Genomic DNA, 229391 nt, shown 5'->3' on the forward strand with positions numbered 1-229391 from the left:
CGACAAGGTGGCGAACGCGGCGGCGTGGTTGAGCTTGTCGTGATGAGACGTAAAGGCCAATCCGAGGGCGTGCAGTAAGTGGTCTGGCAATAGCGCGAGCAGCAGGACGACTGCCAACGTGGAGAGAAAGGCAGCCCTTGCCATGCTCTGATAGAAGCTCGACTGCGGCAATCTATTCGTAGCACTCCCGGTTCCTAGTTCTCGCTTCCGATACTGGTGCACTAGGCAGAGCTCCAACCTGCATCTGAGCTACGAGCGCGAACAACTGGCATGCTTAACAGGCCTCCTGATGTCATCAGCAAGTTCCATGAAACAGCCTATGTCACTCTGGATGGTTCCATAGGGCGCTGCGAATGTCGCCCTCCATTGTGATGAGGCCGAGGGTTTCCTGCCGAAGAGGCGCGGCGGAATAGGCGAGCCATTGGTACCGCTTGCGCGCAGGTGCGATGCGTATCATGCCGGGCACGGCTGGGCGGGAGCGGAACCTCTTTCCAGCCTTGGCCCGGCTGTCTGTGCACCCTGATATTGGGCAGCCGGGCCGACGCCCTTCTGAATTCAATTATCGCCCGCGTCGCGGCTAACAGACGAAACCGTTATTTAGTCTGGTCATCCCTGCCTCGGTGATCTCGCCTTTACAGATTTCAATCCTGGACGCTAAGCCAGCAGCGGCCACTCGCTGCTGTCCAATCAACAAGCCTCAAACATCAGGTCGCGGTTATATGCAAAAAAGCCGGCCACCTTTCAGCAGCCGGCCAGTGCAAACAAGGAAGGGAACGTTGCACTGATTGGGCAGTGCACCGTCCGAAGCGTTTCCAAGCGACAATGTTCCACCGACGAGAGAACAAAGAAGGCTTCACCGCCAGCGCACATTCCCCTTAGCCGCGCTGTGTTGCCGTCGGCTAGACTAGTGTCTAAAGGCCTTTAACCAGCCACGGATCGGTGTCGTATCCGAGGCGCGGCTTTTCCGGCGTTCCACCGGCCGGCAATTTGGCGGTTCCGGTCGGCCTNCAGTCCAGCTCGAGCACCTGCTTCTTGGCCGAGTGCTTCGTAGAGCAAAGGTCCGTGGCGTCACTCACCACCACCTTCTTCTCCTTGGAAACAGCGACACCAGTCCCAGCGATCACGATCGCCGCGCAAAACACAGCTACTCTCATCATACTCCCCACCGTTGCTCCTCCCCAAAAAGGCTGAGCATGACGTTACGGCACATTTAAATTAGCGCAAGCGAATATTAGCTGCCTAGTCCCCTTCACATCGGCTCTGGTCGCCTCCCCCTTGCTGCTGCGCCTTGCGATACCGGCAGCGCGATATGGTAGGATGGGCGCATGCCTGCTCATGATCGGAGGGCCGATGTTCATGACTTGAGCTCGACATGGCAGAGGGCTGCAACCGTCAAGTTTCCCAGNCAGTCCAGCTCGAGCACCTGCTTCTTGGCCGAGTGCTTCGTAGAGCAAAGGTCCGTGGCGTCACTCACCACCACCTTCTTCTCCTTGGCAACAGCGACACCAGTCACAGCGATCACGATCGCCGCGCAAAACACAGCTACTCTCATCATACTCCCCACGTTGTGCCTCCCCAAAAAGGCTGAGCCTGACGTTACGGCACATTTAAATTAGCGCAAGCGAATATTAGCTGCCTAGTCCCTTCACATCGGCTCTGGTCGCCTCCCCCTTGCTGCCGGCGCCTTGCGATACCGGCAGCGCGATATGGTAGGATGGGCGCATGCCTGCTCATGATCGGAGGGCCGATGTTCATGACTTGAGCTCGACATGGCAGAGGGCTGCAACCGTCAAGTTTCCCAAGTCGTCGTGGCGATGAACGATCGCGTCGAGGATCGCTTACTAAGCGGCGTTTACTAGGTTCCGCTGGTCCTACGTGATCACACCACAACCACGTGATGACAAATCAGCCATGTGTGTGGCGCGGCGGGCCTGTTCCGCTTGTGGCCGGCGCCTACCCACCCGGGTTCCCCAACCATGGCGTCGGCCATTTTCGTTCTCTCAGCNGCTCATGATCGGAGGGCCGATGTTCATGACTTGAGCTCGACATGGCAGAGGGCTGCAACCGTCAAGTTTCCCAGGTCGTCGTGGCGATGAACGATCGCGTCGAGGATCGCTTAATAAGCGGCGTTTACTAGGTTCCGCTGGTCTAGCCCTACGCGATCACACCATAACCACGTGATGACAAATCAGCCATGTGTGTGGCGCGGCGGGCCTGTTCCGCTTGTGGCCGGCGCCTACCCACCCGGGTTCCCCAACCATGGCGTCGGCCATTTTCGTTCTCTCAGCGANTGTTCCGCTTGTGGCCGGCGCCTACCCACCCGGGTTCCCCAACCATGGCGTCGGCCATTTTCGTTCTCTCAGCGATTATAAGCCTTTGCTGTAGGCCTATGTGTTGGCTGGACGGTGAGATCGCTGTTAGATCGCCTCGTTCGTTTGGATGTTTCGCTGGCGTTGGGAGGAGGCGCATATGTTCGCCAGCCGGCGGATACCACACCGCCCCACCGGTCAGGCCCAGCGCGCCCGCTGCAAAGTCCCGCAGACGGCTGCTGGGCCGCTGGCGGGCAGCGGCTACTTGCTGACGATCCAATCCACCAAGCCAGTTTCGATNCCCGCAGACGGCTGCTGGGCCGCTGGCGGGCAGCGGCTACTTGCTGACGATCCAATCCACCAAGCCAGTTTCGATCAGCTCGAACCAATCGTGCACCAGGGCCTTGGCTAAATCGCGCCATTGACACTCAGGCGTACGGGAGACGGCAACAGTAGAAGGGTCGGCATCTTCCCAGCCTCGCGCCACGTCATCGCGATGACGTTGACGAAGGCGCATCAGCAAGGTGGCCGTAGTGGCCGCTTGAGCGATATCTATGGGCGTTGCAACCATCGCAGCCTCCCTCAAAGCGATGGCAAACCCCTCACTAGTAAGCCCGCTCAGACTCTCTCTGCAATCAAAAAAAGAGTTGTCCTCGCTCCCTGTTCTGTCATCGCAATGAAGGACGACATCTTCGAGCACCCGCAGCACACCTGTCGCATGGAAAAAGCTGTAGGCGTTTATAGGTGCTTGGGGAATCCGCCGTTTGTTTGCGTTGTGGAGCGGGACAAAGCAAGTTACTCACTCAGGCTGGCTACCGTGAAGCGGGGCACCAGCCCGACTTCCACGCGTTGCCGTGGGAAGCTGAACACAGGGCCGTCAAAGAAAGGCAAGGTGGACGCGACGGCGCTCGCTGAACGCATTCGGGCGCCGGCTGCGTTCGCGTTCACACCCGGCGCTATGTCGCTTCTAGGCCCGCTCTGTCGCTACTTTGTGCGCAGCATATTGTGGGAACTCTGCCTCGCCCACGCACTCAGTGGCTGACCAGAACGAGCGCATCATCGGCCTAACCGTTTAGGCTGTAGAATTTGTGTGTGCGCTCGTATCGAGATGCGGGTGATGTCGCAGCCGAAACGCGCTGCTTCCTTCTCGATCCGCCCCATCAGTTTGGCGCCGATACCAGCACTGCGCATCTCGGCGTCGACAACCACATGGTCGGCCTACGCCCACTTTCCGCCCATACCCGGTTTGCTGATAGAGCGGGTAGATAGCCGCGATCTCGTCGAGCTCCATGGCTGAGTGTCGATGCCTATGTCGGCGAGGTGATGAGTGCGGCCTTGCCGCCGAACACCAGCCCCAACTGGGCAGTCGCATCGCTCGACATTACGGGCGATGCAGCCACTGCGAAGGTCGAGGACGAATTTGGAACCACAAGGTTCACCGACTATCTTTCTCTGCTCAAGATCGCAGGAGAATTGAAGATCCTTAGCAAACTCTACCACCTTCACTAATACGACCGTCCAGATCAGAGGCCAAATACCGCAAAACTGACCAACCTGTCGTAGGTCTCCCAGCGCCTTTAGAGCTTGAGCTCAGTCCTTAGCGCGTCGATTCGCTTCGAGGCCTCGGCTTTGCTTAGATCTTCGGCGTAGCTTCTGTCGTCGCCCGCCTGCTCACATAATGTTTTCAAGTAGGAAGCTTGCGACGGAGTCATTGGCTCGTCTCCCGTCGTCCATTCGTCAGGATCCTTGCTGATAGCTTCGCCTTTGGCTCGGGGTGTAGTTTGCATGACGCTCTCCATGTTGGGAACGGCACAACGTATTTGATCTGCTTTTGTTCCACATGCCTGAAGTGTCTGAGATTGCGATGGCAGGGGTGTTCACGAACGCAAGTTTACCCGTGCTGGAAGAATCCGACGAGATTGCTTAGCTTCCGCTCGCGGTCGCCAACGATGAACTCAACGCCAACTCTGCGCGAGACATCGAAGACCCTCCGCGCCCGCAATTTACCCCAACGGTGAGGAGACGCCCCATGAAAGCAATCGTAGCGACGGACCTGACTGCAGGAACGGCCGGGATGAAGTTGGTGGAGTTGCCCGAGCCTCGGGCGGCAATTAACGACGTGGTCGTACAGGTTCATGCGGCAGCATTCGTCAACACCGAACTGGAGTGGCCCTCGACGTGGGCCGACCGAGCCTTCCGTGACCGGACCTCTTCGATCCTCGGCCACGAACTGGCTGGTGTGGTCACTGCGCTCGGCTACGGCACTACGGGGCTTTCTATAGGTCAGCGGGTGTTCGGCCTCGCGGACTGGCATCGCGACGGCACCCTCGCCGAGTATGTTGCCATGGAGGCCCGTAACCTCGCGCCGCTGCCCGGCGATGTCGACTTTACGGTGGGCGCTAGCCTGCCGATCTCCGGCCTAACCGCATGGCAGGGGCTGTTCCAGCATGGCCGCATCAAGGCCGGGCAGAGCGTTCTCGCCCATGGCGCTGCCGGTGCCGTCGGTTCGATGGTGGCGCAGCTTGCCAGGGAGGCCGGAGCCTATGTGATCGGCACCGGGCGGGCCGCCGACCGCCAGAAAGCGCTCGACTTCGGTGCAAATGAATTCCTCGACCTCGCAAAAGACACCCTTGAAGATGTCGGCGGCGTCAATCTGGTGTTCGATGTCATCGGCGGCGATGTCCAGAAGCGATCCGCAACGCTCGTCCGGGCCGGAGGTATCCTTGTCACAGTCGTCGGACCAACGGATATTCGACCTGCAGACGGCTTGGCGGTTGACTTCGTCGTCGAGGCTGATCGAGCCCAGCTTTCTGAGATAGTGCAGCGGATCCGCGATGGACGACTGCGGACGAACATCGGCAAGGTTTCGAGCTTGGATGATGCCATCGGCACCTTCAACTCAACGGACCGACGCGCGGGCAAGACCGTTGTCCGCGTTCGTCCGTGAGAACTTGGGAGAGAGGCGGGCCCTCGCTCCTTATGGTCGCGTCGGCAGCTGACACGGTGAGGTGCAAATCAGCGCCTGTCGCGGGATTTAGCCATCGTAGGGCGGTGTTTGCGGGAACCTACTTTGTACGTTTCCGACTCTTGCCTTTTTCGGAAAGTGACCCACAGAATAGCTGATTGAGGTTCTATCTCTCTGGGAGGATGGGATGGACATTCAAGCACCTGTTCGGCCTACGCAGCAAACGGCCAAGGAGCTGGTCCGCGAGGTCCTGTTGGGCTCTCAACCCGGCGACATTATTTCCGTCAAAGCGACCATTGTAGCGGTCCGTGAGCGCGGCGGCGATCTTCTCGAAACTGACTGCCAGTTAGTCGAAATGATCGTCAAATCAGCCTCCGTTTGGGGACTGTTCATCGCCTTTGACGTTCGAGAGGCGTGATGCCCCACCGTTGGTTCAACCCTCCGGTTTATGTGAAGACTGAGCGCCCGGGGCTTCGCCTTGGTGTCAACCGGGTTGATGCCGCCGCCGAGGAGCTCCTAAAGTGGTCCAATCGTGGCCCCAAGTGGCGGCTGGCGGCCGAGGCTTGCCTATCTGCGATGGATNCTCCTAAAGTGGTCCAATCGTGGCCCCAAGTGGCGGCTGGCGGCCGAGGCTTGCCTATCTGCGATGGATGGCAAAATGCCGGGTAATGACTTCCGGCTGCTGTTCGAAGCCGCGGCCGATGGAGAGGAGATGCTGCTGCCGGATTAACAACGCTATACGACGAGCCCATTCGGGTCTGTTCGCGTTGCGAATTCACCGGCGCAACGGGCATTTATGCTGTCCGTCTCCGTCGTCAAACTTTAAAGTGAGACACTAACGAGCGACGACCTAGATGGACAGTTATTCGCCGGTGCGCGTACCATATAGGGCCGGGGGTGACCGATGGAGGTCACATGGTTGATGAAGAGCATAGCCGCGAACGGAGGCAGCGGGTGCTGAAAGGCGCCTCAATCATCAGCGGAATCACAAACTCCGAGATCAGTTGCACCATTCGGAACCAAAACAGTGGCAGAGCTGAGCTCAAAGTCCCGGTGGAATCGCGTGTCCCTGAGCGGTTCGTGGTTTACGTGCCGACCGACGGCGTTGCCTACCAGGCAGTCCTGCGGTGGCGCAGGAACGACCGAATTGGGGTTCAATTTATAGGAACGTTGCCAAAGCCGCGTCTCCACTATGGCTGAGCTTGTGCCCGGGATGCACAGACCGGGGAATTGGACACTCTCCGGCGCTCGGCACGTGTTCCATGGCAGTCGCACTTTAGAGATTACCCCCCGGCGAAACTTCGCTTGAGGTCGACACGGTCAGAAGGCTTACAAAATCGCGGGAATATTCCCCGTCCAGATATTTAGCCGGAGCGCCCCACGCCTCGGCTGGTTGGCCAGTGAACGCGTCAAACACCGCTCAGGTTTCGTCGAGTCCCTCCTGAGGTCGTATCTTTGAGAAGCCATGCCGTCGCTAGGTAAGTCTGCGGTCCAGTTCTCAAGCGGTGATCGACATTCCTATTGGAGTGCGGGTTCTACAGAGGAGATTCGGTTTTGAGGATCGCGAGGGCTCAACGGATCATGAGCGACCCAGCAGGATCAGAAACCGGCACCCGTCTGCGCAGCCCTTTGATGAAGATAGGTAGAGTCAAAATCTGCGGCGCGAACGAGCCCTGCCCAGTCGGTCGCATGAAAACGCGAGCCAACGGTGGATATCAGACCGTCGCGTCTAAGGTCCTGAAGCACTCGGTTCACGTGCACGGTAGAGAGGCCAAGTGCGTCGCCAAGTGCAGCCTGCGTTATGGGGAGATAGGCCACATGATCTTCAATGCGGCCTACCGAGCGAAGGCGAACAATGAGTTCGCAAAGAATGTGAGCCATACGCGAGTAGGCGTCGCGCCTACCGACGTTGGTGACCCACTCTCGATAGATCGCCGCATCGATCACCGTCGAGCGCCAAAACACTCTCGTTATCGAAGAGTGCTGGTCGCAAACGGCGCGAAGTTCGTCGTGCCGCATGAAGCCCACCCTAGCGGGCATGAGAGGGGTGAAAGTGCAATCCATGACCGACAAATGCAAACCATGCAGGTCGGGAATGTCGCCCGGAACAAAAAAGGAGGAGATTTGACGCTTCCCCTCCCCGGTTAGTTTGATCGACCCTATTAAGCCTTCAAGAACGACGAACGAAAGGCTCGGCTTATCGCCCTCGCGCAGAATGTCTTCGTTGGCCTGATATCTCTTCTCCTGAATCGAGATGTTCCCCAAGGTCGCAATGTCTGATTCTGCGAGTTCCGAGATGGCTTGGAGCTTGCGGATCAACATTTTGAAAGAATGATCATGTGCCATCAAGAACCTGTTCGTGTTTGCTCCCAACTTTTAGTTGGCGCTAATGTTCCCGCTGCCTAGAGGAGACGAAGGCCAATGGTCAGTGCGTCGATGATGCGCGCAAAGTTCAGCTGTCCTCAATCCTTTTCGCCTGCCGCAACCTGTTCGAAACGGCTGGATCACAACCTGCTTTCCACCGGATTAACGAGTGCTATAGCGCGCCTGGAACCTTAAGAGTTCGCAGCCGTTCAACTGTTGGGGCGCACGAAGCAGGCTTTCAATGTCATCGGGTTCCGTGCTGATCGTGGAGACGTCGAGAACTCTCTCCGGGAGGCCGGGTTCGAGGTGGTCGCCGGCTTAAAAGGGCCTTCAAGCGATTGCGACTTTCGATCGTGAGCCGGAGCGAGTTGTGGCTCTCCTGACAGATATCAGACTTGGGGACGGCCCAAGCGGGTGGGATGTGGCCCGGCACCTCCGAGACGCCGATCCTACTATGCCAGTTATATGACAGCGTTGGTCGATGCCATGGCCTGCTACGCAATTGACCGACATCAAATCGACATCCTGTCTCTCGGCTGCGTTGAATTGGAGTTCGCCTTCACCAAGGACCAAATCGCCAAGGGCGGTATCAGGCACTGGCGCGAGATCATTTCTGCCGCCATGCGCCTGCAAAGCCAGAATGCACTGGGCCAAGCTGGGCTGCTGGTAGGACGAGACCGTCTACTACGCGTCGACGGAGCACTTATGAAGTCTAATCCGATCGACCTCGACGACTACACCGGTCCGCCGCAGAGTTACCTGTTATTGCTGCCTCACTGGTCAGCAACATGAGGAACGGCTGGCCGCGCTTTTCGTTGCGCCGCGTCCACCCTACAAAGCGGTGTATGGGCCAAGGTCTCAGGACCCGTAAATAGCCACCTGTTCTTCGCACGATGTCGGCTTTCAGAAACCGCCTAAAGCGATCCCGATATTGAGCGCAATGGCCATCCGTTCTGATTAAGTCGTCTTGGCCAGCCGTGGTCTTCACTCGACCCCGCATGATGAGGTATGACCAAGAAGGATGTAGACTAAACCGGAAGAGACAAGGTGCAGGTGCAAGGCATTGAGAGAAATAGCAGGAACCGAACCAATCCACAGGAATATTTTGTTGGTATTTATGTTGGTAGCAGATGCGGCTAACATTCCCCTAAGTATCTGAAACCAAAACGGGATTTTCTTCACTTGAATTCCGCCTCTGGGCACCAGTTTTCTCTGAAGACATCAAATGCTTGATCTCGGCCCGCCGACTGCGCCGGCAAGCCTGCGCAGCTGAATTATGAACTTTCGGGGCGCACGGTCTCCACGCGCAGCGAGCCGGCTGGAAGCGGCTGCAGCAGTTTGGCTTCCGGCTTCGTCAGACTGAGCCAGGCTGCCCAATCGCCGGGCCGAAGCACCACGACCTGCCGATTGTGATATGGCGCAATATCCGGTCCAGGCTCGGTTGTCAGCATGGTGAAGGTTGGCGGCTTGTTGCCGGCAGCTTCACGCCAAAGCCCCGCGATGGCCATGAACGGCGAGCCGTTGAGCGTGAAGCGATGCTTGGCCTTCGGATACTTCGTACCCGTGAACTCGAAGAAGGCGGATGCCGGCACGAGGCAGCGTTTGCTGCCGGCGAATTGCCGGCCTTCGGAGCGGAAGTTGAACACTGGTCCGCCTTTCGGTCCGGCCGGCGGAAATCCGAACGTCATCGACGTCAGTTCAACGCCGGTGTCGCTGGTGGCGCGCATGATCGGGGCTGGATCGTTGATGTGGATGTTATCAACCCGCGGCAGGTCAAGCTCGGTCTGATGGGTCGGGATCTCGAGTGCCAGCGACTCCAGCATCCGGCAATATTCAGCCCAGAGAATATGCTGCTCATAATCGTTGCACATGGGAGGCTCCCGACCGGCTGCCAGTCTACGTCAAGGCAAGCAAAATGGCGATGGAAAGCGGTGGCCGCTCAACCCTGTCGGTCGAGTTCAACCAGAATACAGCCTCGATCGCCGCATTGACGAAGGCGGCGCGGGCATAGCGCGCCTCTTGAAGGCCTTCCAGAACGCCAAGGCAGGCTTTGCGGGCGGCGACGTGGTAGCCGCCTGTCTTCACGGGCCATCGGTTCATCAGGATATCGGCGGCCTGCGCGACACGCTCCACCTTGTAGATCTTGTTTCTGGACCTGCCGAGCGCCACGCGAACCGGCTCATCGAAATGCTGATCTTGCATGCTTCCCCTCCCGAACGCGATCGCGAGTCAATTCGGGGGAGGCAAGTTCGGTTCCACGGGAGCGATTTGCCAACGCAATAAACCCGCCTTCTGAAATCACTTTGCGCGCATAGGCCAAATGGCGGATTTGATTTGCTTGGTGATCCCCTCTCCTTGGGGCAAACTACCTGCCGGGGCTGCAGGAGGAGAAATGCGAGCACGCGCAGCTACGATCGGCGATCTCGAAAGTGTCTTCCGTGATCTGTCCACGCGGATGTCGGACGAGTATGTGGCCGCCGGCAAGGACAGCAAGGTCGCCTACGACAATCTGATGATGAATTTGAAGGAAGGCCGGGCGCACGCGCTGGTCGACGGCGACAAGACGGTGGCGATCGTCGCCTGGCACGAAAACAGCGACGCCGCCGACACGCTGTTTGCCGCGCAGGAGGGTTTCTTCAGCGCCGCGACGGTCCGCATCTGCAGGCGCCACATCCGCCACATTCAGGCGCTGGCCGGCAACCTGCCCATCCACTCGCGCAGCTGGCTGCAGCGGGCCGACGTCGGCAAATGGTTCCGCGTCATCGGTTATGTCGAACGCGGCCGAGAGAACGGCGCCACTGTGTTCGAATTGCCGCCGGCACGGGGAGCGTCAGCTGCGCGGGCTGCCTAGGGCTGCGCACCCACGGATGCCATCACGGAAAAGCCCCCGCCAGGATGGCGATGGGCCGATATCGCCTGCAATGGGTTCATATATCGGGCTGATCGAGCGCCTCGAAAATCACCCGTTCCAACGAATCGAACTCCTCTTCGATCTCGCTGACCTCAAGGCCTAAATGCCGAGCATCCAGGGCAGCTCGCGTGGTCAGGGTTCGAGCCGTTGCCTTGTCGGCAGGCAGTTCGCCCGGCAGGTGCTCGTGGATCCAGCCCTGCAGGAAATCAACGCCGCGCTCGCTCATCGATTTATCCCTTCCCTTATCTGGGGATTATTCACCCAGAATGACCCCAGAAGCGACGATCTGAGCCGTCAGGCTGGTGAGCCTGCCTCGCTTCACGAGCGTCGGCTTTTGGTAGATTTTCTTCATGGCGGTGCCTTTCGCGACAAATCGCTCGTCGGCAACAACGTCCGTCGCGGGGCAGCGTTCCATGGCGGGCTGTTGAGCCCGCCCCCCTGACACATCGTATTTGAGAACAGCCCCGCTCCCGCTAACCCGTGATGTTGATGCCGCGGCAGGTTGCGAAGCCAATGCGGGGCGTGGCATTTGTCGATGCTGATCATTGGGATGACAAGCAGGACATGGCAAGGCCGCCAGACATCGTCCGACAACAGGCCGCGAGCGCAGGCGTCAGCCTGAACCGGGCGCTTTCCAAACTCGGCCTGTGTTCGCGCAAGCAGGCCGAGCTGCTGATCGCCGAAGGACGCGTGCGGGTTGGCGGCAACGTGGTGCGCGATCCGTCGCTGCGTGTCGATCTCTGCCGCGACCGCATCGCTGTCGACGGCGAGCAGATCGTCGGCGAGGCAAAAGTCTACCTGATGATCAATAAGCCGCGCGGACAGGTCACCACGCGCGATGACCCGCAGGATCGTGGCACCGTCTATGACTGCCTGGTGGAACTGGAGTTGCCTTTCGTGTCGCCGGTCGGCCGCCTCGACAAGGCCAGCGAAGGCCTGTTGCTGATGACCAACGACACGCGCTGGGCCAACGGCCTGCTCGATCCGGCCTCGCATGTCGCCAAGACCTATCATGTGCAGATCGGTACCGCGCCCGACGAAGCGATGCTGGCGCGCTTTCGCGACGGAGCGATCGTCGACGGCGAACTGCTGACCGCAAGTTCGATCGAACTGCTGCGCAGCGGCGGCCGCACTGCCTGGCTGGAAATCGTGCTCGACGAGGGCCGCAACCGCCAGATCCGCCGCCTGCTCGGCGCCTTCGATGTCGAGGTGCTGAGGCTCGTCAGGGTGGCGATCGGCGGTTTGCAGCTCGGCGAGCTCGCCAAGGGCAAGGCGCGGCATCTGACGGCAGAGGAATTGGCGGTACTCGCGGGTTAAGGGCAGCTTGCCGCGAAACCCTACTTCTGGTTCCACCTGCGTATCACCGGCTCGCTCAGATCGTGCTCATAGCCGAGGATGCTGAGGCTCGCGGTATCAAGCACGAAGTGCGCACCGCCTTCGGGTGGCAGACCGAGCCAGCGCGCGGCCAGCACGCGCAGGAAATGCGAGCTTGAAAACACCAGCACATTGCCCTCGATTGCCCGCAGCCCGGCGATGATCCTGTCGGCCCTGGCGCCAACATCCGCTACCGACTCGCCGTCGGGACAGCCGTCACGGAACAATTGCCAGCCGGGGCGCTGCACAAGAATCTCCTTGGTCTTAACGCCCTCATAGGCGCCATAGTCCCATTCCTGCAGGTCGTCCTTCTTGACGGCAGCAGCGCCGAAGCCGGCAAGCGTGCAGGTGCTGAAGGCTCGCTGCGACGGGCTCGACCACACCGCCTGGAAGGACAGATCCTTGAGCCGGTCCGCCACGCCGCGAGCTGCCGCCTCGCCCTTTGCCGTCAACGGTATGTCGGTGCGGCCGGTGTGTTTTCCCGAAGCGCTCCACTCCGTCTCGCCGTGACGGACGAGGTAGATTTCGGGGTACGGATTGCTCATGCGCCGGCCTTTCGGTTTTACGTCCGCACCCTACCCGGGAGGGCCCGGCCAGCGCCAGCCACGTGCAGGCGGAAAAGGAAAGGCCGCAACCGAATCGGCTGCGGCCTTGTGCTCAAACGTCAGTGCCCGGAGCGGTCAGGCGGGCTGCAGATCGCCCGACAGCGCCAGGTCGGCTTCCTCGGACAATGTGCCGGCCATGGCGGCGGCGAACTTGGTCTGGTCGAGTTCGCCTTCCCAGCGCGCCACAACGATCGTCGCCACTGCATTGCCGACGAAATTGGTCAGCGCTCGGCATTCCGACATGAAGCGGTCGACGCCGAGGATCAGTGCCATGCCGGCGACCGGCACAGTAGGCACCACCGAGAGCGTGGCGGCCAGCGTGATAAAGCCGGCGCCGGTGATGCCGGCGGCACCCTTGGAGCTCAGCATGGCAACCAGCAGCAGCAGGATCTGGTCGCCATAGGTGAGCGGCGTGTCGGTCGCCTGGGCGATGAACAGCGCCGCCAGCGTCATGTAGATGTTGGTGCCGTCGAGGTTGAAGGAATAGCCGGTCGGGATGACCAGGCCGACCACCGAGCGGTTGCAGCCGGCGCGCTCCATCTTGGCCATCAGGCCGGGAAGAGCGGCTTCCGAGGACGAGGTGCCGAGCACCAGCAGCAGCTCTTCCTTGATGTAGCGGATCAAGGCGAGGATCGAGAAGCCGTTGTACCAAGCGACAGCGCCGAGCACGACCAGCACGAAGAGCAGCGACGTCAGGTAGAAGGTGCCGATCAGAAAGGCGAGGTTGGCAATCGCGCCGATGCCGTATTTGCCGACGGTGAAGGCCATGGCGCCGAAGGCGCCGATGGGGGCGGCCTTCATCAGGATGGCGACCAGGCGGAAGATAGGCGAGGTCAGCGCCTGCAGGAAATCGACGACCGGGCGGCCGCGCTCGCCGACCAGAGCGAGAGAGATGCCGAACAGTACCGAGAAGAACAGCACTTGCAGAATGTCGCCTTGCGCGAAGGCGCCGGTGATGGTGTCGGGGATGATGTTGAGCAGGAAGCCGACGATGGTCGTGTCATGCGCCTTCTCGGTGAAGGTGGCGACCTTCGAGGGATCGAGCGTCGCCGCATTGATGTGCATGCCGGCGCCCGGTTGGACGACGTTGGAGACGACCAGACCGACGACCAGCGCCAGCGTCGAAAAGACCAGGAAGTAGATCATCGCCTTGCCGGCGACGCGGCCGACTTTTTTCAGGTCGGAAACGCCGGCAATGCCGGTCGTCACCGTCAGGAAGATGACCGGCGCGATCACCATCTTGACCAGCTTGATGAAGGCATCGCCGAGCGGCTTCAGCGAAGCACCGAGTTCGGGATAGAAATGACCGAGCAGCACGCCGGCGGCGATCGCCGTCAGGACCTGCACGTAGAGATGACGGTAAAAGGGTAGCTTGCCGCGCGGTTCGGCGGCAGCGAATGCTGGCTGCATGACGTCCTCCATGGCGCCCCGATCGAAAGCTCGACCTCCCGGGGCAGTTGTTTTCCGCAGCCTTGCGACTGCTGTATTGGTCATTGCAACTGCCGTGCCAGACTGTGCGGCATACCGCAGCCATTGATTTTGTTGGGTATTCGTCCGATCGAGGCTGCTGCCGCTCAACGCAAGTGCGGACATCCGCATGACTGAATTGTGCTTTGTGCGGAATCATGCACAAATAGGGAATGCTGCAACGCCCTGCCGCGGTCCTGTCGCCGACGCCCGAGCAACTCGGCAAACGCGCGCGTCGCGCCTGGCTGCTGTTTGCGGCGATCGCGCTGGTGATCGTTGCCACGGCGCTCACCGGCGCCGGCCTCTACGCGCGCCGCGCTGAGGTCGCGGCACTGGCGGCGCAAGGCCGCACCGATGCCAATCTGAAGGTTGCGTTGCTGCGCGCCGTGCTGGAAAGCCCGCGGGCGCTGCCGCTGCTCTTGTCCGAGGACCAGCAGGTGCATGACGCCCTGCAGAACAAGGGCGCTGTCACGATCGACGTGCTCAACCGCAAGCTCGAAGGGCTGGTCTCCGGCACCAAGGCTTCGGTGCTTTACGTCACCGGCGTCGACGGGTTTGCGATCGCCTCCAGCAACTGGCGCGAAACAACCAGCTTCGTCGGCAACGACTATGGTTTCCGCGCCTATTTCTCCGGCGCCATGCAATCGGGAACGGCCGAATATTTTGCGCTGGGCAACATCAGCAAGCGCCCGGGCCTCTATATTTCGCGTCGCGTCGGCAATGCGGCGGCACCGCTCGGCGTCGTCGTCGTCAAGATGGAATTCGACCAGCTTGAAGCCGACTGGCATGAGGCCAACCGGCCGGCCTATGTCAGCGACGACCACGGCGTCGTGCTGATCACCAGCGTGCCGTCCTGGCGCTTCATGACCACCGCGCCGCTGACCGGCCCGGTGGCTGCCGCCATCCGGAGCAGCCAGCAATTCGGCAACGCGCCGCTGATCCCCTTGCCGATCACACGCCCCGAGGCATTGAGCCCTGACGTGTCGATGGTGCATGCGATAACACCGGGCGGCAGCGATGCCGAATATCTCAGGCTTTCGACACTGGTCCAATCGACGCCATGGCGGCTCGATTATCTCGTGCCGGTCGAAGCGCCGATCGCGGCTGCGGTGCGTGAGATGCGGCTGCTGGCGCTGGGCGTCGTGGTGCCGTTGCTGGCGCTGGCCGGCTACCTCCTGTGGCGCCGTCAGTCGGCGCAGATGCGCATCGCCGCCGAACAGGCAGCGCGCATCGAGCTCGAGCGCCGCGTCGTCGAGCGTACGCATGACCTCAGCCTGGCTCGCGACCGGCTGCAGGCCGAGATCACCGATCACCGCAGCACCGAAGCCAAGCTGCAGGTCATGCAGCAGGAATTGGTGCAGGCCAACCGTCTTGCTACCCTCGGCCAGGTTGCCGCCGGCGTCGCGCATGAGATCAACCAGCCGGTGGCGACCATCCGCGCCTATGCCGACAATGCGCGTGTGTTCCTGGAGCGCAAGCAGACCGCCTCGGCCGAGGAGAACCTTGGAGCGATTGCCGCGCTGACCGAGCGCATCGGCGGCATCACCGAAGAGTTGAAGGTCTTTGCCCGCAAGGGGCGCACGGCAGCCGAACCGGTCGAACTGCGCGGCGTCATCGAGGGCGCCGTGGTGCTGCTCAGAAGCCGCTTTGCCGGCCGGCTGGACGCGCTCGATATCACGCTGCCGCCGGTAACGCTCAAGGTGATGGGCAACCGGCTGCGGCTCGAACAGGTGCTGATCAACCTGTTCCAGAATGCGCTGGAAGCGCTGGACGGGCGCGACGGCGCCAGGGTGCAGGTGTCGGCCCAGGAGACGGCCGACGGCGTGGCGCTTGCCGTCGCCGACAATGGGCCGGGCATTTCGCCTGCCATCCTCAAGTCATTGTTCACGCCGTTCAACACCTCGAAGGAAAAAGGCCTCGGGCTCGGCCTCGTCATCTCGCAGGACATCGTCGCCGACTATGGCGGACGCATCGAGGTGGCGAGCGGCCAGGCCGGTACGCGCTTTACCATTCACCTCGCCAGGGCAGCATGATGGACACCGCACCGGTCGTATTGATCGACGACGACAGCGAATTGCTGAGGGCCACGCGGCAGACGCTGGAACTCGCTGGTTTTTCCGTCTCGGCCTTTGCGGTGGCGGCCGAGGCGCTGGCCGGGCTCGACGCCAATTTTCCCGGCGTGGTGGTGTCCGACATCCGCATGCCCGGCATTGACGGCCTGCAGCTCTTCGACCGCGTCTTGCAGCTTGATGCCGACATTCCGGTAATCCTGGTCACCGGACATGGCGACATCGCGGTTGCGGTCAAGGCGATCAAGGACGGCGCCTACGACTTCATCACCAAGCCGTTCGCCGCCGACCGGCTGGCGCAAAGTGTGGCGCGGGCGGCGGAAAAACGCCGACTGGTGATGGAGAACCGCGCGCTGCGCGAAAGCGCCGAACAGGCGCAGGACGGCCTGCCGCTGATCGGCCAGACGCCGGCGATGGAGCGGCTGCGCCGCACGCTGCGGCAGATCGCCGACACCGATGTCGACGTGCTGGTGACTGGCGAGACCGGCTCCGGCAAGGAGGTGGTGGCGAGCCTGCTGCACCGCTGGAGCCGCCGCGCCAAGGGCAATTTCGTGGCGCTGAATTGCGGCACGCTGCCGGATACGGTGATCGAAAGCGAACTGTTCGGCCATGAGGCCGGCGCGTTCACCGGCGCACAGAAGAAGCGCATCGGCCGCATCGAGCATTCGAGCGGCGGCACGCTGTTTCTCGACGAGATCGAAAGCATGCCGGCCTCGACCCAGGTGCAGATGCTGCGGGTGCTGGAAATGCGCGAGGTGACGCCGCTCGGCACCAATGAAATCCGGCCGGTCGACCTGCGCGTCGTCGCCGCCGCCAAGGTCGATCTCGGCGATGCCAGCCGGCGCGGCGCCTTCCGCGAGGATCTCTACTACCGGCTCAATGTGGTGACGATCTCGATCCCGCCGCTGCGCGAACGCCGCGACGACGTCGCCCTGCTGTTCTTCTACTTCGCAGAGCGTGCAGCCGCCCGCTTCCGCCGGCAAATGCCAGCCGTGCCTGCCTCAGTGCACCGCCATCTGAGCCAGCACGACTGGCCGGGCAATGTGCGTGAACTCGCGCATTTCGCCGAGCGTTTCGTGCTGGGACTCGAGGAAGCGGCGCAAGCGCCACCTTCCGCCCCGGCGGAGCCGGATGACGCCAGCTCACTGCCGGAACGGCTGGAACGCTATGAAGCCAATGTCATCCGCGAGGCGCTTGGCCGCAATGACGGCGATGTCCGGCGCACGATCGAAGCGCTCGGCATTCCGCGCAAGACCTTCTACGACAAGCTGCAGCGGCACGGCATCGTGCGCAGCGATTTTTCCAGGTAATTCATTTTCCAGGCAATTCAGGCGTGTGGACCCGAAAGCAGGGTAGATTTTGTGAACCGGCGCAAAAAAACCGTGGCAAGTCGGCATCAGAAAGTGTTGAAGACCGCATCGGCGGCCTTCGGCACGGCGCGATCCGGTTGCGCTCGGCAGATGTTGATGATTTGTTGCCGGTCAGCGGAGAATGAATGATGCGAGAACCTGTCGGTCAAGATGAATATGGATCGACCAATCCGTTCGATCCGGACGATCTGACGAATTTGAACGCGATCGGCCCGGCCATGGGCGGCGGCAACGACTTCGAGAAATACGCCGTTGCCGTGATCATCGTCTTCGGCGCGCTGATCATTGGCGGGCTGATGGCCGCTTCCATGACCTTTGGTCACCGGAACGGCTTCCTGTTTGCGCTTGGCGGCGCAACCGCGGCCTGGATATCGGGCAATGCGCTGCTCCTCGACCGTCCCCGCATCTACGCGGCGTTCGTCGTGATCGCCGCGCTGATGCTCGTCGGGTCGACGCTTACGCTCGTCCTCTGATCAATCTCTTGTTTTGATCAGTAGCCAATCGCCTCGCCGGATGCGGCGCGGCTGTCGATGGCGCCGTTGTAGCGGGAGCCGCCGCCCTTCTCGATTTCCGCCAGGCTCTTGCCGCCGACAAGAATGCCGGCCGCCTGCCCCCAAGTAGAATCCGCGAGATCGAGGTGGTAGCCCATGCCGGCCAGCAGTTTTTCAGTGTCGGGCGACAGGCCGAAGGGTTCGACATAGATCGTGTCGGGCAGCCATTGATGGTGGATGCGCGATGCGTCGATCGCCTCCTGGATGTTCATGCCGTGGTCGATGACGTTGACGATGGCTTCCAGCGTGATGGTGATGATGCGCGAGCCGCCGGGGCTGCCGATAACCATGAACGGCTTGCCGTCCTTGGCGACGATAGTCGGGCTCATCGATGACAGCGGCGTCTTCTTCGGCTGGATAGCATTGGCCTCTCCCTGCACGAGACCGTAGAGGTTGGGCACGCCAGGCTTCTGGGTGAAATCATCCATCTCGTTGTTGAGCAGGATGCCGGTGCCGTCCGCGACCACGCCGGCGCCGAACGAGCCGTTCAGCGTATAAGTGACCGCGACCGCATTGCCGTCATCGTCGATGATCGAATAGTGCGTCGTTTCCTTCGACTCGCCGAAGCCCTTCGGCATCAAATCCTGCGAGACGCCGGCGCGGAACGGGTCGATCTTGTCGCGGATCTCCTTGGCGTAACCCTTGTCGAGCAGTTTCGAGACCGGATTGTCGACGAAATCTGGATCGCCGAGCGCCGAGTTGCGGTCCACATAGGCGTAACGCATCGCCTCGACCATGACATGCACCGTCTCGGCCGAGCCGGCGCCGAGATAGGACAGCGGGTAGCCCTCCAGCACGTTGAGGATTTCGCAGATGATAACGCCGCCGGAGCTTGGCGGCGGCGAGGACGTGATCTCATAGCCGCGATAGGTGCAGCTCACCGGTTGCAGCTCGCGTACCTTATATTGCTCGAAGTCTGCCTTGGCCAGAATGCCGCCCCTGGCGCCGCTCGCCTTGACGATGGCGCCGGCGATGGCGCCTTTGTAGAAGGCGTCGGCGCCTTTTTCGGAGATGGCGGCGAGCGAGGCTGCAAGATCGGGCTGGAGGAGACGCTCGCCGGCGCCATAGGGTTTGCCGTCCGGCTTCAGGAAGATGGCGGCGGCGGCAGGGTCCTTCGCCAGCCGTGCGGCATTGCTTGCGAATGAAGCAGCGTCGCCCTGGTCGAGGATGAAGCCATCCTTGGCATAGGCAATTGCCGGCGCCATCAAATCCTGGCGTGGCAGCGTGCCATATTTTTCACGAGCCATCTCGAACCCTGCCACGGAACCCGGTACGCCGACCGCAAGGTAGCCATCAAGGCTGGCGCCCTTCACCGGATTGCCGTCCTTGTCGAGATACATGATCTTGGTTGCCGCCAGCGGCGCGCGCTCGCGGAAATCGAGGAAGGTCGATTTGCCGTCCTTGAAGCGGATGGTCATGAACCCGCCACCGCCGATATTGCCGGCATTAGGGTAGACGACGGCGAGCGCATAGCCGACGGCGACCGCCGCATCGACGGCATTGCCGCCCTTCTTCAGCACCTCGACGCCGGCTTCCGACGCCAGATGCTGGGCAGTGACGACCATGCCGTGCTCGCCCTTCGCCGGTTGAGGCGAGGCGGCATGGAGCGCGCCGGATGGCGCGAGCGCAATTGCGAGCGAAAGGGTGACGCCAATCAGCGTCCGGCGGGTCAAGGGCATGGCGGTGCTCCAAGTGCGGTGTGCCTAGAAGAGCTACATGGAGCGGCCGAGTCCATCATCAATATGAGCGAACACATATTGGTGTTCGCCTGCCGGCAGAGGCAAGCTGATCTCCCCCCTGTGGTGGAGATTAGCCAATCTCAAACAATCCCGCCTGAACCGCCCACAACCGCCGGCCGTTCCGCCGCGACCTTCGCCCGGTAGCCCGCCGCGCGATATGCGGCGACTGGATCGATGGCGCCGCCTGTGTTCAGCCGCGCCATGGCAAGGATCGGCTCGACATCGGTGCGGTAGGCAGCTTTCAGAGTCTGCGTCGCCATCAGCGCATCATTGCCGTCTTGGAAACCCTCGAGCGCCTTGCGGTCGACCAGCAGCGCCTGCGCATAGGCGCGCTGCACCTCGACTGCCGACAGCATCAGGCTTTCGATCGGGTCGGTGACGTTGTGGCTCTGGTCGAGCATGTGGGCGGGATCGAAACCCTCGGCGCCGGACAGCTCGGCATCGACCAGTTCGTTGAAGACCAGGAACAGCCGGTAGGGATCGATCGAGCCGGCATCGAGGTCGTCGTCGCCATATTTGGAATCGTTGAAGTGGAAGCCGCCGAGTTTCTTGAACTGGATCAGCCGCGACACGATCATCTCGATGTTTACGTTGGGCGCATGGTGGCCGAGGTCGACCAGGCAGTAGGCCTTGTCGCCCAGCTCCTTGGATATGAGGTAGTTAGTGCCCCAGTCCTGCACGACCGTGGAGTAGAAAGCCGGCTCGTACATTTTGTGTTCGGTGAACAGTTTCCAGTCGGCGGGCAGTCCGGCATAGATCTCCTTCATGGCGTCGAGATAGCGCGCGAAGGCTTTGGCGAAATTGACCTGGCCGGGGAAATTCGAGCCGTCGCCGATCCACACTGTCAGCGCCCTGGACCCCAGCGTCTTGCCGATCTCGATGCATTCGAGATTATGCTCGACGGCCTGGCGGCGCGTGCCGGCATCGGCATGCGAAAGCGAGCCGAATTTGTAGGAGAGCGTCTGATCCCTGGCATCCGAAAAGGTGTTGGAGTTCATGGCGTCGAAGCCGAGGCCGAAGCGCGAGGCGGCCTGCTTCAGCCGGTTCGGATCGGCCTTGTCCCACGGGATGTGCAACGAGACGGTCGGTGTCGCCTGCGTCAGTTGGCTGATGACGGCGCAGTCCTCGATCTTGTCGAAAATGTCGCGCGGCTCGCCGGCGCCGGGAAAGCGGGCAAAGCGTGTGCCGCCGGTGCCGACGCCCCAGGACGGAATGGCGACGGCGAATTTCTCGACCTTGCCGCGGATGGCGTCGATGGCGATGCCGCGACGGTCGAGGCGTTCCCCGAGCGAGGCGTAGTCGCGTTCGAGGTCGGGTTTGCGCTGGGCGTTGTGGCTGGAGACGAGATCGGCGGCGATGATGGTTTCGGACAAGTGCTATTCCTCCCAATGCGTTCAGTCAGCGCTGCCCCTCATCCGGCCCTTCGGGCCACCTTCTCCCCGTATAGTGACGGGGAGAAGAGAAGCGCTCCGCCCTTAACTCAGCGCGTAAAGCTCTGCGCGTTGCCGGCGTCGACGTTGATGATGTTGCCGGTGGATTTGGCCGACATGTCGGACGCCAGGAAATAAATCGCTTCGGCAATGTCTTCCGGAAACACCGAGCGCTTCAGCATCGAGCGCGAGCGGTAGTGTTCTTCCAGATCGTCGGTCGACATCTTGTAGGCGGCGGCGCGCTGTTCCTTCCACTCGCCGGTCCAGATCTTCGAACCGCGCAGCACGGCGTCCGGATTCACGACATTGACCCGGATCTGGGCTTCCGCGCCTTCCAGCGCGAGGCAGCGGGCGAGATGGATTTCGGCGGCCTTGGCGGTGCAATAGGCGGCGGCGTTGGGTGACGCGGCAAGGCCGTTCTTGGAGGCGACGAAGACGACATTGCCGCCGATCTTCTGGGCGCGAAACAGCCGGAAGGCTTCGCGCGAGACCAGGAAATAGCCGGTCGACAATATGTCCATGTTCTTGTTCCACAGCGCCAGCGTTGTCTCCTCGATCGGCGCCGAGGAGGCGAGGCCTGCGTTGGAGACGAGAATATCAATGCCGCCGAACTCGACGGCTGTCTGGGCGAAGCCGGAAATCACCTGCTCCTCCGCGGTGACGTTGATCAGCACCGGCCGGACGAAGTCCTTGCCATAGGCTTTCGCCAGTTCGTCGTTGGCGCTGGCAAGTGCGGTCTCGTCGATATCGGCCAGCACGACGCAGGCGCCTTCGCGCAGCAGGCGATTGGCGGTGGCGCGGCCGATGCCGCCGGCGCCGCCGGTGACCAGCGCGATCTGGCCGGCGAGCGACTTCGGCTTCGGCATGCGCTGCAGCTTCAAATCCTCGAGCAGCCAGTATTCGATGTCGAAGGCCTCCTGCGCCGGCAGGCCGACATAGGACGAAACGGTCGAGGCCCCGCGCATGACATTGATGGCGTTGACGTAGAATTCGCCAGAGATGCGGGCGGTGGCCTTGTCGCCGGCGAAGGTGAACATGCCGACGCCGGGCATCAGGTAGACCACGGCATTGGGGTCGCGGATCGGGGGCGAGTCCGGATGCTTGCAGCTGTCGTAATAGGCCTGGTAGCCGACACGGTACTCAGCAATATCGTCGGCGAGGCGCGCAATCACGGCTTCGACGTCGGGCTTCGCTGGGTCGAACTCGATAACCAGCGGGCGGATTTTTGTGCGCAGGAAATGATCCGGGCATGAGGTACCGAGTGCCGCCAGCGGGCGCAAATCCCTGGAGTTGACGAATTCGAGCACAGCGGCGGAATCGTCGAAATGGCCGAGCTTGTGGCTCTTCTCCGAAATCAGGCCGCGGATCCTCGGCATCAGTCTCGCCGCGATGGCGCGGCGCTCAGCGGCGTCTAGCGATTTGACGACTTCGCCGCCGAAGATGGCGAGACCCTCGGAGCGGCGCTCGAACCATTCGATCGCCTGGTTGATGACCGAGATCGTCGTCTCATAGCACTCCTTGGGTGTGTCGCCCCAGGTGAACAAGCCGTGGCTTTCGAGGATGACGCCCTTGGCCTCGGGGTGTTCGACGCAGAATTTCTCCAGCCAGAGGCCAAGTTCGAAGCCCGGCCGCTTCCACGGCAGCCAGCCGATGGCGTCACCGAATATCTCCTTGGTCAACGCCTTGGAATCCTTGCCCGCGGCAATCGCGATAATGGCATCGGGATGCATGTGATCGACGAACGGCTTCGGCACATAGGCGTGCAGCGGCGTGTCGATCGAGGCCGCGCGCGGGTTGAGATTGAAGGTGCAGTGGGGAAGATAGCCCACCATGTCGTCCTCATGCGCGACGCCGCGATAAAGGCCTTTCAGCGCCTGCAGTTTGTCCATGTAAAGCGTGGCGAAACCGTCCAGCTTGATCGAGGCGCTGTCGCCGCCCGAGCCCTTGACCCATAGCACTTCGACTTCGGCGCCAGAGAGCGGGTCCTTCTGCCGGATCTTGGACGAGGTGTTGCCGCCGCCATAATTGGTGACACGCTTGTCGGAGCCGAGCGTGTTGGAGCGATAGACCAGAAGCTCAGGCTCGCTCAGCCCCTTGGCTTTAGCATCGTCCCAAAGGTTGGCAAGGCGCGAGCCGGAGCGCTTGTCGAGCATGATTATCCTCCCTGGGACGCAAAAGGCGCGGTCCATTTTGCCGGAAATGTCTACGCAAGCATCTCGGTTGTCAATCATAAACGATCAAGATCGATCATATTGCACTGCACAATGAAATTATATGAGCGGAAATGATTGACACTGGTGGTTTTCTAGTGCCTCATGACCATGCAGGGAGGAACCATGCACGAAAAAGAGCGCCACAGGATCATTCTGTCCGCCGTCCAGGAAAAGCCTGTGGTGACGGTGCAGGAGATGGTCGACCTGACGGACTCCTCCGAGGCGACGATCCGGCGCGATATCGCGGCTCTTCATGTGCAAAAGCGCCTGCGTCGCGTGCGTGGCGGCGCCGAGGCGATCTCGCCACCGCAGTTCATCGGCCTCGCCGGCCGGCCCTTTTCCGTCAACGAAACGCTTAACGCTTCGCAGAAGCGCGCGATTGCGCGCGAAGCGGTGGAGCTGTGCAAGGACGGCGAACCGATCATCATCAATGGCGGCACCACCACCTTCCAGATGGTGCATTTCCTGACCGGACGCCGCATGCCGATCTTCACCAATTCGTTCCCCATCGCCGAGCACCTGCTCAAGCATTCGAAGAACACCGTCATGCTGTCGGGCGGCACCATCTACCGCGAGCAGAACATCATCCTCTCGCCCTTCGACAATGACGTGACGCGTAATTTCTACGCGCGCCGCATGTTCATGGGCGCTCAAGGGCTCGGGCCGCTTGGCCTGATGGAAGGCGACCCGCTGCTGATCCAGGCGGAGCAGAAACTGATCGACCAGGCCGACGAACTGGTGGTGCTGGTCGACTCATCGAAATTCCGCCAGCGCTCGAGCCTGATCCTGTGCGGGCTCAAGCGCATCGCCACCGTCATCACCGATGACGGCATCGAGGATCGCGAAGCCAACATGCTGGAGGCCGCGGGTGTGACGCTGATCGTCGCCCGCAAGTCGGCAAAGGAAGAATCCTCGCTGCAGGCCTGAGGCCAACCGCAGCGACGATGGAATGCAACGCTCAAGGGAGGAAATACGATGAGCTTTCTGAAGAAATTGATGGTGACGGCCGCGTTCTCGGCCGCCATGTTCGTGAATGCCGCCTATGCCGAGAACGTCAAGATCGCGCTGGTGGTGAAGTCGCTCGGCAACGGCTTCTTCGACGCCGCCAACAAGGGCGCCGAAGAGGCGGCCAAGGAACTCGGCGATGTCGACATCATCTACACCGGCCCGACCAAGGCGACCGCCGAAGCGCAGATCGAAGTGGTCAATTCGCTGATCGCGCAGAAGGTCAACGCCATTGCGATTTCGGCCAATGACGCCGACGCGCTGGTGCCGGTGCTGAAGAAGGCCATGGAGCGCGGCATCACCGTCATCTCGTGGGATTCGGGCGTCGCCAAGGAAGGCCGCCAGCTGCATCTCAACCCGTCCGACACCGGCCTGATCGGCGAGACCATCATCAAGCTGGCGGCCGACTATCTGCCGGAAGGCGGCGAAGTCGCCATTCTGTCGGCTTCGTCGACCGCGACCAACCAGAACGCCTGGATCGACGCGGCCAAGAAGATCCTGCCGGAGAAATTCCCCAAGATCAAACTCGTCGCCACCGTCTACGGCGATGACGATTCGGCCAAGAGCACCGACGAAGCCAAGGGCCTGCTGAAATCCTATCCGAACCTCAAGGCGATCATCGCGCCGACCACCGTCGGCGTCGTTGCCGCTGCCCAGGTCGTCACCGACGCGAACCTGATCGGCAAGGTCAATGTCACGGGTCTGGCGCTGCCGTCGGAGTTCAAGAAGTTCATCGACAACGGTTCCAGCCAGGCGGTTGCCCTCTGGAATCCGATCGACCTCGGCTACTCCGCCGTCTACCTCGCTCATGATCTGGCGGTGAAGAAGGAAGAGGCAAAGCCGGGCGCAACGCTGTCGATCGGCCGCGTCGGCAAGGTCACGCTCGATGACAGCAACTCGGCTGCGATGGCTCCGCCCTTCCAGTTCGACAAGTCCAACATCGAAAAGTTCTCCAAGATCTATTGATCTCGGACGTCTCGGACCAAGCGCGGCGGGACCAAAATCCCGCCGCGACTTTAAACGGACCTTGTTTCAGGGCTTGATACGGATATGGACACGACAGCCCAGCACGGCATTGCGAAGGAGGAGCCCACGGGTCCTGCCCCGCGCCTGACGCTGTCCGGCGTCTCCAAAAGCTTTCCCGGCGTGCGCGCGCTGCACAATGTCAGCCTGTCGCTTTACCCCGGCCAGGTTACGGCGCTGATCGGTGAAAACGGTGCCGGCAAGTCGACGCTGGTCAAGATCATGACCGGCATCTACCAGCCCGACGCCGGCACGATCAGCATTGACGGCCAGGCCGTCACCCTGCCCAGCGCGCATGCCGCCTTCGGCCACGGCGTCACCGCCATTCATCAGGAAACCGTGCTGTTCGACGATCTGAGCGTCGCCGAAAACATTTTTCTCGGCCATGCACCGCGCACGCGGCTAGGCACCATCGACTGGCGCACCATGCGAAAACACGCGCGCGAAGTGCTCGACACCATGCATGCCGGCCATATCAACGCCGATGCGCGGCTGAAAGACCTCGGCATCGCCAACAAGCATCTGGTAGCGGTTGCTCGCGCGATGTCGATCGATGCGCAGATCGTCATCATGGATGAGCCGACCGCAGCCCTTTCGATGAAGGAGATCGAGGAGCTTTTCCTGCTGATCGAATTCCTCAAGGAGGAAGGCAAGGCGATCCTGTTCATCAGCCACAAGTTCGACGAGATCTATCGGATCGCCGATCGCTACACCGTGTTCCGCGACGGCGAGATGGTTGGCGAGGGCCTTATCAAGGATACCGGCCAGAGCCAGATCGTGCGCATGATGGTCGGCCGCTCGGTCGATCACATCTTTCCGCAACGCAAGGCCGAGATCGGCGCGCCGGTGCTGTCGGTCGCTGGCCTTTCGCACCCGACCGAATTCAACGACATCGGCTTCGAACTGCACAAGGGCGAGATCCTCGGTTTCTACGGCCTTGTCGGCGCCGGGCGGTCAGAGGTGATGCAGGCGATATCGGGCATCACCCGCATATCGGGTGGAACGATCACGCTGGAAGGCAAGACGATCACGCCGAAATCGGCGGCGGATTCCATCGAAGCCGGCATCGTCTATGTGCCGGAAGAGCGCGGCAAGCAGGGCGTGGTGATCGGCCTGCCGATCTTCCAGAATGTCTCGCTGCCTTCGCTGAAGCGCACCTCCAAATCCGGCCTGCTGCGATTGTCGGAAGAAGTCGCGCTCGCCCGCTCCTACACCGAGCGGCTTGACCTCAGGGCCTCCTCGCTCAGCCAGGATGTCGGCACGCTGTCGGGCGGCAACCAACAGAAGATNCAGACGTGTGCTCTTCCGATCTGTCGGTGATCATGGTGTCGTCGGAACTGCCGGAGATTCTGGGCATGTCCGACCGCGTCGTCGTCATGCGCGAAGGGCTGGTTGCGGCGGTCTACGATAATAAGGGGCTGGACGCCGAAACGCTGGTCCGGACGGCAGCGGGAATCGCGGCATGAAGGCTCTCCTTAAATACCGCGAGATCTGGCTGGCAGCGGCGATCGTCGTTTTGATTGCTCTGATCTCGACGCGTTTCCCGGCCTTTGCCGACCCCGGCAATCTCGCCCAGGTGTTCAACGACACCTCGATCCTGATGATCCTGGCGCTGGGACAGATGGTCGTCATCCTGACCCGCTCGATCGACCTGTCGATGGCCTCCAACCTGTGCTTCACCGGCATGGTGGTGGCGATGCTGAACGCCGCGCATCCGGCGATCCCTATCCCGCTGCTGATCGTCATTGCGCTGGCCGTCGGACTGGTGCTCGGCGCCATCAACGGCCTGCTGGTGTGGCGGCTGAACATACCTTCGATCGTGGTGACATTGGGCACGCTCACCATCTATCGCGGCGCCACCTTCGTCCTGTCCGGCGGCGCATGGGTCAATGCCGACAAGATGAGCCCTGAGTTCATCGGCTTCCAGCGCGCAGCTTTCCTGGGCATTCCGGTTCTGTCCTGGATCGCCATACTGGTCATCGCGCTGTTCTTCGTGGTGATGACGCGAACCGCGCTTGGCCGTTCGATCTATGCCATCGGCGTCAACCCGACGGCGTCGGTCTATGCCGGCATCGATATCGGCCGAACCAAATTCATCGTCTTCTGCATTTCCGGCATGATCGGCGGGCTCGCCGGTTATCTCTGGATTTCGCGTTATGTCATCGCCTCGGTCGAGGTCGCCAATGGCTATGAACTCAATATCATCGCCGCCTGCGTCATCGGCGGCATTTCGATTGCCGGCGGCATCGGCTCGGTCGGGGGCGCGGTGTTAGGGGCGCTGTTCCTCGGCATCATTTCCAACGCGCTGCCCGTCATCAACATCTCGCCCTTCTGGCAGATGGCGATTTCAGGCAGCGCCATCATCCTGGCCGTCGTGCTCAACGCGCGTGGCGAACGTCAGCAGGGGCGGATTATCCTGAGGAAAGCGGAAGCGGCATGACCGACACCCCCGCCCCGCGCCACATTCCCGACCGGCTCGACAAGCCGCTCTCCTCGGCGATCTTTTCCTGGGAGGCGCTGCTGGTCGTCGTGGCGGTCGCCATCTTCGCCATCAACAGTTTCGCCTCGCCCTATTTCCTCGACGCCTACTCCCTGTCGGATCTGACTTTCAATTTCACCGAGAAAGGCCTGATCGCCTTCGCGATGGCGCTGCTGATCATTTCGGGCGAGATCGACCTGTCGGTCGCCGCCATCATCGCGCTCGCCTCGACCATGATGGGCATGGCGGTGCAGGCCGGCGCCGACACGCCGGTGCTGGTGGCTATCGGCATCGTCGTCGGGCTCGGTTGCGGCGCCTTCAACGGGCTCCTGGTGACAAGGCTCGGCCTGCCCTCCATCGTCGTCACCATCGGCACGATGAGCCTGTTTCGCGGCATCGCCTTCATCATCCTGGGCGATCAGGCCTACAAAGGCTATCCCGAGAGTTTTGCTTTCTTCGGCCAGGGTTACGTCTGGTGGGTGGTGTCGTTCGAACTGGTGCTCTTCCTCATCGCGGCCGTCGCCTACTGGTTCCTGCTGCATCGCACCAGCTTCGGCCGCCGTGTCTTTGCCACCGGCAACAATCCGGTCGCGGCACAGTTTTCCGGCGTTCGCGTCGGCCGCATCAAATTCATCCTGTTTTGCCTGACAGGGCTGATGGCCGGCATCGCCTCGGTGCTGATCACCTCGCGGCTCGGCTCGACGCGACCGTCCATCGCGCAGGGTTACGAGCTTGAGGTCATCACCATGGTGGTGCTGGGCGGCGTCAGCATTCTGGGCGGCTCCGGCAGCATTGTTGGCGTCGTGCTCGCCGCCTTTATCATGGGGCTGGTGACCTTCGGCCTCGGCCTGCTCAACGTGCCCGGCATCGTCATGTCGATCTTCATCGGCCTGCTCTTGATCGTCGTCATCGCGCTGCCGATCGTCTGGCGGCGGCTGCGTGGTAACGGCTGATGCCTGAGAAATACGCCTTCAAGATGCAGCTCAAACCCGGCATGAAAGCCGAGTACAAAAAGCGCCACGATGAGATCTGGCCGTCGCTGGTGGCGCTGCTGAGAGAGGCCGGCGTCGCCGATTATTCGATCCATCTCGATGAAGACACCAACATCCTGTTCGGCGTGCTGTGGCGGCGCGACGACCATGGCATGGCCGACCTGCCGAAGCACCCGGTGATGCAGCGCTGGTGGGCGCACATGGCCGACATCATGGAGACCAGGCCGGACAACCAACCGGTGGCCATCCCCCTGGAAACAATGTTCCATTTGGCATGAGTGGGCTGCGCCATATCGCCGTCATCGACATCGGCAAGACCAACGCCAAGGTGGCGCTGGTCGATCTCGTCACGCTGAGCGAGGTGGGGTTGCGCCGCATGGCGAACGCGCCGCTGCGACAAGCGCCCTATCCGCATCACGATGTCGAGGCGCTGTGGACGTTCATCCTCAACAGCCTTGCCAGCCTCAACCGCGAACAGCGTATCGACGCGATTTCGATCACCACGCATGGTGCGACCGGCGTGCTGGTCGACGCCGCGGGCGAACTGGTGCTGCCGGTGCTTGACTACGAGTTCGACGGCCCCGACCGGCTGGCGGCGGAGTATGACGCTGTCCGAGCGCCCTTCGCCAAAACCGGTACGCCGCGCCTGCCGGTCGGCCTCAATCTCGGTGCGCAATTCTTCTGGCTTGAGAAGCGTTTCCCCACCGAATTCGCCAAGGCCGCCGCGATGCTGATGTATCCGCAATACTGGGCGCTGCGCCTGACCGGCGTGGCCGCCAACGAGGTGACCTCGCTCGGCTGCCACACCGATCTGTGGAGCCCTTGGGAGGCGGACTTTTCCTCGATGGTCGACAGGCTGGATTGGCGCAGGCTGATGGCGCCGGTGCGGCCGGCCAGGGACCAGCTCGGCCCGATCCTGCCTCCGCTTGCCGCGCGCACCGGGCTCGATCCGCAGACGCCGGTATTCTGTGGCCTGCACGATTCCAACGCCTCGCTATTGCCGCATCTTCTGTCCGACGAGCCGCCCTTCTCGGTCGTCTCGACCGGCACCTGGGTGGTCTCGATGGCGGTCGGCGGCAGAGAGATTGCGCTCGATGCTGCGCGCGACACGCTGGTCAATGTCAGCGCGCTTGGCGCTCCCGTCCCCTCGGCGCGGTTCATGGGTGGCCGCGAGTTTTCCCAGCTGACCAAGGACAAGCCGCAGGACTGCAGCGGCAGCGAGGTGCTGGCCGTTCTGACAAAAAAGATGCTGCTTTTGCCTTCTACCCAGCAGGGATCAGGTCCGTTCCCGCACCATGCCGCGGCATGGCTTGGTGCCGAGGGCATCAGCAAAGGCGAGCGGTTCGCCGCCATTTCCTTCTATCTGGCACTGATGACGGCGACCTGCCTCGAGCTGATCGGCGCCGACGGCCCGACCACCGTGGAAGGACCGTTTGCTCGCAACCGGCTCTTTGTCGGCATGCTGGCGGCAGCGACCGCGCGCATCGTCATCGCCTCCGAGGCGGCCACCGGCACCAGCATCGGCGCGGCACTGCTCGCATCCGATCAGCCAGTGACGCACGGCAAGGGCGAAAGAATTGAGCCGCAGACCGACCCGGTCTGGGCGGCCTATGTCACCGCGTGGCGCGCGGCAGTCGACGCGCAAGGCTGATCACAAAATCCGCTTCCCAAAGGCCGACATGACGAAGTTGACGGCGTCGGCGCCGATCCGCGGCTCCAGACCGGCGGTCAGCCCGGAAACATCCATCGACAGCAGACCGCCGGACAGCGAGATCGCCTCCATTGCCTGATGCGTCTCGCGCACCGTCAGCCCGCCCGAGCCCGCAGCCCAGCCGGTAAATTCGGTCGCCGTCGGCGAATAGCTGACGTGAAAGCCCTGCGTGCCCGACGTCGCGATGCGGATCGCCTCATGCATGAGGTCGCGCATGCCCATGGCGTCGATGTCGGTCATGGTGAAGGCCGAGACACGCGAATCCTTGAGCACCCTTGCCTCCGCCGGATCGGCATGGCGCAGGCCCACGATGACGACATTTTCCGGCGACAGCTGCGGCTGCAGCGCGCCGGGCTTGTGATCGAGACCGAGCGCGCGGGCCAGCACCGAGACTTCAGGCATGTCTTCGGCCTCCTCGTCCTCGGGCATCAGGGCGGCGAGGGAATCGATCCAGATCAGGCCAAAGGAATGCGTCGCCCGCGCCGTTGCGGTCAGCGCCTTGTGGGCGATACGGCGATCTGCGCCGGCGGCGAGACGGACGAGGCCCGAGGGCGGCCGCTCGACGTCGGCGAGTTCGACCACGTCGAAATTCATTGCCTCCAGCCGCGCGCCGGTTCCCTCGCGGGCGATAATCCCGCCGGCTTCCGGTTCGGCCGAGATCGACACCATCTTGCGGCCGGAGAAATCCGCGACGTCGTGCATCGGCGCCTTCTCGACATATTCCGAGGTCATCGCCAGAAGCATGGCGCCATAATTCATGCGGAAGGCGACGCGGTCGCCGACGGTGGGTCGCGGATCGGCATCCTGCACATCGAGCAGCAGATGGTCGCTGGAAGCGCCGAGCACCCTCACCCCTTTGGCGATCGGCGTCAGCCCTTCCACCAGCACGTCCTCGCGGCCTATATTGGCGATGGCGCGCAGCCGGTCGCCCTCGTCGGCAAAGACCGGCTGGTTGCCGAAGGCGTCGTAGCCGGATGTGCCGATCGGCCGCGAAGGCTTGAGTTTGACCTCGATGATGTCGCTGGTCAGCCGGCAGGCATCGGGTTCGAGTTCGGGCCACGGCACGTCGCGAAAGGTTTCGACACCGCCTTGCAGGATCGCCTCGCCCACGCGCAGATTGTTGATGCCGGGCGGCAGCTTGCCTTCGAGCAGCAGCGTCAGCGATGACGAGGCGCCGCCGGAAATGAAGTCGAGGCTTTTGCCGGACAGGCGCTCAGTCTTGTAGGCATGGGCGACGAGTTGGCCAAGGTTCTCCGGGGTCGGCATTATGGCGCCGAAGCAGCCGAGATTGGTGCCGATGCCGGCGATGCGCACGCCCTTGAATTCCAGGATCTGCTCGACGGTGGGGATCAGGTCGCTTGGCCAGATGCCTTCGCGGAGATCGCCGAGATCGATCATCAGCATGATGTCGTGGACGCGGCCCATGCGCTCGGCAATGCGCGATATCTCGCGGATGGTGGTCAGTTCCGACTGCAGGCTGATGTCGACGGTGCGCACGACCTCCTCGACGCGCGCCATGGGCGGGCTGCGCAGCAGCATGACCGGCGCATTGATGCCGCTGTCGCGCAGCCGCCGAATGTTCTCAAAACGCGATTCCGCGATGCCGGCAACACCGCCGCGCAGCATGGCCCGCGCCACCTGCGGCATGCCGCATGTGCCCTTGGTGACACCGAATACCTTGATATCAGACAATGCGCAGCGTTCGACGATGGTGCGGGCGTTGCGCTCGATGCGGCCAAGGTCGATAGCGACTTGCGGTCCCGACATCGCTCAGCTCCCGTAGACCAGCCCTTGGGGGTCGATCTCCGGCTTGCGGCCGGCGACGAGGTCGGCCAGGAACTTGCCCGAGCCGCAGGCCATCGTCCAGCCGACATGGCCATGCCCAGTGTCGAGATAGAGGTTGCGATATTTGGCCTGACCGATGACCGGCACCGAGTTCGGCATCATTGGTCGCAGGCCCGCCCAAAGCAGCGCCTTCTTCTCGTCGAAAGCGCCGGGGAAAAGGTCTTTGCCGGTGCTCAGCATGGACTTGAAGTCGCTGGGCTTGAAGCTGCGGTCGAAGCCGGTGAACTCGGCTGTCGAGGACATGCGCAGGCGGTTTCCGAGCCTGGAGTAACCAACCAGCCGGTCCTCGTCGGCGCCGCCCATGGTCGGTCCCTTGCTCTCGTCCTCCAGCGGGATGGTCGCGCTATAGCCTTTAACCGGATAGACGGGCAGGTCGATACCGTAGCGGCGACCGATCAGGCCGCTCTCGGGGCCCATGGCGATGACGACGGCGTCGCCCGTCACCGGGCCGGCCGATGTCATGACCGCACGCACCCAGTCGCCCTCTATGTCGAGCCCCTCGACCGTGGTGTCGAACAGGAATCTGACGCCGAGCTTTTCGGCGGCATAGGCGGCCAGCCCATCGACGAATATCCTGGAATCGCCGGTCTGGTCGATTGGCGAATAAACGCCGCCGGCGATCTTTTCCTTCACTCCGGCGAGCCCGGGCTCAAGTTCGACCAGCCGGTCGCGGCCGACGATCTCGATCGGCAGGCCATGCTTCGCCAGAAACTGGTAGTTGTCGGTGCCGGTGTCGAGACTGTGCTGTGAGCGGAAGAAATAAAGAATGCCCTTCTTGCGCTCGTCATAGTGGATGCCGGTGGCGTCGGAGAGCGCGTTGATGCAGTCGCGCGAATAGAGCGCCAGGCGCAGTTTGACCTGGCTGTTAGCGCGCAGGCGCGCCACCGTGCACTGGCGCAGGAAACGCAGGCTCCAGGCGAGGAAATAAGGATCGAAGCGCAGCCTGACCTTGATGCCGAGATCATGGTTCCAGAGCGCGCGCAGGAAGGTCTTCAGCGCCGCTGGCGAGGCCCAGGCGGTGGCGTCGCCCGGCGACACTAGGCCGGCATTGGACTGGCTGGTGCCGCGCGCCGGCGCCGGATGGCGCTCGATCACGGTGACCTCATGGCCGTCGGTGGCCAGATAATAGGCGGCCGCGGTACCGACAACGCCGGCTCCAAGCACCGTTATCTTCATGCCACCCCCTCTTCGCGGCACAGCGCCTCCACGCCGCACCGCCATTGCTTCAATAGCGCTTCGCCGCGCGCCTTGCGAGCCCTCGGAAGTGCCCGGCTCAGCCCCGCGCGGAGTTCTTGCCGGTGAGGATACGCTCCCAGGCGAGTGCATCGGCGACGATCTGGTCGAGGTCGTCGCGTTGCGGGGTCCAGCCGAGTTCGGCGCGTGCAAGGTCCGAATTGGCAACCACGGCGGCGGCGTCGCCGGGGCGCCGGTCGCCCATCTTGACCTCGAAATCCCGGCCGAAGGCGCGCCGCACGCTGTCAATGACCTCGAGCACCGAATAGCCGTGGCTGTAGCCGCAATTGGCGACGAGGCTGCCGCCGCCGGCGCGCAGCCGCTGCAACGCCAGCCGGTGGGCCGCGGCCAGGTCGCTGACATGGATATAATCGCGCATGCAGGTGCCGTCCGGCGTCGGATAATCGGTGCCGAACACCTGCATGAAGGGGCGTTTGCCGAGCGCGGTCTCGCAGGCGACCTTGATCAGATGCGTGGCGCCAGGCGTCGACTGCCCCGTCCGGCCCCTGGGATCGGCGCCGGCGACGTTGAAGTAGCGCAGCGCCGTGTAGCGCAAGGGATGCGCAAGCGCTGCATCGCGCAGCATCCATTCGCTCATCAGCTTGGACAGGCCGTAGGGCGATTCCGGCGCCAGGCGGGCATCCTCGCGCACCGGCTCCAGGCCGGCGCCGCCATAGACGGCGGCGGTCGAGGAGAAGATGAAATGCGGCACGTCCTCGCGCACGCCGGTTTCGATCAGCGTGCGGGTCTTGGAGGTGTTGTTCTCGTAATAGGCGAGCGGATCGGCAACCGATTCTGGCACCACGATGGAACCGGCGAAGTGGATGATCGCGTCGACCTTGTTATCCCGGATGATCTGGCCGACCAATTCCCTATCGGCGACATCGCCGACGACAAGCTTGGCTTCCGGCGCTACCGCCCATTCGAAGCCCGTGGAAAGGCGGTCGAGAACGACGACGCTCTCGCCGGCATCCAGCAGTTCCCAGACCATGTGGCTGCCGATATAGCCGGCGCCGCCCGTTACCAAAACCGTCATCCGCGTCCTCTTTTACTCATGATTTATCGGAAACTGTCTCAATCACCGCCTTACTGGAAAGCCTGCGGCAAGGCCATTAGAAACGCCTGAATGTTAAATCCGTAACAGTCTCACCGGCCTGTGGCATCGTACGGAAACAAAATTGATCCTCATCAAGGGAATAGGCCACGATCCGGGGTCGTTAGGAACAGGCTTGGGGCGTGGCATTTTGACCAAAACGGCCCGGTGGACGACGAATGGGCCAACGATTATGATCCCGCGCAAAACTGGGAAGGCGACATGAACTATCAGCGGTTCTTCGAGGAAGCGATCGACCAGCTCCACGCCGAGCGGCGCTACCGGGTTTTCGCCGATCTCGAGCGCATTGTCGGCAAGTTTCCGCGCGCTATCTGGCGTTCCAACGGCCGCGCCGAGGAAATCACCGTCTGGTGTTCCAACGACTATCTCGGCATGGGCCAGAACCCCGATGTCATTGCCGCGTTCCAGAATGCAGCCGGCAAGATGGGTTCGGGCGCCGGCGGCACCCGCAACATTTCCGGCACCTCGAACCCGCTCGTCGAGCTCGAGCTGGAACTGGCGGACCTGCACGACAAGGAAGCGGCCCTGGTCTTCACCTCCGGCTTCGTCTCCAACGAGGCCTCGATTTCGACCATTGCGCGGCTTTTGCCCAACTGCCTGATCATTTCAGACGAGTTGAACCATGCCTCGATGATCGAAGGCGTACGGCGCTCGGGCGCCGAAAAGAGGATTTTCCGCCACAACGACGTCGCGCATCTCGAAAGCCTGCTGCAGGTGGCGGGCCGCGAACGCGCCAAGCTGATCGTGTTCGAGAGCGTCTATTCGATGGATGGCGACATCGCGCCGATCAAGCAGATCGTCGAACTGGCCGAACGCTACAACGCCATGACCTATATTGACGAGGTCCATGCCGTCGGCATGTACGGACCGCGCGGCGGCGGCATCACCGAGCGCGAGGGGCTGGCCGACCGCATCGACATCATCGAAGGCACGCTGGCCAAGGCGTTCGGCACGCTGGGCGGCTATATCGCCGGCAACAGCGCAGTCATCGACGCGGTACGCTCCTATGCGCCGGGCTTCATCTTCACCACGGCGCTGCCGCCGGCGATCGCCGCCGCCGCCACCACGTCCATCCGCCACCTCAAGCGGTCGCAAGCCGAGCGCGATGCGCAACAGAGCCAGGCGTCGCGGACCAAGGAGGTTCTGTCTGCAGCCGGCCTGCCGGTGATGGAATCGCCGACACACATCGTGCCGGTGCTGGTCGGTGACCCCGAACTCTGCAAGATGGCCAGCGACCGTCTGCTCGGCGTGCACGGCATCTACATCCAGCCGATCAACTATCCGACCGTGCCGCGCGGCACCGAGCGGCTGCGCATCACGCCGACGCCGTTCCATACCGATGCGCTGATTGCGGGACTGCAGGACGCGCTGGTCGAGACATGGGATGCGCTGGGCATTCCCTATGGCTCCGCAGGGCGGCCCACTGTCACCAAGAGCGACCGGATTGTGCCGCTGCTGGTGCCGAAGTCGGGCGGCTGAAGCCGCCGCCCATTTAACCTCAAACCGTCCTCATCCATCCCGCCAGCCGGTGTGCCGCTTCCTCGAGCTGGTCGAGGCGGCGGTGGAAGCACAGGCGCAAAAACGCCTCTCCACCAGGGCCGAAGGCGGTGCCCGGCGCCAGGCCGACATTGGCCTTGTCGACGATGTCGAAAGCAGCCCGGCGCGGATCGGTGATGCCGTCGACCGTGAAAAACAAATAGAACGCGCCTTGCGGCACGGTGAAGCGCGCTTTGCCGGTTGCGCCTAGAATATCGCAGACCAGGTCGCGCGCCTTTCGCGCCCGCTCAACCTGTTCGACGATGAACGCATCACCGTGGTCCAGCGCCGCGACGGCGCCGCGCTGCATGAACTGGGCGACGCCTGAGGTCGAATACTGGATCAGGTTCTCGAACACCTGCTGCAGCTCGGGATGGGTCTTGATCCAGCCGACGCGCCAGCCGGTCATCGCCCAGTTCTTGGAAAAGGAGTTGACGAACAGGATGCGGTCTTCCGCGGTCGAAATGTCGAGGAAGGACGGCGCACGGCCGTGGCCGTAGTGGAACAGCGAATAGATCTCGTCGGCGATGATCCACAGGCCCTTTTGGCGGGCGAGATTCAGGATCGCCTGCAGCGTTTCCTTATCGGCCGTCCAGCCGGTGGGGTTCGATGGCGTGTTGACGAACAGCGCCTTGGTGCGCGGCGTCACCGCAGCCGCAATCTTGTCGACATCGCAGGACCAGCCATTGCCCGACTGGTCGAGCGTGACCGCAACCGGGGTAGCGCTGGAAATACCGGCGGCGGCGGCGAAATTCGGCCAGGCCGGGGAGAGATAGACCACCTCGTCGCCGCTGCCGGCGACCGCGGCTAATGCCAACTGAATGGCATGCATGCCGGAACCGGTGGCGATGAATTCCTCTTCGGCGAAGCTCTTGCCGAAATGCCTGGCATAGTAGCGAGAAAGCGCTTGCCTCAGCTCCGGAATGCCTTTCTGCCAGGTATAGAATGTCTCGCCATTGGCGAGCCCCTTGGCGGCGGCTTCCGAAATGAAGGCAGGCGTCGGCAAATCGCCTTCACCGGCCCAGAGCGGGATCATGCCCTCGCGCGTACGGCCGTAATTGACGACGGCGACAATGCCGCTTTCGGGGGCGGCCACCGCTTCGGCGCGCAAGCTATCGATCAGGGTCATGAACAGGTCCGTTTTGATGTCTGCTTTGATGCATGTCATTATCCAGAACCGCTGCGCACTTGTGGGCGACATGCATTGGCGGATGCTCTTAGCAGATGCGGCAACAGAAAACCCCGGCCGCGAACGACCGGGGTTTTGGTCCAGAAATCTGGCCTTGTCTATTTCCTGGCGAGGAGATCGCGAATTTCGGTGAGCAGTGCGACGTCAGCCGGCGGCGGAGCCGCAGGTGCGGCCGGCTTCTCGCGCTCGAGCCGCTTGCGCATGTTGTTCACGGCCTTGACCATAAGGAAGATGATGAAAGCCAGGATGACGAAATTCAGCGCCACGGTGATAAAATTGCCGTAGGCGAACACCGCGCCTTCCTTACGCGCGTCGGCAAGATTGGTCGAATGCACTGTTGATGAGAGGCCTATGAAGTAGTTGGAAAAGTCGACGCCACCAAGTGCGCCGATGAAAGGCATGATGATGTCATTGACAAGAGAATCGACGATCTTGCTGAAGGCCGCGCCGATGATGACGCCGACCGCAAGGTCCATCACATTTCCTTTGGAAATGAATTCCTGGAATTCTTTCAGCATTCGACCCTCCTTGTCATGACGGACCGCGCTGCCGCCGTCCCTCCGGCGTCGGCCCGTGCGCACCATAACAAAAACCTGCGGTTGCAACAGAAGCAAAAGCTGGAAAACACCGCTTTCTCCTTACCTTAGGTCACGGTTCGACAGGGCGGCGTCGCGGCTATGCGCCGGAAAGCCGCGATGGACTTGACCTTAGAGCTGTGATTGCCTCTGGGCAGGCCGGGGTGAAAGCTGGCCGAGGAGGATTTTCGGGCCGTGCAGGGCTGGTTCATCGTCATCATTGCCGTCGCCTATGTGACGCTGCTGTTCGCCATCGCCAGCCTTGGCGACCGGCGGTCGACGGCGTCGGGACCCGGCCACGCCCGGCCCTTCATCTATGCACTCAGCCTCGCCATCTACTGCACCTCCTGGACCTTCTTCGGCTCGGTCGGCCTGTCGTCCGAGCGCGGCCTCGAATTTTTGGGCATCTACACCGGGCCGGTGCTGGTGTTCGTGTTCGGCTTTCCGCTGCTCAATCGCATCGTGCGGCTGGCCAAGAGCGAGAAGATCACCTCGATCGCCGACTTCCTCGGCGCGCGCTACGGCAAGAGCTTTGCCGTCTCGGCGATCGCCACGCTGATCGCCACCATCGGCGCGGTGCCCTATATCGCACTGCAATTGAAGGCGATCTCCGGTTCGGTCGGCCTGATGGTCGAGCATTATACGGGATCGCCGCCCTCCTTCGATCCCTTCGTCAGCGACATCTCGCTGGTGGTGGCCATGCTCTTGGCGCTGTTTGCGGTGCTGTTCGGCACCCGCCATGCCGACGCCACCGAGCACCAGGACGGGCTGGTGCTGGCGGTGGCGGTCGAAACCGTGGTCAAGCTCGCCGCCTTCCTGGCGATCGGCCTGATGGTCACCTTCCTGATCTTCGGTGGCCCGGGCGACATGATCGACAAGCTGGCCGAAAACAGCCAGGTGCGGCAAGCCATGGGCTACAACACCTCGCTCGCCACCTGGCTGGTGCTGACTTGCCTGAGCGGCTTTGCCATCATCATGCTGCCGCGCCAGTTCTACGTCACCATCGTCGAGAACCGCGGCGAGGCCGAACTGCGCACCGCGACATGGGTGTTTCCGCTCTATCTCGTGGCGATAAACCTGTTCGTGCTGCCGATCGCCTTCGCCGGCCTGGCGCTGGTCGGCGCCAAAACCACCAGTGACCTCTATGTGCTGGCGCTGCCCTTGTTCGGCGGCCATGACTTCCTCGCCATGGCCGCCTTCATCGGTGGGCTGTCGGCGGCGACCGCCATGGTGATCGTCGAAAGCGTGGCGCTGTCGATCATGATCTCCAACGACCTCGTCATCCCGCTGTTCGTGCGCCGCCTGCTCAAGACCACGACCTCTGAGAATGAGGATTGGTCGACGCTGATCCTCAACGTGCGGCGCGGCGCCATCTTCATCCTGTTGTTCATCGCCTTCCTCTACTACCGCGAAAGCACCAACTCGGCGCGGCTGTCGTCGATCGGCCTGATGTCGTTCGCGGCAATCGCCCAATTCGCGCCGGCGCTGATCGGCGGGCTGATCTGGCGCGGCGCCAATGGCCGCGGCGCGGCCCTTGGCATGGTCGCCGGCATCCTCGTCTGGGGCTATACGCTGCTTTTGCCGTCGCTCTCGGCAGCCGACGCGGACATCGTCGTGCAGGGGTTGTTCGGTTTCGAGGCGCTGCGGCCGCAGGCTCTGTTCGGCACCGTCGCCGAACCGTTGAACCACGGCGTGCTCTGGAGCCTGTCGGTCAACACGCTGTTCTTCGTGCTCGGCTCGCTGTCGCGCGCGTCAGTGCCGCTGGAGCGGATCCAGGCGTCGATCTTCGTGCCGCGCGAATCCGGCCCGATGCCCAGCCTGCGCCGCTTCCGCACCGCCATCACCGTCAACGTGCTGAAGGACACCATCTCGCGCTACCTCGGCGTCGAGCGCACCGAGCGCTCCTTCCAATCCTTCGAGAAAAGCAATGGCGTCTCGCTGCACGGCAATGAGCAGGCCAGCATGGATGTCATCCGCTTTTCCGAGCAGCTGCTGGCGAGCGCGGTCGGCTCGTCTTCGGCGCGGCTGATCCTGTCGCTGCTGTTTCGCCGCAACGACCGCGAGTCCAAGGACGCCTTTCGCCTGCTCGACGACGCCACCGAAGCGCTGCAGCACAATCGCGACCTGCTGCAGATCGCGCTCGACCAGATGGAGCAGGGCATCACCGTATTCGACCGCGATTTTCGTCTGATCTGCTGGAACAGACAATATCGCGCGCTGTTCGACCTGCCCGACGAGATGGGCCAGGTCGGCGTCTCGCTCGACCGCATCCTGCGCCACCTCGCCGAGCGCGGCGATATTCCGGCCGACCAGCGCGTAGCGATGCTCAACCGGCTGACCAGCTTCGTCAGCCCATGGCAGATGGAGTTGAAGACCAGTGGCCGTATCCTCGAACTGCGCTCCAACCCGATGCCGGACGGCGGAATCGTCGCCACCTATGCCGACATATCAGGACGCGTCGAACAGGATTTGGCGCTGAAGCGGGCCAATGAATCGCTGGAGCAGCGGGTCAAGACGCGGACCATCGAACTGACTAGGGTTAACGAGGAGTTGACCCGGGTCAATGAGGAGCTGGCGCAGGCGCAGATGCTGGCCGAGGAGGCCAATCTGGGCAAGACGCGCTTCCTCGCCGCCGCCGGCCACGACATCCTGCAGCCGCTGAACGCCGCCCGTCTCTACTGCTCGTCGCTGATCGAAAAGGCCGGCAAGGGCCCGGCCGGGAAGGCTGCTATCAACATCGAATCCTCGCTGGAATCGGTCGAGACGATCCTGGGCGCCGTGCTCGACATTTCCCGCCTCGACGCCGGCGCGATGAAACCCGATGACAGCGCCTTCCGCCTGGACGGGCTGCTGCGCCAGATCGGCAATGATTTTCAGCCGCTCGCCGCCGAAAAGAAACTCGATCTGACGATCATAGCCTCGTCGCTCAGCGTGATGACGGACCGCAACCTACTGCGCCGGCTGATCCAGAATCTGGTGTCCAACGCCATCAAATACACCCCCCATGGCCGCATCCTGGTCGGCGTGCGACGGCGCGGCGAACTCGCCGAAATCCAGGTGATCGACACTGGCATCGGCATTGCCGGCGACAAGCTGAACACGGTCTTCAACGAGTTCACCCGGCTGGACGAAGGCGTGCGCGAAGCCGAAGGTCTCGGCCTTGGCCTGTCCATCGTCGACCGCATCGCGCGGGTACTGCGGCTCGAGATCCAGATCTTTTCCAACCCGGGCAAGGGTACGCGCTTTTCCGTTATCCTGCCGGTTGCGGCGGTTGAGGCGCCGCGGCGCGAGGTCGAGCCGAAGGCGCCTGCCCGCACCGCGAATTCGCTGGCCGGCCTGCGCGTCATGTGCATCGACAACGACCCTCGCATTCTCGATGGCATGCGGCTTTTGCTCGAAGGCTGGGGCTGCAGCGTCGGCACGTTTTCGGGTTCGGAGGATTTTGGCAGGGCCGATCGTCCCGACATCGTGCTTGCCGACTATCATCTCGATGGCAGAAGCGGCCTCGACATCATCGCGCGCCTGCGTGACATCCATGGTTCGGACCTGCCGGCCGTGCTGGTCACCGCCGACCGCTCCACCGAGGTCCGTGCCGCTGCCGCGGCCATTGACGTGCCGGTGATCAACAAACCGCTGAAGCCGGCCGTGCTACGCTCGATGATGGCCAGGGTCAGGCCGCTGGCGTCGGCGGCCGAGTAGAGTCCTATCTCTTTGTTTTTGCGCAATTCCCAAGGGAAAGCGCTACGCACTTTTCCTGGAATAGCTTTAGCCTGCTGGCTGCAACGGATCGCTGCCGATCTTGGACAGCTGGATCACCGCCTGGGTGCGGCTGTCGACGCCGAGTTTCTGCAGGATGGCCGAGACATGCGCCTTGACCGTCGCTTCGGAGACGCTGAGTTCGTAGGCGATCTGCTTGTTGAGCAGGCCTTCGGCCAGCATGCCGAGGACACGCGTCTGCTGCGGCGTCAGCGCCTGCAGCCGCTTGATCAGGTCGGATATTTCGGGGTCGCGCTCGACGCCGAGGTCGATGCCGACGGGCGCGGCGATATCGCCGGCCAGCACCGTCTGCACGGCGCCGCGGATCTCCTCCATGCTGGCCGATTTGGAGATGAAGCCGGATGCGCCGAGATCGAGCGCGCGCCGGATGGTCACCGGGTCGTCGTGGGCCGACACCACCACCAGCGGCACCGCCGGGTGGATGCCGCGCAGCGCGATCAGACCGGACAGGCCGCTGGCGCCCGGCATCGACAGGTCGAGCAGCACCAGGTCGACATCCTCATTGGCCACGACCAGGGCCTTGGCACTTTCGAAATCACCGGCCTCGTGAATGGCGGCGACGTCGCCGACGCCGGCAAGCGCCTCTTTCAAAGCGCCGCGGAACAGCGGATGGTCGTCGGCAATGACGAAGGTGTAACCCGACGGCAAATCTTCCTCCCAAATCCCGTTGTTGCCCAAACTTCGTTATCGATTGACGGCTTTCCGGGATCGGACGATTATGCGGCGAAGCGCTTTGTTTTCAAGCGGCAATGGCCGGACGGCACTTTGCGCCGGGCAGCTCAGGTCTTTTGCGAGTTGAGCTTGGCGCCGTCGCCATTGTCCTTGTCCAACTCCTTGACGATGCCCATGAAGCCGCGCAGCATGCGCTCCATATAGCTCATCGTCTTGTCGAAATCCTCTTCGCTCGGCAATTTCGACTCGAGACGGGCCGACAGCGAATTCTCCAACCTGGCGACGCGTTCGTCCATGGCCTTCATCGAGGCCTGCAAACGCTCGACCTCGTCCTGGAAGGCGGCGCGTTCGTCGGCCGCCATCTTGCAGACGAGCTGGCCGGAGCGCTCTTCGCAGATCGACATGGCGCCGGTCCGGGTGTCCATGCGGACATAGCCGTTGGGCGATTTTTCCAGCCGGTAGTGGTCGGCCTCCTCCGACCAGGCCGATGCCGCGACCAGCGAGACCAGTGCGGCGGGGATCAGTATGTGCTGCAGACGCATGTTCCATCCTCCACGAGCCAGTGTTCGCAACCTATCACAGCTTTGCGCCGTAAATGCGGACGAGTTGCCCTTCCCCGCATGATCGGTTCGGACCAGAGCGGGTCGCCGTTCCACGGCGCTCCGCTCTATCTCCTTGTTTTGACGCAATTCCGGACGGAAAACCGCTTCACACTTTTCCTGGAATTGCTTTATAGCGCAACAATGTCTCAGATTATCTACAAGATCGCGCCCGAAGCGCTTTGGCGCGAGGCCGAGAAAAACGGCCGTTTCACCGGCGCTCCGATCGATATCGCCGACGGCTTCATCCATTTCTCCACCGCTGATCAGGTCAGGGAGACGGCGGCGAAGCATTTCGCCGGCCAGATGGATTTGCTGCTGATCGCCATCGACGGGGCCCGGTTGGGCGAAGCGCTGAAGTACGAGGTCTCGCGGGGCGGCGCGCCGTTTCCGCATCTTTACGGCGAGCTCGACCTGAAGACAGTCCTGTGGGTGCGGCCATTGCCGCTGGGCGCCGACGGCACGCATCAATTCCCGGCGCTGGAGGCCGAATGAGCGTGTTCGACCGCATTGGCCAGAAACTGCTGTTCACCTTCGACCCTGAAACGGCGCATGGCATGTCGATCGCGGCGCTGCGATGCGGTCTGCCGGTCGGCGCACGGGTGGTGCGAGACGATAGGTTGAAGGTCAGCCTCTGTGGCATCGCCTTTCCCAATCCGCTCGGCATGGCCGCCGGCTACGACAAGAACGCCGAGGTACCGGACGCGCTGCTTGGGCTCGGTTTCGGCTTTGCCGAAGTCGGTACCGTGACGCCGCTGCCGCAAGCGGGCAATCCGAAGCCGCGCATCTTCCGGCTGACCCAGGATGACGCGGTGATCAACCGCCTGGGCTTCAACAATGAGGGCCACGAGGCGGCGGAAAAACGCCTTGCCGCGCGCCAGGGACGCGGCGGCATTGTCGGCGTCAACATCGGCGCCAACAAGGACAGCGCCGATCGTGTCCGTGACTATGAGTTGGGCGTTTCCCGCTTTGCGAAATACGCCAGCTATCTCACCGTCAACATCTCGTCGCCCAACACGCCCGGCCTGCGCACCATGCAGGCGCGCGAACAGCTCGGCGAACTTCTGGCTCGCGTCGTATCGGCGCGTGCCTCGGCATCGGCCCAGCCACCAATCTTCCTCAAGATCGCACCTGATCTGGTCGAGGCCGAGCTGGAGGACATCGCCGCCGAGGTCAGCGAAAAGCAGATCGACGGGGTCATCGTCTCCAACACGACGCTGGCGCGGACCGGATTGCGTAGCACCACCAGCGAGACCGGAGGGCTCTCCGGCAAGCCGCTGTTCGAACGCTCGACGATCGTGCTGGCCAAAATGCGCAAACTGCTCGGGCCGGAGTGCGCCATCATCGGCGTCGGCGGTGTCGATTCTGCCGAGACGGCTCTGGAAAAAATCCGCGCCGGCGCCGATCTGGTGCAACTCTACACCGGCATGATCTATGCCGGCCCCGCGCTGCCAGGCCGCATTCTTTCAGGCATGGTGCGCTTTGCAGAAAAGGAAAGGCTGACGTCTTTGCGCGAACTGCGCGACAGCCGGCTCGATCAGTGGGCTGCCAAGGCGCTCTAAAAAGCCGTGCGCAGCCTGAGCCGCAGGATGGCCAGCAGGCTGAAGCCGCGCACCAGCAGGAAAACGTGCAGCGCCGCCCACAGGCCGTGATTGCCGAGAGACGGCGCCAAGCTGAACAATGCGGCGCTGAAGGCCAGGAACGACACCAGCATCATGTTGCGCATGTCGCGCGACCACGTGGCGCCGATGAAGACGCCGTCCATCTGGAAGGCCAGCACGCCGCTCAACGGTGTCAGTGCCGCCCACGGCAGATAGATGTCGGCAGCAGCACGAACGTCCTGCGACGTGGTCATCAAAGAAATCAGGCCGGCGCCGCCGAGCCAGAAGATCAGCGTCGCGGTTCCGGCGAGGCCGAACCCCCAGAACAAGGTCAGACGCACCGCCCGGCGGAACGCCGTCTCGGCGCGTGCGCCGATCGCGCGTCCCGCCAACTGCTCGGCGGCTGTGGCAAAACCGTCGAGGAAATAGCCGGCGACGAGAAAGAAGTTCATCAGCACGGCATTGGCGGCCAGCGTCAGCGTGCCGAACTGCGCGCCCTGGCGGGTGAACAGCGCGAAAGCGGCGAGCAGCGAGAACGAGCGGATCATGATATCGCGGTTGAGCGACAGCATGCGCAGGAAAGCGGGCATGTCGAGCAGGCGATGCCGCGGCAGGCGGGGTGCGGCCCGGAACCGCCAGACAACGATGGCGAGACCCAACAGCATGGCCAGACATTCGCCGGTGACGGTCGCCCAGGCCACGCCGGCGACGCCCCAGCCAAGCTTCAGGCCGAGCAGGATGCAAAGCACGATGTTGATGCCGTTGAGCACCCCCTGCAGCATCAGCCCAAGCCCGCCCTCACCGCGTCCAAGGACATAACCGAGGATGGCATAGTTGATCAGCGTGAAGGGCGCGGCGAGCATTCTGATGTGGATATAGACGCCCATCGCCTCGCTGACGCGCGCTTCGCCGCCGATGAATTTCTGGCCGGCGATGGCGATCAGCGGCGCAAGGGCGACAAGCACGATGCCGGCCGCGGCCGCGATCAGCACGGCGCGCCAGAACACCGCCTGCTCCTCCAGTTCGTCGCCGCGCCCGAACGCCTGGGCGACGAGGCCGGTGGTGCCGGAGCGCAGGAAATTGAAGGTGCTGAAGACGACGTCGAAGACCAGCGCCCCGGCCGCCAGGCCGCCGAGCAGGGCGGCATCGCCGAACTGCCCGACCACAGCCGTGTCGACGATGCCAAGCAGCGGCGTCGTCAGATAGGCGAGCGTCATCGGCACGGCGATGGCGAGCACCGAACGGTTGGTGACGGCGAAGGGTCTCGCGTCGGCTGGGGTTGCACCCGTGTCCAGGGGATTGCTGCCTTGCTGATTGCGGCTTGATCGAACAGCCGATGTGCCCCATTTTCCGGCCGCCGCGCAATCACTCTTGCCGTGACGGCCAACCGAAATGTTCTTCTGGCGCGAGCCCGCCGGATCCGAGTACTGGTTTTAAGCAATTCCCAAGGGGAAGCGCTACGCGCTTCTCCCGGGAAAACCGCTGCACACTTTTCCTGGAATTGCTTTAGCCATGCCCCTGCAGATCGTCCATCATCCCGACTACGATGCCGGCTTCGCCGTCAATCATCGCTTTCCGATGAGCAAATATCCGCTGCTGATGCAGGCCTTGCATATCAGGGGTCTGATCCATGCCGGGGCGCTGTGGATGCCCGAGCCGGCGCCGGCCTCCTGGCTGAAGCTCGCCCATGCGGCTGATTATGTCGACCAGGTCATTTCTTGTTCGGTGCCTGAAAAGATCGAGCGCGAGATCGGCTTTCCCGTGGGACCGCGCGTTTCGCTCAGGGCGCAACTCGCCGCCGGCGGCACGGTGCTGGCGGCGCGGCTGGCGCTTATCAACGGCATTGCCTGTAACAGTGCCGGCGGCAGCCACCATGCGCGGCGTGCGCAGGGCGCGGGCTTCTGCACTTTCAACGATGTCGCCGTCGCTTCGCTGGTGCTGCTGGCCGAAGGCGCGGTGCAAAACATCCTGATCGTCGATCTCGATGTGCATCAGGGCGACGGCACAGCGGACATCCTGAAAGACGAGCCACGCGCGTTCACCTGTTCCTTGCATGGCGAGCGCAATTATCCGGTGCGCAAGATTGCCTCCGATCTCGACGTTGCCCTGCCGGACGGCACCGACGATGGCGCCTATCTCGAACGGCTGGGCGCCCTCCTGCCGGACCTCTCGGCCAAGGCGCACTGGGACATCGTCTTCTACAATGCCGGCGTCGACGTGCATGCCGAGGACCGGCTCGGCCGGCTATCGCTCAGCGATGACGGCGTGCGTGCCCGCGACGCCATGGTGATCGGTCATTTCCGCGCGCTGGACATCCCGGTCTGCGGTGTCATCGGCGGCGGCTATTCGACCGATGTCGCAGCGCTGGCCGCGCGCCACGCCATCCTGTTCGAGGTGGCGTCGGACTTTGCCTGAGTGGCCTTCGGTTTGAGCACAATCTTTTCCGAAAACCGGTCGCCACTTTTCGGGATCATGCCTCCGCTTCACTTCCGGTAGTTCGCGACCCTGAGCAGGATGAACACCGGCACGACGATCGCGGCGCCGAGCAGGATATAGCCCAAGAAGCGATAGACCGCGTTGAAGCCGAGGTTCCACAAATCGATGAAGAAACCCTGGATGCGGTAGAAGACGTCCATCGGCGTCCAGCCGAACGCATTCATGACCAGGCCGACGAGGAACGACACGACCAGCAGCTTGACGATCACCCTGACGGGCGAGTCACCGAGAAAGCGCGTCACTGTGGACAAGGGGCTGCCTCCAGATTGGTATGCCCGGATTCGGGGTACAAACCCACGAATACGCACTTGCTGCGCCCGCATCAAGGCAGGCGGACTGGTGCAATCGGTCGGGGTTTCCAACAGCCGTTTCCGAAGAGCTGTCCAAGGGCGATTGCCCGAAGCACGCCCCTCATGATATCGAGAGGCAAATGCGGGTATGATGTAATGGTAGCTTGTCAGCTTCCCAAGCTGAACGCGAGGGTTCGATTCCCTCTACCCGCTCCAGTTCCTATCCCACTTCCCGCAAGATAAAATCGTGCAGCATCTTGGCTGCCGGCGACAGCACGCGGTTCTTCACCGTGATCAGGCTGTAGGGGCGGACCTCGATGTCGAACTCGGTCTGGACGACATCGATGGCGCCGGCGAGACCGTCGGGGTTCTGGATGAATTTTGCCACCTGGATCGACACCGGGGCGATGGCGTCGGACTGCGCCACCATGACCAGTGTGAGCAGCAGCGACGAGGTGTTGAGGATGCGGTCCGGCAGGGCGATGTTGCGGTTCAGGAAATTGCTCTCCATCGCCTGGCGCAGCGGCGACCCGCCCGACTGGAACACCCAGTCGAAGGCGGCGGTGTCCTCCAGCCTCACCGCCTTCCCATTGTTTAGAGGATGGCCGTTGCTCAGCGGGTGGCCTCGGCGCACGATCAGGCAGGCCTTCTCGACGCCGATGACGCGCGATTCGAACAGGCGCGGATTGAGGTCTTCGGGGACACGGGCGATGATGAAATCATGGCGCGTGGCGATCAGTTCGCGCGCCAGCACATTCGACGTCTCGACCTGCATGGTAATCTCGATGCGCGGATAGAGGCGGCGTATCTCGCGGATCGCCGGGACCGCCAGTTCGATCGCCGGCGCCGTCACCGCGCCAAGGAACACCGAGCCGCCCTTGCCGGCCTTGAGCTCCGATATTTCGCGGTCGGCCTCGCGCATTTCGAGCAGGATCGAGCGCGCGCGCCGCGCCAGCGCCTTGCCGTAAGGGGTGAGCGTGATGCCGCGCGGCAGCCTTTCGCACAGCTTGACCTCAAGCACCGCTTCCATCTCGGAAATCATGCGCGAGGCCGCCGGCTGCGAGATGTTCATCACCTGGGCGGCAGCACTCACCCGACCGTGATCGTCGAGTGCTGCGATCATGCGCATGTGACGCAGGCTCAAGCCGCTACGCAGAAGTGTCTCGCCATCGCCCGGCAATTCATCGTAACCGCTTGAAATTCCCTGAGGACCTCGTAAAGCCGCCATGCCTTTTCCCGCTTCCGCCACTGTTCCAGCCCGGTTTAGTCATATACCGGTTTTGGTATAGCAACCACCGAAGATCGCATTTGACAGTTATGGCAAAGGGTCACACTTTCGCGCGTCCTCAAGACTTGACGTTCGATGACGAGCAAAATCGTATCGATTTAAATCAAGACTGAGGGCCGATTGGGAGGATACCGGAGATCGATTATGACGGCGGCGGCGCTTTGGCGCATCCGCCCGACTGCGCGGCCCGCGAAGCCCCGAGGTGTCGCGTCCATCAACCAGGGAGAGTTTTACGTGAAAATCATCAAGACACTGGCCGCCGTCGCGGCCCTTGGCATCGCTGCCATGACCTACTCGGCGCACGCAGCCGACAAGGGTCTTGTCGGCGTGCTGATGCCGACCAAGACCTCGCAGCGCTGGATCAATGACGGCGATGCCGTCAAGTCCCAGCTCGAAGCTCTCGGCTACACGGTCGACCTGCAGTACGCGCAGGACGACATCCCCAACCAGCTCAGCCAGCTGGAAAACGAAATCACCAAGGGCCCGAAGGCGCTGATCATCGCTTCGATCGACGGCACCACCCTTTCGGACGCGCTGCAGAAGGCCGCCGACGCCGGCGTCGTCGTCGTCGCCTATGACCGCCTGATCAAGAAGACCGCCAATGTCGATTACTACACCACCTTCGACAATTTCGGCGTCGGCGTGATCCAGGCGAACTCGCTGGTCAAGGGTCTCAAGGAGCGCTTCCCGAACACCAAGCCGTGGAACGTCGAACTGTTCGGCGGCTCGCCGGACGACAACAACGCCTTCTTCTTCTACAACGGCGCAATCTCGGTGCTGCAGCCGCTGATCGATGACGGCTCGATCAAGATCAAGTCCGGCCAGACCGGCATGGACAAGGTCGGCACGCTGCGCTGGCTCGCCGCGACCGCCCAGGCGCGCATGGACAACCTTCTGTCGGCCAACTACTCGGACGGCAGCCGCGTCGATGGCGTTCTTTCGCCCTATGACGGCCTGTCGCGCGGCATCACCGCTTCGCTGCGCGCCGTCGGTTACGGCACCGACGCCCAGCCGTGGCCGATCGTGACCGGCCAGGACGCCGAGACCGCTTCGGTCAAGCTGATCATCACGGGCGAGCAATACTCGACCGTGTTCAAGGACACCCGCGAACTGGCCAAGGCCACCGTCGAACTCGTCGACAAGGTGCTCTCGGGCGGCAAGCCGGACGGCCTCGATGAAAAGACCTACAACAACGACGTCAAGGTCGTCCCCTCGATCCTTTTGACGCCGCATGAGGTCGACAAGTCGAACTACCAGGCACTGGTCGTCGACTCCGGCTACATCAAGGCCGACGAACTGAAGTAATCCGTTTATAAAGACAGGGGTCCTGCGCGACGCAGGACCCCTTTCCGTTCACAAGCGACCCCGGTATTGTTTCTACCGGACCTTATTTCCGTGCATGTCGTTGTCTCAAACCGCAAGCACTTTTGAGCGACATGCAACAGGAGGAGCTTGCCCTGATGACGACGATTTTGGAGATGCGCGACATCACCAAGACGTTCCCCGGCGTGAAGGCGCTGTCGAACGTCAACCTCAGCGTCGAAGAAGGCGAGATCCACGCCGTGGTTGGCGAGAACGGCGCCGGCAAGTCGACGCTGATGAAGGTTCTGTCGGGCGTCTATCCCGCCGGCACCTATGACGGCCAGATCATTTTTCAGGGTCAGGAATGCCAGTTCAAAGGCATTCATGACAGCGAACATAAGGGCATCGTCATCATCCACCAGGAACTTGCTCTGGTGCCAATGCTGTCGATCACCGAAAATATCTTCCTCGGCAACGAAAACGCCCGATACGGCGTCATCGACTGGGATGCCAACGAGGCGCGCACCGCTGCCCTGTTGAAGAAGGTGGGCCTCAAGGAGGACCCCAAGACACTGATCACCAATATCGGCGTCGGCAAGCAGCAGCTGGTCGAGATCGCCAAGGCGCTGAGCAAGGACGTCAAGCTTTTGATCCTCGACGAGCCGACCGCGTCGCTCAGCGAGAAAGACAGCCAGGCGCTGCTCGATCTTCTGCTCGAATTCAAGCGACAAGGCATGACCTCGATCCTGATCTCGCACAAGCTCAACGAGATCAACCGGGTCGCCGACAAGGTAACCGTCATCCGTGACGGGCGCACCATCGAGACGCTGGCCAAGAAGGATATCTCCGAAGACCGCATCATCACCTCGATGGTCGGCCGTTCGCTCGACGACCGCTATCCGCCGCGCGAGCCCAAGATCGGCGAAGTCGTGTTCGAGGTGAAAAACTGGTCGGTCTATCACCCGCTCCATGCCGAGCGGCAGGTGATCAAGGGCATCGACATCAATGTGCGCAAGGGCGAGGTGGTCGGCATCGCCGGGCTGATGGGCGCCGGCCGCACCGAATTCGCCATGAGCCTGTTCGGCCGCTCTTATGGCCGCCGCATCACCGGCGAAGTGCTGCTCAAGGGCAAGCCGGTCGATGTCTCCTCGGTAAGCAAGGCGGTCCAACACGGCATCGCCTATGTCACCGAGGACCGCAAGACCTACGGCCTCAACCTCATCGACCATATCAAGCATAACATTACGCTGGCCAATCTCGACGGCGTGTCGCGCCACAGCGTGATCGACGACATGCGCGAACTTGCGGTCGCCAACGACTATCGCAAGAAGACCAATATCCGAGCGTCCAGCGTCTATCAGATGACCGGTAATCTTTCCGGCGGCAACCAGCAGAAGGTGGTGCTGTCGAAATGGTTGTTTGCCGACCCTGACGTGCTGATCCTCGACGAGCCGACACGCGGCATCGATGTCGGCGCCAAGTATGAAATCTACACGATCATCGCGCGCCTTGCCTCGGAGGGTAAGGCGATCGTGGTCATCTCGTCGGAAATGCCGGAATTGCTGGGGATTACCGACCGCATCTACGTTATGAACGAAGGGCGCATGGTGGGCGAAATGCCGGCGGCGGAAGCAAGCCAGGAAAAGATAATGCGCGCCATCGTCCGGGGAGAAGGAAAAGCAGCATGAGCACCGAAAGCGCCCCCGCCCCGCAGGGAAACGTCGCCGACGAACAGCGCCCGCGCATCGCCGTCTCGGCGCTGGCGACGAATTTGCGCGAATACGGGCTGATCATAGCGCTGATCGTCATCATGCTGTTCTTCCAGTTCACCACGTCGGGAACGTTGTTCAAGCCGGTCAATCTCAGCAATCTGGTGCAGCAGAACTCCTTCATCATCGTGATGGCGCTGGGTATGCTGCTGGTGATCGTATCGGGCTATATCGACCTCAGCGTCGGATCGGTCGCCGGTTTCATCGGCGCGCTGGCGGCAAACATGATGGTCATCTGGCAGCTCGGACCGCTGAGCAATCCGCTGGTGGTTTCGATCGTCTGCCTGGTCGCGGGTGGCCTGATCGGCGCCGCGCAAGGGTATTGGATCGCCTATCACCGGATACCGAGCTTCATCGTCACGCTGGCCGGCATGCTGATCTTCCGCGGCATTTGTCAGGCCTTGCTTGGCGGCGGCTCGTCGGTTGGTCCGCTTCCCGACGACTTCAAGATGCTCAGCTCCGGCTTCATCCCGGATGTGATCGGCCCACTGACGCTCGTCCCGCCGGTCGTGAACGCAGCCGGCAAGACCATCATGGGCAGCGGCGTGACCCTGCACATGACGACGGTCGTGCTGGGGCTGATCGCCGTGCTCGCCTATGCCTATTTCGGGGTCCGCACCCGGCGCAAACGAGAACGCCATGGTTATGAGGCCGAGCCCTTCACCCTGTTCGTTGTCAAGACGCTGGTCGCCAGCGCGCTGGCGCTGTTCCTGGTCTATGAGTTTGCCAGCTACCGCGGCCTGCCCGTAGTGCTGCTGGTCATGGGCGTGCTGATCACGCTGTTCGTCTTCGTCACCAAGCGCATGACCATCGGGAGGCGCATCTACGCCATGGGCGGCAATCCCAAGGCGGCGCAGCTGTCGGGCATCAACACCGAGCGGCTGACGCTGATGGTGTTCATCAATATGGGCGTGCTGTCGGCGCTTGGCGGCCTGATCATCGCGGCTCGTCTCGGCCAGGCGGTGCCGGCGGCGGGTCTCGGCTCGGAGCTCGATGTCATCGCCGCAGTGTTCATCGGCGGCGCCTCGGCGATGGGCGGCGTCGGCCAGGTTATCGGGGCGGTCGTCGGCGGCTTCATCATGGGCGTGATGAACAACGGCATGTCGATCATGGGCGTCAATGTCGACTGGCAGCAGGTGGTCAAAGGCCTGGTGCTGCTCGGCGCCGTGATCTTCGACGTCTACAACAAGAACAAGGCCTGACAAGCTTCAGGCGAGGCAAGCAGGAGGCATACGATCGCGGCGCAGCCGGCAAGTTGTCGGCATAAGAAGTCCCCCCAGGGATCAAGTTCGCGAGCGCAATCCGGACGAAGAGTTCAACCCGTGGCGCGGCTAGGTCCGAGCCGCGCAGGTCAAGGTTTGCCAAGAGGCATCCAAGGCCAAGCACATGAGAGAGGATTTAATCATGCTGATCTCCCAGATCCTCGACGACGCCGAGACCATCCGCGTCGTCGCCCGCAATGGCGGCGGCAAGACCAGGATCATCAACGGGGCCCGCAGCGTCTATTCGCTGGCCATGGAAGCCGCGCGCACCGGAACGGGCCTCGCCGCGCTGATCGAACGCAAGGGGTTCGGTGAAGCGATAGACCTCGACGCCATCTACAAGAAGGGCCGGCTGGAGTCGCCGATCAACCATCCCGATCCTGCGCATCTGCATCTGACCGGCACCGGCCTGACCCATCTCGGCTCGGCGGCGACGCGCGATTCCATGCACAAGAAGCTCAGCGATGGCGGCGAGGAGCAGCTTACCGATTCCATGAAGATGTTCCGCATGGGGCTCGAAGGCGGCAAGCCGGCCAAGGGCCAGACCGGCGTGCAGCCGGAATGGTTCTACAAGGGCAACGGCACCATGGCGGTGGCGCCGGGCGCCGCACTGATGTCGCCGGCCTTTGCGCAGGACGCCGGCGAGGAGCCGGAAATCGCCGGCATCTATGTCATCGGCGACGACGGCGCGCCGTTCCGCGTCGGCTTCACGCTGTCGAACGAGTTTTCCGATCATGTTACCGAGCGGGTGAACTATCTGTTCCTGGCACATTCCAAACTGCGCAACGCCTCGTTCGGGCCGGAAATCCTGATCGGCGACCTGCCGGCCGACGTCAGGGGCTCATCGCGAATCTATCGCGACAGCAATTTGCTGTGGGAAAAGCCGTTCCTGTCGGGCGAAGCGAACATGTCGCACACAATCGCCAATCTCGAACATCATCACTTCAAATATTCGGCCTTCCGCCAGCCGGGCGACGTGCATGTGCACATGTTCGGCACGGCGACGCTGTCCTTTGCCGACGGCATCAAGACTCAGGCCGGCGACGTTTTCGAGATCGAGGCCGCGGATTTCGGCCTGCCGCTGCGCAACCCGCTGGAGATTGAGCAGCCGGTTAAGGTGGCGGTGAAGGCGCTTTGAGGCAGCATCACAATTTGGGAGCCGGAAATGAACGGAATGCGGCTTATCATTGTGTTCACGGGCGTGGCCCTGTTCCTGACCCAACCGTCGGTGGCCTTTAGCGCCGGCCAGTGCAGCCCGAAGTCCTATCGTGAAGCCCGTTTGGCGATGACGAGCCGTCTTCTGGCAACCGGCTATTCGAAAGCCCAGGTGAGCTTTCTGATGCGCAACACGGATCACATGACATCAGCGCTTCGCAGCGACAGGCTGAACAACAATGGCAAGGTCTGCTGCATCGACTCCGCCAAGGCCCATGTCCTCGGTTGCCTCGACAAGCAGTTGTTCCCGTTGAAGCGCGGCTCAAACGCTTCGCTCGACGAGGTCAAACTGACCGAAGGCTTTTGGGGCAGGAAACGTTTGGCCGCACGCGAACTGCTGTTTATCGGCCATTTTCATGCCTGCCTTGGCGCCGCGAAATCGTATCTCTTTCGCGGCTGACGCCGGCGGACGGGACTCAATAGATATCGAAATCGAAATACTTGGCCTGGATCTTCTTGTAAGTGCCGTCGGCGACGATGGCGTCTATCGCCGCGTTGAGCTTGTCGCGAAGTGCCGTGTCCTCCAGGCGGACAGCGATGCCGGCTTGCGTCTCGGTGCCCTTGACGTCACCGACAAGCTTGCAGCAGCCGTCGCTCGCCTTCTTCAGCCAGTCCATCAGCACGAATTTGTCGGAGATGACGGCGTCGAGACGGCCGTTCTGCAAGTCGGTGATCGCCTCTTCCTGGGTGGGGTAGAGTTTCGCCTCGGCGCCGGCCTTGCCATAGGCGTCCTGCGCATAGTCGGCCTGGGTGGTCGAGGCCTGCGCGCCCACCGTCTTGCCGGCAAGGGCTGCCGGTTCGGTGGAAGTGAGGTCGCTGTCCTTGGGCGCCACCAGCGCCAGCGGCGTCGTGTAGTATTTGTTGGTGAAGGCGACCTGTTTCTTGCGCTCCTCGGTGATGCTCATCGAGGCGATGATGGCGTCGAACTTTTTCGCCTGCAGCGCCGGGATGATGCCGTCCCAGTCCTGGGTGACGATCTCGCACTCGACCTTCATCTGCGCACACAGCGCATTGGCAATGTCGATGTCGAAGCCCTCGATCTTGCCGTCCGCGGTGATGGTGTTGAAGGGCGGATAAGCGCCCTCGGTGCCGATCTTCAATTTCTCCTGCGCCTCAGCCAGCGAGCCGGCCGATATCACCAGCATGGCAGCGCCCGCTGCCGATATGATCCATCTTGAAATCTGCATTTTGGTTCCCCTTGCGCGCCGTTCTCTTGCCGGCCACCGAAAGGCAGCCAAGCATGGTGAGGCAGCGCAGGCAAGTATTTTGCCTGACGGTGATCGAAGGTTCAGCCGGCGGGGCGGAAATGCTTGGAGAGCTTGAGACCTTGCGCTTGGTAATTCGAGCCGAGATCGGTGCCGTAAAGCGCCTGCGGCCGCTTCAGCATGTGTTCGTAGACGAGCCGGCCGACGATCTGGCCGTGGTCGAGGATGAACGGCACTTCGTGGCTGCGCACTTCGAGCACCGCCCGGCTGCCGGTGCCGCCTGAGGCCGAATGGCCGAAGCCCGGATCGAAGAAGCCGGCATAGTGAACACGGAATTCGCCAACCAGCGGATCGAAGGGCGTCATCTCGGCGGCGTAGAGCGGCGGCACGTGCACGGCTTCGCGGCTGACCAGGATGTAGAACTCGTCCGGGTCGAGCACCAGTTCGCCGGCGCCGCTCTTATAGAGCGGCTCCCAGAAATCGACGGCATCCTGGGCGGCGCGCTTGTCGACATCGACCAAGCCGGTGTGATGCTTGCCGCGATAGCCGACCAGGCCGTTCTGGTCGCCGTCAAGATCGATCGACAGCGCAATGCCGCCGCCGGAAATGTTGGGCGGCTCGGTCGCCACCAGCATCTCGGCGCGGTGCAATTCGTTCAGTTCTGCCTCCGACAACAGCGCGTTGCCGGTGCGAAAGCGGATCTGCGACAGCCTCGATCCGGCGCGTACGACGATCGGGAAGGTGCGTGGACTGACTTCGAGATAAAGCGGCCCGTGATAGCCGGGGGCGATCTTGTCGAACTCATGGCCGCGATCGGTCATCACCCGGGTGAAGATGTCGAGCCGGCCGGTCGAGCTCTTCGGGTTGGCCGAGGCCGACACGTTTGCGGGCAGCGCCAGGCTTTCGAGCAGCGGCACGATGTAGACGCAGCCGGTTTCCAGCACCGCGCCCTCGGCGAGAGTGAATTCGTGCAATTTCAGCCGGTGAAGCTTGTCGGCCACCAGATGATCGGGACCCGGCAGGAAGGAGGCGCGCACGCGAAAAGCCTTGTCGCCGAGCCTGAGATCGAGGCTCGCCGGCTGCACCTGGTCGACATCGAGCGCGCGCGGCGACTTCAGCGCGCCGGACTGAAACAGCGCGGAAATGTCCTGATCGGGAAGAATGCCTGTCTGCCGCAAAAGGCTGGCTCCGCTCCAAGGTCGGTCTCTTTGTGGCAGGTTCTTGCCGCAAAACCGCTGGATATTATTGCGGAACCTGCCTGGTACAAACCTCTTAATGAAGCCGGCAATTGACGCAAGCGCAGGTGAGGTCTAAAGGGTCGTTATCCCGTGGTGATTTGGCCGGTCGGCTTGCAGCCACGTTAAACAAGTCGCTAAAGGACCGTCGGGCCGCAAGGCCATATGGACCGGTTGCGACTTTCGCGGCCGGTTTTTTTGTGTCTGGAACAAAAGCGATGAGCACCAAGAAGCGTAACTGGAAACCTCAGACCGCACTCGTGCACGGGGGAACGCTGCGTTCCCAGTTCGGCGAGACGTCCGAAGCGATGTACCTCACCCAAGGCTATGTCTACGAGACGGCGCAGGCTGCCGAGGCCCGTTTCAAGGGCGAGGAGCCGGGCTTCATCTATTCGCGCTATGCCAACCCTACCGTCGACATGTTCGAAAAGCGCATGTGCGCGCTGGAGGGTGCCGAAGATGCGCGCGCCACGGCGTCCGGCATGGCGGCGGTGACGGCAGCGCTCCTGTGCAGCGCCAAGGCCGGCGACCATATCGTTGCGGCGCGCGCGCTGTTCGGCTCCTGCCGCTGGGTGGTGGAGACGCTGGCGCCGAAATACGGCATCGAGGCAACGCTGGTCGACGGCACCGACATCGCCAACTGGGAAAAGGCGGTGCGGCCGAACACGAAACTGTTCTTCCTGGAAAGCCCGACCAATCCGACGCTGGAAGTGGTCGACATCGCAGCGGTGGCGGCGCTCGCCACCTCGATCGGCGCCAGGCTGATCGTCGACAATGTCTTCGCCACGCCCTTGCAGCAGAAGCCCTTGCACCTCGGCGCCCATATCGTCGTCTACTCCGCGACCAAGCACATTGACGGCCAGGGACGCTGTCTCGGCGGCATCATCCTGTCGGACAAGAAATGGATCGACGAGAATTTGCACGACTATTTCCGCCACACCGGCCCGAGCCTGTCGCCGTTCAACGCCTGGACGCTGCTCAAGGGCCTGGAGACGCTGCCAGTTCGGGTGCGCCAGCAGACTGAAAGCGCGGCCAAGATCGCGGATTTCCTGGCAGGACGGCCGGAAATCGCCCGCATCATCTATCCCGGCCGCGCCGACCACCCGCAGGCCGACATCGTCAAGAAGCAGATGACAGGCGGATCGACGCTAATCTGCCTCGACGTCAAGGGCGGCAAGCAGGCGGCCTTCGCCTTGCAGAACGCGCTCGACATCGTGCTGATCTCCAACAATCTCGGCGACGCCAAGAGCCTGATCACCCATCCGGCGACCACCACCCACAAGAACCTCAGCGACGAAGCTCGCGCCGAGCTTGGCATCGGGCCGGGAACGCTCAGGCTGTCGGTCGGTCTTGAGGATACGGACGATCTGCTGGAGGACGTTGCGCAGGCGCTGAAGGCAGCCGGATAGGCCGCGAGGCGTCACGCTCCCGACGAAACCTCTTCCAGTTCGGCCGTCTTGGTGCCGATGGTCATGATGTTGCCGCGCCAGTCGACGGCGCCGCTCAGCCAGCCGCGCGCCCAGATGGCGGGAAGCATCATGTCGCGCACCATCATCGCCGGGACCATGCGCAGCGACAGGTGCCAGCCCTTGGCCGCGGCCAGCGCGCATTCGGGAATGTAGGCCGCCGCCAGCACGGCCAACACCGTGGCCGGCAGGCTGACGCCGGCACTTGCTGCCGCCACCAGCGCCAACGCCAACGGCACGGCGACGCCGGTCAGGATCTCGGGTGCGAAAAACAGCGGGAAAGTGACGCGGCGCAACCGCGCCCAGCGCGCCTGACGCGACCAGATGTCGGCAAGTCGGCGCTGCCCCAGTGGTTGCTCGAAAGGCGAGGCAACGAGATTGACGCGCAGGCCCAGTCCGTTGACCAGCTTGGTTGCAGCAGCATCCTCGGCGATCTCGGCGGCCAGCGCGCGGATACCGCCATTGGTATCGAGCATCGGCTTGTTCCACAGCATGCTCTTGCCCTGGGCAAAGCCGAGGCCAAGCGCCTCGCCGGCATATTGCCAGCGCGCCTGCAGCGTGTTGAGGAACGCGCATTCGACCTCGGCCCAGAAGCCATCCGGCCGCGAGCCGATCGGCGTCGAGCAGATAGTCCCGGTATTGGTCCCCCAGGCCGCCATCAGGTGCTGGACGTAATCCCTAGGCATCAGCACGTTGGAATCCGCCAGAATGACCCAATGATTGCGCGCCGCTTCCCAGCCCTTGACGCAGTTGTTGAGCTTCGGGTTGCTGCTGACGCGGTCGTCGCCGATCAGCAGCCGGGCCGGCACGTTGGGAAACAGGACGATCGCCCTGTTTATCAGTTTGACGACGGGATCGTCGGCGTGAGCGACGCAGAAGATCAGTTCGTAGCGCGGCCAGTCGAGCGAGAAGGCTCGCTGCAGCGTCTCTTGTGTGAACGGCTCCACGCCGCGCGACGGCACGACGATCGAGACCGGTGGCTGCTCGTCGGACGGCGGAGGGATAAGGCGACGCGCTTGCAGTTTCGACGAAGCAAGCAGGATGCTGGCGAGATTGGAAAGAAGCAAAGCGGAGGAAGCGAAGGCGGCTGTGAGAGCTGGTTCCATGAGATCTGGTCACTCCGGAAAGGCCGCTCGCGGCTGCTTTGTCAGTCGACAGATGGGCCTTGAGTCGCCGGCAAGGTTTGCGCACACCAACACTGTCATGTGTCACTTAAATGACATTGTTTGTCGGCACCTCCGCTTTGAGGCTGGCAGGACATGCCGTTGTGCGCGTATCAAACCGCATAGCGCGACAAATGTTCCTTGCCGCGCAACCGGAGCAGCCCATGTATCGCGCCGTCACGCGCAACATCGAAGTGCAGGTCAGACCGTTCTACCTGGAGGACCGCTCGGACCCGGCGGAGAACCGTTATGTCTGGGGCTACCAGGTGACGATCGACAACCAGTCGGACGATTTCGTGCAGCTTATGTCGCGTTACTGGCACATCACCGACGGCAGCGGCCGGATCGAGGAAGTGCGCGGCGCCGGCGTGGTCGGCGACCAGCCTGAGCTCAATCCGGGCGACAGCTATCAATACACGTCAGGCTGCCCGCTCTCGACGCCCTCCGGCATCATGGTCGGCCACTACACCATGCGCAACAAAAAGGGCGAGACGTTCGACGTCGCTATTCCCGCGTTTTCGCTGGATCTGCCGGGGACGCGGCGGACGGTGAATTAGGGGTTTTCTCCCCATCTCTATACGGGGAGAAATGCCCGGCAGTGCAATGAGGGGCGCCGCCGGACTCATGAGGTTATCTTCCACGCACATGACGTAGGCTATGCGCGGCCATTCACCAAAGTTAGCGCTGCCCCTCATCCGCCCTTCGGGCACCTTCTCCCCGTGAACGGGGAGAAGGAAGAGATGCTACTGAGCTGCAAACTCCGCCGGGTCGAAGTCGTACTGCTTCGAGCAGAACTCGCAGGCGACGTGGATGCCGCCATCTTCGGTGCTGTCCTTGATCTCCTGCGCGGAAAACCCCTCGAGGATGCCGCGTATCTTGTCCCTTGAGCATGAACATTGGTCGGCGACCGGCACGCCGCCGAAGACGCGCACGCCATGTTCGTGGAACAGCCTGTAGAGCAGCCGCTCGGCGCCGATGGTCGGGTCGATCAGCTCGGTCGGCTCGATGGTGCCGAGCAGCGCCACCAGCTCGCGCCACGAATTGTCGGCCGGCTCCTGCGTCACGTCACGCGGATCGCCGTCGCCGCCCGAAATGTCCGGCACGCGCATGCGCTCGGGTGACTGCGGCAGGAACTGCGCCAGGATACCGCCGGCGCGCCACTGCTCGCGCGCACCGCCGGGGCCGGGCGTCAGCAGCTTGGCCACCGACAGCCGGAGGTCGGTCGGGATCTGCTCCGACTGGCGGAAATAGGTGCGCGCGGCGTCTTCCAGCGTCTCGCCGTCGAGCTGGACGATGCCCTGATAGCGCTGCGTGTGCGCGCCCTGGTCGATGGTCAGCGCCAAAACGCCGCTGCCCAGCAGCGTCTGCTGCGAGGTCTGGCCTGCGGCCACCAGGGCCTCCAGCCGGTCGGCATCGAAGCGCGCATAGGCGCGCAATGCCGAGGGCGTGGAGAAATCCGCGACCAGCATGTCGACAGGCCCGTCGGTGCGGGTCTGCAGGATGAACTTGCCTTCAAATTTGAGCGAAGTGCCGAGCAGCACCGTCAGCACACAGGCTTCCGCCAGCAGGCGGGCGACCGGCTCGGGATAGTCGTGACGGTTGAGGATGGCGTCGAGCATCGGCCCGAGTTGCACGGTGCGGCCGCGCACGTCGAGCGGGCCTACCTCGAAGGGCACGACATGATCGTCGCCGGCATAGCCAAACTCGCCGAGTTTGGGGTGATGTTCAGTCACTTGATGCGTTTCCAACATGACAAAGCTCCAGGGCGCGGCCATGCGGCCCGGAGGGGTGCATGCGTCCAAACGCGCTTGATTTGCGTGATGGGGCGCAAATAGGCATCGCGCCGCCCCGGATCAAGCGCTTGGAGATCAAGCGCCCAGACACCAGGCCAAAACCGCCTTCTGGGCGTGAAGCCGGTTCTCGGCTTCGTCGAAGACCACCGAATGCGGACCGTCGATGACCTCGTCGGTCACTTCCTCGCCGCGGTGCGCCGGCAGGCAGTGCATGAACAGGGCGTCGGGCTTGGCCCTGGCCATCAGCGCCGCATTGACCTGATAGGGCGAGAAGACATTATGGCCGCGGGCGCGGTGTTCCTGGCCCATCGACACCCAGCAGTCGGTGACGATGCAGTCGGCCTGGTCGACGGCCTCTTCGGGCGAGCGGGTGAAGTGCAGCTTGCCGCCATTGGTCTTCGACCAGTCGATGTGCTTCTGCGCCGGCTCGCTGCCTTCCGGCACTGCGACGTTCAGGTTGAAGCGGAACCGCGCCGAAGCTTCGAGCAGCGAATGCAGCACGTTGTTGCCGTCGCCGGTCCAGGCGATGGTCTTGCCGGCAACCGGACCGCGATGCTCCTCGAAGGTCATGATGTCGGCCATCAGCTGACAGGGATGGGTGTCGTCGGTCAGCCCGTTGATGACCGGAATCGTGGCATTCTCGGTCAGCTCGAGCAGCCGCTCATGCGACGTGGTGCGGATCATGATGGCGTCGACATAGCGCGACAGCACCTTGGCGGTGTCGGCAATGGTCTCGGAGCGGCCGAGCTGCATTTCGGTGCCGGTCAGCATGATGGTCTCGCCGCCGAGCTGTCGCATGCCGACGTCGAAGGACACGCGCGTGCGCGTCGACGGCTTGTCGAAGATCATGGCCAGCACCTTGCCTTCGAGCGGTTTGGTCCGTTCGCCGGCCTTGAGGCGCGCCTTGCGCACCACCGCATCGTCCAGCATCAGGCGCAGATCGCCTTCGGAAACGGCGGAAAGATCGGTGAAATGGCGAAGGCTCATCGGGAATGGTTCTCGGGATTACTTCGCGGCGGCCGCGGCGATGGCGTCGGTCAGGCCCTTGGCGCCGGCGCGGATGCGATCGAGCGCTTCGCCGATCTCGGCGTCGGTGACGGTCAGCGGCGGCAGCAGACGAATGACGTTGTCGCCGGCCGGCACCGCCAGCAGATGCTGGTCGCGCAGCGCCATGTTGACCTTGGTGTTGGGCATGGCGCATTTCAGGCCAAGCATCAGGCCGCTGCCCCTGATGCCTTCGATGACATCAGGAAATTCGTCGGCGACCGCCGCCAGGCCCTGCTTCATCAGCAATGCCTTGCGCTGGACGTCTTCGAGGAAGCCGTCTTCCAGCACGACGTCGAGCACAGCGTTGCCGACCGCCATGGCCAGCGGATTGCCGCCGAAAGTGGTGCCATGCACGCCTGCCGTCATGCCGACGACAGCGTCGTCGGTGGCGAGGCACGCGCCCATCGGGAAGCCGCCGCCAATGCCCTTGGCAATCGCCATGATGTCGGGCGTCACGCCGGTCCATTCATGCGCGAACAGCTTCCCGGTGCGACCGATACCGCACTGGACCTCATCGAAGATCAGCAGCAGGCCGTGCTGGTCGCAGAGCTGCCGCAGCCGCTTCAAGGATTGCGTCGGCACCGGGCGGATGCCGCCCTCGCCTTGCACCGGCTCGATCAGGATTGCCGCGGTCTCTGGTGTGATCGCCTTTTCGGCGGCGTCGATGTCGTCAAAGCCGACCTGGTCGAAGCCTTCGACCTTGGGGCCGAAGCCTTCGAGATATTTGTACTGGCCGCCGGCGGCGATGGTCGCCAGCGTGCGGCCGTGGAAGGCGCCTTCGAAGGTAATGACCCGGAAGCGCTCGGGATGGCCCTTGACGAACTGATAGCGCCGCGCCGTCTTGATCGCGCATTCGAGCGCCTCGGCGCCGGAATTGGTGAAGAACACCTTGTCGGCGAAGGTGGCGTCAGCCAGCCGCTCGCCGAGCCGGGTCTGCCCCGGGATCTCGTAGAGATTGGAGACGTGCCAGAGCTTGGCCGCCTGTTCGGTCAGCGCCGAGACCAGATGCGGATGGCTGTGGCCCAGCGAATTGACCGCGATGCCGCCAGCGAAATCGAGATATCGCTCGCCCTTGTCGGTAACCAGCCAGGTGCCTTCGCCATGATCGAAGGCCAAAGGGGCGCGGGCAAAGGTCTCGTAAAGCGCCGAACCGCTCATTATATGCGTCTCCGGTACCGGAAAAATCAAAAAAGCCGCCAAAGCGGCGGCCTTTGCGGCTTATCGTGTTTTTCGGCCATGAAGTCAACGAAAACGTCGTGCAGAGGCGCGTGGCCAGCTCCCGACGAGACGCCGGCTCATAAGCGACCGGGCAAGTTGGGGAAAACCTAAAAAACCGATTCGTGTTGCACCTGGGACTCTTGTCACCGAGTCAACACATGAGGTAATTGTAGTCGGGAAATAACTAGATTTCGTGCGGCGGACCTAATCACCTAATATATGTGGTGTCTGCCCCGGCAAAGATTGCCGGGTCGGGAATGGATTCCGGCTGCCGCACACTTAGCAGGAGCGCGGTCTCATGAACTGGACTGACGAGCGGGTCGAACTTCTCAGGAAACTGTGGTCGGAGGGCTTGAGCGCAAGCCAGATCGCCGCACAACTCGGCGGGGTCAGCCGCAACGCGGTCATCGGCAAGGTGCACCGGCTGAAGCTGTCGGGCCGCGGACGCTCGACCGCGACGCCGGCGCGTCAGAAGAAGACAACGCAGGGATCTTCGATCCAGAAATCGGTGCCTCGCGCCGCAACCACGCAGCGCCATGTCACGACGTCGATCGGGGCGAACGCGCTGCAGGCGCAGTTCGACGCCGAGCCAGTGGCGCGCCACTACATCCGCCCGGTCGAAAACGTCGTCGTGCCGATCTCGCGGCATCTGCAGCTCACCGATCTCACCGAGCGCACCTGCAAATGGCCGAATGGCGATCCGCTGTCGGAAGACTTCAACTTCTGCGGCAACGAGGCGGCCGAAACCGGACCTTACTGCAAGTACCACGCAAGGGTGGCGTTCCAGCCGGCTTCAGAGCGGCGCAGGAGCCGGTAGTTAGGGATTGGGGACTGGGCAGTAGGGAATGGGGTAGCGCTCGTGAGGCGCTACCTTATTCTGCCTACTGCCTACTGCCTACTGCCTACTGCCTACTGCCTACTGCCTACTGCCTACTGCCTACTGCCTACTGCCTACTGCCTACTGCCTGCTGCCTACTGCCTACTGCCTGCCCTCACAACCACCCACTCTTCCGAAATCGCCAATACAAAAACGAGCAGATCAGCGCGATCGAGACCAATACGACGGGATAGCCGTATTGCATCTTCAGTTCCGGCATGTCGTCGAAATTCATGCCGTAAATGCCGGCGAGCGCCGTCGGCACCGCCAGGATCGCCGCCCATGAGGCCAGCTTCTTGGTGTTCGCGGTTTCCTGGCTCTGGCCGACCAGCAGGCTGGCTTCGAAAGCGAAGGCCAGAACCTCGCGCAGGCTGTCGATCTTTTCCTGCACGGTGCGGATATGATCGGTGACATCGCGAAACAGCGGATGCATGGCGGTATGGATCTGCGGCAGGTCGGCGCTGGTCAGCCGGCGGCAGACCTCGACCAGCGGCAGCGCCGCATTGCGCAGGCGCAACAGATCGCGGCGCAGCATATAGAGCCGCTCGATGTCGGGACCGGTCATCGGCTTCAGCAGCACCCTGTCCTCGATCGCCTCGACCTCGTCCTCGATCTGCTCTAGCACCGGCATGTAGTTGTCGACGATGAAGTCGAGGATGGCGTAGAGGACGAAATCCTCGCCCTTGGCCAGTGAGTGCGGACAGCTTTCCCAGTGCTGGCGCACGGCGGCGTATGAGGTCGAGGGACCATGCCTGACGCTGACGATATAGCCTGAGCCGACGAACAGATGCGTCTCGCCGAAGGTGACGCGTCCGTCGATCAGCTGTGCAGTGCGGGCAACGATGAACAGCGCATCGCCATATTGCTCGATCTTCGGCCGCTGGTGCGGATGTTCGGCGTCTTCGATCGCCAGTTCGTGCAGATGAAATTGCGCCTTGACGCGCAGCAGAAGCTCGCGGTCGGGTTCGAGCAGCCCGATCCAGACGACATGGCCCGACTTCTTGGCCCATTCGCCGGCTTCCTCGATCGGTATATCGGCGATGCGCTTGCCGGCGGTGTAGACGCTCGACGCGATGATGCCGGACGATGCCGGCGCCGGCTTGAACTCTCGGACATATTCCATCGCAGCCTCCTGAGCGCCTGGCCTTGGCCAGGAACCGAGACGCTAACATCCGGGCAGTTTAGCGCAATATGATTAAGCGTTCGAGGGGCGCGCGATCACTTCACCGGCAGCGCCGGAAGGGCAATCTTGTCGGTCTTGTCGCCCTTTGGACGCTCGGCCGGCAACTGCTCGCCGGTGACGATGTAGTAGATCGTCTCGGCAATGTTGGTGGCGTGGTCGCCGATGCGCTCGATGTTCTTGGCGCAAAACAGCAGATGCGTGCACGGCGTGATGTTGCGCGGATCTTCCATCATGTAGGTCAAAAGCTCGCGAAACAGCGAGGTGTACATGGCATCGATCTGGTCGTCGCGGTCGCGAACGAAGCCTATTTTCTCGACCGAGCGCGAGGCATAGACGTCGAGCACTTCCTTGAGCTGGGTCAAAGCGAGTTCGGCCAGCGCCTCGAGGCCGCGAAACAGGCTGGTCGGCTGGCGGCCATCAATGACGCTGACCACACGCTTGGCGACGTTCTTGGCGAGGTCACCGACCCGTTCGAGGTCGGCCGAAATGCGGATGGCGCCGACGATCTCGCGCAGATCCGTCGCCATGGGCTGGCGCTTGGCGATGATGACGATGGCTTTGTCGTCGATTTCGCGCTGGCCATCGTCAAGCACGATGTCGTCACGAATGACCTTCTGGGCGAGGCCGGGATCGGCATTGACCAGCGCCTGGATCGCCTGCTCGACCATGCGCTCGGCATGGCCGCCCATCGCAGCGATGCGCTTCGCCAGGTATTTCAGCTCTTCGTCATAGGCGCTGACAATGTGTACGGACTGCATGGGCGAAATGCCTTCCTTAAATCTTTGGCCTTTTGAGTCGTTTCCTCGACCCCTGTGCTGATACGCTAGCCGGATGACAGAAAGAAGAAACAGGCAGTTAGCAGATAGTACCGCCTCAGCCTGCCGGCAAATGGACCGTGAACGCCGCGCCCTTGCCAACCTCCGACTTGATCGAAAGCCGGGCGTTGTGGCGCGTCAGAATATGCTTGACGATGGACAGGCCAAGACCGGTGCCTTTCTGCGTGCGGCTGCTCTCCACGTCGACGCGATAGAAGCGCTCGGTAATGCGCGGTATGTGCTCTTCCGGGATGCCCGGGCCGTAGTCCCTGATGGTTACATCGATGCCCGGTTCCGGGCCGGCCTCGCCCCGCGCGATCGACACCGTGACGCGTCCGCCAGGCTGGCCGTATTTGCAGGCGTTTTCCAAGAGATTCTCGAACACCTGGAACAGCTCGTCGCGGTCTCCGGGCACGTCGAGCGGCCCCTCGGCGTAGTCGCGTTCGATGACGACGCCGTTCTCGCTGGCGAGCGGGCCTAGTGAATCGATGACGCTGTCGATGGTCTGGCGCAGATCGACCTCGGTTCCCGGCCTCAGGTAAGGCTTCATTTCAAGCCTCGACAGCGACAGGAGATCGTCGATGAGGCGCGCCATGCGGCCGGTCTGGTTCTGCATGATCTGCAGGAACTGCTCGCGCGCCGCCGGATCGTTGCGGGCCGGGCCGCGCAACGTCTCGACGAAGCCCGAGATTGAAGCAAGCGGGGTGCGCAGCTCGTGGCTGGCATTGGCTATGAAGTCAGCGCGCATGCGGTCGATGCGGCGCGTCTCACTCTGGTCCTTGAATACCAGCACATAGAGATCGGTGGCGTGGCCGACCGAGGACGCGCTGACCCGATAGGCCCGTTCCACCGGCAGCTTCTCGGTGTAGTCGACGGCATCGGAGGCGACGGTTCCCGACAGCACGCCGTCCAGCAAGGCCTGCATTTCCGGCGCGCGGAATTTTAGCGACAGCGACAGGCCGGGCGCGATACCGACAAAGGCGGCAAAGGCGGCGGCATTGGCGTGGACGATGGTGGCGGTGCGGTCGAAGATGATCAGCGGATCGGCAACGGCAGCCGCAAGATATTCGCCGGAAAGCCGCTGCAGCCCACTCGCCTCGATCGTGGCAATGGTCTCAGCGGACCGGCTGGCGCCACCGGTTGGCAGAAGCGCGGCGGCCAGCAGCACCGTCAACGCAGCCAGGACGACATAGGCGGAGGTACCGGCAAACCCATAAACGGCCATGATGGCGATCGCACCGGCGGCAAGCAGCCATCGGCTGTTCCACAGCCGGCCGGCGACGGCCTGCCCCGTGGTTGTCCGCTCTGCGCCGGTGTCAGCCATTCGTGCTTTCCGTGCTTCTGCGCCGGTCCCGCCGAAACTTCCGCTGGACCGGATTTGAGGCCCCCCATAGCATGAGTCCGCAAGCTGGAAAGGTTCGTCTCGATGAAAAAAGCCAAGGAAAGTCCCGCCGCAGAGCCGGCAAAGGGGCCGCTGAAGATCAAGGTGGACGGCAAGGAGCGGGAGTTCGACATCGAAAACCCCGAGCTTCCCAGCTGGATCGAGGACCACAAACTGACCGCAGGCGACTACCCCTACGACAAGAAAATGAAGAGCGAGGAGTATGACGAGACGCTGGAGCGGCTGCAGATCGAACTGGTCAAGGCGCAGGCCTGGCTGCAGGCGACCGGCAGCAGAGTGATGTCGCTGTTCGAGGGGCGCGATGCCGCCGGCAAGGGCGGCACCATCTCGGTGCTGCGCCAGTATCTCAATCCTCGAACCGCGCGCAATGTGGCGCTGACCAAGCCGACCCCGACCGAAGTCGGGCAATGGTACTACCAGCGCTACGTCGCCCATTTCCCGACATCGGGCGAATTCGTCACCTTCGACCGGTCCTGGTACAACCGCGGCGGCGTCGAGCCGGTGATGGGCTTCTGCACACCGGAACAGCATGCAAAATTCCTCGACGAGACGCCGCATTTCGAGCGGATGATCTTCAATGAGGGCATCTATTTCTTCAAATTCTGGCTCAACATCGGCCGCGAGACCCAGCTCGAACGGTTTCACGACCGCCGCTGGTCGCCGCTGAAGAACTGGAAGTTCTCGCCGATCGATATTGCCGGCATCACCAAATGGGACGACTACACCAAGGCGCGCGACCAGATGGTCGAGCGCACGCACAAACAGTTCGCGCCCTGGATCATCGTGCGGGCCAATGACAAGCGACGCTCGCGGCTGGCCGTCATGCGGCGCATCCTGTTGTCACTGCCCTATGATGGGCGCGATCTCGACGCCATCGGCAAGGAAGATAAGAAGATCGTCGGCGAAGGGCCGTCGTTTCTCGAGAAGTAGAGACTGGCCTCGTAGGCAGAGGCTGAAATTACAGAGCCCACCCCCACACGGAGGTGGGCTCTGTGGCCATTGTCTAAAGCGCATCGCATTTGAACGGATTCACGCGACGCGCTTTAGGTCTTTGTTTCATGCATGTCGTTCTCTCAAAACCGGGGCCACTTTGAGCGACATGCATTAAAGCGCGTCGGGTGAAGACAGTCTCACGACGCCTGCCGCATGCCGAGCATGTGGGGGGTGCCCCTGGCCAACACCGGGGCGTGATGGTTGCGGCGCGAGCGCACGACATCCAGCGTATGCTCGTTGAAGGTCAGCAGTGTGGCGACGACCTGCTGGTTGCCATAGGTGCGCTGGTAACCGAGCGGCGTCGCCAGGAAGTGCAACTGCAGCGTCCGCAGCACCCACACCGGCTCGACCTCGATAATGACCTGCTCGACATTGCGAGCAAGGCCCCATTCGACGAAGCCGGCGATCAGTTCGGTGCCGACCGTAGACACGCCGCGCTTGCCATCGCGAAAGCCTGGCGCCACCGCGTAACGGGTTAGCTCCCAGACATTCGGTCCCGAAGGGCGCTTTCCCTCGCAGAGTTCCGGCATCACATCGCTAAGGAGATGCGGCCGTGTGGTCGGCAGCATCCGATGATAGCCTGCAAGCTCGCCATTGCGGATGACAAGGTGGTGTTCGGCCTCATCATGGTCGAATTGATCGATTTCGAGGCCGTCCGGGCGATCGAGATCGGTCCACCGCATCTCATCGACGAAGACCTTGTAACGCAGGCGATGGACGGCCTCCCATAGGTCGGGACGTTCCATCAGTTGTTGAGTGGTAAGGGAAAATAGCATTAGCCGTCTCCTGGGCTTAAGAGGAAGATACGGCCGGGCTTTCCCGAAAAAATTGCGCGAAGGTGTTGGCAAGGATTTCCAGGCTGCCACAGCCGACATGGCTAATATAGCTGCGTCTAAACGCCTCCGCGATGGCGTGCGCCCTGTTGGCGACGCCGAGTCTGCTTTTGGCGTTAAGAAAGCATTAGCCGTCTCAAGAGTACGACAGGGGCCGGTCTTTTCTGAAGATATGACGCCAACAATGCGGCCATAAATTCGGGCCGCCAGAACCGGCCTAGCTGATATAGCCGTGCCTGACTGCTTCGGCGACTGCCTGCACACGGTTGGCGGCGCCTAGTTTGCTCTTGGCGTTGAGAAGGTGTTTCTCAGAGGTATGCTCCGAGATGCCGAGGATCTGCGAAATCTCCCACTCGGATTTTCCGACCGCCGCCCATTGCAGGCATTCGCGCTCGCGCGGCGTCAATTCAATGTGATCGATAGATTTGCCGGCCGTCGTTTGAAGCTGCATGGCGCGGCCGATGGCATAGGTGGAGGCCAGCGAGACCATTGCGAATTCGGCTTCGGACAGTTCGACCGCCTCACCGCCCAGCGAGACCAGCGCGATCTGGCCTTCGAGCGTGATCAGCGGGAAGGCGAGGCCGTCACGCAGCTTGAACTGGCGGGCGTCGCGCATTACCTCGGCGCTGCTCTTGTCGGCGGGCATGCTTTGAACGGCATCGCGCCATTGGAATGGCGCCCGAAACTGCTTCAAATGGCTGACGACCGGATCGTGGTCGACGTAGTTGCGCGATAAGTAACGCTCCAGCCATTCGCTAGGCCAATCGCAGAGCAGCACATGGTCCTTCGTCTGGCTGCTTGGTGTACCGGGCTGCGGCACCGTTGCGGCTATCAGGGCCGTCAATCCGAAATTCGAGGTGACACTAAGTAGCTGCTCGCACACCGCAGCCGACGTGTCGGCACGCTGCACCCGGTCAATATATTCAAGTGTCCGGTCAAAATAACCCATCGCAACATCTACCCCATGTTGCCTACCGCTCTTGAGACCGATGCTACGTGCCTGCCCCGCACTTAGCCATCAACCCCGGATTGCAAAGCCACATCCTTAGCTTTTCTAACGCCAGCGACCGCCAACCCCAGGCCGACTCTGTGCGGCTATTTGCAACCTCGCCAAAGCATAACCCGAAATTTGCCCTTTGAAATCAAAAACAATTGTGCCTGCGCCGTTTTCGTATCACAAGCCAACGGCCAAGACGGGCGGAGTTTTTTGTGACATCACGCTGGATAACCATCGCCTTGCTGTCGATGCTGATCGGAGTGCAGCCGTTTGCCGGCGCTGTGCGGGCAGCGGAACCGCAGGTGCCGGTGCTTTGGGATGCCAAGGAGCGGCTGCCGAAGCCGGACCTTTCGGCGCTGCCGAGGCTCAGGTTCCTCACCACAACCGATTTCCCGCCCTTCAATTTTCTCGACGGCACGGGCCGACTGTCCGGCTTCCACATCGACCTGGCGCGGGCGGTTTGCGCCGAACTCGACATCGCCGACAAATGCCAGATCCAGGCGCTGCCCTGGGCCGAACTCGACGACGCGTTGCAGAAGGGCGAAGGCGAGGCGATCATCGCCGGCATCGCCGCCACGCCGGAGACGCGGGCGAAGTACAGCTTTTCGCGCTCCTATCTACAGTTTCCGGCGCGCTTCATCATGCCGAAGACCAAGGCCTTCGCCGAGCCGATCCTCGACAAATTGCGCTCGAAGCGGGTCGGCGTGCTGGCCGGCTCGGCGCATGAAAAGATGCTGCGCGATTATTTCGGCACCGTGCAGATCATCCGCTTCGACCGGCCGGAAGACCTCTACAGCGACTTGAAGAGCGCCAAGATCGATGCCGCCTTCGGCGACGGCATGCGCTTTTCCTTCTGGCTGGGCGGCACGGACGCCGCCGGTTGCTGCCGCTTCGCCGGTGGACCCTACCTGGCGCCGGAATATCTGGGGTCCGGCATGACCATTGCCACCCGGGCCAGCGACCCAGCGCTGGCCGCAGCCATGGACTACGCGCTGCAGGAGATATCGGTGAAAGGCACCTTCGCCGAATTCTACCTGCGCTATTTCCCGGTCAGTTTCTTCTGATCCGGTTCTCGGTCCAGCTTTTTCTGATCCGGCCCCGGTCAGCTTCCTCTACGGGCTGGATCAGGTCAGCGTGCGCAGGCGGGCCTTCGCCCCGCGCGCGATGGCCGCGGCGGTCAGCGTGTCGAGATCGAGCTCACGCCGGATCAACTGCAGCACCCGCAATTCCTCCATGCGCATTTCGAGATCGACGGCGGCAACTTCGAAGGCGACGGCATAAGCGGTGTCGTGCAGCCGTTCGGGCAAAGTCTCGGCGACACGCTCGAGCACGCCTTCCAATCCATCCTTTTCATGCAGCATCTTCTGGCAGTCCTGCGCAATGGCGATCAGCCTGTCCTGCTTGAAATCCTCGAACACCGGCCAGCTGCGGACGACGTCGCCGATGCGCGCCAGTTCGATATCGGTCATGTCGCGATCGGAAGCCGAGGTGATGACCATCAGGTAGATCAGGGCTTCATGGGTGGACGGCAACGGCATTCAAAACTCCTTGATAGTGATGGTAGGGACGCTACGGCGCCGTCGCAACGAAAACGCCTGATATCGTTGACGCTCCGCCCTGTCGCGCCTAGAGACCCGGTTGAAAAATCTTACCAGCCGCGAAAGCCGGCCATGACTGGAACTTTGACATGACGGGATCAAACATCGCCGATCTCAACCCCGAAATGCTTGCGGCAGCCGCCGAAAGCAAGGCCTGGCCGTTCGAGGAAGCCAAAAAGATTATCGAGCGCTACAAAGGCGCCGACTTTCCCGAGACCGTCCTGTTCGAGACCGGCTACGGTCCGTCGGGTCTGCCGCATATCGGCACGTTCGGCGAGGTCGCGCGCACCTCGATGGTGCGCCATGCCTTTCACGTGCTGACCGGGAACAAGGTCAAGACCAAGCTGCTCTGCTTCTCCGACGACATGGACGGCATGCGCAAGATCCCCGACAATGTGCCGGATCGCGCAGCCCTCGAGCCTTATCTTCATATGCCGCTTTCGTCGGTGCCCAATCCGTTCGGCGGCGACTATGCGAGCTTTGCCGACCACAACAACGCGATGCTGTGCCGCTTCCTCGACACGTTCGGCTTCGACTACGAATTCGCCAGCGCCACGCAGTACTACAAGGCCGGCCGCTTCGATGCGATGCTGGTGTGCGCCGCCGAGCGCTACGAGCAGATCATGGCGGTGATGCTGCCGACGCTGGGGCCGGAGCGGCAGGCAACCTACAGCCCGTTCCTGCCGATCTCGCCGAAGAGCGGGCGCGTGCTCTACGTGCCGATGAAGCATGTCGACGCCAAGGCCGGCACCATCACCTTCGACGATGAGGGCACCGAGACCACACTTTCGGTGACCGGCGGGAAGGTCAAGCTGCAGTGGAAGCCGGATTTCGGCATGCGCTGGGCAGCGCTCGACGTCGATTTCGAAATGTTCGGCAAGGACCACCAGACGAACGCGGTGATCTACGACCGCATCTGCAACATTCTCGGCGGGCGCGCGCCCGAGCATTTCGTCTACGAACTGTTCCTGGACGAGAACGGCCAGAAGATCTCGAAGTCGAAGGGCAACGGGCTGACCATCGACGAATGGCTGCGCTACGCGCCGACCGAAAGCCTCGGCCTCTATATGTATCAGCGGCCAAGGCAGGCGAAAAAGCTCTATTTCGACGTCATCCCACGCGCCGTCGACGAGTACTACACCTTCCTCAACGCCTATCCGCGCCAGGACTGGAAGGAGCGGCTGGGCAATCCGGTCTGGCACATGCATGACGGCAAGCCGCCTTTCATCGACATGCCGGTGCCGTTCTCGCTGCTGCTCAACCTGGTCAGCGCCTCCAACGCGCAAAACAAGGATGTGCTGTGGGGCTTCATCTCGCGCCATGCATCTGGCGTGACGCCGGCGACGCATCCCGAACTCGACCAGCTGGTCGGTTTCGCCATCCGCTACTTCGACGATTTCGTGAAGCCGACGAAGACCTTCCGGCCGGCCGACGATGTCGAACGCGTGGCGCTGGAAGCGCTTGGCAACGCGCTTGCTGGCCTGCCGGCCGGCGCCGACGGCGAAGCGATCCAGAACGCTTCGCTCAACGTGGCGCGCAAGATCGAACGCTATCAGGACCATTCGAAGAAGAGCCCGGACGGCGGCCCTGGTGTCTCGGGCGCTTTCTTCCAGATGATCTACCAGGTGCTGATCGGCCAGGAACGCGGACCGCGCTTCGGTTCGTTCGCAGCCCTCTACGGCATCGCCGAAACCCGCGCGCTCATTGAGCGGGCGCTGGCTGGTCAGCTGGCGGCGTAATTTCCGTCCCGGCCGGCGGCGTGTCTATCGCCGGGGCATCGAGGATCGGTTGCGACGCCGTCGGTGCCGCAACAGGCGTTGGCGCCGGTGGCAGGCCGCCAAGATCGGGCGCGGCGCCGAAGACGCCCTTCTTGGCGGCGCGCGCCTTGTCGCCCGCTTCGACATAGGGGCCGCCTGCCGTGGCGCGCGCCCAGCCGTTTTCGACCAGCCACTGGCCGACATCCAGCTTGCCGATGCGGCATTCGGCGGCGATCAGCGCACGGTCGGCCTCCGGCGGCACCTTGCAGGCAACGGCCCGGCCGCGCAGGAAAGACCGGAACGCGGTGCGCGCCCTGATACCGCAAGCCCAGGACTTGCCGCCCTCGGTGCAGGTCTCGTCTTGCCTGACGATGTCGATGCCGGAGACCGTCACGGAATAACCATTGGCTTCGATCAGGCCGGCGGCGGCCGCGACCGGCTGGAACAGTTTTGTTCCTCCCCAGTCGTCGACCGCTCTGCGCCCACGCGGCTTGGGCGGTCCGGCCAGCGCCAGGTCGCTCAGCGGCTCGCGTGGCTCAACCCGTTCAAGTTCTTCTACCGGCAGCGGCGGCGGTGCGATGGCCTCGGGATCGATCGCCCTCGAATGCACCTGAGGCGAGTGCATCGGAGGCTTGACGGGTTGGACCTCGGGGATCGCCGACGTCGCCGGCTCCTCGGGCACGGCCTCGGTGTCCGGGTCGATCTGGTCGACGGTGATGGCGGTGCTTTCGTGATGCAGCGCGCGACCGCCGGCGACGACAATGGCGACCATCACCGGGACCGCCATGAGGGCTATGAGTATTTGAAGCAGACGCACCGCGAGACCTACTGGCTTGCCCAGACGATCCGCGCCACCCATTCGACATCGCGCATCGCGATGTCGCGGTCCGGGTGGTCGGGGTTGAGCGAAATCAGCACGATCGATTTCGTCGTCTGGCGGTCGAGCACCTTGGCCATGACTTCGCCGGCATTGGTCTTGACGACGACGCGGTCGCCCTTGCGGGTAGCGGCGCCCGGCTCGACGATCAGCACATCGCCATTGCGGTACAGCGGCAGCATGGAATCGCCCTGCACCTTCAACGCATAGGAGGTTTCGGTCGCCCGTGCCGGAAGCTCGACAAGGTCCCAGCCCTGCCCTGAGGGATAGCCGGCATCATCGAAGAAGCCGCCGGCGCCGGCCTGGGCAAAGCCGAGCAGCGGCACCGCCGAACGCTGCGCGGCTACCGAGCCCGAAGCGGCCTTGGCACGGCCTTCGACCAGCCCGGTGAATTCGTCGAGCGAGGCGCCGGTCGCCTCGATGATCTTCGCCAGCGATTCGGTCGACGGCCAGCGCGGCCGTCCATCCGAGGACAGCCGCTTCGATTTGTTGAAAGCGGTGGAGTCCAGACCGGCTCGCCGGGCCAGGCCGGAGGCCGACAACGAATAGCGCTCGGCGAGAGCGTCGATGGCTGCCCAAACTCGGTCATGCGAGAGCAATTCGCTCTCCTCAAAACAGGAAAAAATACCTTTTCCTTCTAACGCGCGGTCATCCGATTGTCCACCGGCGCGCGGCCCGATCCCCTAAAAAGCTGTGTGCGGCGAAGTCGTCATGGATGCCTCAAACTGCCTTGGCAAGGCTGCGCAATCCCTGGTCGGAGCTCATGAAAACCCGCTCGGCCTCGGTCGGCGGTCGCGGTTGAACGGAGCGGGCAAGCGTACTGTTGGACGCGCCAAGGACGCTGTAGCATTTTGATTTGGCGCATGACCCCGAAAATCGATTCCGATTTTCGGGGTCATGCGCGAGGTCGGCGAGCATCATGTAGCGGGCGTTGTTGAGATGGAGGTTGAAGTCGATGTCGGCAGGCAGCGAAAAGCCAGCCGACTTTCGCTGCCGACCGCGTAAGGGTCACGGCGCGCCTTGCCGTGGCCATGCGCGCAAGGCGCCCTCAGACGTACATGGGGCGCTAGCTCAAGCGGCCTTCTGCACTTCGCCTTTCGCATAGGGATCGAAGCGCTGGTAGAAGGTCTCGCCCTTCTCCGCCAGGTCGAGTAGCAGCTTGGGCGCCTTGAACTCGGCGCCGTATTTCTTCTGCAGGCCCTTGGCTATTCTGACGAACTCCCCGGCGCCGATGCCGTCGATATAGGACAGCGCGCCGCCGGTGAATGGCGCGAAACCGAAGGCGAGGATCGAGCCGACATCGGCCTCGCGCGGATCGGTGACGATGCCCTCTTCCATCACCCGGGCCGCTTCCAGCGCAATGGTTACCAGCAGGCGCTGCTGCAGTTCCTCATAGTCGACCTTCTCGGCCTCCAGCTGCGGATAGAGATCCTTCAGGCCCGGCCACAGCTTCTTCCTGGCGGGCTTGGCGGGATAGTCGTAAAAACCCTTGCCGTTTTTGCGGCCGAAGCGGCGATGGGTGTCGACCAGCGTGTTGATCAACGCCATCTGCCTGGGGTCGACAGACTTGTCTCCGAGGTCCCTGATGGTCTGCTTCATGATCTTCTGGGCAAGCTCGATCGCCGTCTCGTCGGTCAGCGCCAGCGGGCCGACCGGCATGCCGGCGGCCTTGGCGGCGTTCTCGATCATCGGCGCCGGAACGCCTTCGATCAGCATCTTGTAGGCTTCCGACATGTAGCGCAGCACGCAGCGGTTGACGTAGAAGCCGCGCGTGTCGTTGACGACGATCGGCGTCTTCTTGATGGCGCGCACGAAATCGATCGCGGTGGCCAGCGCCTTGTCGCCGGTCTTCTTGCCCAGGATGATCTCGACCAGCATCATCTTGTCGACCGGCGAGAAGAAGTGGATGCCGACGAAATTCTTCGGCCGCGCCGAATTCTTGGACAGCGCGGTGATCGGGATGGTCGAGGTGTTTGAGGCGAAGACCGCTGACGATTTCAACACGGCTTCGGCCTGTTCGGTGGCAGCCTTCTTGACGGCCGAATCCTCGAACACCGCCTCGACCACCAGATCGCAGCCGGCGAGATCGGCATAGTCGGCCGTCGGCGTGATCAGCGACAGAAGTCTGTCCTTCTCCTCGGGCTTGGCGCGGCCCTTCTTGACCTGATCGGAGATCAGGCTGTCGGAATGCGCCTTGCCCTTTTCGGCCGACGCCATGTCGCGGTCGAGCAGGACGACCGGGATGCCGGCCTTGGCGGTGACAAAGGCGATGCCGGCACCCATGAAGCCGGCGCCGAGAATACCGATCTTCTTGAACTTGGTCTCCGGCACGCCGGCCGGGCGGCGGGCGCCCTTGTTGAGCTCCTGCAGCGACACGAACAGCGAGCGGATCATCGCTGCTGCTTCCTTCGACTGCATGATTTCGGTGAAATAGCGCTGTTCGATCCGCAGACCGGTGTCGAACGGCACTAGCAGGCCCTCATAGACGCATTTCAGGATGGCCGCGGCGGCCGGATAATTGCCGTAGGTCTCGCGGCGCAGGATGGCGATGGCCGGCGGCCACAGATTGAAGCCGGCCGGCGTATAGATTTGGCCGCCAGGCAGCTTGAAGCCCTTCTCGTCCCAGGGCTGGACGGCTTTCAGGCCGTTCCTGATCATCGCCTTGGCGGTCTCGATCAGCTTGCCGGGTTCGGCGATCTCGTGGATCAGCCCCATCGCCTTGGCTTTCTGCGGCGACAGCGTCTGGCCGGTGGTCAGCATCTGCAACGCCTGCTGCTGGTCGGTCAGGCGCGGCACGCGTTGGGTGCCACCGGCGCCGGGGAAGATGCCGACCTTGACTTCCGGCAAGGCCATCTTGACCTTTTCGGAGTCAGCGGCAACGCGGCCATGACAGGCCAGCGACAGCTCGAACGCGCCGCCCATGCAGGTACCGTTGATCGCCGAGACCCAAGGTTTGCCCGACGTTTCGAGCTTGCGCCACAAGCCACCCATGCGGCCGGCATTGTCGAACAAAAGCTGTGCCGCCTTCTCCGGGTCCTTGGTCTTCTCCTTGGCAAATACGGCCAGCATCTTCTGCAGCATGGTCAGGTCGGCGCCGCCGGAGAAGCTGTCCTTTCCCGAGGTGATCACCGCGCCCTTGATGGCGGCGTCGGCCACCACCTGGTCGATGATCTTGTCGAGCTCGTTCATCACCTCTTCGGTGAAGACGTTCATCGAGCGGTCCGGCATGTTCCAGGTGACCATCGCGATGCCGTCTGCGTCCGTGTCGACCGTGAAGTTTGTATAATTCATGTCTCTCTCCTTCCGGCCGAAAATCAGACGCGTTCGATAATCGTTGCGGTGCCCATGCCGGCGCCGATGCAGAGCGTCACCAGAGCGGTGTTCAAATCGCGGCGCTCGAGCTCGTCCAGCACCGTGCCCAGGATCATCGCGCCGGTGGCACCGAGCGGATGGCCCATGGCGATGGCGCCGCCATTGACGTTGATCTTGTCGTGCGGGATTTCGAATGCCTGCATGTAGCGCAGCACCACCGAGGCGAAGGCCTCGTTAAGCTCGAACAGGTCGATATCCGACAGCTTCATCTTGGCGCGCTTCAGAAGCTTCTCGGTGACGTCGACCGGACCGGTAAGCATCAGCACCGGCTCGGAGCCGATGTTGGCAAAGGCGCGGATGCGGGCGCGTGGCTTCAGGCCCATCGTCTTGCCGGCCTTCTTCGAGCCGAGCAGTACGGCGGCCGCGCCATCGACGATGCCCGACGAATTGCCGGCATGGTGGACGTGGTTGACCTCTTCCACCTCAGGGTGCTTCTGCACGGCGACCGCGTCGAAGCCGCCCATTTCACCAGGCATGACGAAGGACGGGTTGAGCGAGGCCAGCGACTGCATGTCGGTCGACGGCCGCATATGCTCGTCATGATCGAGGATGGTGAGGCCGTTCTGGTCCTTGATCGGTATGACGGAGTTCTTGAAACGGCCATCGGCCCAGGCCTTGCCCGCACGCTTCTGGCTCTCGACCGCATAGGCATCGACGTCGTCGCGCGAAAAACCGTATTTGGTGGCGATCAGGTCGGCCGAAATGCCTTGCGGCACGAACCAGCCGGGCAGGCCGACGGACGGGTCCATGAACCACGCGCCGCCCGAGGCGCCCATGCCGACGCGCGACATCGATTCCACGCCGCCTGCAATGACGATCTCGTCGGCGCCTTGAGCGATCTTGGCGGCGCCGAAATTGATGGCGTCGAGGCCTGAGGCGCAGAAGCGCGAGATCTGCATGCCCGGCGCCTTGTTATCGTAGCCGGCCTCGAAGGCGGCGGCACGCGGAATGACGGAGCCGGCTTCGCCAACCGGATCGACGCAGCCGAAGATGATGTCGTCGACGTTTGCAGTGTCGAGGCCGTTGCGGTCGCGCAACGCTTCAAGCGTCCTGGCCGCAAGCCGCACCGCCGGCACCTCGTGCAGCGAGCCATCCTTCTTGCCCTTGCCGCGCGGTGTGCGCACGGCGTCATAGACATAAGCTTCAGCCATTTGCTTGCTCCTTGCTTTGCCGACGTCGCTCTCAGAGAGAGCGGCCGATCAGCAATTTCATGATCTCGTTGGTGCCGCCGTAGATGCGCTGGACGCGGGCGTCGCGGAACATGCGGGCGATCGGATATTCATTCATGTAGCCATAGCCGCCATGCAATTGAAGGCATTCGTCGACGACTTTTCCCTGCAGGTCCGAGAGCCAGTATTTCGCCATCGACGCCGTCACCGGATCCAGCCCGCCATTGATGTGGCGGGTGACGCAATCATTGTAGAAGACGCGGCCGATGGTGGCCTCGGTCTTCAGTTCGGCGAGCTTGAACTGGGTGTTCTGGAACTCGATGATCGCTTTGCCGAAGGCCTTGCGATCCTTGACGTAGTCGATGGTCAGCGCCAGGGCGCGTTCGATCATGGCGATCGCGCCGGTGCCGATCTGCAGGCGCTCCTGCGGCAATTGCTGCATCAGCTGGATGAAGCCCTGTCCCTCTTCGTGGCCAAGCAGGTTCGAGGTCGGCACGCGCAGATCATTGAAGAACAGCTCCGACGTGTCGTTGGCCTTCAGGCCGATCTTGTCGAGGTTGCGGCCGCGTTCGAAGCCTTCAGCCTCGTCGGCCTCGACGACGATCAGCGAGGTGCCCTTGGCGCCTTTGGCCGGATCGGTCTTGGTGACGACGATGATGAAATTGGCCAGTTGGCCATTGGTGATGAAGGTTTTCGAACCGTTGATCTTGTACTGGTTGCCGTCCTTCTCGGCGCGCGTCTTGACGCCTTGCAGGTCGGAGCCGGCGCCCGGCTCGGTCATGGCGATGGCGCCGATCAGTTCGCCGGTCGCCAGTTTCGGCAGCCATTTCTTCTTCTGCTCTTCCGAGCCGTAGTGAAGGATGTAAGGAGCAACGATCGCGTTGTGGAGACCGATGCCGAAACCGTCGACGCCGACATGGCCGATCGCCTCGATGATGGCGCTCTCATGCGCGAAGGTGCCGCCGGAGCCGCCATATTCCTCCGGCATAGAGGCGCAGAGCAGGCCGGCGGCACCCGCCTTGCGCCAGCTCTCGCGGTCGACCATCTCGTTCTTCTCGAACTCGTCGTAACGCGGCGCGATCTCTTCCGACATGAAGCGGTGCGCCATGTCGTAGAGCATGCCGACCTCGTCCGCCGCCCAGGCGGGCTTCGGCAAGGAGAGCACTTCGGCTGGATTTGTCATGCCGTTTCTCCCGCGCCAACGTCCCCCTCCCCCTCGAGGGGAGGGTGGCCGCGAAGCGGTCGGGTGGGGTCGCCGATGACGTGCTCGACCTTATCTTCGGAATTGACGCGGGTTTGGGCCATTGCGATCATCTCCTACCAAAGCGCCAACCAGCCGGCGCACTGCACGCAAGGACCCCTCCCGGCCCTTCGGGCCACCCTCCCCTCAAGGGGGAGGGGGACGCCAGCCATTTCTAGAACGCTTCCGCAGGCAGCGCCATTAGCGTGTCCGCACCACTGGAAATGCGGGCGAGATGTGCCGATGTCTCGGGCATGATCCGCTCCATGAAGAAGCGCGCCGTCACCACCTTGTTGTCGTAGAAAGCCCCATTTTCGTGGACAGATTGGGAGCCATTGGCGCCGGTCTTGCCGAGCGCGGCCTTGGCCATCTGCGCCCACATGTAGCCCAGCGCCACCAGGCCGAAGAGATGCATGTAATCGGTCGAGGCCGCACCGGCATTGTCGGGCTTGGCCATGCCGTTCTGCACCAGCCACATCGTCGCCTCCTGCAGATCGTTGAGGCCTTTCTTCAGCGCCTTGGTGAACGGCGCCAGCTTCTCGTCGGCGCGGTTCTCCTCGCAGAACTCGCCGACGTCCTTGAAGAAGGCCTGCACGGCGCGGCCGCCATTCAGACCAAGCTTGCGGCCGACGAGGTCGAGCGCCTGGATGCCGTTGGCGCCTTCATAGATCATGGCAATGCGGGCATCGCGCACGAACTGGCTCATCCCGTGTTCTTCGATGTAGCCGTGGCCGCCGAACACCTGCTGCGCCATGACGGCATGGTCGAAGCCCTTGTCGGTGAGCACGCCCTTGATCACCGGCGTCAGCAGGCCTGTATAGTCGTCGGCCGCCTGGCGATCCTTGTCGTCGGCGGAGCGGTGCGCGATGTCGGACTTGATCGCCGTCCACAGCGCCAGCGCGCGGCCGGCCTCGTTGAAGGCCTTCATGGTCATCAGCGAGCGGCGGATGTCGGGATGAACGATGATCGGATCGGCTTGTCTGTCCGGCGCCTTGGCGCCCGACAGCGAGCGGCCCTGCAGCCGGTCCTTGGCGTAGGAGACCGCGTTCTGGTAGGCGATCTCGGACAGCGACAGGCCCTGCAGGCCGACGCCGAGGCGGGCTTCGTTCATCATCGTGAACATCGCCTTCAGGCCGCCATTGGCCTCACCGAGCAGCGTGCCTTCGGCCTCGTCATAATTCATGACGCAAGTCGAATTGCCGTGGATGCCCATCTTCTCCTCGATCGAACCGCAGGAGAGCGTGTTCTTCTCGCCCGGATTGCCCGAGGCATCGAGCTTCAGCTTTGGCACGATGAACAGCGAGATGCCCTTCACGCCTGCCGGCGCACCTTCGATGCGGGCCAACACGAGATGGACGATGTTTTCCGACATGTCGTGCTCGCCGGCCGAGATGAAGATCTTCTGGCCTGAAATCTTGTAGGTGCTGTTGCCGTTCGGCACCGCCTTGGTGCGCAGCAGGCCGAGATCGGTGCCGCAATGCGGCTCGGTCAGGTTCATGGTGCCGGTCCAGGACCCCTCGACCAGCTTCGGAAGCCATGTCGCCTTCTGCTCGTCGGTGCCGTGGGTGATGATCGCCGCGATCGCGCCTTGCGTCAGGCCGGGATACATCATCAGCGCCATGTTGGCCGAAACCATGTATTCGGCAACCGCGGTGTGCACGGCATAGGGCAGCCCCTGGCCGCCGAACTCGACGGGCGCCGCCAGTCCCATCCAGCCGCCTTCCCGATACTGGTCGTAGGCTTCCTTGAAGCCCTTCGGCGTCGTCACCGAGCCGTCCTCATGGCGCACGCAGCCTTCCATGTCACCGACGCGGTTCAGAGGATGCATGACGTTTTCGGCGAGCTTGGCGCCTTCGGCGAGGATCGCCTCGACAACGTCGGGCGTCGCGTCGGCAAATCCGGAAAGGTTGGAGTAGCGCTGATAACCCAGCACCTCGTTGAGCACGAACAGCGTGTCCTGGACCGGCGCCCTGTAGATCGGCATGTGTTTCCTCCACCATGCGGGTCTTGGCCGCGAGATCGAGCCCCGAAACATGAGGTTGGGGCGGCATGCGGGCCAATGTTGAAAGCGGGATAGCAAAAATTGACGTTTGCGTAAACGTCAATTTTGTCGCCGGGACAAAATTTACCTATGCCAGCCTATCGGCACGAGCGGTGCATGGCTTTGTGCAAAGCGAGGGGGGTCAAACAAAAAGAGCCGCGCGGGCGGCCGCGCGGCTCTTAAGTTCAAAGCTTTCGCCGGGAGCTGCGGAGCAAAATCAGCTGGCGGCGCTGGCCGGGGCCGAACGCTCGGACAGCATCTGGCGCACGGCCGACATCGAGCCGCTCAGCTCGTTGATGGCGTCGTCGATCAGCGCGCGCTGCTTCTGCAGGCGGGCTAGCTGCTTCTCCGACTTGTCGAGAGCCAGCCGCAATTGCTTGGTGTTGGATCCCGTGGGATCGTAGAGATCCATCATCTGCTTGACGTCGCGCAGCGAGAACCCGACCTTGCGGCCGAGGAGGATCAGCTTCAGCCGCGCCTTGTCGCGGCGCGTGTAGAGGCGCGTTGCCCCATCGCGTTTCGGATTGAGCAGGCCCTTGTCTTCATAGAAACGCAGCGTGCGCAGCGTCACGCCGTATTTCTTGGCCATCTCGCCGATGCGCACGAGCTCCTCACCGGCTTCGGCAGACATATTGTTGGTGTTGGCCGCGGCTTCGCCGGGCGAAACAAGTTTCATAGTCACTGGCTTTCCCCTGTCGTGGCATCGCGGTCTCGGACCTTGCAACGCCTGAGTGGAAGCGGGGGCATGCTTCCAGTCGTGGTTTCAACTAATTCATGGCAAAAGGCACGAACGGCGCCCCTCTTACGTTTACGTCAATTCTATAACGATAGCCGTCGCATGACGCAAGGGCGTTCTGGGATTGCGAAACCTTATGCCGCACCCCCGGCGCCGGGTCCGAACGGGCACCGACTGTATTTCAGCAATGCCGTAACTTCTTAAGCTTGGTTAACACCTTGTTTACCACGATGGGTGAAATGTGCGGATGTCGGTCACCCGTGTTTATCCTGTAGCGAATTTTTCACGGTTTTTCGGAGAGCGGGCCTGGCCCGGGAAGCTCGTCTTCCGCCGCAGCAGTGCCGCGCGGCCGCCTTCGTTCCCGACAAGGACTTGGGAAACTGGCAGCAAGCCAGCCATTCTGAAAACGGACGCATCGATGAACAGCAAGCGGTCCTATCTCGATACACTCAACGCCGGCAGGCCGCGCAGGCCGAACACCACGCTTGATGAATTGAACCGCTCTCTGGAAACGCTGGAGCAGCGGCTGGAGCGCAAGCGCGAGGACGCCGCCGAGCGCTTCGATCCGCGCCGTCCGCCGGCAGAGCCGCGCTACGCAAGCGCCCAGCCCTACGCCCCGCCGCGCTGGTACGAGGACCCGCAGCCCACGCCGCGGCCGAAAGGCGCCGGGCCGGCCGGCTTCGACCAGAACTATCAGGCGATCGCGCGCGACATCGACCGCGTGCGCGGCCAGGAAGACAGCGTCGCCGTGGTCGGCAAGATCGCCGGCGAATTGCGCGGCCTGCGCGAGGAACTGCGCCATCAGATGACGGCCGGCCTGCAGCGCGAATTCGCCGCGTTGCGCAAGGACATCGAACGGGCCTTCCAGGCGAGCAACCAATCGGGTGGTCAGGCAGGCGGCTTGCCCGGCAAGGGCAGCGCCGAACTCGGCGTCGAATTCGAGCGGCTGTCCGGCGCCATCCAGACGCTGGCCGAGAAGAGCGACGACCGAAACGTCAACATGCTGCGGCTCGAGCTCGAGCAGGTAAAGACGGCGCTCGACACATTGGCGCGCGAGGAAAGCGTGCTGAAGGTCGACCGCCGCTGGGACGATTTCGACCGCCGCTGGAGCGCGTTCGAGGACCGTGTCGACGCCGACCAGCGCAACCGCGCCGACGGCCCCGGATTTTCGGCCCTGACCGACCGGCTCGAACAGATCAGCAATGCCGTCCACAATCTGCCGGAATCGCTGTCGCTGCGCTCGATGGAAGAAAAGGTCCGCACGCTTGCCGGCGCCGTCGATCATTTCGTCAGCCAGCAGAGCAACCGCGGCGGCGACACGCTTGGCCTGATCGACGAACGGCTCGACGAGATTTCGCGCGCCATCGTAGCCTCGACCGTCGCCGCACAGGCCAATTCCTTCGACCCCGAACCTTTTGAACGCATCGAGAAGCGGATCGCCTCGCTGGCGCAGCAGATCGAGGAAGTCGTGCAGGTTCGTCCGAGCGGCGAGGTTCTCGACCGTCTCAGCACGCTGTCGAACAGGGTCGACGAGCTTGCCGGCCGCGCCAATCTGCCGGAACAGGCGATGGAGCGCCTCGGCAAGCAGATCGCGATGATCGCCGACAAGATCGACCGCGCCCCGGCCATGCCCGACGCCGACTATATCTTCCAGGGTCTGGAACAGCGCTTCGACGTGCTGTCGGGCATGATGGAACGTCGGCAGGGCGATGCCATCGAACAGGGCAACATGCTGTTTCGCGATCTCGAGCGGCGGCTGGACGAGGTTGCCGACCGGCTGGACCAGCGCCAGCCGCAGGCTGACAGCGCCGGCATCATGGACGCCATCGACGCACGCTTCACCGCGCTCGCCCAACGCATGGAGACGCGCATTCCCGATCCTGCCAACGAGGCGGCGATCCGCGGCCTGGAAAGCCGGCTCGAAGACATTTCAAGCCGGCTGGAATCGTCGGCCGCGCAGGTCGCCGGCATCGATCCGGCACTGATCCGCAGCCTTGAGGCGCAGGTCTCCAGCCTATCGGCGCATCTGTCGAAGCCCGGCACGCCGCTGCCGGAATTCGAGGACATCAGCCCGCGCCTCAACGAAATCGAGAAGTCGCTGGCCGGAACCCGCGAATCCATCATGGGCGCGGCACGCGAAGCAGCCGAGAGCGCCGTGCGCTCGCTGGCAGATTCCAACGCCAACACCGCGGCCGTTACCGGCCTTGCTCAGGATCTGAAGACGCTGGAAGCGCTGACGCGCCGTTCGGACGAGCGCAATTCACGGACATTCGAGGCTATCCACGACACGTTGCTCAAGATCGTCGATCGTCTGGGCTCGCTGGAGACCAGCGAACCGGCCGAGGCGGTGAGCGAGCTTCTGGATGCCCAGGCCGAGCCGGCGCGGCGGGCCCGCGCTGCACGCGCCTCCAAGATTTCGGTGCAGGACGCGCCGTCGATGGATATCGACCAGCCGCTGCCGCTGACCGGAGACATGGCCGATCTCGACGGCCGCGCCGCCGCCATCATGCGCAGCGAGCCGGATATGCGCGCCGACCCGGGTACGCGTAGCGACCCGGTCATGGGCAGCGAACCCGTACGGCGCTCGCCAGCCGAGGCTGCCGCGGCCGCTGCCCAGGCAGCGCTCGGTTCCGACAGGATTGCCGAGAAAGGCGAAGCCACGGCCAAGAAGTCGCTGTTCGGTGGATTTGCGCGCGCCTTCAGGGGCAAGAAGCCGGCTGACATGCCGCCGCTTGCCGGCTCGGGGCCCAATGTCGACCTGCCGAGCGTCGATCTCGACGAGCCGCTCGATCCGAAGCTCGCCAACCGGCCGTTGGAGCCGGGCTCCGGCGCGCCCGACCTCAACGCCATCATGAAGCGCGTACGCGACGAACGTGGCCCACCGGTGCGCCAAAACTCCGGCGATGCGTCGAAATCCGACTTCATTGCCGCGGCCAGGCGCGCGGCGCAGGCCGCGGCCGCCGAGGCCGACGCGTTGAAACGCCAGTCTACCATGAAGGGCCCGGTCAAGGCGCTTCGTATCGGCGACCTGCTCAAGGCGCGGCGCAAGCCGATCCTGATGGGAGCGGTCGCGATCATGCTGGCGCTTGCCGGCCTCCAGTTGGGCAAGGCCTTCTTCGCCGACCCGGTCGAGGTCGCAAGCAACGATACAGCGCCGATCGTCGCCTCGCAGCCGGTCGAGACTGCCTCGGTCAACGCTGCCAGCCAACCCAAGGCAGAACAGCAGGTGGCCGTTCAGGACGTGCCGGCCCGGATCGTCAGGCAGGCGGAGCCCACGGAACCGCCAGCTGGCAACGATGCGCCAATGAATGCGGCCTCGGTCGCTGGGCCCGAAGTGCCGGCGGTGGAGCCCGCGCCAGCGCCGACGGCTTTGGCCGATCCGGCCCCCGCGCCAAATGCAATGCTGCCGACCACCGCCACTGCGGAACCGGCGGCTGCCGACGCGCAGCCTGCGGCCGCCGTCATGGCGCCCTCGGCCTCGGATACGACGGCCTCGGATACTACCGGCGCCGTTCCGCCGGCTGATGCCGCGGTAGCACCTGTCGTGGCCAAGATAGACGTTCCGGCCGATGCCGGCCCGCAAGCCTTGCGCGACGCGGCTGCCGGCGGTGACGCCAAGGCGCTGTTCGAGCTCGGTTCGCGCTATGCTGAATCGCGCGGCGTCAAGGAAGACATGGCGGCAGCGGCCAAATGGTACGAAAGGTCGGCCGAGCTCGGCTTCGCACCGGCGGAATACCGCATCGGCAATTTCTACGAGAAGGGCATCGGCGTCACGCGCGACGTCAAGAAGGCAAAGACCTTCTACCAGCTCGCCGCCGCGCAGGGTAATGCCAGCGCCATGCACAATCTGGCCGTTCTGTTTGCCATGGCCGCCGACGGCGTGACCGACAATGAATCGGCCGCGCACTGGTTTCAGGCGGCGGCCGATGTCGGCGTCAAGGACAGCCAGTTCAATCTCGGCATCCTGGCGGCAAAGGGCGTCGGCATGAAGCAGAGCCTGGAGGAATCCTACAAATGGTTCGCGCTCGTCGCCAAGACCGGCGACAAGGATGCGGCTGCAAAGCGCGACGAAGTCGCCACTGCGCTGCGCCCCGAACAGCTGGAGCGGGCGCGCGCCGCCACGGAACTGTGGAAGCCGAAGCCGCTCGACCCGGCGTCCAACTCGGCCGACATTCCTGAATCCTGGCAGGAAGGCACGCCGCAGACCACCGCCAGCGTCGACATGAAGAAGGCGGTCAAGAACATCCAGCTCATCCTCAACAAGAACGGCTACGATGCCGGCGGCGCCGATGGCGTGATGGGCGGCAAGACCAAGACCGCAATCATGGCTTTCCAGACCGACAACAAGATGCAGGCGACCGGCGAAATCGACGAAAAGCTGGTGAAGGCGCTGCTGGCGCACAAATAACGGCAGATGCGTCGCTAACGCGACGCCCTTGCCATACATTTGCCTGTTAACTGCTTGAGATGTTTTTTGTTTCGGTAGGGCGACGGGGTTTGATCCCACTGCCCCGGCGGTGCAAGAAAGAATTGGCTTTTCGGTGCGACAATGCCCTGGAATGGCTGCAATCGCCGACAGGCAAACTGATCGAGACTGACGGGTGGGCATCTATCTCCCGATCGCGGAAATTTCCGTCAACGTCTTCGTGCTGCTGGCAATGGGCGCGGCGGTGGGTTTCCTGTCGGGCATGTTCGGGGTCGGTGGCGGCTTTCTGATCACGCCGCTCTTGATCTTCTACAACATCCCGCCGGCAATCGCCGTTGCTACCGGTGCCAACCAGGTTATCGCCTCCTCCTTCTCCGGCGCGCTGTCGCACATGAAGCGCGGCACGCTCGACTTCAAGCTCGGCGGGGTGCTGCTGGCCGGCGGCATCGTAGGCTCGACCGGCGGTATCTTCGTCTTTGCCTTCCTGCGTCGGCTCGGCCAGCTCGATTTGTTTATCTCACTGCTTTACGTCGTGCTGCTTGGCACCGTCGGCGGGCTGATGCTGGTCGAGAGCGTCAATGCGCTGCGCGCGACGCGCAGCGGTGCGGCGCCGGTCTTGAAGAAATCCGGCCAGCACAACTGGATCCACCGGCTGCCGCTGAAGATGCGCTTCAGGGCCTCGAAGCTGTTCGTCAGCGTCATTCCGGTGCTGGGGCTCGGCGCCGGCATCGGCTTCCTGTCGTCGATCATGGGTGTCGGTGGTGGCTTCATCATGGTGCCGGCGTTGATCTACCTCCTGAAAGTGCCGACCAACGTCGTCATCGGCACCTCGCTGTTCCAGATCATTTTCACCTCGGCCTACACCACGCTGGTCCACGCCACCACCAACCAGACGGTCGACGTCATGCTTGCCTTCCTGCTGATGGCGGGCGGCGTTGCCGGCGCGCAATATGGCGCCAAGGCAGGACAGAAGCTGCGCGGCGAACAGCTCAGGGCACTGCTGGCGCTGCTGGTGCTGGCGGTTGCCATCCGGCTTGCCATCGATCTCTTCGTCACGCCGCCAAACCTCTATTCGCTGACCGCCGCGGGCCTGAACTGATGCCGCGGTGGGGGATTTTTTCGGCCGCCGTTTTGCTTTTCGCCCTCGCTCTGCCGGCGGCAGCGCAATCGCCGAACCCCTTGCCGGAAGGCATCCAGATCGGTCTCTCCACCGACGCGGTGTCGATCACCGCCGGCTTTTCCGGCGCCGACCTGACCATTTTCGGTTCGCTGGAAAATCCCGACCCGCTGGTCGCGCGACAGGGGCGCTACGACGTCATCGTCGTGCTCGAAGGCCCGCCGCGGCCGGTGGTGGTGCGCCGCAAGGACCGGGTGCTCGGCGTCTGGGTCAATCTGGAATCCGAGACCTTCGAGAACGTGCCGGTATCCTACTCCGTCGCCACGACGCGGCCGCTGCAGGACATCACCGAACCCAACAGCTACAAGCAGCTGTCGCTCGGCGCCTCCAACCTTTACATGCAGCCGGCCGAGGTAACCGACAGTCCGGCGACGATCGAGGAATTCACCGTGGCGCTGCGCGAGCGCAAGGCGGCGACCGGCCTCTATAGCGAGAATGTCGGCGGCGTGCAGTTCTTGTCGCAGAACCTGTTTCGCGCCACGGTGCGGCTGGCGCCCAACGTCCCGGTTGGAACCCATAAAGCCCGCGCGTTCCTGTTCAAGAGCGGTCTGTTCCTCAAGGAAAGCTCGGCCCAGCTCGAAATCCGCAAATCGGGCTTCGAACAGTCGATCTTCCGCGTCGCGCATGATTACTCGTTTCTCTACGGCGTCTTCTCCGTGTCGCTGGCCATGATCACCGGCTGGCTGGGCAGGCTGATTTTCCGCAGGGATTGACGCGCAGGACCCATTTCCGGGGAAAAGGGGTTCCCCTTTTCTCAGTCTTGCGATAGACCGCCGCCTCCCAACCCTCGGGTAACACGCACAATCATTCGGCAGAGCGGTCAGGCCTCTGGACGGCGCGCGTCTTGCGGACGCCTGCCACAGCGACGACCCAATGACAGGAGGCTGCAATGCACCAGGCATTTGGCGGCATCGATTTCGGCACGTCCAATTCTACGGTGGGCGTGATCCGCAACGGCCAGGCACGGCTGGTGGCGCTGGAAGGTGAACAGCCGACATTGCCAAGCGCGGTTTTCTTCAACTTCGAGGACGGTCACACCTATTTCGGCCGCCGCGCCATTGCCGACTACACCGATGCCATCGAAGGCCGGCTGATGCGGTCGCTGAAGAGCGTGCTCGGCAGTTCGCTGGCGCATGAGAAGACGCGGATCAAGGCCCGGCAGATCGGTTTCATCGACATTGTCGGCATGTTCGTCGGCCATTTGAAGAAGCGGCTTGAGGAAGATGCCGGCGCTCCGGTGGAGAACGTTGTGCTCGGCCGGCCGGTGCAATTTGTCGACGACGATGTGGAAGCCGATGCCAAGGCGCAAAGCGAGCTTGAAAAAGCGGCGCGCGCGCAAGGCTTCAAGCACATCGCCTTCCAGTTCGAACCGATTGCGGCAGCACTCGACTATGAGCAGGACGTGAAGCGCGAGGAACTGGCGTTGATCGTCGACATGGGCGGCGGCACGTCCGACTTCTCGATCGTGCGCGTTTCGCCGCAACGCGCCCGCTCACGCGACCGCAAGGACGACATCCTCGCCAACCGAGGCATTCATATTGGCGGCACCGATTTCGACCGGCTGCTCAGCATCGCCCATGTCATGCCCAAGCTCGGCTATCTCTCGCCCACAAAAGACGGCAAGCGCAACCTGCCGGCGAGCTATTTCATTGATCTCGCGACGTGGCAGCGCATCAACCTCGTCTATACTGCCAAGGCGATGACGCATCTGAGGCAAATCCGCTTCGAGGCCGTCCGCGCCGACCTTGTCGACCGCTTCATCCATATTGTCGAGCACCGTTACGGCCATGCGCTGGCCGGCCTCGTCGAACGAGCCAAGATCGCGCTGACGGATCAGGCTTCGGCCGATGTAACGGTGGCGCTGCCTGGCGCGCATTTCGCCGCCGAGATCTCGCGGACCGGCCTGGAAGAGACCATCGCCGCCGACATCGAGCGGGTGTCCGCTACGGTGCGGCAGACGATTGCCGATGCCGGCATAACGGCCTCTGCGATCACCGCCGTATTCCTCACCGGCGGTTCGACCGCGATCCCGCTGGCACGGCGTGAAATCCTGTCGCTGGTGCCGCAAGCCGCCGTTATCGAGGGCGACATGTTCGGCTCGGTCGGCCTTGGCCTGGCGCTGGATGCGCAGCGGAAGTTCGCCTGATCGCTTACGCCGGATTGCTGACGGCTTCAGCGCCGAGATGCGCCTTGAGCGCCATCTGGGCCAGGCTTGCCTGGCGGTCACGATGGGTGATCATGGCGAAGTCACGCTTCGGCAGTTCGAGCGGCACCGACCGGAGACTGCCCTCGGCGACGGCGCGTCCGACGACGAGGTCCGAGATGATGGTGGCACCGGCGCCGGCCTCGACCACCTGGCGAACCGCCTCGTTGCTCGGCAGCACCAGAAATATCTGCAGGTCGCCAAGCGATATCCCCTCGCGGCGGGCCAGGTCCTCCAGCACCTCGCGCGTGCCCGAACCACCCTCACGGATGATCCAGCGCAGCCCTCTGATATCCGGGCGGCCCGGCGCGATCTCGGCGATTTCGGGATGCGAGGCGGCGACGACCAGCATCAACCTGTCGACGTCGACCTTGGTGCGGCGGAGGATGTCTGACTCGGTGCGCCCCTCGACCAGACCGAGATCGGCGGTGCCGTCGAGCACATTGGCCTCGACCTGCCTGGTGTTGCCGATGCTGACGCTTAAGCGCACCGCCGGGTAGGCTTCATGGAAAGAGGCCAGCCTGCGCGGCAGCCAGTAGCTGGCGATGGTCAGGCTGGCGGCGATCGACAGGCTGCCGGCGACCGTCTGCGAGACATGCTCCAGCACATTTCGGGCGGCGGCGGCGCGTTCCAGCACCGCCTTGGCCTCGGGCAGGAAACGGTGGCCGGTCTGAGCCAGCTCGATGTTGCGGCCGACACGGTTGAACAGATGAACGCCATGCTGCTCTTCCAAAGCGCGGATGGCCGCCGACGCCGCCGACTGGGAGATGCCCAAAAGCTCCGCCGCCTTGGTCATATGGCCGCGTTCGGCAACGGCAACGAAAATGCGCAACTGGTCCAGCGTCATGTGTGCATTAAGAACCAATTCCGATCGAATTTACAAGAACAACTGATTAGACGGATCGATAGCTTTATTCTACTTTTTCAGTCGAAGTTAGAAAAAATTCGCCAACAAATCGCGGCCAACAAAATGATCGGGCGGTTCAGATCCCTTTTTGCGCATTGGACCCGTGGCCTCAGGCGGCGGCTGGCCGGCGATCGATATCATCCTGAAGAACACTATATGCGTGGCCCCGGACCGAAGACGCGGGCCAAATTCGCAGGTAGCAAAAGCACGCCGGCATCATGAATCCAGCTGCGCCGCGCGGGGCCAATTCCGCACCGTCGCAACGGCCGCTTCCCAATACACGCGCGCCTGATGAAGGCGACGGTGTCGACACCTCGCCAACCGTTTCCGACAGCATCGCCAAGACCACCTGCTATATGTGCGCCTGCCGCTGCGGCATCGACGTCCACATCAAGGACGGCAAGGTGCGCTACATCAACGGCAACAAGGACCATCCGGTCAACCGCGGCGTAATCTGCGGCAAGGGCAGCTCCGGCATCATGCAGCATTACAGCCCGGCGCGGCTGAAGAAGCCGCTGTTGCGCAGCGGCCTGCGGGGCTCGGGTGAATTCCGCGAGATCGAGTGGGAGGAAGCGTTTTCGATTGCGACCGAGCGGCTATCGAATATCCGCCGAACCGATCCGAAAAAGCTCGCCTTCTTCACCGGGCGCGACCAGTCGCAGTCGCTGACCGGCTGGTGGGCGAGCCAGTTCGGCACGCCGAACTTCGCCGCCCATGGCGGCTTCTGCTCGGTCAACATGGCGGCCGGCGGGCTCTACACGATCGGCGGCTCGTTCTGGGAGTTCGGCGAGCCGGACTGGGACAATACGAAATACTTCATGCTGTTCGGCGTCGCCGAGGACCATGATTCCAACCCGATCAAGATCGGCTTGGGTAAACTCAAGGCGCGCGGCGCCAAGGTGGTGTCGATCAACCCGTGCCGCACGGGCTACAACGCGATTGCCGACGACTGGATCGGGATCCGGCCCGGCACCGACGGCCTCTTCGTCTTCGCCCTCATCCACGAACTGCTCAAGGCGGGCCGCGTCGATCTCGATTATCTGCTCCGCTACACCAACGCCCATGTGCTGGTCATCCAGGAGCCGGGTGCGGCGGACGACGGGCTGTTCCTGCGCGACAGCGACAACAATCTTCTCGCGTGGGACAGAGTGGCGAAGACAACCGTCAACGCAGCCGATGCGGATGCGAAGCCGGCGTTGACCGGCAGCTTCACGTTCGCCGGCCGCCGCTGCGTGCCGGTGTTTCGGCTTATCGCCGACCGCTACATGGACGACAGCTACGCACCCGATGCGGTCGCGGCACGATGCGGCATTCCGGCCGACACCATCCGCCGGATCGCTGCCGAACTCGCCCACGTCGCCTTCGAACAGACGATCGAACTGCCGGTTGCGTGGACCGACTGGGCCGGACGGCGGCACGAGACGATCAAGGGACGGCCGGTGTCGATGCATGCCATGCGCGGCATCTCGGCCCACTCCAACGGCTTTCACTCCTGCCGCGCCATCCACCTGCTGCAGGTGCTGCTCGGCACGGTGGACGTGCCCGGCGGCTTCCGTTTCAAGCCGCCCTACCCGCGCTCGGCGCCGCCGGGACCGAAGCCGGCCGGCAAGGTGGTCAAGCCGATGACGCCGCTCGACGGCATGCCGCTCGGCTTCGTCTGCGGGCCGGACGATCTCCTGGTCGACGAGGCCGGCACGCCTTTGCGCATCGACAAGGCTTATTCCTGGGATGCGCCGCTCGCCGCGCATGGGCTGATGCATACGGTCATCCGCAATGCGTGGGCCGGTGATCCGTACCCGATCGACACGCTGATGATGTACATGTCGAACATGGCTTGGAATTCCTCGATGAACACCGTCGAGACCATTGCCATGCTCACCGACCATGACGAAGCGGGTAACTACAAGATCCCCTTCATCATCTATTCCGACGCCTATTATTCCGAGACGGTGCCGTTCGCCGATCTGGTGCTGCCCGACACCACCTATCTCGAACGTCACGACTGCATCAGCCTGCTCGACCGGCCGATCAGCCATGCCGACGGGCCGGGCGACGCGATCCGCCATCCGGTGGTCGAACCGGACCGAGATGTCAGGCCGTTCCAATCGGTGCTGATCGAACTTGGCGCTCGGCTTGGCCTGCCCGGCTTCGTCGAGGACGATGGCTCGGCCAGATATGCCGACTATGCCGACTACATCGTCAATCACGAACGCACGCCCGGCATTGGCCCGCTCGCCGGCTGGCGCGGCAAGGACGGCACGTCTGTCGGCAAGGGCGAAGTCAATCCCGACCAGCTGCAGCGCTACATCGACAATGGCGGCTTCTGGCACCAGGATTTTGCTGAGGACCAGCGCTATTACAAGATGGCCAACCGCTCCTATCTCGACTTCGCAGAGCAGATGGGGTTCATCCCCAAGGCCGAGCCGATCGTGTTCCAGCTCTATTGCGAACCGATGCAGCGCTTTCGCCTCGCCGCGCGCGGTCATGGTCGCGTCCAGCCGCCCGAGAGCGAACGCCAGCGCATCGAGACCTATATGGATCCGCTGCCGTTCTGGTTTACCCCGTTCGAAGAGGCCGCGGTCGATCCGCAGAAATACCCGCTGCATGCGCTGACGCAGCGGCCTATGCACATGTATCATTCCTGGGGCTCGCAGAATGCGTGGCTGCGGCAAATCACCAGCCAGAACCGCCTGTTCGTGCACCACCAGACCGCGGCAGTTCTCGACCTGGCCGACGACGACTGGGTGTGGATCGAAAGCATCAACGGCCGGGTGAAAGGACAGATCAAGCTGGTCGACGGGGTCAATGCGGATACGGTCTGGACCTGGAACGCCATCGGCAAAAGGGGCGGCGCCTGGGGTCTGAAGGACAACGCTGCCGAGAGCAATCGCGCTTTCCTGCTCAACCACATTATCGGCGACCAGACATCGGCTGACGCGAAAGGCAAACGCTATTCGAATTCCGATCCGGTGACCGGCCAGGCGGCGTGGTTCGACCTCAGGGTACGCATTGTCAAATGCTCTGATGAGGAAGCCGGCTTCACCGAACCGCAATTCGAGCGTTTCAGCCAGCCGCCAAATGTCGAGCCTTCGCCCGACATCCTTCGCTTCGGCGCCGAGTTCCGCGTCCATAGGGAAGCCGTGGAATGACCTGCCTTCCCGCCCATACAGACAAGAAGCTTGGCCTGGTCATCGACCTCGACACCTGCGTCGGCTGCCAGGCCTGCGTCACCGCCTGCAAGGAGTGGAACACCGGCGGCCACATGGCGCCACTGACCGACATCGACCCCTATGGCGGCCATGTCGACGGCGTCTGGTTCAACCGCGTACACAGCTATGAGCACATCACCGAAGCGGGCGGGCGCACCGTCAACTTCCCGCGCTCCTGCCTGCATTGCGAGACGCCGGCCTGCGTCACCGTCTGCCCGACCGGCGCCTCCTACAAGCGGGCATCGGACGGCATCGTGCTGATCGACGAAAGCAAATGCATCGGCTGCAAACTGTGCAGCTGGGCCTGTCCCTATGGCGCGCGCGAATTCGATACCGACGTCGGCGTGATGAAGAAATGCACGCTGTGCGTCGACCGCATCTACAATGACAATCTGGCCGAGGAAGACCGCGTGCCGGCCTGCGTAGCCGCCTGCCCGACCAGCGCCCGGCATTTCGGCGATCTCGGCGATCCTTCGTCGGCTGTCTCGCAATTGGTGGCGGAGCGTGGCGGCGTCGACCTGATGCCGGAGATGGGCTACAAGCCGACCAACAAGTACCTGCCGCCGCGCGCCCGGCGTGCCGCATCGGTGCCGGCGGCAAGGCTCGACCCGGTCAGGGCCGAAGGCGGTTTCCTCGGCTGGGTCGACCGCATGCTTTCGAACTGATATCCATGCATCCTGCCGCCTCGGTCGTTTTCTTCACTACTGCTACAGGAGCGGGCTACGGACTGCTGGCGCTGCTTGGCGTGCTGGGCGGGCTGGGCTTCATCCCGGCCGATTTCTGGCTTGGCCTTATCGGCATGGGGCTGGCGCTTGGGCTGATTGCTGCCGGCCTTTTGTCTTCGACCGTCCATCTCGGCCGCCCCGAACGCGCATGGCGCGCCTTGTCGCAATGGCGCAGTTCGTGGCTGTCGCGCGAAGGCGTGGCTTCGGTGGCAACCTTCATTCCGGCCGGGTTGTTCGGCATCGGCTGGGTGTTCTTCGGCCACACCGGCGGCTGGGTAGCTATTGCCGGGCTGCTGGCAGCCATCGGCGCGGTCGTCACCGTCTGCACCACCGGCATGATCTATGCCTCGCTGAAGCCGATCGCGCAGTGGCATAGCCCGTATACGCTGCCGGGCTATCTCATCTTTTCGGCGATGACCGGCAGCGTGCTGCTCAACGCGCTGCTGCAGGCTTTCGCCATCAGCCCGACCGCCACTGCCGCCGCCGCCCTGCCGCTTACCTTGCTCGGCTGGGGCTGGAAGCTGGCGACGTGGCGATACAATGACGCGCTGGAGATCGCGACCACCGCCAACACGGCGACGGGGCTCACTGGCGGCACAGTGCGCTCGCTGGAATGGCCGCACACCGAGGAAAACTATCTGCTCAAGGAAATGGGCTTTCGCATCGCCCGCAAGCACGGCGCAAAGCTGCGGCTGATCACGCAGTTGCTGGCTTTCGCCTTGCCTGCCCTGCTGCTGCTTTCTGTCTTATTCGCTTTGCCCTGGCCATTCGCAGCGGTGCTGTCGGTGCTTGCGGCAATCGTCCAGTTCGCCGGCATGCTGGTCGAGCGCTGGCTGTTCTTCGCCGAGGCCAAGCACACCGTCACCCTCTATTACGGCCGGTAGAGCGTCCCGCCGTCAGGCGGCCCGTGCTCGTGGCGCCGCGGGCAAATCCTTAAGCAGGATTTCGATCGCGGCATCGATTACAGCTGTCCTGCGGTCGTGCGCGTAAAGGCCGTATTGGACCGTGAGCGGCTCGGGCAGGCCGGCTGACGTCTTCAGCACCCGCATCGAAGCGGTACGCACGGATTCGGGCGGAAGCAGTCCAACGCCCAGTCCGTTCTCGATCGCGGCCTGAAGGCCGGTGACGCTTTGGCACGACAGGACGATCCGGTGCTCCCGACCGGCGGCAATCAGCGCCTCGATCATCCGCCTGCGCCAAGGGCAGGTTGCGCCGAAGGCGGCGAGATCGAGCGGCCGGTCATGGTCCAGCACATAGTCCTGGGCGCAGACCCACTGCAGTTCGACGTTCCATGTCGTCACGGCATCGGCCGCGACGACGGATGTCGGGGCAATCATGACATCCAGCGCATCCTCGCTCCACAGCCGTCCCAGCGCGACGCTGTGCTCGACCATCGCGTCGAGGCTGATGTCGGGATATGTGCGATGCAGCCGCCCAAGCGCGGCCGAAAGCGCCGCCGTGGTGACCTCTTCGGCAAGACCAATACGCACGCCGCCGCCAATGCTAGCCTGCTGCAGACGCGCCACCGCTTCGTCGCCGAGAGCGAGGATGCGGGTCGCGTATCCCAGAAAGAGCTCTCCCGCCGCAGTCGGTACGACACCGCGGCCGGTGCGCTGGAACAAGTGCCGTTGGAGCAGGCCCTCCAGCCGGCGCATCTGCATGCTCATCGCCGATTGGGTCTTGCCGGTCTGCGCGGCGACCCTGCTCAGGCTACCTTGCCGGCAGACCGCGACATAGGTGCGGAGAAGGTCGAGGCCGATCTGCTCAGATATCATTTTGTTTGAACTCTGATGTCATAGGTATCAGCCTACAATGATATCTCGCCACGCGCTATCTCACACTCAAGAGAACAGCGCAGGGGAGAAAACCATGAAAGCGATCCGTGTTCACCGCCATGGCGGGCCAGATGTGCTTGCCTACGAAGATGTCGACATCGGCCAGCCCGGACCGGGCGAGGTGCGCGTGCGCAACCGGGCGGTCGGTCTCAACTTCGTCGACATCTATTTTCGCACCGGCGAATACGCGCCGCCCGCTCTGCCATTCATTCCCGGCAATGAAGGCGCCGGCGAAATCGTCGCCGGCGGTGAAGGCGTCAGCGGGTTCGCGCCTGGCGACCGAGTCGCCTATGTCGAGACGCTCGGCGCCTATGCCGAAGAACGCATCGTGCCGGCGCATTTCGTCGTGCATCTGCCCGACGCCATCGATTTCGAGACGGGCGCGGCCATGATGCTGAAGGGGCTGACGGCGCAATATCTGCTGCGTCGCACGTTTCGCGTGGAGGCGGGCCATACAATCCTGGTGCATGCCGCGGCGGGCGGCGTCGGCCTCATCCTGACGCAATGGGCAAAGCATCTCGGCGCCATCGTCATCGGCACGGTCGGTTCACCCGAAAAGGCCGAACTTGCGCGCGCCAATGGCTGCGACCATGTCATCGACTACAGCAAAGAGAATTTCGCCGCACGGGTGAAAGAGGTCACCAACGGCGAAGGCTGCCACGTCGTCTATGACGGCGTCGGCAACGCGACCTTCCCCGCCTCGCTCGACTGCCTGCGGCCGTTCGGCACCTTCGTCAGCTACGGCACAGCGTCGGGGTCGATCCCGCCATTCGACATCATGCTTTTGATGCAAAAGGGTTCGCTGTTCGCCACCAGGCAGTTGCTGTTCCATCATCTCGCCAGGCGTGAGGACGTTGTCGCCATGAGCGAGGATCTGTTCAGCGTCGTCCTCAGCGGCGCAGTGAAAATCCCGGTGCACACAAGCATGCCGCTTGCCGAAGTGGCGGAGGCGCATCGCCGGCTCGAAGCACGGCAGACGACAGGCGCAACCGTGCTTATACCGTAGAAACTCAGCCCGGCCGCAGCATCGAACCGGAAATGGCGAAGATGCGCGCGGCGCCCATCATATAGGCTATCAACGTCTCGCGGCGGAACAGGCCGGCATAGGCGCGGTCGAGCACGTTGAGCGAGCCGGTATAAGCGCCGAAGGCCGGCATGATCATGCGGCCGCCATCGCCGGCAAAGCAGCGCCGCCGCACCGAGCGGCCCTGCTGGACGATGCGGGCGCAAGGGTGAAGATGGCCGGCAACTTCGCCCTCGGTTCTTATCTTCGACGGCTCGTGGCGGAACAGCAGCGAGCCGATGGCGAGTTCGCGCACCGTCTCGCCGGGCAAATCCGCCGGCGCTTCCGGGTCATGGTTGCCGGCGACCCAGAACCAGTCGCGGCCGGCCATCAATGCTTCCAGCCGATCGCGGAAGGTTTGATGCATGCGCTCGGCGCCGCCGCCGTCGTGGAAGGAGTCGCCCAGGCTGATGACGATGGCCGGCTGGTAGTCCGCGATTACCGCCTGCAGCCGGAGCAGAGTGGCGCCGGTATCGTAGGGCGGGATCAGTGCGCCGCGCCTGGCAAAGGACGAGCCCTTTTCCAGATGCAGGTCGGAGACCGCGAGCAGCCTCAGATCGGGGAAATAAAGCACGCCGCGCGAATCACAGACCGCGCGCTCGCCCGCGATGCCGACAAAATCGGCCTCGGCGATCAGCGATGCCCGCGCCAGCGAAAAATTCATTCCTCAACCATCCCAGGACCCATGGCTTCCTCGACCAAAGTCGCGGCATCCATCAGCAGCGTTTCGTCGGCCTCGCCATTCACCGGCATCTTGCCGATTTCGAGCATGATCGGCACGGCCAGCGGCGATATCTGTTCGAGTGCCTTATGCACGATTCGACCCTGGATACGCGAGAGCATGTCGGCAAGTCTGCTGACATCGAGCAGACCGGTCGCCGCGTCGGCGCGCGTCGCCTGCAGCAGGATGTGGTCGGGCTCATGGCTGCGCAGCACGTCATAGATCAGATCGGTCGAGACGGTGACCTGACGGCCGCTTTTCTCCTGTCCCGGGTGGCGCTTCTCGATCAGGCCTGAAATCAGCGCGCAGTTGCGGAAGGTGCGCTTGAGCAGCCAGCTGTCGGCCAGCCAAGCCTCGAGGTCGTCGCCCAGCATGTCCTGGTCGAACAGAGCGCCAAGCGAAGGTTTCCGCGATTTGAACATCGCGCCCATATCGCCCAGCGACCAGATGGCCAATGCGTAGTCGGTGGCGACGAAGCCAAGCGGCCTGGCGCCGGCCCTGTCCAGCCGGCGGGTGAGCAGCATGCCGAGCGTCTGGTGGGCCAGTCTGCCCTCGAATGGATAGGCCACGAGATAGTGACGGTTGCCGCGCGGAAAGGTTTCGATCAGCAGGTCGTCGCGTTTGGGCAATACCGATTTGTCGGCCTGGAACCGCAGCCAGTCCGATACCTGCTCCGGCAGCTTCTTCCAGCGCTGCGGGTCGTCCAGCATGGCGCGCACCTGCTCGGCGAGGTAAGTCGAAAGCGGAAATTTGCCGCCGCCATAATAAGGCACCTTGGCGTCGCTTCCCGGCGCATTCGAGACGAAGCATTCGTTCTCGCGGATACCTTCGAAGCGCAGCACTTTGCCGGCAAACATGAAGGTGTCGCCATGCGTCAGCGTTTCGAGGAAGGCCTCCTCGATCTTGCCCAGAGCCCGGCCGCCGTGCGAAGCCGAGCCTTTGCTGCCGGCCTTGACGTAACGCACATTGAGCGCCGGCACCTCGATGATGGTGCCGACGTTCAGCCGATATTGCTGCGCGACGCGAGGATTGGAGACCCGCCACATGCCGTCCTTGTTGAGGCGGATGCGGGCGTAGCGCTCGTAGTTCTTCAGTGCGTAGCCGCCGGTGGCGACGAAATCAATGACGCGGTCGAATGTCGGCCGGTCGAGGCTGGCATAGGGCGCTGCTGTCAGCACTTCCTCGTAGAGATCGTCGGCGCGAAACGGCGCCCCGCAGGCGCAGCCCAGCACATGCTGCGCCAGCACGTCGAGCCCGCCATCGACCAGCGGCGGCGTATCCTGGGCGCCGAGGTAGTTGGCGTCCAGCGCTGCCCGGCACTCCAGCACCTCGAAACGATTGGCCGGGATCAGGATCGCCTTCGACGGCTCGTCCATGCGGTGATTGGCGCGGCCGATGCGCTGCGCCAGCCGGCTGGCGCCCTTGGGCGCGCCGACATGGACGACCAGATCGACATCGCCCCAATCGATGCCAAGGTCGAGCGTCGAGGTGGCGACGATGGCACGGAGCGCGTTTTCCCCCATCGCCTTCTCGACGCGTCGGCGCTGGGCGACATCGAGCGAGCCGTGATGCAGCGCGATCGGCAAGGTATCCTCGTTGACCCGCCACAATTCCTGAAACAGCAGCTCGGCCTGGCTGCGGGTGTTGACGAACAGCAGGGTGGTCCTATGGCGCTTGATCTCGCGGTAGATTTCCGGCGTCGCATACCGCGCCGAATGGCCGGCCCATGGCACGCGCTCTTCCGAATCGAGGATCGAGATTTCGGGCTTCGCGCCGCCGGTTACGACGATGAGCTCAGACATATCGGGACTTGCCAGGCCTTTGGGCGGATTCTGGCTCACCAGCCAGCGCCGCAACTCGTCGGGCTCGGCCACCGTTGCCGACAGACCGATCGTCTGCAGGCCGGGCACGATGCTGCGCAGCCGCGCCAGCCCGAGCGCCAGCAGATGGCCGCGTTTCGATGTCACCAGCGAATGCAACTCGTCGAGCACGACATAGCGCAGATCCTCGAAGAATCGCCCGGCATCGCCGGCCGCAATCAGCAGCGCCAATTGCTCGGGCGTGGTGAGCAGGATATCGGGCGGCGCCAGCTTCTGGCGCTGTCGCTTGTGGGAAGGCGTGTCGCCGGTGCGCGTCTCGATGGTGACGGGCAGGCCGATCTCCTCCACCGGCTTGCCGAGGTTGCGCTCGATGTCGACGGCCAGCGCCTTCAGCGGCGAGATGTAGAGCGTATGGATGCCGCGCCGTGCCATACCGGCTTTGCGTCTGGGGCGGTTGGCCAGTTCGGTCAACGATGGCAAGAAGCCGGCCAGCGTCTTGCCGGCGCCGGTCGGTGCGATCAAGAGCACCGATTGCCCGGCTTGAGCCTTCGCCAGCAGCTCGATCTGGTGAGCGCGCGGCGACCAGCCTTTTTCGCCAAACCATCTGATGAATGGCTCGGGCAGAAGGACGGCGGCATTCTGTTTGGCAAGGCGCGGCTGCTCGGTCACGCGAAAGAGGTAGCGCGACGGCGCGCGATCGCCAAGGAAAATCGGAACAAAAGGTGATCGGCCGAGCTATCCCTCGCCGCGTTTACGGGGAGAAGGGATGCCGGCCGGCAAGTGAGGCGCAGCGCGACCTTTCAGTCGCTGGCGTCGCCCCTCATCCGCCCCTTCGGGCACCTTTCCCCGTGAACGGGCGAGGAAGAGGCGCTAGGGCCGCCGAAACCCAGTCGGCCCGCCATACAGATACCCAATCCGATCAACCGCATCCTTCAGCCCTTCGCGCGAGACCAGCATGGTGTGGCCGTTGGCGTGGATCATTGTCTCGGCGTCGGTCATGATCGCGACATGGCCCTTCCAGAACACCAGGTCGCCGCGTTTCAGTCCGGCATAATCGAATCCCGGATCGAGCGGCTCGCCGAGGCCTGCCGCTTGCATGTCGGAATCACGCAGCACATTGCGGCCGGCCATGCGCATGGCCAGTTGCACAAGGCCCGAACAGTCGATGCCGAAGCCGGAGGTGCCGCCCCAGAGATAGGGCGTGCCGAGAAACATCTCGGCGACCGAGACATAGTCGGCGGCGATGTCACTGACCGGGCAAATATGGCCGGCGATCAGCGCCTCGCCGGAGGGCAACAGCGCATAGTGCGTGCCGCGCGTTTCGGCGGCACCGGTTACCGTCACCGTCGAGCCCATCGACAATTGGCCGCTGATCGGGAAGCGCAGATCCGGGCCGGGATAGAGAAAAGTGCGCGGCGCCATGACGATGTGGGTTGGCGCATGCTCGGGTGCGCCCAGCATGGTGGCGCCGACGTAGCCGACATAGCCGTCACGTTCGGCCTGGACCCAGGCCCATCCCTCGGCTTCCTCGAAGACAAGCACATCGTCGCCGAACAGTACCTGCGTGTTGACGCCGGCATCCGGGCGCGGTGCCTTGCGCACGTCAGCCACGGAGGCTGTGATCCGGGCCGGACGGCCGGTGACGAAGCGATCGGCCGACACCTCCCCTTTCAGCCTGGCATCGGCGAGGTCGGAACGGAAGGCGTGGAGGCGGGCGTCCCTGGCAGTCAAATCGGTACTCGTCGAGTTCATGGATTGATCAGATGGGCAGTTCATGAGCCTTGGCAACGATACCATCCCCGAAGCGCTCGACAAAGAGCGCGCCTTCGACCGTGCGCCGGATCAGCACATTGCGCTTGTCGAGCTCGTCGCGATGGCGCGACACCAGTTTCAGCGCACCCATAGTGTCGAGGGCGCGGGTGATGACCGGCTTGGTGACATTGAGGCGGGCTGCCAGACCGCGCACCGTGTGCGGCGGCGGGTCGAGATAGATGGTGAACAGGATCGCCGTCTGGCGCATGGTGAGATCTGGCGCGCCGGCGCGCACCTGCGACAGCATCACCTGCTGCCACAGTCGCATCGCCTGACTCGGACGCATCGAAATCGACATCGCCCGAGCATGACGCCAAATTGTTTCGGTTCCGTTTCAGTTTAGAGGCGGTGTGTTGTGCTCACGACCCTAGGGATAGCGCCTCGAAATGACCCGCTCCAGTGCACGGATGCCTTGCGCCTCGCCGCCGGCGGGTCCGTAGGGGCGATCGGACGGGTTCCAGGCGAAGATGTCGAAGTGCGCCCAGCCCGTTGTCCGTTCGACAAAGCGCTTGAGGAAAAGCGCCGCGGTGACCGAACCGGCGAAGCCGTCGGTGGTGACGTTGTTGATGTCGGCGATCTTCGACGCCAGCCTGGCGTCATAGGGCCGCCACAACGGCATGCGCCACAACGGATCCTCGACGGCCATGGAGGCCGCAGCCAGTTCGGACGCCAGCACTTCGTCGCCAGTGTAGAAAGGCGGCAGATCGGGGCCGAGCGCGACACGCGCTGCCCCGGTCAGCGTCGCAATGTCGATCAGCAGTTCCGGCTCCTCGTCATCGGCCAGCGCCAGCGCATCGGCCAGCACCAGCCGCCCTTCGGCGTCGGTGTTGCCGATCTCGACGGTGAGGCCCTTGCGGCTGGTCAGTACATCTCCAGGCCGAAAGGCGTTGCCGGCAATCGAATTCTCGACTGCTGGGATCAGGACACGCAGCCGGACCTTCAGCCCGGCAGCCATGATCATCGAGGCCAGGCCCAGCACATTGGCGGCGCCGCCCATATCCTTCTTCATCAAGAGCATGCCCGACGAAGGCTTGATGTCGAGGCCGCCAGTGTCGAAACAGACACCCTTGCCGACCAGCGTCACCTTCGGCGCGCCTTCCGGTCCCCAAACCATATCGATCAGGCGCGGCACTCCGACCGAGGCCCGGCCGACCGCATGGATCATCGGGAAATTCTGCTTTAGGAGATCATCCCCCTTGATCACCGATACCTCGGCCTTGTGAGTGGCCGCCAGGGTCCGTACGGCCTTCTCCAACTCGTCCGGTCCCATGTCGCTGGTCGGCGTGTTGACGAGGTCGCGCGCCAGGAAGACGCCGTCGGCGATGCGCCGGACACGACCCGCATCGGCGCCGGACGGCAGCGCAAAACGCAACGCCTTGCCTGATTTCTTGCCGTAGCGAGTGAAGACATAGCCGCCGAGCACCAAGCCTATGGCCGCGAGTTCCGGCTCGGCTGGAGCGGCGGCAAAATGCCAGTCGCCTTCCGGCAAGGCTCTCGCCAGCATGCCGACGGCCAGCGCCCCCTCGCCATCACCGACGCCGAACAAGGCGCCGGCAAGGGAACCGTTGTCGCCGGCGACAGCGAGCGTCCTGCCGGCTTCGCCGGAAAAGCCGTTGGCGGCCGCCCATGCGATCGTGGAAGGCGAAAGCCCCAAGGCCTCCAGTCCATCCCTCGCGACCAGATGGACCGGCAAGGCAGTGTTTAGTGTCTCGATGAGTTCGACGGGCATTCGATGGTCTCCGGGAGGCTTGCAGATCGTCCCCAGTCAAGTGACAGGGACGTCGGATGATTTCAACATCTATGCACAGAGACCAGACATTGGACATGCCAGGCCATGGCTTCCGGCGGGCCGTTCGCCCATCAGACGGCTTGCTTTTTAACTGTCCGTTAGGGTTAACAGAATATTTCTGCGGGGATGAAGATGGCCACGTGAATGGCCACGCGCAGGAATGGAGAGCCCCGTGCCGATGCCCACCAACCGCAGGATGAACGTCACGGCCAAACGGTTGGTCACCACGGCACTGCTGATGGCGCTGGCGGCCGGTGTTGCCGGGTGCGGAACCAGCAAGCTCACGACCGGCTCGATCGGGCGCACCAGCGGCAAACCGCTGGAGACCATGTCGGCCAGCGAGTTGCACGGCGCGACCACGCGGCTCGGCGAATCCTACGCAAAGAACCCCAACGACAAGCGACTGGCGACAAATTTTGCGGCGGCGCTCCAGATGGACGGCGATGCCGACCAGTCGCTTGCCGTTATGCGCAAGCTGGCGATCGCCTACCCCAAGGATCGCGACGTGCTTGCCGCCTACGGCAAGGCGCTGGCCGCCAACGGCCAGTTCGAGCCGGCGCTCGACGCCGTGCGCCGGGCGCAGACGCCGGAATATCCGGACTGGCGGCTGATGTCGGCCGAGGCCGCCATTCTCGACCAGCTTGGCCAGAAGGATGAAGCGCGCCAGAACTACCGCAAGGCGCTGGACCTCAAGCCGAACGAACCCTCGATCCTTTCCAATCTCGGCATGTCCTATGTGCTGGAAGGCGATCTGCGCACCGCCGAGACCTATATGCGCTCGGCAGCCCAGCAACCGAATGCCGACAGCCGGGTGCGCCAGAACCTTGCGCTGGTCGTGGGACTGCAGGGCCGCTTCGACGAGGCCGAGAAGATCGCCTCGCAGGAGCTTTCGCCGGAACAGGCGCAAGCCAATGTAGCCTATCTTCGCCAGATGCTTGCCCAGCAGAACGCCTGGAGCCAGCTCAAGGATCAGGACAAGGCAAAGGCGGCGACCAACTGAGCGCCGCATGGGCGCCGGCTCCGCACAGCGCAAAATCCGTCCACGCATCAACGCTGAAAACCAAGAGCCGCACTGCATTGGCAGTGCGGCTCTTTAGTATGGCTGCAACGAGGCCTACTGGCTTGAGGAATTGTGCTGGTCGCCGAAGATGCCGCGCTGGCTGACCTGAATGCCGGCTGGGCCCAGAATGATGGCGAACAAAACCGGCAGGAAGAACAGGATCATCGGCACGGTAAGCTTCGGCGGCAGGGCGGCGGCCTTCTTCTCGGCTGCATTCATGCGCATGTCGCGGCTTTCCGCGGCCAGCACGCGCAATGCGTGCGCCACGGGTGTGCCGTAGCGTTCCGCCTGGACCAGTGCCTGGGACACTGACTTCACCGATTCCAGGCCGGTACGAGCCGACAGGTTTTCATAAGCCTGCTTGCGTTCCTGCAGATAAGAGAGTTCGGCATTGGTCAGCACGAATTCCTCCGCCAGCGCCACCGATTGCGAACCGATCTCCTCGGAGACCTTGCGCAAGGCAGCCTCGACCGACATGCCCGACTCGACGCAGATCAGCATCAGGTCGAGCGCATCCGGCCACGCCGCCTGGATCGACTGCTTGCGCTTGGCGGCACGATTGTTGACGTAAAGGATCGGCGCGTAGAAGCCGGCGTAGGCGACGAGAATGCAGACGAACAGTTTCGCGAAGGCCGGCCGGTCAGGCAGTCCGCCGAGCACGAACAGATAGATCGCTGCCAGCGCGAAACCCACAAACGGCAGGATCAGGCGGAAAAACAGGAAGCGCGTCAGCGGGTTTTGGCCACGAAAGCCCGCCACCTTGAGCTTCTGCAACGTGCCTTCATCGGCCAACGCACGCCGCAGGTCGAGCCTGTCGACGATGTTGCGCATGCCGATCGACTGCTCTTCGCGCAGCCCCTTGCGGCGGCGATCGGCTTCGTTGGCAAGCCGCGAGCGCTGCTTGGCGCGCAATTCGTCACGCTCCAGCGCCACCGATTTCATGCGCGCCTTGAGCTGATTGCCGCCAAGCGCCGGCAGCAACGTGAAGACGGTCGCGAACACCGCAACGCCGACCAGCAATGCGATCAGGAAGGCAGGATCGGTCAGCGATTTTACGACTTGGTCGGTCATCCGTTTTCAGTCTTTTCGTTCGAGCTTTCCAAGGTGGGCCTAAACTTCAAAGTTCATCATCTTGCGCATCACCAGAATGCCGATCGACATCCACACGCCGGAACAGCCAAGGATCAGATTGCCGGTGCTGGTGGTGAACAGCGGCATGATGTAGTTCGGGCTCGACAGATAGACGAGAAGGGCGACGACAATAGGCAGCGCGCCGATGATGACGGCCGACGCCTTCGCTTCCATGGACAGCGCCTGGACCTTGGCCTTCATTTTCTTGCGATCGCGAAGCACGCGCGAAAGGTTGCCTAGCGCCTCGGAGAGATTACCGCCGGCCTGTGACTGGATCTGGATAACGATTCCGAAGAAACTTGCCTCGCTGCACGGCATGGTCTCAGCCATGCGCAAGGTGGCGTCGGGGATGGACATGCCAATCTGCTGCGAATCGACGATCCGGCGGAACTCGGTCTTGACCGGCTCCGGCGATTCATTGGCGATCAGGCGAATGGCGTCGTTGAGCGGCAGGCCGGATTTGACGGCGCGCACGATGATGTCGAGGGAGTTGGGAAATTCGTTGAGGAACGCCTTGACCCGGCGCGCGCGGCGAAACGAGACGAACCAGCGCGGCAGGCCGAGCGCGCCGGCCAGAAGCGTACCCGGCAGGACAAGTAGCGGCGCGCCGGCGAGATAGGCGAGCACCGTCAGCGCGATGCCGCAAATGACGGAGTAGATATAGAAACGCTCGATCGAGACCTGCATGCCGGCCTGACGAATCTGGGCCTTTAACGGCGGCTTCTTGACGGCGAGTTCGTTGGTTTTCTGCTTTTCGTCGAGCTGTTTCAGCGTGTCCTGGACAGATTTACGCCGCTTGACCGCCTCCGCGACACGGTCGCGCGAAGCCTTGACGACCGAACGATCGGTCTCGGCGGCCTTGATCGTCTCGAGCCGCTTGCCGGCCTGCTTCTCGTTGCTCATCTTGGTGAACAGGAAGGCATAGGCGACCGCACCGGCGCTGAAGCCGGCGAGCACGATGAACGCCAGTACGGTGGTATCAATTCCGAACATCGACCTCAGTCCCCACGCCTGGATATGCGTTAGTCAGCGCGTTTCTCCATCGATTCCAGAGCATTGGCGAGGCGCTGTTCCTCGCCATAGTAGCGGGCGCGATCCCAGAAATGCGGACGGCCGATGCCGGTCGACACATGCTCGCCAAGCAGCCTTCCGTTCGAGTCCTCGCCCTTGATGTTGTAGAGCACGATGTCCTGCGTGATGATGACGTCACCTTCCATGCCGATCACCTCGGTGATGTGGGTGATGCGGCGCGAGCCGTCGCGAAGGCGTGCTGCCTGGATGATGACATCGACGGAGCCGACGACGATTTCACGCACGGTCTTCTGCGGCAGCGAATAGCCGCCCATGGCGATCATCGATTCGATACGGTTCAGGCATTCGCGCGGGCTGTTGGAGTGGATCGTTCCCATCGACCCGTCATGGCCGGTGTTCATCGCCTGCAGCAGGTCGAAAACCTCCGGTCCGCGCACTTCGCCGACGATGATGCGTTCGGGCCGCATGCGCAAGCAGTTCTTGACCAGGTCGCGCATGGTCACCTCGCCTTCGCCCTCGAGATTGGGCGGGCGGGTTTCGAGACGTACCACGTGCGGCTGCTGCAGTTGCAGTTCGGCCGAGTCCTCGCAGGTGATGACGCGTTCCTCGCGGTCGATATAGTTGGTCAAGCAGTTGAGCAGCGTCGTCTTGCCGGAGCCGGTACCGCCGGAGATGACGATGTTGCAGCGGACGCGGCCGATAATCTTGAGTATCTCGGCGCCCTGCGGCGAGATGGCGCCGAACTTGACCAGCTGATCGAGCGTCAGCTTGTCCTTCTTGAACTTGCGGATGGTGAGCGCGGTGCCGTCGATGGAGAGCGGCGGCGCGATCACGTTGACGCGAGACCCGTCAGGAAGACGGGCGTCACAGATCGGGCTCGATTCGTCGACGCGGCGGCCAACCTGGCTGACGATGCGCTGGCAGATGTTGAGCAGCTGCTGATTGTCGCGGAAGCGGATGCCGGTCTGTTCGACCTTGCCGTTGACTTCGATGTAGACGTTCTTGGAGCCGTTGACCATGATGTCGGCGATATCGTCGCGGGCGAGCAGCGGCTCCAGCGGCCCGTAGCCTAGCACATCGTTGCAGATGTCGTCGAGCAACTCTTCCTGCTCGGCGATCGACATTGCGAAATTTTTGATGGCGATGATGTCGTTGACGATATCGCGGATTTCCTCGCGCGCGCTCTCGGGATCGAGTTTCGCAAGTTGCGACAGGTCAATGGTGTCGATGAGCGCGGAGAAGACCTGGCTCTTGGTGTCGTAGTAGGTTTCGCTTTTTTCGCGCTGGATCTTTTTTGGCGGCTCCGGCGCCATCGACGGCGCCTCAACGGCACGGCGAGTTGGCGGCGTTGCCAGCGCTCCCGGCGGCGGCGCTGCCGGGGGTCGGGCAAGTACCGCCATGTCCGCAGGCGTTGCAGCAGCCGGCGCCGCTGACGCTGGCTGACGGAACTCCGGGGTGAACCGGCCGCCGTCGTCGGAGCCTCTTTTTCCAAACATGATCGACTACCAATTTCGCTTGAGAAGCGTCATTTCTTGTTACGCGAGAGCTTGCCGAGGAGGCCGCCAAGGCCTGCCTTCTTCCTGGCCTTGATTTCGCTGCGACCGGTCAGCACGTGCGCGATTTCGTTGATCATGCCGACGACCGGGCTCTTGGGATCCATCTCGCCCAGCATGCGGCCGTTGTTCGCGGCATTTCCAAACAACAACGGGTCGAAGGCGATGACCGACATCGGCGTGAGGCTGAGCGGCTCGGCGAAGTCGGAAGCGGAAATCTCGGGCCGTTTCGGCACGCCGGCCTGATTGATGATCAGTTTCGGCGGCGGATCGTTCGGGCGAAGCCGCGTCAGCATATCGACCAGATTCTTGGTGTTGCGCAGATTGGCCAATTCCGGCGTCGCAGTGATGACGATCTCGTCGGCCTTGATCAGTGTGTTCTTGGTCCAGCCCGTCCAGATATGGGGGACGTCGAGCACCAGCAGCGGCACGCTGCGCTGGGCGGTATCGATGAGTTGCGTGAAGGCATCGGGATCGAAATCATAGACACGTTCGAGGGTGGAGGGCGCGGCGAGCAGCGACAGGTGTTCGGCGCACTGGGCAAGCAGACGGTCGAGATAAACCTCGTCGACGCGTTCGGGCGAAAACACGGCCTCGGCGATGCCTTGCGCAGGGTCCTGGTCGAAGTTTATGTTGGCCGTCCCGAAAGCCAGGTCGAGATCGGCGACGACCACTTCCGACTTGAACAGCGATGACATCGCCCACGCCACATTGTGGGCGATGGTCGAGGAGCCGACGCCACCCTTGGCGCCGACGAAGGCGATCGAGCGGCCGATCGGCTCGGCTTCCGGATCGACGAAGATCGACGAAACCACCGAGACAATATCGGCCATCGACACGGGCGCGATGACGTATTCGGAAATACCGAAGCGGATGAGTTCGCGGTAAAGACCGACATCGTTGTAGTGGCCGATCACCACGACTTTAGAGGAGGGATCGCAATATTCTGAAAGCTGGGCAAGCTGCTCCAGCAACTGCTTCGGTTCGCTGCGCGACTCCAGAAGGATGAGGTTCGGCGTCGGCGCGGATTGGTAGAATTCGATCGCCGTGGCGATGCCGCCCATATGCACTTTCAGATGCGCCTTGGCCATGCGGCGATCCTCGCCGGCCCGCTCCACCGGATGCGCGACACCTTCCGTCTCGCAAAATGCCTGGATGGAAATACGCGGAACCGGCCGCAGCGCCTGCATCGCGGCAATATCCAATTGCGAGCTGTCGCCGCCGTCTACGGGCGTATCGTAGGCAAGATTGCTCATTGTCATGCTCTTTTCCGTGACTTCTCTTCCGGTCTCTACGCGGGACCGGCGCTCCTAGTACGTCACTTCCGAATTGCCGAGGAACTCGTCCGAAATACCTCTGCCGCGGTAGACGTCGATCACCGCGCCGCGGTTCTCGGCGTCGATGTCGGACGACTTTCTTGGCCCGAGCAGATCGGTCGGATTGGCGAGTTGCGCGGCGAGGTTGTTTTGAGACGAGCAGCCGTAATCGGCGTAGTGCTTGTTTTCGGAGGTTTCGAGGATGTCTTCGGGCCAGCGCCCGCATTTGTCGGTCTGGGCTCTCACCGAAATATAGGAAACGCGGATAGGCGCCGACGCTTCCGGGGAAACCGACTGGTAGGAGGTCACCACGATCCGGTTTAGCTTGATGCCGCTGGCAACCGCCAGCCTTGCGAAATCGCGCGCCGCGGCAGTCGCCGCGACCTCATTAGCCGAGCCGATCGGGGTTGCGATCGTCAGCGCCGGGGCAGCGCTCTTGTCGTAACCGTCGAGGAAGCCCAGAAGCGTGTCGCGCTGCGAGCCGGTCATGCCGCGATCGCCGGCGCCGACCGGGAGGTCGAGCTTCTGGTTCTTCTCAGCAATTACGATCGGATGCGTGGTGCGATAATCATCGGGAATCGCCCCAACCGTGATGCTGTCGCGCTTAGCGCAACCGGCAAGCGAGGCGGCGATCGCGACCGCCAGGATCGGCATTGCCGATCGGCGGATCCGGCCACGGCCAGACCATGCCGTTGCGGCAATCGCCAGTACCTTTGATGCTGACTGAGACATGTCCGCTTCCCCGCTTACTTGTAGATGAAGCCGACAACGCCGTGGTAGCGGCCGTTGGGCTTGTCGGTCTGCATGGTGCCGTAGACGCGGTTGACGCGGCCAAGGAACATGGCCGGACCATCGCCGGCGGCATTGAAATTGTCGTCCGGCTTAGCCAGGTCGTTGCGCGCCACCGGCCGAGCCAGATAAGGCGTGATGATGATGACCAGTTCAGTTTCATTGCGGACGAAATCGCGGCTGCGGAATAGCGTGCCGAGCACCGGGATCTTGGTCAGGCCGGGCAAGCCCGATACAGCCTGGCGGACGTCGTCGCGAACGAGGCCGGCAATCATCATCGAACCGCCCGACGGCAATTCGACGGTGGTGTCGGCAAGTCTCTTGCGGATCGACAGAAGCGTCAGGCCGGGCAAGCTGCCGCCGCCTTCCAGGGTGGTAGCACCTTCCGAGGTCGGCTCCGAAACCGATGTTCTGACCTTGAGGCTGATCCGGCCCGCCGACAGCACAACGGGCTGGAACTCGAGGCCTATGCCGTATTCCAGCTTTTCGTTGGTGTAGGTGACCTGGCCGGTCTGGTTGTCGGTCGAAACGTTGTTCGTACGTGCCGTGATGAGATTGAATTCGCCGCCGACCCTGAACGTTGCCTTCTCGCCCGAAACCGCGGTGAGGGTCGGTTCTGCAAGCGTCTTCATGACGCCGCTTTGCTCCATGGCATTGATGTAGGCTTTGAGGCCACTGCCGCCCAAGTTAAAGCCTGAATTCTGCGAAAGCGGCTTTCCCAAACCGTAGTTGGGCGAACTCAGCGCACCGTAAGCGATGCCGTCCATGCTGCCGCTGCCAACCATGTTGACGCCGAGCTGCTTCATCACCGAGCGGCTGACTTCGGCCACGGTCACCTTCAGCGTCACCTGGTCGTCGCCGATGATCTGTAGCAGGTTGACGATCTTCGAGACCCGGCGTTCGGCATCCGGGTTGTTGATGTCGACGCCCCCATTGGCATTGCCGCCGGCCGCGGTCTGCGAATACTGGCCCGTCGTCGCTTCACCTCCGGACACGAAGATGGTTGCCAGATCGACGGCGCGCTTGGCATCGAGCGGCGTATCCACCGTCCCGGTCAGGACGACGTTGTCGTTCAGCAATTCGACCTTGATCTCGGCATTCGGAAGGAAGCGCTTGAGGTAGTCTTCCAATCCGGCGACGTCGCGTTCGACGGCCAGATCCAGGCTGGCAATCTGCTCGCCATTGGGACCGAAGACGAAGATGTTGGTTTCGCCCACCGACTTGCCGAACAGATAGATGCGCCTTGCGGTGCGGGTCACCGCATCGGCGACCGCGGGATTGGCGACAAGGATGTCGTAGGCGTCGCTCGGCAGATCGATGACGACCGATTTGTTGAGGCCGAGCTTGACACGTTGCGTGGCGGTCGAGGCCGTGACCCCGACGCTCTTTCCGGCGGCCTTGGCGTCGCCGAGGCCACTTGCATGGGCTCCGAGGAAAAGCAGGCCGACGGCTGCAGCCATGGTGACCGGCAGTTTAGCGACTAACCTCATTTCCTTGCCCCTACTTCGGAAACTTCGCCCGATTTGATCAACCGCACCGTTCCGCGCCGCCCACTGCCGGAAACGAGGTAGTCGGCTTCATCGGTACCCTTTTCCTTGTTGTCGGTGATCGAGCGCAGCGCCAGCGTCAGGCGATCGGCCATCTGCTGGGCGACGGTTATGATCTCGGCCTGCTGCGGCGTCAGCTCCAGCGTCGCCGTCTGTCCGACCCTGGTCTTCTTGCCTTCCTCGTCCTCCTGGATGGTCTGATCGATCGCCAGGACGCGGATGTTCTTGAGGATGGTCTCGGTGGTGAATCCGCTGCCGCCGTTGCCGGTGTCGGATCTGCGGGTCATGATGACGTCGACAAAATCGTTGGGCAGGATGAACCCGCCTGCCGACGTGTCAGCCGAGATCGCGGTGGCGACGGCACGCATGCCGGTGGGCAGGATCGAAGACATGAAGCTTTGCCCCTCGCCGATCAGCTTGGAGCGCCGCAGCGGCTCACCGGTGTACATCGCCATGCGGGCGACGGAGCCCTTCAGTTTCTCCCGCGCTTCGGGTTCGGCGGCACGGGTGATGAAATTCGCATTGATGCCATCGGACGGCCATGACTCCCAGCTGAGATTGTTCTCAAGTGGGCTGCCCATCGGCACGTCGCCGGAAAGCACGAGCACATCCTGCAAGGCAATGGCCGGCGCCTGCGGGGCATCGGCGACGACCTGCTGGGGCGGGACCGCCACCATATTCTTGGCGACATAACCTGCACCACCCGCCGCAGCCACCGCCACGCCCAGAATAATCAGTCGGGATGCTGGCATCTGTCCGAACCCTCGCCTTTAGGCAACCACCTAGCCAGGCCGGACTTTGCAGCGGCAATCGTCAAAACAAGGTTAATGCAATGCTTACGATCGTGATTAATTTAAGGTTTACATAAATTGGACGGACCCGTGCTCCGACGACAGAAAGGGCGACCAGCGGCCTCTTTTCAGACCGATGTCGGAGCGGCAAAGGTTGCTTGCTGTTTCAGTTCGCCAGCTTTGCCAGTGCCCAAACCATCAGGGGTGAATCCGGATAGGTCAGCAGCCCGCCAATGCCGAGTGCAATGCCGTAGGGAACGCCAGTCGTGTCGTCGGCGAAATGGCGCAGGAATAGATTGTGGCTGGTGTAAATCGCCAGCGGCGATTTCCGGTAGAGAAGGATGGCGAGCGTCAGCAGTCCGCCGATGAACGTCGATATCACGAGATACTCGACAAGGTGAATGTTGAACCCCATCCAGACGGCGGTGCCGGCGAGCAGCTTGGCGTCGCCGCCACCCATGCCGCCGAGTGCAAACAGACCGAACGTCACGGCCAGCACCAGGCCGCCGGCGGCGAAATGCCAGCCATAGGTTGCCCAGTCCATGGCCGTCAGCGGCGCAACCAGCGCAAACACCGCCAGCAGCAGCACCGGTACGCGGTTGGCGATCGTCATCGACAGCATGTCGGAGATCGCGGCGAAGAGCATGCAAAAAGGAAAGATGACGAAGATCAACGCTTCGAGCATGGGCGCGACACCCTGTTGCCAACTGTATCCAGCCTCAGCCTAGACATATATGATTAACGATCGATGAGACTGGGTTACTCAAAATCGCCCGACGCGATGAAATAAGGGCCGCCAGTCAGGCGGCCCCTATCTCTAAGGCAACCAGGGTATTACGAACCACTCACCTTACCGGCGATGGCGATGAACTTGTTGTTCAGGGCGTTGCCGAGCTGACCAGCGCCAAAAATGATGGCAAGCGCGATGAGAGCGGCGATCAGACCGTATTCGATAGCGGTCGCGCCGGATTCGTCCTTCGCGAAACGTGCGATGAGATTAGACATTCGAGAGCTCCTACTCCACGTGTTACAGCACTTCCGTCAACTTCTGTGGTGGTTGATCGGATGCTGCCAATCTACGGAGAAGCTCTTTCAATCGGCTTAATAAACAGCCTTACCGATTCCTTTCCCGCTTCGAACAGCTTGCGTGGTTAACCGTAAACTAAACGCTGGACAGTAGCTCGCCTGCCCGTGAAGAGCTGTAATTTCACGGCTATCGGCAGGATGCATTGTTACATTAGCTGGCAGCAGGATTGGTGCGAATACCCCGGCGCCGGTCAAGGGTTTAACCGTTGGTTCACCAATCTCCTTCATGTTTCCTTGAACAAGTTTTGCCGCTGTGGAGCGCCTTGATGACTGCCATAAAATCGTCATTCCTGCTTGTCGCGCTTCTCGCCGTCCCGGCTTTCGTGCTGCCGGCCAAGGCCGGAGCCGGCATCGAAGTGACGATGAACCAGGCCAAGATCGTCAAACTGACACGCCCGGCCGACACCATCGTCGTCGGCAATCCGGCAATTGCCGACGCTTCGGTCCAGGATGCATCGACGATCGTGCTGACCGGCAAGGGATTCGGCGTCACCAATCTCGTCGTCCTTGACCGGGAGGGCAGCCCGATCATCGACGAGCAGGTCACCGTCGTGCGACAGGATGCGTCGTCAGTGCGCATCTACAGGCGAGCCCAGATACAAACAATGTCCTGCACGCCCTATTGCGAAAGCTCGTACAAGAGCGAATCCGAGAAGTCGTCCGAGGCCGAGATGAGCGCGGGGCAATAAGCGCCTCGGGTGGTTTGACGGTCACGACAAAGCCGCCTCGGTTAGCCGCCGGTTAATGCCGTCTCGCCGAATTTAACGGTCATCCAAACCGGACCTCAACTGGTTCTTGATATTGGTGCAGGCGATACCGCATCAGGATCGGCAGGGACGGGACATGGGCGACGATTTGGTCGAGAGTTTGGGCGCGGATTCAGGCCCCGAAATCGGCAAGGTGAAGTCACGACGAGCGACGTTCGCCCGTCGTTTCCTTCGTGATCGGCGCGGCAGCACGGCGATAGAATTCGCGATGCTTGCGCTACCGTTTGCGGCTCTCGTCTTCGCCATCCTCGAGAGCTGCGTTTCATTTGCCGGACAGGAGGTGATGGCCAACATCACCGATGATATCGCCCGTCAGTTGCGTACTGGCCAGTTGAGGCAAGCCGATGTGACGGAAGAGAAGCTGAAGGGCTTGGTCTGCGCCAGACTCGAGATCATTGTCGCGAAGGGTTGCCCCGGTTTGCTGGTGGATCTGCGCCCGTTCAAGACCTTTGCCGGGGCAGCCAGTGCGGGTTTCACGATTTCCGGCTCGACCATCACGCTGACGGGCAAGGATCCGGATACAGGCAAGGACCCGGCTTTCGGGACCCCTACAATAGGTCCGGCAGAATCAAAGAACATGCTGCGGGTCTTTTACCCTTGGCCGGTCATGACCGATTTCATGGCTCAATACATGTCGAATATGGATGGCGGCAAGACTCTGCATTACGCGACGACAACGTGGCAAAACGAGCCATTCGACAACTGAAATTGCACGTGTAAGCAAAAGGAAAAGTGCATGTTTCGTGCGGGGGCACATCCGGGGATGTCGGTTAGCTGGAAGAGAGCGGCGCGGTTTTTTTCCGATCGGCGCGGCATAGCGGCCGTCGAGTTTGCCCTCGTCGTGCCTGTCTTGCTGATCATGTATTTCATTACGATGGAGGCCTCGCAAGCCATCGAGGCCAGCAAGAAGGTCAGCCGCATCAGCTCCATGGTTGCCGACCTCGTCACGCAGCAAACGTCGGTGGTCAACGCAGATCTCACCGACATCATGAAGATCGGCAACTCCAGCCTTCAGCCTTACAACCGCTCGGTCGCCAATATCTCCATTACGGCAATCGACATCAGAACCGACCCGAACAATCCGATACCGCAAGCAAAGGTGGCGTGGTCCTGGAGCGTGCTGGATGGGAAGACTGGCCGCGACTCCAACCCGACAACTTCCACCACCGTTCCGGCGACGCTCAATGTTGCGGGGACTTTCCTCATTCGTGTCAAAACCACTCTAGCATACCAACCGATCATCTCCTGGTCGGAAGGCTCCGAAAAGCCGCTCGGATTTATCTCGGCCTTCAACGAAGGCAAGATAACGATGAGCGAAACCTACTATCTCAGGCCGCGCCGGACCACGTCGATCCCCTGCAGCGATTGCTGAAGCAGCTCTGGCCCATCCGACCCCGGCTTTATTGCGCGCCGCTGTCGGTGCTGCCCGACACCAGGCGCACGATGGAATCGGCCATCGCATAGTCACTCGCAGCGGCGAGCGTGAACCCTCCCGAATGTTTCGATTCCACGAAATCGTAGACTTCCGGCGACTGCGATCTGAGATTGGTGAGGAAGACGGTCAGTCGGCGTTTGGCTTCCGGGTCGAGATCGCTGCGGACGGCGTGGGGGCCGTATCTGAGCACGCCGGAGGTCCAGATGATCTGGAGCGCGGCTTCTGGAATGCCCGCCGCCTCCAGTCGCGCCGCCGTGCCGTCCGGATCAGCCGGCTGATCGCCAGCAATCGCCGTCCGGTTTTCCGCCGTGGCCCGCTCCCAGCCGAACAAGGCATCGGCCTGGCCATCGACCAGCATCGCTTCTGCGGCGGCAGCCGAGCCGGCATGAGCGAGGAATGGCGCATCCTGGCTGATCTTGATGCCGTCGGCCGCCAGCCCGGCGAGCGGTAGAAGCGAACCGCCGACATTGTCGGAAGGCGCCATGGCGATGCGGTGCGTTTCCAGGGCCGCGAGATCGGAAAGCCTGCCGTCGCGCGTCAAAAGCACGGAGCGGATGCCCGTGGCACCGTCGGCATCGACCGGCGCCACAAGAGGTTCGACGCAGCCGCAGCGCTCCGAGGCGGTGGCGTAGGCGGTCGCCGAATAGACCGCGTACTGAATCCGGCCATTGGCCTGTGCCTCTATCAGCGCCGCATAGTCATGCGCGACGACGAATTCCACCTTCATGCCGAGCGCCCTGCCGTAGGCGTCAGTCAGCATGGCCAGACCCGGAACCGTGTTGCCGGCGCCCGGCTCGGCAACGATGCCGATCCGAAACGTGCCGATCTGGTCGCGCCAGTCGGCGTGCGCGGCGAGATGCGAGGCCAGCAGCGCTACAGTGGTCGCCAGTGCACTCCAACCCAGGTCAGCCCGTCTCATCGATCCATGCCCCGCACGCCGTTCCTTGAAGCGCATCGCATGTCTCAAGGATGCGTACAGCGCGCCTGCCCGACTTCGCGACCATCGCGTCAGGCCGTTGCCGCCTGGTTTACGATTTGCCAATGCCGCGACGGGACCTTATGTCTGGTCAACCAGACTGGCAATGACGGCACCGATGGCACGCGCTTTCCTCTTCGTTCTCGATTCTTTCGGCATTGGCGGCGCCGCCGATGCCGAACCCTATGGCGACGCCGGCTCGAACACATTCGGACATATCGCGCTGGCCTGCGCGGAAGCCCGCGCCGATCGCGAGGGCCTGCGCGAGGGACCGCTGAAGGTGCCCACCATGGTTTCGCTCGGTCTCGGCCGCGCAGCAGAAACCGCAACCGGCTTCCAATTCGACAGCAAAGCCGCTGTTTCAGCCTCCGCTTTCCACGGCGCCGCGCAGGAGATTTCGAGCGGCAAGGATACGCCGTCGGGTCACTGGGAAATCGCCGGGCTGCCCGTGCGGTTCGACTGGGGCTATTTCCCCGATAAGGTGCCCGCCTTCCCTGCCGAACTGACCGAAGCGATGATCCGCGAGGGCAAGGTGCCGGGCATTCTCGGCAACTGCCATGCGCCCGGCACGGAGATCATCGAGCGCTTCGGCGAGGAGCATATCCGCACTGGCCAGCCGATCTGCTACACCTCGGTCGATTCCGTCCTGCAGATAGCAGCGCACGAAGTTCATTTCGGCCTGGAGCGGCTCTACGAGTTCTGCAAGACGGTACGCCGGCTGGTCGATCCGCTGAAGATCGGACGGGTGATCGCACGGCCTTTCCTGGGCGAAACATCGGCCACCTTCGAGCGCACCTACAACCGCCATGACTACGCCGTGCCGCCGCCTGAGCCGACGCTGCTCGACCGCTTGACCGGGCGCGGCAGCCGGGTGATCGCGGTCGGCAAGATCGGCGACATCTTCGCCCACCGCGGTATCTCTGAAGTACGCAAGGCGCCCGGCAACATGGCAATGTTCGACAAGGCGCTGGGCGCGATGGACGATGCCGGCGACGGCGACCTGGTGTTCGCCAATTTCGTCGACTTCGACACCGAGTTCGGCCATCGCCGCGACGTCGCCGGCTATGCTGCGGCGCTCGAAGCCTTCGACCGCCGGCTGCCCGAGGCACTGGCAAAGCTGAAGCCGGGCGATCTGCTCATCCTCACCGCCGACCATGGCAACGATCCGACATGGCGTGGCACCGACCACACGCGCGAACGCATCCCGGTCATCGGCATCGCACCGGATCTCACGGGCGGCGACATCGGGCTCAGGACCACCTTCGCCGATATCGGCGAGACGGTCGCCGAACACCTCAAGCTGGCGCGCGGCCGCCACGGCGCTTCCTTCCATGCGGCGATAGGCGGCCATGCCTGAACTGCCCGAGGTCGAAACCGTCCGGCGCGGCCTGCAGCCGGTTCTGGAAAGCGCGCGGATCGTACGCGTCGAGGCGCGCCGGCCCGATCTCCGATTTCCGTTTCCGGCGAGATTTGCGCAGCGGCTGACCGGCAAGACCGTCATCGCGCTTGGCCGCCGCGCCAAATATCTCACCATACACCTGGACGATGGCCCGGTGCTGATCTGCCATCTCGGCATGTCGGGCTCGTTCCGCATCGAGGCCGCTGATGACAAAGAGACGCCCGGCACGTTCCATCAAGAGCGCTCGAAGAATGCCAAGCACGACCATGTGGTGTTCCATGTCGTGTCGCCTGTCGGCGTCCAGTCTCGCGTGGTCTTCAACGACCCGCGTCGCTTCGGCTTCATGCTGTTTGCGGAAGGCCTGGCCGACGCGCATCCGATGCTGGCGGGACTGGGCGTCGAGCCGACCGGCAATGCGCTGGAAGGCGCCCTGCTCGCCTCTCTGCTGAAGGGCCGCAGATCGCCGTTGAAGGCGGCGCTGCTCGACCAGAAGCTGATTGCCGGGCTCGGCAATATCTATGTGTCGGAAGCGCTGTGGCGCGCCGCCCTTTCGCCATTGCGCGAGGCAGGCACCATCGCCGGGACCAGCAAGAAGGCCAAGGAACAGAGCGAACGACTGGCCGAGGCAATCCGTTCGGTGATCGCCGATGCGATCGCCGCCGGCGGGTCTTCGCTGCGCGACTATGTGCACACAGACGGGTCGCTGGGCTATTTCCAGCATTCCTTCGCGGTCTACGATCGCGAAGGCGAGCCCTGTCCGACGCCCGGCTGTCGCGGCCACATCGAGCGCATCGTGCAAAGCGGCCGCTCGACCTTTTATTGCCGGACCTGCCAGCGGTAAGCTAGACGGTCCTTCAGTGCCGCAACCAGGAGGCCAGCCCATGAGCTATGAAACCATCATCGTCGAGACGCGCGGCAAGGTCGGCCTGATCACGCTGAACCGGCCCAAGACGCTCAACGCGCTGAACGCGCAGGTGCTGGCGGATTTGCTGACGGCGGCAAAGGGGTTCGACGCCGATCCCGGCATCGGCGCCATGGTCATCACCGGTTCCGAGAAGGCTTTTGCGGCGGGCGCCGACATCAAGGAAATGCAGGCCGTCACCTACGCGGAGGCCTATGTGCAGGATTTCTTCGTCGGCTGGGAAGAGTTTACCCGCACCCGCAAGCCGATGATCGCGGCGGTCGCCGGCTATGCACTGGGCGGCGGCTGCGAACTGGCGATGATGTGCGATTTCATCATTGCCGCCGACACGGCTAAATTCGGCCAGCCCGAAATCACGCTCGGCGTCATTCCCGGCATGGGTGGGTCGCAACGGCTGACCCGCTTTGTCGGCAAGTCGAAGGCCATGGACATGTGCCTGACCGGTCGGATGATGGATGCCGCCGAAGCCGAGCGCAGCGGCCTGGCCTCGCGCGTCGTGCCGGCCGGCGAGTTGATCGAGGAGGCGATGAAGGCCGCGGCCAGGATATCAGAGTTTTCACTGCCATCGGTGATGATGGCCAAGGAGGCAGTCAACCGCGCCTACGAGACGACGCTGGCGGAGGGACTGCGCTTCGAACGCCGGCTGTTCCACTCGCTGTTTGCGCTCGACGACCAGAAGGAAGGGATGGCCGCCTTTGCCGAGAAGCGGAAGCCGAATTTCACCAATCGCTAGAGTGGCGGCGGCGAGGACCAAAAAGAAGCCAAAGCGGCGTTGACGCGCCGGAAAAGCTGAACTATAAGCCGCTCCAACCGAGGCGGCCGTTGGCTGCCCGTTTGTTTTTTGCGCCCTGCGGCATCCCGCATGCGCCCACCAGATCAGAAGAGAGGCATCATGGCCAATACCTCCTCGGCCAAAAAGGCAACGCGCAAGATCGCCCGCCGCGCAGCGATCAACAAGAACCGCCGCTCGCGCGTGCGTACCTATGTCCGCCAGGTCGAAGAGGCACTGGCTGCGGGCGACAAGGCAGCCGCGCTGGAAGCCTTCAAGACCGCAGAGCCGGAATTGATGCGCGCCGCGACCAAGGGCGTGATCCATAAGAATACGGCATCGCGCAAGGTGTCGCGTCTGGCTCACCGCCTCAAGGTGCTGTCGGCCTGATCGACCGTTCCTGAACTGTCGTTCTTTCAAACCCGGCCAATCGCGCCGGGTTTTTTCGTTTGCCGGCAAGCACTTAAAAAGAACGGCCGCAAAGCACGCCCGAGCCGCATTCCAGAGTCTGGAATGCTTTGCCGGCACATACACTCCCACTGATATTCCAATCCGCCGAAACGGCCCACGCCAATAAATTTGGCTGTCACAAATTGCTGATATTTTTCAGTGGCTTGCTGGAAGTGATCCACAGCTTGTTCACATAGCCTGTGGGCGATAGGCAGCAAGTTGGTGTCAAGCGAATTATTTCAGAAAATTTCAAACCGCACAGCCATTTTCATATTCGCGGCAAAAGGGTTTGAATCCCAATGGCTTTGTCAAAATATGCGCTTCCAGCACGGAGCCCGAACCGTTGTTCACTAACCAGATTCCTTAAAAATCCGTTAGAGGTGGCCTTGCCCTATCCACAGCGATTTCGGTAATGTCGATCTATCGAAAGGGACGGGCCATTAGCCCTTAACCCAGCCTGAATCGGCCAGCTAACAGTGGCAGAATTCATGACGTGGATCAATTCCGCGAACGGGTATGGCTTGCCTTTTCGATACGATAGGGGACTGGCGTAATTGTACATGGCAGCTTGATGGCGCACCGGCGTTTTCGCCGGGTAGCACCGCTTTGCCCGAACATGTCAGACGGACTGGCCTTAAGCAGCCGGGACCGATCCCATTCTGACGAGGCAACGTCATCCGCCGGCGGCGGCGGTGGTGTTGTAGCGAAGATACGGTCGCCGGAAACATGGGTGCAGGAGGCGCACTCCCGGCGGAAAAAAGGTACAAAGGAAAAGGGACGCACAATCATGCAGAGCGGCATCGAGCGGGAGCTTACGGGCGACCTGCCATTTCCCGGAACATTGGTCGGAGCGCACGATATGGCGGCTTCCAGCGACGCGGAACAGAAGTTCGACCGGGTCAAGGCCCAGTTGAAGGCGCGCCTGGGAACCGAGGTCTATTCGAGTTGGTTCGGCCGTATGAAGGTGGCTGAGGCTTCCCGGGGCATTGTACGCATCTCGGTGCCCACGGCCTTCCTGCGCTCGTGGATCAATGGCCATTATCTCGATCTCATCGCCGATCTGTGGAAGCACGAGGATCCCGAAATCCTCAAGATCGAGATGGTCGTGCGCACCGCGACCCGTCCTGCCCGCAATGGCGTCGAACCCGAGGTCGTGCCGGCGCGCAAGATGACCAAGCATACGCAGACCGCATTGGCGGCCGGCACGGTCGGCCCCGGCAGGGTGGAGCGGGCGCCCGCCCCTCGTCCCGGCACGCCGATCGAGAGCGAATTCCGGCACAATGTGCTGGGGTCGCCGCTCGACCCGCGCTACACGTTCGGCTCCTTCATCGAAGGCCCGTCGAACCGGGTGGCTTTCGCCGCAGCCAAAGCCGTGGCGGAATCGCAGTCGAGCGCGGTGCGCTTCAACCCGCTGTTCCTTCATGCAACCGTCGGGCTCGGCAAGACGCACCTTTTGCAGGCGATTGCGGCCGAATCCCTGAAACAGAACCCGAAATCGCGCGTCGTCTATCTGACGGCCGAATATTTCATGTGGCGCTTCGCCACCGCGATCCGCGACAACAATGCGCTGACGCTGAAGGAACAGCTGCGCGACATCGACCTCTTGATCATCGACGACATGCAGTTCCTGCAGGGCAAGTCGATCCAGCACGAATTCTGCCATCTCATCAACATGCTGCTCGACAGCGCCAAGCAAGTGGTGGTTGCCGCCGACAGGCCGCCGTCGGAACTGGAATCGCTGGAACCGCGGGTGCGCTCGCGCCTCAATGGCGGTGTCGCGCTGGAAATGTCGGCGCCGGACTTCGCCATGCGCATCGGCATGCTCAAGCTGCGGCTTGCCACGGCCAAGGTCGACGATGCGTCGCTCAATATTTCGGAGGAGATCCTCAACCATGTCGCCCGTACCGTCACCGGCAGCGGGCGTGAGCTGGAGGGCGCGTTCAACCAACTGCTGTTTCGTCAGTCGTTCGAGCCGGCGATCACCATCGACCGCATCGACGAGATCCTGGGGCACATCTATCGCTCTGGCGAGCCGAAGCGGGTGCGCATCGAGGACATCCAGCGCATCGTGGCGCGCCACTACAATGTGTCGAAGACCGAGTTGCTGTCCAACCGGCGCACGCGCACCATCGTGAAGCCCAGGCAGGTCGCCATGTACCTGTCGAAGGTATTGACGCCGCGCTCGCTGCCGGAGATCGGCCGGCGGTTCGGCGGGCGCGACCACACCACGGTGCTGCATGCGGTGCGCAAGATCGAGGACCTTTCCGGCGTCGACAACACGCTGGCGCAGGAACTGGAACTGTTGCGCAGGCTGATCAACGACCAAGCCTGATCGGCGCGGCAAACGGAGCGCGCCGGGTTAGAGTATTCGGTCGTCGCGCTTTAAATTTTCTTGTTTTGATGCATGTCTTTGTCCCAAAACCGCTGCGCAGTTTTCGGCGACATGCATCGGTTGCCGGCCAACGTCCGCTTTATCCCCAGAAAGCCCGCTTAACCGGCGCGAACCGGTGGCCCGGACTTGCGTTTGCTGGCTTTTTCCTGTCAGTTTGCATAGATTCTGAGCCTGTTCAGACCTTTCGCGGGGCGCCGCCCACTGGTGACCCGTCCATTCATTCAAGCGAGCCTGTTTCGTCATGCGTGTTATCCTGGAACGGTCCAATCTCCTGAAGTCGCTCAACCACGTTCATCGCGTGGTCGAGCGGCGCAATACCATACCGATCCTGTCGAACGTGCTGCTCAGCGCCGAGGGCGCCAGCCTTGAAATGAAAGCCACCGACCTCGACCTCGAAGTGACCGAAGCGACGCCGGCAAAGGTCGAGCGCGGCGGGGCGACGACGGTTCCGGCGCACCTGCTCTACGACATCGTGCGCAAGCTGGCCGACGGCGCCGAAGTGATGCTGAAGACCGACGAGGACGGCAACGCCATGACGGTAACGTCGGGCCGCTCGAGCTTTCGCCTGCAATGCCTGCCGCAGTCCGATTTCCCGGAGCTTTCGGCGGGATCCTTCTCACACATCTTCCGGCTCGATTCCGTCGCCCTGAGAGGCCTTATCGAAAAGACCCAGTTCGCCATATCCACCGAAGAGACGCGCTACTATCTCAACGGCATCTACCTGCACACGCATGAAACTGGCGGCAAGCTGAAGCTGCGTTCGGTGGCGACCGACGGCCACCGCCTGGCGCGCGCCGAGATCGACGCTCCGGCCGGGTCCGAAGGCATGCCGGGCATCATCATTCCGCGCAAGACGGTCAGCGAGTTGCAGAAGCTGGTCGACGATCCCGATGTCGCGGTGACCACCGAATTGTCCGACACCAAGATCCGCTTCACCATCGGCAGCGTGGTTCTGACCTCGAAGCTGATCGACGGCACTTTCCCGGACTACCAGCGCGTCATTCCGACCGGCAACGACAAGAAGCTGATCATCGACCGCCAGAGCTTCGCCGCCGCCGTCGATCGCGTCTCGACCATTTCCTCCGAGCGCGGCCGCGCGGTGAAGCTTTCGATCACCGAAGGCCAGGTGACGCTTGCCGTCAACAATCCGGATTCGGGCAGCGCCACCGAGGAACTGGCGGCCGACTATTCGTCCGACCCGATCGAGATTGGCTTCAACGCCAAATATCTGCTCGACGTTGCTGCTCAACTCACCGGCACGGAAGCCAAGTTCATGCTGGCCGATGCCGGCTCGCCGACGCTGATCCACGACATGGCCGATGAGACCGCGCTCTACGTGCTGATGCCGATGCGGGTGTAGCCGCCCTGCGGCACACTGCAGCATAGTGATTGCGGCGACTTCTATAGGCGGATAGCGGTTGCCGGAACAAAATCACATAAGTAAGCTCACACTTACGAATTTCCGCAATTATGCGGCGTTGTCGATCGGCTTTTCACCCGGCGCGGTGGTGTTTTCCGGCGACAATGGCGCCGGCAAGACCAATCTCCTGGAAGCCATCTCGCTGCTGACGCCTGGCCGCGGCCTGCGCCGCGCGCCCTATGTCGACGTGGCCCGCGAAGGCGGCGATGGCGGCTTTGCGCTCCACGCAAGGCTCGACGGGCCGGAGGGACAGGTCGAGATCGGCACCGGCATCACCGGGGGTGAAGCGGCCGGCGAGGGTGGTCGCAAGGTGCGCATCAATGGCGCGCCGGCACGGTCGGCCGACGCCATGCTGGAATGGCTGCGCGTGGTCTGGCTGACGCCGGCCATGGACGGCCTGTTCCCCGGACCTGCCGCGGACCGGCGGCGCTTTCTCGACAGGCTGGTGCTTGCGATCGATCCCGGCCACGGCCAGCGCGCGCTCGACTATGAGAAGGCGATGCGCGGACGTAACCGACTGCTTACGGAAGGTTCGCGAGACGGCGCATGGTTCGACGCCATCGAGATGCAGATGGCCGAAACCGGCGTGGCGATCGCGGCTGCGCGCGCCGAACTGGTGCGCCTGCTTACCGCCATGATCGACAGGCTGCCTTCCAGCGGGCCGTTTCCGCAGGCCGACATCAGCCTCTCCGGCGACCTTGAAAGCGACGTCGCCACAGCACCCGCCGTGGACGTCGAGGAACGCTATCGCGGTGCCCTTGCCGACGGCCGCGAGCGCGACCGCGCCGCCGGACGCACGTTCGATGGCCCGCACCGTTCGGATCTGCTGGTGCGCCACCGCCCCAAGGCGATGCCGGCCGAACTCTGCTCGACCGGAGAGCAGAAGGCGCTGCTGGTCGGCATCGTGTTGTCGCACGCAAGGCTGACCGGCGAGATGTCGGGGATGACGCCGATCCTGTTGCTCGACGAGATTGCCGCGCATCTCGATGCCGGCCGGCGCGCCGCGCTGTTCTCGATCCTGGAAGAGCTGAGCTGCCAAGCCTTCATGACCGGAACCGACGCCGCGCTGTTTTCCAGCCTGAGGGGACGCGCGCAGTTCCTCACCGTCGACCACGGCACGGTTGGGCCAACCGAAGAGACCTGACAAGCTTTTTGCTCCGCTATATGGTCCGGCAATGACCCCTGCCGCCCTCACCGACGAAGAGCTCGAACGCTATGCCCGCCACATCGTGCTGCCCGAGATCGGCGGCGCCGGCCAGCAGAGGCTGAAGCGGGCCCGGGTACTGGTCATCGGCGCCGGCGGGCTCGGCGCGCCGGTGCTGGAATATCTCGCTGCCGCAGGCGTCGGCACGCTTGGCATCGTCGATGACGACATTGTCTCGCTGTCCAATCTGCAGCGGCAAGTGATCCACGCCACCGATACTGTCGGTATTGCGAAGACCGAGAGCGCCAAAGCAGCGATCGCCCGGATCAATCCCCATGTCGCGCTGGAATTGCACGATTTCAGGCTGACGGCCGACAATGCTGCCATTCTCGTCGCGCGCTACGACGTGGTCGTCGACGGCTCCGACAATTTCGAGACGCGCTATGTGGTGGCGGATGCCTGCGCGGCGGAAAAGCGGCCGCTCGTGCATGCCGCCGTCGGCCGCTTCGACGGCTCGGTGACGGTGTTGATGCCGTTCGGGACCGGCGCGGACGGCAGACCGAACCCTGGATATCGCGACCTCTTTCCTGAAGCGCCGCCGGAAGGACTGGTGCCGTCCTGCGCGGTGGCCGGGGTCGTCGGTGCGCTGACCGGCGTCATCGGCACCTTGCAGGCGATGGAAGCCATCAAGCTGATCACCGGTATCGGCGAACCACTGGTCGGCCGGCTGCTGCTCTACGATGCACTGTCGGCGCGCTTCGACACGATCCGCTACAAGAGAAACTGAGCTTATGGATCAGTCCACCAGCGTCCTTGTTACGCAGCTTGCCTCCGATTTCGAGCGCTGGGATGAACTGCTCGGCCTGATCATGCGCGCCTTTGCACCGATGGACGGCGTCATCGACCCGCCCTCCTCGGCACATCTGCTGAACGCCGGAAACCTCAGGGACAAGGCTGGCCGCGAGACCGTGTTGCTGGCCCTGCAGGATGACAGGATAGCCGGCTGCGTTTTCGCGCTGGAGAGAGCCGATGATTTCTATATCGGGAAGCTCGCCGTCGAACCTGAGCTTCAAGGGCAAGGCATCGGCAGGCGGCTGATGCAGGCTGTCGAATTTCTCGCCCGCAGCCGGAACAAACCGGCCATCGAACTGCAGACGCGAATCGAACTGACCGTAAATCGTGCAACCTTTGCGCGTCTCGGCTTCCGCGAAACCGCGCGCACGGCGCATGACGGTTATGACCGGCCGACCTCGATCACCATGCGCAAGGAGTTCGCGTGAGCCTCGCCCTCAGCGCACAGGAGCAGACAATCGCCTCCGGCCATGACGGGGCGGCGATGGCGATGCGCATCGTTGCCGAAAGCGCTGCGCTGCTCGGCGCGCCGCGACTGATCCCGATCGCCTCGACGCATATAGACGGCGCGCTCTATCACGGCGATTCCGGCACGCTGTTTGCCGAAAGGCTGGTCGATGGCGGCGCCAGGGTCGCGGTGCGCTCGACGCTCAATGTCGGCGCGCTCGACCTGATGGGCTGTTCGCGCGTGCGCCTCGAAGAGCCGGCGCGCGGCATGGCGCGACGAATGATGGAGGCCTACCGCAAACTGGGCTGCGAGCAGAGCTGGACCTGCGCGCCCTATCAGGCCGGCCACAGGCCAGCGCTTGGCAGCGATGTCGCCTGGGGTGAATCCAACGCGGTGGTGTTCTGCAATTCGGTGCTGGGGGCACGCACCAACCGCTATGGCGACTTCCTCGACATCGCCTGCGCCATATCGGGCCGCGCGCCGGATTACGGCCTGCATCGCCCCGAGAACCGGCAGGCACGGCTGGTGTTCGATGTGTCCGGCCTCTCCGCCTCGTTCCTTGGTTCGGAGATCGCCTGGCCGGTGCTGGGCAACCTCTACGGCCGTGAGGTCGGCAACGCGGTCGGCGTCGTCACCGGCATATCCAGCCATCCCGGCGAGGATGCGCTGAAGGCCTTCGGCGCGGCGGCGGCATCGTCGGGCGCCGTCGGCCTGTTCCATATCGCTGGGGTAACGCCAGAAGCGCCCGACGCCGAGACCATCCTGGTGGGCGGCAGGCCGGAAACGATGATCCGCGTAACGCCGGAGATGGCCATGAAGGCCCGCGCCGGCCTGTCCACCGCAGCCACGCAGACCGCCATCGATGCCGTGGCGATCGGCAGTCCGCATCTGTCTTTGGCCGAATTCGATGCACTTGAGCGGCTGATTGGCGGGCGGCGGCTCAGCGTGCCGATTTACGCCTGCACCGGCCGCCACGTGCTCACCAGGCTGGAGCAGAACGGCAACCGCAAGATGCTCGAAGCCAGCGGCGTCATCATCGTCGCCGACACCTGCGTGGTGGTGACGCCGATCCTGCCGGATCTGGCCGACGGCATGCTGATGACCAATTCGGGAAAATTCGCGCACTACGCGCCGGGCAATACCGGTTACGCCGTGCTTTACGGCTCGCTGGCCGACTGCGTGGAAAGCGCGGTTGCCGGTAAGCCCAGGTTTACGGATATCGCCGCATGAATGCTGCAGCCGACATACTGGTGCCGGGCAGCGGAGGCGAAGGACTGGCCTTGGTGCTGACCGCGCCAATCAGCTTCTGGGGTGGCGTCGATCCGAAGAGCGGCCGCATCGCCGATGTCCGTCACCCGCAGCATGGCGAGACCATTTCCGGGCGTGTGCTGTTCCTGCCCGGCACGATCGGCTCGTCCTCAGCGTCAGCCGTGCTGATGGAACTCGTCCACAATGGCCATGCGCCGACGGCACTCGTGCTGCACGAGCCGGACGCGATTCTGCTGCTTGGCTTGATCGTGGCCAGGGAAATGGGCTGGCGGACGCCGGTAGCGCTCAGGCTCGGGCGCGACGATTTTGAGGCCTATCGCGGCAAGCGTGTGAGTGTCGCTGCGGATGGCGCCCTCACAACCGCAGCCTGAACGCGGCCCGCTTCAAGTCCGTAGCGGCAGCACGCGGTCCGGCGGCCGGTGGCCGTCGAAGAAGGCGCGGATGTTGATGATCACCTTCTCGCCCATGTCGATGCGGCCCTCGATCGTCGCCGAACCCATATGCGGCAAAAGCACGACCTTGTTCTTGGCGGCAAGCTTCAGCAGTTTCGAGTTCAGCGCCGGTTCGTGCTCATAGACGTCGAGGCCGGCGCCGGCGATCTTGCCGTCCTGGATCAGCTTGACCAGCGCTTCCTCGTCGATGATGTCGCCGCGCGCGGTGTTGACCACATAGGCGGTGGGCTGAAGCAGAGCCAGGCGCCGCGCCGAAAGCAGATGAAAGGTCGCCGGCGTCGACGGGCAATTGACCGAGATGATGTCCATGCGGGCAAGCATCTGGTCGAGGCTTTCCCAATAGGTCGCCTCCAGCCCTTCCTCGACCGCCGGCAGCACGCGATGGCGGTTATGGTAGTGGATGGACAGGCCGAAAGCCTTTGCGCGCCTGGCAACAGCGGTGCCGATGCGGCCCATGCCGACAATGCCGAGGCGCTTGCCCCAGATGCGCCGGCCGAGCATCCAGGTCGGCGACCAACCGGCCCATTTCTTGTCGCTGGTGAGCACATTGGCGCCTTCGGCCAACCGCCGCGGGCCGGCCAGCATCAGCGCCATGGTCATGTCGGCCGTATCTTCGGTCAGCACGTTCGGCGTGTTGGTGACGGTAATGCCTTTCTTGGCCGCCGCAGCGACATCGATCTTGTCGACGCCATTGCCGAAATTGGCGATCAGCTTGAGATTGTCGCCGGCCTGGGCAATCAGCGCCGCATCGATCTGGTCGGTGATGGTCGGCACCAGCACATCGGCTTCCTTGATCGCCGCGACCAGCTCCGGCTGCGTCATCGGCCTGTCCTCGACATTCAGCCTGGCGTCGAAGAGTTCGCGCATGCGGGTCTCGACCGGATCGGGCAGCTTGCGCGTGATGACGACGAGAGGCCGTTTTTTGCCTGCCATTGTTTCCTCGAACCCGATCTCGTTGAGACCTCTTTAACCAAGACAGGCGAAACTGAATACCGGTCGCGGTGCCTGCCACTCCTGTAACAAGCGGTGCCGCCGAAGACAAAGAAAAAGGGGCGCCCGGGCCAAAGGGCATGCGCCGAAAGGAATGAAAGTGTCTGGTTTCGCGTCGCTTCGCCTGATCCTCAGCGCAGCGCTTCTCGGCGCTCTCCTGCATTCCCCGCAAGCCGCGGCGCAAGGTGCCGCCGCACCTGTGCAGACGGTCACGCTCGGGCCGAGCGGCCTGCCGCTGCCGCGTTTCGTCAGCCTGAAATCGGCTCGCGTCAACTCGCGCGTTGGGCCCGGCGCCAACTATTCCGTCGACTGGATGTACACAAAGGCCGGCCTGCCTATGGAGATCATCCAGGAATTCGATACCTGGCGGCGCGTGCGCGATGCCGATGGCTCGGAGGGTTGGATCAACCAGTCGCTGCTGTCGGGCCGCCGGACCGCGATCGTCGCCCCCTGGCAGCGCACCAAGGGGGGCCGAATCAATCTGCTCGACGATGCCGACAAGGACGCCAGCGTCATCGCCATCATCGAGCCGGGCGTTACGGGCACGATCAAAACCTGCGATGGCCAGTGGTGCGAAATGACCTTCGACGGCCACACCGGCTGGATCGCCCAGTCGCAGGTGTGGGGCGCCTATCCCGGCGAGCACGTCAAGAATTGAGATTGCTGGAGGCCTAACGGCCGATACGGCCGAGATGGGTGTCCCGAAAACCGGCCGACAGTTTGAGACCGTAGCCGAGCGCGCGGTCGACGGCGATGTGGATGATCCAGATCAGACCAATCGCGGTCGCCGTCGAATTGGCCAGAACATATCCGGCGAGCGCCAGCAACAGCGGGACGATCAATATGTGCAAGGCATTGTAAGCGACAGCGCCGATCCGTGCCCCGGCGAGATAGCCCAGCATCGACAGGTCTGGCGCCAGGATAAGCAGGGCGAACAGCCACCAGGAAACGCCTGACGCGGCATAGGCGACTATAGCCACGACCGCGACCGCAACCCATTCGAGCCGGATTGCAAAATCGACAGGTTTCACGGGTTGGGGCTTAAACGCTGCGTTTCGGGCGCAGCCTCACCACGATGTCGACATTGGCGATCTCCATACCTGCGGGTGGCTCCGGCAGGTTGGAGACGGTCACCGGACCGCTTTCTATATCGAAGATCCTGTTTTCGCCTTCGATGTAAAAATGATGGTGATCGGAGGTGTTGGTGTCGAAATAGGTCTTGGACCCCTCGACCGCCAGGATGCGCAGCAGGCCGGCCTGGGTGAACTGGTGAAGCGCGTTGTAGACGGTGGCGAGCGAGACCGGCACGCCGGCGGCGACCGCCTCTTCATGCAGTTCCTCGGCCGAAAGGTGGCGGTCGCCCTTGGCAAACAGCAGATCGGCCAGCGCAATGCGTTGGCGTGTCGGCCTGAGGCCGGCTTCGCGAACCCGCTTGTCCACAGCGACATTTTCCTTCCGGCCGCCCAGATCCATCTATCCGTCCAAGCCCACAGTTCTGCCTCAAGACACGCCCAGAGTGGCGAAAAAACGTCATCGGCCGAAACTGGGCACCTCCCGACATATATTCTGTTGGCCGAATACGATCAATAGAGCGACGTGCGGCCAGTTGGACGCACCAAATGCGCTCTATCACTTTTGGCTAGCATCGTGCTTTCTGGAAATCGGAATCGATTTCCAGGCCGATGCGAGAGCGCGCATTGACCCGGGCAGACGGGCGGGTTAAGCGCAAACGCCGGTTTCCGGCCCGAATGGGATTGTGTTAGGAAACCAACGACAAGGGCGCCCCACCGCCCGGGACGATTATGGGGACGAGACATATGGCGGGTTCGAAATCCAGCTACGGTTATGAGGAATTGCTCGCCTGCGCCCGCGGCGAGCTGTTCGGGCCCGGCAACGCCCAGCTGCCCTACCCGCCCATGCTGATGTTCGACCGCATCACCGAGATCAGCGAGACCGGCGGCGCCTACGACAAGGGCTTCATCCGTGCCGAATTCGACATCAAGCCGGACCTGTGGTTCTTCGACTGCCATTTCATCGGCAATCCGATCATGCCGGGGTGCCTGGGCCTTGACGCCATGTGGCAATTGACGGGTTTTTACCTCGGCTGGCTCGGCGAGCCGGGCAAGGGCATGGCGCTGTCGACCGGCGAGGTCAAGTTCAAGGGCATGGTGACGCCTTCGGTCAAGAAGGTGGAATACGGCATCGATTTCAAGCGCGTCATGCGTGGACGCCTGGTGCTCGGTATCGCCGATGGCTGGCTTAAGGCCGACGGCGAACCCATATACGCTGCGACAGACCTCAAGGTGGGGCTGTCCAAGCAATCGGCCGCCTGACCGGCGCCACTGCAGCGGCGCGTTCTTCCGAGACGCAACGCCGCTGCGGCATTTTGATTTTGCGTATGATCGCCGGCGAAAACCGACTAGGGTTTCGGGATCATCCGCTGGAAGGAGTTGCGAATGAGAAGGGTCGTCGTCACAGGCCTCGGCATCGTATCGTCGATCGGCAACAACGCCAACGAGGTGCAATCCTCGCTGCATGATGCCAAATCAGGCATCAGCTTCTCAGATTCCTTCGCCGAACACGGCTTCCGCTGCCAGGTCTGGGGTGCGCCGACGCTCGACCCGACCCCTATGATCGACCGGCGCGCCATGCGCTTCCTGAGCCAGGGCGCGGCCTGGAACCATGTCGCGATGGACCAGGCGATCGCCGACGCCGGGCTTGGCGAAAGCGACATCACCAATGAGCGCACCGGCATCGTCATGGGCTCGGGCGGCCCCTCGACCCGCACCATCGTCGAGGCGGCCGAGACCACGCTCAAGAACAACAGCCCCAAGCGCATCGGTCCGTTCGCGGTGCCGAAGGCGATGTCGTCGACCGCGTCGGCGACGCTCGCCACCTGGTTCAAGATCCACGGCGTCAACTATTCGATCTCGTCGGCCTGCTCGACCTCGGCGCATTGCATCGGCAACGCCTACGAACTGATCCAGTGGGGCAAGCAGGATGTGATGTTTGCCGGCGGCCATGAGGACCTCGACTGGACGATGTCGGACCTGTTCGATGCCATGGGGGCGATGTCGTCGAAGTATAACGATCGTGCGCCGACAGCTTCCCGCGCGTATGACGCCAATCGCGATGGCTTCGTCATCGCGGGCGGCGCGGGCGTCCTCATCCTGGAGGAGCTCGAACACGCCAAGGCGCGCGGCGCCAAGATCTACGCTGAGATCGTCGGCTATGGCGCGACGTCGGACGGTTACGACATGGTGGCGCCGTCGGGCGAAGGCGCGGTGCGCTGCATGCGCCAGGCTCTGGCGACGGTGTCCACGCCGGTCGACTACATCAACACCCACGGCACCTCGACGCCGGTCGGCGATTCCCGGGAAATGGGCGCCATCCGAGAGGTGTTCGGCGACACGATGCCGTTCATCACCTCGACCAAGTCGCTGACCGGCCATTCGCTGGGTGCCGCCGGCGTACAGGAATCGATCTACTCGATCCTGATGATGCAAGGCGGCTTCATCGGCGAGAGCGCCCATATCGAAAACCTCGATCCCGAATTCGAGGACATGCCGATCGTGCGCAAGCGCATCGACGACGCCAGGATCGACACGGTTTTGTCCAACTCGTTCGGCTTCGGTGGCACCAACGCAACGCTGATTTTCCAGCGCTATTCCGCATAAGGCCAGCGTTTTATTGTAGGGGGATTGCCGGCCATGGACGGACTGATGAAGGGCAAGCGCGGGCTTGTCATGGGCGTCGCCAACGATCATTCGATCGCCTGGGGCATCGCCAGGAAATTGTCCGAACACGGGGCGGAGCTTGCCTTCACCTATCAGGGCGACGCATTCGGGCGCCGCGTCAAGCCGCTTGCCGAGAAGCTTGGCGCGTCTCTGGTGGTGCCCTGTGACGTCGAGGACAGCGCATCGGTCGCCGCCACCTTCGAGACGCTCGGCAAGGAATGGGGCGGGCTCGACTTCGTCGTCCACGCCATCGGCTTTTCCGACAAGAACGAGCTCAAAGGGCTCTACGCCGACACCAGCCGCGACAATTTCGTCCGCACCATGGTCATCTCCTGCTACTCCTTCACCGAGGTCGCCCGCCATGCCGCCCCGCTGATGAGCGAAGGCGGCGCGATGATCACGCTGACCTATGCCGGCTCTGTCCGCGTCATGCCGAACTACAACGTCATGGGCGTCGCCAAGGCCGGGCTGGAAGCCAGCGTGCGCTATCTCGCCAACGATTATGGCCCGCGCGGCATCCGGGTGAACGGCATATCGGCGGGACCGGTGCGTACTTTGGCCGGCGCCGGAATCTCGGACGCCCGCCACATGTACTCCTACCAGCAGCGCAACTCGCCGCTGCGCCGCACGGTGACCATCGACGAGGTCGGCGGCTCGGCGCTCTATCTTTTGTCCGACCTCTCGTCAGGCGTCACCGGCGAAATCCATTATGTGGATTCCGGCTATCACATCGTGTCGATGCCAACCCTGGATGAGTTGAAGCAGACCGACAGCGTACGCGATTAACTCACCAGTAAAATTAGATGCATCGGCGGAAACTCATTTTAAGGAGATATCCGCTAGAAGTCCTATGGGCTTGGGCTCTGCGCGTTCTTGCTGGGCGCAAAGGATGCTTTAGCCTTTATGAATTTGCGCTTGATATTTCCCGAAAGTCGAGTTGATTTCGGGATCATGCGACAGGGACTGAGCAATGCCTGCTGTCAGCAACCGGAAGCGAACACCTGTGTTCCGGCTGCTCACCGTCGCCAGTTCGGGCCTTGGCAGTTTCATCCTTGGGCTTTGGGGCCTCCGGCATGGTTTCGGGGACGGCTTTGCCGGCATGCAGGCGGAAACCATGATCGGCGTCGCGTCGGCGCTATGCGCGCTGGCCGCCGCCGGTGCTGCCTTGTCCTTCTTCGCCGGCGTCGATGAATCGGTGGACTACGTTTTCAACGAAACCCATTTCGACAAGCTGACCGGGCTTTTTGCGCGGCCGGCGATGGTCGGCAGGATTGCCGACGCGGCGTCCGCGACGATCAGGACCGGTGAACCGGTGTTCCTCATCGACATCGACATCGACCGCTTCAAGCAGATCAACGACGCCATCGGCTACAGCCATGGCGACGAACTGATCCGCGGCTTCACCAAGCGGTTGAAGGCCTGCATGCCCGAAGGCGCGGTGATGGGGCGCATCGGCGCCGGCGAGTTCGCTATCCTTGTCTGGGAACACCAACTCCAAAGGTCCATGGAAAGCACCGTCGAAACCATGATCGAGGAGATGCTGAAGCCGTACCAGCTCGATTCCCACCTGCAGTCGGTCGGCCTGTCGGTCGGCATCGTGGCGATGCCAAAGGACGGCGTCGATCCGGTCCTCATCCTGCGCCGCTCCAACCTGGCGCTGCAGAATGCCCGCGCCGGCGGCGTGGGCAACTGGTCGGTCTTCCATTCCGACATGGGCCAGGTCGCCGACTACCGCCACTGGATCGAATCCGAACTGCACATCGCCTTCGACCGTGGCGATTTCGACCTTCATTACCAGCCGCAGCTCGACCTGCCGACCGGCCGTGTCGTCGGCTACGAGGCGCTGATCCGCTGGAAGCACCCGGAACGCGGCATGATCCCGCCGATGGAATTCATTCCGATCGCCGAAGAGACCGGCATGATCCACCCGATCGGCAATTGGGTGCTGAACAAGGCCTGCAGCGATGCCCGTCATTTGCCCGAGGACTGCTTCGTTGCCGTCAACATCTCGCCGGTCCAGTTCAGGACCAAGGATTTCGTCGGTATCGTGCGCGACACGATGGCCAGCACCGGCATCAAGCCGTCGCGGCTGGAGCTCGAAGTGACCGAGACGGCGATGATGCAGGACCGCGACCGCGCCGCCATCATCCTGCAGCAGCTTGCCGACATGGGCATTTCGGTGGCCGTCGACGATTTCGGTACCGGCTATTCCAATCTCAGCTACCTGATCGACTTCGCCTTCGGCAAGCTGAAGATCGACCGCTCCTTCGTCAGCCGCATCGACACCGATTCCAATTCGGGCGCCGTCGTCTCTACCATCGTTGGCCTGTCGCGGGCGCTCGGCGTCGGCATCATCGCCGAAGGCGTCGAGACCGAGAACCAGGCGACGCTTTTGCGAGCGGCCGGCTGCGAGATGGTGCAAGGCTATCTGTTCGGCAGGCCGGCGCCGCTCAAGATCAAGCCTGGCGACATCAGACCGACCATTCCCGTCCACGAGCCGGCGCGCATCGTCAGCATGCATTGAGGTGACCGGCACCGTCCTATCGGCGCGCGGAGAAAACCTTGAACATGCCGTCGCGGGCGAGCTCGGCATGGCTGGAGAAGACGGCCTTCAGAACCGGCTCATAGGGCAGCTGGCGGTTCGCCACCATGAACAGCCGCCCGCCCGGCTTCAGCGCCTTGCCCGCCGCCTGGATCATGCCGGCGCCGATTTCCGGCTCGGCCGCCCGGCTGCGATGGAAGGGCGGGTTCATGACGATGGCATCATAGCGCCGCTCGACCGGCTCGCTCAGCAGATCGGTCCAGAAGAAGCCGGGCTCGAAGCCTGTCTGGCCGATATTGCCCTTGGCCGCCTCAAGCGCGTCGAAATCCGCTTCGTAAAGGTCGAGCCCCGTTATGCCGGATGAACGTGCCGCGACCTCGGCGGCGACATAACCCCAGCCGGCGCAGAAATCAGCAATGTTGCCGCGCAGGTCTTTGGGCAGGTTGTCGACCAGAAGTTTCGAGCCGACGTCGATCCGGTCGAAGGAGAACATGCCAGGCGCGGTGCGGAAGCGGTCCTCTACGACCAAGGCGGGATTGGCGACGCGCAGTTTTTCCGCAGGCGCCAGATCGGCCGGACGGCGGAGCCAGAAGGCGATGCCGTGATATTTCGGCAGATGCCCTTCGATGGGGACAAGCTCGTCGATGCGCTTGCGCAGGCTGGCGATGCCTTCGTCCTTACCGCCGGCGACAATGATCAGACCGCCCGGCGTGACGCGTTCGATCGCCTCGGCAATACGCATCTCGTTTAGCCCACGATGGCGGCCGGCAAGCACGAGCGCTGCATCGAATGCATCGCCTTCCGCGCGCGGCGTTACCTTGTGACCGGCACGCTCCAGCGCTCGGAGATGCGGCCGGAAACCCTGTGCAAGATGGAGCTCTGCCTCGAAGCCTTCCGGCAAGCGGAAGCCGGGCTCCGCACCCAGGAACAACACACGCTCGCCCTTTTGCGGCAGAGGGAGCCCCTCGGCCTCGAAGGGATGGAACAGTGTCTTCAGCGGCTCAGCGGCCATTCTTCGATTCTCATGTCGTAGACGGGTATTAAACGAAAACGGGCGCGACATAAGCCGCGCCCGTTCAACTCTATTGTCAGACCACTCAGGCGGCGTTTTCTTCGCCTTCGGCCTTCTTGTCGCGGGCGATTTCCTTGCCGGTGGCCTGGTCGACGACCTTCATCGACAGGCGGACCTTGCCGCGCTCGTCGAAGCCCATCAGCTTGACCCAGACCTTGTCGCCTTCCTTGACGACGTCCGAGGTCTTGGCGACCCGGTCGTTGGCAAGCTGCGAGATGTGGACGAGGCCGTCACGCGGACCGAAGAAGTTGACGAAAGCGCCGAAGTCGGCGGTCTTGACGACCGTGCCTTCGTAGATTTCGCCGACTTCCGGCTCGGCGACGATGGTATGGATCCACTTCTTGGCCGCCTCGATCTCCTTGGCGTTCGACGAAGCGATCTTGACCGTGCCGTCGTCCTCGATGTTGATCTTTGCGCCGGTCTTCTCGACGATCTCACGGATAACCTTGCCGCCGGAGCCGATCACGTCGCGGATCTTGTCGGTCGGGATGTGCATAACCTCGATGCGCGGTGCGAACTCACCGAGTTCGGGGCGGGCGCCGGTCAGAGCATGCGCCATCTCGCTGAGGATATGCTGGCGGCCGTCCTTGGCCTGGTCCAGCGCGATCTTCATGATCTCCTCGGTGATGCCCTCGATCTTGATGTCCATCTGCAGCGAGGTGATGCCGCCTTCGGTACCGGCAACCTTGAAGTCCATGTCGCCGAGGTGATCTTCGTCACCCAGGATGTCGGACAGAACCGCGAAGCGCTCGCCTTCCTTGATCAGGCCCATCGCGATACCAGCAACCGGCTTGGCCAGCGGAACGCCGGCATCCATCAGCGCCAGCGATGTGCCGCAGACGGTGGCCATCGACGACGAACCGTTGGACTCGGTGATCTCCGAGACGACGCGCAGCGTGTAGGGGAACTGGTCCGCGCTCGGCAGCATCGGACGGATAGCGCGCCAGGCGAGCTTGCCGTGGCCGATTTCGCGGCGGCCCGGCGAACCCATGCGGCCGGTCTCGCCGACGGAGTAGGGAGGGAAGTTGTAGTGAAGGAGGAACTTCTCCTTGTACATGCCGGTCAGCGAATCGACATACTGCTCGTCCTCGCCGGTGCCCAGCGTGGCAACGACCAGCGCCTGGGTCTCGCCGCGGGTGAACAGCGCCGAACCGTGCGTGCGCGGCAGGACGCCGACTTCCGAGACGATCTTGCGGACAGTCTTGAGGTCACGGCCATCGATGCGCGAACCGGTGTCGAGGATGTTCCAGCGCACGACCTTGGCCTGGAGTTCCTTGAACACCGAACCGATCTGCTCGGAGGTGTACTTGGCGTCTTCGCCTTCGGCCGGAGCGAACGCTGCCTTGACCTTCGCCTTGACGGCGTCGACGGCGGCGTAACGCTTCTGCTTGTCGACGTTCTTGTAGGCATTGCTGAGCTCGTCGCCGACGATCTTCAGCATTTCGGCTTCAAGCGCGGAGTAGTCCGGCGCCGTGAAATCGCGCGGCTCCTTGGCGGCAACTTCGGCCAGCTTGATAATGGCGTCGATCACCGGCTGGAAGCCCCTGTGGCCGAACATGACGGCGCCGAGCATCAGCTCTTCGCCGAGTTCCTTGGCTTCGGACTCGACCATCAGCACGGCGTCGGCGGTGCCGGCGACAATGAGGTCGAGCCTGGATTCCTGCATCTCGTCGACATGCGGGTTCAGCACGTATTCGCCGTTGATGTAGCCGACGCGCGCACCACCGATCGGGCCCATGAAAGGAACGCCCGACAGCGTCAAAGCGGCCGAGGTGGCGACGATCGACAGGATGTCGGGATCGTTCTCGAGGTCATGCTGGACCACGGTGACGACGATCTGGGTGTCGTTCTTGTAGCCGTCGGCGAAGAGCGGGCGGATCGGGCGGTCGATCAGGCGGGAAACCAGCGTTTCCTTTTCGCTCGGACGTCCCTCGCGCTTGAAGTAGCCGCCGGGGATCTTGCCGGCGGCGTAGGTCTTTTCCTGGTAGTTGACGGTCAGCGGGAAGAAATCGAGGCCTGGCTTCGGCTCCTTCATCGAAACGACGGTGGCGAGAACCTTGGTTTCGCCGTAGGTCGCAAGCACCGCGCCGTCAGCCTGACGTGCGATCTTGCCGGTTTCCAGGATGAGCGGACGGCCGCCCCATTCGATTTCCACTTTGTGGTAGTTGAACATATCTTGTCCTTAATAAGCGGAAAGGGCCGCGCCGTTTCACGGTGCGCGGATGCCCTTTCCCTGGCTTCCTTTCTCGGGCAGCCACGGGCAAGACAACGGGAAGCTCGGGTAGATTTCGGCGCTGGTTAGCGCACGAGCGTCCTGCAATCCTGCCCCATGACCGTCCATGGGCGGTTTCGAGTGGCCTCTGCGCGCTCGAAACCGGGTCTGGCCAATCGATGCGACTGGCAGAATGCGCGACCGGCGGGCTCTCCTTCGAAAGCCCGCCGGTCAATTCGTCAACGGCGCAGACCGAGCTTCTCGATCAACGTCTGATAGCGCGCGTCATCCTTGCGCTTGAGATAATCAAGCAGGCTGCGGCGCTGGGAGACGAGAGCGAGCAGACCACGGCGGGAATGGTTATCCTTCTTGTGGTCCTTGAAGTGGTCGGTCAGGTTCTTGATGCGCTCGGAAAGGATGGCCACCTGGACTTCCGGAGACCCGGTATCGCCCTTGGCGGTTGCGAATTCACCCATCAATTCCTGTTTGCGCTCGGCAGTAATCGACATCGTGTTTTTCCTTATCTGTTTGAGGAAACGGGTCGCCTTCAGCCGGGATGTCGTCCAGCAGGGGCCGGTGCAAGCAAAGCGACATGGCGCGATGCTGCGGCGCATATAGGGCAATTCCCCGGAAAACACCAGCCCATTCATAAAGCCGGCTTGTCGCAGCCCTTTGCTCGGGAATCCAGGATTCCCCTGACACCGAAACCTTACAGCCACTTCTTGCTTTTGAAGAAGACGATCAGCCCGACAGCAACGGCCAGCATGAACAGCAGCGAAGCCGGGTAGCCATAGTAGGCTTTCAGTTCCGGCATGTTCCACGGCGAGATATCGGGATCGAAATTCATCCCCCAGATACCGACCAGGAAGGTTAGCGGCATGAAGATCACCGAGACGATGGTGAGATAAGAGATGACGTCGTTGGTGCGCGCCTGGCTCAGCGACAAATGCATTTCGATCAAGCCGGTCAGCATATCACGCTGGTTCTCGACCAGCTCGATCAGCCGCAATGCGTGGTCGAGCGTGTCGTTGAAGAAGATTTTCGTCTCCGGCTTCACATAGGGCACGTCGTTGCGGATCAGCGTCGCCAGCGCGTCGCGCATCGGCCACAGCACGCCCTTGAGCACATTGGCGTCGCGCCGCAATTCGTGCAGCTGGCGCATCTGATGCTTGTGAGGCGTGTTGAGCATCTCGTCCTCGATGCCATCGACCTCCTCGCTAGCGGCCTCAATCGGCGGGAAATAGCTGTCGACGATGGAGTCGATGAGCGCATAGGCCAGATAGTCGGCGCCGCGCATCCGCAAGCGGTTGGGCAACGCTGCCGCGATGCGCTTGCGTACGGGGTCGAACGGATCGCCTTCGCGCTCCTGGAAGGTGACGACGAATTTCTTGCCGAAGAACACCGCGATCTGCTCATAGCGATGCACCTTGACGTCGTCGATCATGCGCATGACGACGAAGGCGTGGTCCTCGAAGAAGTCGACCTTCGGCCGCTGGCCGGTGTTGACGACATCTTCCAGAGCCAGTGGATGCAGGTTGAAGATCCGGCCGATCTCCTCGATCAGCTGGATGTTGGCGAGACCGGTGCAGTCCAGCCAGACGACCGGCCAGTTGTCGCAATGGGTGTTGAGATCGTCGATGCTGGCATCGTTGATGGTCTTGAATTTTTCAGGCGAGATCAGCGTCAGCCGCAGCTCGGACCGTCGCGCCGCCGGATCGGCGATCAGCGTGCCAGGCGAGGCGCCAACCGGCGGCCGCCGCGTTGTCACCGGCGCCCGCTTCTTCACCGCCTCAGCCTTTGCCATGTGCCCCTCGGATGTGACGTCGACGTAAAACTAGACGAGAGTGGTCAGCCGGCAAAGACCCGCTTCGGCTTGAACATGCCTTGCTCGATGGCGCCGATGGCGACCAGCTTGCCGCGCGCCGTGGCGCAGGCTTCCTCGGCTTCCACGGGCGCGTCGCGGCCGCGGATGATGACGGGATTGCCAAGGCGGATCTTGGTCGCCGCTTCGTCGCTGATGGCAATCTGCGGCAGGCAGTCGAGCGCGGCCGACGTGTCGACGAGCAGCGCATCGATTGCGCCAAAGTCGATCGGCGCATCGGCAACATCGGCGTCGCCCTCTCTGTCAGCTTCGCGCTGTTCGCCGAAACGGGCGGCTTCCAGTTCGGCGACGGTGACGAAATCCTCCTGGGTGAACGGCTCGACCTCAACCCGGCGCAATTCGGCGATGTGGCCGAAGCAGCCGAGGTCGCGGCCCATGTCGCGGGCCAGCGAGCGAACATAGGTGCCTTTGCCGCATTCGACCTCGAACAAGGTGTGGCCGGCAGCGTGCTCGACGATGTCCAGACGGCCGATCTCAATCTCGCGCGCGGGGATGTCGACTGTCTCGCCCCCACGAGCGAGATCGTAGGCGCGTTCGCCTGATATCTTGATGGCCGAGAATTGCGGCGGTGTCTGCATGATGACGCCGGTGTAGTTCGGCAGCAGCGCCCTGACATCGTTTTCCGCCGGACGGCGGTCGGAACTTTGCGTCACCGGGCCTTCGAGATCGTCGGTCGAACGCTCCTCGCCCCAGGCGACGGTGAACCGGTAGATTTTGGCGCCGTCCTGCACGTAAGGCACGGTCTTGGTTGCCTCGCCGAGCGCGATCGGCAGCATGCCAGAGGCCAGCGGGTCGAGCGTGCCGGCATGGCCGGCCTTTTCTGCCTGGAAAAGCCATTTGATCTTGGAGACGGCTTCGGTCGAACCCATGCCAACCGGCTTGTCCAGCACCACCCAGCCGGAGATCGGCCGTCCCTTCTTCTTGCCGCGGCGCCCCACTATTTCTCGTCCTTGTCGTTGTCTTCGCCATCGGCACCCAAGTCTCGCGCGACTTCGGGCGATTTCAGCAAATCGTTGATCCTGGCGAAATTGTCGAAGGACGTATCGAGCTTGAAGCGGAACTCCGGCATGAACTTCATCTGGCGGAGCGCGCCGGAGACGCGGCCACGGACGAACTTCGCATGCTTGTTGAGCGCGTCGATGACCGCACCCGTGTCCTTGGCGCCGAGCGGCGAAACGAAGGCCGTTGCGACCCTCAGATCAGTGGACATGCGCACTTCCGAGACCGAAACCACGGTGTTCTCGATCAGCGGGTCGATAATCTCGCCGCGCTGCAAGGTTTCCGACAGCGCATGGCGCACCTGTTCGGCGACGCGAAGCATGCGCTGGGATGGACTGGAGGCGGTTGGACGGGGCATTTTTCTCAATCCGGAAAGCGTGAGGCGCGGGATGGGACCGTGCCGCCATGTCTCATATTTGTTCTATGCATGTCGTTTATCCCGCACTTTTGGGCGACAGGCATTAAAGTTAGGGCGGCGGTCTTTCGACCACCGCCCGGTCGTATCGACGGTATACGAACTCAGAGCGTCCGGGTCACCATCTCGACGCGGAAGCACTCGATGATGTCGCCGACGCGCATGTCCTCGTAGTTCTGGAAGGCCATGCCGCACTCCTGGCCGCCCGGAACTTCCGCGACTTCATCCTTGAAGCGCTTGAGGGTCTTCAGCGTACCTTCGTGGATGACGACGTTGTCGCGGATCAGGCGCACGCCCGCTCCACGCTCGACCTTGCCTTCGGTGACACGGCAGCCGGCGATCTTGCCGACCTTGGTGATGTCGAAGATCTCGAGGATCTCGGCATTGCCGATGAAGGTCTCGCGGCGTTCCGGCGACAGCAGGCCGGAAAGTGCTGCCTTCACATCGTCGACGAGGTTGTAGATGATCGAGTAGTAGCGGATTTCGATGCCCGCGGCCGCCGCGGCCGCACGTGCCTGCACATTGGCACGGACGTTGAAGCCGATGATCGCGGCCCCCGAGGTCTCCGCCAGCGACACGTCGCTTTCGGTGATGGCGCCGGCGCCGGCATGAACGATGCGCGCACGCACCTCGTCGGTGCCAAGCTTGTCGAGAGCGGCGTTGATCGCCTCGATCGAACCCTGCACGTCGCCCTTGATGACCAGCGGGAATTCCTTCAACCCGCTCGTCTGCAGCTGCGACATCATCTGTTCGAGCGAGCCGCGCTGGCCGGCATGGCGAGCCACTGCCCTCTCGCGCGCCAGACGCTGGCGATATTCGGTGATCTCGCGGGCGCGGGCCTCGTTGTTGACGACAGCGAAGCGGTCGCCGGCTTGCGGCGTGCCCTGCAGGCCGAGCACCTCGACCGGCATAGCCGGCGGCGCCTCCTTGATCTGCTCGCCACGGTCGTTGACCAGAGCGCGCACCCGGCCCCACTCATTGCCGGCGACGAGGATGTCGCCCGGCATCAAAGTGCCGGTCTGCACCAGTACGGTGGCGACGGGGCCACGGCCCTTGTCGAGCTGGGCTTCGATGACCACGCCCTCGGCGGTACGGTCCGGATTGGCCTTGAGGTCGAGGATTTCGGCCTGCAGCAGGATCGCTTCCAACAGCTTGTCGAGGTTGGTGCCCTTGGTCGCCGACACTTCGACGTCCAGCACTTCACCGCCCATCGATTCGACGAACACCTCATGGCGCAGCAGTTCCGACCGCACCTTCTGCGGATCGGCATCATGCTTGTCGATCTTGTTGATCGCCACGATGATCGGAACGCCGGCCGCCTTGGCATGGCTGATCGATTCGATGGTCTGCGGCATGACGCTGTCGTCGGCCGCCACCACCAGGATGGCGATGTCGGTCGCCTGAGCGCCGCGGGCGCGCATCGCCGTGAAGGCGGCGTGACCGGGCGTGTCGATGAAGGTGATCTTCTGCCCGTTCTTCTCGACCTGGTAGGCGCCGATATGCTGGGTGATGCCGCCGGCTTCGCCGGAGACGACATTGGCATTGCGGATGGCGTCGAGCAGCGAGGTCTTGCCGTGGTCGACATGGCCCATGATGGTCACGACAGGCGGCCGCGACACCAGGTCCTCGGCATTGTCGGCAATGTTGAACAGGCCTTCCTCGATATCGGACTCGGCGACGCGGCGGACCGTGTGGCCGAATTCGGTGGCGACCAGCTCGGCCGTGTCGGCGTCGATGATGTCGCCCGGCTTCAGGATCTGGCCCTGCTTCATGAAGTACTTGACCACATCGACAGCGCGCTCGGACATGCGCTGCGCCAGTTCCTGGATGGTGATGGTTTCAGGCAGGATCACTTCGCGCATAACCTTCTCGCGCGGCTCATTGTGCATCGCGCGCTTGAATTTTTCCTGGCGGCGACGCATCGACGACAGCGAGCGGGCGCGCGCGTCCTCGTCGGAAAGAGCCGTGTTGAGGGTCAGCTTGCCGCGACGACGGTCTTCCTCGGCCTTGGTCGGCTTGGCCGGGCGCGCCACTTCGGGCGTAACCGGACGGCGTACCGGGGCGCCGGCGGCGGTGCGCTTCGGCTTGACCTCTTCCTCGTCGTCCGATGCCACAAGCTCGGCAGCCTGCGGCGCGCGGCGGCGCGCTTCTTCCTCGGCGCGGCGGCGGGACTCGGCCTCGGTCTGCAGGCGGGCTTCTTCCTCGGCCTGACGGCGCGCGGATTCCTCGCGCTCGCGCTTGCGGCGTTCCTCATCCTCGTTGCGGCGCTTGGCCTCTTCGATGGCGCGTTGGCGGTCCTCGACGTCGCGAACCTTGGAGCCTTCGAGCGCCCTGCGGCGCGCTTCCATTTCATTGCGCGACAGTTCGTTCAGCACCATGCCGCCGCGTTCGGCCGGCGGCGGCGGAGGCGGCGCCTTAGGCGCTTCCTGCACGACGGGGGCTGCCACAACCGCGGGCTTGGGCGTAAATACGGGTGCAGCCACCGGCTCCGGCTTGTCGCCGGGCATGGAGAATTTGCGCTTCTTGATCTCGACCTGGACCTGCTTGGTGCGGCCATGCGAGAAATTCTGGCGCACGACGCTCTGCTCGGTACCGGGGCGCTTCAGCGTCAAGGTCTTCTTCGGTGTAACACTCAACGTCTTGTCGTCGCCCGATTTCGTATCGCTCATTCCATATCCTCTGCAGCATCATCTTCGTCAGCAACGGCCGCAAGCATTGCCAGATCGTCGGGGGTTCCGCCCCGATATCGGTCGAGCGCAACCATGCGCCTCTCAACCGCCTTGCCCGCGTCTCCCGCGAGAACGGCAGCATGTATCACATTTGTACCCCCCAATGCCAAGCTCAACTCGGCCTCGGAGAAAAGTTTGTAGGCAAGGACTGCAGGCCCGCCGAGGTGGACAGTTGCCCGCCGCGCCTGACTGATCTTGCGCACGCCATCGTCGGATGCCTCGGTCGCGTGGAGCACGAAAAGCGCCAACCCCGAGCGCACCGCGCTCTCGACCTTGGTTGCGCCGAGTGCGATCGAGCCAGCCTTGCGGGCAAGGCCAAGCATACCCAAAGCGGATCGTGCAAGCAGTCCGTCGACCATGCCGCCGAGATCGGGCGGCACGACGACCTGCGCCTTGAAGGCGCGGGCAAACAGGTTCTTCGCCGCCGCCTTGTCGATATGTAGGCGGTCGGCGCTCACCCAACAACCACGGCCGGGCAGATTTCTCTTCAGGTCAGGAACGACGGACGAATCCGGGCCGACGACGAAACGGATCAGCTCATCCGGCTCGGCTTGCTTGCGCGTGACGATGCAGGTGCGATCGTTCATCTCGTCCGGGGGCGGGTTGTGTGCGATGCGGTTTCACCTCACGCACCAACGGCTTCGTCAGCCGGGACCTGTTCGGCTGCAAGCTCGTCTTCGGTGATCCAGCCGGCCTTGAGGCGGGCTGCCAGAACCATCTGCTCGGCGTCAGCGCGCGACACGCCGTGATTGGCGAGCACACCCGGGAATACCTTGGTCTCGCCGTCCTTGCGTTCCTTCCAGCCGGTCAGGTCGTCGGCGGCATAGCCGGCGAAATCCTCGATCGTCTTCACGCCATCCTCGCCGAGCGTCACCATCATGGCGGTGGTGACGCCAGGGATCTCGCGCAGTTCGTCGGTGACGCCCAGCGCCTTGCGCTTGTCGTCATGCTCGGCTTCGATCTTCTCCAGATATTCGCGGGCGCGGGTCTGGATCTCCGAAGCGGTGTCTTCGTCGAAACCGTCGATCGAGGCGATCTCGCCCGAATCGACATAGGCAACTTCCTCGACGCTGGTGAAGCCTTCGGAGGCCAACACCTGGCCGACCATCTCGTCGACATCAAGGGCTTCCATGAACAGCGACGAGCGTTCGACGAATTCCTTCTGGCGGCGCTCGGATTCCTCGGCCTCGGTCAGGATGTCGATGTCCCAGCCGGTGAGCTGCGAGGCAAGACGCACGTTCTGGCCGCGACGGCCGATGGCCAGCGACAGCTGGTCGTCGGGAACCACCACTTCGATGCGCTCGGCATCCTCGTCGAGCACGACCTTGGCGACTTCCGCCGGCTGCAGCGCGTTGACGATGAAGGAGGCGGCCGAAGGCGACCACGGAATGATGTCGATCTTTTCGCCCTGCAATTCGCCGACCACCGCCTGGACGCGGCTGCCGCGCATACCGACGCAGGCGCCGACCGGATCGATCGACGAGTCACGCGAAATGACGGCGATCTTAGCGCGCGAGCCTGGGTCGCGGGCGACCGACTTGATCTCGATGATGCCGTCATAGATTTCCGGCACTTCCATGGTGAAGAGCTTGGCCATGAACTGCGGATGGGTGCGCGACAGGAATATCTGCGGGCCGCGCTGTTCGCGGCGCACGTCGTAGACATAGGCGCGGACGCGGTCGCCGTACTTGTAGTTTTCACGCGGGATCAGCTCGTCGCGGCGGATAATCGCCTCGCCACGGCCGAGATCGACGATGACGTTGCCATATTCGACGCGCTTGACGGTGCCGTTGACGATCTCGCCGATGCGGTCCTTGTATTCGTCATACTGGCGGTCGCGCTCGGCCTCGCGCACTTTCTGCACGATGACCTGCTTGGCTGACTGGGCGGCGATGCGGCCGAAATCCATTGGCGGCAGCTGTTCGGCGATGAAGTCGCCAAGCTGGGCGTCCGGATTGCGCTCGCGGGCCGAGGAAATGGCGATCTGGGTGGCGTAGTCGTCGACCTTCTCGACCACTTCCATCAGCCGCTGCAGCTTCATCTCGCCGGTGTTGGCGTTGATGTCGGCGCGGATGTTGGTTTCCTGGCCGTAGCGCGAGCGCGCGGCCTTCTGGATTGCATCAGCCATGGCGGCAATGACGATCGACTTGTCGATCGACTTTTCACGCGCCACCGCGTCGGCGATCTGCAGCAGTTCAAGTCTGTTGGCGCTTACAACCATCTTATTTCTCCCGAGCTTGTTGCCGAGCTTTTAGGCCCGGCCGCTCATCATAGTTCCTGTTCGATTTCGTCTTCCGCGCCGCCTTCAGCACCTTCGGGTGCATCATCAGCTTCGCCGCGGCGTTTCTTGGCTTCCTTGCGTTCCCGGTTGTCCTTCGAAAGGGCATCGCGAATAAGGTCGTCGGTGAGGATCAGCCGCACATCGGCGATCGCGTCATAAGGAATGCGAACCGTCGGCTCTTCGCCGTAGGCGGCCTTGTCGCGCTCGAGCAGCATGTCGTCTTCGCCGGCTTCGGCGATCTTGCCCTTGAAGCGCTTGCGGTCGGCGACCGGCACCGAGGTTTCCATCTTCACCAGATGGCCGGTCCAGGTGACGAAATCCGACTTGCGTACCAGCGGCCGGTCGATGCCCGGCGACGACACTTCGAGATGATAGGCCTTCTCGATCGGGTCATCGACGTCGAGCGCCGGCGACACAGCGCGGCTGACCTCTTCGCAATCCTCGACGGTCATGGTGCCGTCCTCGCGTTCGGCCATGATCTGCAGCGTCAGGCCGTTCTGGCCCGACAGATGCACCCGCACGAGGCGGAAGCCAATGCCTCGCAACACCGGCTGAACGATCAGCGCGATGCGCGCATCGATACCGCTTTCGCGGATGATGCGGTCGTCGGCTTCGCTTGCCGTTGCAGTCATGCGGTTCCTGTCGTTCTCTGGATCAGGATGATCGTCGTCCCGAACCATCTCTTTGCTGATGGCTGACCGGCAGGTAATAAAAAAGAGCGGGACCGGGTGGACCCACTCTTCGTCATACCGACCAAGAATTTGAGGTTGATATAGACGATCCCGGCCAGTGTTTCAAGTCTGTTGACGGGCCGGGCAGAGTGCAGCCGGCGACGGCTCGCAGGATTGCGCGCGGCGCATGCCGGCTATGCGGTAACGGCCCTGTGATCCCGGATTTCACATCCCTATCTATGTTGCACTGCACAAATCAAAGATGAGCGCGGTGGCGCGCGAAAGGTCAAGACAATGAGCAACCGTACCGTGTTTTCCGCCATAGGCGACGCCTTTGCTCTGTTCGGCAGCGCCGTTGCCGCCTCGCGGGCCGTCGAAGCCGGCCGCAAGCCGCGCGCCAACGATCTGCGCCGGCTTGGCATGGACCCGACCGCTTTCGGCAAGATCGGCCGTTTCTGAAGCCAGACCGGCTGTCGATGCGGGACACTTTCCCGCATCGAACTATTTTCTGATGAAGGTGAGATAGGCCGGCCGTCGGCCCTCGCGAATGGCTTTTGCTTCGTAGCGTGTGCCCGGCCAGCTCTCATAGGGCCGGTGCCAGTCGGCCGCGTCCTCCGCTTGCCATAGGAGCGCACCATGCGCCCGGCAGTGCAACAAGGTCCAGTTCACATAGGTGTCGATGTCGGAGGCGAAGCGGAAGCTTCCGCCCGGCTTCAGCACGCGCGCGAACCGATCGAGGTTGAGCGGGCTGACAAAGCGCCGCTTCCAATGCTTTTTCTTCGGCCAGGGATCGGGGTAGAGCAGATCGATGCCATCGAGCGACGCCTGCGGCAACCAATCGAGCAGGCGCGTGGCGTCGTCGTCATAAACGCGAAGATTGGCAAGCGGCTTTTCCCGCACCGCCATCATCAACTTGGCCATGCCGTTGACGAACGGCTCGACACCGATGAAGCCGGTCGCCGGTGCCTCCCTGGCACGGTGCAGCAGATGCTCACCGCCGCCGAAGCCGATTTCCAGCCGAACCGTTGAAACATCCGCTGAGAATAGCGCGCGCAATTCTGCCGGTGCCTGGACGGAGAGGTCGAGGCCATAGGCCCCAAGACCGCTTTCCAGCGCCGCGGCCTGCTGCGGGCGAATGGTCTTGCCGTGCCGGCGGCCGAAGAACCCTTCGGTCGCGCGGCTCCGCCTGTCCTGTGGATCCATGGCCTGGTCGCGCGCCGCGCTTAGATTGAGATGAGATTTGGGATTGAGATGAGATTTGGCTGAAATCTCATCTCAATCTAATCCTTTGTTGGAGCATGATCTTTTCCAAAAAACCGGTACCACTTTTTGGAATCATGCCTAAGCAGCGATCGCGTCCTTGAGCGCCTTGGCCAGATCGGTCTTTTCCCAGGAGAAGGACCCGTCTCGGCCGGCCTTGCGGCCGAAATGGCCGTAGGACGAGGTCTTTGCGTAGATCGGCTTGTTGAGGTCGAGATGCCTGCGGATGCCGGATGGCGACAAATCCATCACCGTGCGCAGCGCTTCCTCGAGCTTGGCCTCGTCGACCTTGCCGGTGCCGTGCAGGTCGACATAGACCGACAGCGGCTGGGCAACGCCGATGGCGTAGGATAGCTGGATGGTGCAGCGGTCGGCGAGCTTGGCCGCCACTACATTTTTGGCGAGATAGCGCGCCGCATAGGCGGCAGAGCGGTCGACCTTGGTGGTGTCCTTGCCGGAGAAGGCGCCGCCGCCGTGCGGGGCAGCACCACCGTAGGTGTCGACGATGATCTTGCGGCCGGTCAGGCCGGCGTCGCCGTCCGGTCCACCGATGACGAACTTGCCCGTCGGGTTGATGTACCACATGCAATCGTCGGCGATCTTGAGGTCGCCGAGCGCCTCACGGATGTAAGGCTCAACGACCTTGCGGACCTTCTTGGAATCCCAGGTCGCGTCGAGATGCTGCGTCGACAGCACGATCTGCGTCGCTTCGGCGGCTTTGCCATCGACATAGCGAACGGTGACCTGGCTCTTGGCGTCGGGTCCGAGCTTGCCGGCTTCGCCGTTGTTTTCGTGACGGGCAGCGGCGAGCAGTTCGAGAATCTTGTGGCTGTAATAGATCGGCGCCGGCATCAGGTCCGGGGTCTCGCGGCAGGCATAGCCGAACATGATGCCCTGGTCGCCGGCACCCTCTTCGCCCTGGCGGTCGGCGGCGTTGTCGACTCCCTGGCCGATGTCGGGCGACTGGCCGTGCAGCAGAACCTCGATCTTTGCCGTCTTCCAGTGGAAGCCGGCCTGCTCGTAGCCGATTTCGCGGATCGCCTTGCGGGCGACCGACTTGAACTTGGCCGGGTTGACGACCGAATGCCCGGCGGCGTCCTTGAGGATGTTGCCGGCTTTGTCCCGCTTCAGCAGAGTATCGGGAACCCTTACTTCGCCGGCGATGACGACGCGGTTGGTGGTTGCGAGCGTCTCGCAGGCGACCCGGACTTTCCATGGGTCCATGCCGGTCTTCTTGGCCTCGCGATAGACCAGATCGACGATCTCGTCCGAGATGCGGTCACAGACTTTGTCGGGATGACCCTCGGCCACGGATTCCGAGGTGAAGAAGTAGTTCTGCCGCGTCACGGGTGTCCCCTCTTGAAAAAACGATCGGCAGGGCTGCCGATTTTGGCGCGCCACGTGTTAACGGTGCCGGGCGCCGCTCGTCAAGCGGTGCCGCGGTTCTGGCATGAGTGTCGCAGCAATATATCTTGTACCACCGGCGGCTTGGCACCGCCGGCAGTCGAGCCTCTGGGCTACTCGGGCCCGGGGGATTACTGGGGCCAATGGGTCAATCGACCCACCGAATCACTCGGCATCTTCGGCAGAAAGGGACTTCACAAGGTCGATAATCCGGCGGCGCACCTTCACATCCGCGATCTTGACGAACGCGCGGTTGAGCTGAAGCCCTTCCGGACTGCCGCAGAATTCGACGGCGAAAGCCATCGAAGTGTCCTCGGCAAATCCTCTATTACCCACCGGCTCCTGCCCTGGCGCATCCTCGAAAAAGAAGGCGACAGGCACGCTGAGTATCGAGGCTATTGCCTGCAGACGGCTGGCGCCGACGCGGTTCGTTCCTTTTTCATATTTTTGGATCTGCTGAAACGTAATACCGAGATTTTCACCAAGCTTTTCCTGGCTCATTCCAAGCATATTGCGCCGAAGGCGGACGCGACTTCCGACATGGATGTCGATCGGATTCGGTTTCTTCTTGTTTTCTTCTGTCATTTTTTCCTCGCCGAATTTTTCCGGCCTTTTCTATTTTTCTCGCCCAAACGAAGCCGGAGCCAACTGCCCCAACAGAAACACCAACCGACTTCGAGAAAATTAGGCGGTAACAGTATGAGTTTCTAATGTGTCGACTGTCAATTCACCCGTAGCCGTTGCCTTACGTTCAAGCTGAGGGCGATTGCGGCAAACACCAACATGATCAGCATTCCGTTAATGCGCCGCCCCGCGGCGGAGATGAAGGCTTGGCCGGAGATCGGCACCCGCACGTCGATGGCGCCACGTGCATCGACCGCCAATGCGTCGACGATGCGTCCCCGCGTATCGACAACGGCGGAAATGCCGTTGTTGGCGGCGCGCAACAGCGGCAATCCGTTTTCCACCGCGCGAATCTGAGCCTGCCTGAAATGCTGGTACGGCCCGGGCGTGTCGCCGAACCATGCGTCGTTGGTGACGTTTACAATAAGCTGGGATGACGTTGCGTGAACAGCCACAAGATCAGGAAAGATCACCTCGTAGCAAATAAACGGCAAGGCGCTGATGCCGCCGGGCAAAGCGATCGGATGGCGTTCGTTGCCGGCGGCGAAATTCATCGGCCCGGCGACGAGTTGTCCGATGCCGAAGCGGCTGAGCAGACCGGAAAACGGCAGATACTCGCCGAACGGCACCAGATGGACCTTGTCGACGGCATCAGCGATTTCGCCCTTGTCATCGATCGCCACCACCGAATTGTAGTAGCGGCTGTCGGCATCCGCCCCCGATCCGCGCTCCTCGCGCACGACGCCGGCAATCAGCATCTGACCAGGCTGCAGCATGTCGCCGAGCGCGGTCAGCGCGTCCGGACGCTCGGTGAACAGGAACGGTACCGAGGTCTCCGGCCACAGGATAAGTTGCGGTTTGTCATGACCGGGATCGGACGCTGCGGCCGACAGGCCCATCATCGTGGCGAAGATGCGGTCGCGCACCGAGGCGTCCCATTTTTCGCTGAGGTCGACATCCGGTTGCACGATACGGACATCGAGAGTGCGGGTTGTCGGCTTGTCGGGGGTCGCGAGCCTGACATAGCCGAAGCCGGCATGGGCGGCGACGAGAATGGCAAGCAGGACCACACCGAGACGGACATGCCGGCGTGCTGCAAGCAAGGCCGGCATGGCGAAGACAAAGACCGCCAGCGCGTTCATGCCGACCATGCCGGTCACCGACACGCTTTGCATCAACAGCGGCACGGGCATCGCCGCATAACCGACGGCATTCCAGGGAAAGCCGGTGAACAGGAAGCCGCGCAGCCATTCCGTCAGGCCAAAAGCAAAGGCAAGGGCGGCAATGCGGCCAATGTCGTTGGTCCATAACAGCCGCGCGACGACGGTGGCGAAGCCGTAGAAAAATGCCAGCGCCAAAGGAATGCCGACGACCGCGAAGGGTAAGGCCCAGGCGAAACTGTCGGCCTCGACCAGAAGCGCCTCACCGATCCACCACAGGCCGGCGAGGAAATAGCCGAAGCCGAACCACCAGCCAATGGCAAAGGCCGGCCGCAGGCGCCTGAGCCAGCCGTCGGAAGCCTCGCCGGTGGCGCCGTCGAGCAGCCAGACCAGCAGTGGAAACGAGACGAAACAGACGGCGAAGAAATCGTATGGCGCCTGGGCGAGCACCGCCAGCGCCCCGGCAAGAAACGCCACCAGCGCGCGCCGCCAGCCCCAAAGCAGAATTATCCGGCCGGCAAGGCGCTCCATACAGACTTCCCAGGTCGCGCGAATCAAGAGCCAAGATTTATCAGATTTATTGAAACGCGAACCGGCCGATCGCTGCGCTATCGGTGCCATCCCTCAATGGTTAGCCCGCTCAGTTGCTCGGCCTCCTCGCGCGGCACGGTGCGCAAGGTCTGGGTGAAGGTCCAGACATGGCCTTTGGGGTCGCGCGCCCGATACTGCCGTTCGCCGTAGAAATGGTCGGCAGGCTCCTCGACGATTTGGGCTCCAGCCGCCATTGCCCGCTCACAATGCACGTCCAGGCCGTCTTTCAGACGCACACAGACCGACTGAGTGTTCTTGCCGCCGACGCTTACCGGACTGGCAATATGATCGGCCCATTCGGAATCGACGATGATGTAGCCGTCGCCAAAGCGCATTTCGGCATGGACCAGCCGTCCGTCAGCGTCGCTGACCACCATGCTCGGCTCGAAGCCGAAGGCCGTTTCGAGCCATTTCAATGCGGCTCGCGGGTCGTTGTAGAAGACACCCGAGCCAAAGGTTGAGTGCTTGAAGGGATCGTCGATCGTCATCGGCCGGGCAACGTTCTGTCCTAGGCCTGCTCGGTGCGGGGGGCGGTCACGCGGCGGCGACGCTCGCCCTTCTGGTTCTGGACGATGCGCACCCGCTTGACGCGGCGCGGATCGGCGTCGAGCACGTGGAATTCGAAGCCGGGGATGGCTTGCACAACCTCACCACGCGCGGGCACGCGGCCCAGCGTGTTGAAAATCATGCCGCCGATCGTGTCGACATATTCACCATGCTCACCGGCGGTAAAGTCCTCGCCGATCATCTTGGCGACCTCGTCGATCTCGGCCTTGCCGTCGACTACGAACACGCCCTCGCCGGTCTGGGTGATCAGCGGCTCGTCCTCGTCATGCTCGTCCTCGATATCGCCGACGACCATCTCGACGATGTCTTCCAGCGAGGCGAGACCATCGGTGCCGCCATATTCGTCGATGACCAGCGCCATCTGGGTGCGCGTCGTCTGCATATGGCCCATCAGGTCGGAGGCAAGCATCGAGGGCGGCACGAAAAGCACCGGGCGGATCAGATTGAGGTCGCCGATGGTGCGGCCGAGATCGACCTGGGCGAGGTCGAGAAGCGTCGTTGCCGGCGTCTTCCTGGATGTTCTGCCCTTCTTGACCCGGGCGACCTTGGTGATGTGGGCCAGCACGTCGCGGATGTGAACCATGCCGCGCGGATCGTCGAGCGTCTCGGAATAGACCGGCATGCGGGAGTGGCCGGACTGCTCGAACAGACCGAGCAGATCGCCCAACGTCGTGGTGATCTCGACGGCCTCAATATCGGCGCGCGGCACCATGACGTCCTCGACGCGCACCTCGCGCAGGCGCAATATGTTGTTGAGCATGGCGCGTTCGCCAGGCGAGAAAGACCCCGCATCGCTGGTCGTTTCGGCAAGCGCGCCGGCGATTTCCTCGCGCAGGCTGGTGCCGTTCCGTTGTCTGAAAAGGCCCAAGACGCGGTCGAACAGGGACGGACCGGCAGGCGATGGCTCGCTGGCAATGCTACCAGAAGCGAGGCTGCCGGAACTGGGACTCGGACTCGATCCCTCTTCCGTCGTATCGGAAGGCTTTGTCGCACTGCCAGCCTCGGGGCGGGCGGCAGTTTCTGGTTTGTCGTTCATCGTCGTCCGGTCAATTGGTCTTTTGTCATTACGTGTAGGGATCGGGAATGGCAAGCCTTGCGAGCGCTGAGCGCTCGATGGCTTCCATCTCCTCGGCCTCTGCATCGGTCTCGTGATCGTAGCCCAGTAAATGCAGCAGGCCGTGGATGACGAGATGGGTGATATGGTTCTCGAAGGGCTTGTCTTCCAGGGCTGCTTCGCGCGCCACCGTTTCGGCGGCGAGCACGATGTCACCCAGCATCGGCGGCAGCTTGCCACCCCTGGGGAACGGAAAACCCGGGAAAGACAAGACGTTGGTCGCCTTGTCCTTGCCGCGCCAGCCGGCGTTGAGGGTACGGATATGGGCATCGTCGGAAAAGACGATGCTGAGTTCGGAAGGACCGGCAGCAGCGGTTTCGGCAAAGGCAGCCGACACGGCGCGATCGACCAGACGCGTCAGCGCCGCCTCATCGGGCCAGTCGCCGGCCTCGACCGACATATCGATCTCGACGGGAACCGAACTATCCCCGCCGCCAGGTCTTATGTCTTCAGGCATGAGCCCGCATCGTCACATCAGCTCTCGGCGCCGAGGCCGCGTGCCAGCTTGGCGTCGCGGTCATAGGCCCTGACGATTTCGGCCACCAGCGGGTGGCGCACAACGTCGACATCGTTGAAGCGCACGGTTACCGCGCCGGCCACGCCGTCAAGGACACGCAAGGCTTCGACGAGGCCCGACTTGGTGCTTGGAGGCAGATCGATCTGCGTCGGATCGCCGGTGACGATCATGCGCGAATTCTCGCCGAGGCGGGTCAAAAACATCTTCATCTGCATCGGCGTGGTGTTCTGCGCCTCGTCGAGGATGACGGCGGCATGCGCCAGCGTGCGGCCGCGCATGAAGGCCAGCGGCGCGATCTCGATGACCTCGGCAGCGATAGCACGTTCGACCTTGTCGGCCGGCATCATGTCGTAGAGCGCGTCATAGAGGGGCCGCAGGTACGGATCGACCTTTTCCTTCATATCGCCGGGCAGAAAACCCAGCCGCTCGCCGGCCTCGACCGCTGGGCGTGACAGGATGATGCGCTCGACCATGCCGCGTTCGAGCAGCATCGCCGCATGCGCCACCGCCAGATAGGTCTTGCCGGTGCCGGCGGGGCCAATGCCGAAGACAAGTTCCGAACGCTCCAGCGCCCGCATATAGGCGTCCTGGTTGAGCGAACGGGCATAGATCGTCTTCTTGCGGGTGGAGATCTGGGCGGCCGAAACCTTGCCCTTGCGTTCCAGCGTCGGCAGCGTCAGCTGGTCGTCGGCGGCAATCGCCATGCGCACGGCGCCATCGACGTCGGACTGGCCGATATCGGTGCCCTTCTGGAGAATGCCGTAGAGATTGTCGAGCGCGCGGCGCGCCTGCTCGGCCGCCGAGGCCGAGCCCTTGATGGTGAGCTGGTTGCCGCGCGAGCGGATGTCGACGCCGAGCTTCTGCTCGAGCCGGGCCAGGTTCTCGTCGAACTGGCCGTACAGGGCGCTGGCAAGCTTGTTGTTGTCGAAAGTCAGAACGATGTGCGCCATGTCAGAGGCCCCGGACGTCTGGTTCTGGGGCAGAGTCTTCACTTCAGCAGCGCTCAACCGTCTCTCCTCATCTGCCGAGGCCATCAAGCCAACTCGGCGAACAGGCTATTGTAGCCCGTCTTCGTGATTCGCACCCGGATAATGTCACCGATTTCGCCGGCCTTTTCATCAACAATAACCGGCTGCAGCCAGGGCGAGCGGCCGACCTTCTGGCCGGCCTGACGGCCGGGCTTCTCGATCAGCGTGTCGATGGTGCTGCCGACCAGGCTCAGGCCGAAATCCTGCTGTTGTTTCAGCAGCAGCGCCTGCAGGCGTTGCAGGCGCTCGTCCTTGACCGCTTCCGGCACGTGATCGGGCATATCGGCGCCCGGCGTGCCGGGACGCGGCGAATATTTGAACGAGAAGGCCGAGGCGTAGTTCACCTGGCGCACCAGATCCATCGTCGCCTCGAAATCGGCCTCGGTTTCGCCGGGGAAGCCGACGATGAAGTCACCGGACAGCGCGATGTCGCCGCGTGCAGCGCGGATGCGCTCGAGCAGCGCCAGATAGTCCTTGGCCGTGTGCCTGCGGTTCATCGCCTTGAGGATGCGGTCTGACCCGGATTGCACCGGCAGGTGCAGATAAGGCATCAAAGCCGGGAGATCGCGATGGGCAGCGATCAATTCGTGGTCCATGTCGCGCGGATGGCTGGTGGTATAGCGCAGCCGCGCCAGGCCAGGAATTTCGGCCAGCCGGAACAGCAGGCGACCAAGCCCCCATTCCATGCCATCCTCACCTTTGCCGTGCCATGCATTGACGTTCTGCCCCAGCAGCGTCACCTCGCGCACACCGGCATCGGCCAGCCGCTCGGCTTCGGCGACGATCTGCGCCACCGGGCGCGACACTTCCGAGCCCCTGGTATAGGGCACGACGCAGAAGGTGCAGAATTTGTCGCAGCCTTCCTGCACGGTGAGGAAGGCGGTGACGCCGCGCTTGATCATTTCGGCACGCTTCGGCTGCGGCAGATGCTCGAACTTGTCCTCGATGGCGTATTCGGTCTCGACGATCTTCTCGCCGCCGCGCACCCGGGCCAGCACATCGGGCAGCCGGTGATAGGTCTGCGGGCCGATGACCAGATCGACAGCAGGCGAACGGCGGATGATTTCCGCGCCTTCGGCCTGCGCGACGCAACCGGCGACGCCGATCAGCATTTCGCGCCCAACTGCTGCGCGTTCAGCCTTCATGTCGCGGATGCGGCCGAGCTCGGAATAGACCTTTTCCGCCGCCTTCTCCCTGATATGGCAGGTGTTGAGCAGCACCAGATCGGCGTCGGCGATGACATCGGTTGCGGTGTAGCCGTCGGCGGCCAGCGCATCGGTCATGCGCTGTGAGTCATAGACATTCATCTGGCAGCCATAGGTCTTGACGAAGACCTTTTTGGCCGGGGCGGACGCCGCAGCAGCGCTTTGCGAGGCGCTGTCGGGGTCGTTCCGCTCTATCGTGTTCAAATCCATCCGGCGGCTTCTAACGCCTTTCCGTGACAAAAAACAGACGATTCTCGGGCATCGTCTCGTAGGCGCTCGGCCTGCGCTAGCGGCTCGGTCGGGGGTCGGCGAGCGCGGCCTGCATCATGGCGCGCACCTGGCTTTCCATCAGCCTCGACGTTTCCTTGCGGTTCGAGCCCTTGGAAAAGGCGATGGGCTCGCCGAAATGCACCTCGACGTCAATGGCGCCTTCGGCCATCAGCACCTTGAGATGCGGCATCAGGTCCTGATCGCCGATCCAGGCAGCGAGCGGCCGGTGGCGACGGCCGAGAGGCACGCCGTGCACCCGCGTGTAGGCAATCGCCAGCGGCTGGATGAAGACCTGCTCGGCCGCGCCTTCCGAAATCGCCATCGAGGCGGCGCCGAACAAGGTGCTCTTGAACGGCAGGATGGTGTTGCCGTCGCCGGTAGAGCCCTCGGCAAACAGCACCATGGCGTCGCCCTTGGCCATGCGGCTGGCGATCTCGCTGGCCTGGTCGCCAGCTGTCCGCTTGCGCTCGCGTTCGATGAAGACCGTACGCTGCAGTTTCGACAGCCAGCCGATCAGCGGCCATCCCTCCATGTCCGCCCGAGCGATGAAGGTCACATCGGCAAAGGAGCCCAGCACCATGATGTCGGTCCAGGAGATATGGTTCGAGGCGACCAGCAGCGGGCGCTGGCTGGACAGCGCACCTTTGACATGGATGCGCAGGCCGAGCGTCCGGACGATGAGGCTGTGCCAGGCCTTCAGAATGACCGTCTCGCGCCAGATTCCGGTCTTCATCGACAGCAGCTGCAAAGGCACAAGGACCAGCGAACCGATGACAACGAGGCTCAGCGCCAGGAAGATCCTGATTTTTCCGATCATGCAGCTTGGCCCTGCCCCAAAACTTTGGCTAGCGAAGATCGCGGCGCATGACAAGCGCGCCGGTAGGACCATGTTCGGTCGAGCGGTAATAATTGGCGCGGTGGCCGACCTGGCGGAAACCCAGCCGCCGGTAGAGGGCGATGGCAGCGACATTGGTCTCGTCGACCTCAAGGAACAGCGCCTCGGCCCGCTGCGCATGCAATTCGCGCAGTACCGCGTCCATCAACTGCCAGCCGAGCCCCTGGCGGCGATGCGAGCGCGCCACCGCCACGGTCAGAATCTCGCCCTCGCCGGCTGCAAGCCTGGCCAGCACGAAGCCGACCGGCGGCTTGGCGCCCTGGCCGATTTCGCGCGCGGCATAGCCGAACACGGTTTCCTGTTCGAGCAACGCGGCGAACTCGCCATCGGTCCAGGGCCGGACGAAATCCTCGCGGTGCAGCACCGACGCTGCCGGGCTGTCGGCGATGGTCAGCGGCTCGAGCGCATAGTCCCTGCGGCGCGGCTGGAGGAAAGGGATGCGCATCACTTTTCCTGCCTCAACAGGATGAACCCGGCCTGCGCCTTGGCATCGGCGCCGCGCAGATAGAGTGGCTTCGGCTTGTCGCCCTCACCTTTTGCAGCGGCGAGCCGGGCGTAGACGGCAATGTCGGCGGTGGCAGCCGTCGGGCCGATATCGAAATCGCGACCGGCCGCGGCTGCGATCTGCACGGCGGCCGTGCCGGCAAGCACCGGACGATTGTCCGCCGCCATTCCCGCGGCTTGGGCAAGTGTGGTCACAGCCGGACCATAGCGCAAAATCGCTTCCGCATCGTAAAACGCCGCATGGATCTCCTCGCGGCCTGCATCGAGAGCCGCCAGGATCGGGCGGCCGGGAAATGCCGCCCTCGCCTCGGCCGCCAGCGCCTCCAGTGTCGTTACCCCGATCGCCGGGATCTTCAGCGCCAGCGCCAGGCCGCGCGCCGCCGAGACGCCCACCCGCAGGCCGGTGAAGGAACCCGGACCGATGGAGACCGCAACGGCGCCAAGGCCGGCATAATCGGTGCCGTCCGCTTTCAACGCTTCGTCAATGACAGCCATCAGGTGTTCGGCGTGGCCTTTGCCGAGATCGAGTACCGAGCGGCCGAGCTCTCTGTCGCCCGATGCGTCATAGACGCAAGCGGCGCAGAGATTGGCGGCACAGTCGATGGCGAGCAGTTTCATGGGCGACCGGTTCGAAAAACAGTCTCCCTCTGCCCGCCACGGCGCGCCGCCGCAAGAGCCAGCGCGTAAATTGTTAAGCGGCTTCGCTTCGGTGCAGGCCGGACGGCTTACGCCGCCGGCGCGATGCGCAGCATGTGGTTGTCCCAGACATAGTCGGGCTCGGAGCGCGTCGCGCCGCTGCCTTCGATGATTTCGCCGGCACCCGTGGTTGCCATGAAGCCCGGGCCGTCGGGCGCCAGGCCGCAGACCTCGACCAGCGCCTTGGTGGCGACGATCTTGCCGCTGGCGGCGTCGATGACGGCCAGCGAATTGCCTTCCGGCGAAGACACCGCGACCGTGCCGGCAATCGGGTTGGCGGCGACCGAGCCGATGTAATTCCGGAAGCCGGATAGCACGTCCTGCGGCATGTCGAGCAGCTGCAGCCCCTTGCCGCGCGTGGCGCGGCCGACCAGCGGTGGCCGCTCGGTGCCCGGCCCGCGGTACTGGCAGCCGAACCAGATGGTGCCTGTGGGGTCGGCATCCATGTGGCGAATCGACAGCTGGTGCAGAGCCGGCGGCAGTTCGTGCTTTTCGATGAGATCGCCGGTTGTGCGATCGACCAGCACATAGGACGGCTTCATGGTGGCGATGTTGAGCTCGGCGCGGCCATAGTCGGGATGGGTCTCGATGCCGCCATTGGCGATGGCGATCGTCCGGCCGTCTCCGAGCAGCAAGAGCTCATGCGGCCCCATGCCATAGGTCGGAAACTCGCCGATGCGGCTGAACTTGGCCCGTGCGTCGTAGATCCCGACGACGCCGGCGGCATTGTCGAAATTGTTTTCGGTGACGTAAAGCAGCGCGCCGTCGGTGGAAAACACACCGTGGCCGAAGAAATGCCGACCGGTGATGCTGGCGATGGTCAGCGGCGGCTCGCGGCCGGCATGGTCGAAGACCACGGCGAAGGTGCCGGGTTGCCGGGCGAAGACCACGGAGCGCTTCGAGACCGGATCGAAGGTGACGTCGTGGCCACGGTCGGGCAGGTCGATCGCATGCAATACTTTTCCGGCTTCCGACAACACAGCGGCGCCAAAGCTGCCGTCGCGCTTGACGAAGGCGGTGGCAAAGACGGCATCGGCGGCAAGCGTGTCCGCCCAGGCCCGCGGCGCCATTGACGCGACGAAGCCGGCGCCGGCAGCTCTGAGAAAATCGCGGCGGTCCATCAGCGGCGTGCGTGTCGCAACCATTGGTCAGTCCCCGTCCAGTGACGAAAAGCCGGCGGTCAGGCCGAACTCGGCGGTTAGCCGGGTGCCGATCAAGCCCGACAGGCTGGAGGTGATCAGCGCGAAATGTTCGAGTTTTCCGCGCTCCGCGGGATCGGCGAGCGTCTTGTCGATCCGACCCTGGATGGATTTGGCAGTGGCAACGCCATTGATGAGCTGGATATGGATGGATTCCGCCATCCATCTGCTATCCTCGGGCAGCGCGTCGCCGAGCTTCGAGGCCTGGAACAGCGAATCAATGCCGGAGAGGTTGCCGGCTAATGAAAGGCCGGTGTTTTGCGAGCGCCAGTAGATCGCCTGCCTTGGCTTGTCAGCCTCCGGCTTGGCGCCGAAAAAACCTTTGAGGCGCACGTCGCGGACCATTTCCAGCTCGTTGATGAAGACGCCGACCAGTTCGGTCACCGCTTCGGTGCCGTCGCGGTAAAGCGCATTGTCGGGTCCAGGATTAGCCCACAAGGCTGCAAAACCGTCCGGTTTTTTCCAGGCCGCGTCGACATCGGCCGCCATGGTCTCGATGTTCTTGGCGACTGCCGCGCCATAGGCGCAGCGATAGGGCTCGTCCTTGCCGACGAGCGTCTCGGCGCCATCGCCGTAAAGCACGAACTCAAGCGCCCCTAATCCCTGCATCGCGACACTCTTGCCCGCCAGCTGCGCCGGATCGGTGGCGGTCGGATCCTTGCCGGCCAGCGCCGCCTGCACCTGCTTCAGGCCGATGCTCTTTCGGTCCGGCCAGTAGAGCATGCGCTCCAGCCGGTTGTTCTCCTTGATTGGCCCGAAGCCGATGATTTCAGCCGACGACCAGGCCGCGACCGTGGCCGAGAATCCGGCATGCGCGGCATCGAGGTTGCCCTGCGACGGCGCCTGGCAGAGCGCGTCCATGGCCTTCGCCAAGGTGCCGGCATGGCCATGCAGGCTGGCATAGGCGGGGCGGACAAATCCGTCGATCGCTCTTTGAATGACATCGGAGGCTTTCACCGAGGCCGATGCCGGGGACGCACCGAACAGAGCCAATGGGAGGAGTAGAACAGGCAAAACCCGCTTGAGCATCAGAATGACTCCAGGAATTTGATGAGAGCATCGCGGTCGGCCGTATTGGCGGCGGCAAAGCGATCGCGCGCCTTCTGCCCCTCGCCGCCATGCCACAGGATCGCTTCGGCAAGCGTGCGCGCACGCCCGTCATGCAGGAAGAAAGCGTTGCCGTTGACGGTCTTTGTCAGGCCGATGCCCCATAGCGGCGGGGTGCGCCATTCACTGCCCGTGGCATCGCCCACCGCCTGGCCGTCGGCAAGGCCAGGCCCCATGTCGTGCAGCAGAAAGTCGGAATAGGGCCAGATCAGTTGGAACGCCTGCGCCTTGTTCCCGCGCATGGTGACGAATTTCGGCGTATGGCAGGCAATGCAGCCCATCTCGTAGAACAGCTTCTTGCCGGCGAGCACGGCGGGTGCGCCGACATCGCGCCGCGCCGGCACCGCAAGGTTCTGTGAATAGAAGGTGACGAGGTCCATCACCGGTGGTGGCGCCTCGACCGGGCCGAGCCGCTTCTGCACGCCGTTCGGCATGTCGAGGCAGGCCTTTTCAGCCGCAGTGCAATCGCCCCAGTGACTGGGCTCTTCCGGCGTCGAAATGCCGATATCGCCGGCAAAGGCGTCCGCCGCCTGCTGGCGGATCGATGCGGTCTGCGCCTTCCAACCGAAGCGGCCAAGCGTCAGTTGCCCGCTGCTGAGGTCACGCACCATGTTGGGCTTGCCGGAAATGCCGTCGCGGTCGTCGGGATCGGCATGGGCAAGGATGTCGGCCGGCGCGATCTGTTCGATCAGGCCAAGGCCGATCATGGGCGGGGTCAGACGTGGCGACAGCGTGGTGCGCGGGTCAAGCGGGCCGTAGCCAAGCCCGTCGACCGAATAGCTCGGCTTGCGCAGCGAAACGATGCTACCGTCGCCGAGCGTGACCTTTTCCTCGCGATAATCGACATACATGCGGCCTTCGCCCTTGAGGCCGGGCACCGCCAGTTCCTGCAACTGCGCGCCGTAGACCGGATCGGGGAAGTTCAGCACCTTGTGCGCGGCGATCTCGGTCTTTTCCTCGGCCGTGCTCGCATCGCGCGCTAGCCGCAGGAACATCGACGTGGTGCGGCTGTCGGCGGCTGGCGGGCGGCCGCGGCCATCCTTCAAATGGCAATTCTGGCAGGCGCGCTCGTTGAACAGGGGTCCGAGACCGTCCGAGGCCTGGGTCGAGGATGGCGACGACACCCAGTTCTTGCGGAAAAGCGCATTGCCGAGCTTGAAATTGCCCTGTTCCTCGAAGGTAATGTTTTCAGAGGGTTGCGAGAAGGCGTCGCGGTCGACCTGCTTGCGCGACGTGCCGGCGCCGCCTTGCATCGTTTCGAAGGATTCGGGCTTGGAGAAATCCTGGGTTGGCCTGGTAACGGCAAGGACGCGGGCCTGGTCCTTCGGCGTCAGGTCGGTGCGGCTCGTGGCGAGGCCGACCGGTTCCGACGATCCGGCCAGGGCCGGGGCCAAAATTGCCGCCAGGGTTACAACCGAAAGCCCGCGAAAGGCCTGATATCGCGGGTTTTTGAGGAGCAGCGGGCCGGCGGCCCGCCGCAAGCGGCGCAGAATATCTATGGGGCGCCGCATTCCTGCATGGTCCTATTCCGCCTCGTCCGCCGATGCGGCGTTGAGCTGGCCGTATTTTTCCTCGCCGATCGAGGCAAGGAGGTCGAGCTGCGTCTCGAGGAAGTCGATGTGACCTTCCTCATCCGCCAGCAATTCCTCGAACAGCTTCATCGTCACGTAGTCGCCGGCTTCGTTGCAGATCTCGCGCGAACGCTTGTAGGCGGTGCGTGCGTCATATTCGCCGGCGAGATCGGATTCGAGCACTTCCTTGACGTTCTGGCCGATGCGCAACGGCGCCACGGACTGCAAATTGGGATGCCCTTCGAGGAAGATGATACGGGCCACCAGCCGGTCGGCATGGTGCATCTCCTCGATCGATTCGGCGCGTTCCTTCTTTGCCAGCTTGGCATATCCCCAATCTTCGAGCAGGCGGAAATGCACCCAGTATTGATTGACGGCGCCAAGCTCCAGGAACAGAGCCTCGTTAAGCCGCTCGATGATCTGCGGTTCGCCTTTCATGGATTCTGCTCCCATATTGGACGCGCAGGCCTCTGACGCGATCCAGGTGTGAAACGATGTCCACGCCGCTCGCCTCCGAACGGGTGTGGTAATTTTCGGTGACCCGAATGATCGTTTCGACCACATTTGGGAAGCAGCCGCAACAGCGACCGCGCTTTTGCATCGTGTGATAGACCTTCGCCGGCACGATCAGTTGCCAGGGGTCCTGATCCAGCAGATCGACGATCGTCTGCTCAATCTCCTTTTCGGTGATGATGTTGCAATGGCAGATCAGCATGGATTGGCTCTGGCTGACGGCGCCCCTCCGCGCCGTTTGGCTGGTAGTTGGTTGGGGTGCTACTTGAACACCTTGTCCGGTGCGTCGAGGCTGTCGGACCCCTCGAAGGCTATGTTGTTCAGCTTCAGCGCGCCGACGGCGCGTTCGATCGACTTGGTCTGGTCGACCAGCGCGTCGATTGCCGCCTGCACGGTAGCATTGCCTTCGGTGTTGCCCTCGGCGATCTGCTGGTCGTAGGCCTCGCCGGCCACTTCCCGCGCCTTGATCGCCTCCATCTTGGCGACCGAGACATCGAGCTTGTCGGACAGTTCCTTGTCGATCGCCGGATCGGCCGCCTTGACCATATCGTGCACCGACGGGCCTGAAACGACGGTGCCGTCGATGCGCGTGTAGCTGGCGAGATAGGCGGCGCGGATGCCGATGGCGTCATAGAGATGCGAGTTGTAGGTATTATCCGAGAAGCAGTCGTGCTCCTCTTCGGGATCGTGCAGCAGCAGGCCGAGTTTCATGCGCTCCCCGGCCAGTTCGCCGTAGGACAGCGAGCCCATGCCGGTGAAGATCACCGAGATAGCGGTGTTCGGCTGGCCATCGACGAGGTTCTTGCGGGCGGCGCCGTCTTCCTTCCAGTTGCCGACCATCTCCTGCAGGTCGGAGACCAGAAGATCGCTGGCCGACTTCAGATACTCGGCCCGGCGATCGCAATTGCCGCCGGTGCAGTTCTTGAGGTCGTAGTCGGTGTACGGACGCTCGCCGGCGCCCGGGCCGGTGCCGTGCAAATCCTGGCCCCAGAGCAGGAATTCGATGGCGTGATAACCGGTGGCGACATTGGCCTCGATGCCGCCGGCCTCCTGCAGCGTGCCGGCGAGGAACTCCGGCGAAAGCTTCGAGGCGTCGACCTTCTTGCCGTCGATCTCGATGTCCTTGTTGGCGATGACATTGGCGGTGTAGAGCGCGTTGGCGTCGGACTCGGTGCCGTAGCTCTTGGCGACGTAGTCGATCAGGCCTTCGTCGAGCGGCCAGGAGTTCACCTTGCCTTCCCAGTCGTCGACGATCTTGTTGCCGAAGCGGTAGACCTCGGTCTGCTGGTAGGGCACGCGCGACGCCTTCCAGGAATCGCGGGCGGCATTCAGCGTGTCCGCCGACGGGTTGGCAAGCAGCGCGTCGACAGCCTTGTCGAGCGCCTGCGCCGTGGTCAGCGAATCCTCGTACTTGGCCAGCGCGATGTCGGAATAGGTCTTGATGACCGCCTTGGCATCGATCTCCGCCGCCTTGGCCGGCAGGATGAAAACCGCCGCCGTCAAGATAGCCGTGGCACCGATCGCAGCGAGCCTGCCGCCATATCGCGCTGTCATCATCATTCTCCAGTTGAAAGGGGATTCGGTAAAAGGCGCGCGTGCCAAACGGTGCCGGGACATAGGCATGCCGTAGGACACCACAGTTGCCGCGCCGCTCTGCGGCGCACGGAAGAAAGACACCAAATGCCTCCAATCGAACGGGTTCAAGGCCCAGACATCAAAGGGATGCGCTGACGCGCGAGCCTCCATAAAACGATGGCGAGGCGGGAAGTCAACTGGTGAGCCTTAGAAAATTCAATTGAAACAATAGTTTAGAATTATTCTAAACTAGGACTGTCAACTTTAATCGTATAGCCAGCAGCCAAGTTGAGAGACGCCGCGATTGACAAGCGACCGTTCCGAGTGCGACCCGGACCGGGGCTCTTGCGACGGCGGCAGACAATCGCCATCTGGCGGAACGGCTCACAATCAAAGCATGATGTCGTCCAAAACCGCTTCACACTTTTCGGCATCATGCTCCAGATTTGAAACAGGAATTCGGGTTGCGATGAAGAACGGGGTCGTCATTGTCGGTGCGGGTCATGCGGGCGTGCAAGCGGCCGCCAGCCTGCGCGAGGAAGGCCATGACGGACCGGTCATCCTGATCGGCGACGAGACCGATCTGCCCTATCACAAGCCACCGCTGTCGAAGACCTTCATCAAGGACGCCGATGCCAAGCCGCAACCCTTGCGCGGCGAGGCCTTTTACACCGGCAGCGCCATCGACTTCAGGCCGGGCATCCGAATCGACAGCATCGATCCGGCAGGCCGCAAGCTGGACATAGCGGGCGGCGGCGTGCTGCCGTTCGACCGGCTCATCCTGGCCACCGGTTCGCGGCCGCGGCTCCTGCCGCTGCCGGGCGCCGACCTCTCGGGCGTGCTGTCGCTGCGCTCGATCGCCGATGCCCGGCTGATCCGCGCGCTCAGCCCCCAAAGCGAAGACGTGGTCATCCTCGGCGGCGGCTTCATCGGGCTGGAGATCGCGGCAACGCTGAGGGCCGCCGGCCGCAACGTCACCCTGGTCGAGGCTGTCGACCGGCTGCTTGGCCGCGCCGTGGCGCCGGTGGTGGCGAGCCATGTCCGCCAACGGCTGGAGGCGATCGGCGTGCGTATCCTCACCGGCACCACCATTGCCAGGCTGGAAGGGGAAAACGGCCATGTCTGCGCTGCAATCACCTCCACCGGCGAAAGGCTGCCCGCGCGCATGGTCATCGTTGGCATCGGCGCCGTGCCGAATGTCGAACTTGCGCAGGCTGCCGGACTGACTGTCGCCAATGGCATCCGCGTCGACCAACAGATGCGCACCTCAGTGCCTGATATTCTGGCCATCGGCGACGCCGCTTCCTACCGCCACTGGTCGACCGGCGGCGACGTGCGGCTGGAATCGGTGCAGAACGCCACCGACCAGGCGCGGCTTGCCGCACGAACGATCACCGGCCATACGGACGCCTATGCGGCGGTGCCGTGGTTCTGGTCTGACATCGGCGACATGAAACTGCAGATGGTCGGGCTGACCTCGGGCGGCGACAGCCATGTCGTGCTGGGCGACCTCGCTGAGAACAAGTTCTCGATCTACCACTATGCTGGAAGCCGGCTGCTCGGCATCGAATCCGTCAACAGGCCGGGCGACCATATGCTGGGCCGCAAGATGCTCGGGGCCGGGTTTTCGCCGATGGCGCAGACGATTGCTGAGGGACCTGACGGGCTGAAGGCTGCACTGGCAGCGTTCCAGCAGGATGAGCCGGCACGGGCTGCGGGCTAGACGCACTTACCCTCCCCCCTGTGGGGAGGGTCGCTGCGAAGCAGCGGGGTTGGGGTCGGCGCGAGGCCCCCCACCCGGACCTGCGGTCCGACCTCCCCACAAGGGCCCACAAGGGGGAGGTAGGGTTTGCGCTAGGCAGCGCAGACTTCGCGGATCGAGCTTTCCAGAATGTCGAGCGCCTCGTTCATGACATTGTCCTGGATGGTGATCGGAGCCAGGAAACGGATGACGTTGCCGTAGACGCCGCAGGTCAGCAGGATCAGCCCCTTGTCGAGCGCCTTCAGCCGGATCGCATTGGCGATCTCGGCCGACGGCAGGCCCTTCTTGACGTCGTTGAACTCGACCGCGTTCATGAAGCCGAGACCCCTGATGTCGACAATCTCGGGCACATCGTCGCGGATCGACTGCAGCCGCTGTTTCAGCCGGGCGCCCAGCGTATTGGCGCGGTCGCACAGCTTTTCTTCCTCGATTACGTCGAGCACGGCGTGTGCTGCGGCGACACCGATCGGGCTGCCGCCATAGGTGCCGCCGAGCCCGCCAGGACCGGGCGCATCCATGATCTCGGCGCGGCCGGTGACCGCCGCCAGCGGGAAGCCGCCGGCCAGGCTTTTCGCCATGGTGGTAATGTCGGCCGCGACCTCATGATGATCCATGGCGAACATCTTGCCGGTGCGGGCAAAGCCGGTCTGCACCTCATCGGCGATCAGCAGCATGCCGTGCTGGTCGCAGAGCTTGCGCAGCGCCGTCAGGAATTCGCGCGGCGCGTCGTAGAAGCCGCCCTCGCCCTGGACCGGCTCGATGATGATGGCGGCAACGCGAGCCGGATCGACATCGGCCTTGAAAAGTCTGTCGAGCGCGGCCAGCGAATCGGCTGTAGACACGCCGTGCAGCGGCACCGGAAATGGCGCGTGGTAGACGTCGCCCGGCATGGCGCCGAAGCCTACCTTGTAGGGCACGACCTTGCCGGTCAGCGCCATGCCCATGAAGGTGCGGCCGTGGAAGCCGCCGGCAAAGGCGATGACGGCTTGGCGGCCAGTGGCGTTGCGGGCGATCTTGATGGCGTTCTCGACGGCTTCAGCGCCCGTGGTGACGAAGATGGTCTTCTTCTCGAACTTGCCGGGCAGCATGCCGTTCAGCCGTTCGGCCAGCCGCACATAGCTCTCATAGGGCACGACCTGGTGGCAGGTATGGGTGAAGCGGTCGAGCTGTGCCTTGACCGCCTCGATCACCCTGGGATGGCGGTGGCCAGTGTTGACGACGGCGATACCGGAGGAGAAATCGATGTATCGGCGGCCTTCCACATCCCAGATCTCCGAATTCTCGGCGCGGTCGGCATAGATCTGCGTCGTCATGCCGACGCCGCGCGAGATCGACTGGTTCTTGCGCTCGGAAATGGCTGCGTTCTTCATTTCGTCCCTCATCGGGCCGACGCCCGTTCTCGTTAGATGAATGCCAAGGCCTCTTCTGGCCTTATTTCACGTTTTCCTCAAGTTGGCACCGCCGCCGGGCGATTGGGCCTGTCGTCGATGCGGGCCACTTCGACAGACCGGTCTTAACCAGCCGACCGATACACGTACGGGGCAGTCCGTGACAGCTCACCCGTCACCGGGAACGGCGAAGCGATCCCGCTCGCGGCAGCGGCGACGGGCCTCGTTGGCGACGTGCTGCCGGCCACCGTCGTCAACGAATTGATGAAGCCGTCGGTCGACGCCTTCATCGCCAAACTGCCGCCCGCTATTCCGTTGCAACCGCCGGCTCGGTCGAAGAAAGCGCAAAAGCCAGGGACCGATCGCAGCGGTGGTGCCGCTGATGCTGTTCGTGATGGCGACCATCCTGATGATCCAGTTGCAAAGTTTTCAGCGCCTGTTCCTGGTGGTGGCGGTGGCGCCGCTCGGCCTGATCGGCGTGGTCGCGGCCCTGGTGCCGAGCGGCGCACCGCTCGGCTTCGTCGCCATTCTGGGCGTCCTGGCGCTGATCGGCATCCTGATCCGCAACTCGGTGATCCTGATCGTGCAGATCAAGGATCTGGTGGCCGAGGGCCAAGACCGCTGGGAAGCCGTATCGAAGCGACCGAGCACCGCATGCGGCCGATCGCGCTGACGGCCGCGGCCGCCAGCCTGGCGCTGATCCCGATCGCGCGCGAAGTGTTCTGGGGCCCGATGGCCTACGCCATGATGGGCGGCATCATCGCCGGCACGGCGATCACGCTGCTATTCCTGCCGGCGCTTTATGTGACGTGGTTCAGGATCAAGGAGCCTAAGCAGGGGGACGAACCATCTGTTCCGGAGAACGGCGAACTGGCGCAAAGCTCGACTTAGCCCTGCTGCATCACTCGTTGTCGTTGGAGGGTACAGGGAGTGATTTAGCGCGCTGCCAGGGCGACAATTTTGAATCGCGCCAAGCATGCCAGCCTTTTGGCAAATCGGCCAATTCCAGGATGCTCTCATCCCGCTGAACCACATTCTGGAGGCTGACGAGCATTATCTCGGGTTCATCTCGATTTTTCTTGTCGCTGCAATGAAATTGCCAACTGCCACCCTCATCGTTGTGGTTATCGTCGTCATCAGCTTCGTGCACAACGTATGCGATCCAGTCACCACGTTTAAATATGCTTGTGTCCGACAACACCGCGACGTTGGGTGGGTCTTCGAACTTCCATTCCGCCATAGGAAACCCCAGATTCAAGCGGTCCGCACAAACCCCTCGCTCGCCCTCAACAGATTGCGCGTATAATCCTTCTCCACCCGATGTCCGATCAGCTGGCCCGCGGTGAGATTTTCCACCGCTTCGCCATTCTGCATCACCATCAGGCGCTCGCACATATGGGTGATGATGGCGAGGTCGTGGCTGACCATCAGGAAGGTCAGCTTGCGCCGCCGGCGAATTTCTTCGAGCAGGTTGAGCACTTCGGCCTGCACCGAAGCGTCGAGCGCCGATGTCGGTTCGTCGAGCAGCAGTATCGACGGTTCGAGGATGAGCGCCCGCGCGATCGCCACGCGCTGACGCTGACCTCCGGAGAGCTGGTGCGCGTAGCGGAAACGGAAACCGTTGCCTAATCCGACCTCGTCGAGGGCGCGCTGGATGCGTTGTTCGCCATCGGCAAAGCCGTGAATGGCGAGCGGTTCCTGCAGCAGGCGGTCGACGGTCTGGCGCGGGTGCAGCGAACCATACGGGTCCTGGAAGACCATCTGCACTTCGCGATAAAAAGCCTTGTCGCGGCGCGCTCCCAGCGTCTTGCCATTGACCGTGATAGTACCGGATGCGACAGGCACCAGGCCGGCAATGGCTTTGAGCAGCGTCGACTTGCCGGAACCGCTCTCGCCGACCAGGCCGAAGGATTCGCCGGACTTCACCTCGAGGTTCGCCCCTTTCAGCGCGCGAAAACGGTCGAACACCACCTCCAGCCCTTCAATCGAAATGGCTGGCGTCATGCCGCCCACTCCGGCTTGCGGTCGAGCACCGGCAGCGGGTGGCGTTCGTAACCGATCCTGGGCATGCAGTTGAGCAGGCCGCGCGTGTAGGGATGCTGGGCGTCGCGCAGCTCCGACGCCTTGAGCTGCTCGACCACCTTGCCGGCATACATGACGATGACGCGGTCGCAGAAGGAGGCGACCAGCCGCAGATCGTGCGAGATGAAGATCAGGCCCATGCCGCGCTCACTGACCAAGCGGTCGAGGATGCCGAGCACATCGAGCTGCACGGTGACGTCGAGCGCCGAGGTCGGCTCGTCGGCGATCATCAGTTCCGGTCCGGCGATCAGCATCATTGCGATCATGGCGCGCTGGCCCATCCCGCCGGACACCTCGTGCGGATGCAGGTCGAAGACACGCGAGGGATCGCGGATCTGCACAGCTTCCAGCATGGCCAGCGCCCGCTCGCGCGCTTCGGCCTTGGAGACCTTTTCATGCGTGCGCAGCGTCTCGACGATCTGGCGGCCGATGCTCATCACCGGGTCGAGCGAATATTTCGGATCCTGCAGGATCATGGCGATGCGTTTGCCGCGCAGCGCCCGGCGCTGGCGGGCGGGTATGTCCAAAAGATCGATGCCGTCCAAGGCGAGCTTCTTGGCCGAAACCAGAGCCTGCGGCGGCGTCAGCCCCATGATGGCGCGGCCGGTCTGCGACTTGCCGGAGCCGCTTTCGCCGACAATGCCCAGCCGCTCTCGGCCGAGCGAGAAGGTGACGCCGCGCACCGCCTGGATGAGGCCGGTCCGAGTCGGGAAGGTGACGCGCAGGTCGTCGACATCGAGAAGTGCACCGCTCATTGGTCACCACTCATTGGTCGCCACTCCGGGGATCGAGCGCATCGCGCAGGCCGTCGCCCAGCAGGTTGAAGCCGAGACTGACGATCAGGATGGCGAAGCCGGGCGCGCCGGCCACCCACCATTGGTCGAGCACGAAGCGACGGCCGGACGCGATCATGGTGCCCCATTCCGGCAGCGGCGGCTGCGCGCCGAGGCCAAGGAAACCGAGGCCGGCGGCGGTGAGGATGATGCCGGCCATATCGAGCGTCACCCGGATGATCAGCGAAGAGATGCAGAGCGGCATGATGTGGCGCAGCACGATGCGGAACGGCGAGGCGCCCATCAATTGCACCGCCTTGATGTAATCGGAATTGCGCACGGTCATCGTCTCGGCCCGCGCAATTCGCGCGTAAGGCGGCCACGAGGTGATGGCGATGGCCAACACCGCGTTTTCGATCCCGGGGCCAAGGGCGGCGACAAAGGCCAGTGCCAGGATCAGCTTGGGGAAGGCGAGGAAGATGTCGGTAATGCGCATCAGAATGGCATCGGTCCAGCCGCCGGCATAGCCGGCGACGGTGCCGACCAAAAGGCCGATGGGGGCTGCGATGACGGCGACAAGAATGACGACATAGAGGGTCCAGCGCGAGCCGAAAAGAATGCGCGAATAGATATCGCGGCCGAGATCGTCGGTGCCGAACCAATGCGCCGCACTCGGCGCCAAAAGCCGGGCATTCTTGAGATCGCCGATGGTCGGCAAATAGGGCGCCAGCACATCGGCAAAGGCTGCGACCAGCAGCAGCGCGATGATGATGAGCAGGCCGAGAAACGCCAGCCGGTTGGCGGAAAAGCGCCGCCAAGCGACGTAGGCGCGGCCGAGCCGTGCCTGCATGCGCGAGGCCGGCCGATCGCTGAGCAGCCAATCGCGGCGCGTTTGGATTGCTTCGGCGCTCATCCTGTCTTCGTCCTCGGATCGAGCACCTTGTAGAGAACATCGGACAGGAGATTGATGCCGATGAACACCGAACCGATGACGATGGTGCCGCCGAGCACGGCGTTCATGTCGGCGTTCTGCAGCGAATTGGTGATGTAGAGGCCGATGCCGGGCCAGGAGAACACCGTCTCGGTCAGCACCGAACCTTCGAGCAGCCCGGCATAGGACAGCGCGATCACCGTGACCATCGGCACCGCGGCGTTGCGCAGCGCATGGCCCCAGATGATTCGCGTTTCAGACAGGCCCTTGGCGCGCGCGGCGACGATGTATTCCTGCGACAGCTCGTTCAGCATGAAGGAGCGCGTCATCCGGCTGATATAGGCGAGCGAGAAATAGCCCAGCAGCCCTGCCGGCAGGATGATGTGGCGGTAAGCGTCGTAGAAGACATCCCACTGGCCCTGCAGCGCGGCGTCGAGCAGGTAGAAGCCGGTGATCGGTGTGAATGTGTACTCGTAGACGATGTCGAGGCGGCCGGGAAAAGCCACCCATTGGAGCTTGGCGTAGAACAGGACAAGCCCCAAAAGCCCGATCCAGAAGATAGGCACGGAATAGCCGATCAGGCCGACAATGCGAACGATCTGGTCGATGAGACTGCCGCGTTTTACCGCTGCCAGCACGCCGAGCGGCACGCCGATCAACGAGCCTATCAAAGTGCCCAAAGTCGCCAGTTCGATCGTTGCCGGAAAGGCACGGCGGATGTCGGTCATCACAGGATTGGTGGTCAGCACAGAGGTGCCGAAATCACCGTTCAGCGCATGCTTGAGATAGATATAGAATTGCTCGATCAACGGCAGGTCGAGCCCCATCTCGCGGCGGGTGCGCTCGACGACATTGGCCGGTGCGCGGTCGCCGAGCACCGCCAGCACCGGATCGATCGGGATGACGCGGCCGATGAAAAAGGTCACCGCGAGCAGGCCGAGATAGGTGGTGACGGCGATGACCAGGAAGCGGCCGATCGCCAACAAGATAGCGACGGCGCGGGCGCTTCCCTGCCCCGCCGTCGCCTGGTTTTCAATCGCGCTCATCAGGGCGCGTCCGCCGGCGCTATTCCTTGGAGACCGGGCCGACGAAGTTGGTGTCGAAGCTCGGACCGAGCGCAAAGCCTTTCAGGTTTTTGCGCAGGCCTGCCACTTCCAATTGCTGGTGGATGATTACGAAGGGGCTGGTGTCGAGGATCGTCTTTTCAAGGCTCTTGTACATATCGGCGCGCTTGCCGGCATCCTTCTCCAGCAAGGCTGCTTCGGTCTGCTTTGTCAGGTCCGGGATGTCCCAGGCATTGCGCCAGGCCAGCGTCTTGGTCTTGCCTTCATCCGAATTGTCCGGGTTTGAGGCAAAGGTCTGGGCGTTGGAGTTCGGATCGAAATAGTCCTGGCCCCACTGGCCGATATAGATGTCATGATTGCGGGCGCGGTATTTGGTCAGCGTCTGCTTGCCGTCGCCCGGGATAATTTCCAGCTTGATGCCGGCTTGGCCAAGCGTCTGCTGGATCGATTCCGCCATGCCCGTTGTCGGCTGTCCCGTGCGTACGTCCATGGTTACGCTGAAGCCGTCGGCCAGGCCGGCCTTGGTCAGCAGTTCCTTGGCTTTGGCGACGTCGAACTTGAACGGATTTTCGTCCAGTTCGCCCAGCACGCCCTTGGGCAGGAAGGTCTGGTGAATCTCGCCAATGCCCTTGAGGATGGTCGTGCTCAGCGCATCGTAGTCGACCAGATATTTGAACGCCTGGCGAACCTCGGGCTTGGCGAGGTTCGGATTCTTCTGGTTGAGACTGATGTAAAAGACCGTGCCCTTCGGCGCGCTGGACGTGGTGAGATCGGCATTCTTGGCGATGGCGTCGAGATCGTTCGGCTCGAGGTTGCGGGCAACGTCGATGTCGCCTGCTTCGAGCGCCAGGCGCTGTGCCGAGCTTTCCTTCATGTTGCGGTAGATGACGCGGGCGAGCTTGGCCTTCTCGCCATTGTAATTGTCGTTGCGCTCCAGCACGACGACCTCATTGGCCCGCCATTCGCGCAGCTTGTAGGCGCCGGAACCGGCATAACCGGTCTTCAGGAAGGCGTTGCCGAAATCGTTGTCCCATTTGTAGTCGGCACTCGGCGTCACCGCGGCGACATGTTCCTTGACCAGCTTTGCGTCGACGACCGAAGCGACCGTTGCCGACAGGCAGTTTAACACGAAGCTCGGCGCATAGGCCTTGTCGACGGTGAACTGGAAGGTGGTATCGTCGACGGCCTTGGCCTTGTCGGCAACATTGTCGCCGCTGATGCCGAACTGGTTGATGATGAATGCCGGCGGCTTATCCAGCTTGATGGCGCGCTCGAAGGAATAGGCGACATCGGCGGCCGTCAGTGGATTGCCCGAAGCGAACTTTAGGCCGGGCTTGAGCTTGAACGTATAGACCAGGCCGTCGTCGGAGACGGTCCAGCTCTCGGCAAGGTCGCCCTTGACCTTGGAGGTGTCGCTGAGGTCGAGGCGGACCAGCAGATCATAGGTGTTGCCGGTGACTTCGGCGGTCGACAGTTCGAACGCCTCGCCCGGATCCATGGAGATGATGTCGTCGATGGCAAAACCTTCGACCAGCGTGTCGGCGGGGGTCACGGCAAAGGCCGGCGCGACGCCAATGAGCAGAGCGGACATGGCAGCACCTGCGAGCCAGACGCGCGAACGTAGAGCAAACTTTTCCATCATCATGATGATTGTTCCCTGTTTTGTTGATTGTTGACCCCGAGTTCCCGGCTCAGGGCTGCAGTAATCTTTTTCGCGGCCGGAGGACGACCGTTAGACCCCATACCGTGTTGATTTTTTTCCAGTTGGTCAACACCCTATCCGGCAGCCCTCCAACCGGCAACGGGCATTTTTGCGAGCCGGCATACTGGACCGGAATATGCTGTGCGCGTCGAAGCATGGGCGAGCCAATTGCAGCCGCCGATGGGGAAAAATCTGCTCTTTTCGGTGTTACTTGATGGCAGCAACCAGATCGGCGTCGGGGAAGCAGGTGGCGGGGCGGCCGTTCTTTTCCTGCCAGCTGCCGATCGAGCGGCGGGTCTTGAAGCCGGGCAGGCCGTCGGCGCTGCCGACATCGTAGCCCTTGGCCTCCAGCGCCCGTTGCAGCGCGGCGATGTCGGAACGATGCAGGCCGCCGACCGCACCCCAGCTGCCGACGAAATCAGCATCGCCATGGGCGATGCGGTCAGCGCCATGGCCGATGAACAGGGCGTAGAGGTCGCTGGTGTTGTATTGCTTCAGCACGTAGAAATTTGTCGTGGCGATGAAGGCCGGACCGCTGCGTCCGGCCGGCATCAAAAGGAACCCTTCCGCCTTCGGTTCGTTGGCCGGAAAGGCTTTGCCGCCGACGCGGCTGATTCCCATCGCCGCCCAGGCTGAGATCTTCTTGCCCTGGTCGGGACCTTCGAGCGAGCAGGAAACGCTTTCCGGAACCGTCACCTCGAAACCCCAGCCACGCCCCTTCACCCAGCCATAGTGGACGAGATAGTTGGCGATCGAGGCCAGCACGTCCGGCGTCGAATTCCAGATGTCCGGGTGCCCATCACCGTCGTAGTCGACGGCGTGCTTCAGGAACGAGGTCGGCATGAATTGCGGCTGGCCGAGCGCGCCGGCCCAGGACGATTTCATGGCGCCGACCGGCGCCAACCCATGCTCGACGATCTCGAGCGCCGCCAGTACCTCGGTGCGGAAGAAGTCCTTCTTGGTCGACATGAACGCCTTGGTGCCGAGAACCTCGAAGGCGTCGTAGGGCATTTTCGCCGCGCCGAAGCCGGTCTCGCGGCCCCAGATCGCCAACAGTATCTCGCCCGGGACACCGTAGCGCTTTTCGATCGCAGCCAGCGTCTTGGCGTTGGCCGCCTCGCGCGTGCGCCCACCTGACGTGACGGCGCGCACCGTCTTTTCGGCGAAATAGGCGCCGGGCGAACCGAACTCGGCCTGATGCTGTTTTTGCGGAGTTTTGGGTTTCTCGCCGGGCAGGACGAGGTCGGGCAATTTGAGGTTCGGCTTCACGCCGTCGAAAGCGGCGTCGAAGGTGGATTTGGAGATGCCTTTGGTCTGGGCTTCCGGCCAGAGATCGGTTTTCAGCCAGGCGCGGAACTGGTCGTCGATTTTGGCGGCGGAGGCGGGGGCTACAAAAAGCAGGGCAACGAGGGATGCGAGAAGCGCAACGAGCGCCAATCCAAAAGATCCGCGTTCTGTCGCGCCCCCCTCTGTCCTGCCGGACATCTCCCCCTCAAGGGGGGAGATTGGCTGTCGCTTCGGTTTTCGCCAACCACCAGCGTTGAAAGAAGAATGCCGCCCGAGAAGCTGCTGATCTCCCCCCTTGAGGGGGAGATGTCCGGCAGGACAGAGGGGGGTGTTTGGCGCAAACCTCGAAGAATGCGAAGCTTTCATGTCGCACATCCTGCCCGCCAATTGCGTCAAAACGCCGTACGCGAGCGCAAGGCCGCCGCCAGCGTCCCCTCATCCAGATAATCAAGCTCGCCGCCGACCGGCACGCCATGCGCAAGCCTAGTGACCTTGATCTCGAAGCCCGAGAGCTGGTCGGTGAGATAATGCGCCGTCGTCTGGCCCTCGACGGTGGCATTGACGGCAAGGATCACCTCCTTCACCTCACCGCCGGCAACGCGGTCGACGAGCGAGCGCACGTTGAGCTGTTCGGGACCGATGCCGTCGAGCGGCGACAGCGTGCCGCCGAGCACGTGGTAGCGCACATTCATGGCCGCCGCCCGCTCCAGCGCCCAGAGATCGGAGACATCCTCGACGACGATCAGCGTCGAGGCATCGCGGCGCGGATCGGTGCAGATCATGCAAGGGTCGGAGGTATCGACGTTGCCGCAGGTCGTGCAGATGCGCACCTTGTCGGCGGCTTCAGCCATGGCGGCGGCGAGCGGCGACAAAAGCTGCTCCTTCTTCTTGATGAGGTGCAGTGCCGCACGCCTGGCCGAACGCGGCCCTAGTCCCGGGACCTTGGCCAGGAGCTGGATCAGGCGTTCGATCTCGGGGCCGGCGATTCGCTTCGACATCGCACTGATCTAGGATTTTTCCGCACGCTTTGAAACATGCCGCATTCGCACCGAGCCCGCCATGCTGCCATGGCGGGCTCGGAAACTGTTTTAGGGGTCAGTAGGCTGAGAGCGGCCGGGTTTGATCGACGATCATTGCGCCGATAGCGTCGGTGTTCTCAGGCGTCGACTGGAAGCCCATCGACGCTTCCTGCGTCGCCGATGGCACCGAGGTGACGTAGCGGGCGTTCAGCGTGCCGCCGAAACGCGAGGCATCCGGCTCGGCCATCGGCTCCTGCATCGCCACCTCCGTCTGCTTGGCGGCGACGCGGGCGCTCTTGGCGGGCGCCGCGGAAGCCGTCACATAGGTCTGCTCGGCCGGGGCACGTGTCGCCTTGGCTGCGCGAACCGCCGCGGCCTGCTTGGCGGTATCTGGACGGACAATGGTCTTCACCACCGGCTCGGCGTAGGCAACCTGCACCGGCGCTTCAGGCACAGGCGCGCGCGGCGTCCCCGAGGCAACCATGGTCGTGGATTCATCCGGCAGCGGCTGCCAGTTGCGGCCGCGCTTCTCGTAGAAGGCGTTGCCGCCGGCAACCATGGTGTAATGCATGTTCTTGTAGGGGAACCTCAGGCCGGCGGTGTGGAAGTACATCGTGTTCTTCAGCTTGGCCTTGCGCTCGCCCTTGAGCACCGCATCGGCGGCCTCCTCGACATCGGGCATCGCTTTCGAATTCATCGCCCGCGTCATCACGCCGGGCGCGAACTGGCCCGGTTCGCCAACGACTTGGCAAATGGTGCTGCCATGATTGCCGGAGCGCAGCCGGTTCATCACCACCGTGCCGACGGCGATCATGCCGTCACGGCTCGAGCGGTTGGACTCGAAGAACATCGCCCGCTCCAGGCATTCCTTCTCCTTCGGCGTGTTGCGGTAGGCGCGCGTCGAAAGGAAGCTGGGCGTGATGGCGTCGGTCAGGCTGGCGACCGACAGGCCGTGCGAAGACGTGGTCTGGCTGCAACCGGCCAGGAACATAGGGGAGAAGATGATGCCGAGCAGAAGCGGCGTCTTCCATCGCGTCGCGATCAACAAAAATGCCTCATTGTCCAGATGCCAGCCCGCCCCGAGATGTGGCAAGAATGAGACTCTTAAAGGCAAAAAGATGGCTAAAGGATTAGCTTTCGTGCAGCATAGGTAAAACTTTATAAATGCCCGGATATGTCCGCGTGAGCAAAGCCGGAGAAAGTCTTAACAACAGCCTCCGCAGCCGATTTCCCTTCATAATCAATTAACTGGTTGGAGCCGGCTCAGAACGGCAATTTCATTCCGGGCGGGATCGGCAAGCCTGCCGTCAGCGCCTTGGTCTTCTCCTGCATAATCTGCTCGACCTTATTTTTGGCGTCATTGTGAGCGGCCAGCAGCAGGTCTTCGAGAATCTCGACCTCGTCCTCCTTGAACAGCGACGGATCGATCTTCAGCGACTTCATTTCGAACTTGCCGGTCAGCGTGACATTGACCAGCCCGCCGCCCGCCTGCCCGCTTGCTTCAATCGTCGCGATCTCGTCCTGCATGGCCTGGAACTTGGCCTGCATTTCCTTCGCCTTGCCCATCAGGCCGAGAAGATCTTTCATGGTCGGGTCCTTTGCGGATTCGTGGCTATGGTCAGGTTTCGTCGTCGTCGGACGGCGGCTCGACCGGCGCTTCGGCCTTGTCGGTGTCGACTTCCGGCGCGTCGGGAATGCGCACGTCGATGATCTTGGCGCCGGGAAAGCGCGCGAGGATGGCGGCCACCGCCGGATCGCTTTTCGCGTCGGAGAAAGCGGTCTCGCGCCTGGTCGATTCCATCTCGGCTAACGTCTGGCCGCCCTCTTCCTTCGACAATGACACCAGCCAGTTGCGGCCGGTCCAGGCCCGCAGCTTCGTCGTCAAGTCGTTGAGCAGCATCTTGGGCGCATCGGCGGTCAGGCCGACGTCGATACGGCCGGGCTCGATGCGCACCAGGCGAATACAGCTCTTGACCAGCACCTTGAAGGCGATGTCACGCTGCGCGTCGGCAAGAGCGACAATATCGGCCAGCGATTTCAGCGGCGGCGATTGCGGCTCGACGACCGGCTGCGGAGGCGCGACAAAGGCGACCGGGGGCGCGTCGACCAATCGCATGGTTTGCGCACCGGCTGGCCCGGACGGCATCCGGGTCTGCGCTACCGCGCTGGCGCCGCCGCCATTGCCGGCATTTACCGGCGCACCATTCGGGCGTGAAACACCACCGGACGCCGGAGCGCCGCTCTCTAGAGATTTCAGCGCCTCGTCCAGCGTCGGCAGGTCGGCGGCATGCGCCAGCCGGATCAGCACCATCTCGCCGGCGCTGACCGGTCGGTTGGACGACTGCACCTCGGGAATGCCTTTCAAGAGCATCTGCCAGGTTCGCGACAGAACCTTGACCGACAGCGTGCTGGCGAAGTCGGCGCCGCGGCGGCGCTCATCCTCGGACAGGGAAGCGTCGTCGGCAGCCGTCGGCACGAAGCGCAGCCGGGTGACGAGGTGGTTGAATTCGGCCAGATCGGTCAGCACGGCAGTCGGATCGGCGCCGGTGTCGTACTGGTTGCGGAATTCGGCAAGGGCGGCCGCCACATCGCCCTTCATGACATGTTCGAACAGGTCGACGATGCGGGCGCGGTCGGCGAGACCCAGCATGGCGCGCACCGCTTCGGCGCTGACGGCGCCGCCGCCATGGGCGATCGCCTGGTCGAGGATGGAGAGCGAATCGCGGGCCGAGCCTTCGGCGGCGCGCGCGATCATCGCCAGCGCGTCGTCGTCGACCGATATGCCTTCCTTGCCGGCAATCGAGGAGAGGTGCGCGACCAGTGCGCCGGCATCGATGCGTCTCAGGTCGAAACGCTGGCAGCGCGACAGCACGGTGATCGGCACTTTGCGGATTTCGGTGGTGGCAAAGATGAATTTGACGTGCGGCGGCGGCTCTTCCAGCGTCTTCAACAGGCCGTTGAAGGCCTGGGTGGAGAGCATGTGCACTTCGTCGATGATGTAGACTTTGTAGCGCGCCGACACCGGGGCATAGCGCACGCGCTCGATAATGTCCCTGATGTCGTCGATGCCGGTATGCGACGCGGCGTCCATCTCGATGACGTCGACATGGCGGCCTTCCATGATCGCCTGGCAGTGCTCGCCCAGGAAGGCGAGGTCGACCGAGGGATGGTCGACCGTCGGCGTCTTGTAGTTGAGCGCCCGTGCCAGGATGCGCGCCGTCGTGGTCTTACCGACGCCGCGCACGCCGGTCAGCATCCAGGCCTGGGCGATGCGGCCTGTGGAGAAAGCGTTGGTCAAAGTGCGGACCATCGGCTCCTGGCCGATCAGTTCGGAGAAATTCGACGGACGATATTTGCGCGCCAGCACGCGATAAGCGACGGCCTTTTGCTTCTCCAGGTTTTCGGGGTCCGAATTTCCGGCTTCGCTCATTCGCCCGTAAAGCTCCAAAAGGCCGCGTCTCAGCGTAGCCGATTCCTGCTAGATCGTTTCACCGTTTTCTGAAACGGCAAACCGCTCTACCCTTTGCTTTAGCGCAATTCCGGACGGGAAACCGCTCACACTTTCCCTGGAATTGCTCCAATAGTCTCGCCCGCGCTGCAATGCGTCGTCAATGTCGCGAGAGGGGCCGATGAGGTGGGAGGCTGGAACAATGACCCGTTCCGGGCTCGTTAGGGCTGCTTCCTTCCGGACCTGACCCGGTTGGCGAGTGGATCGTCCACCACCAACCTCCCGCGTTCCATATCGGCAATTCAGCGATCAAATGCAAGGGTGCATTGAGAATCGGATGCCCGTGAACTCCGCCGCTCAATGAATCGCTTGCAGCCCCCGTGCAGCCGCTCTAGCGTCATGAGTTTGGGAGTAATGCGAGAAGCGCAAGGGAAACGCCAATGCTACCGGGCCTCAAGGCCGGATTCACGCTCGACTCCAGGCTGGAGGCGGATAGCGAGCAGCTGATGTGGCTCGGCCTGTGCGAGCTCAGGGTGATGAACGATAGCCGCTGGCCATGGCTGGTCCTGGTGCCGCAGCGGCCGGGGGCCGAAGAAATCCACGACATGACGCCGCTCGACCAGGCGATGTTGACCTTCGAAACCAACATGGTGGCGCAGGCGCTGAAAAGAACCACGGGCTGCACCAAGATCAACACCGGCGCGCTCGGCAACATCGTTCGGCAATTGCATGTCCATGTCATCGCCCGCTCGGAAGGCGATCCGGGCTGGCCGGGGCCGGTGTGGGGGCACGGCATGCGCGAGCCCTATGAGCGTTCAGGCATCCGCCAGTTTGCGCAACAGATCAAGGCGGCGCTATAAGCCGCCTGTGTCCATTCCTAGACGTTCGAGCTTCCATGACCTTTCGCCTTTTTGACGCGCCCTTGCGCGAACCGAGCCAGTTCGTCGGCTTCGCCGGAAACACGATTGATCGGCAATCCGAGAACCGCGCCGACGATTCCGTCGAAAAGGCGTTGGCCGATCCCTCGGCACGTTTTTTGCCGATGCATGGCGGACGGCTGTATCTGAAATTGCACGATGGCAGCTTCGACCCTTGGTTCGATCTGGCTGAGGGCCAGAAGCTGCAGCCATCACTCGCACAAGGCGTGCTGCTTGGCTTTGCCGAGAGCGGCCCGGTACTTGCCGTGCCGGTCGGCCTCGATCCCGAACAGCTACCGGAGACCATGAAGGCGTTCGATTATCGCTCGGTCTATATGCAGGGGCTGATCGACGAGGCGGCAGCGGGCGCGCTGGCGCAAGGCGCCGCCCTGCTTGCCTGGCATGCCACCCATCGCTTCTGCAGCAAATGCGGCCATGAATCGCAAATGCGGGCCGGCGGCTACAAGCGCCATTGCCCAAATTGCGGCACCGAGCACTTTCCACGCACCGATCCGGTGGCGATTATGCTGACGGCGACGCGGGAAAAATGCCTGCTCGGCCGCGGCCGGCATTTCGGGCCCGGCATGTACTCGGCGCTTGCCGGCTTCATCGAGCCGGGCGAGACGATCGAGGCGGCGGTGCGCCGCGAAACGCTGGAGGAAGCCGGCATCCAGCTCGGCCGCGTCGTCTACCATGCCAGCCAACCCTGGCCGTTCCCCTATTCGCTGATGATCGGCTGTTTCGGCGAACCGCTCAATGACTACATCCAGGCCGATCTCAACGAGTTGGAAGATTGCCGCTGGTTTTTTCGCGACGAGGTGCGTTCCATGCTGGAGAGGACGCACAAGGACAATCTGGTCACGCCGCCGAAAGGCGCGATCGCGCATCATCTGATCCGCGCCTGGGTCGACAGCGAATAAGACTTGTTATTTTACGCAATTCCGGACGGAAAACCGCTTCACACTTTTCCTGGAATTGCTTAACGGGAGCAAAAAATGATCCGTCACACCGTGGTTTTCACCCTGAAGCACCCGCAGTACTCGCTGGAGGAAAAGCGGTTCCTCTCCGATGCCAAGCGCATTCTCAGCGCAATCAAGGGCGTCACCCATTTCGAGCCGCTGCGGCAAGTCAGCCCGAAGAACGACTACCACTTCGGCTTCTCGATGGAGTTCGTCGATCAGGCCGCCTACACCAGATATAACGAGCATCCCGACCACGTTGCCTTCGTGCGCGACCGCTGGATCCCGGAAGTCGAAACCTTCATGGAAATCGACTATGTGCCGCTGACCCTGCTGGTTTAGGGGAACCTTAGTCCGCGACCTTCCACTGCTCGCGCGACTCGCTGGCGGGATAGACACCCAGAATGCGCACTTCGCGCGAGAAGAAGCGCAGTTCGTCCAGCGCCAGCTTGACCAGTGGATCGTCGGGATGGCCCTCGATATCGGCGTAGAACAGCGTCGCGGTGAAGGCGCCCAGTTGATAGCTCTCCAGCTTCGTCATGTTGACGCCGTTGGTGGCGAAACCGCCCATTGCCTTGTAGAGCGCAGCCGGCACGTTGCGGACACGGAACATGAAGGTCGTCATCATCTTGGTGTCGGCCGAGGGCCGTTCGGCCAACCGCTTGTCCTTGGTCAGGACGACGAAGCGGGTGACATTCGAGTCCGTGTCCTCGACATTCTTCTCGATGATGTCGAGGCCATAGAGTTCTGCGGCGAGCGCAGGCGCCAGCGAGGCCATGCTGCGGTCCTTGAGCTCCGAGACCAGCTTCGCCGAACCCGCCGTGTCGCCGGCAATCACCGGCCTCCAGCCATTCTTGCGGATGTATTTGCGGCACTGTCCCAGCGCATGGATATGGCTGTGCACGGTCTTGATCTCTTCGCGTTTGACGCCGGGCAGCACCATCAGTTGGAAATGGATCGGCAGGAAATATTCGCCGACGATGTGGAGTTTCGATTCCGGCAAGAGATGATGGATGTCGGCGACGCGGCCGGCGATGGTGTTTTCGATCGGGATCATGGCGAGGTCGGCCTTGTTGGTCTCGACCGCGTTGAAGGCATCCTCGAAGGTGGGGCACGGCAACGGCTCCATCGAAGGGAACATGTTGCGGCTGGCGGTGTCGGAATTGGCGCCCGGTTCGCCCTGGAAGGATATTCTGTTGGTCTTGTCAGGCATGCCGATATCTCAGGTTGAAGGTCTCAGGAAAGAATTTGTCGGGCGCGTTCGAGGTCTTCCGGCGTGTCGACGCCGAGCGGCAGCGATTGCACGATCTCGGCATCGATGCGCATACCGGCCTCCACCGCCCGCAACTGCTCCAGCCGCTCGCGCCGTTCGAGCGGCGACGGTTTTAGCGCGACGAAGCGTTCGAGGGCTGAGCGCCGATAGGCGTAGAGGCCGACATGGTGATAGAGCGGCCCCTCGCCCCAGGGCGCGGTGGCGCGGGTGAAATAGAGCGCCTTCAGCCGCGTCGCCGACAACGGCGAACCGACGATCTTGACGACGTTGGGGTTGGCCTTTTCCTCGTCGCGGACGATCTCGACGCCGAGCGTGGCGATGTCGACCGCAGCGTCCTCGAACGGTTTCAGCGCCGCACCGATGATCTTGGGATCGATGGTCGGCAGGTCGCCCTGCACATTGACGATGGTTTCGACCTTGCGATCGGGGTCGAGGGCGGTCAGCGCCTCGAAGATACGGTCGGAACCGGATTCGTGGTCGGTGCGCGTCATCACCGCCTCGAAACCGTGCGCGCGCACCGCTTCGGCCACGCTGCGCGTGTCGGTTGCCACCACCACCCGGCCAAGCCCAGCCTCAGCGGCGCGGCGGGCGACATGGACGATCATCGGCGCGCCGGCTATGTCGGCCAGCGGCTTGCCCGGCAGGCGCGTCGAGGCCATGCGGGCCGGGATCAGGATGAGCGTGGACATCGAGGTTGCAAGGCGTTCGAAAGAGGATGGGGAAAGTGGCAAAAGGTCTCACTGGAAGCGCCCTTATAGGTGTTGCAACGCCCAAGCAAAAGACCTAGTTTCCGCCCGATTTGACCGGCTCGACGGGGTGGGTCACGATACCGACGGACGGAGTGGACGGAGAGGTCCGCCGGAAAAGGGAGCCCTGGGGCGTATGGATTCCAACGAAGTCAACAAACTGCTCGCCGGGTTGCTTGGAACCTGTTTCGTCGTCTTCTCGGTCGGTTTGGTGTCCGACGCCCTGTTTGCCTCGCCGGCGCCGGAAAAACCCGGCTTTGCCATCGAGGCGACGGAGCCTGCCGAAGGCGGCGCCGCCGGACCCGCGGCAGAGGCCAAGCCGATCGCCGACCTTTTGGCCACCGCCAATGTCGAGCAAGGTGCGGCCGTCTTTAAGAAATGCCAGGCCTGCCATTCCGGCGAAAAAGGCGGCCCCAACAAGGTCGGCCCGGATCTCTGGGACATCGTCGACCGCCCCGTCGCCGAGCATGAGGGCTTTGCCTATTCGGCCGGCATGAAGGAGTTTTCCAAGGGCGGCGCGGAGAAGTGGACCTATGACAACCTCAACCACTTCATCACCTCGCCGAAGAAATTCGTGAAGGGCACTGCGATGGGCTTTGCCGGCCTGCCGAAGGACGAGGACCGCGCCAACGTCATCGCCTATCTGCGAACGCTGTCGGACAGCCCAAAGCCGCTGCCGACGCCAGGTGCCGCCGCCGATGCAACGGCGCCGGGCAAGCCGGCCGAGGGTGCCGCTCCGGCCAAGCCGGCTGAAGGTGCAGCTCCAGCCCCTGCGACGCCGGCACCGGCGCCCGCCAAATAACCGAATTGTCATCTCCATGATCTCAAAAAAGCCGGGTTCAGCCCGGCTTTTTGTTAGGAAAATCGCATATGCGGCGACAAAGCCGCCGCGTGGCGGTTTTCACCGGCGTCAAATCATTTAGGATCGCCGGGCATCGCGAAGAGGAGAACGCATGACGGTTGGCCGAACGCTTCTGAGGTCCTTTCTGGTTGTGGGCGCCCTCGCAGGCGGCCTGCAGGCAGCCTTCCCCCAGGAATGGCACACCACCTCTTCGCTGATCGGCCCCTCCAAATATGGCGAGAACTTCCAGCGCTACGATTATGTGAATCCGGATGCACCGAAGGGCGGTACCTACAATTCGGTCGTTTCCGGCACGTTCGACAGCTTCAATCCCTACATCGTGCAGGGCTCGCCGGCGGCCGGCCTGCAGCCATTTGGCGGCGGCCTGCTCTACGACACGCTCATGGATCAAGCGACTGACGAAGGCAGCGTCAGCCACCCGCTCATCGCCGATGCCTACAAGTACCCTACCGACTATTCCTCGGCCACCTACCGGCTCGACCCGCGGGCGAAATGGCATGACGGACAGCCGATCACAGTCGACGACGTGATCTGGTCGTTCCAGGTGCTGAAGGCCAACAGCCCGATGTACAGCCGCTATTTCGAAAACGTCACCGACGCCGTCGCTGTCTCGGACCGTGAGGTCGAGTTCCACTTCGACCAGAAGGGCAATCGCGAACTGCCCAAGATCCTCGGCGACCTTGTCGTGCTGCCCAAGCATTGGTGGGAAGGCACCGACGCCAATGGCAAGAAGCGCGACATCACCAAGGGGACGCTGGAGCCGCCGCTGGGCTCGGCTGCATACAAGATCGCCAGCTTCAAGGCGGGGTCGGAAATCGTCTGGCAGCGCGTCCCCGACTATTGGGGCGCCAAGCTGGCTGTGAAGATCGGTCGGGAGAATTTCGACACGCAGCACTTCACCTACATTCTTGACGACAACGCCTCCTGGGAGGCGTTCAAGAAAGGTGGCCTCGACGATATCAAGCCGGAAAACAGCTCGAAGCGCTGGGCGACATTTTATGATTTCGCGGCGATCAAGGCCGGCGATGTGATCAAGCAGGAGTTCAAGACCACCTCGCCCGAGCCGATGCAGGCTTTCATGCTCAACCAGAGACACAAGCTCTTTGCCGATCGTCTGGTCAGGGCCGCGCTCACCTATCCCTTCGATTTTGAATCGATGAACCGCACGCTGTTCTTCGGTTTCAACACCCGCACCCACAGTTATTTCCAGGGCACGGAACTGGCCTCGAGCGGCCTGCCGCAAGGCAAGGAGCTGGAGATCCTGGAGAAGTACCGCGACAAGCTGCCGCCGGAAGTATTCACGCAGGAATTCAAGCTGCCGGTCTACGATTCGCCGCAGGCGGAGCGCAAATATCTGAAGCAGGCGGTCGACCTGTTCGCCCAGGCCGGCTGGGTGATCAAGGGCGGCAAGATGGTCAACGCCAAGACCGGCGAGCCATTCAAGTTTGAAATCCTAGGCTCGAATGAAACCGACCAGGTCATTTCCAGCCCCTGGATCGCCAATCTGCGCAAGATCGGCGTCGATGCGACACTGCGCATCGTCGACCCGAGCCAGTACACCAACCGCGTCAGAAATTTCGATTACGACGTCATCACAGGACAGCTCCAACAGTCGGAATCGCCCGGCAACGAGCAGCGCGATTTTTGGAGCTCCAAGTCCGCCGACACACCGGCATCGCGCAATTATTCCGGCATCAAGAACCCGGTCGTTGACGCCCTTGTCGACCGCATCATTTTTGCCACGGATCGCGATGACCTCGTCGCCACCACCCATGCGCTCGATCGCGTGCTGCTGTGGAATTACTATGTGGTGCCGCAATACTATCGCGCCGTTGTGTGGCTGGCTTACTGGAACAAGTTCGGCATCCCGGAAAAGCAGCCCGGCTACCGTGGCGCCGATATCGATTCCTGGTGGATCGATGCGGACAAGGAAAAGGCCCTGGCCGCCAAGTACAAGGGCAGCAATTGATGGCGGGGCTCCCTCGCCGCGATTTCCTGGCCCTCAGTGGCGCCGCGGCCGTTGCTGCGCTGCTGCCGGGCAAGGCTTTCGCCGCCAGCCCAACCGGCGTGAAACTGCATGGACTGTCGGCTTTCGGCGACCTCAAATACAAGCCGGACTTCACTCATTTCGACTATGTCAATGTCGATGCGCCGCAAGGTGGCGTCTTCAACTTCCTGCCGCGCAACTGGCTTGCCAACCAGACGCCGCTGACCTTCAACACGCTGAATTCGTTCGTTCCCAAAGGCGATTCGCCCCAGCGCACGGAGATGTGCTTCGATTCACTGATGGTGAGAGCGTACGACGAACCTGACGCCGTTTACGGGCTGATCGCTGACAGCGTGACGATTTCCGACGACCGCAACGACTTCACCTTCTCGCTGCGCCCGCAGGCCCGCTTCCATGACAGCACGCCATTGACGGCAGAGGATGCCGCCTTCACCTTCAAGCTGCTCAAGGACAAGGGGCACCCGTACTATTCCCTGCCGCTAACGCATCTGGATGACGCGATTGCCGTGGATGCCCACACGCTGCAGCTTAGGTTTTCCGGCAAGCAGACAAGCCGCACCATCCTCAACGTCGTCGAGTTCCCGGTCCTGTCGAAGGCGTTCTACACGGCCAACCCGTTCGATTCCTCGCAGATGAACCCGCCGTTGGGGTCAGCCGCCTACAAGGTCGGTCGCTGGTCGGCAGGGGCCTGGATCGAATATGAGCGTGTGGCTGATTATTGGGGCAACGACCTGCCGGTCAATCGCGGCCAGAACAATTTTCAGCGGATCCGCGTTGAGTTCTATCAGGACCGTAGCGTTGCCTTCGAAGCGTTCAAGAAGGGAGAAATCCTCTACAGGGAGGAATTCACCTCGCGCGTCTGGGCGACCGGCTACGACTTCCCAGCGTTCACTGCCGGCAAGGTGGTGAAGCACGAATTCCCGGCCGAAACGGTGCCTTCGATGCAGGGCACCGCCGTCAACCAGCGGCGCGAGCAGTTTCGCGACTCGCGCGTGCGGCAGGCGATCGGGCTCTGCTTCGACTTCGAATGGACGCGGCGCAATTTCTTCTACGGTTCCTATGAGCGCTCGCAATCCTGCTTCGAGAAATCCGAATTTCGCGCCGAGGGCAGACCGTCGCCACAAGAATTGGCTCTTCTTGAGCCGCTGCGTGAGCAGATTCCCGCCGAGGCTTTTGGCGAAGCCGTGATCCAGGACGCGTCGAACGGCTCCGGCCGCGACCGGCAGTTGCTTGGCAAGGCGGCCAAGCTTCTGGCCGAGGCCGGCTGGAAACGGTCCGGCAATTTCGTCGTGAACGACAAGGGTGGTCGGTTGTCCGCAGAGTTTCTTGTCGACGACGAAGTCTTCGAACAGGTCTACTCGCCCTGGGTCGAAAACATGAAGGCGGTCGGCATCGATGCCTCGATCCGGCTGGTGGATGCCGCGCAATATCAGCTGCGGCAGAATTCGTTCGACTACGACCTCGTCTCGGTCGCGGCCTCGTTTCCGGCGACGCCAACCCGTGACGACCTCGAAACCATTTTCCATTCGCGAGCAGCTACCGTATCGGGCTCTCGCAATCTGCCGGGAACGTCGAGCCCGGCCATCGACGCCCTGGTTGACGCCGCAGGTGCCGCCGAGGGTCGCGAAAGCCTGACAATTGCCATGCGCGCGCTCGACCGGGTCTTGCGTGCACGGAGGGATTGGATTCCAAGTTGGTTCCTGGCGAATCATCGAAGCGCCTATTGGGACATGTTCGGTTTTCCCGAGCGGAAACCCGATTTCGACTTCCCGGTCGAAGCGCTGTGGTGGGTCGACAAGGGCAAGGCGGCAAAAATTGGCAAAGGGTAGGCTGTTGCGCGGCACTTTACCCTCCCCCTCGTGGGGAGGGTCGGTGAGCACTTCGTGCGCAGCGCGAATGGCGAACCGGGGTGGGGGTGTGACGGCGTACGCCGGATCGAGACTACCCCCACCCCGCTCCGCTTCGCGGATCGACCCTCCCCACAAGGGGGAGGGTGAAAGCTGATGGGCGCCTACATACTGCGCCGTATCCTGCTGATGATACCGACCCTGTTCGGCATCATGGCGGTTGCTTTCGTCGTCACTCAATTCGCACCGGGTGGACCGGTCGAGCAGGTCATCGCCAGCCTGACCAACCAGGGCGGCAGCGACCGCCTCGGCAGCGGCGGCGGCGATGCAGGAGGCGGCGGCAATTTCGATGTGGCCGGTGACGTCGGCTCGAAGTATCGCGGCGCGCAAGGGCTCGATCCGGAATTCATCAAGAAGCTGGAAAAGCAGTTCGGCTTCGACAAACCACCGCTCGAACGCTTCGGCATGATGCTGTGGAACTATGCCCGCTTCGATTTCGGCGACAGCTATTTCCGTGACATCTCGGTTCTTGACCTGATCCTGGAGAAGATGCCGGTGTCGATCTCGCTTGGGCTGTGGATCACGCTGTTGTCCTATCTGATCTCGATCCCCCTTGGCATCCGCAAAGCGGTCAAGGACGGCTCCGCCTTCGACGTCTGGACCAGCGGCGTGATCATCGTCGGCTATGCCATACCGGCCTTCCTGTTCGGCATATTGCTGATGGTGCTGTTCGCGGGCGGCTCCTTCTGGGACTGGTTCCCACTGCGCGGCATCGTCTCCGACAATTGGGACCAATTGTCGTGGCCCGACAAGATCGTCGATTATTTCTGGCACATGACCTTGCCGCTGACGGCGCTGGTGCTGTCGGCCTTCGCGACGACGACGCTGCTGACCAAGAACTCCTTCCTGGAAGAGATACGCAAACAGTATGTGGTGACGGCCCGTGCCAAGGGCCTGTCGGAGCGGCGGGTGCTTTACGGACATGTGTTCCGCAACGCAATGCTGATCGTCATTGCCGGCTTTCCAGCGGCCTTCATCTCGGCCTTCTTCACCGGCTCGCTTTTGATCGAGAACATCTTTTCCCTCGACGGTCTCGGGCTGCTCGGTTTCAGGTCCGTGTTGGCGCGCGACTATCCGGTCGTGTTCGCCAACCTCTATATATTTTCGCTGCTTGGTTTGTTCGTGACGCTGTTGTCCGACCTGATCTACACATGGGTCGATCCGCGCATCGATTTCGAGCGGAGAGACGTCTGATGACGCAGGCTGCAGCCGAGATCACACCGACAAGGATCGCCCGCCCCTGGCTGTCGCCGCTCAACAAGCGGCGCTGGCAGAACTTCAAGGCCAACCGGCGCGGCTACTGGTCGTTGTGGATATTCCTCGCTCTGTTCGTGCTGTCGCTGTTTGCCGAACTGATCGCCAACGACAGGCCGATCGTCGCCTACTACAAAGGCGAGATCCTGTTCCCGGTGGCGGTCGCCTACCCCGAGGAAAAATTCGGCGGCTTCTACGCCGTCACCGACTATCGCGACCCGGTCATCCGCGACGAGATCAACGCCAATGGCTGGATGATCTGGCCGCCAATCCGCTATTCCTACCGCACCGTCAACAATGCGATCCCCGACGCCGCTCCCGCAAAACCGTCATGGGAATACGACGCGCAGAGGCGATGCAGCCAATATCCGCAAGGCGCTGCCGATCCTGACTGCATTGTCGGCAACTGGAACTGGCTGGGTACCGATGACCAGGCGCGCGACGTGCTGGCGCGCATCATCTACGGGTTTAGGATTTCCGTGCTGTTCGGGTTGATCCTGACTGCGGGTTCGTCGGTTATCGGCGTCGCCGCCGGCGCGCTGCAAGGGTATTTCGGCGGCTGGACCGACCTTCTCTTTCAACGCTTCATAGAAATCTGGTCGGCGATACCGCTGCTGTATCTGCTGCTGATCGTCGCCGCCATCCTGCCGCCGGGCTTCTTCATCCTGCTCGGGCTGATGCTGCTGTTCTCCTGGACGTCGCTTGTCAGCGTGGTGCGCGCCGAATTCCTGCGCGCACGCAACTTCGAATATGTCAACGCGGCCCGCGCGCTTGGTGTGTCCAACCGCACCATCATGCTGCGCCATCTTCTGCCTAATGCCATGGTGGCGACGCTGACCTTCATGCCTTTCCTGGTCAGCGCCTCGATCTCGACACTGACCTCGCTCGACTATCTCGGCTTCGGCCTGCCGCCCGGCACCGCGTCGCTCGGTGAACTGCTAAAACAGGCGCAGAGTAACCTCAATGCCCCCTGGCTCGGTATATCGGGCTTCATCGTCATCTCGCTGATGCTGTCGCTGCTGGTGTTCATCGGCGAGGCGACGCGCGATGCGTTCGATCCGCGCAAGGCGTTCCGATGAGCGAGCCCCTGCTCTCGGTCCGCGATCTCAGCGTTGCCTTCACGCAAGGCGGCAACCAGTCGATAGCCGTCGACCACATCTCCTTCGATCTCGCCAAGGGCGAGACGGTGGCGCTTGTGGGCGAATCCGGTTCCGGCAAATCGGTCTCGGCGCTGTCGGTTCTGAAGCTGCTGCCCTACCCGACGGCCAGCCATCCCTCGGGCAAGATCCTGTTCCAGGGCGCCGACCTTTTGGCGATGAACGAAAAGCAGTTGCGCAGCGTGCGCGGCAACAAGATCACCATGATCTTCCAGGAGCCGATGACCTCGCTCAATCCTCTGCACACGATCGAGCAGCAGATCGTCGAGATCCTGGCGCTGCATCAGGGCATGGGCGACCGCCAGGCCAAGGCGCGCACGCTGGCGCTGCTCAACGAGGTCGGCATTCGCGAACCGGAAAAGCGGCTCGACGCCTATCCGCACCAATTGTCCGGCGGCCAGCGGCAGCGCGTCATGATCGCCATGGCGCTGGCCAACGAACCGGAACTGCTGATCGCCGACGAACCGACGACGGCGCTCGACGTCACCGTGCAGGCGCAGATCCTCGAATTGCTGGCGGGGCTGAAGAGCCGCAAGGGCATGTCAATGCTGTTCATCACCCATGATCTCGGCATTGTCAGAAAGATCGCCGACCGCGTCTGCGTGATGACCAAAGGCAAGATCGTCGAGACCGGGCCGACCAGGGACATCTTCGCCAACCCGCAACACGCCTATACCAAGCACCTGTTGGCCGCCGAGCCGAAAGGCAAGCCGCCGGCCGCCAACGACGCCGCCAAGCCTGTGATGACCGGCAAGGACATCAAGGTTTGGTTCCCGATCAAGAAGGGTTTCTTTCGCACCACCGTCGACAATGTGAAGGCAGTTGACGGAATCGACGTCACCGTACGCGCCGGCCAGACGCTCGGCGTCGTCGGCGAATCCGGCTCCGGCAAGACGACGCTCGGCCTGGCGCTGGCGCGGATGATCTCATCGACCGGCACCATCCAGTTCAATGGCAGCGACATCAACCAGCTTTCCTTCAACGCCATGCGGCCGCTGCGCCGCGAGTTGCAGATCGTTTTCCAGGACCCGTTCGGCTCGCTCAGCCCGCGCATGTCGGTCTCGGAGATCATCGAGGAAGGCTTGAAGATCCACGAGCCGAAGCTGTCGCCCGACCAACGCGACGACAAGGTCGTCGCCGTGCTGAAGGAGGTCGGGCTCGATCCGGCGACCAGGAACCGCTATCCGCATGAATTCTCCGGCGGTCAGCGCCAGCGCGTCGCCATTGCGCGCGCCATGGTGCTCAATCCGCGCTTCGTCATGCTGGACGAACCGACCTCGGCGCTCGACATGAGCGTGCAGGCACAGGTGGTCGACCTCTTGCGCAATCTGCAGGCCAAGCACGACCTTGCCTATCTGTTCATCAGCCACGATCTGAAAGTCATTCGCGCCCTTGCCAATGACGTCATCGTCATGCGCAATGGCAAGATCGTCGAAGCCGGCCCTTCCGAACAGATTTTCGAGCGCCCGCAGACCGACTATACGAAGGCGCTGATCTCGGCCGCGTTCAAGATCGAGACGGCGCCAGTCGGTATCGTTAGCGAATAACAGGGAATACAATCCGCAAATGGAAAAAGGCAAAATCCTGCTTGCCGTCACCGGCTTTCATCCGCAGCGCTGGCGCGAGCTGCTGTCGGCCGAGCGCGAAGTGGTGCTGGAGCCGGACGGCGCCTCTGACCCGTCGATCACCTATGCGGTGGTGTGGAAGCAGAAGCCGAACCTCTTGAAATCGCTGCCGAATCTACGCGCAATCTTCTCGATCGGGGCCGGCGTCGACCATATCTTCGCCGATCCCGGCCTGCCCGATGTGCCGATCGTCAAAGTGGTCGCTGACAACCTGACGCAGTACATGACCGAATATGTCGTCTGGCGCGTGCTCGACCATCACCGCCAGGGCATGCTCTATCGTGCGCAGCAGCCGAAGAAGACCTGGCACGAACCGCCGCAGCGGCCGGCCGGTGACATCTCGGTCGGCATTATGGGGCTCGGCAATCTCGGCCGCGCCGCGGCGTCGGTGCTGTTGTCGCTCGGCTTTGCCGTAAATGGCTGGTCGCGCAGCGACAAGGCCATGAAAGGCGTTGCGACCTATGCCGGAGAGGCCGGGCTGATCCCCTTCCTCAACGCCACCGACATACTGGTGGTGCTGTTGCCGCTGACGCCGGACACGCACGGCATCATCAATTACGGCGTGCTGAAGGAATTGCGCAAGCGAAACGGCCTCGGCGGCTCGGTGCTGATCAATGCCGGGCGCGGCCGGCTGCAGAAGGACGCCGACATCTTGCGAGCGCTGGACGACGGCACGCTGAAGGAGGCGAGCCTCGACGTGTTCGAGGTCGAGCCGCTGCCGAAGACCAGTCCGCTTTGGAGTCACCCGAAAGTGTTCGTGACGCCGCACGCGGCGGCGACCTCCGACCCTGTCCACCTGGCGCCGAGCATGTTGCGGCAGATGGATGCCTTCGAGCGCGGCGAAAAGCTTGATAACGTGGTCGACCGCAAGGCGGGGTACTGAGGAAGTTCAGGTTCAGCTCGGCAGGGTGAACTTCTTCTGCTTGTTGGGCTTGCCGCAGTCGCGGCGGACGATCGAGCGGTTCATGGCGTCGATCTTGCCACTTGCCAGATCAGTATCGCGCTTGCTTTTGGAGCGCATATCCGGCGTGAACGGGCCGAAGCCCATCGCTGGATTGGAGAAGCTCGGCTTGGCGTCCGTCGATAGATGGTATTGCTGCGCCAGTTCGTTGCGCTGCGCCAGCAACTGGTCGCAAGGCACGTTGTCATATTGCAGCGACGATTGCACGTCCTGGTCCTGCCGCTCCGACATCGAACTGCCCATGCAGCCGGTCATTGCCAGGCAAGACACCAAGACCATCATGTTCCAGCGCATGTGTTCCTCCTCAATGCCTGCCGAGGGCTTTTCCCGGCTTGTATCCTACCTGATGCCGCGCCAGCCGCAAAAATCCTATTCACGTTTTCGAACAAGACGAGACATCAACCCTTGGACGAGGGCACCGCCAGCGCGGCAAGCCCGCCGACCGGCTGGCGGCGATCCCAGCGGATGACGGTCGGCTGCATCGACAGCACCGACAGGCCGTTTGCGGCAAGCACCCGCTCGACATAGGCTTGAGAATGGGCGTAGCGACGAGACGGCTGCAGCGCAAAACCGGCGTCGCCGCCCGCCCCGCCCTTGGCTGGCGTTTCGACGGAAAAGGCAAACAGGCCATTGGTGGCCAGAATGCCGGCGACGGTCTTCACCACGCGATCGAGCGCGCCGACATAGATGAACACGTCGGCCGCCACCACCAGATCGGCTTTCGGCCCGGCATAGGCAAAATGCTGCAGATCGGCCTTGGCGAGCAGGTCGTAGACGCCCTTGGAGCGGGCCTTTTGCAGCATGGCGGCGGAGATATCGTAGCCCTCCAGCCGTTCGGCGACCGGCCGCAGTTTCTCGCCCATCAGACCGGTGCCGCAACCGAGATCGAGCGCCAGCGAAAAGCGGCCCGGTCTTGCCGCGCGAATGGCGCGATCGAGAAACTCCGGCAGCCGGTAGCCGAGCTTGTCGACCAGCGAGTCCTCGAAAGTCTCGGCATAGTGGTCGAACAGCGTCTCGACGAAGGCGCTGGGTGGCGCTGCGGCAGCCGGCGCCTTGCCGATGAGTTGCAGCTTCAGCGCAGCACCCAGGCGATCCGCCGGGTCCAGTTTCAGCGCCGTCGCCCAGGCTTGAGCCGCCACGTCGAGCCGCTCGGCTGTCTCCTGCATCTCGCCAAGACGGAACCAGCCCGCCGCCCATTGCGGCGCCAGTTCCAGCGCGCCGAGCAGCAGCTCCGCCGCTGCCGCGTGCTCGCCCGAGCCGAAAAGCATCTCGGCATAGTCGGCGCGACGGTCGGCGGTCAGGTCGCCGGACGAGATTTTCAGCGGTTGCATGGCGATGGCCCCGCCGGCTGATGCGGCCGGTGGCTGGCTGTAGGCCGAGTCAGCAGTCTCTTGCAACAGGCTTCCCGCGCTGGAATTAGCCACTATCTTGACTGGATGCGCGCCAGCGACCTGCTCCATCCCCGGCCTGAAGGCCTTTATTGCCCATCCGGCGATTTCTTCATCGACCCGGTGCGGCCAGTCGACCGGGCGTTGATCACGCATGGCCATTCCGACCATGCCCGATCCGGCCATCGTTCGGTGCTGGCGACGCAGCAGACGCTCGACATTATGGGGTTGCGTTATGGCGAGGATTTTGCCGGGACAACGCAAGCGGCCGTGCTTGGCGAAGCGATGGCGCTGAACAATGTCAGCGTCACCTTCCATCCGGCCGGCCATGTGCTGGGCTCGGCGCAGATCGCGGTCGAGCACAAGGGCAGGCGCATCGTCGCCTCCGGCGACTACAAGCGCCAGAAGGACGCGACCTGCGCACCGTTCGAACCGGTCCAATGCGACGTCTTCATCACCGAGGCGACCTTCGGCCTGCCGGTGTTTCACCATCCGCCCGACACGGAGGAGATCGCCCGGCTGCTCAAATCGGCGGCGCAGTTTCCCGAGCGATCGCATCTGGTCGGCGCCTATGCGCTGGGCAAGGCACAGCGGGTGATGCGGCTGCTGCGCGATGCCGGTTATGACAGGCCGATCTATATCCACGGCGCGCTGGCCAAGCTCAGCGAATATTACCAGAGCCAGGGCATCGACCTCGGCACGCTGGAGCCGGCAACCGTCGACAGCGGCGGCAAGCAGGATTTCACCGGGGCCATCGTTGTCGGCCCTCCATCGGCCTTCGCCGACCGCTGGGCGCGGCGCTTTCCCGACCCGATCTCATGCTTCGCCTCGGGCTGGATGCGCATCCGCCAGCGCGCCAAGCAAGGCGGCGTCGAACTGCCGCTGATCATTTCCGACCATGCCGACTGGGATGAACTGACCGCTACCGTCAAGGAGACGGGCGCCGGCGAAATCTGGGTGACGCACGGCCGCGAGGAAGCGCTGGTGCGCTGGTGCGAGCTGGAAGGCATCGCCGCCAGGCCACTGCACCTGGTGGGATATGAGGACGAGGGCGATTGATGGTGATTTTTGATCCAGAAATCGCCGGCGCGGCGATCCTTCCCACCCCCCTCTGGCCTGCCGGCCATCTCCCCCGCAAGGGGGGAGATCAGATGTCACCTCCGCTTTCGCCAATCGCCAACCTCGCAAGATGGGCGGCAAGATCAAGGCTGCCAATCTCCCCCCTTGCAGGGGAGATGTCCAGCAGGACAGAGGGGGGTGCGCCAGAACGCAAACCTCTGCCGTCAACGCGGTCCTTGCATCCATGAACCGCTTTGCCGAACTCCTCGACCGCTTGGTGCTGACGCCGTCGCGCAATGGCAAGCTGACGCTGCTCGTCGATTATTTCCGCAGCGTCGAGGACCCCGACCGCGGGCTGGCACTGGCGGCGATCACTGGCGACCTCAACATTGCGGCGGTGAAGCCGGCGATGCTGCGCACGCTGGTCACCGAGCGCATGGATCCGGTGCTGTTCGGCTATTCCTACGACTATGTCGGCGACCTTGCCGAAACCGTCTCGCTGGTTTGGCCGCAGACGCCGGGACATATCCCCAACCGGGAGCCGACGCTTGGCGATGTCGTGGCGAAGCTGCAGGCGGCGAGCCGCTCGGACGGACCCAAGGTGCTGGCCGGGCTGCTCGACAGCGCCGGCATTTCGGCGCGCTTTGCCATCATCAAGCTCGTCACCGGCGGCTTGCGTATCGGCGTTTCGGCGCGGCTGGCCAAACAGGCGCTGGCCGATTTCGGCAAGGTCGATGTCGCCGAGATCGAGGAGCTGTGGCACGGGCTGACACCGCCCTATATCTCGCTGTTCGCGTGGCTGGAAGGCAAGGCCGAGAAGCCGAAGCGGACCGCACTTGCCCTGTTCAGTCCGGTGATGCTGTCGAACCCGGTCGGCGACGGCGACCTCGAAAAGCTCGATCCGGCCGACTATGCCGCGGAATGGAAATGGGACGGCATCCGCGTTCAGGCGGTGTGCGAGGGCGGCGTGCGCCGGCTCTATTCGCGCACCGGCGACGATGTGTCCGGCGCATTCCCCGATCTCGCCCAGGCAATGGATTTTTCCGCCGCGCTCGATGGTGAATTGCTGGTCGGCGAGCCGGTGGCGACCGGCACCTTTTCGGACCTGCAACAGCGGCTCAATCGCAAGAGCGTGGCCCCGAAGATACAGCAGCAATACCCGGCATTCATGCGCTGCTACGATGCGCTGCAGATCAACGGCGAAGATTTGCGCGCGCTACCTTTCCGCGAGCGGCGGGCCCGTCTTGAGGCCTTCATCACAACGCTGGACCCGCACCGTTTCGATCTGTCGCCGTTCGTCGAATTCCCGGATTGGCAAACGCTGGAGGAACTGCGCCGCGCGCCGCCGCACCCGATCATCGAAGGCGTGATGCTGAAGCGCTGGGATTCGCCCTATCTCGCGGGACGGCCGAAAGGCCCGTGGTTCAAGTGGAAGCGCGATCCGCACACGGTCGATGCTGTGCTGATGTATGCGCAGCGCGGCCATGGCAAGCGGTCCAGCTTCTACTCCGATTATACGTTCGGCGTCTGGTCGGGGCCGGAAGGCGCGGAGGAACTGGTGCCGGTCGGCAAGGCCTATTTCGGCTTCACCGACGAGGAGCTGAAGCAGATCGACAAATTTGTCCGCGACAACACCGTCGAGCGTTTCGGCCCGGTGCGCTCGGTGCGCGCCGACCGCAGCCAAGGCCTGGTGCTGGAGGTGGCTTTCGAAGGTCTCAACCGTTCGACCCGCCACAAATCCGGCGTTGCGATGCGATTTCCCCGCATCTCACGGCTGCGCTGGGACAAGCCGACCGCCGAAGCCGACCGCATCGAGACGCTGCAGGCGCTGCTTGATCGCTAGACTTAATTCCGAACCGGGAGTACCAACCCAGGCAGGAGCGTAGATGATTTCCCGATCCGACAAGGTTGAACGATTTCGTGCTCTTCACAAATCCGGCTGCTTCGTGATCCCCAATCCGTGGGACATAGCCGGCGCGCGGATGATGACGGGTCTCGGCTTCAAGGCGCTGGCGACGACATCGTCGGGCTACGCATTCTCGAAAGGCAGGAAAGACGGAGCGCTGGACGTCAGCCGCGCCGAGAGCCTGGCCTATGCCGCCGATATCGCCGCCTCGACCGATGTTCCCGTTACCGCCGATCTCGAGGACGGGTACGAAGACACGCCCGAGGGTGTTCCCGAGACCGTTCGGCTGGCGGCCGAGGCTGGACTGGCAGGCTGTCCATCGAGGATCGGCAGCCGAATTCCGATCTGCCGATACGCGATTTTGACGACGCGGTGGCGCGGATAGCCGCCGCCGCAGAGGCCGCGCGAAAATACAACATCGTGCTGACTGCCCGCGCCGACGGCCTCGGCAAAGGCGCTTATGATCTCGAAGAGGCCATTCGCCGCCTCAGGACATTCGAGGCTGTCGGCGTTGAGGTTCTCTATGCGCCGGGTGTGCCGGACCTGGCGTCCCTCGAAAAGCTTTGCCGCTCAGTCAAAACTCCCGTCAATCATGTGATCGGCCAGGGTGTCTCCGGGTTGACCCTCGACCAGATTGCGCAAGCCGGTGTGCGGCGGATCAGCGTCGGTGGATCGCTCGCCCGCGCTGCCGGCGGAGCGCTGCTGACCATCTGCCGGGAGATTGCGGCAGGCGACTTCGGCGCGCTGGACTCCGCCCCGGCCTGGGGCGTCCTGCACAGCCCCAAAGCGATGATTTAGCTGGCAGGAGCCGCGCCCGCAAATCCAGGCTGTGACCACCGGGCACCGGGACCTACGGTTCGATCGAGACGCGGATCTCGTAGATGTCGACCGCCTTGCCCTGCTTGTCGAAGTCGGAGTTGATGGCGATGCTCCCGGCGGCGCCCGGGGGCTTGTCGGGGAATTTCACGTCGAACAGATATTCGTTACGCTGCTGGCCGACCGCATAGCGCTTGCGGCCGCAGTCGCCGAGATCGCCGAAATTGCAGTCGACGGAGATCTGCGTGTCCTTGCCGTCCTCGGCGCGGGCGACGATGTCGAACACGGCATGTTTGCCGGCAAGCTTCTCCAGCACGCCCTGCCCGACATCGAAGCTGATGGCCGAGCCGGAAGCACCGGAGCGGATGCGCAGGAAGGAGCCGGTGTCGTCCTGCACGACATCGGCCTTGGCGTCGGACGGGGTCGCCACATGCGTTGGATCGGTGGGTGTAAACACGTTGATCCAGTCGCGCGTCTGTTCGGCGACACCAGGCTGCTGCGGCGCGCCAGGCTGCTGCGGCTCAGTTGTACCGGCAGGCGGCGTGAAGTCGTCATCGTCGACGGTCGGCGGCGCTTCGGGCGGCGCCGTGTCGAGCTGCGCCGGCGTCTTGAACACCCCGGTCTGCACGGCGAAATAGAGGCCGATGCCGGCGGCGGCGAGCAACGTCACGCCAAAGAAGATCGCCGTCAGCGGCAGGCGGCGGCCCCTTATCCGCCTTTCATCGCGATCAGGCGCCACTTCCGCCGCGGCCTCGGCCGGCGCGGAATCGGCCATATCGATCGCCGGGGCGCCGGGCAGCGTGGCGTCAGGCATGATGTCGGGGACGACCGGCAGCACGCGCGAACGCGGCGCGTCGGATGCCTCGGGCTGAACCGGTTCATCAACGACGATCGCCGGCGACGGTCCGGCCGCGACACCTGTCGGGGCATCGACCGCGGGCGCTTCGGCGGCGCCCTGTACGGCGTCTTGCGGCTGCGCAACGCGTTGCGGCAGCGCGGTATCTTGTGTCTGCGCAGCGCTCTGCGTCGGCGCGGCGCTCTGCGTGGGCGCGGCGACATCGGGGACCGCGGGCAGGAATTCGGATTCGATCTCGGCGATCTTTTCCTGGACCGCCTTGCGGCGCTTGATGGCGGCTTCCACCGTCACGCCGGGATTGGCCTGGAGCACGCGGTCGAGCGCCGCGAAAGCCGACCGATAGACCCTCTCGCGAAATGCCCGGTCCTCGGCGTTGCCTTTCTCGAAGGCGTTGCGGATCGCTTTTTCGATCGCGTCCAAGCGAATTTCCCCTGTCCGTTCGCTTACATTGCCATGATCGTTAGCCGCAGGAGACCAATCAATCAACGGGCGAGCGCCCGCATTCTGCCTTACAGGCCTGTTCAAGGCCCATTTCGATGCGTTTTGGCAATAAAATCAGTCGGTTTTGCCGCCTTGCCGGGCAGTTTGTGCGCAGTCCACCGCGACGTCTCCGCGTAGCCGAAAAAGCAAATGAGGCGGTGGCTCATTGCGCGCCAATGGAAAATGCCGGGACGAATTGCCGGATGCCGGCTCGAAATCGCGGTTGCCCATCTTGAATTAGCGGCCGGTTGAGTCTATCACCCAGCCGATCCTGGAACCTCGCGCTTCCCGGGCCGCTTTAGCTCAGTTGGTAGAGCACATCATTCGTAATGATGGGGTCAGGTGTTCGAGTCACCTAAGCGGCACCAGTTCTCCATCCGACGCAAGCGTGACGGCAGGTGCAAGGCTAATGCACGTCACTCCCTACGCCAACACCGGCACTTCCTGTCTGCCTCGTCGACATGCGCCATATGGCCGCCGCCACAGGATTGCGTCGTCAGACGCTTGACCATCGACTATGCTGCATCGCGCAAGATCGACAACCTAGAGAACCCGACACTACAAGCATAATTTATAAGATACAAAACCACTACCTTAGAATAATCTTCGTCAATTTTGACCTATATCAGACACTCCGGATTATAGTTGTGTAATTAAACCGTGTCTTTTCTGACATGGTACCACTTCTCGTACAGCATTGCGGACGTGAAAAACCCTCAGCGACGCAACGCACTCGCAAATCATACCCATTTTTAGCACTAACTCACACAAATATTACAGCTCGATAGATATTTTGTGTTGCACTGCACCATTACCCGGTTGCACCATTTCTTGGGGGATTTGGTACTGGGAAGTGCGCCGTGGAGGATTCCGCCAAGTTGATCAGCTTGAATTTTTCGCTGGCCAGCACCGATTTCGAGGCTGCCCCGCGCAAAAGGCGCGGGTTTGTTGTTTTCGGCGCACTCTCGACGCTGGCAGGCCTCGACCTGAGGCCCGGAATGCAGGGCCGCTGGCTTCATCGGAGATTTCAGACCGGCGGAAATGGCTGATGGCGGTCGCGCGTGACAATCAGTTGGACGCTCTGCGCGCCATCGCTGTCACGATGGTTCTCTATTCCCATTTCCTTGCACCCAACGGCTCCTCCTTTTGGGGCCACATCGGGGTGCGGCTTTTTTTTGTGCTGAGCGGCTTCCTGATCACACGACTGCTGCTCGAAGCGCGCGCCGCGGCCGAATTCAAAGCCGGCCCTGCATTGAGTTCCTTCTACATCAGGCGCGCGCTGCGCATATTCCCGCCCTATTTCGCCGTGCTTGGGTTCGTCTGGCTGACCGATCTGGAGCAGTCCAGTGGCTCGCTCGTCTGGCATGCGCTTTACCTGTCGAATTTTTGGTACGCGCTGCGCAACGAATGGACGCCCTGGCTACTCTGCCATTTCTGGAGCCTGAGCATCGAGGAGCAGTTCTATATCGCCTGGCCGCTGGTCGTGCTTCTCGCACCCCGCCGGCGGGTGGAAGCGATCACTATCGGCGTCATCCTGTTGTCGCTGGCCTATCGCTTCTACTGGCCGATCACCGCCACCCCGGCGCTAGCGCGCGACCTGCTGCCGCCAGCATCGATGGACGCGCTGGCGTTTGGTGCTTTGCTTGCCTGCCGGCGGACCAGAGGCGCCGGCCTGCCGCAATGGATGCGGCTAGGCTGGCCAGCCCTTGCGGCTGTCTTCCTGGCGATTGAGTGGCTTATCCCTGCGCCGGCCGATCCTATGCTGGAATGGGCCCGCTGGGCGTTGCTGCAGATCCTGCCCCTAGTGCCGCTGGTGGCCGTTGTGGCCGTCTGTTCAGCCGGCCTTGGCGGCGTCCTCGGCAGGGTTTTCGAACTGCCACCGCTGCTGTCACTGGGCCGCATCAGCTACGGCGTCTATCTTTACCATCCGATCCTTCTGTCGCTCGCCGTCAAGTCACAGCCCTGGATCCCGCTCAATGTCTCGGAGCAGGGGCCAGGGCGTTTCCTGGTCGCGAGCGCCGCCACGATCGCCGTCGCTTCGATCTCGTGGACGGCTTTCGAAAAGCCGCTCAACGGCCTCAAGCGCCGCTTCCCCTATGTAGCGCGCCGCCGCTCCCAGGCACGCTCTGGCGATGCCGGCTGGCTCGGCAGGGCGGCGGACGCCTATCCCGGCGGATCCCCCGATGGCCGCGCCGCACTCGAACTCCGGCGAACGGATGCACAGAGATGACCACCGCGCCGCTCGTCTCCGTCCTGCTGCCGGTCTACAATGCCGGGCCTTATCTCACCGCTGCGCTGGAGAGCATTCTGCGGCAAGACTACGATCGCCTGGAGGTCATCGCTATCGATGACGGATCGACTGACAACTCGCTCGAGATTCTCGAACGATACCGCCGGGCAGACAATCGCGTTTCTGTCATCTCGCGTGAGAACCGCGGCCTCGTCGCCACCCTCAATGAAGGGCTACGACTGGCCCAGGGCGAGCTTGTTGCGCGAATGGATGCGGACGATGTCGCCTATCCCCGGCGCCTCTCGCGCCAGGTCGCACTGTTCGAGCGGCGGCCCGATCTCGGCTTCTGCGGCGCCTGCGTCGATACCTTGCTTCACGGCCGTATCGCCAAAGGCAGGCTAGACCCGGTGTTCCGGCTCGGCCGGCTCGACATATTGTCGATGTTCTTTACGATATTCTTACATCCGACGGTGATCTATAACAGGAAGGTTATTGGGAACAACGATCTCTATTACGATCCAAAGTATAGGCATGCCGAGGATTTCGATCTCTTCAGACGGCTTGCCGGCCGTTTCCCGGCGACCATATTGCCCGATAGCCTGCTCGTCTATCGCATCCATGCGGGAAGCGTGACCATGCGGCATGCCAAGGAAATGCGCAGGACGCATTTGCGGATCGTGGCCGAAAATCTCGAGCGTGAGGGGCTTGCGGAAACCACAGCGGATCTGCGCGACATCGGCGAGGCCGTCTCTTTCGACACGGTTTCGCGCGCAGCCGATTTCATCCGTGCGCTCGAAGAGCGGATTTCCGAGCTGCCGACCGACACACGGCCAAGCTTCGAGGCAGGCGCGCTGAACCTGTTCTATTTCCTCTACCAACTCGTCGGCGACGAAGGAGAACCGCCGCTGACCCACGAATTGCTCACGCGGACGGCGAGATGGAATTTCATCCGGCGCCGCGAACAATATGCGCTGCGTCCCGGCGTCTGGGCGCCTTGGCTCAGCCTGCTCTCGATAAGGGCCGGAAAGCGGGCGGACGCGGTGGCCTACTTCTTCAAAACCACGCCGGCCGAAGCGGTGCTTGCGCGTTATCAGCGGGGACTGGTATGACCGACAGGCCCCACCCGCTCCTGCGCGATCACCAGTTTGCGAGTGCGCCTGTCCCGACATCTCCCCGATCGGAGCGGCCGTCGCTCGAGGTCAGTTTCATCGTCTGCACGCGCGACCGCGCCGCTGTGCTGGAGGCTTGCATAGCCTCGATCCAGGCGGCATGCCGGGTGCACGCCACCTTCGCGGCAGAGTTGGTGGTGGTCGATAATGGTTCACGGGACGGCACGTCAAAGCGGCTGGCCGCTATCGCCGAAACTTCCGACATCCCAGTCACAGCCGTCTCGGAGACTCGCCCCGGACTAGCCGCTGCCCGCAATGCCGGATTGGCGCGAGCGCGAGGCCGCGTGCTGGTCTTCGTCGACGACGACTGCAAGCTCGACCGCGACTATCTCCGCGACCTGGAGCGGCACTACCGGAGTGGCGAGAAGTGGCTGATCCGCGGCGGCCGGGTCGAGCTCGGTGATGCCCGGGACCTGCCCTTCACCATAAAGCTCTACGAGGCAAGCGAGCGGCTGACCCCGGCGGTCCACCCCGGCGGCTTCGTGCTCGGCTGCAACATGACCATGCACCGCGACGTCGCGGCCCGCATCGGGTCGTTCGACGAACGCTTCGGCGCTGGCGGCCCGCTACGCTCGGCTGAAGATACTGATTATCTCGTGCGGGCGATGCTGCTCGGCATGCCGGTCGAGTATGTGCCCGACATGACGGTCTTGCATCATCACGGCCGGCGAGACCGCAAATCGATCGACAGGCTGCACCGCGACTATAGCCTCGGTAATGGTGCGCTGTGCCTGAAACATGTCCGCCACGCCCCTTGGCTGCTTCGCCATGTCTATTGGTCCGCGCGGGCCGCGTTCAGGGAACTGGCGGGCCGTCCTCGCTTTGACCGCGACCTCGATCTGTCGCACTGGCCTATTGTCGTTATGAATCTGGCAGGTGCCGCCAGATTTGCGCTGCTCGTCATGATGGGATGGCCAAAACGGCTGCCGCTGCGCCACGACCGACAAGCCAGCGAAGCCAACGCGGAGGCCAGAGCGCGATAATGTCACTGATTCCGTCAGCCCTGCCAATGCTGCGCCGCGCGCTTGGTGGCAGGCTGTTGCGGCTCGTTCCCGTCGTGGTGGGGCTCGGGCTTGCAGGCGCCGCGCTGGAAGGCCTCGGCATCGGTCTCATCATTCCGCTGCTTGGCATCATTATGGGACGTGGCGAAACATCAGGCATGGCCGGTTTCTCCGCCCTCCTCCAGCAGGTTGGAGCGGACCTCGGCGAGCGCCAGCGGCTGATCGCCATTTCGGCCGCGATCCTCGGTTCGATCGTACTGAAAAATGTCTTTGCCTTCGCCAACACGCTGCTGACCAGCTACATCTACGGCAAGGCAGGTTATTCGATCCGTAGCGCACTGTCGGAGCAGTTGCTCAGGGTCGGCTACCCCTTTTTCCTGCAGCAAAGCCCCGGGCGGCTGCTCAACATCATCTCCAACGAATCCTGGCGAGCATCCGACGCTATCCAGGCCCTGCTCGGCGCGATCGTCAGTGCCTCGGCCGCCGTCATCCTGCTCGCCTTCCTCCTGCTCCTCTCTTGGCAGATGACGCTGCTGGTGACGCTAGGGCTGGCGCTCGTCCAACTGGCGCACGGGGTTTTGTCGTCCAATCTGAAGGCGCCGAGCCGCAGCGTCGTCTCGCGCAACAGCGCACTGGCGTCGCAGATGCTGCATCTGGTGCATGCCGGGCGCCTAATTCGCATCTTCGGGCAGGAGAACCGCGAAAAGGCGGTCTTCGCCAAAGCGTCCGACGGGGTGCGGCGGGCGGCTTTCGTGCTTTCAATCCGCCAGGGCGTCTTGCCGCCACTGACCGAGGTGTTGCACGCGATGCTGTTCCTGGCGGTGGTGATCGGAGCCTGGCTGGCGAATGTAAGCTTCCCGCTGACCGTCGCCTTCCTCATCCTGCTCTACCGACTGCAGCCGCATATGCGCGCCTTGCAGATGTCCTGGAGTCAGTTGCAAGGCATGAGCGGCTCGCTGGAGGAGGTACAATGGCTGCTCGATCCTTCCGACAAGCCCGAGGCGCCGCAGGGCAGCCTGCCGTTCGACGGCTTGCGCCAAGGGATCAGCTTCGATGATGTGAGCTTCGCCTATTCCGGTCCCCTGTCAGCCCCCGACGCGCGCGAGGCGGTGCTGCATAAGGCGGTGTTCGACATCCGCAGCGGCCGCTCGACTGCGCTGATCGGCCGCTCGGGCGCCGGCAAGACGACGATCGTCAATCTCCTGTGCCGCTTCGTCAAACCCGACAGCGGCAGGATCCTCGTCGATGGGGCACCGCTCGATGAAGTCGACCCAAGCCAGTGGCGGCGGAACATTGCCCTGGCCAGTCAGGAGCTGGAACTGGTCGATGGCACCATTTTTGAAAACATTATCTACGGCTACGACACGGCCTCGGCCAGCGACGCCATGCGCGCCGCAAGGCTGGCCGAGGCACATCAATTCATCGAGCACCTGCCGCAGGGTTACGCGACGCTGGTCGGATACCGGGGCATCAACCTGTCAGCCGGACAAAGGCAAAGGATCGCCCTGGCGCGGGCGCTGGTGCGCGATCCCGATATTCTCATCCTCGACGAAGCCACCAGTGCGGTGGATGGGTTGTCAGAAGCCGCTATTGTCGAGACGCTGAAATCGCGGGCCGGCCGCCGCACCACCATTGTCATCAGTCATCATTACAGCACCATATCGTTCTGCGACGACGTGGTGATCTTGAGCCGCGGTCGGGTGAAAAAACAGGCCCCCTTCGCAACCCTGGCAATGCTCAGCATGGACGAGCTTTACCAGCACGGAGCGGGTGAGTGATGGGGCGCACCCCAACCTGCGACGCGGCTTACGCCCGGCAGCTCGCAGATCGCGATCAATCCTGCCGGCAAACCACCGCCGCGACGCATTTCCGATTGTTCAAAAACAATTCTCGGTGAGAGGTCAGGCGGCCTTCTTCTTCGCCAGCCGCGCCTTGATCGAGGCGACGTCGGCGCGCGGCGTCGCGGCGAACAGCGTCCTGGTGTAGTTGTGCTTGGGGTCGGCGAAGACCTCCTCGCGCGAGCCGTATTCGACGGCTTCGCCGAAATACATCACCATCACATCGTCGGCGATGTAGCGCACGACCGACAGATCGTGGCTGATGAAGACATAGGTCAGCTGGAATTCGTCCTGCAGGTCGGCGAGCAGGTTGAGCACCTGCGCCTGCACCGAAAGATCGAGCGCGGAGACCGGTTCGTCAAGCACCAGCAGGCTCGGGTTCAGCATCAGCGCGCGGGCAATGGCGATGCGCTGGCGCTGGCCGCCCGAGAACATGTGAGGATAGCGATTGTAGTGCTCGGTTCCGAGGCCGACTTTCTTCAGCATCCTCATGGCGAGGTCGCGCCGCTCTTCGGCCGGCTTGTCGGTGTTGATGAGCAGCGGCTCGCCCAGCACATCTCCGATCTTTTGGCGCGGATTGAGCGATCCGTAAGGGTTCTGGAAGACGATCTGCACCTTGCGGCGCATCTCCCTGGTCAGGCCGTTCCTTGCGATGTCGACCTTGTTGCCGTCGATGAACAGTTCGCCCGACGTTGCCGGATCGATCAGCGTGATGATGCGCGCCAGCGTTGACTTGCCGCAGCCCGATTCACCGACGATGGCCAGCGTCTTGCCCTTGTCGACGCTGAACGAGACGCCCTTGACCGCATGCACGGTGCGCGCGCCGCGAAACAGGCCGCCGCCGACGTGATAGTCGCGCACGATGTCCTTGCCTTCGACGACCTTGATGCTCATCAGACGCCCCCGGCAGCCGGTTCGAACAGCATGTCCGAGACGGTCGGTAGCCGGTCGCCGACGGCATTTTCCGGCAGCGCCGACAAAAGCGCGCGGGTGTAATTGCTCTTCGGCGATTCAAACAGCGACAGCACGTCGGCCTCTTCCATCTTGCGGCCCTTGTACTGGACGATGACGCGGTCGGCGGTCTCGGCGACGACGCCCATATTGTGGGTGATCATGATCAGGCCCATGCCGTATTTGACCTGCAGCGAGACCAGCAGGTCGAGGATCTGCTTCTGGATGGTAACGTCGAGCGCGGTGGTCGGCTCGTCGGCGATCAGAAGCTTGGGATTGCAGGCGATGGCGATGGCGATCATCACCCGCTGGCACTGGCCGCCCGACATCTGGTGCGGGAACGAGTTCAGCCGTTCGGCCGGCTCGGCAATGCCGACCTGCGTCAGCAATTCGATGGCGCGCTCGCGACGCTGGGCCTTGTCCATGCCCATATGGAAGCGCAGCACTTCCTCGATCTGGAAGCCGACGGTGAAGCACGGATTGAGACTGGCCATCGGCTCCTGGAAGATCATCGACATGTCCTTGCCGACGATCTTGCGACGGTCGGCCGGGCTCATCTTCAGAAGATCGCGACCGTTGAAGCTCATCTGGTCGGCAGTGACCGTCGCCGTCCACGGCAACAGCCCCATCACAGCCAGCATCGACACCGACTTGCCGGAGCCGGATTCGCCGACGATGGCCAGCACTTCACGTTCGTTCACATGGAGCGAGACGCCATCGACCGCGCGGAACGGGCCGGATGCGGTCTGGAACTCGACGACGAGATTGCGGATGTCGAGCAGCGCCATTACGACCTCCTCAGCTTCGGATCGAGCGCATCGCGCAGACCGTCGCCGATCAGGTTGATGGCAAGCACGGTGATGAGGATGGCCAGACCGGGGAAGGTCACCACCCACCAGGCGCGCAGGATGAATTCACGCGCCGAGGCGAGCATGGTTCCCCATTCCGGTGTCGGCGGCTGGGCGCCAAGGCCGAGAAAGCCGAGAGCGGCCGCCTCCAGGATGGCGTTGGAGAAGGACAGCGTGCCCTGCACGATCAGCGGCGCCAGGCAGTTGGGCAGGATGGTGCGCAGCATAAGCCTTATATGGCCGGCGCCGGCGACCTTGGCGGCGACCACATATTCGCGGCTCTTTTCGGCCATGACGGCAGCGCGCACCAGACGGGCAAAGTGGGGTTGCAGGACAAGCGCGATGGCCAGCATGGCGTTGAACAGGCCGGGGCCGAGGATGGTGACCAGAACCAGCGCCAAGAGCAGCGACGGGAAGGACAGGATCAGATCCATGACCCGCATGATCGCCACGTCGACCCAGCCCCGGAAATAGCCAGCCAAAAGGCCGAGCGTGATGCCGCCGACAAGCGCCAGCGTGACCACGACGGCGCCGATGAGCAGCGAGAAACGCGCGCCATAGAGCAGGCGCGAGAGCATGTCGCGGCCGACCGCGTCGGTGCCAAGCAGATATTCCATGCTGCCGCCTGCCTGCCAGGCCGGCGGACGCAAGAAAGCGGTCTTGTCCTGGATGTCGGGCGCATAGGGCGCGAGCAGCGGTGCAAAGAGCGCGGCCAGCACCAAAAGGATGAAGACGAACAGGCCGATGACGGCGCCGCGGTTTACCGAGAAATAGTGCCAGAAAGTCCTGAAGCCGGTCAGTCGGTCAGGGTTGCCGGCGGCCATCGGGGCGATTTCGGTCGACTGGCTCATCACGCCGCCCTGATGCGCGGGTTGATGACGGCATAAAGCACGTCGACGATCAGGTTCACGGCCATGACGATAAGGGCGATCAGCAGCAAGCCTGACTGCACGACGACATAGTCGCGCTTGGATATGGATTCGACCATCCACTTGCCGATGCCCGGCCAGGCGAAGATGGTTTCTGTGAGAATGGCGCCGGCGAGCAGGGTACTGACCTGCAGGCCGATGGTGGTGACCACCGGGATCAGCGCATTGCGCAGCGCATGCACGCCGATGACGCGGGACGACGACAGGCCCTTGGCGCGGGCGGTCCGCACATAGTCTTCGCCCAGCACTTCGAGCATGGCCGAGCGCGTCTGGCGCGCGATCACCGCCAGCGGGATGGTGCCGAGCACAATTGTCGGCAGCACCAGGTGGCTCAATGCCGAGCGGAAAGCATCCCATTTGCCGTAGAGCAGGCTGTCGAGGGTCAGGAAGCCGGTGATCGGCTTGATAAAGAACTGAAGGCCGATGCGGCCTGAAACCGGGGTCCAGCCGAGATAGCCGGAGAAAAAGATGATCAGCAGCAGGCCCCACCAGAAAATCGGCATGGAATAGCCGACAAGGGCGGTGCCCATCAGCCCCTGGTCGAACCAGGAGCCGCGTTTGACCGCAGCAATGATGCCGGCCGGTATGGCCAGCACCATGGCGAAGATCATGGCGAAGACGGAGAGCTCGATGGTTGCCGGGAACAGCGTCATGAAATCTTCGATGACCGGCCGCTTGGACGAAATCGACACGCCGAAATTACCGGTCGCGGCATCGCGGACATAATGCGCGTATTGCTCCCAGATCGGCAAATTGTAGCCGAACTGTTCCTTCAGTTCCGCGTAACGCTCGGGCGACACGCCATGCTCGCCGGCCATGGCAAGAATGGGATCGCCGGGCAGCAGCCTGACGAAAGCGAAGGCGCAGATGGTGATGCCGATCAGCGTCGGCAGCACCAAGACGATTTTGTTTAGGAGATATCGGAGCATCTTGAAAAGCGGGCGGCGCCTGATTGCGCGCCGCCCGCCTAACAGTTCTATTCGGCCTTGTCGACGCCGTCGAAGCGATGAATGCCGAGCGGGTCCATCATGAAGCCGCTGACATTCTTGCGCACGACTGCGTAGACTTGGCTGTGTGCCATGAGGAAGGCCGGAGCCTGCTTCTGGAAGACAACCTGCGCCTCTTCATAGAGCTTGGTGCGTTCGGCCTGGTCGCTGGTCTTCTTGGCCTTCTGGATCAGATCCTCGAAGTCCTTGTCGCACCAGCTGGAGTAGTTCGACACGCCGATAGCCGAGCAGGCGAACAGCGTGGCGAAGAAATTGTCCGGATCGCCATTGTCACCGGTCCAGCCGATCTGGAAGGCGCCCGGGCGTTCCTTCTTCTTGCCTTCTTCGCGGTACTTCGTCCACTCGTAGCTGACGATTTCCGCCTTGACGCCGACCTTGGCCCAGTCAGCCTGGATCAGTTCGGCGGCGCGCTGGAAGTTCGGGTTGTAGGGACGGACGCGGTCGGAGGCCCAAAGCTGGATCTCCTTCAATCCGGCATCGGCCAGCACCTTCTTGGCGGCTTCCGGATCATAGGCGTCGGACTTCACGTCCTTGTTCCACGACCACATGGTCGGCGGGATCAGGTTTACGGCCGGCGTGGCGCCGGCGTCCTGGAACAGCGACTTGATGAGCGATTCCCGATCGATCGCCTGGTTGAGCGCATGGCGCACTTCAGGCTTGTCGAGCGGCGGGATGGTGGTGTTATAGCTCATATAGCCGATGTTGAGGCCAGCCTGATCCATCAGGGTCACGTCGGCGTTGGCCTTGATCGTGCCGATGTCGGCAGGATTCGGATAGGGCGCGATATCGCATTCGCCGGCGAGCACCTTCTGGATGCGGGCGGTGGCGTCAGGCGTGATCGCGAAGACGAGATCGTCGATCTTTTCCTTGCCCTTGAAGTAGTCCGGGTTGGCCGCATAGCGGATGACCGAATCCAGCTGGTAGTCGACGAACTGGAACGGACCTGTACCGACCGGCTTGGTCGAGAAGTCGGCCATCTTGCCGTCTTTTTCCAGCTGGTCGGCATATTCCTTCGACACGATCGAGGCGAAGTCCATGCCGAGATTGGCCAGCATCGGCGCGTTCGGCTCGGTCAGCGTCAGCTTCACGGTCAGGTCATCGACCTTTTCCCACTTGGCGACGTATTTCGGCATGTCCATGCCGGTGTAGTAGTCCCAGGTCAGGTTCGGCAGGTACTTCTCGCCGTTCCAGGGGTTTTCCTTGTTGAACTGGCGATCGAACGAAAAGACGACGTCGTCGGCATTGAAATCACGCGTCGGCTTGAAGAAATCCGTCGTCTGGAACTTCACGCCCGGATGCAGGTGGAAAGTATAGACCAGGCCGTCGTCCGAAATCTCCCATTTGTCGGCGAGACCGGGCACAACTTCGGTGCCGCCATGCTTGAACTCGACCAGGCGCGAATAGACGGTGCGCGACGAGGCGTCGAAGTCGTTGCCGCCCGTCGTGGTACCCGGGTCGAAGTTGGCCGGCGAGGCCTCCGAGCAATAGACCAGCGTCTTGGCATTGGCCACACCGCCGAGGACGCTTGCAGCCAGCAACGCGGCTGCAAAAGTCAGTTTCTTTTTCATTGAGCACTCCCTGATGTTCTTCCAAGCCCCTCTATAGGCTCGCGAAGCGCGCATATAAGCACCGTTTTTCCGGCTTTGGAACACCCTGTTTGCCTACCCCACCGTAAGCAGAAAATATTTCTCGGTCTTTGACGAACTGCAGAAACAAATAGCAAAATCTGCTAATCACGGGATTGTTAACGACCGCATTTTTTCATTGATCGCAGCAATCGTAAGCCAAAAATCCACAAGCCTGGGTTTCGCCACCGAGATGACCGGACGGCATTGCCTGAGCTGGCATCGCGGGAAGGATTTCGACGGCAAATCTTTGCCGTCCTGCCGCTGGGGCAAGACTTGCACGGCCGCCGATAGTCGCAATAGATAGATGACACGCTGGATTTTCCGGGAATCCGCGACATCGCTGCAGCGGAGGACGCCTCACCACATCGAGGCGGCGCAGCAGGAGCAGGCAACAGAACGACCGAGGGAGGCTAGAGGTGGCGAAAGCAACAAAGACAACGGCCCCGGCGAAAGCAAAAGCGGCGAAAGCTTCAAAACCGGCCGCCGCTGCCGCCAAGTCGAAAGCGCCACCGGCCAAAGCCACTCCCGCCGTCAAGCCAACGGCAACCTCGACGCCGGCGAAGGCAAGCGCCAACCCGGCAGCGAAACCTGCGGTCAAGCGCGCGGCGAAGACAACACCCGCTGCAAAGCCCGCCCAGCCGCCAGCCGCGAAGACAGCCGCGGCGAAGCCCGCCTCGAAGCCGTCGCCGGGCGCGGCCAAAAAACTGCCGAATACGCTGACGGCGCTTGCCGCGGGCTTGCCGGAAAAGCCATGGCTAAAAAGCTATTCGAAAGTCGTGCCGGCGGAGATCGGCGCCCTGCCCTACAGTTCGATCGGCGACTTCCTCGTCGGCGCCTGCAAGCAGTTTTCCGGCCAGCCGGCATACGTCTGCATGGGCAAGTCGATCTCCTATGCCGAACTCGAGCGGCAATCGGCCGCCTTCGGCGCTTATCTGCAATCGAAGGGCCTGCAGAAAGGCGCACGCGTGGCGCTGATGATGCCGAATGTGCTGCAATATCCGGTGGCGATGATGGCCGTGCTTCGCGCCGGCTATGTCGTGGTGAACATCAATCCGCTCTACACGCCGCGCGAGCTCGAACATCAGCTCAAGGATTCCGGCGCGCAGGCGATCGTCATTCTGGAGAATTTCGCCAGCACCCTGGACGCGGTGATTGCCAGGACGGCGGTCAAGCATGTGGTGGTCGCGGCGATGGGCGACATGCTCGGCGGCCTCAAGGGCACGATCGTCAACCTGGTCGTGCGCCGGGTGAAAAAGATGGTGCCGGCCTGGTCGCTGCCCGGCCATGTCAAGTTCAATGCGGCGGTGAAGGCCGGCGCCGGCATCGCCTTCAAGCCGGCCAAGATGGAAGCCAGCGACGTCGCCTTCCTGCAATATACAGGCGGCACCACGGGGATTTCCAAAGGTGCTGTGCTGCTGCACTCCAATGTGCTGTCCAATGTCGCGCAGAACACGCTGTGGCTGCAGGACGCCTATGCGATCAAGCCGAAACCGGCGCATCTCAATTTCATTTGCGCACTGCCGCTCTACCATATCTTCGCGCTGACGGTGAACGCGCTGATGGGCATGCAGCAGGGCGCCCAGAACGTGCTCGTTCCCAACCCGCGCGACATTCCCGGCTTCGTCAAGGAGCTGCAGAAATACCCGATGCACATTTTCCCCGGCCTCAACACGCTGTTCAACGCGCTGCTCAACAACGAGGATTTCCGCAAGCTCGACTTCAAGCCGCTGATCATGACGCTGGGTGGTGGCATGGCGGTGCAGAAGGGGGTTGCCGAGCGCTGGAAGGCGCTGACCGGCAATTCGATCACCGAGGGCTACGGGCTGTCGGAGACCTCGCCGGTGGCGACCGCCAACAAGTTCAGCGACAGCAATTTCACCGGCACGATCGGCCTGCCGCTGCCGTCGACCGAGATCGTCATCCGCGACGATGACGGCAACAACCTGCCGCTCGGCGAGGTCGGCGAGATCTGCATTCGCGGGCCGCAGGTCATGGCCGGTTACTGGAACCGGCCGGACGAGACCGCCAAGGTGATGACCAAGGACGGGTTTTTCAAATCCGGCGACATGGGCTTCATGGACGAGCGCGGCTACACCAAGATCGTCGACCGCAAGAAGGACATGATCCTGGTCTCCGGCTTCAACGTCTACCCCAACGAACTCGAGGAAGTCGTCGCCCAGCATCCGGGCGTGCTCGAAGTGGCGGCGGTCGGCGTGCCGGACGAGCATTCGGGCGAAGTGCCGAAGCTGTTCATCGTCAAGAAGGATCCGGCGCTGACCGTTGAGGCAATCACTGCGTATTGTCGCGAGAACCTGACCGGCTACAAGCGGCCGAAATACATCGAGTTCAGGACCGAGCTGCCGAAGACGCCGGTGGGCAAGATTTTGCGCCGGGCGCTGCGGGAATAATTTGAACGGCGAGCCTGGCGACGGCGGGATGGCGGACGATAGTCGGCGTCCCGATGCAGTAGTGTTCATCAAGGCGAACCTGCGGCTTGCGCCCGTTCCCGCGCTCCCTGAAATCCAGCTCTATACGGCTCATTCCGGCAGCGGCCTGAGGCGGCTTGTCGAGTGGCGAGCTCATGGACCGGAAGACGGCAGCCAGGCCGAGGAGCACGAAGCTGAGCCGCAGCCGCCCTACTGGGCCTATGCCTGGGCCGGCGGCGCCGTGCTGGCGCGCTATATACTCGACCATCCGCAAATCGTGGCCGGTCACCGCGTGCTCGACCTCGGCGCCGGCTCGGGCCTCGTCGGCATCGCCGCCGCCAAGGCCGGCGCCAGCGCGGTGATCGCCGCCGAGAGCGATCGCAACGGCGTCGCCGCGATCGGCCTCAACGCGTTGGCCAACGGCGTCGAGATCACCATTGTCGACCAGGATATCACCACGGGCCCGCCGCCAGCGGTCGATCTCGTGCTTGCCGGCGACGTGTTCTACGGCCGCGAGGTTGCTCTGCGGGTGATCCCGTTCCTCGACCGCTGCCTGGCAGCCGGCATCGAGGTGCTGGTCGGCGATCCCCGCCGCGCCGATCTGCCGCTGTCGCGGCTACGATTGCTCGCCGAATATCAGGTGCCGGATTTCGGCGACGCAAAGGGTGATGTGACCAAGCCGAGCGGTGTGTTTTGGTTCGAGCCGGAAGATTGCTAGCGCGACGCGGCAAAGCCCAGTCGCTCTGAATGGCCGGATTCTACTCATTGTGGACAAACCTCAAGGGGCAGAAAATAGATTGGATTAGCCGTTGATAGGAGAAGTCGAATGGCGTGGATTAAAGTTGTTCAACGTATCGGCTTCATAGTTTGCCCAAAGTGCGAAAATCGCGGCTTCGAGCTTCAGCCTGGCGAAGACATCGATAACGCAAGCGCCAAGATCAGGTGCGGCAGATGCGGGTACGTTTGCTCTGCTGATGAGTAGCCCACTATGTCCGAAAACAAACCAGAAGCTCCATAGTTTCATGGCTGCTTCCCCCAACTCGGCCATTGGCGGGGAAATCCCGAGCCGAATTGAGTTTGCCCCAGGCCCCCGTCAGACCGTCTCCTTGACCCGCGCCGACAGAAAGTCCGGCAAGTCGGCAACCGAATCCAGAACGACATCGGCGATCGACGCCAGCGATTCCCGCGTGCCGGTGCCGGAGAGCACGCCGACCGCCAGGCCGCAGCCGCCGGCACGCGCCATCTCCAGGTCGTGGCGGTTGTCGCCGACCATGGCGATCTCGGACGCCTTCAACCCGGTCAGGTCGCAAAAGGCGACGATCGTGTCCGGCGCCGGTTTCGGATTGGCGACCGCGTCATAGCCATAGGCGGCGGTGAACAGCTGCGCGACGCCGAGCGTGACCATGGTCTTTTCGGCACCGGCAGTCGAATCATTGGTGGCGACGCCGAGCCGGTAGGATCGCTTGTGCAGAGCCGTCAGCGCCGCGACGATGCCGGGCAAGGCCACCGCCATCGATGAGCCTTGCACCGAGGTGATCTCGTTGAAACGGGCGACGGCCAGCATCTGGTCCTCGTCGGACAGGCGCGGGAACCATAGTTCGACGACATCCATGTTGGTGCCCGAGGCGAAGATGGAATCCGGCTTGAAACGCTTGGCGACAAAATCGAAGCCCGCCGCTGAAAGCAGCCTGTCGGCTTTCCAGCGATCGCCCTCGGCAGCATCCATGGCCATGAAATCGGCGATGCCGAGCCAGGTCGCGTTGAAATCGACAAGCGTGCCGTCCTTGTCGAACAATATGCCCTTGATGTCGGCCGGATTTTTCATTGCGCCCCCCGCAGTTGCTGGATGCGCGCCACCAGCCCGGCCGTCGATGCGTCGCGCTTGGCGGCGCTCTCCTTGCCTTCCACGACTGGCAACAGGCCGGTCGCCAGCTCCTTGCCGAGCTCGACGCCCCATTGGTCGAAGGAATTGATGTTGAACAGAGTGCCTTCGACGAAGACGCGGTGCTCGTAAAGCGCGATCAGCCGGCCGAAGGTGCGCGGGTCGAGCTTGCGGTAGAGGATCGTCACCGAGGGGCGGTTGCCGGAGAAGACGCGGTGCGGGGCTATTCTGTCGACATCGGCCGGCTTCATGCCCTTGGCCAGCATCTGCGCGCGAGCCTCGTCCAGCGTGCGGCCCTTCATCAACGCTTCCGATTGGGCCAGGCAATTGGCAAGCAGTAGATCGTGCTGGTGCTTCAGATCCGGCTCATGGCCGACGGCGGCGGCAAGGAACTCGACCGGGATGGAATCGGTGCCCTGGTGCAGCAGCTGGAAGAAGGCGTGCTGGCCATTGGTGCCGGGCTCGCCCCAGACCAGCGGTCCGGTCGGCGTCGTCACCGGCGTGCCGTCGAGGGTGACGCCCTTGCCGTTCGATTCCATGTCGAGCTGCTGCAGATAGGCCGGCAGCCTGGAAAGGCGCTGGTCATAAGGGATGACCGCACGCGCCGGATAACCGCAGATCACGCGATGCCACCAGCCGACCAGCCCCAGCAGCGCCGGCAGGTTCTTCTGCAGGGGTGCGGTGCGGAAGTGCTCGTCCATCTCATGCGCGCCATCGAGGAAGGCGCGGAAGTTGCGCGGGCCGATGGCGATCATCACCGGCAGGCCGATGGCGCCCCACAGCGAATAGCGGCCGCCGACCCAGTCCCAGAAGCCGAACACGCGATCCGCTTCGATGCCGAACTTGGAAACCAGGTCGAGCGCGGTCGAGACGGCGGCGAAATGCTTGCCGACAGCTTCCTTGCCGAGCGCCTTCTGCACCCATTCGCGCGCCGTCTCGGCATTGGTCATCGTCTCGACCGTGGTGAAGGTCTTCGAGGCGATGATGAACAGGGTGGTTTCGGCCGACAGGCCCTTCAGCGTGTCGTGGATATGGGCGCCGTCGATGTTGGAGACGTAGTGCGCGCGCGGGCCGTCGTGATAGGGCGCCAGCGCCAGCGTCGCCATGGCCGGGCCGAGATCGGAGCCGCCAATGCCGATGTTGACAATGTCGGTGATTTTCTTGCCGGTGGCGCCGGCGGCCTTGCCGGAGCGAATGGCATCGGCGAAAGCGCCCATGGCGTCGAGCACGGACAGCACATCCGCCTTGACGTCCTGGCCGTCGACAGTGACGCCCTTGCCCGAGAGGTTGCGCAGCGCCGTGTGCAGCACGGCGCGGTCCTCGGTGATGTTGATCTTCTTGCCGGAAAACATCGCGGCGCGGCGACCTTCGAGATCGGCGGCGCCAGCGAGCTTCTCGAGCAGTTCCATCGTGCGCTGGTCGACCGCGCATTTCGACCAATCGAGCAAAAGGTCGCCGTCGCTGGCCGAAAATGTCTCGAAGCGCTTGGGGTCCGCGGCAAAAGCCTCGCGCATCGTGCCCGATGCCGCCGCGCGCGCAGCACGCAAGGCGACAAGCTGTTTGTCGAAGGAGGAATGATCCACTGCCGGCTCCTGATCGCTTTTTCACGACATCTTATCAGACCGGATGTTTCCGGCGCGTGTCGTCGCGCTGATCTTATCGAGCCGAATTCCGCATGTTTCAATGCGTGGGGATGACGCAGTGCAAGCATAGTGCGATGTGATGGAGCTGTGACGCTGCGCGTCGCGCTGGATGATGTGATGGGAGTAGCGACGACGCTTCGCATCGCGCTGGGGATAATGAGGCGCGACGACGCTGCGCATCGCGCGGGCGTCCGCGCTGCGGGATGACGCAAGCGTCACCCGGGGATGCGACGACGCTGCGCGTCGCGCATAGATCACTGGCATAAATCCCAGCGATCAGAAAAATTGATTGGCGCAACCCCTTGTGCCACGGTTACCTTCCGCTGGTCCAGCCAAGCAAAAAAGACTGGCCATCGAGGAACACCTTCCATGCCACAGCGTAACGACACGGCCATATGGTCCGGCCTGTTCCGGATTTCGGCGGAATCGGGCCAGACCCTGCAGGCGCAGATCCGTCAGGCGATCGTCGCCGCCATTCTCGACCGGCAGATCGCCGCTTCGATGCCGCTTCCGTCCTGCCGCATCCTGGCTGAAAAACTCGGCGTCGCGCGCGGCACTGTGGTGCTGGCCTTCCAGCAATTGGTCGACCAAGGTTTCCTGGTGGCGCGCGAACGGCGCGGCCATTTCGTCAATCCGGATGTGCTGGCCACCCCCGCCAAGCCGCACCAGAAGGCGCCGGACCAGCAGAACGAGATCGATTGGAAGGCACGCCGGCAAATCGCCGCCAGCGACATGCCGCCGCCGGCCAAGCACGATAACTGGATCAAGTCGTCCTACCCCTTCGTCTACGGCCAGTTCGACCCGGCGCTGTTCCCGACAGCCGAATGGCGTGAGTGCAACCGCATGGCGCTGGCCGTGCTCGAAATCCGCAACTGGGCCTCCGACATGGTCGATCGCGACGATCCGCTCTTGATCGAGCAGATCCAGGCGCGGCTGTTGCCGCGGCGCGGCATCTTCGCCAATCCGGACGAGATCATCGTCACGCTCGGCGCCCAGAACGCGCTCTATATGCTGGCGACACTGCTGATGACAAAGGGCTCCAAGGTCGCGATGGAAGACCCGGGATACCCCGACGCGCGCTCGATCTTCCGCCTGGCAGGCGCCGAGATCCAGCCGGTTCCGGTCGATCAGTCCGGCATCGTCACCTCGTCCATTCCCAACGATTCCGGCTTTGTCTTCGTCACCCCCAGCCACCACTGCCCGACCATGGTGCCGCTGTCTGCGGAGCGGCGGCAGGACCTTCTGGCGCGCGCCAACCGCCACAACCAGATCATCATCGAGGACGGCTATGACAGCCAGCTTCTCGACGAGGCGCCGCAGCAGGCGCTGAAGAGCCTCGATCGCTCGGGTCGCGTCGTCTATGTCGGCTCGATGTCGAAGACGCTGGCTCCGGGCCTGCGGCTTGGCTACATCGTCGCTTCGGCTGGACTAATCTCCGAGCTCAGGGCGCTGCGCCGCTTCATGCTCAGGCACCCGCCGGCCAACAACCAGCGCGCGGTCGCGCTGTTCCTGTCGCTCGGCCATCACGAGGCGCTGGTGCGGCGGCTGTCGTCGGCCTTCGACGAGCGGCGCAAGCGTCTGGTCCATGCGATTTCCGCATTCCTGCCGGAATGGCGCTCGACCGATTCGGCCGGCGGCACATCGCTCTGGCTGGAAGGCCCGCGCGGCACCGATTCACGTGGACTGGCCGAGGCCGCGGCCTCGCGCAGCGTCATCATCGAGCCGGGCGACCGCTTCTTCGATCGCACCGAAAAGCCGTCGCGCTTCATGCGCTTGGGCATTTCCTCGATCGCACTGCAGCACATCGAGCCGGGTATTCGCGAGCTCGCGACCGCGGCCGGACGCAGGCCCGCTGCAGCCTGATTTGCCTGTGCCGGAGCTTTGAACAGCCCCGGCCCTTGGCATGATCACCAACATTCTGCATTAGCTCTCTGGCATACTCGGCTGCGTTGACTGGCCCATAGGCTGGGCCAATGGCAACGGCATAGTCGGCTGACAGAGGGACGAAGCAAGCCGACGGTGGACCAATCATCGCGTCGTGTTTCGCAAACTAAAGGTGGAGTGCCCCCCATGTCAGTGGCTGTTGAGAAGCAGGATGCGGCTCCTAAGGATGCATCAGCCGACCAGCGTTCGCGCCGATCCGGCGGGCGCGAAGCGCGCCGCGCCATGCGGGCCGCACCGCTTGCCGACGATATCCGGCCGGTGCGCGCCGGCCTCGAAGGCGGCAGCTACGGGCCGCTCAACCAGAACGAACAGGAGCGCATCCATGAAGCGGTGCTGACGCTACTGGAGACCGTCGGCTTCGCCAATGCCATTCCCTCCTGCATCGAGGCTCTGACCGGGGTCGGCGCCGTTTACGGCGACGACGGCCGCGTCCGTTTCCCACGTGGGCTTGTGATGGACACGATCAAGAAAGCGGCGAGGAATTTTACGCTGCACGGCCAGGACCCCAGGCATGACATGCTGATCCAGGGCAAGCGCGTGCATTACGGCACGGCGGGTGCGGCCGTGCATCTGGTCGATGTCGAAAAGCGCGAATACCGCGAGTCGCTGGTGCAGGACATTTACGACGCCGCCCGCCTCGTCGAAGGGCTCGACAACATCCATTTCTTCCAGCGGCCCATGGTGCCGCGCGACATTCCCGATCCGCTCGAAATGGACTTCAACACGCTCTACGCCTGCGTGATGGGGACGTCGAAGCATGTCGGCACCTCCTTCACGGTGCGCGAGAACGTGCAGCCGGCGCTGGAAATGCTCTATGCGATCGCCGGCGGCGAGGAGAACTTTCGCGCCCGGCCGTTCGTGTCGAACTCCAACTGCTTCGTCGTGCCGCCGATGAAGTTTGCCGAGGACGCCTGCGGCGTGCTCGAAGCCTGCGTCGAAGGCGGCATCCCGATCCTGCTTCTATCGGCCGGCCAGGCCGGCGCCACCGCTCCCGCGGCGATTGCCGGCGCTGTGGTGCAAGCGGTGGCGGAAGTGCTGGTCGGTCTCATCTATGTCAACGCCATCAAGCCGGGGCATCCGGCGATCTTCGGCACCTGGCCGTTCGTCTCCGACCTCAGGACCGGTGCGATGTCGGGCGGCTCGGCCGAGCAGGCAGTGCTGACTTCGGCCTGTGCGCAGATGGCGCAGTTCTACGATCTGCCGGGCGGTTCGGCCGCCGGCATGACGGATTCGAAACTGCCCGACATCCAGTCCGGCTATGAAAAGGGGATCACCGACGTGATGGCCGGTCTTGCCGGCCTCAATCTGGTCTATGAATCGGCAGGCATGCACGCCTCGCTGCTCGGCTTTTGCCTGGAGAGCCTGATCATAGACAATGACATGTTGGGCCACTGTCTACGCTGCGTGCGCGGCATCGAAGTGACCGATGAAGCACTGTCGATCGACACCATCACCGAAGTCTGCATGAATGGCCCAGGCCACTATCTCGGCAATGAGCAGACGCTGCGGCTGATGCAGACCGAGTATTTTTATCCGGCCGTGGGCGACCGCTTTTCGCCCAAGGAATGGAACGAGAAGGGCCGGCCCGACATCTTGCAGCGGGCGATCATCGAAAAGAAGCGCGTGCTTGCCGAGCGCTTCCCGCGCCATGTGCCGAAGCTGCTCGACGACAAATTGCGCGCCCGCTTCGGCGAGATGATCAAGCTGCCACGCAGCGGCATGGGCGGGTAAGCTTCACCTTACGAAGGTCAGTCCGCACTTAGCCCAAAGCGCTCGACGACTTCGGCGCTGATCAGCTTGCCATGCAGCGCCATCAACACGATCTGGGCATCCAGGCTGTCGCCGGTTTCAAGCGCAGCCTCGATGCGGCGCTCAGCGTCCAGCCGCCGCTCCGGCCCATTGGCCTGCTCGAAGGTTTGTGGGCCTGCGATGCAATAGCCAAACAGCTGCGCCACGGACCGGTAGGCGTCGGGCGGCGGCTCGTCCGGCCAATGATCCTTCATCAAATTGACGATGGTGAGCTTTATCCCCTCGGGAACAAGCGCCGGATGAAGATCGGCGCCGCGCAGCGCGTTGTCCAGTTCCCGCAAATCGCCGGAGCGACCGAACATGCCGAGGAAACCGATTGAAGAGCGCCGTTTAGTCACGTTGATACTTTCCGTCCGATAGCCGACCACTCATACGGAATGTAGGATCGTTTTTCATCGCCCTTGCGGAGTCTCAGGCAAGCCAGGCGTCGAGCCCGAATTCCCGCTGCAACAGGTCTTCCGCACTTTCCAGCGCGCCCTCGATCCAGCCGTGATTGTTGGACCACGCTTCGCCACAGACATGAATGCCCGGAGCGAGCGTATGGCTCGCCAGTTTTATACCGGAGATATCTATGCCACGGTCCCAGACATGCGACGCGCCGCCATAGGCCGGCGCACCCCAATCCTGCGCAAACCCGCCGATGGGTTTCGAGATGGCGCCGTGTTTGCCATGGACTTCGACCATCTGGCCGTGAAAGGCCTCCAGCGCGGAATGTCCCTCGGCCAAAACCGCAAAACCGTGGCGCCGAGCGAGCTCAGGCAGCAGTGAGCGCCAGAATACCATGTGCCTGCCATCGCAATAGGCCATGGCGACGCTCCGGCGAATCGTCGCGTCGCGCGCGTCCACTTTTGTGAACTGCCATATCTGGCGAGCCGGCAGATCGGTCACGCTGTGGCCAGCCGCGATGCCGTTTCGAGCCCACCATGGGCTGGCATAGCAGGCGGCCAGCGTGAGCATCGGCCAGGGTTCCGGTGCCGGCAGATCGCTGGGCTGCTCGATGCCGGACTTTTCCAGCAGGGTCCGCAGGGGGCGGACCGGTAACGCCAGCACGACCTTGCGCGCCTCGACCGTCCCGCCTTGCCCCTCGACAGACAAGACCATCCCTTGCGCCGAGCGGGCGATGGCGGTCACGGTGTGATCGAGATGGACGGCGCCGCCGCTGACAGCGATCCGCCCGGCCATTCGCTCCGCAACCGGCTGGAACCCGCCATCGGGGGAACAATAGGAGCGGCCGCCGCTCAGCTCGCCGAGCGCAAGCCTGAACGTCTCGGCGGCGTTGGGTCCACGCAGGAGCAACGAATAGCCCACCGCGTCCTCGGCAAAAGCCATTTCCTCCGGGGTCAAGACAGTCGCCAGCACATCCCAAGTCGCCCAATCCGCCAGCTTGCGGCCGCGATAAACGAAGCCTGCGGCGCCGTTCCATTCGGCGCTGCCGAAGGCCTCCGAACCCGGCAGGATCAGTGCTGCCGCCTTTCGCAGCAGGCGGGACGGGCCTTTTTCCTGCAGCCGACGCGTCACGTCATAGGCAAACAGGCGGCGCGGCGCAAAGCGCGATATAGCGGCGTAGGGCAGGCTCCTACCGCGCAGATGGAGCCGGTTGGCGCCGGTGACGACGTCCATACCCGACAGCTTTACATCCAGCGTCGCCATGAGTTTTTTGAGCAGCCGATGTTGCGGCATCAGCATCATCGCGCCGAGATCGATGCCGAAGTTCGGCTCTCCGGGAAATGAGACCGTGGAGGCCCGACCGCCGACGCGACCGGCGGATTCGAAAACAGCGATCCTTGCGGGCTTTTCACTTTGGGACAAGCGCCACGCCAGGAAGAGACCGGCCATGCCCGCGCCGACAATAGCAATGTCGACCGGGGCAATGTCGATCGGGCTAGGCGGCAAGGATACGCCCGTGGCGGAAAACCATCATCATGGACGACGCTCTGGACCCCTCTTGATTTCGTGTCAAAAAACCCGAAACTGACGAGGACTGCAATGTCATACTGACAGGTGGGATCAGTTGGCGTGCGAGCAGTGATCTAAAACGGGCAACGGGTCCTATGAAGAAACAGTATCACACACCAGTCATCCGCAAGGCAGGACGACTTTCCGGCATCACAGCCATCGCCGCTTCGTCCGGCCCGCCTCCACCCTGAGGCCGCCATCCAAACAAGCTTACGCCAAGGCTTTCATGCCGGCCCGATCAGGCCGGCATTTTCATATCAAGCGGGTGCTCAGTGGTTGTCCCTCGGCACGCCGCTGGTGTGCGCGACGTCCTGGTATTTCACCGCCGGCTTCAGCACCATGCCCTCCGAGAACTGGTCGACCATGGAGCGCTGGATCTCCTGCCATGGCGTCTGATGCTTGGGATAATGATAGCCGCCATCGACCTGCAGTTCGGCACGGCGGCGCGTGATTTCCTCGTCGGTGACGAGGATGTTGGCAGTGCCTTTCCGTAAATCGATGCGCACACGGTCGCCGGTCTTGAGCAGCGCCAGGCCGCCGCCAATGGCGGCCTCCGGCGAAGCGTTGAGGATAGACGGCGAGCCGGATGTGCCCGACTGGCGGCCATCGCCGATGCAGGCCAGCGCGTGAATGCCCTTCTTGATGAGATAGGCGGGCGGCTGCATGTTGACGACCTCGGCGCCGCCGGGATAGCCGATTGGGCCAGCGCCGCGCATGAACAGGATGGTGTGCTCGTCGATGCCTTGCGCCGGATCGTCGATGCGGGCGTGGTAGTCCTCGGGACCATCGAAGACCATGGCGTTGCCCTCGAAGGCTTCCGGGTCGTTCGGGTTGGAGAGATAGCGTTCGCGGAATTCCGGCGAGATGCCGCTCATCTTCATGATTGCGGAATCGAACAGATTGCCGCTGAGATTGATGAAGCCGGCATTGGCCTTCAGCGGCTCGGCGACGGTGCGGATGACGTCGGTGTTCTCGTTGGCGACATCCTTGCAATTGTCGCCGATCGATTTCCCGTTGACGGTCATCGCTTCGGGATAAGGCAGCAGCTTGGCCTTCATCAGTTCGGCCACCACAGCCGGCACGCCGCCGGCATGATGATAGTCCTCGCCGAGATATTCGCCCGATGGCTGCAGATTGACGATGAGCGGCACATGGAGGCCGACCGTCTGCCAGTCGTCATTGGTGAGCGGCACGCCGAGATGGCGGGCAATCGCGTTGAGGTGGATCGGCGCGTTGGTCGAGCCGCCAATCGCCGAATTGACGACAATGGCGTTCTCGAACGCCTTGCGCGTCATGATGTCGGATGGCTTCAGATCCTCATGCACCATCTCGACGATGCGCTTGCCCGTCTCATAGGAGATCTGGCCGCGCTCGCGGTAGGGTGCCGGAATGGCAGCCGAGCCCGGCAATTGCATGCCGAGCGCCTCGGCCAGCGAGTTCATCGTGGTGGCGGTGCCCATGGTGTTGCAATAGCCGGTCGACGGCGCCGATGAGGCGACGATGTCCATGAACTCGTCATAGTCGATCTCGCCGGCCGAGAGGCGCTGGCGCGATTCCCAGACGATGGTGCCCGATCCCGTGCGCTTGCCCTTGTGCCAGCCATTGAGCATCGGTCCGACCGAAAGTGCTATGGCCGGAATATTGACGGTGGCCGCCGCCATCAGCAGCGCCGGCGTGGTTTTGTCGCAGCCGATGGTCAGCACGACGCCGTCGAGCGGATAACCGTAAAGCACTTCGACCAGGCCGAGATAGGCAAGGTTGCGGTCGAGTGCCGCGGTCGGGCGCTTGCCGGTCTCCTGGATCGGATGGCACGGGAATTCGAAGGGGATGCCGCCCATCGAGACGATGCCTTCGCGCACGCGCTTGGCGAGCTCGATATGGTGGCGGTTGCATGGCGACAGATCCGAGCCGGTCTGGGCGATGCCGATCAGCGGCTTGCCCGACATCAGCTCGGCCCGCGTCAGGCCATAGTTCAGGTAGCGCTCGAGGTAGAGCGCGGTCATGCCTGGATTGTCGGGATTGTCGAACCACTCCTGCGAGCGAAATTTCTTCTTTCCGGTGGGGGCGCCTGCCATCATGGTCTCCGTATTTGTAAGACAAATCGATATGGCAACGCGCGGAAGCAGGCAAGAGGGCGCACCGTCGCAACCGGACTTTGGTGCGATAGACACAGACCAGACCGTGCGTTAGGCCTTCGAAGTCTGTCCGGGAGGTGTCGATGGCTTTGGTGATCGAAGGCGAGGAACGCATTGCCGCCCCCCTGCAGAAAGTGTGGGACGCGCTGAACGATCCGAAGGTTTTGCAGGCGACCATTCCCGGCTGCCAGCACCTGGAGATGAAATCGCCGACCGAAATGGCGGCGACGGTGGTCCTGAAGATCGGACCGATCAAGGCGACATTCAACGGCGAGGTGACGCTGAAGAACCTGAAGCCGCCGCACTCCTACACCATCCAGGGCGAGGGCAAGGGCGGTATTGCCGGCTTCGCCAAGGGTGGCGCCGACGTGACGCTGACGGCGGACGGGCCGGATGGGACAGTCCTCAAATACGCGGCCAAAGCCGAAGTCGGCGGCAAGATCGCCCAACTCGGCAGCCGGCTCATCGAATCGACTTCGAAGAAGCTGGCCGGGCAGTTCTTTTCAAGCTTTGGCGAGAAGGTGGGTTCCCCTCCCCCTTTAGGGGAGGGTGCCTCGTGAAGCGAGGCGGGTGGGGTCGCCTCAACTGCCTCAACGTGAGTTGAGCTGCCTCGACTTGTAAAGAAATAGCGTCGAGCGTGTCACCGCGGACCCCACCCGGCCCTTCGGGCGACCCTCCCCTCAAGGGGGAGGGATATCCGAGCTACTCGAACACGATGTTCGGCACCGCCGCTTCGGCCGCGCCGCGTTCTTCGTTGACCCGGTCCCAGACCTTCGAAGCAATATCGCGGTAAATCTTCGCCTCGGGGCTGTCGGGCTTCGACGCCACCACGGGCGAGCCTTCATCAGAACTTTCGCGAATTCCCATTTCCAGCGGCACTTCGCCGAGGAAGGTCACGCCGAGTCGCTCGGCCTCGCGCCGCGCCCCGCCATGGCCAAAGATGTCGTAGCGCTTGCCGGTATCGGGGGCTATGAAATAGCTCATGTTCTCG

205 protein-coding genes, 2 tRNA genes, 1 other RNA gene, 3 pseudogenes and 1 riboswitch (1 of these 212 running past the window's edge) are annotated in these 229391 nt (G+C 62.9%); of the genes and pseudogenes, 90 read left to right on the forward strand and 121 right to left on the reverse strand.

Features of this window, described 5'->3' with window-relative positions; all coding sequences use genetic code 11:
* Positions 1-2646: 2646 nt before the first annotated feature.
* Positions 2647-2880 (reverse strand): hypothetical protein, encoded by a 234-nt coding sequence (locus X733_RS1000000168055; RefSeq protein ID WP_050591009.1) that lies wholly within the window; start codon positions 2878-2880, stop codon positions 2647-2649.
* Between the two features lie 722 nt (positions 2881-3602).
* On the opposite strand from X733_RS1000000168055, the gene X733_RS151620 reads away from it, so the two are divergent.
* Complete coding sequence (locus tag X733_RS151620) at positions 3603-3818, forward strand: nuclear transport factor 2 family protein (RefSeq protein ID WP_280790541.1); 216 nt, start codon at positions 3603-3605, stop codon at positions 3816-3818.
* A 68-nt stretch (positions 3819-3886) separates the two neighbouring features.
* Here X733_RS151620 and X733_RS151615 read toward each other — a convergent pair whose 3' ends face one another.
* Complete coding sequence (locus X733_RS151615; protein WP_023695044.1) at positions 3887-4108, reverse strand: DUF3072 domain-containing protein; 222 nt, start codon at positions 4106-4108, stop codon at positions 3887-3889.
* Positions 4109-4338: 230 nt separating this feature from the next.
* Here X733_RS151615 and X733_RS151610 point away from each other — a divergent pair, with 230 nt between their 5' ends.
* The 3 genes from X733_RS151610 to X733_RS1000000170795 all read left to right on the forward strand — a co-directional run bounded on the left by X733_RS151610 (position 4339) and on the right by X733_RS1000000170795 (position 6474).
* Complete coding sequence (locus X733_RS151610) at positions 4339-5256, forward strand: NADP-dependent oxidoreductase (RefSeq protein WP_023818755.1); 918 nt, start codon at positions 4339-4341, stop codon at positions 5254-5256.
* Between the two features lie 205 nt (positions 5257-5461).
* Positions 5462-5692: a hypothetical protein gene (locus tag X733_RS151605; protein ID WP_023669678.1), complete on the forward strand. Its 231-nt coding sequence runs from the start codon at positions 5462-5464 to the stop codon at positions 5690-5692.
* A gap of 497 nt (positions 5693-6189) precedes the next feature.
* The gene (locus X733_RS1000000170795; RefSeq protein WP_081740653.1) at positions 6190-6474 is read left to right on the forward strand and encodes a PilZ domain-containing protein; all 285 of its coding nucleotides are present in this window, start codon (positions 6190-6192) and stop codon (positions 6472-6474) included.
* Positions 6475-6873: 399 nt separating this feature from the next.
* Here the strand turns inward: X733_RS1000000170795 and X733_RS151600 are convergent, their stop codons facing one another.
* Positions 6874-7620: a Crp/Fnr family transcriptional regulator gene (locus X733_RS151600; protein WP_023699539.1), complete on the reverse strand. Its 747-nt coding sequence runs from the start codon at positions 7618-7620 to the stop codon at positions 6874-6876.
* Positions 7621-8103: 483 nt separating this feature from the next.
* Between X733_RS151600 and X733_RS151595 the strand changes: the two genes are divergently transcribed.
* Entirely contained in the window at positions 8104-8430 is a 327-nt protein-coding gene (locus tag X733_RS151595) for a hypothetical protein (RefSeq protein ID WP_023818756.1), read from the forward strand.
* A gap of 482 nt (positions 8431-8912) precedes the next feature.
* Here the strand turns inward: X733_RS151595 and X733_RS151590 are convergent, their stop codons facing one another.
* Together X733_RS151590 and X733_RS0134785 are read right to left on the reverse strand one after the other, a co-directional pair.
* Complete coding sequence (locus X733_RS151590) at positions 8913-9509, reverse strand: SOS response-associated peptidase (protein WP_023818757.1); 597 nt, start codon at positions 9507-9509, stop codon at positions 8913-8915.
* A gap of 25 nt (positions 9510-9534) precedes the next feature.
* Entirely contained in the window at positions 9535-9840 is a 306-nt protein-coding gene (locus X733_RS0134785; protein ID WP_023818758.1) for a DUF982 domain-containing protein, read from the reverse strand.
* Between the two features lie 190 nt (positions 9841-10030).
* Between X733_RS0134785 and X733_RS151585 the strand changes: the two genes are divergently transcribed.
* Positions 10031-10489 (forward strand): hypothetical protein, encoded by a 459-nt coding sequence (locus tag X733_RS151585; RefSeq protein ID WP_023818759.1) that lies wholly within the window; start codon positions 10031-10033, stop codon positions 10487-10489.
* 76 nt (positions 10490-10565) lie between these two features.
* Here the strand turns inward: X733_RS151585 and X733_RS151580 are convergent, their stop codons facing one another.
* Positions 10566-10775, reverse strand: a complete 210-nt coding sequence (locus X733_RS151580; protein ID WP_023818760.1) for a DUF768 domain-containing protein — start codon at positions 10773-10775, stop codon at positions 10566-10568.
* Positions 10776-10802: 27 nt separating this feature from the next.
* Complete coding sequence (locus tag X733_RS1000000170800; protein WP_023669672.1) at positions 10803-10964, reverse strand: hypothetical protein; 162 nt, start codon at positions 10962-10964, stop codon at positions 10803-10805.
* A gap of 149 nt (positions 10965-11113) precedes the next feature.
* On the opposite strand from X733_RS1000000170800, the gene X733_RS151575 reads away from it, so the two are divergent.
* Entirely contained in the window at positions 11114-11866 is a 753-nt protein-coding gene (locus X733_RS151575; protein WP_023818761.1) for a pseudouridine synthase, read from the forward strand.
* Positions 11867-11886: 20 nt separating this feature from the next.
* On the opposite strand, the gene X733_RS151570 is transcribed toward X733_RS151575, so the two are convergent.
* Together X733_RS151570 and X733_RS151565 are read right to left on the reverse strand one after the other, a co-directional pair.
* Positions 11887-12468, reverse strand: coding sequence for a histidine phosphatase family protein (locus tag X733_RS151570; RefSeq protein ID WP_023711385.1), 582 nt, complete (start codon positions 12466-12468; stop codon positions 11887-11889).
* Positions 12469-12603: 135 nt separating this feature from the next.
* Positions 12604-13950: a dicarboxylate/amino acid:cation symporter gene (locus X733_RS151565; RefSeq protein WP_155924202.1), complete on the reverse strand. Its 1347-nt coding sequence runs from the start codon at positions 13948-13950 to the stop codon at positions 12604-12606.
* Between the two features lie 218 nt (positions 13951-14168).
* Here X733_RS151565 and X733_RS151560 point away from each other — a divergent pair, with 218 nt between their 5' ends.
* From X733_RS151560 to X733_RS15220, 3 genes are all read left to right on the forward strand, one after another.
* Positions 14169-16028 carry an ATP-binding protein gene (locus tag X733_RS151560; protein WP_023818763.1) on the forward strand — a complete coding sequence of 620 codons (1860 nt, stop codon included), beginning with the start codon at positions 14169-14171 and terminating at the stop codon, positions 16026-16028.
* Entirely contained in the window at positions 16025-17374 is a 1350-nt protein-coding gene (locus tag X733_RS151555) for a sigma-54 dependent transcriptional regulator (RefSeq protein WP_023730992.1), read from the forward strand. The genes X733_RS151560 and X733_RS151555 overlap by 4 nt, the downstream gene beginning before the upstream one ends.
* Positions 17375-17559: 185 nt before the next feature.
* Entirely contained in the window at positions 17560-17907 is a 348-nt protein-coding gene (locus X733_RS15220; RefSeq protein WP_032885862.1) for a hypothetical protein, read from the forward strand.
* Positions 17908-17924: 17 nt separating this feature from the next.
* Here the strand turns inward: X733_RS15220 and ggt are convergent, their stop codons facing one another.
* From ggt to X733_RS151540, 3 genes are all read right to left on the reverse strand, one after another.
* Positions 17925-19664 (reverse strand): gamma-glutamyltransferase, encoded by a 1740-nt coding sequence (gene ggt / locus X733_RS151550; RefSeq protein WP_023818764.1) that lies wholly within the window; start codon positions 19662-19664, stop codon positions 17925-17927.
* 140 nt (positions 19665-19804) lie between these two features.
* Entirely contained in the window at positions 19805-21097 is a 1293-nt protein-coding gene (rhaI, locus tag X733_RS151545) for an L-rhamnose catabolism isomerase (RefSeq protein WP_023818765.1), read from the reverse strand.
* Between the two features lie 107 nt (positions 21098-21204).
* Positions 21205-23307 carry a bifunctional rhamnulose-1-phosphate aldolase/short-chain dehydrogenase gene (locus X733_RS151540; protein WP_023818766.1) on the reverse strand — a complete coding sequence of 701 codons (2103 nt, stop codon included), beginning with the start codon at positions 23305-23307 and terminating at the stop codon, positions 21205-21207.
* Positions 23308-23490: 183 nt separating this feature from the next.
* Here X733_RS151540 and X733_RS151535 point away from each other — a divergent pair, with 183 nt between their 5' ends.
* The 7 genes and pseudogenes from X733_RS151535 to X733_RS151510 all read left to right on the forward strand — a co-directional run bounded on the left by X733_RS151535 (position 23491) and on the right by X733_RS151510 (position 30517).
* Positions 23491-24294 carry a DeoR/GlpR family DNA-binding transcription regulator gene (locus tag X733_RS151535; RefSeq protein WP_023669662.1) on the forward strand — a complete coding sequence of 268 codons (804 nt, stop codon included), beginning with the start codon at positions 23491-23493 and terminating at the stop codon, positions 24292-24294.
* A gap of 48 nt (positions 24295-24342) precedes the next feature.
* Positions 24343-25338, forward strand: coding sequence for a rhamnose ABC transporter substrate-binding protein (gene rhaS, locus X733_RS151530; protein ID WP_023669661.1), 996 nt, complete (start codon positions 24343-24345; stop codon positions 25336-25338).
* Between the two features lie 84 nt (positions 25339-25422).
* Positions 25423-26861 (forward strand): annotated as a pseudogene (locus X733_RS01000000166245) (sugar ABC transporter ATP-binding protein).
* Positions 26858-27835 (forward strand): ABC transporter permease, encoded by a 978-nt coding sequence (locus X733_RS151525; protein ID WP_023818767.1) that lies wholly within the window; start codon positions 26858-26860, stop codon positions 27833-27835. The pseudogene X733_RS01000000166245 and the gene X733_RS151525 overlap by 4 nt, the downstream one beginning before the upstream one ends.
* Positions 27832-28827 (forward strand): ABC transporter permease, encoded by a 996-nt coding sequence (locus X733_RS151520; RefSeq protein WP_023818768.1) that lies wholly within the window; start codon positions 27832-27834, stop codon positions 28825-28827. Before X733_RS151525 ends, X733_RS151520 begins: the two co-directional genes overlap by 4 nt.
* Positions 28827-29144: an L-rhamnose mutarotase gene (gene rhaM, locus X733_RS151515; RefSeq protein WP_023715347.1), complete on the forward strand. Its 318-nt coding sequence runs from the start codon at positions 28827-28829 to the stop codon at positions 29142-29144. The genes X733_RS151520 and rhaM overlap by 1 nt, the downstream gene beginning before the upstream one ends.
* A complete protein-coding gene (locus X733_RS151510) occupies positions 29141-30517 on the forward strand; it encodes an FGGY-family carbohydrate kinase (protein WP_023818769.1) in 1377 nt (458 codons plus the stop codon). Before rhaM ends, X733_RS151510 begins: the two co-directional genes overlap by 4 nt.
* On the opposite strand, the gene X733_RS151505 is transcribed toward X733_RS151510, so the two are convergent.
* From X733_RS151505 to galE, 3 genes are all read right to left on the reverse strand, one after another.
* Positions 30518-32344, reverse strand: a complete 1827-nt coding sequence (locus tag X733_RS151505) for an alanine racemase (RefSeq protein ID WP_023711396.1) — start codon at positions 32342-32344, stop codon at positions 30518-30520.
* Positions 32345-32347: 3 nt separating this feature from the next.
* Positions 32348-33598 (reverse strand): D-amino acid dehydrogenase, encoded by a 1251-nt coding sequence (locus X733_RS151500; protein WP_023818770.1) that lies wholly within the window; start codon positions 33596-33598, stop codon positions 32348-32350.
* A gap of 97 nt (positions 33599-33695) precedes the next feature.
* Positions 33696-34691 (reverse strand): UDP-glucose 4-epimerase GalE, encoded by a 996-nt coding sequence (galE, locus tag X733_RS151495; RefSeq protein ID WP_023818771.1) that lies wholly within the window; start codon positions 34689-34691, stop codon positions 33696-33698.
* A 279-nt stretch (positions 34692-34970) separates the two neighbouring features.
* On the opposite strand from galE, the gene hemA reads away from it, so the two are divergent.
* Complete coding sequence (hemA, locus tag X733_RS151490; RefSeq protein WP_023818772.1) at positions 34971-36248, forward strand: 5-aminolevulinate synthase; 1278 nt, start codon at positions 34971-34973, stop codon at positions 36246-36248.
* 19 nt (positions 36249-36267) lie between these two features.
* Here hemA and X733_RS151485 read toward each other — a convergent pair whose 3' ends face one another.
* Together X733_RS151485 and mscL are read right to left on the reverse strand one after the other, a co-directional pair.
* The gene (locus X733_RS151485) at positions 36268-37434 is read right to left on the reverse strand and encodes a pyridoxal phosphate-dependent aminotransferase (protein ID WP_023818773.1); all 1167 of its coding nucleotides are present in this window, start codon (positions 37432-37434) and stop codon (positions 36268-36270) included.
* A gap of 158 nt (positions 37435-37592) precedes the next feature.
* Positions 37593-38012, reverse strand: a complete 420-nt coding sequence (gene mscL / locus X733_RS151480) for a large conductance mechanosensitive channel protein MscL (RefSeq protein WP_023681933.1) — start codon at positions 38010-38012, stop codon at positions 37593-37595.
* Between the two features lie 252 nt (positions 38013-38264).
* Here mscL and X733_RS151475 point away from each other — a divergent pair, with 252 nt between their 5' ends.
* Entirely contained in the window at positions 38265-41768 is a 3504-nt protein-coding gene (locus tag X733_RS151475; RefSeq protein ID WP_023818774.1) for a PAS domain-containing hybrid sensor histidine kinase/response regulator, read from the forward strand.
* Between the two features lie 66 nt (positions 41769-41834).
* Here X733_RS151475 and X733_RS151470 read toward each other — a convergent pair whose 3' ends face one another.
* Both X733_RS151470 and X733_RS151465 read right to left on the reverse strand, forming a co-directional pair.
* Positions 41835-42494 (reverse strand): response regulator transcription factor, encoded by a 660-nt coding sequence (locus X733_RS151470; RefSeq protein ID WP_023703427.1) that lies wholly within the window; start codon positions 42492-42494, stop codon positions 41835-41837.
* Positions 42495-42625: 131 nt separating this feature from the next.
* Positions 42626-43060 carry a hypothetical protein gene (locus X733_RS151465; RefSeq protein WP_023818775.1) on the reverse strand — a complete coding sequence of 145 codons (435 nt, stop codon included), beginning with the start codon at positions 43058-43060 and terminating at the stop codon, positions 42626-42628.
* A gap of 201 nt (positions 43061-43261) precedes the next feature.
* Here X733_RS151465 and X733_RS151460 point away from each other — a divergent pair, with 201 nt between their 5' ends.
* Positions 43262-43612: a DUF952 domain-containing protein gene (locus tag X733_RS151460; protein ID WP_023818776.1), complete on the forward strand. Its 351-nt coding sequence runs from the start codon at positions 43262-43264 to the stop codon at positions 43610-43612.
* Positions 43609-44679, forward strand: a complete 1071-nt coding sequence (locus tag X733_RS151455; protein ID WP_023738222.1) for a quinone-dependent dihydroorotate dehydrogenase — start codon at positions 43609-43611, stop codon at positions 44677-44679. Before X733_RS151460 ends, X733_RS151455 begins: the two co-directional genes overlap by 4 nt.
* Here the strand turns inward: X733_RS151455 and X733_RS151450 are convergent.
* On the reverse strand, positions 44676-46013 hold the full coding sequence (locus tag X733_RS151450) for an MATE family efflux transporter (RefSeq protein WP_023818777.1): 1338 nt from the start codon (positions 46011-46013) through the stop codon (positions 44676-44678). The genes X733_RS151455 and X733_RS151450 overlap by 4 nt on opposite strands.
* A 217-nt stretch (positions 46014-46230) precedes the next feature.
* Here X733_RS151450 and X733_RS151445 point away from each other — a divergent pair, with 217 nt between their 5' ends.
* Entirely contained in the window at positions 46231-47133 is a 903-nt protein-coding gene (locus X733_RS151445; protein WP_023818778.1) for a histone deacetylase, read from the forward strand.
* A gap of 68 nt (positions 47134-47201) precedes the next feature.
* Here the strand turns inward: X733_RS151445 and X733_RS151440 are convergent, their stop codons facing one another.
* Complete coding sequence (locus tag X733_RS151440; protein WP_023681941.1) at positions 47202-47465, reverse strand: DUF6460 domain-containing protein; 264 nt, start codon at positions 47463-47465, stop codon at positions 47202-47204.
* A gap of 181 nt (positions 47466-47646) precedes the next feature.
* Between X733_RS151440 and X733_RS151435 the strand changes: the two genes are divergently transcribed.
* Positions 47647-47720: transfer RNA gene (locus X733_RS151435), tRNA-Gly, on the forward strand.
* Positions 47721-47724: 4 nt separating this feature from the next.
* Here X733_RS151435 and X733_RS151430 read toward each other — a convergent pair.
* A complete protein-coding gene (locus X733_RS151430; RefSeq protein WP_023681942.1) occupies positions 47725-48732 on the reverse strand; it encodes a LysR family transcriptional regulator in 1008 nt (335 codons plus the stop codon).
* A 294-nt stretch (positions 48733-49026) separates the two neighbouring features.
* Between X733_RS151430 and chvE the strand changes: the two genes are divergently transcribed.
* The 5 genes from chvE (at position 49027) to X733_RS151405 (ending at position 54740) form a co-directional block, all read left to right on the forward strand.
* Positions 49027-50097 (forward strand): multiple monosaccharide ABC transporter substrate-binding protein, encoded by a 1071-nt coding sequence (gene chvE, locus X733_RS151425; RefSeq protein WP_023681943.1) that lies wholly within the window; start codon positions 49027-49029, stop codon positions 50095-50097.
* A gap of 152 nt (positions 50098-50249) precedes the next feature.
* Positions 50250-51782 carry a multiple monosaccharide ABC transporter ATP-binding protein gene (mmsA, locus tag X733_RS151420; RefSeq protein ID WP_027049369.1) on the forward strand — a complete coding sequence of 511 codons (1533 nt, stop codon included), beginning with the start codon at positions 50250-50252 and terminating at the stop codon, positions 51780-51782.
* Complete coding sequence (mmsB, locus tag X733_RS151415) at positions 51779-53065, forward strand: multiple monosaccharide ABC transporter permease (protein WP_023669637.1); 1287 nt, start codon at positions 51779-51781, stop codon at positions 53063-53065. Before mmsA ends, mmsB begins: the two co-directional genes overlap by 4 nt.
* A gap of 202 nt (positions 53066-53267) precedes the next feature.
* Positions 53268-54263 carry an AraD1 family protein gene (araD1, locus tag X733_RS151410; protein WP_023818779.1) on the forward strand — a complete coding sequence of 332 codons (996 nt, stop codon included), beginning with the start codon at positions 53268-53270 and terminating at the stop codon, positions 54261-54263.
* Between the two features lie 27 nt (positions 54264-54290).
* Positions 54291-54740 (forward strand): hypothetical protein, encoded by a 450-nt coding sequence (locus tag X733_RS151405; RefSeq protein WP_155924203.1) that lies wholly within the window; start codon positions 54291-54293, stop codon positions 54738-54740.
* Between the two features lie 16 nt (positions 54741-54756).
* Here the strand turns inward: X733_RS151405 and X733_RS151400 are convergent, their stop codons facing one another.
* Together X733_RS151400 and X733_RS151395 are read right to left on the reverse strand one after the other, a co-directional pair.
* Complete coding sequence (locus tag X733_RS151400; RefSeq protein WP_023688688.1) at positions 54757-55527, reverse strand: ABC transporter substrate-binding protein; 771 nt, start codon at positions 55525-55527, stop codon at positions 54757-54759.
* A gap of 101 nt (positions 55528-55628) precedes the next feature.
* Positions 55629-56723, reverse strand: a complete 1095-nt coding sequence (locus X733_RS151395) for a 2'-deoxycytidine 5'-triphosphate deaminase (protein WP_023818781.1) — start codon at positions 56721-56723, stop codon at positions 55629-55631.
* 140 nt (positions 56724-56863) lie between these two features.
* A riboswitch (SAM riboswitch) is annotated at positions 56864-56941 on the forward strand.
* Positions 56942-56998: 57 nt separating this feature from the next.
* Between X733_RS151395 and X733_RS151390 the strand changes: the two genes are divergently transcribed.
* A complete protein-coding gene (locus X733_RS151390; RefSeq protein WP_023818782.1) occupies positions 56999-58189 on the forward strand; it encodes an O-succinylhomoserine sulfhydrylase in 1191 nt (396 codons plus the stop codon).
* A gap of 11 nt (positions 58190-58200) precedes the next feature.
* Here the strand turns inward: X733_RS151390 and X733_RS151385 are convergent, their stop codons facing one another.
* Positions 58201-59352: a ceramide glucosyltransferase gene (locus X733_RS151385; protein WP_023818783.1), complete on the reverse strand. Its 1152-nt coding sequence runs from the start codon at positions 59350-59352 to the stop codon at positions 58201-58203.
* Positions 59353-59573: 221 nt separating this feature from the next.
* Between X733_RS151385 and apaG the strand changes: the two genes are divergently transcribed.
* Complete coding sequence (apaG, locus tag X733_RS151380; protein WP_023818784.1) at positions 59574-59966, forward strand: Co2+/Mg2+ efflux protein ApaG; 393 nt, start codon at positions 59574-59576, stop codon at positions 59964-59966.
* 186 nt (positions 59967-60152) lie between these two features.
* On the opposite strand, the gene X733_RS151375 is transcribed toward apaG, so the two are convergent.
* From X733_RS151375 to X733_RS151365, 3 genes are all read right to left on the reverse strand, one after another.
* Positions 60153-61184, reverse strand: coding sequence for an Hsp33 family molecular chaperone (locus X733_RS151375; protein WP_027049368.1), 1032 nt, complete (start codon positions 61182-61184; stop codon positions 60153-60155).
* A 93-nt stretch (positions 61185-61277) separates the two neighbouring features.
* Positions 61278-62189 carry an ornithine carbamoyltransferase gene (gene argF, locus X733_RS151370; RefSeq protein WP_023681949.1) on the reverse strand — a complete coding sequence of 304 codons (912 nt, stop codon included), beginning with the start codon at positions 62187-62189 and terminating at the stop codon, positions 61278-61280.
* Between the two features lie 18 nt (positions 62190-62207).
* Positions 62208-63407 (reverse strand): aspartate aminotransferase family protein, encoded by a 1200-nt coding sequence (locus X733_RS151365; RefSeq protein WP_023818785.1) that lies wholly within the window; start codon positions 63405-63407, stop codon positions 62208-62210.
* A gap of 358 nt (positions 63408-63765) precedes the next feature.
* On the opposite strand from X733_RS151365, the gene X733_RS151360 reads away from it, so the two are divergent.
* Positions 63766-64284 (forward strand): GcrA family cell cycle regulator, encoded by a 519-nt coding sequence (locus tag X733_RS151360; RefSeq protein ID WP_023669627.1) that lies wholly within the window; start codon positions 63766-63768, stop codon positions 64282-64284.
* A 175-nt stretch (positions 64285-64459) separates the two neighbouring features.
* On the opposite strand, the gene X733_RS151355 is transcribed toward X733_RS151360, so the two are convergent.
* The 3 genes from X733_RS151355 to X733_RS151345 all read right to left on the reverse strand — a co-directional run bounded on the left by X733_RS151355 (position 64460) and on the right by X733_RS151345 (position 67666).
* On the reverse strand, positions 64460-65467 hold the full coding sequence (locus X733_RS151355; protein WP_023669626.1) for a magnesium and cobalt transport protein CorA: 1008 nt from the start codon (positions 65465-65467) through the stop codon (positions 64460-64462).
* A 95-nt stretch (positions 65468-65562) separates the two neighbouring features.
* Positions 65563-66285, reverse strand: coding sequence for a phosphate signaling complex protein PhoU (phoU, locus tag X733_RS151350; RefSeq protein WP_023681951.1), 723 nt, complete (start codon positions 66283-66285; stop codon positions 65563-65565).
* 115 nt (positions 66286-66400) lie between these two features.
* Positions 66401-67666, reverse strand: coding sequence for an ATP-binding protein (locus tag X733_RS151345; protein ID WP_023818786.1), 1266 nt, complete (start codon positions 67664-67666; stop codon positions 66401-66403).
* Between the two features lie 102 nt (positions 67667-67768).
* On the opposite strand from X733_RS151345, the gene ppk2 reads away from it, so the two are divergent.
* Positions 67769-68674, forward strand: a complete 906-nt coding sequence (ppk2, locus tag X733_RS151340) for a polyphosphate kinase 2 (protein WP_023818787.1) — start codon at positions 67769-67771, stop codon at positions 68672-68674.
* Positions 68675-68874: 200 nt separating this feature from the next.
* On the opposite strand, the gene X733_RS151335 is transcribed toward ppk2, so the two are convergent.
* Together X733_RS151335 and X733_RS151330 are read right to left on the reverse strand one after the other, a co-directional pair.
* Entirely contained in the window at positions 68875-69513 is a 639-nt protein-coding gene (locus X733_RS151335; RefSeq protein ID WP_023818788.1) for a GNAT family N-acetyltransferase, read from the reverse strand.
* A 274-nt stretch (positions 69514-69787) separates the two neighbouring features.
* Complete coding sequence (locus X733_RS151330) at positions 69788-70519, reverse strand: LuxR family transcriptional regulator (protein WP_023669621.1); 732 nt, start codon at positions 70517-70519, stop codon at positions 69788-69790.
* Between the two features lie 260 nt (positions 70520-70779).
* Here X733_RS151330 and X733_RS151325 point away from each other — a divergent pair, with 260 nt between their 5' ends.
* The gene (locus X733_RS151325; RefSeq protein ID WP_032911142.1) at positions 70780-71631 is read left to right on the forward strand and encodes a transporter substrate-binding domain-containing protein; all 852 of its coding nucleotides are present in this window, start codon (positions 70780-70782) and stop codon (positions 71629-71631) included.
* 60 nt (positions 71632-71691) lie between these two features.
* On the opposite strand, the gene X733_RS151320 is transcribed toward X733_RS151325, so the two are convergent.
* Positions 71692-72105, reverse strand: coding sequence for a tellurite resistance TerB family protein (locus tag X733_RS151320; RefSeq protein ID WP_023818790.1), 414 nt, complete (start codon positions 72103-72105; stop codon positions 71692-71694).
* Between the two features lie 149 nt (positions 72106-72254).
* Here X733_RS151320 and X733_RS151315 point away from each other — a divergent pair, with 149 nt between their 5' ends.
* Entirely contained in the window at positions 72255-73904 is a 1650-nt protein-coding gene (locus X733_RS151315; RefSeq protein WP_023818791.1) for a lysine--tRNA ligase, read from the forward strand.
* Here the strand turns inward: X733_RS151315 and X733_RS151310 are convergent.
* From X733_RS151310 to X733_RS151280, 7 genes are all read right to left on the reverse strand, one after another.
* Positions 73867-74739 (reverse strand): thermonuclease family protein, encoded by an 873-nt coding sequence (locus X733_RS151310; protein ID WP_023818792.1) that lies wholly within the window; start codon positions 74737-74739, stop codon positions 73867-73869. The two genes, X733_RS151315 and X733_RS151310, sit on opposite strands and share 38 nt — an antisense overlap.
* An 8-nt stretch (positions 74740-74747) precedes the next feature.
* A complete protein-coding gene (locus tag X733_RS151305; RefSeq protein ID WP_023681959.1) occupies positions 74748-75398 on the reverse strand; it encodes a helix-turn-helix transcriptional regulator in 651 nt (216 codons plus the stop codon).
* A gap of 472 nt (positions 75399-75870) precedes the next feature.
* Positions 75871-78090, reverse strand: a complete 2220-nt coding sequence (locus X733_RS151300; protein ID WP_023818793.1) for a 3-hydroxyacyl-CoA dehydrogenase NAD-binding domain-containing protein — start codon at positions 78088-78090, stop codon at positions 75871-75873.
* A gap of 23 nt (positions 78091-78113) precedes the next feature.
* A complete protein-coding gene (locus tag X733_RS151295) occupies positions 78114-79322 on the reverse strand; it encodes an acetyl-CoA C-acetyltransferase (RefSeq protein WP_023669613.1) in 1209 nt (402 codons plus the stop codon).
* 31 nt (positions 79323-79353) lie between these two features.
* Positions 79354-80523, reverse strand: coding sequence for an acyl-CoA dehydrogenase family protein (locus tag X733_RS151290; protein WP_023696702.1), 1170 nt, complete (start codon positions 80521-80523; stop codon positions 79354-79356).
* Between the two features lie 232 nt (positions 80524-80755).
* Positions 80756-82564: an acyl-CoA dehydrogenase gene (locus X733_RS151285; protein ID WP_023818795.1), complete on the reverse strand. Its 1809-nt coding sequence runs from the start codon at positions 82562-82564 to the stop codon at positions 80756-80758.
* A 274-nt stretch (positions 82565-82838) separates the two neighbouring features.
* On the reverse strand, positions 82839-83297 hold the full coding sequence (locus X733_RS151280) for a MerR family DNA-binding transcriptional regulator (RefSeq protein ID WP_023755140.1): 459 nt from the start codon (positions 83295-83297) through the stop codon (positions 82839-82841).
* A 478-nt stretch (positions 83298-83775) separates the two neighbouring features.
* Here X733_RS151280 and X733_RS151275 point away from each other — a divergent pair, with 478 nt between their 5' ends.
* From X733_RS151275 to X733_RS151260, 4 genes are all read left to right on the forward strand, one after another.
* Positions 83776-87765, forward strand: coding sequence for an SEL1-like repeat protein (locus X733_RS151275; RefSeq protein ID WP_023818796.1), 3990 nt, complete (start codon positions 83776-83778; stop codon positions 87763-87765).
* 193 nt (positions 87766-87958) lie between these two features.
* Positions 87959-88882, forward strand: coding sequence for a sulfite exporter TauE/SafE family protein (locus X733_RS151270; RefSeq protein WP_023669608.1), 924 nt, complete (start codon positions 87959-87961; stop codon positions 88880-88882).
* Entirely contained in the window at positions 88882-89673 is a 792-nt protein-coding gene (locus X733_RS151265; protein WP_023669607.1) for a TIGR02186 family protein, read from the forward strand. Before X733_RS151270 ends, X733_RS151265 begins: the two co-directional genes overlap by 1 nt.
* Positions 89674-89849: 176 nt before the next feature.
* On the forward strand, positions 89850-91106 hold the full coding sequence (locus X733_RS151260; protein ID WP_023669606.1) for an Hsp70 family protein: 1257 nt from the start codon (positions 89850-89852) through the stop codon (positions 91104-91106).
* A 4-nt stretch (positions 91107-91110) separates the two neighbouring features.
* Here X733_RS151260 and X733_RS151255 read toward each other — a convergent pair whose 3' ends face one another.
* Complete coding sequence (locus X733_RS151255) at positions 91111-92010, reverse strand: LysR substrate-binding domain-containing protein (RefSeq protein ID WP_023818797.1); 900 nt, start codon at positions 92008-92010, stop codon at positions 91111-91113.
* Positions 92011-92288: 278 nt separating this feature from the next.
* Here X733_RS151255 and X733_RS151250 point away from each other — a divergent pair, with 278 nt between their 5' ends.
* The 3 genes from X733_RS151250 to X733_RS151240 are packed head-to-tail and all read left to right on the forward strand — an operon-like array spanning position 92289 to position 96888.
* Entirely contained in the window at positions 92289-95219 is a 2931-nt protein-coding gene (locus tag X733_RS151250; RefSeq protein WP_023818798.1) for a molybdopterin oxidoreductase family protein, read from the forward strand.
* Positions 95216-95944, forward strand: a complete 729-nt coding sequence (locus tag X733_RS151245) for a 4Fe-4S dicluster domain-containing protein (protein WP_023818799.1) — start codon at positions 95216-95218, stop codon at positions 95942-95944. Before X733_RS151250 ends, X733_RS151245 begins: the two co-directional genes overlap by 4 nt.
* 5 nt (positions 95945-95949) lie before the next feature.
* Positions 95950-96888 carry a DmsC/YnfH family molybdoenzyme membrane anchor subunit gene (locus X733_RS151240; RefSeq protein WP_023818800.1) on the forward strand — a complete coding sequence of 313 codons (939 nt, stop codon included), beginning with the start codon at positions 95950-95952 and terminating at the stop codon, positions 96886-96888.
* 12 nt (positions 96889-96900) lie between these two features.
* On the opposite strand, the gene X733_RS151235 is transcribed toward X733_RS151240, so the two are convergent.
* On the reverse strand, positions 96901-97779 hold the full coding sequence (locus tag X733_RS151235) for a LysR substrate-binding domain-containing protein (protein ID WP_023818801.1): 879 nt from the start codon (positions 97777-97779) through the stop codon (positions 96901-96903).
* A 94-nt stretch (positions 97780-97873) separates the two neighbouring features.
* On the opposite strand from X733_RS151235, the gene X733_RS151230 reads away from it, so the two are divergent.
* Positions 97874-98845 (forward strand): quinone oxidoreductase, encoded by a 972-nt coding sequence (locus X733_RS151230; RefSeq protein ID WP_023818802.1) that lies wholly within the window; start codon positions 97874-97876, stop codon positions 98843-98845.
* Positions 98846-98849: 4 nt separating this feature from the next.
* On the opposite strand, the gene pdeM is transcribed toward X733_RS151230, so the two are convergent.
* A complete protein-coding gene (gene pdeM, locus X733_RS151225) occupies positions 98850-99566 on the reverse strand; it encodes a ligase-associated DNA damage response endonuclease PdeM (RefSeq protein WP_023669598.1) in 717 nt (238 codons plus the stop codon).
* On the reverse strand, positions 99563-102067 hold the full coding sequence (locus X733_RS151220) for a ligase-associated DNA damage response DEXH box helicase (protein WP_245274431.1): 2505 nt from the start codon (positions 102065-102067) through the stop codon (positions 99563-99565). The genes pdeM and X733_RS151220 overlap by 4 nt, the downstream gene beginning before the upstream one ends.
* Between X733_RS151220 and X733_RS1000000170810 the strand changes: the two genes are divergently transcribed.
* Entirely contained in the window at positions 101975-102169 is a 195-nt protein-coding gene (locus X733_RS1000000170810; RefSeq protein ID WP_245260071.1) for a hypothetical protein, read from the forward strand. The two genes, X733_RS151220 and X733_RS1000000170810, sit on opposite strands and share 93 nt — an antisense overlap.
* A 144-nt stretch (positions 102170-102313) precedes the next feature.
* Here the strand turns inward: X733_RS1000000170810 and X733_RS151215 are convergent, their stop codons facing one another.
* The 3 genes from X733_RS151215 to X733_RS151205 all read right to left on the reverse strand — a co-directional run bounded on the left by X733_RS151215 (position 102314) and on the right by X733_RS151205 (position 104984).
* Positions 102314-103195 carry an NlpC/P60 family protein gene (locus X733_RS151215; RefSeq protein WP_081740655.1) on the reverse strand — a complete coding sequence of 294 codons (882 nt, stop codon included), beginning with the start codon at positions 103193-103195 and terminating at the stop codon, positions 102314-102316.
* Positions 103196-103202: 7 nt separating this feature from the next.
* Positions 103203-103553, reverse strand: a complete 351-nt coding sequence (locus X733_RS151210; RefSeq protein WP_023699486.1) for a MarR family winged helix-turn-helix transcriptional regulator — start codon at positions 103551-103553, stop codon at positions 103203-103205.
* Positions 103554-103622: 69 nt separating this feature from the next.
* Entirely contained in the window at positions 103623-104984 is a 1362-nt protein-coding gene (locus tag X733_RS151205) for a leucyl aminopeptidase family protein (protein ID WP_023818805.1), read from the reverse strand.
* A 238-nt stretch (positions 104985-105222) separates the two neighbouring features.
* Between X733_RS151205 and X733_RS151200 the strand changes: the two genes are divergently transcribed.
* The gene (locus X733_RS151200; protein ID WP_023818806.1) at positions 105223-106044 is read left to right on the forward strand and encodes a tetratricopeptide repeat protein; all 822 of its coding nucleotides are present in this window, start codon (positions 105223-105225) and stop codon (positions 106042-106044) included.
* A gap of 114 nt (positions 106045-106158) precedes the next feature.
* Here the strand turns inward: X733_RS151200 and X733_RS151195 are convergent, their stop codons facing one another.
* The 9 genes from X733_RS151195 to X733_RS151155 all read right to left on the reverse strand — a co-directional run bounded on the left by X733_RS151195 (position 106159) and on the right by X733_RS151155 (position 115268).
* Entirely contained in the window at positions 106159-107175 is a 1017-nt protein-coding gene (locus X733_RS151195) for a type II secretion system F family protein (RefSeq protein ID WP_023703460.1), read from the reverse strand.
* Positions 107176-107214: 39 nt separating this feature from the next.
* Positions 107215-108228, reverse strand: a complete 1014-nt coding sequence (locus tag X733_RS151190) for a type II secretion system F family protein (RefSeq protein ID WP_023818807.1) — start codon at positions 108226-108228, stop codon at positions 107215-107217.
* A 29-nt stretch (positions 108229-108257) separates the two neighbouring features.
* Complete coding sequence (locus X733_RS151185) at positions 108258-109763, reverse strand: CpaF family protein (protein ID WP_023738191.1); 1506 nt, start codon at positions 109761-109763, stop codon at positions 108258-108260.
* A 29-nt stretch (positions 109764-109792) separates the two neighbouring features.
* On the reverse strand, positions 109793-111076 hold the full coding sequence (locus X733_RS151180) for a CpaE family protein (protein ID WP_023681982.1): 1284 nt from the start codon (positions 111074-111076) through the stop codon (positions 109793-109795).
* A 54-nt stretch (positions 111077-111130) separates the two neighbouring features.
* Entirely contained in the window at positions 111131-111868 is a 738-nt protein-coding gene (locus X733_RS151175) for a CpaD family pilus assembly protein (RefSeq protein WP_023681983.1), read from the reverse strand.
* Positions 111869-111882: 14 nt separating this feature from the next.
* On the reverse strand, positions 111883-113415 hold the full coding sequence (locus tag X733_RS151170; protein WP_023681984.1) for a type II and III secretion system protein family protein: 1533 nt from the start codon (positions 113413-113415) through the stop codon (positions 111883-111885).
* Complete coding sequence (gene cpaB, locus X733_RS151165) at positions 113412-114224, reverse strand: Flp pilus assembly protein CpaB (RefSeq protein WP_023681985.1); 813 nt, start codon at positions 114222-114224, stop codon at positions 113412-113414. The genes X733_RS151170 and cpaB overlap by 4 nt, the downstream gene beginning before the upstream one ends.
* A 205-nt stretch (positions 114225-114429) precedes the next feature.
* Positions 114430-114948 (reverse strand): prepilin peptidase, encoded by a 519-nt coding sequence (locus tag X733_RS151160; RefSeq protein WP_023703464.1) that lies wholly within the window; start codon positions 114946-114948, stop codon positions 114430-114432.
* A 149-nt stretch (positions 114949-115097) separates the two neighbouring features.
* Positions 115098-115268 (reverse strand): Flp family type IVb pilin, encoded by a 171-nt coding sequence (locus X733_RS151155; protein WP_023681987.1) that lies wholly within the window; start codon positions 115266-115268, stop codon positions 115098-115100.
* Between the two features lie 347 nt (positions 115269-115615).
* Here X733_RS151155 and X733_RS151150 point away from each other — a divergent pair, with 347 nt between their 5' ends.
* The 3 genes from X733_RS151150 (at position 115616) to X733_RS151140 (ending at position 117488) form a co-directional block, all read left to right on the forward strand.
* Entirely contained in the window at positions 115616-116038 is a 423-nt protein-coding gene (locus X733_RS151150; protein ID WP_023818808.1) for a pilus assembly protein N-terminal domain-containing protein, read from the forward strand.
* 154 nt (positions 116039-116192) lie between these two features.
* Positions 116193-116822, forward strand: coding sequence for a TadE/TadG family type IV pilus assembly protein (locus X733_RS151145; protein ID WP_023818809.1), 630 nt, complete (start codon positions 116193-116195; stop codon positions 116820-116822).
* A 30-nt stretch (positions 116823-116852) separates the two neighbouring features.
* The gene (locus X733_RS151140) at positions 116853-117488 is read left to right on the forward strand and encodes a TadE/TadG family type IV pilus assembly protein (protein WP_023818810.1); all 636 of its coding nucleotides are present in this window, start codon (positions 116853-116855) and stop codon (positions 117486-117488) included.
* A gap of 28 nt (positions 117489-117516) precedes the next feature.
* Here X733_RS151140 and X733_RS151135 read toward each other — a convergent pair whose 3' ends face one another.
* Positions 117517-118470: a PhnD/SsuA/transferrin family substrate-binding protein gene (locus X733_RS151135; RefSeq protein WP_023818811.1), complete on the reverse strand. Its 954-nt coding sequence runs from the start codon at positions 118468-118470 to the stop codon at positions 117517-117519.
* A 175-nt stretch (positions 118471-118645) separates the two neighbouring features.
* Here X733_RS151135 and X733_RS151130 point away from each other — a divergent pair, with 175 nt between their 5' ends.
* The 4 genes from X733_RS151130 (at position 118646) to rpsT (ending at position 122007) form a co-directional block, all read left to right on the forward strand.
* Positions 118646-119884 (forward strand): phosphopentomutase, encoded by a 1239-nt coding sequence (locus tag X733_RS151130; protein WP_023818812.1) that lies wholly within the window; start codon positions 118646-118648, stop codon positions 119882-119884.
* Complete coding sequence (gene mutM / locus X733_RS151125; RefSeq protein ID WP_023818813.1) at positions 119877-120767, forward strand: bifunctional DNA-formamidopyrimidine glycosylase/DNA-(apurinic or apyrimidinic site) lyase; 891 nt, start codon at positions 119877-119879, stop codon at positions 120765-120767. The genes X733_RS151130 and mutM overlap by 8 nt, the downstream gene beginning before the upstream one ends.
* Positions 120768-120807: 40 nt before the next feature.
* Entirely contained in the window at positions 120808-121581 is a 774-nt protein-coding gene (locus tag X733_RS151120; RefSeq protein WP_023818814.1) for an enoyl-CoA hydratase, read from the forward strand.
* A gap of 159 nt (positions 121582-121740) precedes the next feature.
* Positions 121741-122007: a 30S ribosomal protein S20 gene (gene rpsT, locus X733_RS151115; RefSeq protein ID WP_023681995.1), complete on the forward strand. Its 267-nt coding sequence runs from the start codon at positions 121741-121743 to the stop codon at positions 122005-122007.
* A 26-nt stretch (positions 122008-122033) separates the two neighbouring features.
* On the opposite strand, the gene X733_RS1000000169570 is transcribed toward rpsT, so the two are convergent.
* The gene (locus X733_RS1000000169570; protein WP_155924205.1) at positions 122034-122285 is read right to left on the reverse strand and encodes a hypothetical protein; all 252 of its coding nucleotides are present in this window, start codon (positions 122283-122285) and stop codon (positions 122034-122036) included.
* A gap of 569 nt (positions 122286-122854) precedes the next feature.
* Between X733_RS1000000169570 and dnaA the strand changes: the two genes are divergently transcribed.
* On the forward strand, positions 122855-124399 hold the full coding sequence (gene dnaA / locus X733_RS151110; RefSeq protein ID WP_031193297.1) for a chromosomal replication initiator protein DnaA: 1545 nt from the start codon (positions 122855-122857) through the stop codon (positions 124397-124399).
* A 27-nt stretch (positions 124400-124426) separates the two neighbouring features.
* On the opposite strand, the gene X733_RS1000000169575 is transcribed toward dnaA, so the two are convergent.
* Positions 124427-124702: a hypothetical protein gene (locus X733_RS1000000169575; RefSeq protein ID WP_155922476.1), complete on the reverse strand. Its 276-nt coding sequence runs from the start codon at positions 124700-124702 to the stop codon at positions 124427-124429.
* Between X733_RS1000000169575 and dnaN the strand changes: the two genes are divergently transcribed.
* Genes dnaN through X733_RS151080 form a run of 6 tightly spaced genes read left to right on the forward strand, consistent with a single transcriptional unit; the run spans position 124701 to position 129963 of the window.
* Positions 124701-125819 (forward strand): DNA polymerase III subunit beta, encoded by a 1119-nt coding sequence (gene dnaN / locus X733_RS151105; RefSeq protein WP_023669575.1) that lies wholly within the window; start codon positions 124701-124703, stop codon positions 125817-125819. The two genes, X733_RS1000000169575 and dnaN, sit on opposite strands and share 2 nt — an antisense overlap.
* Before the next feature lie 58 nt (positions 125820-125877).
* On the forward strand, positions 125878-127023 hold the full coding sequence (recF, locus tag X733_RS151100) for a DNA replication/repair protein RecF (protein ID WP_023818816.1): 1146 nt from the start codon (positions 125878-125880) through the stop codon (positions 127021-127023).
* A 31-nt stretch (positions 127024-127054) separates the two neighbouring features.
* Complete coding sequence (locus tag X733_RS151095; protein ID WP_023818817.1) at positions 127055-127810, forward strand: molybdopterin-synthase adenylyltransferase MoeB; 756 nt, start codon at positions 127055-127057, stop codon at positions 127808-127810.
* A gap of 4 nt (positions 127811-127814) precedes the next feature.
* Positions 127815-128303, forward strand: a complete 489-nt coding sequence (locus tag X733_RS151090) for a GNAT family N-acetyltransferase (protein WP_023818818.1) — start codon at positions 127815-127817, stop codon at positions 128301-128303.
* Positions 128300-129553, forward strand: coding sequence for an aconitase X catalytic domain-containing protein (locus X733_RS151085; RefSeq protein ID WP_023818819.1), 1254 nt, complete (start codon positions 128300-128302; stop codon positions 129551-129553). The genes X733_RS151090 and X733_RS151085 overlap by 4 nt, the downstream gene beginning before the upstream one ends.
* Positions 129550-129963 carry a DUF126 domain-containing protein gene (locus X733_RS151080; protein ID WP_023732436.1) on the forward strand — a complete coding sequence of 138 codons (414 nt, stop codon included), beginning with the start codon at positions 129550-129552 and terminating at the stop codon, positions 129961-129963. Before X733_RS151085 ends, X733_RS151080 begins: the two co-directional genes overlap by 4 nt.
* Before the next feature lie 12 nt (positions 129964-129975).
* Here X733_RS151080 and X733_RS151075 read toward each other — a convergent pair whose 3' ends face one another.
* Positions 129976-130977, reverse strand: a complete 1002-nt coding sequence (locus X733_RS151075; RefSeq protein ID WP_023738187.1) for a D-glycerate dehydrogenase — start codon at positions 130975-130977, stop codon at positions 129976-129978.
* Positions 130978-131134: 157 nt separating this feature from the next.
* Between X733_RS151075 and X733_RS151070 the strand changes: the two genes are divergently transcribed.
* Positions 131135-131692 (forward strand): SH3 domain-containing protein, encoded by a 558-nt coding sequence (locus tag X733_RS151070; RefSeq protein WP_023669569.1) that lies wholly within the window; start codon positions 131135-131137, stop codon positions 131690-131692.
* 13 nt (positions 131693-131705) lie between these two features.
* Here X733_RS151070 and X733_RS151065 read toward each other — a convergent pair whose 3' ends face one another.
* Together X733_RS151065 and irrA are read right to left on the reverse strand one after the other, a co-directional pair.
* Positions 131706-132065 (reverse strand): DUF4260 domain-containing protein, encoded by a 360-nt coding sequence (locus X733_RS151065; protein ID WP_023703478.1) that lies wholly within the window; start codon positions 132063-132065, stop codon positions 131706-131708.
* Positions 132066-132075: 10 nt separating this feature from the next.
* Positions 132076-132507, reverse strand: coding sequence for an iron response transcriptional regulator IrrA (gene irrA / locus X733_RS151060; RefSeq protein ID WP_031193300.1), 432 nt, complete (start codon positions 132505-132507; stop codon positions 132076-132078).
* A gap of 344 nt (positions 132508-132851) precedes the next feature.
* On the opposite strand from irrA, the gene fabA reads away from it, so the two are divergent.
* From fabA to X733_RS151040, 4 genes are all read left to right on the forward strand, one after another.
* Entirely contained in the window at positions 132852-133367 is a 516-nt protein-coding gene (fabA, locus tag X733_RS151055) for a 3-hydroxyacyl-[acyl-carrier-protein] dehydratase FabA (protein WP_023818820.1), read from the forward strand.
* A gap of 123 nt (positions 133368-133490) precedes the next feature.
* The gene (gene fabB / locus X733_RS151050) at positions 133491-134711 is read left to right on the forward strand and encodes a beta-ketoacyl-ACP synthase I (RefSeq protein WP_023738184.1); all 1221 of its coding nucleotides are present in this window, start codon (positions 133491-133493) and stop codon (positions 134709-134711) included.
* 33 nt (positions 134712-134744) lie between these two features.
* Positions 134745-135557, forward strand: coding sequence for an enoyl-ACP reductase FabI (gene fabI / locus X733_RS151045; protein ID WP_023669564.1), 813 nt, complete (start codon positions 134745-134747; stop codon positions 135555-135557).
* A 184-nt stretch (positions 135558-135741) separates the two neighbouring features.
* A complete protein-coding gene (locus X733_RS151040) occupies positions 135742-137295 on the forward strand; it encodes a bifunctional diguanylate cyclase/phosphodiesterase (RefSeq protein ID WP_023818821.1) in 1554 nt (517 codons plus the stop codon).
* 16 nt (positions 137296-137311) lie between these two features.
* On the opposite strand, the gene X733_RS151035 is transcribed toward X733_RS151040, so the two are convergent.
* The 10 genes from X733_RS151035 to rimP all read right to left on the reverse strand — a co-directional run bounded on the left by X733_RS151035 (position 137312) and on the right by rimP (position 149535).
* Positions 137312-138325 carry a class I SAM-dependent methyltransferase gene (locus X733_RS151035; RefSeq protein ID WP_023818822.1) on the reverse strand — a complete coding sequence of 338 codons (1014 nt, stop codon included), beginning with the start codon at positions 138323-138325 and terminating at the stop codon, positions 137312-137314.
* Positions 138326-138410: 85 nt separating this feature from the next.
* Positions 138411-140558: a polyribonucleotide nucleotidyltransferase gene (gene pnp, locus X733_RS151030; RefSeq protein WP_023682005.1), complete on the reverse strand. Its 2148-nt coding sequence runs from the start codon at positions 140556-140558 to the stop codon at positions 138411-138413.
* Between the two features lie 278 nt (positions 140559-140836).
* Positions 140837-141211, reverse strand: coding sequence for a 30S ribosomal protein S15 (gene rpsO, locus X733_RS151025; protein WP_280790540.1), 375 nt, complete (start codon positions 141209-141211; stop codon positions 140837-140839).
* Positions 141212-141306: 95 nt separating this feature from the next.
* Positions 141307-142401 (reverse strand): magnesium/cobalt transporter CorA, encoded by a 1095-nt coding sequence (corA, locus tag X733_RS151020; RefSeq protein WP_023818823.1) that lies wholly within the window; start codon positions 142399-142401, stop codon positions 141307-141309.
* 44 nt (positions 142402-142445) lie between these two features.
* Positions 142446-143417, reverse strand: a complete 972-nt coding sequence (gene truB / locus X733_RS151015) for a tRNA pseudouridine(55) synthase TruB (RefSeq protein WP_023818824.1) — start codon at positions 143415-143417, stop codon at positions 142446-142448.
* Complete coding sequence (rbfA, locus tag X733_RS151010; protein ID WP_023669558.1) at positions 143417-143836, reverse strand: 30S ribosome-binding factor RbfA; 420 nt, start codon at positions 143834-143836, stop codon at positions 143417-143419. The genes truB and rbfA overlap by 1 nt, the downstream gene beginning before the upstream one ends.
* Positions 143837-143997: 161 nt before the next feature.
* The gene (gene infB / locus X733_RS151005) at positions 143998-146562 is read right to left on the reverse strand and encodes a translation initiation factor IF-2 (RefSeq protein WP_023818825.1); all 2565 of its coding nucleotides are present in this window, start codon (positions 146560-146562) and stop codon (positions 143998-144000) included.
* Complete coding sequence (locus X733_RS151000) at positions 146559-147209, reverse strand: RNA-binding protein (RefSeq protein WP_023818826.1); 651 nt, start codon at positions 147207-147209, stop codon at positions 146559-146561. Before X733_RS151000 ends, infB begins: the two co-directional genes overlap by 4 nt.
* A 38-nt stretch (positions 147210-147247) precedes the next feature.
* Positions 147248-148843, reverse strand: a complete 1596-nt coding sequence (gene nusA / locus X733_RS150995) for a transcription termination factor NusA (RefSeq protein WP_023669555.1) — start codon at positions 148841-148843, stop codon at positions 147248-147250.
* A gap of 47 nt (positions 148844-148890) precedes the next feature.
* Positions 148891-149535: a ribosome maturation factor RimP gene (gene rimP, locus X733_RS150990; RefSeq protein WP_023669554.1), complete on the reverse strand. Its 645-nt coding sequence runs from the start codon at positions 149533-149535 to the stop codon at positions 148891-148893.
* A gap of 333 nt (positions 149536-149868) precedes the next feature.
* Between rimP and X733_RS1000000168075 the strand changes: the two genes are divergently transcribed.
* Positions 149869-150033, forward strand: a complete 165-nt coding sequence (locus X733_RS1000000168075; RefSeq protein WP_023669553.1) for a hypothetical protein — start codon at positions 149869-149871, stop codon at positions 150031-150033.
* Between the two features lie 42 nt (positions 150034-150075).
* On the opposite strand, the gene X733_RS150985 is transcribed toward X733_RS1000000168075, so the two are convergent.
* The 18 genes from X733_RS150985 to X733_RS150900 all read right to left on the reverse strand — a co-directional run bounded on the left by X733_RS150985 (position 150076) and on the right by X733_RS150900 (position 167353).
* On the reverse strand, positions 150076-150777 hold the full coding sequence (locus X733_RS150985; RefSeq protein ID WP_023818827.1) for a tRNA (guanosine(46)-N(7))-methyltransferase TrmB: 702 nt from the start codon (positions 150775-150777) through the stop codon (positions 150076-150078).
* A 138-nt stretch (positions 150778-150915) separates the two neighbouring features.
* The gene (gene metK / locus X733_RS150980) at positions 150916-152181 is read right to left on the reverse strand and encodes a methionine adenosyltransferase (RefSeq protein ID WP_023669551.1); all 1266 of its coding nucleotides are present in this window, start codon (positions 152179-152181) and stop codon (positions 150916-150918) included.
* Positions 152182-152403: 222 nt separating this feature from the next.
* A complete protein-coding gene (locus X733_RS150975) occupies positions 152404-152823 on the reverse strand; it encodes a helix-turn-helix domain-containing protein (protein ID WP_023669550.1) in 420 nt (139 codons plus the stop codon).
* A 137-nt stretch (positions 152824-152960) separates the two neighbouring features.
* A complete protein-coding gene (gene lnt, locus X733_RS150970; protein WP_023818828.1) occupies positions 152961-154553 on the reverse strand; it encodes an apolipoprotein N-acyltransferase in 1593 nt (530 codons plus the stop codon).
* A 77-nt stretch (positions 154554-154630) separates the two neighbouring features.
* Entirely contained in the window at positions 154631-155101 is a 471-nt protein-coding gene (locus tag X733_RS150965) for a VOC family protein (RefSeq protein WP_023818829.1), read from the reverse strand.
* 20 nt (positions 155102-155121) lie between these two features.
* Positions 155122-156216, reverse strand: a complete 1095-nt coding sequence (locus X733_RS150960) for a hemolysin family protein (RefSeq protein ID WP_023818830.1) — start codon at positions 156214-156216, stop codon at positions 155122-155124.
* Between the two features lie 28 nt (positions 156217-156244).
* Entirely contained in the window at positions 156245-156751 is a 507-nt protein-coding gene (ybeY, locus tag X733_RS150955; protein ID WP_023732444.1) for an rRNA maturation RNase YbeY, read from the reverse strand.
* Between the two features lie 17 nt (positions 156752-156768).
* Entirely contained in the window at positions 156769-157845 is a 1077-nt protein-coding gene (locus tag X733_RS150950) for a PhoH family protein (protein ID WP_196813585.1), read from the reverse strand.
* Positions 157845-159254, reverse strand: coding sequence for a tRNA (N6-isopentenyl adenosine(37)-C2)-methylthiotransferase MiaB (gene miaB / locus X733_RS150945; RefSeq protein WP_023818831.1), 1410 nt, complete (start codon positions 159252-159254; stop codon positions 157845-157847). Before miaB ends, X733_RS150950 begins: the two co-directional genes overlap by 1 nt.
* Before the next feature lie 76 nt (positions 159255-159330).
* Entirely contained in the window at positions 159331-160131 is an 801-nt protein-coding gene (locus X733_RS150940; protein ID WP_023818832.1) for a 1-acyl-sn-glycerol-3-phosphate acyltransferase, read from the reverse strand.
* A 28-nt stretch (positions 160132-160159) separates the two neighbouring features.
* Complete coding sequence (gene rimI / locus X733_RS150935; RefSeq protein ID WP_023669542.1) at positions 160160-160654, reverse strand: ribosomal protein S18-alanine N-acetyltransferase; 495 nt, start codon at positions 160652-160654, stop codon at positions 160160-160162.
* On the reverse strand, positions 160654-161331 hold the full coding sequence (gene tsaB / locus X733_RS150930; RefSeq protein WP_023711441.1) for a tRNA (adenosine(37)-N6)-threonylcarbamoyltransferase complex dimerization subunit type 1 TsaB: 678 nt from the start codon (positions 161329-161331) through the stop codon (positions 160654-160656). Before tsaB ends, rimI begins: the two co-directional genes overlap by 1 nt.
* Positions 161332-161438: 107 nt before the next feature.
* Entirely contained in the window at positions 161439-162554 is a 1116-nt protein-coding gene (locus X733_RS150925; RefSeq protein ID WP_023669540.1) for a DUF1513 domain-containing protein, read from the reverse strand.
* A gap of 3 nt (positions 162555-162557) precedes the next feature.
* The gene (locus tag X733_RS150920) at positions 162558-163637 is read right to left on the reverse strand and encodes an imelysin family protein (RefSeq protein WP_023818833.1); all 1080 of its coding nucleotides are present in this window, start codon (positions 163635-163637) and stop codon (positions 162558-162560) included.
* Positions 163637-165226, reverse strand: a complete 1590-nt coding sequence (locus X733_RS150915) for a di-heme oxidoredictase family protein (protein ID WP_023818834.1) — start codon at positions 165224-165226, stop codon at positions 163637-163639. The genes X733_RS150920 and X733_RS150915 overlap by 1 nt, the downstream gene beginning before the upstream one ends.
* Positions 165227-165238: 12 nt before the next feature.
* On the reverse strand, positions 165239-165724 hold the full coding sequence (bfr, locus tag X733_RS150910) for a bacterioferritin (RefSeq protein WP_023669537.1): 486 nt from the start codon (positions 165722-165724) through the stop codon (positions 165239-165241).
* Entirely contained in the window at positions 165690-166001 is a 312-nt protein-coding gene (locus tag X733_RS150905; protein WP_023669536.1) for a (2Fe-2S)-binding protein, read from the reverse strand. The genes bfr and X733_RS150905 overlap by 35 nt, the downstream gene beginning before the upstream one ends.
* Positions 166002-166060: 59 nt before the next feature.
* Entirely contained in the window at positions 166061-167353 is a 1293-nt protein-coding gene (locus X733_RS150900; protein ID WP_023818835.1) for an imelysin family protein, read from the reverse strand.
* A gap of 490 nt (positions 167354-167843) precedes the next feature.
* Between X733_RS150900 and X733_RS150895 the strand changes: the two genes are divergently transcribed.
* The gene (locus X733_RS150895; protein ID WP_023751925.1) at positions 167844-169097 is read left to right on the forward strand and encodes an FAD-dependent oxidoreductase; all 1254 of its coding nucleotides are present in this window, start codon (positions 167844-167846) and stop codon (positions 169095-169097) included.
* A gap of 131 nt (positions 169098-169228) precedes the next feature.
* Here the strand turns inward: X733_RS150895 and X733_RS150890 are convergent, their stop codons facing one another.
* A complete protein-coding gene (locus X733_RS150890; protein WP_023818836.1) occupies positions 169229-170506 on the reverse strand; it encodes a 4-aminobutyrate--2-oxoglutarate transaminase in 1278 nt (425 codons plus the stop codon).
* 338 nt (positions 170507-170844) lie between these two features.
* Between X733_RS150890 and X733_RS1000000168080 the strand changes: the two are divergent.
* Positions 170845-171415, forward strand: a pseudogene (locus X733_RS1000000168080) (efflux RND transporter permease subunit); the annotation flags it as partial.
* Between the two features lie 10 nt (positions 171416-171425).
* Here the strand turns inward: X733_RS1000000168080 and X733_RS150875 are convergent.
* The 12 genes from X733_RS150875 to ffs all read right to left on the reverse strand — a co-directional run bounded on the left by X733_RS150875 (position 171426) and on the right by ffs (position 183113).
* Entirely contained in the window at positions 171426-171764 is a 339-nt protein-coding gene (locus X733_RS150875; RefSeq protein WP_023818838.1) for a hypothetical protein, read from the reverse strand.
* Between the two features lie 14 nt (positions 171765-171778).
* Entirely contained in the window at positions 171779-172528 is a 750-nt protein-coding gene (locus X733_RS150870; protein ID WP_023692596.1) for an ABC transporter ATP-binding protein, read from the reverse strand.
* Positions 172525-173361: an ABC transporter ATP-binding protein gene (locus tag X733_RS150865; protein ID WP_023669526.1), complete on the reverse strand. Its 837-nt coding sequence runs from the start codon at positions 173359-173361 to the stop codon at positions 172525-172527. The genes X733_RS150870 and X733_RS150865 overlap by 4 nt, the downstream gene beginning before the upstream one ends.
* A 10-nt stretch (positions 173362-173371) precedes the next feature.
* Entirely contained in the window at positions 173372-174292 is a 921-nt protein-coding gene (locus X733_RS150860; RefSeq protein ID WP_023669525.1) for an ABC transporter permease, read from the reverse strand.
* Positions 174289-175356 (reverse strand): ABC transporter permease, encoded by a 1068-nt coding sequence (locus X733_RS150855; protein WP_023669524.1) that lies wholly within the window; start codon positions 175354-175356, stop codon positions 174289-174291. The genes X733_RS150860 and X733_RS150855 overlap by 4 nt, the downstream gene beginning before the upstream one ends.
* A gap of 19 nt (positions 175357-175375) precedes the next feature.
* A complete protein-coding gene (locus X733_RS150850; RefSeq protein WP_023818839.1) occupies positions 175376-177019 on the reverse strand; it encodes an ABC transporter substrate-binding protein in 1644 nt (547 codons plus the stop codon).
* A gap of 264 nt (positions 177020-177283) precedes the next feature.
* On the reverse strand, positions 177284-178561 hold the full coding sequence (locus X733_RS150845) for a lytic murein transglycosylase (RefSeq protein WP_023696744.1): 1278 nt from the start codon (positions 178559-178561) through the stop codon (positions 177284-177286).
* Positions 178562-178755: 194 nt separating this feature from the next.
* Positions 178756-179361 (reverse strand): recombination mediator RecR, encoded by a 606-nt coding sequence (gene recR / locus X733_RS150840; RefSeq protein WP_023682028.1) that lies wholly within the window; start codon positions 179359-179361, stop codon positions 178756-178758.
* Positions 179362-179458: 97 nt separating this feature from the next.
* Positions 179459-180427 (reverse strand): cell wall hydrolase, encoded by a 969-nt coding sequence (locus X733_RS150835; protein ID WP_023818840.1) that lies wholly within the window; start codon positions 180425-180427, stop codon positions 179459-179461.
* A gap of 218 nt (positions 180428-180645) precedes the next feature.
* The gene (locus X733_RS150830) at positions 180646-180969 is read right to left on the reverse strand and encodes a YbaB/EbfC family nucleoid-associated protein (protein ID WP_023669519.1); all 324 of its coding nucleotides are present in this window, start codon (positions 180967-180969) and stop codon (positions 180646-180648) included.
* Between the two features lie 31 nt (positions 180970-181000).
* The gene (locus tag X733_RS150825) at positions 181001-182812 is read right to left on the reverse strand and encodes a DNA polymerase III subunit gamma/tau (protein WP_023703500.1); all 1812 of its coding nucleotides are present in this window, start codon (positions 182810-182812) and stop codon (positions 181001-181003) included.
* Between the two features lie 204 nt (positions 182813-183016).
* Positions 183017-183113, reverse strand: an RNA gene (gene ffs, locus X733_RS1000000168090) — signal recognition particle sRNA small type.
* A 157-nt stretch (positions 183114-183270) separates the two neighbouring features.
* Between ffs and X733_RS150820 the strand changes: the two genes are divergently transcribed.
* The 3 genes from X733_RS150820 (at position 183271) to X733_RS150810 (ending at position 185048) form a co-directional block, all read left to right on the forward strand.
* Entirely contained in the window at positions 183271-183690 is a 420-nt protein-coding gene (locus X733_RS150820) for an HIT family protein (RefSeq protein WP_023682032.1), read from the forward strand.
* A 35-nt stretch (positions 183691-183725) separates the two neighbouring features.
* Positions 183726-184667: an NAD(+) diphosphatase gene (nudC, locus tag X733_RS150815; protein WP_023818841.1), complete on the forward strand. Its 942-nt coding sequence runs from the start codon at positions 183726-183728 to the stop codon at positions 184665-184667.
* 75 nt (positions 184668-184742) lie between these two features.
* Positions 184743-185048: a Dabb family protein gene (locus X733_RS150810; RefSeq protein WP_023669515.1), complete on the forward strand. Its 306-nt coding sequence runs from the start codon at positions 184743-184745 to the stop codon at positions 185046-185048.
* Positions 185049-185055: 7 nt separating this feature from the next.
* Here X733_RS150810 and X733_RS150805 read toward each other — a convergent pair whose 3' ends face one another.
* Positions 185056-185919, reverse strand: coding sequence for a prephenate dehydratase (locus X733_RS150805; RefSeq protein WP_023818842.1), 864 nt, complete (start codon positions 185917-185919; stop codon positions 185056-185058).
* A 23-nt stretch (positions 185920-185942) separates the two neighbouring features.
* Complete coding sequence (locus X733_RS150800; protein ID WP_023818843.1) at positions 185943-186668, reverse strand: 3-deoxy-manno-octulosonate cytidylyltransferase; 726 nt, start codon at positions 186666-186668, stop codon at positions 185943-185945.
* A gap of 193 nt (positions 186669-186861) precedes the next feature.
* Here X733_RS150800 and X733_RS150795 point away from each other — a divergent pair, with 193 nt between their 5' ends.
* From X733_RS150795 to X733_RS150765, 7 genes are all read left to right on the forward strand, one after another.
* On the forward strand, positions 186862-187527 hold the full coding sequence (locus tag X733_RS150795; protein WP_023688767.1) for a cytochrome c family protein: 666 nt from the start codon (positions 186862-186864) through the stop codon (positions 187525-187527).
* 151 nt (positions 187528-187678) lie between these two features.
* Entirely contained in the window at positions 187679-189556 is a 1878-nt protein-coding gene (locus X733_RS150790; RefSeq protein ID WP_023818844.1) for an extracellular solute-binding protein, read from the forward strand.
* The gene (locus X733_RS150785) at positions 189556-191424 is read left to right on the forward strand and encodes an extracellular solute-binding protein (RefSeq protein WP_023682036.1); all 1869 of its coding nucleotides are present in this window, start codon (positions 189556-189558) and stop codon (positions 191422-191424) included. Before X733_RS150790 ends, X733_RS150785 begins: the two co-directional genes overlap by 1 nt.
* A gap of 174 nt (positions 191425-191598) precedes the next feature.
* A complete protein-coding gene (locus X733_RS150780; protein ID WP_023669509.1) occupies positions 191599-192696 on the forward strand; it encodes a microcin C ABC transporter permease YejB in 1098 nt (365 codons plus the stop codon).
* The gene (locus tag X733_RS150775; protein ID WP_023682037.1) at positions 192696-193835 is read left to right on the forward strand and encodes an ABC transporter permease; all 1140 of its coding nucleotides are present in this window, start codon (positions 192696-192698) and stop codon (positions 193833-193835) included. Before X733_RS150780 ends, X733_RS150775 begins: the two co-directional genes overlap by 1 nt.
* Positions 193832-195460 carry an ABC transporter ATP-binding protein gene (locus X733_RS150770; protein ID WP_023818845.1) on the forward strand — a complete coding sequence of 543 codons (1629 nt, stop codon included), beginning with the start codon at positions 193832-193834 and terminating at the stop codon, positions 195458-195460. The genes X733_RS150775 and X733_RS150770 overlap by 4 nt, the downstream gene beginning before the upstream one ends.
* Before the next feature lie 19 nt (positions 195461-195479).
* Positions 195480-196421, forward strand: coding sequence for a glyoxylate/hydroxypyruvate reductase A (locus tag X733_RS150765; RefSeq protein WP_023669506.1), 942 nt, complete (start codon positions 195480-195482; stop codon positions 196419-196421).
* A gap of 12 nt (positions 196422-196433) precedes the next feature.
* Here the strand turns inward: X733_RS150765 and X733_RS150760 are convergent, their stop codons facing one another.
* Positions 196434-196793 carry a hypothetical protein gene (locus X733_RS150760; protein WP_023669505.1) on the reverse strand — a complete coding sequence of 120 codons (360 nt, stop codon included), beginning with the start codon at positions 196791-196793 and terminating at the stop codon, positions 196434-196436.
* 104 nt (positions 196794-196897) lie between these two features.
* Complete coding sequence (locus tag X733_RS150755; protein ID WP_023818846.1) at positions 196898-197830, reverse strand: methyltransferase domain-containing protein; 933 nt, start codon at positions 197828-197830, stop codon at positions 196898-196900.
* A gap of 105 nt (positions 197831-197935) precedes the next feature.
* Between X733_RS150755 and X733_RS150750 the strand changes: the two genes are divergently transcribed.
* The 3 genes and pseudogenes from X733_RS150750 (at position 197936) to X733_RS1000000170815 (ending at position 201650) form a co-directional block, all read left to right on the forward strand.
* Positions 197936-198946 carry a ligase-associated DNA damage response exonuclease gene (locus X733_RS150750; RefSeq protein WP_023725791.1) on the forward strand — a complete coding sequence of 337 codons (1011 nt, stop codon included), beginning with the start codon at positions 197936-197938 and terminating at the stop codon, positions 198944-198946.
* Positions 198947-199190: 244 nt separating this feature from the next.
* Complete coding sequence (locus X733_RS150745; protein WP_023692612.1) at positions 199191-200789, forward strand: cisplatin damage response ATP-dependent DNA ligase; 1599 nt, start codon at positions 199191-199193, stop codon at positions 200787-200789.
* A gap of 43 nt (positions 200790-200832) precedes the next feature.
* A pseudogene (locus X733_RS1000000170815) lies at positions 200833-201650 on the forward strand (isocitrate lyase/phosphoenolpyruvate mutase family protein).
* 52 nt (positions 201651-201702) lie between these two features.
* Here X733_RS1000000170815 and X733_RS150740 read toward each other — a convergent pair.
* Positions 201703-202944: a hypothetical protein gene (locus X733_RS150740; RefSeq protein WP_023736159.1), complete on the reverse strand. Its 1242-nt coding sequence runs from the start codon at positions 202942-202944 to the stop codon at positions 201703-201705.
* A gap of 352 nt (positions 202945-203296) precedes the next feature.
* On the opposite strand from X733_RS150740, the gene X733_RS150735 reads away from it, so the two are divergent.
* The 6 genes from X733_RS150735 to X733_RS150710 all read left to right on the forward strand — a co-directional run bounded on the left by X733_RS150735 (position 203297) and on the right by X733_RS150710 (position 209182).
* Positions 203297-203372: transfer RNA gene (locus X733_RS150735), tRNA-Thr, on the forward strand.
* A gap of 492 nt (positions 203373-203864) precedes the next feature.
* Complete coding sequence (locus X733_RS150730; RefSeq protein ID WP_023736160.1) at positions 203865-204053, forward strand: hypothetical protein; 189 nt, start codon at positions 203865-203867, stop codon at positions 204051-204053.
* Positions 204053-205234 (forward strand): acyltransferase, encoded by a 1182-nt coding sequence (locus X733_RS150725; protein ID WP_023736161.1) that lies wholly within the window; start codon positions 204053-204055, stop codon positions 205232-205234. The genes X733_RS150730 and X733_RS150725 overlap by 1 nt, the downstream gene beginning before the upstream one ends.
* A complete protein-coding gene (locus tag X733_RS150720) occupies positions 205231-206343 on the forward strand; it encodes a glycosyltransferase (RefSeq protein ID WP_023682047.1) in 1113 nt (370 codons plus the stop codon). The genes X733_RS150725 and X733_RS150720 overlap by 4 nt, the downstream gene beginning before the upstream one ends.
* Positions 206340-207386 (forward strand): glycosyltransferase, encoded by a 1047-nt coding sequence (locus X733_RS150715; protein ID WP_023699437.1) that lies wholly within the window; start codon positions 206340-206342, stop codon positions 207384-207386. Before X733_RS150720 ends, X733_RS150715 begins: the two co-directional genes overlap by 4 nt.
* The gene (locus X733_RS150710; protein ID WP_031193310.1) at positions 207386-209182 is read left to right on the forward strand and encodes an ABC transporter ATP-binding protein; all 1797 of its coding nucleotides are present in this window, start codon (positions 207386-207388) and stop codon (positions 209180-209182) included. The genes X733_RS150715 and X733_RS150710 overlap by 1 nt, the downstream gene beginning before the upstream one ends.
* Before the next feature lie 123 nt (positions 209183-209305).
* Here the strand turns inward: X733_RS150710 and X733_RS150705 are convergent, their stop codons facing one another.
* From X733_RS150705 to X733_RS150685, 5 genes are read right to left on the reverse strand one after another with little or no spacing between them, the layout of a single operon-like run.
* Positions 209306-210136 carry a dipeptide ABC transporter ATP-binding protein gene (locus X733_RS150705; protein ID WP_023682050.1) on the reverse strand — a complete coding sequence of 277 codons (831 nt, stop codon included), beginning with the start codon at positions 210134-210136 and terminating at the stop codon, positions 209306-209308.
* Positions 210136-210981, reverse strand: coding sequence for an ABC transporter ATP-binding protein (locus X733_RS150700; RefSeq protein ID WP_023692618.1), 846 nt, complete (start codon positions 210979-210981; stop codon positions 210136-210138). Before X733_RS150700 ends, X733_RS150705 begins: the two co-directional genes overlap by 1 nt.
* Entirely contained in the window at positions 210981-211865 is an 885-nt protein-coding gene (locus X733_RS150695) for an ABC transporter permease subunit (protein WP_050485757.1), read from the reverse strand. Before X733_RS150695 ends, X733_RS150700 begins: the two co-directional genes overlap by 1 nt.
* 26 nt (positions 211866-211891) lie before the next feature.
* Positions 211892-212899 (reverse strand): ABC transporter permease subunit, encoded by a 1008-nt coding sequence (locus X733_RS150690; RefSeq protein ID WP_023703511.1) that lies wholly within the window; start codon positions 212897-212899, stop codon positions 211892-211894.
* 47 nt (positions 212900-212946) lie between these two features.
* The gene (locus X733_RS150685) at positions 212947-214545 is read right to left on the reverse strand and encodes an ABC transporter substrate-binding protein (RefSeq protein ID WP_023669491.1); all 1599 of its coding nucleotides are present in this window, start codon (positions 214543-214545) and stop codon (positions 212947-212949) included.
* Between the two features lie 476 nt (positions 214546-215021).
* Here X733_RS150685 and X733_RS150680 point away from each other — a divergent pair, with 476 nt between their 5' ends.
* Entirely contained in the window at positions 215022-217013 is a 1992-nt protein-coding gene (locus tag X733_RS150680) for a long-chain fatty acid--CoA ligase (protein WP_023682052.1), read from the forward strand.
* Positions 217014-217041: 28 nt separating this feature from the next.
* Complete coding sequence (locus X733_RS150675) at positions 217042-217749, forward strand: 50S ribosomal protein L11 methyltransferase (protein WP_031193312.1); 708 nt, start codon at positions 217042-217044, stop codon at positions 217747-217749.
* 84 nt (positions 217750-217833) lie between these two features.
* On the opposite strand, the gene X733_RS150670 is transcribed toward X733_RS150675, so the two are convergent.
* The 3 genes from X733_RS150670 to pgi all read right to left on the reverse strand — a co-directional run bounded on the left by X733_RS150670 (position 217834) and on the right by pgi (position 220460).
* On the reverse strand, positions 217834-218055 hold the full coding sequence (locus tag X733_RS150670) for a hypothetical protein (protein WP_155922478.1): 222 nt from the start codon (positions 218053-218055) through the stop codon (positions 217834-217836).
* Between the two features lie 69 nt (positions 218056-218124).
* The gene (locus tag X733_RS150665; RefSeq protein ID WP_023688783.1) at positions 218125-218856 is read right to left on the reverse strand and encodes an HAD family hydrolase; all 732 of its coding nucleotides are present in this window, start codon (positions 218854-218856) and stop codon (positions 218125-218127) included.
* Positions 218853-220460 (reverse strand): glucose-6-phosphate isomerase, encoded by a 1608-nt coding sequence (gene pgi / locus X733_RS150660; RefSeq protein WP_245274432.1) that lies wholly within the window; start codon positions 220458-220460, stop codon positions 218853-218855. The genes X733_RS150665 and pgi overlap by 4 nt, the downstream gene beginning before the upstream one ends.
* A 465-nt stretch (positions 220461-220925) precedes the next feature.
* Here pgi and X733_RS150655 point away from each other — a divergent pair, with 465 nt between their 5' ends.
* Positions 220926-222419 (forward strand): PLP-dependent aminotransferase family protein, encoded by a 1494-nt coding sequence (locus X733_RS150655; RefSeq protein ID WP_023669484.1) that lies wholly within the window; start codon positions 220926-220928, stop codon positions 222417-222419.
* A gap of 207 nt (positions 222420-222626) precedes the next feature.
* Complete coding sequence (locus X733_RS150650) at positions 222627-224231, forward strand: trimethylamine methyltransferase family protein (RefSeq protein ID WP_023818850.1); 1605 nt, start codon at positions 222627-222629, stop codon at positions 224229-224231.
* 17 nt (positions 224232-224248) lie between these two features.
* On the opposite strand, the gene X733_RS150645 is transcribed toward X733_RS150650, so the two are convergent.
* The 3 genes from X733_RS150645 to X733_RS150635 form a co-directional block, all read right to left on the reverse strand.
* Entirely contained in the window at positions 224249-224647 is a 399-nt protein-coding gene (locus X733_RS150645; RefSeq protein WP_031193314.1) for a hypothetical protein, read from the reverse strand.
* Positions 224648-224720: 73 nt separating this feature from the next.
* Positions 224721-226202, reverse strand: coding sequence for an FAD-dependent oxidoreductase (locus X733_RS150640; protein ID WP_023732478.1), 1482 nt, complete (start codon positions 226200-226202; stop codon positions 224721-224723).
* A gap of 332 nt (positions 226203-226534) precedes the next feature.
* Positions 226535-228340, reverse strand: coding sequence for an IlvD/Edd family dehydratase (locus X733_RS150635; RefSeq protein ID WP_023688786.1), 1806 nt, complete (start codon positions 228338-228340; stop codon positions 226535-226537).
* 143 nt (positions 228341-228483) lie between these two features.
* Here X733_RS150635 and X733_RS150630 point away from each other — a divergent pair, with 143 nt between their 5' ends.
* Complete coding sequence (locus X733_RS150630) at positions 228484-228960, forward strand: carbon monoxide dehydrogenase subunit G (RefSeq protein WP_023732479.1); 477 nt, start codon at positions 228484-228486, stop codon at positions 228958-228960.
* Positions 228961-229102: 142 nt separating this feature from the next.
* Here X733_RS150630 and X733_RS150625 read toward each other — a convergent pair.
* Positions 229103-229391: part of an Mrp/NBP35 family ATP-binding protein coding region (locus X733_RS150625; protein WP_031193316.1), annotated on the reverse strand (this coding region is incomplete at its 5' end). 607 nt of the annotated region lie beyond the right edge of the window; the window shows 289 of its 896 annotated nt.

Source organism: Mesorhizobium sp. L2C066B000 (genome assembly GCF_000502335.1).
Lineage (GTDB): Bacteria > Pseudomonadota > Alphaproteobacteria > Rhizobiales > Rhizobiaceae > Mesorhizobium.

Bases quoted from the DNA above. Each gene is read 5' to 3' on its own strand.
- X733_RS1000000168055 (WP_050591009.1), bottom strand. From the start codon at position 2,880: ATGGTTGCAACGCCCATAGATATCGCTCAAGCGGCCACTACGGCCACC.
- X733_RS151615 (WP_023695044.1), bottom strand. From the start codon at position 4,108: ATGGAGAGCGTCATGCAAACTACACCCCGAGCCAAAGGCGAAGCTATC.
- X733_RS151610 (WP_023818755.1), top strand. From the start codon at position 4,339: ATGAAAGCAATCGTAGCGACGGACCTGACTGCAGGAACGGCCGGGATG.
- X733_RS151605 (WP_023669678.1), top strand. From the start codon at position 5,462: ATGGACATTCAAGCACCTGTTCGGCCTACGCAGCAAACGGCCAAGGAG.
- X733_RS1000000170795 (WP_081740653.1), top strand. From the start codon at position 6,190: ATGGTTGATGAAGAGCATAGCCGCGAACGGAGGCAGCGGGTGCTGAAA.
- X733_RS151600 (WP_023699539.1), bottom strand. From the start codon at position 7,620: ATGGCACATGATCATTCTTTCAAAATGTTGATCCGCAAGCTCCAAGCC.
- X733_RS151595 (WP_023818756.1), top strand. From the start codon at position 8,104: ATGACAGCGTTGGTCGATGCCATGGCCTGCTACGCAATTGACCGACAT.
- X733_RS151590 (WP_023818757.1), bottom strand. From the start codon at position 9,509: ATGTGCAACGATTATGAGCAGCATATTCTCTGGGCTGAATATTGCCGG.
- X733_RS0134785 (WP_023818758.1), bottom strand. From the start codon at position 9,840: ATGCAAGATCAGCATTTCGATGAGCCGGTTCGCGTGGCGCTCGGCAGG.
- X733_RS151585 (WP_023818759.1), top strand. From the start codon at position 10,031: ATGCGAGCACGCGCAGCTACGATCGGCGATCTCGAAAGTGTCTTCCGT.
- X733_RS151580 (WP_023818760.1), bottom strand. From the start codon at position 10,775: ATGAGCGAGCGCGGCGTTGATTTCCTGCAGGGCTGGATCCACGAGCAC.
- X733_RS1000000170800 (WP_023669672.1), bottom strand. From the start codon at position 10,964: ATGGAACGCTGCCCCGCGACGGACGTTGTTGCCGACGAGCGATTTGTC.
- X733_RS151575 (WP_023818761.1), top strand. From the start codon at position 11,114: ATGGCAAGGCCGCCAGACATCGTCCGACAACAGGCCGCGAGCGCAGGC.
- X733_RS151570 (WP_023711385.1), bottom strand. From the start codon at position 12,468: ATGAGCAATCCGTACCCCGAAATCTACCTCGTCCGTCACGGCGAGACG.
- X733_RS151565 (WP_155924202.1), bottom strand. From the start codon at position 13,950: ATGGAGGACGTCATGCAGCCAGCATTCGCTGCCGCCGAACCGCGCGGC.
- X733_RS151560 (WP_023818763.1), top strand. From the start codon at position 14,169: ATGCTGCAACGCCCTGCCGCGGTCCTGTCGCCGACGCCCGAGCAACTC.
- X733_RS151555 (WP_023730992.1), top strand. From the start codon at position 16,025: ATGATGGACACCGCACCGGTCGTATTGATCGACGACGACAGCGAATTG.
- X733_RS15220 (WP_032885862.1), top strand. From the start codon at position 17,560: ATGATGCGAGAACCTGTCGGTCAAGATGAATATGGATCGACCAATCCG.
- ggt (WP_023818764.1), bottom strand. From the start codon at position 19,664: ATGCCCTTGACCCGCCGGACGCTGATTGGCGTCACCCTTTCGCTCGCA.
- X733_RS151540 (WP_023818766.1), bottom strand. From the start codon at position 23,307: ATGCTCGACAAGCGCTCCGGCTCGCGCCTTGCCAACCTTTGGGACGAT.
- X733_RS151535 (WP_023669662.1), top strand. From the start codon at position 23,491: ATGCACGAAAAAGAGCGCCACAGGATCATTCTGTCCGCCGTCCAGGAA.
- rhaS (WP_023669661.1), top strand. From the start codon at position 24,343: ATGAGCTTTCTGAAGAAATTGATGGTGACGGCCGCGTTCTCGGCCGCC.
- X733_RS151525 (WP_023818767.1), top strand. From the start codon at position 26,858: ATGAAGGCTCTCCTTAAATACCGCGAGATCTGGCTGGCAGCGGCGATC.
- X733_RS151520 (WP_023818768.1), top strand. From the start codon at position 27,832: ATGACCGACACCCCCGCCCCGCGCCACATTCCCGACCGGCTCGACAAG.
- rhaM (WP_023715347.1), top strand. From the start codon at position 28,827: ATGCCTGAGAAATACGCCTTCAAGATGCAGCTCAAACCCGGCATGAAA.
- X733_RS151510 (WP_023818769.1), top strand. From the start codon at position 29,141: ATGAGTGGGCTGCGCCATATCGCCGTCATCGACATCGGCAAGACCAAC.
- X733_RS151505 (WP_023711396.1), bottom strand. From the start codon at position 32,344: ATGTCGGGACCGCAAGTCGCTATCGACCTTGGCCGCATCGAGCGCAAC.
- X733_RS151500 (WP_023818770.1), bottom strand. From the start codon at position 33,598: ATGAAGATAACGGTGCTTGGAGCCGGCGTTGTCGGTACCGCGGCCGCC.
- galE (WP_023818771.1), bottom strand. From the start codon at position 34,691: ATGACGGTTTTGGTAACGGGCGGCGCCGGCTATATCGGCAGCCACATG.
- hemA (WP_023818772.1), top strand. From the start codon at position 34,971: ATGAACTATCAGCGGTTCTTCGAGGAAGCGATCGACCAGCTCCACGCC.
- X733_RS151485 (WP_023818773.1), bottom strand. From the start codon at position 37,434: ATGACCCTGATCGATAGCTTGCGCGCCGAAGCGGTGGCCGCCCCCGAA.
- mscL (WP_023681933.1), bottom strand. From the start codon at position 38,012: ATGCTGAAAGAATTCCAGGAATTCATTTCCAAAGGAAATGTGATGGAC.
- X733_RS151465 (WP_023818775.1), bottom strand. From the start codon at position 43,060: ATGCGTCTGCAGCACATACTGATCCCCGCCGCACTGGTCTCGCTGGTC.
- X733_RS151460 (WP_023818776.1), top strand. From the start codon at position 43,262: ATGTCTCAGATTATCTACAAGATCGCGCCCGAAGCGCTTTGGCGCGAG.
- X733_RS151455 (WP_023738222.1), top strand. From the start codon at position 43,609: ATGAGCGTGTTCGACCGCATTGGCCAGAAACTGCTGTTCACCTTCGAC.
- X733_RS151445 (WP_023818778.1), top strand. From the start codon at position 46,231: ATGCCCCTGCAGATCGTCCATCATCCCGACTACGATGCCGGCTTCGCC.
- X733_RS151430 (WP_023681942.1), bottom strand. From the start codon at position 48,732: ATGGCGGCTTTACGAGGTCCTCAGGGAATTTCAAGCGGTTACGATGAA.
- mmsB (WP_023669637.1), top strand. From the start codon at position 51,779: ATGAGCACCGAAAGCGCCCCCGCCCCGCAGGGAAACGTCGCCGACGAA.
- araD1 (WP_023818779.1), top strand. From the start codon at position 53,268: ATGCTGATCTCCCAGATCCTCGACGACGCCGAGACCATCCGCGTCGTC.
- X733_RS151405 (WP_155924203.1), top strand. From the start codon at position 54,291: ATGAACGGAATGCGGCTTATCATTGTGTTCACGGGCGTGGCCCTGTTC.
- X733_RS151400 (WP_023688688.1), bottom strand. From the start codon at position 55,527: ATGCAGATTTCAAGATGGATCATATCGGCAGCGGGCGCTGCCATGCTG.
- X733_RS151390 (WP_023818782.1), top strand. From the start codon at position 56,999: ATGAGCACCAAGAAGCGTAACTGGAAACCTCAGACCGCACTCGTGCAC.
- X733_RS151385 (WP_023818783.1), bottom strand. From the start codon at position 59,352: ATGGAACCAGCTCTCACAGCCGCCTTCGCTTCCTCCGCTTTGCTTCTT.
- apaG (WP_023818784.1), top strand. From the start codon at position 59,574: ATGTATCGCGCCGTCACGCGCAACATCGAAGTGCAGGTCAGACCGTTC.
- X733_RS151375 (WP_027049368.1), bottom strand. From the start codon at position 61,184: ATGGCCGCGCCCTGGAGCTTTGTCATGTTGGAAACGCATCAAGTGACT.
- argF (WP_023681949.1), bottom strand. From the start codon at position 62,189: ATGAGCCTTCGCCATTTCACCGATCTTTCCGCCGTTTCCGAAGGCGAT.
- X733_RS151365 (WP_023818785.1), bottom strand. From the start codon at position 63,407: ATGAGCGGTTCGGCGCTTTACGAGACCTTTGCCCGCGCCCCTTTGGCC.
- X733_RS151360 (WP_023669627.1), top strand. From the start codon at position 63,766: ATGAACTGGACTGACGAGCGGGTCGAACTTCTCAGGAAACTGTGGTCG.
- X733_RS151355 (WP_023669626.1), bottom strand. From the start codon at position 65,467: ATGGAATATGTCCGAGAGTTCAAGCCGGCGCCGGCATCGTCCGGCATC.
- phoU (WP_023681951.1), bottom strand. From the start codon at position 66,285: ATGCAGTCCGTACACATTGTCAGCGCCTATGACGAAGAGCTGAAATAC.
- X733_RS151345 (WP_023818786.1), bottom strand. From the start codon at position 67,666: ATGGCTGACACCGGCGCAGAGCGGACAACCACGGGGCAGGCCGTCGCC.
- ppk2 (WP_023818787.1), top strand. From the start codon at position 67,769: ATGAAAAAAGCCAAGGAAAGTCCCGCCGCAGAGCCGGCAAAGGGGCCG.
- X733_RS151335 (WP_023818788.1), bottom strand. From the start codon at position 69,513: ATGCTATTTTCCCTTACCACTCAACAACTGATGGAACGTCCCGACCTA.
- X733_RS151330 (WP_023669621.1), bottom strand. From the start codon at position 70,519: ATGGGTTATTTTGACCGGACACTTGAATATATTGACCGGGTGCAGCGT.
- X733_RS151320 (WP_023818790.1), bottom strand. From the start codon at position 72,105: ATGCCGTTGCCGTCCACCCATGAAGCCCTGATCTACCTGATGGTCATC.
- X733_RS151315 (WP_023818791.1), top strand. From the start codon at position 72,255: ATGACGGGATCAAACATCGCCGATCTCAACCCCGAAATGCTTGCGGCA.
- X733_RS151300 (WP_023818793.1), bottom strand. From the start codon at position 78,090: ATGAATTATACAAACTTCACGGTCGACACGGACGCAGACGGCATCGCG.
- X733_RS151295 (WP_023669613.1), bottom strand. From the start codon at position 79,322: ATGGCTGAAGCTTATGTCTATGACGCCGTGCGCACACCGCGCGGCAAG.
- X733_RS151290 (WP_023696702.1), bottom strand. From the start codon at position 80,523: ATGACAAATCCAGCCGAAGTGCTCTCCTTGCCGAAGCCCGCCTGGGCG.
- X733_RS151285 (WP_023818795.1), bottom strand. From the start codon at position 82,564: ATGCCGATCTACAGGGCGCCGGTCCAGGACACGCTGTTCGTGCTCAAC.
- X733_RS151280 (WP_023755140.1), bottom strand. From the start codon at position 83,297: ATGAAACTTGTTTCGCCCGGCGAAGCCGCGGCCAACACCAACAATATG.
- X733_RS151275 (WP_023818796.1), top strand. From the start codon at position 83,776: ATGAACAGCAAGCGGTCCTATCTCGATACACTCAACGCCGGCAGGCCG.
- X733_RS151265 (WP_023669607.1), top strand. From the start codon at position 88,882: ATGCCGCGGTGGGGGATTTTTTCGGCCGCCGTTTTGCTTTTCGCCCTC.
- X733_RS151260 (WP_023669606.1), top strand. From the start codon at position 89,850: ATGCACCAGGCATTTGGCGGCATCGATTTCGGCACGTCCAATTCTACG.
- X733_RS151255 (WP_023818797.1), bottom strand. From the start codon at position 92,010: ATGACGCTGGACCAGTTGCGCATTTTCGTTGCCGTTGCCGAACGCGGC.
- X733_RS151250 (WP_023818798.1), top strand. From the start codon at position 92,289: ATGAATCCAGCTGCGCCGCGCGGGGCCAATTCCGCACCGTCGCAACGG.
- X733_RS151245 (WP_023818799.1), top strand. From the start codon at position 95,216: ATGACCTGCCTTCCCGCCCATACAGACAAGAAGCTTGGCCTGGTCATC.
- X733_RS151240 (WP_023818800.1), top strand. From the start codon at position 95,950: ATGCATCCTGCCGCCTCGGTCGTTTTCTTCACTACTGCTACAGGAGCG.
- X733_RS151235 (WP_023818801.1), bottom strand. From the start codon at position 97,779: ATGATATCTGAGCAGATCGGCCTCGACCTTCTCCGCACCTATGTCGCG.
- X733_RS151230 (WP_023818802.1), top strand. From the start codon at position 97,874: ATGAAAGCGATCCGTGTTCACCGCCATGGCGGGCCAGATGTGCTTGCC.
- pdeM (WP_023669598.1), bottom strand. From the start codon at position 99,566: ATGAATTTTTCGCTGGCGCGGGCATCGCTGATCGCCGAGGCCGATTTT.
- X733_RS151215 (WP_081740655.1), bottom strand. From the start codon at position 103,195: ATGAACTCGACGAGTACCGATTTGACTGCCAGGGACGCCCGCCTCCAC.
- X733_RS151210 (WP_023699486.1), bottom strand. From the start codon at position 103,553: ATGTCGATTTCGATGCGTCCGAGTCAGGCGATGCGACTGTGGCAGCAG.
- X733_RS151205 (WP_023818805.1), bottom strand. From the start codon at position 104,984: ATGCCCGTCGAACTCATCGAGACACTAAACACTGCCTTGCCGGTCCAT.
- X733_RS151200 (WP_023818806.1), top strand. From the start codon at position 105,223: ATGCCCACCAACCGCAGGATGAACGTCACGGCCAAACGGTTGGTCACC.
- X733_RS151195 (WP_023703460.1), bottom strand. From the start codon at position 107,175: ATGACCGACCAAGTCGTAAAATCGCTGACCGATCCTGCCTTCCTGATC.
- X733_RS151190 (WP_023818807.1), bottom strand. From the start codon at position 108,228: ATGTTCGGAATTGATACCACCGTACTGGCGTTCATCGTGCTCGCCGGC.
- X733_RS151185 (WP_023738191.1), bottom strand. From the start codon at position 109,763: ATGTTTGGAAAAAGAGGCTCCGACGACGGCGGCCGGTTCACCCCGGAG.
- X733_RS151180 (WP_023681982.1), bottom strand. From the start codon at position 111,076: ATGAGCAATCTTGCCTACGATACGCCCGTAGACGGCGGCGACAGCTCG.
- X733_RS151175 (WP_023681983.1), bottom strand. From the start codon at position 111,868: ATGTCTCAGTCAGCATCAAAGGTACTGGCGATTGCCGCAACGGCATGG.
- X733_RS151170 (WP_023681984.1), bottom strand. From the start codon at position 113,415: ATGAGGTTAGTCGCTAAACTGCCGGTCACCATGGCTGCAGCCGTCGGC.
- cpaB (WP_023681985.1), bottom strand. From the start codon at position 114,224: ATGCCAGCATCCCGACTGATTATTCTGGGCGTGGCGGTGGCTGCGGCG.
- X733_RS151160 (WP_023703464.1), bottom strand. From the start codon at position 114,948: ATGCTCGAAGCGTTGATCTTCGTCATCTTTCCTTTTTGCATGCTCTTC.
- X733_RS151155 (WP_023681987.1), bottom strand. From the start codon at position 115,268: ATGTCTAATCTCATCGCACGTTTCGCGAAGGACGAATCCGGCGCGACC.
- X733_RS151150 (WP_023818808.1), top strand. From the start codon at position 115,616: ATGACTGCCATAAAATCGTCATTCCTGCTTGTCGCGCTTCTCGCCGTC.
- X733_RS151145 (WP_023818809.1), top strand. From the start codon at position 116,193: ATGGGCGACGATTTGGTCGAGAGTTTGGGCGCGGATTCAGGCCCCGAA.
- X733_RS151140 (WP_023818810.1), top strand. From the start codon at position 116,853: ATGTTTCGTGCGGGGGCACATCCGGGGATGTCGGTTAGCTGGAAGAGA.
- X733_RS151135 (WP_023818811.1), bottom strand. From the start codon at position 118,470: ATGAGACGGGCTGACCTGGGTTGGAGTGCACTGGCGACCACTGTAGCG.
- X733_RS151130 (WP_023818812.1), top strand. From the start codon at position 118,646: ATGGCACGCGCTTTCCTCTTCGTTCTCGATTCTTTCGGCATTGGCGGC.
- mutM (WP_023818813.1), top strand. From the start codon at position 119,877: ATGCCTGAACTGCCCGAGGTCGAAACCGTCCGGCGCGGCCTGCAGCCG.
- X733_RS151120 (WP_023818814.1), top strand. From the start codon at position 120,808: ATGAGCTATGAAACCATCATCGTCGAGACGCGCGGCAAGGTCGGCCTG.
- rpsT (WP_023681995.1), top strand. From the start codon at position 121,741: ATGGCCAATACCTCCTCGGCCAAAAAGGCAACGCGCAAGATCGCCCGC.
- dnaA (WP_031193297.1), top strand. From the start codon at position 122,855: ATGCAGAGCGGCATCGAGCGGGAGCTTACGGGCGACCTGCCATTTCCC.
- dnaN (WP_023669575.1), top strand. From the start codon at position 124,701: ATGCGTGTTATCCTGGAACGGTCCAATCTCCTGAAGTCGCTCAACCAC.
- X733_RS1000000169575 (WP_155922476.1), bottom strand. From the start codon at position 124,702: ATGACGAAACAGGCTCGCTTGAATGAATGGACGGGTCACCAGTGGGCG.
- X733_RS151095 (WP_023818817.1), top strand. From the start codon at position 127,055: ATGACCCCTGCCGCCCTCACCGACGAAGAGCTCGAACGCTATGCCCGC.
- X733_RS151090 (WP_023818818.1), top strand. From the start codon at position 127,815: ATGGATCAGTCCACCAGCGTCCTTGTTACGCAGCTTGCCTCCGATTTC.
- X733_RS151080 (WP_023732436.1), top strand. From the start codon at position 129,550: ATGAATGCTGCAGCCGACATACTGGTGCCGGGCAGCGGAGGCGAAGGA.
- X733_RS151075 (WP_023738187.1), bottom strand. From the start codon at position 130,977: ATGGCAGGCAAAAAACGGCCTCTCGTCGTCATCACGCGCAAGCTGCCC.
- irrA (WP_031193300.1), bottom strand. From the start codon at position 132,507: ATGGATCTGGGCGGCCGGAAGGAAAATGTCGCTGTGGACAAGCGGGTT.
- fabA (WP_023818820.1), top strand. From the start codon at position 132,852: ATGGCGGGTTCGAAATCCAGCTACGGTTATGAGGAATTGCTCGCCTGC.
- fabB (WP_023738184.1), top strand. From the start codon at position 133,491: ATGAGAAGGGTCGTCGTCACAGGCCTCGGCATCGTATCGTCGATCGGC.
- fabI (WP_023669564.1), top strand. From the start codon at position 134,745: ATGGACGGACTGATGAAGGGCAAGCGCGGGCTTGTCATGGGCGTCGCC.
- X733_RS151040 (WP_023818821.1), top strand. From the start codon at position 135,742: ATGCCTGCTGTCAGCAACCGGAAGCGAACACCTGTGTTCCGGCTGCTC.
- X733_RS151035 (WP_023818822.1), bottom strand. From the start codon at position 138,325: ATGGCCGCTGAGCCGCTGAAGACACTGTTCCATCCCTTCGAGGCCGAG.
- pnp (WP_023682005.1), bottom strand. From the start codon at position 140,558: ATGTTCAACTACCACAAAGTGGAAATCGAATGGGGCGGCCGTCCGCTC.
- rpsO (WP_280790540.1), bottom strand. From the start codon at position 141,211: ATGCGCCGCAGCATCGCGCCATGTCGCTTTGCTTGCACCGGCCCCTGC.
- corA (WP_023818823.1), bottom strand. From the start codon at position 142,401: ATGGCAAAGGCTGAGGCGGTGAAGAAGCGGGCGCCGGTGACAACGCGG.
- rbfA (WP_023669558.1), bottom strand. From the start codon at position 143,836: ATGCCCCGTCCAACCGCCTCCAGTCCATCCCAGCGCATGCTTCGCGTC.
- infB (WP_023818825.1), bottom strand. From the start codon at position 146,562: ATGAGCGATACGAAATCGGGCGACGACAAGACGTTGAGTGTTACACCG.
- X733_RS151000 (WP_023818826.1), bottom strand. From the start codon at position 147,209: ATGAACGATCGCACCTGCATCGTCACGCGCAAGCAAGCCGAGCCGGAT.
- nusA (WP_023669555.1), bottom strand. From the start codon at position 148,843: ATGGTTGTAAGCGCCAACAGACTTGAACTGCTGCAGATCGCCGACGCG.
- rimP (WP_023669554.1), bottom strand. From the start codon at position 149,535: ATGACTGCAACGGCAAGCGAAGCCGACGACCGCATCATCCGCGAAAGC.
- X733_RS1000000168075 (WP_023669553.1), top strand. From the start codon at position 149,869: ATGAGCAACCGTACCGTGTTTTCCGCCATAGGCGACGCCTTTGCTCTG.
- X733_RS150985 (WP_023818827.1), bottom strand. From the start codon at position 150,777: ATGGATCCACAGGACAGGCGGAGCCGCGCGACCGAAGGGTTCTTCGGC.
- X733_RS150975 (WP_023669550.1), bottom strand. From the start codon at position 152,823: ATGACAGAAGAAAACAAGAAGAAACCGAATCCGATCGACATCCATGTC.
- lnt (WP_023818828.1), bottom strand. From the start codon at position 154,553: ATGGAGCGCCTTGCCGGCCGGATAATTCTGCTTTGGGGCTGGCGGCGC.
- X733_RS150965 (WP_023818829.1), bottom strand. From the start codon at position 155,101: ATGACGATCGACGATCCCTTCAAGCACTCAACCTTTGGCTCGGGTGTC.
- X733_RS150960 (WP_023818830.1), bottom strand. From the start codon at position 156,216: ATGAACGACAAACCAGAAACTGCCGCCCGCCCCGAGGCTGGCAGTGCG.
- ybeY (WP_023732444.1), bottom strand. From the start codon at position 156,751: ATGCCTGAAGACATAAGACCTGGCGGCGGGGATAGTTCGGTTCCCGTC.
- X733_RS150950 (WP_196813585.1), bottom strand. From the start codon at position 157,845: ATGGCCTCGGCAGATGAGGAGAGACGGTTGAGCGCTGCTGAAGTGAAG.
- miaB (WP_023818831.1), bottom strand. From the start codon at position 159,254: ATGGATTTGAACACGATAGAGCGGAACGACCCCGACAGCGCCTCGCAA.
- X733_RS150940 (WP_023818832.1), bottom strand. From the start codon at position 160,131: ATGATCGGAAAAATCAGGATCTTCCTGGCGCTGAGCCTCGTTGTCATC.
- rimI (WP_023669542.1), bottom strand. From the start codon at position 160,654: ATGCGCATCCCTTTCCTCCAGCCGCGCCGCAGGGACTATGCGCTCGAG.
- tsaB (WP_023711441.1), bottom strand. From the start codon at position 161,331: ATGAAACTGCTCGCCATCGACTGTGCCGCCAATCTCTGCGCCGCTTGC.
- X733_RS150925 (WP_023669540.1), bottom strand. From the start codon at position 162,554: ATGGTTGCGACACGCACGCCGCTGATGGACCGCCGCGATTTTCTCAGA.
- X733_RS150920 (WP_023818833.1), bottom strand. From the start codon at position 163,637: ATGCTCAAGCGGGTTTTGCCTGTTCTACTCCTCCCATTGGCTCTGTTC.
- X733_RS150915 (WP_023818834.1), bottom strand. From the start codon at position 165,226: ATGCGGCGCCCCATAGATATTCTGCGCCGCTTGCGGCGGGCCGCCGGC.
- bfr (WP_023669537.1), bottom strand. From the start codon at position 165,724: ATGAAAGGCGAACCGCAGATCATCGAGCGGCTTAACGAGGCTCTGTTC.
- X733_RS150905 (WP_023669536.1), bottom strand. From the start codon at position 166,001: ATGCTGATCTGCCATTGCAACATCATCACCGAAAAGGAGATTGAGCAG.
- X733_RS150900 (WP_023818835.1), bottom strand. From the start codon at position 167,353: ATGACAGCGCGATATGGCGGCAGGCTCGCTGCGATCGGTGCCACGGCT.
- X733_RS150895 (WP_023751925.1), top strand. From the start codon at position 167,844: ATGAAGAACGGGGTCGTCATTGTCGGTGCGGGTCATGCGGGCGTGCAA.
- X733_RS150890 (WP_023818836.1), bottom strand. From the start codon at position 170,506: ATGAAGAACGCAGCCATTTCCGAGCGCAAGAACCAGTCGATCTCGCGC.
- X733_RS150875 (WP_023818838.1), bottom strand. From the start codon at position 171,764: ATGGCGGAATGGAAGTTCGAAGACCCACCCAACGTCGCGGTGTTGTCG.
- X733_RS150870 (WP_023692596.1), bottom strand. From the start codon at position 172,528: ATGACGCCAGCCATTTCGATTGAAGGGCTGGAGGTGGTGTTCGACCGT.
- X733_RS150865 (WP_023669526.1), bottom strand. From the start codon at position 173,361: ATGAGCGGTGCACTTCTCGATGTCGACGACCTGCGCGTCACCTTCCCG.
- X733_RS150860 (WP_023669525.1), bottom strand. From the start codon at position 174,292: ATGAGCGCCGAAGCAATCCAAACGCGCCGCGATTGGCTGCTCAGCGAT.
- X733_RS150855 (WP_023669524.1), bottom strand. From the start codon at position 175,356: ATGAGCGCGATTGAAAACCAGGCGACGGCGGGGCAGGGAAGCGCCCGC.
- X733_RS150850 (WP_023818839.1), bottom strand. From the start codon at position 177,019: ATGATGATGGAAAAGTTTGCTCTACGTTCGCGCGTCTGGCTCGCAGGT.
- X733_RS150845 (WP_023696744.1), bottom strand. From the start codon at position 178,561: ATGTCCGGCAGGACAGAGGGGGGCGCGACAGAACGCGGATCTTTTGGA.
- recR (WP_023682028.1), bottom strand. From the start codon at position 179,361: ATGTCGAAGCGAATCGCCGGCCCCGAGATCGAACGCCTGATCCAGCTC.
- X733_RS150830 (WP_023669519.1), bottom strand. From the start codon at position 180,969: ATGAAAGATCTTCTCGGCCTGATGGGCAAGGCGAAGGAAATGCAGGCC.
- X733_RS150825 (WP_023703500.1), bottom strand. From the start codon at position 182,812: ATGAGCGAAGCCGGAAATTCGGACCCCGAAAACCTGGAGAAGCAAAAG.
- X733_RS150820 (WP_023682032.1), top strand. From the start codon at position 183,271: ATGCTACCGGGCCTCAAGGCCGGATTCACGCTCGACTCCAGGCTGGAG.
- nudC (WP_023818841.1), top strand. From the start codon at position 183,726: ATGACCTTTCGCCTTTTTGACGCGCCCTTGCGCGAACCGAGCCAGTTC.
- X733_RS150810 (WP_023669515.1), top strand. From the start codon at position 184,743: ATGATCCGTCACACCGTGGTTTTCACCCTGAAGCACCCGCAGTACTCG.
- X733_RS150805 (WP_023818842.1), bottom strand. From the start codon at position 185,919: ATGCCTGACAAGACCAACAGAATATCCTTCCAGGGCGAACCGGGCGCC.
- X733_RS150800 (WP_023818843.1), bottom strand. From the start codon at position 186,668: ATGTCCACGCTCATCCTGATCCCGGCCCGCATGGCCTCGACGCGCCTG.
- X733_RS150795 (WP_023688767.1), top strand. From the start codon at position 186,862: ATGGATTCCAACGAAGTCAACAAACTGCTCGCCGGGTTGCTTGGAACC.
- X733_RS150790 (WP_023818844.1), top strand. From the start codon at position 187,679: ATGACGGTTGGCCGAACGCTTCTGAGGTCCTTTCTGGTTGTGGGCGCC.
- X733_RS150785 (WP_023682036.1), top strand. From the start codon at position 189,556: ATGGCGGGGCTCCCTCGCCGCGATTTCCTGGCCCTCAGTGGCGCCGCG.
- X733_RS150780 (WP_023669509.1), top strand. From the start codon at position 191,599: ATGGGCGCCTACATACTGCGCCGTATCCTGCTGATGATACCGACCCTG.
- X733_RS150775 (WP_023682037.1), top strand. From the start codon at position 192,696: ATGACGCAGGCTGCAGCCGAGATCACACCGACAAGGATCGCCCGCCCC.
- X733_RS150770 (WP_023818845.1), top strand. From the start codon at position 193,832: ATGAGCGAGCCCCTGCTCTCGGTCCGCGATCTCAGCGTTGCCTTCACG.
- X733_RS150765 (WP_023669506.1), top strand. From the start codon at position 195,480: ATGGAAAAAGGCAAAATCCTGCTTGCCGTCACCGGCTTTCATCCGCAG.
- X733_RS150760 (WP_023669505.1), bottom strand. From the start codon at position 196,793: ATGCGCTGGAACATGATGGTCTTGGTGTCTTGCCTGGCAATGACCGGC.
- X733_RS150755 (WP_023818846.1), bottom strand. From the start codon at position 197,830: ATGCAACCGCTGAAAATCTCGTCCGGCGACCTGACCGCCGACCGTCGC.
- X733_RS150750 (WP_023725791.1), top strand. From the start codon at position 197,936: ATGCGCGCCAGCGACCTGCTCCATCCCCGGCCTGAAGGCCTTTATTGC.
- X733_RS150745 (WP_023692612.1), top strand. From the start codon at position 199,191: ATGAACCGCTTTGCCGAACTCCTCGACCGCTTGGTGCTGACGCCGTCG.
- X733_RS150725 (WP_023736161.1), top strand. From the start codon at position 204,053: ATGGCGGTCGCGCGTGACAATCAGTTGGACGCTCTGCGCGCCATCGCT.
- X733_RS150720 (WP_023682047.1), top strand. From the start codon at position 205,231: ATGACCACCGCGCCGCTCGTCTCCGTCCTGCTGCCGGTCTACAATGCC.
- X733_RS150715 (WP_023699437.1), top strand. From the start codon at position 206,340: ATGACCGACAGGCCCCACCCGCTCCTGCGCGATCACCAGTTTGCGAGT.
- X733_RS150710 (WP_031193310.1), top strand. From the start codon at position 207,386: ATGTCACTGATTCCGTCAGCCCTGCCAATGCTGCGCCGCGCGCTTGGT.
- X733_RS150705 (WP_023682050.1), bottom strand. From the start codon at position 210,136: ATGAGCATCAAGGTCGTCGAAGGCAAGGACATCGTGCGCGACTATCAC.
- X733_RS150700 (WP_023692618.1), bottom strand. From the start codon at position 210,981: ATGGCGCTGCTCGACATCCGCAATCTCGTCGTCGAGTTCCAGACCGCA.
- X733_RS150695 (WP_050485757.1), bottom strand. From the start codon at position 211,865: ATGGCCGCCGGCAACCCTGACCGACTGACCGGCTTCAGGACTTTCTGG.
- X733_RS150690 (WP_023703511.1), bottom strand. From the start codon at position 212,899: ATGCTCCGATATCTCCTAAACAAAATCGTCTTGGTGCTGCCGACGCTG.
- X733_RS150685 (WP_023669491.1), bottom strand. From the start codon at position 214,545: ATGAAAAAGAAACTGACTTTTGCAGCCGCGTTGCTGGCTGCAAGCGTC.
- X733_RS150675 (WP_031193312.1), top strand. From the start codon at position 217,042: ATGGCGGACGATAGTCGGCGTCCCGATGCAGTAGTGTTCATCAAGGCG.
- X733_RS150670 (WP_155922478.1), bottom strand. From the start codon at position 218,055: ATGAAACTATGGAGCTTCTGGTTTGTTTTCGGACATAGTGGGCTACTC.
- X733_RS150665 (WP_023688783.1), bottom strand. From the start codon at position 218,856: ATGAAAAATCCGGCCGACATCAAGGGCATATTGTTCGACAAGGACGGC.
- X733_RS150655 (WP_023669484.1), top strand. From the start codon at position 220,926: ATGCCACAGCGTAACGACACGGCCATATGGTCCGGCCTGTTCCGGATT.
- X733_RS150650 (WP_023818850.1), top strand. From the start codon at position 222,627: ATGTCAGTGGCTGTTGAGAAGCAGGATGCGGCTCCTAAGGATGCATCA.
- X733_RS150635 (WP_023688786.1), bottom strand. From the start codon at position 228,340: ATGGCAGGCGCCCCCACCGGAAAGAAGAAATTTCGCTCGCAGGAGTGG.
- X733_RS150630 (WP_023732479.1), top strand. From the start codon at position 228,484: ATGGCTTTGGTGATCGAAGGCGAGGAACGCATTGCCGCCCCCCTGCAG.